At 71.1% G+C, this 226,722-nt stretch carries 210 protein-coding genes and 3 pseudogenes (2 of these 213 only partly in view); 97 read left to right on the top strand and 116 right to left on the bottom strand.

Annotated elements, in window-relative coordinates:
* A protein-coding gene (locus tag ACQPZZ_RS12660) for an antibiotic biosynthesis monooxygenase (protein ID WP_432931792.1) crosses the window boundary here: on the bottom strand, nt 1-147 show its 5' end (the start). The gene continues 183 nt to the left of window position 1, outside the view; 147 of the gene's 330 nt are visible here — the first part of the coding sequence; it begins with the start codon at nt 145-147; its stop codon lies off the left edge, out of view.
* Nucleotides 148-254: 107 nt separating this feature from the next.
* Here ACQPZZ_RS12660 and ACQPZZ_RS12655 point away from each other — a divergent pair, with 107 nt between their 5' ends.
* From ACQPZZ_RS12655 to ACQPZZ_RS12645, 3 genes are all read left to right on the top strand, one after another.
* The gene (locus ACQPZZ_RS12655; RefSeq protein WP_363647620.1) at nt 255-677 is read left to right on the top strand and encodes a DUF6703 family protein; all 423 of its coding nucleotides are present in this window, start codon (nt 255-257) and stop codon (nt 675-677) included.
* 48 nt (nt 678-725) lie between these two features.
* The gene (locus ACQPZZ_RS12650; RefSeq protein ID WP_363647618.1) at nt 726-1,115 is read left to right on the top strand and encodes a Fur family transcriptional regulator; all 390 of its coding nucleotides are present in this window, start codon (nt 726-728) and stop codon (nt 1,113-1,115) included.
* A gap of 75 nt (nt 1,116-1,190) precedes the next feature.
* Nucleotides 1,191-1,739, top strand: coding sequence for a CGNR zinc finger domain-containing protein (locus ACQPZZ_RS12645; RefSeq protein WP_432931788.1), 549 nt, complete (start codon nt 1,191-1,193; stop codon nt 1,737-1,739).
* A 30-nt stretch (nt 1,740-1,769) separates the two neighbouring features.
* Here the strand turns inward: ACQPZZ_RS12645 and ACQPZZ_RS12640 are convergent, their stop codons facing one another.
* Nucleotides 1,770-2,582, bottom strand: a complete 813-nt coding sequence (locus tag ACQPZZ_RS12640) for an isoprenyl transferase (protein WP_432931786.1) — start codon at nt 2,580-2,582, stop codon at nt 1,770-1,772.
* 30 nt (nt 2,583-2,612) lie between these two features.
* Nucleotides 2,613-3,404: a DNA repair protein RecO gene (gene recO / locus ACQPZZ_RS12635; RefSeq protein ID WP_432931784.1), complete on the bottom strand. Its 792-nt coding sequence runs from the start codon at nt 3,402-3,404 to the stop codon at nt 2,613-2,615.
* A 270-nt stretch (nt 3,405-3,674) separates the two neighbouring features.
* Between recO and ACQPZZ_RS12630 the strand changes: the two genes are divergently transcribed.
* Nucleotides 3,675-5,282: a CDP-alcohol phosphatidyltransferase family protein gene (locus tag ACQPZZ_RS12630; RefSeq protein WP_432931782.1), complete on the top strand. Its 1,608-nt coding sequence runs from the start codon at nt 3,675-3,677 to the stop codon at nt 5,280-5,282.
* Nucleotides 5,279-5,989, top strand: coding sequence for a DUF5941 domain-containing protein (locus ACQPZZ_RS12625; protein WP_363647608.1), 711 nt, complete (start codon nt 5,279-5,281; stop codon nt 5,987-5,989). The genes ACQPZZ_RS12630 and ACQPZZ_RS12625 overlap by 4 nt, the downstream gene beginning before the upstream one ends.
* 81 nt (nt 5,990-6,070) lie before the next feature.
* Here the strand turns inward: ACQPZZ_RS12625 and ACQPZZ_RS12620 are convergent, their stop codons facing one another.
* The gene (locus tag ACQPZZ_RS12620; protein WP_432931780.1) at nt 6,071-6,565 is read right to left on the bottom strand and encodes an ATP-binding protein; all 495 of its coding nucleotides are present in this window, start codon (nt 6,563-6,565) and stop codon (nt 6,071-6,073) included.
* Between the two features lie 221 nt (nt 6,566-6,786).
* On the opposite strand from ACQPZZ_RS12620, the gene ACQPZZ_RS12615 reads away from it, so the two are divergent.
* Nucleotides 6,787-7,686, top strand: a complete 900-nt coding sequence (locus ACQPZZ_RS12615; protein ID WP_363647604.1) for a helix-turn-helix domain-containing protein — start codon at nt 6,787-6,789, stop codon at nt 7,684-7,686.
* Nucleotide 7,687: 1 nt separating this feature from the next.
* Here ACQPZZ_RS12615 and ACQPZZ_RS12610 read toward each other — a convergent pair whose 3' ends face one another.
* The 3 genes and pseudogenes from ACQPZZ_RS12610 to ACQPZZ_RS12600 all read right to left on the bottom strand — a co-directional run.
* Entirely contained in the window at nt 7,688-8,596 is a 909-nt protein-coding gene (locus ACQPZZ_RS12610; protein ID WP_432931778.1) for a LysR substrate-binding domain-containing protein, read from the bottom strand.
* Nucleotides 8,597-8,666: 70 nt separating this feature from the next.
* Nucleotides 8,667-9,395, bottom strand: coding sequence for an ABC transporter permease (locus ACQPZZ_RS12605; RefSeq protein ID WP_432931776.1), 729 nt, complete (start codon nt 9,393-9,395; stop codon nt 8,667-8,669).
* 71 nt (nt 9,396-9,466) lie between these two features.
* Nucleotides 9,467-10,135, bottom strand: a pseudogene (locus tag ACQPZZ_RS12600) (ABC transporter ATP-binding protein); the annotation flags it as partial.
* A 64-nt stretch (nt 10,136-10,199) separates the two neighbouring features.
* Between ACQPZZ_RS12600 and ACQPZZ_RS12595 the strand changes: the two are divergent.
* The gene (locus tag ACQPZZ_RS12595) at nt 10,200-10,895 is read left to right on the top strand and encodes a TetR/AcrR family transcriptional regulator (protein WP_432931774.1); all 696 of its coding nucleotides are present in this window, start codon (nt 10,200-10,202) and stop codon (nt 10,893-10,895) included.
* A 58-nt stretch (nt 10,896-10,953) separates the two neighbouring features.
* On the opposite strand, the gene ACQPZZ_RS12590 is transcribed toward ACQPZZ_RS12595, so the two are convergent.
* On the bottom strand, nt 10,954-11,655 hold the full coding sequence (locus ACQPZZ_RS12590) for a TetR/AcrR family transcriptional regulator (RefSeq protein ID WP_432931772.1): 702 nt from the start codon (nt 11,653-11,655) through the stop codon (nt 10,954-10,956).
* A gap of 100 nt (nt 11,656-11,755) precedes the next feature.
* On the opposite strand from ACQPZZ_RS12590, the gene ACQPZZ_RS12585 reads away from it, so the two are divergent.
* The 4 genes from ACQPZZ_RS12585 (at nt 11,756) to ACQPZZ_RS12570 (ending at nt 15,187) form a co-directional block, all read left to right on the top strand.
* Nucleotides 11,756-12,760, top strand: a complete 1,005-nt coding sequence (locus ACQPZZ_RS12585) for a DMT family transporter (RefSeq protein ID WP_432931770.1) — start codon at nt 11,756-11,758, stop codon at nt 12,758-12,760.
* 29 nt (nt 12,761-12,789) lie between these two features.
* A complete protein-coding gene (locus ACQPZZ_RS12580; protein WP_432931769.1) occupies nt 12,790-13,614 on the top strand; it encodes an MBL fold metallo-hydrolase in 825 nt (274 codons plus the stop codon).
* A gap of 32 nt (nt 13,615-13,646) precedes the next feature.
* Nucleotides 13,647-14,333 carry a DsbA family oxidoreductase gene (locus ACQPZZ_RS12575; RefSeq protein ID WP_432931767.1) on the top strand — a complete coding sequence of 229 codons (687 nt, stop codon included), beginning with the start codon at nt 13,647-13,649 and terminating at the stop codon, nt 14,331-14,333.
* A gap of 272 nt (nt 14,334-14,605) precedes the next feature.
* A complete protein-coding gene (locus tag ACQPZZ_RS12570) occupies nt 14,606-15,187 on the top strand; it encodes a hypothetical protein (RefSeq protein ID WP_432931765.1) in 582 nt (193 codons plus the stop codon).
* A gap of 16 nt (nt 15,188-15,203) precedes the next feature.
* Here the strand turns inward: ACQPZZ_RS12570 and ACQPZZ_RS12565 are convergent, their stop codons facing one another.
* Together ACQPZZ_RS12565 and ACQPZZ_RS12560 are read right to left on the bottom strand one after the other, a co-directional pair.
* Nucleotides 15,204-15,338 (bottom strand): hypothetical protein, encoded by a 135-nt coding sequence (locus tag ACQPZZ_RS12565; RefSeq protein WP_432931763.1) that lies wholly within the window; start codon nt 15,336-15,338, stop codon nt 15,204-15,206.
* Nucleotides 15,339-15,372: 34 nt separating this feature from the next.
* Nucleotides 15,373-15,732 (bottom strand): hypothetical protein, encoded by a 360-nt coding sequence (locus ACQPZZ_RS12560; RefSeq protein WP_432931761.1) that lies wholly within the window; start codon nt 15,730-15,732, stop codon nt 15,373-15,375.
* 429 nt (nt 15,733-16,161) lie between these two features.
* On the opposite strand from ACQPZZ_RS12560, the gene ACQPZZ_RS12555 reads away from it, so the two are divergent.
* The 4 genes from ACQPZZ_RS12555 to rocD all read left to right on the top strand — a co-directional run bounded on the left by ACQPZZ_RS12555 (nt 16,162) and on the right by rocD (nt 21,191).
* A complete protein-coding gene (locus tag ACQPZZ_RS12555) occupies nt 16,162-18,339 on the top strand; it encodes a DUF222 domain-containing protein (RefSeq protein ID WP_432931759.1) in 2,178 nt (725 codons plus the stop codon).
* Nucleotides 18,340-18,577: 238 nt separating this feature from the next.
* Nucleotides 18,578-19,018, top strand: coding sequence for an Lrp/AsnC family transcriptional regulator (locus tag ACQPZZ_RS12550; RefSeq protein ID WP_432931757.1), 441 nt, complete (start codon nt 18,578-18,580; stop codon nt 19,016-19,018).
* A 116-nt stretch (nt 19,019-19,134) separates the two neighbouring features.
* Complete coding sequence (ddaH, locus tag ACQPZZ_RS12545) at nt 19,135-19,989, top strand: dimethylargininase (protein WP_432931755.1); 855 nt, start codon at nt 19,135-19,137, stop codon at nt 19,987-19,989.
* Nucleotides 19,986-21,191, top strand: a complete 1,206-nt coding sequence (gene rocD / locus ACQPZZ_RS12540) for an ornithine--oxo-acid transaminase (protein WP_432931753.1) — start codon at nt 19,986-19,988, stop codon at nt 21,189-21,191. The genes ddaH and rocD overlap by 4 nt, the downstream gene beginning before the upstream one ends.
* On the opposite strand, the gene ACQPZZ_RS12535 is transcribed toward rocD, so the two are convergent.
* Nucleotides 21,160-22,743, bottom strand: a complete 1,584-nt coding sequence (locus ACQPZZ_RS12535; RefSeq protein ID WP_432931751.1) for an alkaline phosphatase D family protein — start codon at nt 22,741-22,743, stop codon at nt 21,160-21,162. The genes rocD and ACQPZZ_RS12535 overlap by 32 nt on opposite strands.
* Before the next feature lie 256 nt (nt 22,744-22,999).
* Between ACQPZZ_RS12535 and ACQPZZ_RS12530 the strand changes: the two genes are divergently transcribed.
* The gene (locus tag ACQPZZ_RS12530) at nt 23,000-24,322 is read left to right on the top strand and encodes a Glu/Leu/Phe/Val family dehydrogenase (RefSeq protein WP_432931749.1); all 1,323 of its coding nucleotides are present in this window, start codon (nt 23,000-23,002) and stop codon (nt 24,320-24,322) included.
* Nucleotides 24,323-24,374: 52 nt separating this feature from the next.
* Here ACQPZZ_RS12530 and ACQPZZ_RS12525 read toward each other — a convergent pair whose 3' ends face one another.
* The 5 genes from ACQPZZ_RS12525 to ACQPZZ_RS12505 all read right to left on the bottom strand — a co-directional run bounded on the left by ACQPZZ_RS12525 (nt 24,375) and on the right by ACQPZZ_RS12505 (nt 29,129).
* Complete coding sequence (locus tag ACQPZZ_RS12525) at nt 24,375-25,280, bottom strand: Gfo/Idh/MocA family protein (protein ID WP_432931747.1); 906 nt, start codon at nt 25,278-25,280, stop codon at nt 24,375-24,377.
* A 46-nt stretch (nt 25,281-25,326) separates the two neighbouring features.
* A complete protein-coding gene (locus tag ACQPZZ_RS12520; protein WP_432934360.1) occupies nt 25,327-25,875 on the bottom strand; it encodes a M15 family metallopeptidase in 549 nt (182 codons plus the stop codon).
* Between the two features lie 7 nt (nt 25,876-25,882).
* Complete coding sequence (locus tag ACQPZZ_RS12515) at nt 25,883-27,718, bottom strand: BTAD domain-containing putative transcriptional regulator (RefSeq protein WP_432931745.1); 1,836 nt, start codon at nt 27,716-27,718, stop codon at nt 25,883-25,885.
* 123 nt (nt 27,719-27,841) lie between these two features.
* Complete coding sequence (locus ACQPZZ_RS12510) at nt 27,842-28,771, bottom strand: NAD-dependent epimerase/dehydratase family protein (RefSeq protein ID WP_432931743.1); 930 nt, start codon at nt 28,769-28,771, stop codon at nt 27,842-27,844.
* 10 nt (nt 28,772-28,781) lie between these two features.
* Nucleotides 28,782-29,129 carry a YrdB family protein gene (locus tag ACQPZZ_RS12505; RefSeq protein WP_363646431.1) on the bottom strand — a complete coding sequence of 116 codons (348 nt, stop codon included), beginning with the start codon at nt 29,127-29,129 and terminating at the stop codon, nt 28,782-28,784.
* Between the two features lie 112 nt (nt 29,130-29,241).
* Between ACQPZZ_RS12505 and ACQPZZ_RS12500 the strand changes: the two genes are divergently transcribed.
* On the top strand, nt 29,242-29,940 hold the full coding sequence (locus ACQPZZ_RS12500) for a TetR/AcrR family transcriptional regulator (protein WP_432931741.1): 699 nt from the start codon (nt 29,242-29,244) through the stop codon (nt 29,938-29,940).
* A 332-nt stretch (nt 29,941-30,272) separates the two neighbouring features.
* Here the strand turns inward: ACQPZZ_RS12500 and ACQPZZ_RS12495 are convergent, their stop codons facing one another.
* The 5 genes and pseudogenes from ACQPZZ_RS12495 to ACQPZZ_RS12475 form a co-directional block, all read right to left on the bottom strand.
* Entirely contained in the window at nt 30,273-30,812 is a 540-nt protein-coding gene (locus tag ACQPZZ_RS12495) for a MarR family winged helix-turn-helix transcriptional regulator (protein WP_432931739.1), read from the bottom strand.
* An 11-nt stretch (nt 30,813-30,823) separates the two neighbouring features.
* On the bottom strand, nt 30,824-30,973 hold the full coding sequence (locus ACQPZZ_RS12490) for a hypothetical protein (RefSeq protein WP_432931737.1): 150 nt from the start codon (nt 30,971-30,973) through the stop codon (nt 30,824-30,826).
* Nucleotides 30,974-31,008: 35 nt separating this feature from the next.
* A pseudogene (locus ACQPZZ_RS12485) lies at nt 31,009-31,350 on the bottom strand (FUSC family protein); the annotation flags it as partial.
* Nucleotides 31,351-31,420: 70 nt separating this feature from the next.
* Nucleotides 31,421-31,834 (bottom strand): hypothetical protein, encoded by a 414-nt coding sequence (locus ACQPZZ_RS12480; RefSeq protein WP_432931735.1) that lies wholly within the window; start codon nt 31,832-31,834, stop codon nt 31,421-31,423.
* Between the two features lie 12 nt (nt 31,835-31,846).
* On the bottom strand, nt 31,847-32,701 hold the full coding sequence (locus tag ACQPZZ_RS12475; protein ID WP_432931733.1) for an alpha/beta fold hydrolase: 855 nt from the start codon (nt 32,699-32,701) through the stop codon (nt 31,847-31,849).
* Nucleotides 32,702-32,845: 144 nt separating this feature from the next.
* Here ACQPZZ_RS12475 and ACQPZZ_RS12470 point away from each other — a divergent pair, with 144 nt between their 5' ends.
* Nucleotides 32,846-33,397 carry a TetR/AcrR family transcriptional regulator C-terminal domain-containing protein gene (locus ACQPZZ_RS12470; RefSeq protein ID WP_432931731.1) on the top strand — a complete coding sequence of 184 codons (552 nt, stop codon included), beginning with the start codon at nt 32,846-32,848 and terminating at the stop codon, nt 33,395-33,397.
* Between the two features lie 198 nt (nt 33,398-33,595).
* Here ACQPZZ_RS12470 and leuA read toward each other — a convergent pair whose 3' ends face one another.
* Nucleotides 33,596-35,320 carry a 2-isopropylmalate synthase gene (leuA, locus tag ACQPZZ_RS12465; protein WP_432931729.1) on the bottom strand — a complete coding sequence of 575 codons (1,725 nt, stop codon included), beginning with the start codon at nt 35,318-35,320 and terminating at the stop codon, nt 33,596-33,598.
* Between the two features lie 291 nt (nt 35,321-35,611).
* Here leuA and ACQPZZ_RS12460 point away from each other — a divergent pair, with 291 nt between their 5' ends.
* Nucleotides 35,612-35,857 carry a DUF2630 family protein gene (locus tag ACQPZZ_RS12460; protein ID WP_363646438.1) on the top strand — a complete coding sequence of 82 codons (246 nt, stop codon included), beginning with the start codon at nt 35,612-35,614 and terminating at the stop codon, nt 35,855-35,857.
* Between the two features lie 74 nt (nt 35,858-35,931).
* The gene (locus ACQPZZ_RS12455) at nt 35,932-36,984 is read left to right on the top strand and encodes an N-acetyltransferase family protein (RefSeq protein WP_432931727.1); all 1,053 of its coding nucleotides are present in this window, start codon (nt 35,932-35,934) and stop codon (nt 36,982-36,984) included.
* A gap of 50 nt (nt 36,985-37,034) precedes the next feature.
* On the opposite strand, the gene ACQPZZ_RS12450 is transcribed toward ACQPZZ_RS12455, so the two are convergent.
* Nucleotides 37,035-37,691: a DUF1579 family protein gene (locus ACQPZZ_RS12450; RefSeq protein ID WP_432931725.1), complete on the bottom strand. Its 657-nt coding sequence runs from the start codon at nt 37,689-37,691 to the stop codon at nt 37,035-37,037.
* A gap of 208 nt (nt 37,692-37,899) precedes the next feature.
* Between ACQPZZ_RS12450 and ACQPZZ_RS12445 the strand changes: the two genes are divergently transcribed.
* The 5 genes from ACQPZZ_RS12445 to ACQPZZ_RS12425 all read left to right on the top strand — a co-directional run bounded on the left by ACQPZZ_RS12445 (nt 37,900) and on the right by ACQPZZ_RS12425 (nt 43,217).
* Complete coding sequence (locus ACQPZZ_RS12445) at nt 37,900-39,810, top strand: sensor histidine kinase (protein ID WP_432931724.1); 1,911 nt, start codon at nt 37,900-37,902, stop codon at nt 39,808-39,810.
* 58 nt (nt 39,811-39,868) lie between these two features.
* The gene (locus tag ACQPZZ_RS12440) at nt 39,869-40,474 is read left to right on the top strand and encodes a response regulator transcription factor (RefSeq protein ID WP_363646442.1); all 606 of its coding nucleotides are present in this window, start codon (nt 39,869-39,871) and stop codon (nt 40,472-40,474) included.
* Between the two features lie 283 nt (nt 40,475-40,757).
* Complete coding sequence (locus ACQPZZ_RS12435; RefSeq protein WP_432931721.1) at nt 40,758-41,162, top strand: hypothetical protein; 405 nt, start codon at nt 40,758-40,760, stop codon at nt 41,160-41,162.
* Between the two features lie 28 nt (nt 41,163-41,190).
* Nucleotides 41,191-42,057 carry an NAD(P)H-binding protein gene (locus tag ACQPZZ_RS12430; RefSeq protein ID WP_432931719.1) on the top strand — a complete coding sequence of 289 codons (867 nt, stop codon included), beginning with the start codon at nt 41,191-41,193 and terminating at the stop codon, nt 42,055-42,057.
* Nucleotides 42,058-42,170: 113 nt separating this feature from the next.
* Nucleotides 42,171-43,217: an alpha/beta fold hydrolase gene (locus tag ACQPZZ_RS12425; protein ID WP_432931717.1), complete on the top strand. Its 1,047-nt coding sequence runs from the start codon at nt 42,171-42,173 to the stop codon at nt 43,215-43,217.
* 244 nt (nt 43,218-43,461) lie between these two features.
* On the opposite strand, the gene urtE is transcribed toward ACQPZZ_RS12425, so the two are convergent.
* From urtE to urtA, 5 genes are read right to left on the bottom strand one after another with little or no spacing between them, the layout of a single operon-like run.
* A complete protein-coding gene (gene urtE, locus ACQPZZ_RS12420) occupies nt 43,462-44,154 on the bottom strand; it encodes an urea ABC transporter ATP-binding subunit UrtE (protein ID WP_432931715.1) in 693 nt (230 codons plus the stop codon).
* The gene (gene urtD / locus ACQPZZ_RS12415) at nt 44,141-44,917 is read right to left on the bottom strand and encodes an urea ABC transporter ATP-binding protein UrtD (RefSeq protein WP_363646447.1); all 777 of its coding nucleotides are present in this window, start codon (nt 44,915-44,917) and stop codon (nt 44,141-44,143) included. The genes urtE and urtD overlap by 14 nt, the downstream gene beginning before the upstream one ends.
* Nucleotides 44,914-46,017 (bottom strand): urea ABC transporter permease subunit UrtC, encoded by a 1,104-nt coding sequence (gene urtC / locus ACQPZZ_RS12410; protein WP_363646448.1) that lies wholly within the window; start codon nt 46,015-46,017, stop codon nt 44,914-44,916. Before urtC ends, urtD begins: the two co-directional genes overlap by 4 nt.
* Nucleotides 46,014-46,868 carry an urea ABC transporter permease subunit UrtB gene (gene urtB, locus ACQPZZ_RS12405; RefSeq protein WP_363646449.1) on the bottom strand — a complete coding sequence of 285 codons (855 nt, stop codon included), beginning with the start codon at nt 46,866-46,868 and terminating at the stop codon, nt 46,014-46,016. The genes urtC and urtB overlap by 4 nt, the downstream gene beginning before the upstream one ends.
* A 31-nt stretch (nt 46,869-46,899) precedes the next feature.
* Nucleotides 46,900-48,126 (bottom strand): urea ABC transporter substrate-binding protein, encoded by a 1,227-nt coding sequence (urtA, locus tag ACQPZZ_RS12400; protein ID WP_432931712.1) that lies wholly within the window; start codon nt 48,124-48,126, stop codon nt 46,900-46,902.
* A gap of 182 nt (nt 48,127-48,308) precedes the next feature.
* Between urtA and ACQPZZ_RS12395 the strand changes: the two genes are divergently transcribed.
* The 7 genes from ACQPZZ_RS12395 to ACQPZZ_RS12365 all read left to right on the top strand — a co-directional run bounded on the left by ACQPZZ_RS12395 (nt 48,309) and on the right by ACQPZZ_RS12365 (nt 53,757).
* Nucleotides 48,309-48,611: an urease subunit gamma gene (locus ACQPZZ_RS12395; protein WP_363646450.1), complete on the top strand. Its 303-nt coding sequence runs from the start codon at nt 48,309-48,311 to the stop codon at nt 48,609-48,611.
* Complete coding sequence (locus ACQPZZ_RS12390; protein WP_432931710.1) at nt 48,608-48,934, top strand: urease subunit beta; 327 nt, start codon at nt 48,608-48,610, stop codon at nt 48,932-48,934. The genes ACQPZZ_RS12395 and ACQPZZ_RS12390 overlap by 4 nt, the downstream gene beginning before the upstream one ends.
* Nucleotides 48,927-50,645: an urease subunit alpha gene (locus tag ACQPZZ_RS12385; protein ID WP_432931708.1), complete on the top strand. Its 1,719-nt coding sequence runs from the start codon at nt 48,927-48,929 to the stop codon at nt 50,643-50,645. Before ACQPZZ_RS12390 ends, ACQPZZ_RS12385 begins: the two co-directional genes overlap by 8 nt.
* A 72-nt stretch (nt 50,646-50,717) precedes the next feature.
* Nucleotides 50,718-51,692 (top strand): urease accessory protein UreF, encoded by a 975-nt coding sequence (locus tag ACQPZZ_RS12380; protein WP_432931706.1) that lies wholly within the window; start codon nt 50,718-50,720, stop codon nt 51,690-51,692.
* 43 nt (nt 51,693-51,735) lie between these two features.
* Entirely contained in the window at nt 51,736-52,428 is a 693-nt protein-coding gene (gene ureG, locus ACQPZZ_RS12375) for an urease accessory protein UreG (protein ID WP_432931704.1), read from the top strand.
* A gap of 5 nt (nt 52,429-52,433) precedes the next feature.
* A complete protein-coding gene (locus tag ACQPZZ_RS12370) occupies nt 52,434-53,264 on the top strand; it encodes an urease accessory protein UreD (RefSeq protein WP_432931702.1) in 831 nt (276 codons plus the stop codon).
* A gap of 10 nt (nt 53,265-53,274) precedes the next feature.
* On the top strand, nt 53,275-53,757 hold the full coding sequence (locus tag ACQPZZ_RS12365) for a hypothetical protein (protein ID WP_432931701.1): 483 nt from the start codon (nt 53,275-53,277) through the stop codon (nt 53,755-53,757).
* Between the two features lie 6 nt (nt 53,758-53,763).
* Here the strand turns inward: ACQPZZ_RS12365 and era are convergent, their stop codons facing one another.
* From era to ACQPZZ_RS12330, 7 genes are all read right to left on the bottom strand, one after another.
* A complete protein-coding gene (gene era / locus ACQPZZ_RS12360) occupies nt 53,764-54,681 on the bottom strand; it encodes a GTPase Era (protein WP_363646457.1) in 918 nt (305 codons plus the stop codon).
* Nucleotide 54,682: 1 nt separating this feature from the next.
* A complete protein-coding gene (locus ACQPZZ_RS12355) occupies nt 54,683-55,018 on the bottom strand; it encodes a cytidine deaminase (RefSeq protein ID WP_363646458.1) in 336 nt (111 codons plus the stop codon).
* Nucleotides 55,015-55,686 (bottom strand): hypothetical protein, encoded by a 672-nt coding sequence (locus ACQPZZ_RS12350; RefSeq protein WP_432931699.1) that lies wholly within the window; start codon nt 55,684-55,686, stop codon nt 55,015-55,017. The genes ACQPZZ_RS12355 and ACQPZZ_RS12350 overlap by 4 nt, the downstream gene beginning before the upstream one ends.
* Nucleotides 55,687-55,962: 276 nt before the next feature.
* Nucleotides 55,963-57,258 carry a hemolysin family protein gene (locus tag ACQPZZ_RS12345; protein WP_363646460.1) on the bottom strand — a complete coding sequence of 432 codons (1,296 nt, stop codon included), beginning with the start codon at nt 57,256-57,258 and terminating at the stop codon, nt 55,963-55,965.
* Complete coding sequence (gene ybeY / locus ACQPZZ_RS12340) at nt 57,255-57,728, bottom strand: rRNA maturation RNase YbeY (RefSeq protein WP_079312172.1); 474 nt, start codon at nt 57,726-57,728, stop codon at nt 57,255-57,257. Before ybeY ends, ACQPZZ_RS12345 begins: the two co-directional genes overlap by 4 nt.
* A gap of 28 nt (nt 57,729-57,756) precedes the next feature.
* Nucleotides 57,757-58,779 carry a PhoH family protein gene (locus ACQPZZ_RS12335; protein WP_363646461.1) on the bottom strand — a complete coding sequence of 341 codons (1,023 nt, stop codon included), beginning with the start codon at nt 58,777-58,779 and terminating at the stop codon, nt 57,757-57,759.
* Nucleotides 58,780-58,833: 54 nt separating this feature from the next.
* Nucleotides 58,834-59,178 carry a histidine triad nucleotide-binding protein gene (locus ACQPZZ_RS12330; RefSeq protein WP_363646462.1) on the bottom strand — a complete coding sequence of 115 codons (345 nt, stop codon included), beginning with the start codon at nt 59,176-59,178 and terminating at the stop codon, nt 58,834-58,836.
* Nucleotides 59,179-59,476: 298 nt separating this feature from the next.
* On the opposite strand from ACQPZZ_RS12330, the gene ACQPZZ_RS12325 reads away from it, so the two are divergent.
* On the top strand, nt 59,477-59,956 hold the full coding sequence (locus ACQPZZ_RS12325; RefSeq protein ID WP_111697223.1) for a SigE family RNA polymerase sigma factor: 480 nt from the start codon (nt 59,477-59,479) through the stop codon (nt 59,954-59,956).
* Nucleotides 59,953-60,636 carry a hypothetical protein gene (locus ACQPZZ_RS12320; protein WP_432931696.1) on the top strand — a complete coding sequence of 228 codons (684 nt, stop codon included), beginning with the start codon at nt 59,953-59,955 and terminating at the stop codon, nt 60,634-60,636. Before ACQPZZ_RS12325 ends, ACQPZZ_RS12320 begins: the two co-directional genes overlap by 4 nt.
* A 15-nt stretch (nt 60,637-60,651) precedes the next feature.
* Here ACQPZZ_RS12320 and ACQPZZ_RS12315 read toward each other — a convergent pair whose 3' ends face one another.
* The 3 genes from ACQPZZ_RS12315 to hrcA are packed head-to-tail and all read right to left on the bottom strand — an operon-like array spanning nt 60,652 to nt 63,549.
* On the bottom strand, nt 60,652-61,386 hold the full coding sequence (locus tag ACQPZZ_RS12315; protein ID WP_432931694.1) for a 16S rRNA (uracil(1498)-N(3))-methyltransferase: 735 nt from the start codon (nt 61,384-61,386) through the stop codon (nt 60,652-60,654).
* A 9-nt stretch (nt 61,387-61,395) separates the two neighbouring features.
* Complete coding sequence (gene dnaJ, locus ACQPZZ_RS12310) at nt 61,396-62,535, bottom strand: molecular chaperone DnaJ (protein WP_432931692.1); 1,140 nt, start codon at nt 62,533-62,535, stop codon at nt 61,396-61,398.
* Entirely contained in the window at nt 62,536-63,549 is a 1,014-nt protein-coding gene (hrcA, locus tag ACQPZZ_RS12305) for a heat-inducible transcriptional repressor HrcA (RefSeq protein ID WP_432931690.1), read from the bottom strand.
* 194 nt (nt 63,550-63,743) lie between these two features.
* Here hrcA and ACQPZZ_RS12300 point away from each other — a divergent pair, with 194 nt between their 5' ends.
* From ACQPZZ_RS12300 to ACQPZZ_RS12290, 3 genes are all read left to right on the top strand, one after another.
* On the top strand, nt 63,744-64,406 hold the full coding sequence (locus ACQPZZ_RS12300) for a hypothetical protein (RefSeq protein ID WP_432931688.1): 663 nt from the start codon (nt 63,744-63,746) through the stop codon (nt 64,404-64,406).
* An 18-nt stretch (nt 64,407-64,424) separates the two neighbouring features.
* Nucleotides 64,425-65,228 (top strand): DUF3097 domain-containing protein, encoded by an 804-nt coding sequence (locus ACQPZZ_RS12295; RefSeq protein ID WP_432931686.1) that lies wholly within the window; start codon nt 64,425-64,427, stop codon nt 65,226-65,228.
* A gap of 83 nt (nt 65,229-65,311) precedes the next feature.
* Nucleotides 65,312-65,722: a DUF4870 domain-containing protein gene (locus ACQPZZ_RS12290; RefSeq protein WP_432931684.1), complete on the top strand. Its 411-nt coding sequence runs from the start codon at nt 65,312-65,314 to the stop codon at nt 65,720-65,722.
* Nucleotides 65,723-65,727: 5 nt separating this feature from the next.
* Here ACQPZZ_RS12290 and hemW read toward each other — a convergent pair whose 3' ends face one another.
* On the bottom strand, nt 65,728-66,948 hold the full coding sequence (hemW, locus tag ACQPZZ_RS12285) for a radical SAM family heme chaperone HemW (protein ID WP_432931682.1): 1,221 nt from the start codon (nt 66,946-66,948) through the stop codon (nt 65,728-65,730).
* Nucleotides 66,949-67,276: 328 nt separating this feature from the next.
* On the opposite strand from hemW, the gene ACQPZZ_RS12280 reads away from it, so the two are divergent.
* Together ACQPZZ_RS12280 and ACQPZZ_RS12275 are read left to right on the top strand one after the other, a co-directional pair.
* The gene (locus tag ACQPZZ_RS12280; RefSeq protein ID WP_432931680.1) at nt 67,277-68,425 is read left to right on the top strand and encodes a CDP-diacylglycerol diphosphatase; all 1,149 of its coding nucleotides are present in this window, start codon (nt 67,277-67,279) and stop codon (nt 68,423-68,425) included.
* Nucleotides 68,426-68,663: 238 nt separating this feature from the next.
* The gene (locus ACQPZZ_RS12275) at nt 68,664-68,993 is read left to right on the top strand and encodes a hypothetical protein (protein ID WP_363646472.1); all 330 of its coding nucleotides are present in this window, start codon (nt 68,664-68,666) and stop codon (nt 68,991-68,993) included.
* A gap of 163 nt (nt 68,994-69,156) precedes the next feature.
* Here the strand turns inward: ACQPZZ_RS12275 and ACQPZZ_RS12270 are convergent, their stop codons facing one another.
* Entirely contained in the window at nt 69,157-69,720 is a 564-nt protein-coding gene (locus ACQPZZ_RS12270) for a TIGR03086 family metal-binding protein (RefSeq protein WP_432931678.1), read from the bottom strand.
* A 61-nt stretch (nt 69,721-69,781) separates the two neighbouring features.
* Between ACQPZZ_RS12270 and ACQPZZ_RS12265 the strand changes: the two genes are divergently transcribed.
* A complete protein-coding gene (locus tag ACQPZZ_RS12265; RefSeq protein WP_432931676.1) occupies nt 69,782-70,372 on the top strand; it encodes a TetR/AcrR family transcriptional regulator in 591 nt (196 codons plus the stop codon).
* Here ACQPZZ_RS12265 and ACQPZZ_RS12260 read toward each other — a convergent pair whose 3' ends face one another.
* The 3 genes from ACQPZZ_RS12260 to lepA form a co-directional block, all read right to left on the bottom strand.
* Nucleotides 70,373-70,936 (bottom strand): hypothetical protein, encoded by a 564-nt coding sequence (locus ACQPZZ_RS12260; protein WP_432931674.1) that lies wholly within the window; start codon nt 70,934-70,936, stop codon nt 70,373-70,375. It lies immediately after the preceding gene.
* Between the two features lie 55 nt (nt 70,937-70,991).
* Nucleotides 70,992-71,639, bottom strand: coding sequence for an MOSC domain-containing protein (locus ACQPZZ_RS12255; protein ID WP_432931672.1), 648 nt, complete (start codon nt 71,637-71,639; stop codon nt 70,992-70,994).
* 67 nt (nt 71,640-71,706) lie between these two features.
* Nucleotides 71,707-73,530, bottom strand: coding sequence for a translation elongation factor 4 (lepA, locus tag ACQPZZ_RS12250; RefSeq protein ID WP_432931670.1), 1,824 nt, complete (start codon nt 73,528-73,530; stop codon nt 71,707-71,709).
* A 131-nt stretch (nt 73,531-73,661) separates the two neighbouring features.
* Between lepA and ACQPZZ_RS12245 the strand changes: the two genes are divergently transcribed.
* Both ACQPZZ_RS12245 and rpsT read left to right on the top strand, forming a co-directional pair.
* Entirely contained in the window at nt 73,662-74,753 is a 1,092-nt protein-coding gene (locus ACQPZZ_RS12245; protein WP_432931668.1) for a hypothetical protein, read from the top strand.
* 137 nt (nt 74,754-74,890) lie between these two features.
* Entirely contained in the window at nt 74,891-75,163 is a 273-nt protein-coding gene (gene rpsT, locus ACQPZZ_RS12240; protein WP_363646479.1) for a 30S ribosomal protein S20, read from the top strand.
* 105 nt (nt 75,164-75,268) lie between these two features.
* Here rpsT and ACQPZZ_RS12235 read toward each other — a convergent pair whose 3' ends face one another.
* A complete protein-coding gene (locus tag ACQPZZ_RS12235) occupies nt 75,269-76,474 on the bottom strand; it encodes an MFS transporter (protein ID WP_432931666.1) in 1,206 nt (401 codons plus the stop codon).
* 66 nt (nt 76,475-76,540) lie between these two features.
* Between ACQPZZ_RS12235 and ACQPZZ_RS12230 the strand changes: the two genes are divergently transcribed.
* A complete protein-coding gene (locus ACQPZZ_RS12230; protein ID WP_432931664.1) occupies nt 76,541-77,038 on the top strand; it encodes a MarR family winged helix-turn-helix transcriptional regulator in 498 nt (165 codons plus the stop codon).
* Nucleotides 77,039-77,055: 17 nt separating this feature from the next.
* Here ACQPZZ_RS12230 and holA read toward each other — a convergent pair whose 3' ends face one another.
* From holA to ACQPZZ_RS12210, 4 genes are all read right to left on the bottom strand, one after another.
* Nucleotides 77,056-78,021 (bottom strand): DNA polymerase III subunit delta, encoded by a 966-nt coding sequence (gene holA / locus ACQPZZ_RS12225; protein WP_432931662.1) that lies wholly within the window; start codon nt 78,019-78,021, stop codon nt 77,056-77,058.
* 95 nt (nt 78,022-78,116) lie between these two features.
* Nucleotides 78,117-78,884: an SDR family NAD(P)-dependent oxidoreductase gene (locus ACQPZZ_RS12220; RefSeq protein WP_432931660.1), complete on the bottom strand. Its 768-nt coding sequence runs from the start codon at nt 78,882-78,884 to the stop codon at nt 78,117-78,119.
* A gap of 106 nt (nt 78,885-78,990) precedes the next feature.
* Nucleotides 78,991-79,749 carry an SDR family NAD(P)-dependent oxidoreductase gene (locus ACQPZZ_RS12215; RefSeq protein WP_432931658.1) on the bottom strand — a complete coding sequence of 253 codons (759 nt, stop codon included), beginning with the start codon at nt 79,747-79,749 and terminating at the stop codon, nt 78,991-78,993.
* A gap of 98 nt (nt 79,750-79,847) precedes the next feature.
* Complete coding sequence (locus ACQPZZ_RS12210) at nt 79,848-80,114, bottom strand: Atu4866 domain-containing protein (RefSeq protein WP_432931656.1); 267 nt, start codon at nt 80,112-80,114, stop codon at nt 79,848-79,850.
* A 146-nt stretch (nt 80,115-80,260) separates the two neighbouring features.
* Here ACQPZZ_RS12210 and ACQPZZ_RS12205 point away from each other — a divergent pair, with 146 nt between their 5' ends.
* Entirely contained in the window at nt 80,261-81,109 is an 849-nt protein-coding gene (locus ACQPZZ_RS12205) for a helix-turn-helix domain-containing protein (RefSeq protein ID WP_432931654.1), read from the top strand.
* 146 nt (nt 81,110-81,255) lie between these two features.
* Here ACQPZZ_RS12205 and ACQPZZ_RS12200 read toward each other — a convergent pair whose 3' ends face one another.
* From ACQPZZ_RS12200 to hflX, 5 genes are all read right to left on the bottom strand, one after another.
* A complete protein-coding gene (locus ACQPZZ_RS12200) occupies nt 81,256-83,964 on the bottom strand; it encodes a ComEC/Rec2 family competence protein (protein ID WP_432931652.1) in 2,709 nt (902 codons plus the stop codon).
* Complete coding sequence (locus ACQPZZ_RS12195; RefSeq protein ID WP_432931650.1) at nt 83,961-85,031, bottom strand: helix-hairpin-helix domain-containing protein; 1,071 nt, start codon at nt 85,029-85,031, stop codon at nt 83,961-83,963. The genes ACQPZZ_RS12200 and ACQPZZ_RS12195 overlap by 4 nt, the downstream gene beginning before the upstream one ends.
* 142 nt (nt 85,032-85,173) lie before the next feature.
* Complete coding sequence (locus ACQPZZ_RS12190; protein ID WP_432931648.1) at nt 85,174-86,028, bottom strand: DegV family protein; 855 nt, start codon at nt 86,026-86,028, stop codon at nt 85,174-85,176.
* A gap of 147 nt (nt 86,029-86,175) precedes the next feature.
* Nucleotides 86,176-87,384: an imidazolonepropionase gene (hutI, locus tag ACQPZZ_RS12185; protein WP_363646490.1), complete on the bottom strand. Its 1,209-nt coding sequence runs from the start codon at nt 87,382-87,384 to the stop codon at nt 86,176-86,178.
* Between the two features lie 450 nt (nt 87,385-87,834).
* Nucleotides 87,835-89,247: a GTPase HflX gene (gene hflX / locus ACQPZZ_RS12180; protein ID WP_432931645.1), complete on the bottom strand. Its 1,413-nt coding sequence runs from the start codon at nt 89,245-89,247 to the stop codon at nt 87,835-87,837.
* A gap of 496 nt (nt 89,248-89,743) precedes the next feature.
* Between hflX and ACQPZZ_RS12175 the strand changes: the two genes are divergently transcribed.
* Nucleotides 89,744-91,096 carry an FAD-binding oxidoreductase gene (locus ACQPZZ_RS12175; protein ID WP_432931643.1) on the top strand — a complete coding sequence of 451 codons (1,353 nt, stop codon included), beginning with the start codon at nt 89,744-89,746 and terminating at the stop codon, nt 91,094-91,096.
* 72 nt (nt 91,097-91,168) lie between these two features.
* On the opposite strand, the gene ACQPZZ_RS12170 is transcribed toward ACQPZZ_RS12175, so the two are convergent.
* Nucleotides 91,169-91,849, bottom strand: coding sequence for a DUF4097 family beta strand repeat-containing protein (locus tag ACQPZZ_RS12170; RefSeq protein ID WP_432931641.1), 681 nt, complete (start codon nt 91,847-91,849; stop codon nt 91,169-91,171).
* Between the two features lie 148 nt (nt 91,850-91,997).
* On the opposite strand from ACQPZZ_RS12170, the gene aceB reads away from it, so the two are divergent.
* The 11 genes from aceB to ACQPZZ_RS12115 all read left to right on the top strand — a co-directional run bounded on the left by aceB (nt 91,998) and on the right by ACQPZZ_RS12115 (nt 104,994).
* Nucleotides 91,998-93,584 (top strand): malate synthase A, encoded by a 1,587-nt coding sequence (gene aceB, locus ACQPZZ_RS12165; protein WP_432931639.1) that lies wholly within the window; start codon nt 91,998-92,000, stop codon nt 93,582-93,584.
* 18 nt (nt 93,585-93,602) lie between these two features.
* The gene (locus ACQPZZ_RS12160; protein WP_432931637.1) at nt 93,603-95,054 is read left to right on the top strand and encodes an FAD-linked oxidase C-terminal domain-containing protein; all 1,452 of its coding nucleotides are present in this window, start codon (nt 93,603-93,605) and stop codon (nt 95,052-95,054) included.
* A gap of 16 nt (nt 95,055-95,070) precedes the next feature.
* A complete protein-coding gene (locus ACQPZZ_RS12155) occupies nt 95,071-96,444 on the top strand; it encodes an FAD-binding oxidoreductase (RefSeq protein ID WP_432931635.1) in 1,374 nt (457 codons plus the stop codon).
* Nucleotides 96,445-97,695: a (Fe-S)-binding protein gene (locus tag ACQPZZ_RS12150; protein ID WP_432931633.1), complete on the top strand. Its 1,251-nt coding sequence runs from the start codon at nt 96,445-96,447 to the stop codon at nt 97,693-97,695.
* Nucleotides 97,696-97,723: 28 nt separating this feature from the next.
* A complete protein-coding gene (locus tag ACQPZZ_RS12145; RefSeq protein ID WP_432931631.1) occupies nt 97,724-98,458 on the top strand; it encodes an IclR family transcriptional regulator in 735 nt (244 codons plus the stop codon).
* Between the two features lie 29 nt (nt 98,459-98,487).
* A complete protein-coding gene (locus ACQPZZ_RS12140; RefSeq protein WP_363646499.1) occupies nt 98,488-98,706 on the top strand; it encodes a DUF2277 domain-containing protein in 219 nt (72 codons plus the stop codon).
* 88 nt (nt 98,707-98,794) lie between these two features.
* Nucleotides 98,795-99,463, top strand: a complete 669-nt coding sequence (locus tag ACQPZZ_RS12135; protein ID WP_432931629.1) for a hypothetical protein — start codon at nt 98,795-98,797, stop codon at nt 99,461-99,463.
* 196 nt (nt 99,464-99,659) lie between these two features.
* Nucleotides 99,660-101,609: an FHA domain-containing protein gene (locus ACQPZZ_RS12130; RefSeq protein WP_432931627.1), complete on the top strand. Its 1,950-nt coding sequence runs from the start codon at nt 99,660-99,662 to the stop codon at nt 101,607-101,609.
* A 109-nt stretch (nt 101,610-101,718) separates the two neighbouring features.
* Nucleotides 101,719-102,414: an RNA polymerase sigma factor gene (locus tag ACQPZZ_RS12125; RefSeq protein WP_432931625.1), complete on the top strand. Its 696-nt coding sequence runs from the start codon at nt 101,719-101,721 to the stop codon at nt 102,412-102,414.
* The gene (locus ACQPZZ_RS12120; RefSeq protein WP_432931623.1) at nt 102,414-103,442 is read left to right on the top strand and encodes a CU044_5270 family protein; all 1,029 of its coding nucleotides are present in this window, start codon (nt 102,414-102,416) and stop codon (nt 103,440-103,442) included. Before ACQPZZ_RS12125 ends, ACQPZZ_RS12120 begins: the two co-directional genes overlap by 1 nt.
* Before the next feature lie 70 nt (nt 103,443-103,512).
* Nucleotides 103,513-104,994 carry a hypothetical protein gene (locus ACQPZZ_RS12115; RefSeq protein WP_432931621.1) on the top strand — a complete coding sequence of 494 codons (1,482 nt, stop codon included), beginning with the start codon at nt 103,513-103,515 and terminating at the stop codon, nt 104,992-104,994.
* 10 nt (nt 104,995-105,004) lie between these two features.
* Here the strand turns inward: ACQPZZ_RS12115 and ACQPZZ_RS12110 are convergent, their stop codons facing one another.
* The 12 genes and pseudogenes from ACQPZZ_RS12110 to ACQPZZ_RS12055 form a co-directional block, all read right to left on the bottom strand.
* On the bottom strand, nt 105,005-105,751 hold the full coding sequence (locus ACQPZZ_RS12110; RefSeq protein ID WP_432931619.1) for an HNH endonuclease family protein: 747 nt from the start codon (nt 105,749-105,751) through the stop codon (nt 105,005-105,007).
* Between the two features lie 261 nt (nt 105,752-106,012).
* Nucleotides 106,013-106,963 (bottom strand): ABC transporter substrate-binding protein, encoded by a 951-nt coding sequence (locus tag ACQPZZ_RS12105; protein ID WP_432931617.1) that lies wholly within the window; start codon nt 106,961-106,963, stop codon nt 106,013-106,015.
* A 162-nt stretch (nt 106,964-107,125) separates the two neighbouring features.
* Nucleotides 107,126-107,956, bottom strand: a complete 831-nt coding sequence (locus ACQPZZ_RS12100) for an ABC transporter substrate-binding protein (RefSeq protein WP_432934357.1) — start codon at nt 107,954-107,956, stop codon at nt 107,126-107,128.
* 131 nt (nt 107,957-108,087) lie between these two features.
* Nucleotides 108,088-108,945, bottom strand: a complete 858-nt coding sequence (locus tag ACQPZZ_RS12095) for an ABC transporter permease (RefSeq protein ID WP_432931615.1) — start codon at nt 108,943-108,945, stop codon at nt 108,088-108,090.
* Entirely contained in the window at nt 108,902-109,996 is a 1,095-nt protein-coding gene (locus tag ACQPZZ_RS12090; RefSeq protein ID WP_432931613.1) for an ABC transporter permease, read from the bottom strand. The genes ACQPZZ_RS12095 and ACQPZZ_RS12090 overlap by 44 nt, the downstream gene beginning before the upstream one ends.
* Before the next feature lie 14 nt (nt 109,997-110,010).
* A pseudogene (locus ACQPZZ_RS12085) lies at nt 110,011-110,649 on the bottom strand (ATP-binding cassette domain-containing protein); the annotation flags it as partial.
* Between the two features lie 172 nt (nt 110,650-110,821).
* On the bottom strand, nt 110,822-111,583 hold the full coding sequence (locus ACQPZZ_RS12080; RefSeq protein WP_363646509.1) for an SDR family NAD(P)-dependent oxidoreductase: 762 nt from the start codon (nt 111,581-111,583) through the stop codon (nt 110,822-110,824).
* A gap of 19 nt (nt 111,584-111,602) precedes the next feature.
* Complete coding sequence (locus tag ACQPZZ_RS12075) at nt 111,603-113,882, bottom strand: tetratricopeptide repeat protein (RefSeq protein ID WP_432931611.1); 2,280 nt, start codon at nt 113,880-113,882, stop codon at nt 111,603-111,605.
* A 150-nt stretch (nt 113,883-114,032) separates the two neighbouring features.
* Complete coding sequence (locus ACQPZZ_RS12070; protein WP_432931609.1) at nt 114,033-114,800, bottom strand: SCO6745 family protein; 768 nt, start codon at nt 114,798-114,800, stop codon at nt 114,033-114,035.
* A 71-nt stretch (nt 114,801-114,871) separates the two neighbouring features.
* On the bottom strand, nt 114,872-115,684 hold the full coding sequence (gene dapF, locus ACQPZZ_RS12065) for a diaminopimelate epimerase (RefSeq protein WP_432931607.1): 813 nt from the start codon (nt 115,682-115,684) through the stop codon (nt 114,872-114,874).
* A 9-nt stretch (nt 115,685-115,693) separates the two neighbouring features.
* The gene (miaA, locus tag ACQPZZ_RS12060; RefSeq protein ID WP_363646513.1) at nt 115,694-116,605 is read right to left on the bottom strand and encodes a tRNA (adenosine(37)-N6)-dimethylallyltransferase MiaA; all 912 of its coding nucleotides are present in this window, start codon (nt 116,603-116,605) and stop codon (nt 115,694-115,696) included.
* A gap of 28 nt (nt 116,606-116,633) precedes the next feature.
* Complete coding sequence (locus ACQPZZ_RS12055) at nt 116,634-117,164, bottom strand: methylated-DNA--[protein]-cysteine S-methyltransferase (protein ID WP_432931605.1); 531 nt, start codon at nt 117,162-117,164, stop codon at nt 116,634-116,636.
* A 141-nt stretch (nt 117,165-117,305) separates the two neighbouring features.
* Here ACQPZZ_RS12055 and ACQPZZ_RS12050 point away from each other — a divergent pair, with 141 nt between their 5' ends.
* On the top strand, nt 117,306-118,037 hold the full coding sequence (locus tag ACQPZZ_RS12050; protein ID WP_432931603.1) for a class III extradiol dioxygenase subunit B-like domain-containing protein: 732 nt from the start codon (nt 117,306-117,308) through the stop codon (nt 118,035-118,037).
* Here the strand turns inward: ACQPZZ_RS12050 and ACQPZZ_RS12045 are convergent.
* A complete protein-coding gene (locus ACQPZZ_RS12045) occupies nt 118,010-118,960 on the bottom strand; it encodes a ribonuclease Z (protein ID WP_432931601.1) in 951 nt (316 codons plus the stop codon). The genes ACQPZZ_RS12050 and ACQPZZ_RS12045 overlap by 28 nt on opposite strands.
* A gap of 306 nt (nt 118,961-119,266) precedes the next feature.
* Here ACQPZZ_RS12045 and ACQPZZ_RS12040 point away from each other — a divergent pair, with 306 nt between their 5' ends.
* Nucleotides 119,267-120,097, top strand: a complete 831-nt coding sequence (locus ACQPZZ_RS12040; protein ID WP_432931599.1) for a hypothetical protein — start codon at nt 119,267-119,269, stop codon at nt 120,095-120,097.
* 130 nt (nt 120,098-120,227) lie between these two features.
* On the opposite strand, the gene miaB is transcribed toward ACQPZZ_RS12040, so the two are convergent.
* Nucleotides 120,228-121,688, bottom strand: coding sequence for a tRNA (N6-isopentenyl adenosine(37)-C2)-methylthiotransferase MiaB (miaB, locus tag ACQPZZ_RS12035; RefSeq protein ID WP_363646546.1), 1,461 nt, complete (start codon nt 121,686-121,688; stop codon nt 120,228-120,230).
* A gap of 238 nt (nt 121,689-121,926) precedes the next feature.
* Here miaB and ACQPZZ_RS12030 point away from each other — a divergent pair, with 238 nt between their 5' ends.
* From ACQPZZ_RS12030 to ACQPZZ_RS12020, 3 genes are all read left to right on the top strand, one after another.
* On the top strand, nt 121,927-122,568 hold the full coding sequence (locus tag ACQPZZ_RS12030; protein WP_432931597.1) for a Uma2 family endonuclease: 642 nt from the start codon (nt 121,927-121,929) through the stop codon (nt 122,566-122,568).
* 206 nt (nt 122,569-122,774) lie between these two features.
* Nucleotides 122,775-124,889 (top strand): sensor histidine kinase, encoded by a 2,115-nt coding sequence (locus ACQPZZ_RS12025; RefSeq protein WP_432931595.1) that lies wholly within the window; start codon nt 122,775-122,777, stop codon nt 124,887-124,889.
* On the top strand, nt 124,861-125,499 hold the full coding sequence (locus ACQPZZ_RS12020; protein WP_363646520.1) for a response regulator transcription factor: 639 nt from the start codon (nt 124,861-124,863) through the stop codon (nt 125,497-125,499). Before ACQPZZ_RS12025 ends, ACQPZZ_RS12020 begins: the two co-directional genes overlap by 29 nt.
* A 1-nt stretch (nt 125,500) precedes the next feature.
* On the opposite strand, the gene ACQPZZ_RS12015 is transcribed toward ACQPZZ_RS12020, so the two are convergent.
* A complete protein-coding gene (locus ACQPZZ_RS12015; protein WP_432931592.1) occupies nt 125,501-126,145 on the bottom strand; it encodes a hypothetical protein in 645 nt (214 codons plus the stop codon).
* 168 nt (nt 126,146-126,313) lie between these two features.
* Here ACQPZZ_RS12015 and ACQPZZ_RS12010 point away from each other — a divergent pair, with 168 nt between their 5' ends.
* The 6 genes from ACQPZZ_RS12010 (at nt 126,314) to ACQPZZ_RS11985 (ending at nt 132,451) form a co-directional block, all read left to right on the top strand.
* A complete protein-coding gene (locus ACQPZZ_RS12010) occupies nt 126,314-127,075 on the top strand; it encodes an amino acid ABC transporter ATP-binding protein (RefSeq protein ID WP_432931590.1) in 762 nt (253 codons plus the stop codon).
* A 43-nt stretch (nt 127,076-127,118) separates the two neighbouring features.
* On the top strand, nt 127,119-127,952 hold the full coding sequence (locus ACQPZZ_RS12005; protein ID WP_432931588.1) for a glutamate ABC transporter substrate-binding protein: 834 nt from the start codon (nt 127,119-127,121) through the stop codon (nt 127,950-127,952).
* A gap of 35 nt (nt 127,953-127,987) precedes the next feature.
* Nucleotides 127,988-128,659: an amino acid ABC transporter permease gene (locus tag ACQPZZ_RS12000; protein ID WP_363646524.1), complete on the top strand. Its 672-nt coding sequence runs from the start codon at nt 127,988-127,990 to the stop codon at nt 128,657-128,659.
* Complete coding sequence (locus ACQPZZ_RS11995) at nt 128,656-129,531, top strand: amino acid ABC transporter permease (protein WP_432931586.1); 876 nt, start codon at nt 128,656-128,658, stop codon at nt 129,529-129,531. Before ACQPZZ_RS12000 ends, ACQPZZ_RS11995 begins: the two co-directional genes overlap by 4 nt.
* 86 nt (nt 129,532-129,617) lie before the next feature.
* Nucleotides 129,618-130,364 (top strand): transporter substrate-binding domain-containing protein, encoded by a 747-nt coding sequence (locus ACQPZZ_RS11990; protein WP_363646526.1) that lies wholly within the window; start codon nt 129,618-129,620, stop codon nt 130,362-130,364.
* Nucleotides 130,365-130,534: 170 nt separating this feature from the next.
* Nucleotides 130,535-132,451, top strand: a complete 1,917-nt coding sequence (locus ACQPZZ_RS11985) for a S9 family peptidase (RefSeq protein WP_432931583.1) — start codon at nt 130,535-130,537, stop codon at nt 132,449-132,451.
* Between the two features lie 10 nt (nt 132,452-132,461).
* On the opposite strand, the gene ACQPZZ_RS11980 is transcribed toward ACQPZZ_RS11985, so the two are convergent.
* From ACQPZZ_RS11980 to recA, 4 genes are all read right to left on the bottom strand, one after another.
* Entirely contained in the window at nt 132,462-132,767 is a 306-nt protein-coding gene (locus ACQPZZ_RS11980; RefSeq protein WP_432931581.1) for a hypothetical protein, read from the bottom strand.
* Between the two features lie 301 nt (nt 132,768-133,068).
* Entirely contained in the window at nt 133,069-134,694 is a 1,626-nt protein-coding gene (rny, locus tag ACQPZZ_RS11975) for a ribonuclease Y (RefSeq protein ID WP_363646529.1), read from the bottom strand.
* A gap of 279 nt (nt 134,695-134,973) precedes the next feature.
* Nucleotides 134,974-136,035 carry a recombination regulator RecX gene (gene recX / locus ACQPZZ_RS11970; protein ID WP_432931579.1) on the bottom strand — a complete coding sequence of 354 codons (1,062 nt, stop codon included), beginning with the start codon at nt 136,033-136,035 and terminating at the stop codon, nt 134,974-134,976.
* Nucleotides 136,036-136,043: 8 nt separating this feature from the next.
* Nucleotides 136,044-137,168, bottom strand: coding sequence for a recombinase RecA (gene recA / locus ACQPZZ_RS11965; RefSeq protein ID WP_363646530.1), 1,125 nt, complete (start codon nt 137,166-137,168; stop codon nt 136,044-136,046).
* Nucleotides 137,169-137,497: 329 nt separating this feature from the next.
* Between recA and ACQPZZ_RS11960 the strand changes: the two genes are divergently transcribed.
* Nucleotides 137,498-137,773, top strand: coding sequence for a hypothetical protein (locus ACQPZZ_RS11960; protein WP_432931577.1), 276 nt, complete (start codon nt 137,498-137,500; stop codon nt 137,771-137,773).
* A gap of 497 nt (nt 137,774-138,270) precedes the next feature.
* Here ACQPZZ_RS11960 and ACQPZZ_RS11955 read toward each other — a convergent pair whose 3' ends face one another.
* The 3 genes from ACQPZZ_RS11955 to ACQPZZ_RS11945 all read right to left on the bottom strand — a co-directional run bounded on the left by ACQPZZ_RS11955 (nt 138,271) and on the right by ACQPZZ_RS11945 (nt 139,280).
* The gene (locus ACQPZZ_RS11955) at nt 138,271-138,465 is read right to left on the bottom strand and encodes a DUF3046 domain-containing protein (protein ID WP_357121265.1); all 195 of its coding nucleotides are present in this window, start codon (nt 138,463-138,465) and stop codon (nt 138,271-138,273) included.
* Nucleotides 138,466-138,601: 136 nt separating this feature from the next.
* Nucleotides 138,602-139,090 carry a VOC family protein gene (locus ACQPZZ_RS11950; protein ID WP_432931575.1) on the bottom strand — a complete coding sequence of 163 codons (489 nt, stop codon included), beginning with the start codon at nt 139,088-139,090 and terminating at the stop codon, nt 138,602-138,604.
* Between the two features lie 46 nt (nt 139,091-139,136).
* The gene (locus tag ACQPZZ_RS11945) at nt 139,137-139,280 is read right to left on the bottom strand and encodes a hypothetical protein (RefSeq protein WP_432931573.1); all 144 of its coding nucleotides are present in this window, start codon (nt 139,278-139,280) and stop codon (nt 139,137-139,139) included.
* A gap of 126 nt (nt 139,281-139,406) precedes the next feature.
* Here ACQPZZ_RS11945 and ACQPZZ_RS11940 point away from each other — a divergent pair, with 126 nt between their 5' ends.
* Nucleotides 139,407-144,560, top strand: coding sequence for an Lhr family helicase (locus ACQPZZ_RS11940; protein WP_432931571.1), 5,154 nt, complete (start codon nt 139,407-139,409; stop codon nt 144,558-144,560).
* Between the two features lie 119 nt (nt 144,561-144,679).
* Here the strand turns inward: ACQPZZ_RS11940 and ACQPZZ_RS11935 are convergent, their stop codons facing one another.
* Entirely contained in the window at nt 144,680-145,216 is a 537-nt protein-coding gene (locus ACQPZZ_RS11935; protein WP_432931569.1) for a zinc-binding dehydrogenase, read from the bottom strand.
* A 101-nt stretch (nt 145,217-145,317) separates the two neighbouring features.
* Nucleotides 145,318-146,493, bottom strand: coding sequence for an ROK family transcriptional regulator (locus ACQPZZ_RS11930; RefSeq protein WP_432931567.1), 1,176 nt, complete (start codon nt 146,491-146,493; stop codon nt 145,318-145,320).
* Nucleotides 146,494-146,709: 216 nt separating this feature from the next.
* On the opposite strand from ACQPZZ_RS11930, the gene ACQPZZ_RS11925 reads away from it, so the two are divergent.
* The 4 genes from ACQPZZ_RS11925 to ACQPZZ_RS11910 all read left to right on the top strand — a co-directional run bounded on the left by ACQPZZ_RS11925 (nt 146,710) and on the right by ACQPZZ_RS11910 (nt 151,625).
* A complete protein-coding gene (locus tag ACQPZZ_RS11925; RefSeq protein ID WP_363646539.1) occupies nt 146,710-148,041 on the top strand; it encodes a sugar ABC transporter substrate-binding protein in 1,332 nt (443 codons plus the stop codon).
* A gap of 5 nt (nt 148,042-148,046) precedes the next feature.
* Nucleotides 148,047-149,066, top strand: a complete 1,020-nt coding sequence (locus ACQPZZ_RS11920) for a carbohydrate ABC transporter permease (RefSeq protein ID WP_432931565.1) — start codon at nt 148,047-148,049, stop codon at nt 149,064-149,066.
* Nucleotides 149,063-150,007, top strand: a complete 945-nt coding sequence (locus ACQPZZ_RS11915; RefSeq protein ID WP_363646541.1) for a carbohydrate ABC transporter permease — start codon at nt 149,063-149,065, stop codon at nt 150,005-150,007. The genes ACQPZZ_RS11920 and ACQPZZ_RS11915 overlap by 4 nt, the downstream gene beginning before the upstream one ends.
* A 112-nt stretch (nt 150,008-150,119) precedes the next feature.
* Nucleotides 150,120-151,625: a glycoside hydrolase family 3 protein gene (locus tag ACQPZZ_RS11910; protein WP_432931563.1), complete on the top strand. Its 1,506-nt coding sequence runs from the start codon at nt 150,120-150,122 to the stop codon at nt 151,623-151,625.
* A gap of 133 nt (nt 151,626-151,758) precedes the next feature.
* Here ACQPZZ_RS11910 and ACQPZZ_RS11905 read toward each other — a convergent pair whose 3' ends face one another.
* The 4 genes from ACQPZZ_RS11905 to ACQPZZ_RS11890 all read right to left on the bottom strand — a co-directional run bounded on the left by ACQPZZ_RS11905 (nt 151,759) and on the right by ACQPZZ_RS11890 (nt 160,331).
* Nucleotides 151,759-153,210 (bottom strand): sugar phosphate isomerase/epimerase family protein, encoded by a 1,452-nt coding sequence (locus ACQPZZ_RS11905; RefSeq protein ID WP_432931561.1) that lies wholly within the window; start codon nt 153,208-153,210, stop codon nt 151,759-151,761.
* Between the two features lie 330 nt (nt 153,211-153,540).
* On the bottom strand, nt 153,541-154,176 hold the full coding sequence (locus tag ACQPZZ_RS11900) for a hypothetical protein (RefSeq protein ID WP_432931559.1): 636 nt from the start codon (nt 154,174-154,176) through the stop codon (nt 153,541-153,543).
* A 71-nt stretch (nt 154,177-154,247) separates the two neighbouring features.
* A complete protein-coding gene (locus tag ACQPZZ_RS11895) occupies nt 154,248-156,101 on the bottom strand; it encodes an OmpL47-type beta-barrel domain-containing protein (protein WP_432934355.1) in 1,854 nt (617 codons plus the stop codon).
* 201 nt (nt 156,102-156,302) lie between these two features.
* Nucleotides 156,303-160,331 carry a ThuA domain-containing protein gene (locus ACQPZZ_RS11890; RefSeq protein ID WP_432931557.1) on the bottom strand — a complete coding sequence of 1,343 codons (4,029 nt, stop codon included), beginning with the start codon at nt 160,329-160,331 and terminating at the stop codon, nt 156,303-156,305.
* Nucleotides 160,332-161,222: 891 nt separating this feature from the next.
* On the opposite strand from ACQPZZ_RS11890, the gene ACQPZZ_RS11885 reads away from it, so the two are divergent.
* Nucleotides 161,223-162,449: a multicopper oxidase domain-containing protein gene (locus tag ACQPZZ_RS11885; RefSeq protein ID WP_432931556.1), complete on the top strand. Its 1,227-nt coding sequence runs from the start codon at nt 161,223-161,225 to the stop codon at nt 162,447-162,449.
* Nucleotides 162,450-162,585: 136 nt separating this feature from the next.
* Nucleotides 162,586-163,674 (top strand): multicopper oxidase domain-containing protein, encoded by a 1,089-nt coding sequence (locus tag ACQPZZ_RS11880; protein ID WP_432931554.1) that lies wholly within the window; start codon nt 162,586-162,588, stop codon nt 163,672-163,674.
* A gap of 231 nt (nt 163,675-163,905) precedes the next feature.
* Here ACQPZZ_RS11880 and ACQPZZ_RS11875 read toward each other — a convergent pair whose 3' ends face one another.
* Nucleotides 163,906-165,084, bottom strand: a complete 1,179-nt coding sequence (locus ACQPZZ_RS11875; RefSeq protein ID WP_432931552.1) for an ROK family transcriptional regulator — start codon at nt 165,082-165,084, stop codon at nt 163,906-163,908.
* 235 nt (nt 165,085-165,319) lie between these two features.
* On the opposite strand from ACQPZZ_RS11875, the gene ACQPZZ_RS11870 reads away from it, so the two are divergent.
* The 4 genes from ACQPZZ_RS11870 (at nt 165,320) to ACQPZZ_RS11855 (ending at nt 169,099) form a co-directional block, all read left to right on the top strand.
* Nucleotides 165,320-167,260, top strand: a complete 1,941-nt coding sequence (locus ACQPZZ_RS11870; protein WP_432931550.1) for an endonuclease/exonuclease/phosphatase family protein — start codon at nt 165,320-165,322, stop codon at nt 167,258-167,260.
* 201 nt (nt 167,261-167,461) lie between these two features.
* Nucleotides 167,462-167,926 carry an RrF2 family transcriptional regulator gene (locus tag ACQPZZ_RS11865; protein WP_079311982.1) on the top strand — a complete coding sequence of 155 codons (465 nt, stop codon included), beginning with the start codon at nt 167,462-167,464 and terminating at the stop codon, nt 167,924-167,926.
* A gap of 34 nt (nt 167,927-167,960) precedes the next feature.
* Nucleotides 167,961-168,746: an Fpg/Nei family DNA glycosylase gene (locus ACQPZZ_RS11860; protein WP_432931548.1), complete on the top strand. Its 786-nt coding sequence runs from the start codon at nt 167,961-167,963 to the stop codon at nt 168,744-168,746.
* Between the two features lie 65 nt (nt 168,747-168,811).
* On the top strand, nt 168,812-169,099 hold the full coding sequence (locus tag ACQPZZ_RS11855) for a glyoxalase/bleomycin resistance/dioxygenase family protein (protein WP_432934353.1): 288 nt from the start codon (nt 168,812-168,814) through the stop codon (nt 169,097-169,099).
* A 466-nt stretch (nt 169,100-169,565) separates the two neighbouring features.
* Here the strand turns inward: ACQPZZ_RS11855 and ACQPZZ_RS11850 are convergent, their stop codons facing one another.
* From ACQPZZ_RS11850 to ACQPZZ_RS11830, 5 genes are all read right to left on the bottom strand, one after another.
* Nucleotides 169,566-169,922, bottom strand: coding sequence for a helix-turn-helix domain-containing protein (locus ACQPZZ_RS11850; protein ID WP_139576123.1), 357 nt, complete (start codon nt 169,920-169,922; stop codon nt 169,566-169,568).
* 253 nt (nt 169,923-170,175) lie between these two features.
* A complete protein-coding gene (locus tag ACQPZZ_RS11845) occupies nt 170,176-170,670 on the bottom strand; it encodes a CinA family protein (protein WP_432931546.1) in 495 nt (164 codons plus the stop codon).
* Nucleotides 170,667-171,200, bottom strand: coding sequence for a CDP-diacylglycerol--glycerol-3-phosphate 3-phosphatidyltransferase (pgsA, locus tag ACQPZZ_RS11840; protein WP_432934351.1), 534 nt, complete (start codon nt 171,198-171,200; stop codon nt 170,667-170,669). The genes ACQPZZ_RS11845 and pgsA overlap by 4 nt, the downstream gene beginning before the upstream one ends.
* A 323-nt stretch (nt 171,201-171,523) precedes the next feature.
* A complete protein-coding gene (gene rimO / locus ACQPZZ_RS11835) occupies nt 171,524-172,936 on the bottom strand; it encodes a 30S ribosomal protein S12 methylthiotransferase RimO (RefSeq protein ID WP_363646409.1) in 1,413 nt (470 codons plus the stop codon).
* A 30-nt stretch (nt 172,937-172,966) separates the two neighbouring features.
* Nucleotides 172,967-173,701, bottom strand: a complete 735-nt coding sequence (locus ACQPZZ_RS11830; RefSeq protein WP_363646408.1) for a helix-turn-helix domain-containing protein — start codon at nt 173,699-173,701, stop codon at nt 172,967-172,969.
* A 187-nt stretch (nt 173,702-173,888) separates the two neighbouring features.
* On the opposite strand from ACQPZZ_RS11830, the gene ACQPZZ_RS11825 reads away from it, so the two are divergent.
* Complete coding sequence (locus ACQPZZ_RS11825; RefSeq protein WP_432931544.1) at nt 173,889-174,056, top strand: hypothetical protein; 168 nt, start codon at nt 173,889-173,891, stop codon at nt 174,054-174,056.
* A 7-nt stretch (nt 174,057-174,063) separates the two neighbouring features.
* Here the strand turns inward: ACQPZZ_RS11825 and ACQPZZ_RS11820 are convergent, their stop codons facing one another.
* From ACQPZZ_RS11820 to ACQPZZ_RS11805, 4 genes are all read right to left on the bottom strand, one after another.
* Nucleotides 174,064-176,607: a DNA translocase FtsK gene (locus ACQPZZ_RS11820; protein WP_432931542.1), complete on the bottom strand. Its 2,544-nt coding sequence runs from the start codon at nt 176,605-176,607 to the stop codon at nt 174,064-174,066.
* Between the two features lie 90 nt (nt 176,608-176,697).
* Nucleotides 176,698-177,327, bottom strand: coding sequence for a tetratricopeptide repeat protein (locus ACQPZZ_RS11815; protein ID WP_432931541.1), 630 nt, complete (start codon nt 177,325-177,327; stop codon nt 176,698-176,700).
* Nucleotides 177,324-177,905, bottom strand: coding sequence for an AfsR/SARP family transcriptional regulator (locus tag ACQPZZ_RS11810; protein ID WP_432931539.1), 582 nt, complete (start codon nt 177,903-177,905; stop codon nt 177,324-177,326). Before ACQPZZ_RS11810 ends, ACQPZZ_RS11815 begins: the two co-directional genes overlap by 4 nt.
* Nucleotides 177,860-178,204 (bottom strand): AfsR/SARP family transcriptional regulator, encoded by a 345-nt coding sequence (locus ACQPZZ_RS11805; RefSeq protein ID WP_432931537.1) that lies wholly within the window; start codon nt 178,202-178,204, stop codon nt 177,860-177,862. Before ACQPZZ_RS11805 ends, ACQPZZ_RS11810 begins: the two co-directional genes overlap by 46 nt.
* Nucleotides 178,205-178,523: 319 nt before the next feature.
* Here ACQPZZ_RS11805 and ACQPZZ_RS11800 point away from each other — a divergent pair, with 319 nt between their 5' ends.
* Together ACQPZZ_RS11800 and ACQPZZ_RS11795 are read left to right on the top strand one after the other, a co-directional pair.
* On the top strand, nt 178,524-185,861 hold the full coding sequence (locus ACQPZZ_RS11800) for a LamG-like jellyroll fold domain-containing protein (RefSeq protein WP_432931535.1): 7,338 nt from the start codon (nt 178,524-178,526) through the stop codon (nt 185,859-185,861).
* Nucleotides 185,862-185,905: 44 nt separating this feature from the next.
* On the top strand, nt 185,906-186,367 hold the full coding sequence (locus tag ACQPZZ_RS11795; RefSeq protein WP_432931533.1) for a hypothetical protein: 462 nt from the start codon (nt 185,906-185,908) through the stop codon (nt 186,365-186,367).
* 45 nt (nt 186,368-186,412) lie between these two features.
* Here ACQPZZ_RS11795 and ACQPZZ_RS11790 read toward each other — a convergent pair whose 3' ends face one another.
* The 5 genes from ACQPZZ_RS11790 to ACQPZZ_RS11770 all read right to left on the bottom strand — a co-directional run bounded on the left by ACQPZZ_RS11790 (nt 186,413) and on the right by ACQPZZ_RS11770 (nt 191,566).
* Nucleotides 186,413-187,186, bottom strand: coding sequence for an IclR family transcriptional regulator (locus ACQPZZ_RS11790; protein WP_363646402.1), 774 nt, complete (start codon nt 187,184-187,186; stop codon nt 186,413-186,415).
* A gap of 33 nt (nt 187,187-187,219) precedes the next feature.
* On the bottom strand, nt 187,220-188,383 hold the full coding sequence (locus ACQPZZ_RS11785) for an enolase C-terminal domain-like protein (RefSeq protein WP_432931531.1): 1,164 nt from the start codon (nt 188,381-188,383) through the stop codon (nt 187,220-187,222).
* A 90-nt stretch (nt 188,384-188,473) separates the two neighbouring features.
* Nucleotides 188,474-189,763 carry an ABC transporter substrate-binding protein gene (locus ACQPZZ_RS11780; RefSeq protein ID WP_432931529.1) on the bottom strand — a complete coding sequence of 430 codons (1,290 nt, stop codon included), beginning with the start codon at nt 189,761-189,763 and terminating at the stop codon, nt 188,474-188,476.
* A gap of 44 nt (nt 189,764-189,807) precedes the next feature.
* Nucleotides 189,808-190,689: a carbohydrate ABC transporter permease gene (locus ACQPZZ_RS11775; RefSeq protein ID WP_363646399.1), complete on the bottom strand. Its 882-nt coding sequence runs from the start codon at nt 190,687-190,689 to the stop codon at nt 189,808-189,810.
* Between the two features lie 19 nt (nt 190,690-190,708).
* Entirely contained in the window at nt 190,709-191,566 is an 858-nt protein-coding gene (locus ACQPZZ_RS11770; RefSeq protein WP_432934349.1) for a carbohydrate ABC transporter permease, read from the bottom strand.
* A gap of 247 nt (nt 191,567-191,813) precedes the next feature.
* On the opposite strand from ACQPZZ_RS11770, the gene ACQPZZ_RS11765 reads away from it, so the two are divergent.
* Both ACQPZZ_RS11765 and ACQPZZ_RS11760 read left to right on the top strand, forming a co-directional pair.
* Nucleotides 191,814-192,731: a 5-dehydro-4-deoxyglucarate dehydratase gene (locus ACQPZZ_RS11765; protein WP_432931527.1), complete on the top strand. Its 918-nt coding sequence runs from the start codon at nt 191,814-191,816 to the stop codon at nt 192,729-192,731.
* Between the two features lie 58 nt (nt 192,732-192,789).
* Complete coding sequence (locus ACQPZZ_RS11760) at nt 192,790-194,103, top strand: pectate lyase family protein (protein ID WP_432931525.1); 1,314 nt, start codon at nt 192,790-192,792, stop codon at nt 194,101-194,103.
* Between the two features lie 92 nt (nt 194,104-194,195).
* On the opposite strand, the gene ACQPZZ_RS11755 is transcribed toward ACQPZZ_RS11760, so the two are convergent.
* The 3 genes from ACQPZZ_RS11755 to ACQPZZ_RS11745 form a co-directional block, all read right to left on the bottom strand.
* Nucleotides 194,196-194,624 carry an ester cyclase gene (locus ACQPZZ_RS11755; protein ID WP_432931523.1) on the bottom strand — a complete coding sequence of 143 codons (429 nt, stop codon included), beginning with the start codon at nt 194,622-194,624 and terminating at the stop codon, nt 194,196-194,198.
* A gap of 130 nt (nt 194,625-194,754) precedes the next feature.
* A complete protein-coding gene (locus ACQPZZ_RS11750; RefSeq protein ID WP_432931521.1) occupies nt 194,755-196,200 on the bottom strand; it encodes an aldehyde dehydrogenase (NADP(+)) in 1,446 nt (481 codons plus the stop codon).
* Nucleotides 196,172-196,975, bottom strand: a complete 804-nt coding sequence (locus tag ACQPZZ_RS11745) for an NAD-dependent epimerase/dehydratase family protein (RefSeq protein ID WP_432931519.1) — start codon at nt 196,973-196,975, stop codon at nt 196,172-196,174. The genes ACQPZZ_RS11750 and ACQPZZ_RS11745 overlap by 29 nt, the downstream gene beginning before the upstream one ends.
* A 388-nt stretch (nt 196,976-197,363) precedes the next feature.
* On the opposite strand from ACQPZZ_RS11745, the gene ACQPZZ_RS11740 reads away from it, so the two are divergent.
* From ACQPZZ_RS11740 to ACQPZZ_RS11720, 5 genes are read left to right on the top strand one after another with little or no spacing between them, the layout of a single operon-like run.
* The gene (locus ACQPZZ_RS11740) at nt 197,364-198,266 is read left to right on the top strand and encodes a 5-dehydro-4-deoxyglucarate dehydratase (protein ID WP_432931517.1); all 903 of its coding nucleotides are present in this window, start codon (nt 197,364-197,366) and stop codon (nt 198,264-198,266) included.
* 8 nt (nt 198,267-198,274) lie between these two features.
* Nucleotides 198,275-199,549: a glucarate dehydratase family protein gene (locus ACQPZZ_RS11735; protein WP_432931515.1), complete on the top strand. Its 1,275-nt coding sequence runs from the start codon at nt 198,275-198,277 to the stop codon at nt 199,547-199,549.
* On the top strand, nt 199,546-200,667 hold the full coding sequence (locus tag ACQPZZ_RS11730; RefSeq protein WP_432931513.1) for a hypothetical protein: 1,122 nt from the start codon (nt 199,546-199,548) through the stop codon (nt 200,665-200,667). The genes ACQPZZ_RS11735 and ACQPZZ_RS11730 overlap by 4 nt, the downstream gene beginning before the upstream one ends.
* Before the next feature lie 42 nt (nt 200,668-200,709).
* Nucleotides 200,710-204,012 carry a BTAD domain-containing putative transcriptional regulator gene (locus tag ACQPZZ_RS11725; RefSeq protein ID WP_432931511.1) on the top strand — a complete coding sequence of 1,101 codons (3,303 nt, stop codon included), beginning with the start codon at nt 200,710-200,712 and terminating at the stop codon, nt 204,010-204,012.
* A 30-nt stretch (nt 204,013-204,042) separates the two neighbouring features.
* A complete protein-coding gene (locus ACQPZZ_RS11720; protein WP_432931509.1) occupies nt 204,043-205,590 on the top strand; it encodes a DHA2 family efflux MFS transporter permease subunit in 1,548 nt (515 codons plus the stop codon).
* Nucleotides 205,591-205,629: 39 nt separating this feature from the next.
* Here the strand turns inward: ACQPZZ_RS11720 and ACQPZZ_RS11715 are convergent, their stop codons facing one another.
* From ACQPZZ_RS11715 to ACQPZZ_RS11700, 4 genes are all read right to left on the bottom strand, one after another.
* Entirely contained in the window at nt 205,630-206,127 is a 498-nt protein-coding gene (locus tag ACQPZZ_RS11715; protein WP_432931507.1) for a DUF402 domain-containing protein, read from the bottom strand.
* A gap of 49 nt (nt 206,128-206,176) precedes the next feature.
* Complete coding sequence (locus ACQPZZ_RS11710) at nt 206,177-207,862, bottom strand: ribonuclease J (protein WP_432931504.1); 1,686 nt, start codon at nt 207,860-207,862, stop codon at nt 206,177-206,179.
* 131 nt (nt 207,863-207,993) lie between these two features.
* Nucleotides 207,994-208,908 carry a 4-hydroxy-tetrahydrodipicolinate synthase gene (gene dapA / locus ACQPZZ_RS11705; protein ID WP_432931503.1) on the bottom strand — a complete coding sequence of 305 codons (915 nt, stop codon included), beginning with the start codon at nt 208,906-208,908 and terminating at the stop codon, nt 207,994-207,996.
* 357 nt (nt 208,909-209,265) lie between these two features.
* Complete coding sequence (locus ACQPZZ_RS11700) at nt 209,266-209,478, bottom strand: hypothetical protein (protein ID WP_363646380.1); 213 nt, start codon at nt 209,476-209,478, stop codon at nt 209,266-209,268.
* Between the two features lie 221 nt (nt 209,479-209,699).
* Here ACQPZZ_RS11700 and ACQPZZ_RS11695 point away from each other — a divergent pair, with 221 nt between their 5' ends.
* The 4 genes from ACQPZZ_RS11695 (at nt 209,700) to ACQPZZ_RS11680 (ending at nt 212,353) form a co-directional block, all read left to right on the top strand.
* Nucleotides 209,700-210,437 carry a GntR family transcriptional regulator gene (locus ACQPZZ_RS11695; protein ID WP_432931501.1) on the top strand — a complete coding sequence of 246 codons (738 nt, stop codon included), beginning with the start codon at nt 209,700-209,702 and terminating at the stop codon, nt 210,435-210,437.
* Nucleotides 210,438-210,489: 52 nt separating this feature from the next.
* Entirely contained in the window at nt 210,490-211,167 is a 678-nt protein-coding gene (locus ACQPZZ_RS11690) for a JAB domain-containing protein (protein WP_432931499.1), read from the top strand.
* Nucleotides 211,168-211,261: 94 nt separating this feature from the next.
* The gene (locus tag ACQPZZ_RS11685; protein WP_432931497.1) at nt 211,262-211,741 is read left to right on the top strand and encodes a GntR family transcriptional regulator; all 480 of its coding nucleotides are present in this window, start codon (nt 211,262-211,264) and stop codon (nt 211,739-211,741) included.
* Nucleotides 211,742-211,801: 60 nt separating this feature from the next.
* Entirely contained in the window at nt 211,802-212,353 is a 552-nt protein-coding gene (locus ACQPZZ_RS11680) for a GntR family transcriptional regulator (RefSeq protein ID WP_432931495.1), read from the top strand.
* On the opposite strand, the gene ACQPZZ_RS11675 is transcribed toward ACQPZZ_RS11680, so the two are convergent.
* The gene (locus tag ACQPZZ_RS11675; protein WP_432931493.1) at nt 212,350-213,219 is read right to left on the bottom strand and encodes a class I SAM-dependent methyltransferase; all 870 of its coding nucleotides are present in this window, start codon (nt 213,217-213,219) and stop codon (nt 212,350-212,352) included. The two genes, ACQPZZ_RS11680 and ACQPZZ_RS11675, sit on opposite strands and share 4 nt — an antisense overlap.
* 70 nt (nt 213,220-213,289) lie before the next feature.
* Here ACQPZZ_RS11675 and ACQPZZ_RS11670 point away from each other — a divergent pair, with 70 nt between their 5' ends.
* Both ACQPZZ_RS11670 and ACQPZZ_RS11665 read left to right on the top strand, forming a co-directional pair.
* Nucleotides 213,290-213,700, top strand: a complete 411-nt coding sequence (locus ACQPZZ_RS11670; protein WP_432931491.1) for a MarR family winged helix-turn-helix transcriptional regulator — start codon at nt 213,290-213,292, stop codon at nt 213,698-213,700.
* A gap of 101 nt (nt 213,701-213,801) precedes the next feature.
* Nucleotides 213,802-214,263, top strand: a complete 462-nt coding sequence (locus tag ACQPZZ_RS11665) for a hypothetical protein (RefSeq protein WP_432931489.1) — start codon at nt 213,802-213,804, stop codon at nt 214,261-214,263.
* Between the two features lie 141 nt (nt 214,264-214,404).
* On the opposite strand, the gene ACQPZZ_RS11660 is transcribed toward ACQPZZ_RS11665, so the two are convergent.
* The 4 genes from ACQPZZ_RS11660 to ACQPZZ_RS11645 all read right to left on the bottom strand — a co-directional run bounded on the left by ACQPZZ_RS11660 (nt 214,405) and on the right by ACQPZZ_RS11645 (nt 218,992).
* Nucleotides 214,405-215,661: a PP2C family protein-serine/threonine phosphatase gene (locus ACQPZZ_RS11660; RefSeq protein ID WP_432931487.1), complete on the bottom strand. Its 1,257-nt coding sequence runs from the start codon at nt 215,659-215,661 to the stop codon at nt 214,405-214,407.
* A gap of 302 nt (nt 215,662-215,963) precedes the next feature.
* A complete protein-coding gene (locus ACQPZZ_RS11655) occupies nt 215,964-217,154 on the bottom strand; it encodes a serine hydrolase domain-containing protein (protein ID WP_432931485.1) in 1,191 nt (396 codons plus the stop codon).
* 246 nt (nt 217,155-217,400) lie between these two features.
* Nucleotides 217,401-218,021: a DJ-1/PfpI family protein gene (locus tag ACQPZZ_RS11650; protein WP_432931484.1), complete on the bottom strand. Its 621-nt coding sequence runs from the start codon at nt 218,019-218,021 to the stop codon at nt 217,401-217,403.
* Entirely contained in the window at nt 218,018-218,992 is a 975-nt protein-coding gene (locus ACQPZZ_RS11645; RefSeq protein WP_432931482.1) for a GlxA family transcriptional regulator, read from the bottom strand. The genes ACQPZZ_RS11650 and ACQPZZ_RS11645 overlap by 4 nt, the downstream gene beginning before the upstream one ends.
* 274 nt (nt 218,993-219,266) lie before the next feature.
* Here ACQPZZ_RS11645 and ACQPZZ_RS11640 point away from each other — a divergent pair, with 274 nt between their 5' ends.
* Nucleotides 219,267-220,520 carry a trypsin-like serine protease gene (locus ACQPZZ_RS11640; protein WP_432931480.1) on the top strand — a complete coding sequence of 418 codons (1,254 nt, stop codon included), beginning with the start codon at nt 219,267-219,269 and terminating at the stop codon, nt 220,518-220,520.
* A gap of 85 nt (nt 220,521-220,605) precedes the next feature.
* Here the strand turns inward: ACQPZZ_RS11640 and ACQPZZ_RS11635 are convergent, their stop codons facing one another.
* The 7 genes from ACQPZZ_RS11635 to ACQPZZ_RS11605 all read right to left on the bottom strand — a co-directional run bounded on the left by ACQPZZ_RS11635 (nt 220,606) and on the right by ACQPZZ_RS11605 (nt 225,959).
* Nucleotides 220,606-220,995 carry a hypothetical protein gene (locus tag ACQPZZ_RS11635; protein ID WP_432931478.1) on the bottom strand — a complete coding sequence of 130 codons (390 nt, stop codon included), beginning with the start codon at nt 220,993-220,995 and terminating at the stop codon, nt 220,606-220,608.
* A gap of 572 nt (nt 220,996-221,567) precedes the next feature.
* A complete protein-coding gene (locus tag ACQPZZ_RS11630) occupies nt 221,568-221,762 on the bottom strand; it encodes a hypothetical protein (RefSeq protein ID WP_432931476.1) in 195 nt (64 codons plus the stop codon).
* A 22-nt stretch (nt 221,763-221,784) separates the two neighbouring features.
* On the bottom strand, nt 221,785-222,495 hold the full coding sequence (locus ACQPZZ_RS11625) for a DUF6461 domain-containing protein (protein WP_432931475.1): 711 nt from the start codon (nt 222,493-222,495) through the stop codon (nt 221,785-221,787).
* Nucleotides 222,496-222,541: 46 nt separating this feature from the next.
* Complete coding sequence (locus ACQPZZ_RS11620) at nt 222,542-222,907, bottom strand: ClpX C4-type zinc finger protein (RefSeq protein ID WP_432931474.1); 366 nt, start codon at nt 222,905-222,907, stop codon at nt 222,542-222,544.
* Between the two features lie 147 nt (nt 222,908-223,054).
* Nucleotides 223,055-224,485, bottom strand: coding sequence for an MFS transporter (locus ACQPZZ_RS11615; protein WP_432931473.1), 1,431 nt, complete (start codon nt 224,483-224,485; stop codon nt 223,055-223,057).
* A gap of 76 nt (nt 224,486-224,561) precedes the next feature.
* Complete coding sequence (locus tag ACQPZZ_RS11610) at nt 224,562-225,047, bottom strand: MarR family winged helix-turn-helix transcriptional regulator (protein ID WP_432931472.1); 486 nt, start codon at nt 225,045-225,047, stop codon at nt 224,562-224,564.
* Nucleotides 225,048-225,092: 45 nt separating this feature from the next.
* The gene (locus ACQPZZ_RS11605) at nt 225,093-225,959 is read right to left on the bottom strand and encodes a 4-hydroxy-tetrahydrodipicolinate synthase family protein (protein ID WP_363646364.1); all 867 of its coding nucleotides are present in this window, start codon (nt 225,957-225,959) and stop codon (nt 225,093-225,095) included.
* A 71-nt stretch (nt 225,960-226,030) separates the two neighbouring features.
* On the opposite strand from ACQPZZ_RS11605, the gene ACQPZZ_RS11600 reads away from it, so the two are divergent.
* A protein-coding gene (locus tag ACQPZZ_RS11600) for a LysR family transcriptional regulator (protein WP_432931471.1) crosses the window boundary here: on the top strand, nt 226,031-226,722 show its 5' portion. The gene runs 208 nt beyond the window's last position; only the first 692 of its 900 coding nucleotides appear in the window; its start codon is at nt 226,031-226,033; its stop codon lies off the right edge, out of view.

The following is a 226,722-nucleotide window of genomic DNA, read 5'->3' as shown; positions in this document are numbered from 1 at the left end:
CTCGTCCACGGACCTGCCGATCTGCCCCCGCAGGTATCCCGGCTGCGCGGCCAGCAGGTCGAGGATGGCGCGCGCCTGGGCGGCGAACTCGTCGGCGCGGGCGCCCGGCACCGAGTAACGGATCACGGCGAGCATGCCGCCCAGCATGCCACCCCTCCCGTACGGCCCACCGGGGAGGGGGCGACGCGGACGGAAGAGGGCGGCGGGCAAGACCAAGGGGCGAGAATTGCGGAATCAGCACTAGGCTCAAACGCGTGGGAAGCGAAACCGAACCGCCGCGCCGACAGGTGCCGGCCCATCCTCTGGCGAGGAAGCCTCCCGCCCGCGGGAGCGCGGCGTCCCCACGGGTGCGGCGGCCGCTGCCGCCTGGCGAGCAGTTCTTCACGCCCGGCGCCACCGGGCTGCGCGCGGCGGTCGAGCGTAAGAGCGCCGCACCGCTGGTCTTCCTGTTCCAGCAGCCCCGCTGGCTGGTCCCGCTGGTCCTGGTGGCCCTGCTGATCGCCGGACTGGTCGTGCCGGACTGGCGGGGCGGGCTGGCCGTGCTGCCGGTGCTCGCGTTCATCGCCTGGCTGGCCTACATGTCGTGGCCGTCGCTGCGCCCGGTGGGCCGGTTGCTGCGTGTGGCGGTCGGCACGTTCCTGGTCCTCCTCGCCGCCACCCGTTTCGGGCTGATCTGACGCGAACCGGCCTAGTCTGATAGGTCGTAGCCGTACACAGGAGTCCTGATGACGAAGAGCCGCGACGCCGTTCACGAGGTCCTCCGCCAGAGCCGGGGGTTTCGCAGCGCGCAGGACGTGTTCGCCGAGATGCGCGCGGTCGGCTCGAAGATCGGCCTGACGACCGTGTACCGGGCCCTCCAGTCGCTCTCCGACGCCGGCCGGGTCGACGTGCTGCGCACCGACGAGGGCGAGTCGGTCTACCGGGCCTGCCAGACCGACACGCATCACCACCACCTCGTGTGCCGGGTGTGCGGGCGCACGGTGGAGGTGGCCGGACCGGACGTGGAGCGCTGGGCCGAGGTCGTCGGGGCCGAGCACGGCTTCATCGACGTCACCCACACCGTGGAGGTCTTCGGCACCTGTTCCTCGTGCGCGGAGGCGGCGGGAAAGGGCTGACCCCGCCCCGCGCGGGCCGCCCGAGAGGTACGCTGCCTGCGCCGCGACAAGCCCGCCGCGACAAAAGGAGATGGCGTGCCGTTCAGCCATGACATGGTGTACTCGCTGGCGACGGTGGTGGACCTCATCAACACCGGCGCCGGGGACCACGACGGGCTGGCCGAGGTCGGCGATCTGGAGGAGTTCGTCCGCAGGCGGGAGGTCAGCGGAGTCGAGTCGCTGACCGGGCGGGACCTCGCCGAGGTCCGGGCCCTGCGTCAGGAGTTCCACGCCGTGTTCACCGCACCGGACCAGCCGACGGCGGTCGGCCTGCTCAACACGCTGCTGGAGCGCACTCGCATCACGCCGCACCTCGCCGAGCACGACGGCCATCCCCTCCACGTCCACTACTTCGCGCCGGGCTCGTCGGTCGCCGAGCACCTGGCCGCCGACTGCGGCGTCGCGCTCGCCCACGTGCTGGTGGACAACGAGCGGGATCGCCTGCGCACGTGCGCGGCGCCCGACTGCTCCCACGTCTTCGTGGACGAGTCGAGGAACCGCTCGCGGGTCTACTGCGACAGCCGCACCTGCGGGAACCGCATGCACGTCGCCGCGTACCGGGCCCGCCGCCGCGACGCCTCCTGACAGGGCGGGCCCCCGGCGCGGCCGGGCCCGCTACCGCGCCGTGCCGGAGTTCTGCACCAGGCCGGAGTCACGGGCCGCCTCGTTCGGGACGGCCCCGCCGTATCTGCGGTCGCGCTTGGCGTAGATCTCGCACGCCTGCCACAGGTCCCGCCGGTCGAAGTCGGGCCACAGCCGGTTGAGGAAGACCATCTCGGCGTACGCGGACTGCCAGAGCAGGAAGTTGGAGGTGCGCTGCTCGCCGGACGAGCGCAGGAACAGGTCCACGTCCGGGATCTCCGGCTCGTCCAGGTAGCGGGCGAAGATCTTCTCCGAGACCTTGTCGGGCTTGACCCTCCCGGCGGCGATGTCGCGGGCCAGCATCACCGCCGCGTCCACGATCTCGGCCCGGCCGCCGTAGTTCACACAGAACTGCAGGGTCAGCGTGCTGTTGCCGACCGTCATCCGCTCGGCGTCCTCGAGCTCCTTGATCACGCTCTTCCACAGCCGCCCGGGACGCCCGGCCCAGCGGACCCGTACGCCCAGCGCGTTGAGCTGGTCGCGCCGCCGCCGGATGACGTCGCGGTTGAACCCCATGAGGAAGCGCACCTCGTCCGGCGACCGCTTCCAGTTCTCGGTCGAGAAGGCGTACGCCGACAGATAGGGGATGCCGAGCTCGATCGCGCCCTCGATGACGTCGAACAGCGACGCCTCGCCCATCTTGTGCCCCTCGGTCCTGGGCAGCCCGCGCGTCTTGGCCCAGCGTCCGTTGCCGTCCATGACGATCGCCACATGTCGCGGCAGCAGGTCGCGCGGGATGGCGGGCGGGGTCGCCCCTGACGGGTGCGGAGAGGGAGGACGGACCATGTTCCGAGGGTATTGGGTCCTGGCCGGTCCTCAGGCGCGCGAGATGTGCGGATCCGGTGCGGATTCGGCGGGGAACGCCCCCCCGGACCCGGGCCACTCGCGTTCCACATGACGCAGTGAGCGGATGCCGTGCTCCAGGTGCCACTGGAGGTACGCGGCGACCAGGCCGCTGCATTCGGCACGGTGCCGGGACTCCGAGGCGTCGGCGGCCGCCCAGTCGCCGCGCAGCAGGGCGATCATCAGCGCGATCGTCTCCGCGGCGGGCACCGCGGCGCCGGCCGGGCGGCAGGCGCCGCACACCACGCCGCCCGCGACGATCGCGAAGGCGCGCACGGCCTCCGCGCCGCACCGGGCGCACTCCGACAGCGCGGGAGCGTAACCGGCCACAGCCAGGGAGCGCAGGAAGAACGCGTCGAGCACCAGCCGGGCCTCGTGGCCGCCCTCGGCGAGCGTGCGCAGGCCGCCGACCAGCAGCAGGAACTGGCGCAGCGCCGGCTCCTTCTCCCCCGCCGTCAGCCGGTCGGCCGTCTCCAGCATCGCGGAGCCCGCGGTGTACCGCGCGTAGTCGGCCACGATCGCCTCACCGTACGGGTGCAGGGTCTCGACCTGGGTGATCACGTCGAGGGACCTGCCGCTGTGGAGCTGCAGGTCGACGTGGGAGAACGGCTCGAGGCGCGCGCCGAACCGCGACATGGTCCTGCGCACGCCCTTGGCCACGCCCCGGACCTTGCCGGTGCGCCGGGTGAGGATGGTGATGATGCGGTCGGCCTCGCCCAGCTTCTGGGTGCGCAGCACGACGCCCTCGTCCCGGTAGAGGCTCACCCCGCCATCGTAGGGGCGCGTGCGGCCGGCCGCCCCGCCTGAGCGGGCATTCACCCAGCCGTCGAAGGGCAAGAATGGTGAAAATTCGGTAATGATCCGGCGACGATGCCCGGCGACGAACCCGTCTCAAGCTGTACACCAAGGGCACGTGCGGTAAACCTGGGGTGCATCGGCTCATACGAAAGGTCACTAAGCTTTGGCATCCGGCGGATCTCCCCGCGCCGGTCAAGCCTGAGGGCCTGATCTCCCCCCGTTGCGTGAAAGGTTGCCATGACCCGCGTGGTCCTGCTGGGCGCCCCGCCCGGCCCGATCAGTCCCCCGCCGCTCGGCGGTCAGCCCGCCCTGCCCGCGGCCATCACGCTGCAATCGCTGCCCGGGGCCCCCTCCGCGTACGACAGGCTGCTCGCGCAGGCCGCCGCGCTGGACCCCGAGCCGACGACGATCGCCCGGCCGGGGGACGCCGCCGGCTACCGCAGGCCGTACGGCCGGGTGGTGGAGAGCCCGGACGTCGCGGGCGACCTGCGCGCGCTCGCCGACGCGGTCGAGGGCGCCGAGGACAACCTGCTGATCCTGCCTGCCGACTCGCTCATCCACGACGAGCTGATCTACCAGATCACCAAGGCCAAGCGGGGCGCGATCGCGCTGGTCGCCCGAAGGCAGCGCGAGGAGGGCGACGAGCAGGACGAGAACGCGGCCGAGCCCGAACTCGTGCCCATCGAGGAGGCGGAGCCCGAGATCGGCCAGGAGGTCGTCGAGGGGCTGCCCCTGCGCACCCGCATCGGCCGCAGCCGGATCGTCTCGGTCGGCACCGCCTACCATGCGGTGACCCGGCCGAACGCGGTGCTGCTCGGACCGCTTCACCTTCACCAGCGGCACCTCCAGACCCTCGCCGAGGTCGCCCGCGAGCTGGCGGACATGGCCCACCTGTTCGGTCCCGAGGACGACGTGACCGAGCTTCTCGTGCTCGGCCTGGTCCGCCGCGGCGTGTCGGTGGGCCGGCGGGGCCGCCGCGACCTGTTCTTCCGCCGCGTCCGCAGTCAGGCCGAGGCCGACGAGGCGCTGGCGGAGATGTCCGGCTACGACGAGGACCGGGCCCGGCTCAACAACGCCGTGAAGGGCGCCGACGGCTTTTTCACCACGTTCTTCGTCAGCACCTACTCGCGTTTCATCGCCCGCTGGGCGGCCCGCCGGGGGCTCACCCCCAACCAGGTGACGCTGATCTCGATCGCCCTCGGCCTGCTGTCGGCCGGCGCGTTCGCCACCGGCACCCGCTGGGGGGCGGTGGCCGGTGGGGTGCTCATCTACTTCGCGTTCGTCTTCGACTGCGTGGACGGCCAGGTCGCCCGATACGCGCGCAAGTTCGGTGTGCTCGGCGCCTGGCTGGACGCGACGTTCGACCGGTTCAAGGAGTACGCCGTCTTCGTCGGCCTCGCGGTCGGCGCGACGGTGTCCGGGCAGTTCGGCGACGGCGAGGGCGTGTGGACGCTGGCGCTGGTCGCGCTGGCCCTCCAGTCGGTCAAGCACCTGCTCGACTTCTCGTTCGGCGCGGCCAACCGGCGCAAGGCGCCCGTGCCGCTGCCCACGCTGGATCTGACGGTCGCCGACGACCGCCCGCTGCGGGAGGCGCTGGAGCAGCGCAGGGCGAGCCGGAGCACCGGCGTGCGCGGCCTGCTGAAGCTCTGGACCAAGGCCGGCAAGTTCCGCCCGGTCCACTGGGCCCGCAAGATGATCGTGTTCCCCATCGGCGAGCGTTTCGCCGCGATCGCGATCACCGCCGCGTTCTTCAACCCCCGGGTCACGTTCCTCACGCTGATCGTCTGGGGCGGCGTCGCGGCCACCTACACCCTCACCGGACGTCTCCTGAGGTCGCTCGCATGATCACTCAGCCGCAGGCCACCACGCCGCTCCCGGACCCGGACGAGGAGCGCCGCCGCATCCAGACCGCGCGCCTGCTCGCCTACCGCGACGACGGCCCGCTCGCCACCGCGCTGAAGGGCTCCCTGGGCCGGCTGCTGCCGCCCGTGCCCGCGACCGTGGTGGCGCTGCTCGCGATCGTGGCGCTGGCCGTCGCCGGAGTGCTCACCGACGGCCCGATCCTGCTCGTGCCCGTCGCCGTGCTGCTCGTGCTGGTCCTGCCCACCGCGGGCCGCGACCACCTGGGCCGCTTCGACTGGCTCACGCCCCCGCTGCTGCGGGCGGCCGAGTTCGCGACGATCATCCTGCTCGGGCTGGCCGCGGGCACGCCCAAGTGGCTGCTGTTCGTGCTCCTCTACGTGATCGGCTACCACACGTACGACACCGTCTACCGCACCCGGCAGGGCATCTGGCCCCCCGCCTGGCTGTACCAGGCGGGGCTGGGCTGGGAGGTGCGCCTGCTGATCCTGGGCGTGGCCGCCGCCGCCGGATGGCTGACTCCCGTGGCGGTCGTCCTCACGGCCTACCTGCTCGTGCTGTTCGCGATCGAGAGCATCACGAGCTGGGTCAGGCTGGACAAGGCCTCCGCGCAGGCGCAGGCCGATCAGGACCTGGAGCAGTCGCCCGAGGAGGCCGCCGAGCAGGTCACCGGCGAGGCCGAGCAGGGCTGACCGAGCAGGGCTTGGCGGGCCGGCCCGGGCGTCGCGGCTCGGGCCGGCCTCACCAGGCGGACTGGTCAACAGGCGGACTGGTCAGGCGGCGGGCGAGGCGTCGAACAGCGCCCAGACCACCTTGCCCCCGCCACGTGTGAGGATCCATCCCCAGGCTGCGGTCAGCGCCTCGACCAGGTGCAGCCCCCGGCCCGACTCCGACAGGTCGCTCCAGGGCGAGATCGCGGGCACCCGGGCGCTGGCGTCGCTCACGCCGCAGCCGATATGAAACCGGTGTCTCACCAGCCTCAGGCGGATCGGCGGCCCGTCCGCGGCCTCGCCGGGAGCATGCCGCAACGCGTTCGTCACCAGCTCCGACACCACGATCTGCGCGTCCGGCACGAGACCGGGCAGGTCCCAGCCGCGCAGCGTCCTGGCGGTGAAGTCACGGGCCGCCGCGGCAGACGTGGTGCGCCCGTGAAAGGTGCACGTCGCCGACGGGGGCAGGGACAATCCGGCGACCTCGTCCCGCTCGAACATCGAGGTCAACCACGGAGGCGCCGTCGCGGCTCCCGGGCCTGCCAGGTCTGCAGTCATCGCCGATCCCTCAGGTCTCACCCATTACATGATGTGAATTTCCCTGCCGTCGTGTATCTTGCCCTGTGCCTTGCGGATGCAAGCACGCTTGCACGTGCAAATGTCGTGCGCCCCCGACTTTCCGTCGAGTTCCCTGCAAAGAAGGCCTCAGCGGGGTCCGGTAGGATGATCAACCCGATTGGTTCACTAGGGATTCTTCCGGACATGCCCATGGAGACCACGTGAAGGCACAGGCGGACGGCCCCGCCCCCGTACCGGTCGGGATCGCCCGCGGCGGCCCGACGGCGCTGCGGCTCCTGCTGGGAGCCCAGCTCAGGCGGCTGCGCCGGGAGAGCGGCATCACCCCCGAGAAAGCGGCCCGCACCATCCGCGCCTCACACGCCAAGATCAGCAGGCTTGAGCTCGGCCGGGTCGGCTTCAAGGAGCGGGACGTCTCCGACCTGCTCACCCTCTACGGCATCACCGATCCCGACGACCGGGCCGTGCTGCTCGACCTGGCGCGGCAGGCGAACGTCCCCGGCTGGTGGCACAAGTACAGCGACGTGCTGCCGGGCTGGTTCGAGTTCTACGTCGGGCTGGAGGAGGCGGCGTCCGTCATCCGCTGCTACGAGCTGCAGCACGTCCCCGGGCTGCTGCAGACGCCCGAGTACGCGCGGGCCCTCGTCCTGCGCGGCACCATGGGACGGTACGCCGACGACGTCGACCGGCGCGTGGACCTGCGGATGCGCAGGCAGGAACGGCTGACCGGGCCGGAGGCGGCGACCTTGTGGGCCGTGATGGACGAGGGGGCGCTGCGCCGCCCGATCGGCGGCCGCACGGTGATGCGGGCCCAGCTGGAGCACCTCATCGAGGTGACCAGACAGCCGAACATCACGCTGCAGATCGTGCCGTTCGACCACGCCGGGCACGCGGCGTGCGGGGGGCCGTTCACCATTCTGCGCTTCGACGCGCCCGAGCTGCCCGACGTCGTCTACCTGGAGCAGCTCACCAGCGCCCTCTATCTCGACAAGGCCGAGGACACCGAGGCGTACACGCAGGTGATGAACGCGTTGTGCGTGGACGCCCGGCCGGCCACGCACACCGGCGCGTTCCTGGAGGAACTGCTCGCCGACCTCGGGTGAATCACCCTCTGGAGAAGAACGCCTGACAGGTCTCGGCGAAGGCCACCGCACGGGCCGTGGGCCGCACACCGCGCACCGAGGCGAGCACGACGTCGAGCGTGGGCACGTCGTCGCTGATCGGGACGCACGCCACCTGGCCGCCGTCATAGGTCTGGTCGCTTTCGGCCCGCTGGTTGAGTATCGAGTAGCCGTGCCCGCCCGCCACCAGTGAGCGCGCCGTCTCGTAGCTCGACGTACGGAACCGCACGCGCGGTTCGGTGGGATAGATCGTCCGGAAGTAGTCGCGGCTGCGCGGCAGGTCCAGCAGGATCATCGGCTCGGCGGCCAGGTCCGCCAGCGACACCGCCTCCGCCCGGGCCAGCGGGTGCTCCGGCGGCAGCAGCGCGTACGGCCTGGCCCGGGTGAGCGGGCGGATGTCGAGGTCGAGGGCGAGGTCGATGGCGTAGACGAGGGCGACCTCGCACCGCCCGTCGAGCAGGGCCGACTCCATGCCGGAGATCTCGCCCTCCGCGACGCTGACCCGCACCCCGGGATACCGCTCGGCGAACTCGCGCAGCAACCGGGACAGGTAGAACGGCGCGAGCGTGGTCAGGCAGCCGACGGCGAGCTCACCGGTGAGCGACCCCGCCAGGCCGCGCGCCGACTGGGCGAGCGCGGCGGCGTGGGACAGGAACTCCCGGGCCTCGACGAGGAAACGCTCACCGGCGCGGGTCAGCGACAGGCCGCGGGCGTGGTGGCGGATCAGGAGCTGGACTCCCAGCTCCCGCTCCACCTGCGCGATGGCGGCCGAGATCGCCGACTGCGCCACCATGAGTTCTCTGCTGGCCGCGGTCATGCTGCCGAGCTCGGCCGCGGTTACGAAGTAACGCAGCTGGACGAGGGTGAAGTTGACGTCCGCCACGCCACCCATTGTGACCGTCTCCGTGCCCATCGGCGCCCGCAAACCGGTATGAAGTTCGAATGCCTTTCCCTGGCCCTGATCAGGCGTTTTCCCTTTGGAAACGACGGGTGCCCAGGGTGACGCCCACGACGGCGAAGGCGAGGGACACGACCACCCCCCACAGAACGGCGGCCGACGCGTAGGAACCGGCGAACAGCGCCCGCATCCCCTCGACCGCGTAGCGGAACGGCGTTAGCCGCGACACCACGTCCAGCCAGGCCGGGGCGAGCGACATCGGCAGCAGTGCGCCCGACAGCAGCATCAGCGGGATCACCACGGTGGACATCACGGGCGCGAACAGTTCCTGCCGTATCGTGAGCGCCGCCACGTACGACAGCGACGCCATGCCGACCGACAGCACGGTGATCAGCAGCAGCGCTCCCAGCACCCCGGCGAGCGGCGCACGCAGCCCCAGCGCCCAGGCCGCCACGATGATCGCCACAGCCTGGATCAGCATCACCGCGCCGTCCCTGAGCACCCGGCCGAGCAGGAGCGTCACCCGGCTCACCGGCGTGACCCGCATCCGTTCGAGCACGCCGAACCGCTGGTCGAACACGATGCCGAAGCCCGCCATTCCCGGGCTCGTCAGCCCGAGCTGCACCAGCAGGCCGGGCACGAGGACGGCCCACGAGCCCACGCCGCTGCGCTCGAACAGCGGGCCGAACAGCACGAGATAGAGGAACGGCTGCAGAGCGCTGAAGACCAGGCTGAACTTGTTGCCGAAGGACGCGCGCAGGTAGTGCCCGGTCAGGGCGGCGAGGGCGGTCACGCGGCGGCTCCCTCGCGCAGCTCACGGCCGGTGACGGCGAGGAAGACGTCGTCGAGCGTGCGCGCGCCGTGCTCGGACTTCAGCTCGCCCGGGGTGCCCTCGGCGACGATCCGGCCGTGGTCGATGATCAGGAGGCGGTCGCAGAGCGCGTCGGCCTCCTCCAGGTAGTGGGTCGTGAGGAAGACCGTCAGGCCGTCCCGCTCGCGCAGCCGCCGCACGTGGTCCCACAGGTTGGCCCGGCTCTGCGGGTCGAGCCCGGTCGTGGGCTCGTCGAGGAAGAGCAACTCGGGCCCGTGGAGCAGGCCCATCGCGATGTCCAGCCGGCGCTTCTGGCCGCCCGACAACGTGACCGTCGTACGCTCCTCGACCCCGGGCAGGTCCAGCTCGGCGAGCAGGGCGGTCACCCGCTCGCGGGCCTCCTCCCTGTTCAGGCCGTACAGGCGGGCCTGGAGCACGAGCTCCTCCCCCACCGGGGAGAACGGCGCGAACGCGCCGCCCTGGGCGACGTACCCGATGCGGCGGCGTACGCCGGCGGGGTCGGCGAACAGGTCCGCGCCCGCGACCGTGGCGGTGCCGGACGTCGGCCGCAGCAGCGTGGTCAGCATGCGCAGCGTGGTGGTCTTGCCCGCGCCGTTCGGTCCGAGGAAGCCGACGATCTCCCCCGCGGAGACGTCGAGATCGATCCCCCGGACGGCCTCGGTCGGGCCGAAGGTCTTGGTGAGTCCTCTGGCGTGAATCATGCCGGGTAGAGTAGCACCAAATTTGGAGTCACTTAAAGATTGCGTTCACCCTTACAATCGAAGCATGGAAGAGGGCCTGCGGGAGCGGAAGAAGCGGGAGACCCGGCAGCGCATCGCGGACATCGCGATGGGGCTGTTCCTGCAACGGGGCTTCGACAACGTCACGGTGGCCGAGGTGGCCAGGTCCGCCGACGTGTCGGTCAACACTGTCTTCAACTACTTCCGAACAAAAGAGGACATGTTCCTCGACCGCAGCGAGGAGACCGAGGATTTGCTGGCCCGGGCCGTGCGCGAGCGCCGCGCGGGCGAGACGGCGGTCGAGGCGGTGCGGCGCGACTTCTTCGAGGCACTCGACGCCGGCGACTGGCGTTACGGGATGAGCGAGGGTGCCGACCTGTTCGCGCAGCGGGTCAGGGAGAGCCCGGCACTGCAGTCACGGGTACGCATGCTCGACGTGCACCGGGAGGAGCGGCTGGCCCGCACGCTCGCCGATGCGACCGACGCCGATCCCGACGACCTGACCCCCTGGCTCGTGTCGGCGCAGATCTGCGCCGTCGTCCGCACGCTGACCCGCCATTTCGCGATGCGGCGGATGGCCGGCGAGGACGCGGCGCTGATCAGGGCGGACATCAGGGAGCACGCCGAGCGCGCCTTCGACCTGCTGGAGCACGGGATCGGCGACTACTGCGTCCGGTGGGACACCTCGCCGCCGGCCTCGCCTTCCGCCAGCTGCCAAGCCCGGAATGTGCAGAATTTGTGATGCTCTCGGGGAGAACGACGCATCCATCCGGCTCCGCACTCGCGACGAGCGGCACTCGTCAACTCCCCGGCGCCCCGCCTCCCGCCAGCCGGCGAGCGCTCCACACCAGCGCCTCGGTCACGCGGGCCTGCGACAGGCCCAGGGTGTGCCGCTGGAACTGGTAGACCTCGGGCGCGAGCGGCGCCAGCACGGCGTCCGTCATCGCGTCGGGGTCCGGCACCCCCGCCTCGGTCAGCAGCATCCGCACGTGCGCCCGCCAGAAGCGGTAGGCGCCGGTGGCGAACCGCGCGCTCCCGGTCTCGGCCCCCAGGACGAGGTGCAGGTGACGTTCCAGCAGATCGGTCATGGCGACGTGGAAGGCGGCGAGCCGGTCGGCGGGTGAGGCCCCCGGGCCGAGCGGCGGCGGGCCGCTCAGGATGTGCTCCTGCACCTGCCGCTCGTGCTCGTCCAGCAGGGCCGTCGCGATCGACGCGGGGTCCGGATAGCGCCGGTAGAGCGTGGCCCGGCCCACCCCCGCCGCCTTGGCGATCTCGTCCATCGTGACGTGCCTGGCGTCTCTCGTCGCGAAGAGCTCTTCCGCCGCTTTCAGCACCCGCATGCGGTTGCGCGCGGCGTCCGCCCGTTCCCGCACCGGCGCCGGCCGGCCCGGTTCGAGGTCCAGCACGGGCAGTTCCCGGCCGGTGCCGGCCGGCATGGTCCCCTCCGGCGGAACGCGGCCGTTCGCCCGGTTCCCGCCGGGATCCGTCAACCCGTTGGCCATGACGACATGGTAGCCCCTCACACAGTCATGTGGACACAGTGTCCATTTGTCGCTTACGCTCATCCGGACATCACGTCCACTTACGTCGTAGAGGACTGCCATGCATGCCCTGTTCCTCGCCTCGGCGCTGCTGGCCGGCTGCCTGCTGGCCGTACAGGCCTCGGTGAACCTCCAGCTCAACAAGGCCGTCGGCACGCCGTACGGCGCCTCGACCCTGCAGTTGAGCGTGGCGACCGCCCTGCTGGCGCTCCTCGCGGTCGCCGCCGGCGCGATCGGCGCGGTCCGCCTCGTGCCGGACGTCCCGGTCTGGCACCTGCTCGGAGGCCTGGCCAGCCCGCTCTACATCACCAGCGGGATCCTGCTCTTCCCCCGCCTCGGCGCTCTGGCGGCGGCCGGGCTGTTCGTGACCGGCCAGATGTTCGCGTCGCTGGGGCTGGACCTGTTCGGCCTGCTCGGCGTCGCACGCAAGCCGCCGAGCCTCGGCATCGCGCTCGGGGCGCTCGCGGTGCTGGCCGGCATCACGGTGATCATCCGTGGGCAGCGCCCGGCGCGGTCGCCGGCCCCGGCGGTACCGGCGACAGACGCCACCTCCCGTGGCGGGACGGCCACCGTCACCGCCCCGGCCGCCGTGGGCGCGGCGAACGGTCTCGGCCAGGGCGGCTGGATCCTGCTGGGCATCGTGGCCGGCGCGGTCCTGCCGGTGCAGGGAGCGGTCAACGCCGCGCTGCGCAAGGACATCCACGAGCCGGTGACCACCGCGATGATCAGCTTCATCGTGGCCACGATCACCATCGCCGTCGTGCTGGTCGTCCTGCTGGCGACCCGCCGCACCCCCCGGCCGCAACTCGGCGGGCTGCGCACGATGCCCTGGTGGGGCTGGCTCGGCGGCGCCTGCGCCGCAGCGTACGTCACCGCGACCTTCACGCTCATCCCCACGATCGGCGCCGCCACCACCGTGGCGCTGACCGTGACCGGGCAGCAGGTCGCCTCGGCCGTGATCGACAACCACGGCTTCCTGCGGCTGCCCCGGCGTCCGCTCACCGCGCCGCGCCTGTCCGGGCTCGCGCTGCTCATCGCCGGCTCGGTGCTCGTCCAGCTCACCTGAGCGAACCCACCGCGGAAAGGACCCTCTCGATGACCTCCTATCTGCGCAGCCCGTACGAGGCGGCGCCCGGCGTCACCACGCTGCCGTCGTCCCTCCCCATCAGCGGCGCCGGCCTGCTGCCGGTGAACGCCTACGTGATCCGTGGTCCCCAGCCGATCCTCGTCGACACCGGCATGGCCATCGACCGCGGCCACTTCGAAGAGGCCCTGTGGTCCCTGGTCGACCCGGAGGACCTGCGCTGGATCGTGCTCACGCACGACGACAGGGACCACGCGGGCAACCTCAAGGAGATCCTCATGGCGGCGCCGCGGGCCAGGCTCGTCACGAACGGCCTCGCCGTCGCGCGGCTCGGCGAGGAGTGGGACGTGCCCCCGAACCGCGTCCTGCGGGTCAACCCCGGCCGCACGCTCGACCTCGGCGGCAGGATCGTCTCCCTGCTGCGCCCGCCCGCCTACGACTCCCCCTCGACGCTGGCCCTGTACGACCACGCCACCCGCTCGCTCTTCAGCGCGGACAGCTTCGGGGCGATCCTGCCGGGGCCGGCGCAGGACGCCCAGGACGTCCCCGAGAGGGACTACCTCGCCGGGATGGCCCTGTTCACCAGGGCCAACGCCCCCTGGACCGCGCTGGCCGACCCGGCCAAGTTCGACGCGGTGCTGGACGACCTGGTCCGGCTGGCGCCCCGCCACATTCTCAGCTCGCACGGCGCCACCGTCGTGGAGCGCACCGAGACACTCGTGAAGACCCTGCGTGAGGTGCCCTCCATGACGCCGTGGCTGCCGGACGAGGACGTGCTGGTGGAGGCCGTGCTCGCCGAGCACGAGGGGGCTCCGCTCAGTGCCGGGGCGGCCTGAGCGACACAGGACACGACACAAGGAGAACGCCGATGACGACGATATCGACCCCCGAGCCCGGCACCATCATCATCTTTTCCGACATCTGGTGCTCCTTCGCGCACATCACGGTGCACCGGCTGCACACGACCCGGGAACGGCTCGGCCTGACCGACCGGGTCCGCTTCGACCACCGCGCCTTCCCTCTGGAACTGCTCAACGACGCGCCGAGCCCCCGGCCGGGGACCGACAGCGAGGTGGCCCGGATGGCCTCGCTCGAGCCCGGCGCGGGGTGGCAGCTGTGGCAGGCGAAGGACTGGCTGTACCCGTCCACGACGCTGCCCGCGCTGGAGGCCGTCCAGGCGGCCAAGGAGCAGGGTTTCGCCGCGTCCGAGCAGCTCGACCTGGCGCTGCGCAGGGCCTTCTGGGCGGAGTCGCGGTGCATCAGCCATCGCAAGGTGATCCTGGACGCCGCCGCGTCCACCGGCGTGGTGGACGTGGACGCCTTGGCGGCCGCCCTCGACGACGGCCGGGCACGCAGAACGCTGTCCGAGCAGGCCGCCGTCGCGGCGACCGACCAGGTGAACTGCAGCCCGCACCTGTTCCTGCCGGACGGCACCGATCACGCCAACCCCGGAATCGAGGTCGGCTGGGCCGGCGCGTACGGCATCGGCTGGCCCGTCGTCTCCTCCGACGACCCGCACGTGTTCGAGGACATCCTCAAGCGCGCCGCCACCTGACCCGCAGTCACCGCCCGGACGAGCGTGAGCCGGTGTCCGGCCCTCAGGGTCGGTCAACCGCCGCGCTCGTGCGGGCCCGGTCATGCGCTCCTCACCGGCGCCGGCGGGCATGATCCAGATTGCCCGCCGAAGACCTCCGAGGGCCCCTCGATTATGCAAAGATCATCGTCCACTCACCCACCGATGATCTGAGAGGCCATCACGTGAATGTCCAATGGCCTTCGACCGATGAGGTGTACGCACACTATCGACGGCTTGTCAGTGAGCCAGAGGTGGATGTGGCGCTGTCCTGGGCGGTCGTGGTTCCCGATGACGCGGGCTCTCTCAGCCTGGATGACGTGGGCGCACGGCTGGGCGGGGGAATCAGTTATGAGCTGCCCCGATTGGCGAATCCTCACATCGTCAACCTTCCCTTGTCCCGCCCGGGCCCGTGCGCGGTCGTGGACCGATCCGGCGCGGCGGTCGTCCTGTACGGGCTCGACCATCTCGGATACCCGGGCGGAGCGCTCCGGCGGCTTGCGTCCCGTGCCCGGGTTTACAGCGCCTGGTGGAACGTCGACTCCGTGAACCGCCTGTCCCTCGCTGTCGACGGCGAAGTCCTTTTATCGATCGACGGATTGTTCCCGGGACGTCCTGAAGATCACCCGAACTTGGCGTGGTGGCCCGAAGTGACGACGATGAGCGAGTTCTTTCTGGACGTCGAGGATGAGGACTGGACCGGAAGGGACGACGGCTGGAACTGGAAGGCAGGTTTTCTGACGGCTGTCGAGCTGGCCACAGGGGTGAGGCTGGACCGCCGGTGGCTGGATGCGGAACATCCCTACCTGGCGTTCTCGGGCCCCATCCCGGAGTGAGGTACTGACAGAAGGATCAGCGGACGAGGCGTCGCCGGCCGATGATGGCGGCGGCGAGCGTCATGAAGGCCTGGTGGATGGCGTCGCGGCTCTCCCAGCGGATGCGCGGGCGGCCGAACCGGTGCAGCAACGCGATCGTCTGCTCGATCACCCGCCGGTGTACACCCAGACCGGAGCCGCGCTCGCTACTCCGGCGGGCGATGAGAAACGATCACGAGTACTTCCAGATCATTTCGATAGTGATTCGAAGTGGACATCCCTGGCCACGTCATTGCGTTGTGCGCTATTGCCCCTTTTTCCCGGTGGCGACCTGCCGCTCCAACTATTCGCCGCTCATGGTTGTTGTGGGTGATGAGGCGGTGAAAGAATTCATACAGGTATTCGAATCGCTTGAAGGGGGTGCGATGGATCTGTTCGAGCAGAATCTTGGCCGCCCCCGTCGTTCGAAGAATGCCGACGGCGATTGGTGGGATCGCCTCATCGCCGATTCCCCTTTGTGGTCGTTGGAGGGTTCGCTGGCCCGTGACGAGTGCCCCGTCGGGCATCTCCTGAGCGGCATCCCGCGGAGGCCGGGTCCCGAGGGCGCGCGTGACGGTTCAGCCCGTGCCGGTGCAGGCGTCGGCGGTTCAGTCGAGATCGGTTCGACCGATGCGGTGGAGGATGCGGCCACGGTCGGCTCTGCCGCAAGTAGCGCCGCTGTCGGCACCGGTGCCGACAGCGCTGGTGCCGACAGCGCCGGTGCCGGAAGTGCTGGTGCCGCCGGTCCTGTTGGCGACGATTCCAGGGCCGCTTCCGCGGCTGGTTCCAGTGGTGCCGCGGGTCCCGATGGCGCAAGCGCCGCCGGTAGCGGTGGTGCCGGGGCTGGTTCGGCTGGTTCGGCTGGTGCCGGGTCTGTCGGGGATGCCGGGGATGCGGGTGGTGGTGCGGGTCGGGGCCGGGGCCGGTCGTCGGGGGTCCGGTCGTCGTGGGTGTTGGTGGCCTCGTTGCGGGAGTCGGCGCAGGCGTTGGCGCTGGCGCCGGTTCCGGACGATGCCGGTGTCTGCCTGGCCGAGGCCGAGGACCTGTTGTTCGCCCGGGATCGGATCACGTCGGCGTTGGCGGATCGGGTGGGGCGGGTGCATCGGGCGGGGCAGGCCAGGCAGCATGGGCATGCCTCGACCCGCAGTTGGTTGCGTACCGCGGGTGGGTTGAGTGTGGCGGGGGCGGGCCGGCTGCTGACGTTGGGCGTGCAGTTGGCGCGGTTGCCGCGGGTGCGGGAGAAGTTTGCGGGCGGGCAGTTGTCGGCGGGGGTGGTGGAGGCCGTCTGTATGGCTACCGAGCATCTGACCGGTGAGCAGGTGGGGCTGGCTGAGCCGATTTTGTTGGAGTTGGCGGGCCGGGCGGGGCCGGCGGAGGTGGCCAGGGCGGGCCGGTATCTGCGGGCGGTGCTGGACCCTGATGGGGACGAGCGTGATGAGCGGGCCGATTACGGGCGGCGGTTTCTGCGGGTCCGCCCCGGCAGAGGTGGTGGGCTGGAGGGGGAGTTTTATCTGCCGCGTGAGGCGGCCGCCCGGTTGCGGGCGTTGCTGGATGCCTATGCCCGGCCCCGGGCGGAGGGTGATGACCGGCCGCTGCGGGTACGTCAGGCCGATGCGTTGATCGCGTTGCTGGAGCAGAAGATCGTCGCTGAGCTTCTGGTACTGGTCAACGCCGAGTCCCTCCCCACCGACCCGGTCACCGACCCGCCCAACGACGCCGCCGTCCCCGACCAGTGCGACCACGCCAACCATCCGGTCCCCGGCCAGGGCGACCAGGACGACCAGCCCGAGGACGCTGGCGCCGGCGACACCGAGGATCTCGGCAGCCGCCTGGACACTCAGGACGCCGAAGACACCGCAGACGCCGACAACGTCCTGGGCCCCGAGGGCGGCCGGAACGCGGAGAAGGCCGGGGAGACCGGCAGCGTGGACGACGCCGCTGACGCGGATGACCCGAGTGGCGCGGATGACGCCGGTGGCGTTGACGTCGTTGACGCTGCCGGCCGGGGCGATGACCTGTGCGATCGCACGGAGACTACCGAGGTTGCAGAGCCCGGGCCCGCCGTTTCTGAGTCGGCCGCTTCCGCGCTCATCAAGCCAGTCGAGTCCGTCGGTCCTGCCGAGGCAGTCGAGCCCGCGCCCGGCGAGGCCGAAGGAACGGACGCGGTCGCTCTGGGCGCCGGTGCTGCGGGCCTCGGTGACGCAGCCGGGTTCGGACAGTCGGAGGGCAACGAGCCGGGAAGCAAGCAGCAGGAAGGGACACAGCCCGAGGGGACGCAGTCGGAGGAGGCTCGGCCGGAGAAGGCGCGGTCGAGCGAGCCCCAGCAGAGCAAGCCACGACAGCGTGAGTCACGACAGCGTGAGTCACAGCAGAGCGAGTCACGGTCGGGTAGGTCGCGCTGGGATGAGTGGCAACCGCCGGATCCTCCTGCGTGGGGCGCTTCTGCCCGTCACGCCCACGCCGGGCCTCGGCCCGCGGGGGAATCCCAACATGGGCTGAGCACACCTGACGCGGCCCACGGCGACGTGCGCGGCGGGCAGCACTCACATGATCCGGACTTCCATGACCCGGGCCCTCATGAGCCGGGCACATGGCCGGGGGCAGACCCGGAGGCAGGGCCGAATGCACGGCCTGAGGCAGATTCGGGGCAAGGGCCGGGCCCAGACCCGGAGCCAGCGCTGGGAACATGGCCGAGGGCTTTGTTGGGGGCGTTGCCGGGCAGGGCGCCGGGGCTGCTGCTGGCCACGGGGCAGGTGCTGCCGGTCTCCGGCGTGCACCGCCTGGCCCGCACCTCCACCCTGGTACGCCTGGTAATGAACGCCGACGGACAGGTCCTCGACATGGGCCGAAAAGTCAGACTGGCCACCCCGGCCCAGCGGCGGGCGGTCTTCGCCCGCTACGCCACCTGCTGGATCGACGGCTGCCCCCTGCCCGCCACCCTCTGCCAGATCGACCACGCCGACAACTGGAGCACCGGCGGCCTGACCGACCTGAAGCTGCTCGGCCCGGCTTGCCAGTTCCACAACCGCGACCGCTATCAGCACCCCGAGCGCTACACCCGCCACGCAACCGGCAAAGACCGCTGGGCCTTCACCTACCACCACCCCACCCGAGCCCGGAAGGTACGGGAATGACGACCAGGGCGACGAGAGGCTGCTCACGCGCTGCCCACAAGGCTCATCGGGATCGAGGTCTCGGTCATGCGACGATCCTCTCAACCGCCGTCGACAACCCGCACCTGTGATCACCACGTGCTCATGCCACTCCGGCCGGGTTCACCGCACTCGATCGACCGGATCCGCCGACAGGCCCGACCGGGGTGACATGCCGGGCCGGGAGGCATGCCGGACACGGCGGCTGTATACAGTCCACGTGAGGTTGGACGAGCTCGATCGCGCCATCATCCGGGCCCTCGTCGAGGACGCCCGAGCGACGTACGCCGAAATAGGCGCTCAAGTGGGGCTGTCGGCTCCGGCCGTGAAGAGGCGGGTCGACCGGCTCGTCGCCAGCGGCGCGATCACCGGCTTCAGCGCCCGGGTGGAGCCGTCGGCCCTCGGCTGGACCACCGAGGCGTACGTCGAGTTGTACTGCCGGGGCAAGACCTCCCCCGCGGAGATCGGCATGGCCGTGTCCCGGCACCCGGAGGTCGTCTCCGCCTGCACGGTCACCGGCGAGGCCGACGCGCTGCTGCACATCCGCGCGACCGACGTACGGCACGTCGAGCGGGTGATCGAGCGCCTGGCGGCCGAGCCGTTCGTGGTGCGCACCAAAAGTTCGATCGTGCTGTCCAGGCTGATTAACGAATCGCCGTAGAACGGCCGAAGGACGCAACCGATCCTCACATGATCGCAACGCGGGCGCATTGGTTTGTGGCCTTCCGATTCCTACGCTGAAGTCCCGTTCACCCGGTTTCCCGCTTGGAGTCGACGATGACACTCGCGCCAGCCACCGAGACCACGGACAGTGGTCACAGGGGCACGGATCGGCATTTCCTGATGTGCCGGCCCGAGTTCTTCACGGTCTCGTATTCCATCAATCCCTGGATGCACCCCGAGAGGGCGACCGACACCGCGAAGGCGTTGCGGCAGTGGGAGAGCCTGCGGCAGGCGTACGAAGGCCTTGGCCACACCGTGAGCCTGATCGACCCGATCGAGGGCCTGCCGGACATGGTGTTCGCCGCGAACGGCGCCCTCGTCGTCGACGGACGCGTCTACGGGGCGAGGTTCGCCCATCCGGAGCGCGCCGCCGAGGGCCCGGCCTACCTGCGGTGGTTCACGGAGCGGGGATACGAGACACTGGAGGCGTCCTTCACCAACGAGGGCGAGGGCGACTACCTCACGCTCGACGAGATGATCCTGGCCGGGACGGGCTTCCGCACCGACGTGGCGGCGCACATGGAGGCGCAGGAGTTCCTCGGCCGGCCGATCGTCACGCTGCGCCTGGTCGACCCGAGGTACTACCACCTCGACACCGCCCTGTTTCCGCTGGACGGCCGCAACGTGGCGTACTATCCGGAGGCGTTCAGCGAGGGCAGCAGGAAGGTGCTGCGGCGGCTGTTCCCCGACGCCGTGATCGCCACGTCCGCGGACGCGGAGGTGCTCGGCCTCAACGCGGTGAGCGACGGCCACAACGTCGTCGTCAACGCCGAGGCGACCGGGCTGATCCTGGAACTCAAGCGCCGTGGCTTCGAGGTCGTCCCGGTCGACCTCGGCGAGCTGCGCAAGGCCGGCGGCGGTCCCAAGTGCTGCACCCTCGAGATCCGGCCGAGCAGGGAGATTCGATGAAGACCGCGGAGCACATCAGGCTCGGCGAGAGCCACAGCGCGCACAACTACCACCCGCTGCCCGTGGTGATCCACTCCGCCGAGGGCGCCTGGGTCACCGACGTGGAGGGCAAGCGGTATCTCGACTGCCTGGCCGGCTACTCCTCGCTGAACTTCGGCCACGGCAACCCGGCCATCATCGCGGCGGCCCGCGAGCAGCTCGACCGGCTGACGCTGACCAGCCGGGCGTTTTACAACGACCGGTTCGCCGCGTTCGTGACCGGCCTTTCCGAGCTGTGCGGCAAGGACATGGTCCTGCCGATGAACACCGGCGCGGAGGCCGTCGAGACCGCGATCAAGGTCGCCCGCAAGTGGGGCTACGAGGTCAAGGGCGTCGCCCCGGACCAGGCCAACATCGTCGTGATGGAGGACAACTTCCACGGCCGCACCACCACGATCGTGGGCTTCTCCACCGACCCCGACGCCCGCGGCGGCTTCGGTCCCTTCCCGCCCGGCTTCCGCCTGGTGAAGTACGGCTCCGCCGAGGCGGTCAGGGAGGCGATCGACGAGAACACGGTGGCCGTGCTGCTGGAGCCCATCCAGGGCGAGGCCGGCGTGCTGGTCCCGCCGGACGGCTACCTGGCCGCGGTCCGGGAGATCTGCACCGACAACAACGTGCTGTTCGTCGCCGACGAGATCCAGTCGGGCCTCGGCCGCACCGGGGAGACGTTCGCCTGCGACCACGAGCGCGTCGTCCCCGACCTGTACGTCCTGGGCAAGGCCCTCGGCGGCGGGGTGGTCCCGGTCTCCGCCGTCGTCGCGAACGCCGACGTGATGGGCGTGATCGGGCCCGGCCAGCACGGTTCCACCTTCGGCGGCAACCCTCTGGCGTGCGCGGTCGGTGAGGCGGTGATCGGGCTGCTGAAGACCGGCGACTACCAGGCCAGGGCCCGCGAGCTCGGGGCGTTCCTGCACGCGCGCCTCGCCGATCTCGGCCCCGGCGTGGTGGCGGTGCGCGGGCGCGGGCTGTGGGCGGGCGTCGACATCGACCCCTCGCTCGGCACCGGCCGGCAGATCAGCGAGGCCCTCATGCGCCGCGGCGTGCTCGTGAAGGACACGCACGGCTCGACGATCCGCCTCGCGCCGCCCCTCGTCGTCTCCGCCGACGACCTGGGCTGGGCGCTGGAGCAGCTCAGCGCGGTGCTGCGGGAGGCTCGGGCCTGATCCGCACCGCGTCGTGGTCTCCGGTGTCGGTGAACCATGTCACCGCGGCCTCTCCGGGTGCCAGGTCGATGGCGGTCATCATGTTGGGGAACCAGGGTCCCTTGCTGATCCGCCACCGCAACGGCGCCCGGGGAAGGCCGCCGGCCCTCGCCAGCACCCCGCCGAGCACGCCCGCCAGCCCGAACGACGCCACGATGTTGGCGAAGCGCAGCGTGCGGCTCAGCGGGTTGCGGATCGGCGAGCAGACGATCTGGTGGACGCGCCCGCCGCCCCGGCGCCGTACGGAGGCCATGTAGGAGTAGTGGACGTCGCCCGACAGCAGCAGGACGGTCGCGGGCGGCCTGCCCCGGCGGCCCGAGGCGACCTCCAGCACCACGTGCGCGAGTTCCTCGAACGACCGGCGGAAGGCCCCCCAGTGCTCCAGGTCGAGAAACTGCCGCACCCGCTCGCCCCACCGCGCCGCCCGGCGGCCCCAGATGCCGTCGCAGACCGCCTCGTTCCAGCTCTCGACGTGGTGGATCCCGGCGGGCAGCAGGATCGGCAGCGAGGACCCGACGAGCAGGTGGTCGAAGTCGCCGGTGGCGTGCTTGTCGAACCAGTCCCACTCCCCGGGGTCGAGCATCCGCCGGCGTCCCGGCTCCAGCACCCGGGCGCTGCGGCTGTCCAGCACGATGAGACGGCTGCCGCCCAGGTCCCTGTGGTAGCTCCAGCGCACCGAGTCGGGCTCCTGGTCGGCCCGCCGGGCGAAGGCGTCGAGCGCCTCGTCCCCGCCGCCCGCCCGCAGCGCGGCGAGCACGGGATCGGCCGCCCGCTCGGCCGGGGGCAGGTTGCCCAGGTGCTGGTAGATGTAGTAAGAGCCGAGCCCGGAGACGATGCGCCGCTCCCACCAGGGCACCTGGGCCATCTGCTCGCGCCAGACGTTCGAGGTGTTCCAGTCGTCCCTGACGTCGTGGTCGTCGAAGATCATCGCGGTGGGGACCGTGGCCATCAGCCAGCGGACCGGAGGATCGGACCACGCCTGGCGGTACAGCTCGGCGTACTCCTCGAAGTCGACGACCTCCTGCGGGCCGTCGTCCCTGCGCCCGGCGATGAACTCCTTCATGTCCGGGGTGAGCTCGTCGGCGTACACCTGGTCGCCCAGCAGCAGGATCAGGTCGGGCCGCTCGTCCGGCGACTCCATCAGGCGCAGGCCGTACGCCCGCAGGACGTCCGGGCCGTGCGTGCGCACGTACGGTTCCTCGTGGGGCACGCTGGTGCGGCAGGAGCCGAAGACCAGCCGGTCGAGGCGGGTGAGCGGCCGGATCACGCTCGGCGGCAGGCCCTCGTCCGGCCATACCCGCCGGTCGTCGAGCTCGACCTCGTAGGCCACCGGGCCGTCGATGCCGACGTCCAGCAGGGCGTAGTGGTGACCGTGGACCGTGAAGGTGCGCTCCTCGGAGCAGGCGTCACCGGCCCGCACGCGGACCGTGCAGGGCTCGGAGGTCTCCACCCAGACGGTCGCGGCGTCCGCGTCCACGTGACGCAGGAGCGGGCCCAGCACAAGTTCCGGCACAACCCCTGTCTACTGCAAAAGCTTGGCAAAGCGCGACTTGTGCCCATCTGTCCACCATCGCTCACGGTCCGTGCGTCATCTGTGCGCCGGAACGGCGAAATCTTCCCCGGCGATCTCCTTATTGGCCAATATCGCGATCACCCGGCGCACGGTTTGATCCACGTGTCGATCCTTCCGGTCCGTCTTCCGCGCTCGTCAACGTCGACGGCGCGCGGGGTCCGGGGGGCGGCCCTCTTCCGACAGGAGCACGACAGCGATGACCATCACGGACTTCCCGACAACGGCGTCGGGGGTTCGGTCTCCGATCCCCGGCCTCCACGCCCCCTCACCGGGTGAGCGCGCCCTCGCCGCCGCCCGTTTCCAGCTCGCCGAGGCCTCCCGCTTCCTCGGCCTCGACGACGGCATGCACCGCATGCTCGCCACGCCCCGCCGCTCGCTCACGGTCTCGGTGCCCGTACGCCGTGAGGACGGCCGCCTGGAGGTGGTGCAGGGGCACCGCGTGCAGCACAACCTGTCACGCGGACCGGCCAAGGGCGGCATCCGCTTCCACCCCGCCACCGACCTCGCCGAGGTCACCGCCCTCGCCATGTGGATGACGTGGAAGTGCGCCCTCGTCGGCATCCCGTACGGCGGGGCCAAGGGCGGCGTCGCGGTGGACCCGGCCACGCTGACCGGCCGTGAGCTCGAACGCGTCACCCGGCGCTACGTCAACGAGATCCTGCCGCTCATCGGCCCGGAGAAGGACATCCCCGCGCCCGACGTGGGCACCGACGAGCAGACCATGGCCTGGATCATGGACACCTACAGCGCTAACGCGGGCTATTCCGTCCCCGGCGTGGTGACCGGCAAGCCCACCGCGCTCGGCGGCTCGCTGGGCCGCGCGGGCGCGACCTCGCGCGGGGTGCGGATCGCCGCACTGCAGGCGCTGGCCCGGACACGCGGGGCGCGCTCCCCCGAGGGCGCCACCGTGGCGGTGCAGGGCTTCGGCAAGGTGGGCGCGCTGGCCGCGCAGTATCTCGCCGACGCCGGCTGCCGCGTCGTGGCCGTCTCCGACGCGGGCGGCGCGGTCGTCCGGTCCTCCGGCCTCGACGTCGCCGCGCTGCGCGCCCACGCCGCCGAGACCGGCTCGGTCCACGGCTACCGCGACGCCGACCCGCTCTCCCACGGCGACCTGCTGGAACTCGACGTGGACATGCTGGTGCCCGCCGCGCTCGAAGGCGTGATCACGGCGGACAACGCCCCGCGCGTACGGGCCCGCCTGGTCGTGGAGGGCGCCAACGGGCCCACCACGCCCGAGGCCGACCTGATCCTGGCCGGCAACGGGGTCACGGTGGTCCCCGACATCCTGGCCAACGCCGGCGGGGTCATCGTGTCCTACCTGGAGTGGGTGCAGAACACCCAGGCGTACTCGTGGAGCGCGGGCGAGGTCGACGTGAAGCTCCGCGACCTGATCGAGAACGCCTATCGGGCGGTCGCGGACCTAGCCGCGGAGCGCGACCTCACGCTCCGCCAGGCCGCCCACGCGATCGGCGTGGGGCGGGTGGCCGAGGCTCACCGGATGCGCGGCCTGTACCCCTGAAAAGACGGCTGAGACGACCGCCTCCCGGGAATATGCGGCTTCCGGGAGGCGGTCAGGCCGTCGCCGCCGCGTTCGTGGCGGCCAGCACGATCTCCTCGCACAGCTCGTGGGTCACCAGGGCGTCGTCGGCCGTGAGGATCCGGCCCTCCCGGACGGCGGCGAGGAACTCCGCGACGATCTGCTCGATGCCGCGCTGCCGGGTCGCCGGGACCCAGTCCCCCCGTCTCGTGACGGTCTCGCCGTCGGCGTGGTCGACCACGTCGCCGAGGTTGACCACGCGGCGCTTCCCGCCGCCGCCCATGACCTCGCACGTCTCCTCCGCCGCGCCGCTCGTGCGGCTCATGACGCCGACGGCGGTGAAGCCGTCGCCGCCGAGTGTCAGCACCACGTGTTCGAGCAGGCCGTCCCGCACCCCGGTCCTGATCGCGGTGCCGGTGACCGGCCCGGGAGCGAGGAAGCGGAGCGTGTCGGCGACGTGGACGAAGTCGTCGAAGATCACGGTCCGCGGGTCGCCGGGCAGGTCACGCCGGTTCTTCTGCATCACGACCACGTCGCGCGGCAGGTCGCGCAGGGCCGCGTACGCGGGGGCGTGCCTGCGGTTGAACCCCACCATCAGCGACCTGTTCCTCTCACGTGCCAGCCGTACGAGCCCGGCGGAGGCGGCGGCGTCGTAGGCGAGCGGCTTGTCCACATAGACGTGCACGCCCGCCTCGAGCAGCGCGGTCACGATCGGGACGTGGGCCTCCGTGGCCGCGTGCACGAAGGCCGCGTCGATCCCCGCCTCGACGAGGTCGTCGAGGGAGGTGAAGCGGGCGCCGATGCGGTAGGCGTCCCCGAGCCGGTCGAGAGCCGCCCGATCTCGGGTGCACAGCAGCGGCTCGATGCCCGGCGTCGCCGCCAGCACCGGCAGGTACGCCTTCCGCGCGATGTCGCCCAAACCGATGATTCCGACTCTCATGCCGGGGAGCCTATCGGCGCGTCGCCTCCACGGTCCGGCGGGCGGGTCAGCGGCCGGCTGTGGTCACAGGTCCGTAGCGTGCGGCCGGGGCCCTGGTGATGTGGGCCCAGTAGCGGTCGCCGTAGGACCAGTGCCACCACTCGGTGGGGTAGTTGACCAGACCCACCGTTGTCAGCACCTCGCCGAGGATGTCACGACGTCCCCGCGCCTCCGCGGAGATCGCCGTGCTGGCGGTGTGACAGGCATCGGTGTCGGTGTCGTTCACCTCCGTCCCCAGCCACAGTTCGTGCCCGTCCGTCGCGCACAGGGTCAGGTCGACGGCGGCTCCGGCCACGTGGGGCGCGACCTCCGGCGGGGAGATGTAGCGGCTGGCCCGCCGGTGGTACCAGCCCTCGTCGTGACCGGGATGTACGGTCCGGAGACGGTCGATGTGCGCCCCGAAATAGCGCGCCCTGGGGCCGCCCGATCGGAGATCGGGCGGCCCGTCGAATCCACGGGGATTCGGGATGGCTCGGCCGGGGTGGTGGTCAGTCGGTGGGGGCGGAGGTGAGGAGCTTGTTGCCGAAGATGCTCCGCTGTTACTCCGCCAGATCATCAGCTCGTCACCACCGTTGAACCCGATGATGTCGCTCTCGCCGTCCTTGTCGAAGTCGGCGCCGAGGAACTTGCTGACGGTGCGCCACCCGGTGGAGACGAACACACCCGCGGTGGAGAAGTTCCCCGGCGTACTCGTGTTGCGGTGAATCCGCCCGCCGTTGAGGGAGTAGGTCCACGCGCCCTTGGTGTGGTCGGCGGAATCCTTCCACCGGGCGAACAGTTCGATGTGGCCCGATTTGAGGATCGCGTCTCCGGGCTTCAGATCGTGCAGGCTGCCCAGATAGTCCTTTCCGGTCCAGCCCTCGAAGTCGTCGGTGCTGTTGCCGCCCTTGCCGGAGTTCGCGGTGATGTGCCACGCCATGGAGACCAGGCCGGAACAGTCGGGGCCGTACTTGTGCCCTCCATCCACATCGGTGATGAGGGTGTTGAGCGCCGCGTGAGGTTGTACCGGACCCCGCGGTCGACGCAGTCTGGCGGGCCGCGGCCAGCGCCGCACCGTTGATCCGCTCCCGTGACTCGAACCTGTTGACGCCGAGGAACGACGGGCCGAGCCGCGCGGAGGCGAACTGGCAGACCAGGCTCTGCAGGCCCAGCACGGCCGCGCGCTCAAGACCGACGACCAGCGCGGGCTGTTCGATCTCGAACCAGTCGTGCGGGGCCGCCAGCACCTGGGCGGTCCGTTCGCCGGGGATCGCCGGGGCGGCCACGGCGGGGTGCATACAGCCGATCTCGTCGGACGGGGCGTCGGCGGCCACCCGCCCGGCCAGGGCGAGCGAGCCTCCGAGCACCCGGCCCACGGCCGCCGTGAGCCGGTCGGACGGCTCCTCCGCCTCGGCGAGCTCGCGCCCGTAGATGCGCACCAGGTCGTGCATCCGGTAGCGGAGCGCGCCCAGGGCGTCGATGCTGCGCGGCTCGTCGGTCAGCCGGTCGGCGAGCAGTCGCAGCGGCCAGCGCTGCCGGGTGGCCAGCCGGGCCCCGGCGATCCGGATCGCCAGCGGCAGCCGGCCGCACAGGTCGACGATGACCCGGGCCACCGCCTCCTCGGCGGCCACCCGCTCGGTCCCCACGATCCGGGCGAGCAACTCGACGGCCTCAGCCGGTTCGAGGACGTCCAGGTCGGTACGGCGCACACCGCTGAGCCCTCCGAGCCTGTTGCGTGAGGTGATCAGCACGCCGCCGGTGCCACCCGGCAGCAGCGGGCGCACCTGCCCCTCCCCGGCGGCGTCGTCGAGCAGCACCAGCACCCGGCGTCCGGCCAGCAGGCCGCGGTAGAGCTCGGCCCGCTCGGCGGTGGCGGCGGGAAGAGCGTCCTGCCGCACCCCGAGCGCCTTGAGGAACCTTCCCAGCACCTCACCCGGATCGGCGGGGGCCTCGCTCATCCCGCGCAGCTCGGCGTACAGCAGGCCGTCGGGGAAGGCGGCCGCGGCCTGATGGGCGACGTGGACCGCCAGGGCCGACTTGCCGCTGCCTGCACGACCCGCGACGACCTGGATGGCGGGGGCCTCCCCCGACGTCAGCGCCGTCACCAGGGCCGCGGTCTCCGCGGAGCGGCCGGTGAAGTCGGCCGGCGCCAACGGCAACTGGGCGGGTACGGCGAGGCGGACCGTCTCGCCGGACGGCGGCGCCGGCAGGGAGGGGTCGCCGCGCAGGATGGCGTGGTGGAGGCCGGTCAGCTCCGGTCCCGGATCCACTCCGAGCTCCTCGGACAGGATCCGGCGGCCCTCCCGGAAGGTGGCCAGCCCGTCGGACTGGCGTCCGAGCCGGTAGAAAGCGGTCATGTACTGGCCACGCAGCCGCTCGTTGACCGGGTGGCGCCCGACCAGCGCGGCCAGTTCCGCCACCAGCCGGCTTCTTCAAGCCAGCATGGCCAGTCGGCATCCCCGGCGCAAGGGTTGGATGTCATGATTCATCCCGGCCGTGGACCGCCCCGCACGGGCAGGCCCACTCCCCGGTCCCTGGGCTCCTCAGCGTGCCCGCCACCACGCCACCGTCTCCTTCACCCCGTCTTCGACCGGCGTCGGCGCGAACCCGAGGACCTTCTGCGAGGCGGAGGAGTCGAGCACGTACGGCCGGTCGAACTGGTAACGGGTCTCCCCCAGCTCACGCAGGAACGGCGATGCGAGGCCCCCGGCCTTCACCATCCAGGCCGGCAGCCGCCGCAGGCGCGGCGCCGGCAGGCCGGCCGCCTCGCACACCCTCTCGGCGAACTCCCGCACCGTGAATGGCGGTGCGGTCGGGATGTGCCAGGCCCGGCCCCACGCGCGCTCCTCCTCCGCGGCCGCCGCCAACGCCCGCACCACATCGGGCAGGTACGTGTAGCTGTGCGGGATGCCGGGGTCACTGATGACGGTGGCGGGCTTGCCCGCGAACAGGGGCTCCAGGAGCCGCGGCCCCAGGTAGGACTGGTCGGACGACCGAGGCCCGTAGTAGTCCGAGCCTCGCACCTCGGTCACCCGCACCCTTCCCGCCTCGTGGGCGGCCCGCATCTCCTCCCACATCCGCGCCCGGACCCTGCCCTTCGTGCCCGTCGCGGCGAGCGGCAGGTCTTCGGTCATCGGCCCGTCCACCGGCCCGTACCCGTACAGGTTGCCCAGCGTCACCAGGACGGCTCCGGACGACTCCGCGGCGGCCAGCAGCGCGGCCGCGATCGGCGGCCAGTCCAGGGGCCACCGGTGATACCGCGGGTTGGCGCAGTTGTAGAGCGCGTCGGCCCCCTCGGTGAGCCGCCGCACGGCGTCGGCGTCGGCCGCGTCCGCCGCGACCGGCGATATTCCCCGGCGCTTCGGCCCCGAGCCCGAGCGGGTGACGAGGGTCACCTGGTGCCCCCGCTCCGCCAGCGTCTCGGCGAGCCCGCCGCCGACCTGTCCCGCTCCGACGATCACATGCCTGCTCATCACTTCTCCTTCACACTTGATCCGTCAGCAGCCGCAGCACGCCGTCAACGACGTACACGGCCGCGAACACGACACCGGCGGTGACGAGTCCGGAGGCCGCCAGCGCGGCCGCCCCCGCCCCGAACCACACGACCTCGAAGGCCGCCCGTGCGAGCCCGTGCAGCTGGTGCGGCGCCTTGCCGCCCGCCATGAACAACCCCCAGAGCGTCGCGAACACTGCGGGCGTGCCGAGCCCCAAGAGGATCTTGACGATGATGTTCGCCTCGCGGGTGAACCCCCAATAGGCCAGCGAGATCAGCACCCCCAGCTCCAGGAAGAACATCAGTGCGGAGATCAGTCCCTTGGCCGCGGTGAGCATCGGCACTCCTTGCGTTCGCCGTTCCGTTACGAGAGCAATGCTCTCTCAACAGAGAAGCTTTCGTCAAGAGCGGTGCTCTCTAATAACACCGGTGCTCTGATAACCTGGCCGCATGAACGCGAGCCGTACCGCGCGTGAGCGGGTGAGAGCGGAACTGATCAAGGAGATCACGGACATCGCCCGGCGCCATCTGGCGACCGCGGGGGCCCCGGGTCTGTCCCTGCGGGCGGTGGCCCGCGAGATGGGGATGGTCTCCTCGGCGATCTACCGCTACTTCCCCAGCCGCGACGACCTGCTGACCGCGCTGATCATCGACGGGTACAACGCGATCGGGGAGGCCGTCGAGCGCGCCGACGCCGCCCGCCCGCAGGACGACTTCACCGGGCGCTGGCTCGCCGTCTGCCGCGCTGTACGCGAGTGGGCCCTGGCCCATCCCCACGAGTACGCCCTGCTGTACGGCTCACCCGTGCCGGGCTACGCCGCTCCGCAGGACACCGTCGCGCCGGCGGTGCGGGACACGGCCGTGTACGGGCGGATCGTCGCCGACGCCCACCGGGCGGGCAGGCTCACCCCTCCCCCGATCTGCCCGCCGCCGCCCGCGGTCCTGGGCGAGGACGCCGAGGTCGTACGGTCGCTGATGCCGGACGTGCCCGACGACGTGGTCATGCGGGCGCTCGTCGCGTGGACGGGCCTGTACGGAATGGTCAGCTTCGAGCTCTTCGGCCAGTTCAACAACACCATCACCCACCGCGCCGAGCTGTTCGACCACAACGTGACCTGCCTCGGCCGGTTGCTCGGCCTGCCCGAGTAGGCGTCACCCGGGCGAGGGCCGCCGGGGGTCGTGAATCCCAACTCGGTCAGAGGCATGTCCAGCGTGAAGCTGTCAGGGGCGAGTTCTCCATATATCGCGGCCCGCTCGCTGAGCCACAGCGCTGCGTCGTACGGCGCCGATCGGCGGGACCTGCGCGCCCACGTCGGAAGGCACGGTGACCGATCCCGCGGCCCGTCAGAGACGGCTTCCATCGCAGTACGACCTGGGAGCGTGCGCATGAATCCCGGCCTGCGCGGCTCTTCGCCATCGAGGGTGTGGACGTCGCCGGGGCTCCGAGCCGATTGGGTTCGGACACCTCGGCCGAAGAGCCGTCAAAGCTGGCGGGCGCGGAGGCGTCCTTCCAGCAGGAGGAGCAGCTCGCCGAGCAGGTCTCCCAGCTCCCGCTGCCGATCGGCGCCCATCGCCGCCAGGAGATCCCTCTCGTAACGCAACTGCCGTGGCAGGAGCCGGTCGGTGAGCGCGCGGCCCTGCTCGGTCAGCGCGAGGTGGAAGACCCGCCGATCACGGTCGTCGGGGCGGCGGCTCACCAGCCCGCGTTCCTCCAGAACCCGCAGCCGCTTGGTGACGGCCGCCCCCGAGGCGAAGGTCTCTCTGGCGATCCGGCCCGGGGTGAGCTCCCGGTCCAACCGGCGCAGCGCGGCGAGGAGGTCGAACTCCGGCCGGGTGAGCCCGTACTCCCGCAGAGGCGCGTCGCCGGCCTGCTGGAGCAGCAGGACGCACCGGGTGAGGCGGCCGATCACGGCGATCGGCGCGGTGTCCAGGTCCGGGTGGACATGCCGCCACTGCCGTATCACCTGCGCGACGGCGTCCTCTGCGACGCCGTCCGGCGCCTCCTCGGCGATGTCCTCCACGCCCCGATTCCTCAGCCCTGGGTCTGTTCGCAGCCGACCTTATCGTCCCGGGCAGGCGCGGCCAGCCTCGCCAGCAGGCGGTGGCCCTCCTGCTCGGCCCGGGCGACCTGCTCCTCCGGCAGCGCCCGCTGCCAGACCAGCGGTCGCTGATCAGCCCCCATGCGGGCTGATAACCGGGCAGCTCGGTGAGCAGGAGGGCCATCGGCGTCACGCACACCGTACCCAGCCAGTAGTTGCGGGTCATCAGCGCCTCGGTGCAGAACTGGAGGGCCAGCGTGAGCAGGACCAGGGCGAGCGCGCCCGTACGGCCGACCGGCAGCAGCACCGTGAAGACGAGCAGGCCGACCACGCTGCCGAGGGCGCGCTGCAGGGCCCGTTGCCACGACAGCGTGGCGTTGGCCTGGAAGACGGACGCGGCCGTGACCACCGCCCAGTACGGGTGACCGACTCCCGCCGCCAGCGAGACCAGTCCGGCGAGGGCGGACCCGACGGCGACGCGTACGCCGATCGGGAACAGCGGAGAGGTCGGGTGGAACATGCGCAGCGGGCCGGGCCCGCCCGCCGCCGCCCGTTCCAGCGCGACGCCCACGAGCCCGCCGGCACCCGTCTCACCGAGGCTCACCTCGGGCGACGGGAGCAGTGTGTGCCAGGGCGTTCACCGCCGCCGCCGCGTCGTGCCGGGCGCGGGCGGCCGCCGGCCCCTCGGCATGGGCGAGCCGCACGGCCGCCTCCAGGGCGCGGGCCACCGCCGTGCACTGGGGCCCTTCGGGCCGTACGAGCGCGGGAGCCATGCACACCAGCCAGGCGAGTGCCGCAGTGGCCGCGACCAGCGCGAGATGGAGCGGGATCTCCCCGAGCCGCTGCGGCAGGAACGCGCAGGTCGCACTCATGAACGTGAAGATCAGATTGCCCGGCGGGCCGATCCGGGCGGCGTCGCACGCCACCTTGTGCCCGGCGGCGAGCAGCACCGCCACGACCACCAGGACCGGGGCCGACCGGGTGAGCCCGCCCCCGCCATCCATGGCCTCCGCCCGTCATCGCGCGCCGAAGAACTCACGCAGCACCTCGGCCACGACGAGCGGGGCTCCGTCGTCCTCCGGCCCCGAATGCCCGACCCCCGGCAGGTCGATGCTTCGCGCGTGCGGGAGCACCTCGGAGAGTCTCCGGAGTGCGAGACGCAAATATGCCGCGCTCTTCGTGCCGCCGAGGAGCAGCACCCGCGCATCGAGCGCCGCGTAGTCCATGATCGTGTCGGCCATCTCCCTGATCACCTGCATGTCGAATCGCAGCGTCGGGATGAGCGCCTCGACCGGCACCTCATCGGGGGATCCGCCGCCCTGCAGGCGCGCGCCCATCGCCAGGAGCGGCACAAGGGCGAAGCGGGGGATCCTGGTGAACAACGACGGCTCGGTGTCCAGGCCCTTCATCCCCGTGACCAGCGCGGACACCGTTCTTCCCGCGGCGATCTCGCGGTCGAAGCGCGTCAGCCAGTCCGTCGGCACCGAGCCGTCGATCGACAATGGAGGCTCGTACAGGGCGATCCGGTCAAGAGCGGGCGTGACCAGAGCCGTACGCAGGATGACGAGCGCGCCCGAGCTCAGGCCGAAGATCTGCGACGCGCCGGTCGCCGCGACGAGCGCCTGCAGGTCTTCGACCTCCCGCACGACGCTGAAGCCGGTGCCGTGAGGGCCGCTCAGCCCACGCCCGCGCCGGTCGGGCACATGGACGGTGAACGAGGTCGACAGAGCGGCGGCGAGCTTCGTGAAGTGCTGCGACGCCAGCATCCCGCCGTGTACGAGGATCAGCCCTGGTCCGCGGCCACTGCGGCGGTAGCCGATCACGGTTCCGTCGGCCGAGCGAACCTTTTCGTGTGCGGCGCGCGCCTTCATCGGGCACCCGCAGGCGGGACGAGCATGTACATCGCCCGCTTGCCCAGGACACGCGTCATCATGATCCTCCAATGGAGGTGAACAACGTTCACGTGTACATTGTTCACGTAGGCGGGGAAGGAATGTCAACCCCAGGAGGACGCGATGGGGCAGCGGCGCACCGAGGTGCTGCAGGCGGCGATCGAGCTGCTCGACGAAGTAGGCCTGGACGCTCTCACCATGCGGCTGCTGGCGAGCCGGCTCGGGGTGCGAGCGAGTGCCCTGTATCGGCACTACCCCAGCAAGCAGGCCCTGCTGGACGCCATGGTCACGCACCTGGTCAGCCCGGCGGACGACGTCGTTCCGCTCTCCGACGCCCCTTGGGACGAGCTGTTGCGCGAGGTGGCGTCAGGCGTGCGCGAGGTCATGCTGGCCCACCGCGACGGCGCCCGCCTGATATCCGGCTTCCACCACCCGGGCGACGAGGCCGTCACCACCTTCAGGCGTCTCATCGCCGCGCTCATCGCCGCGGGAGTCCCCGCCGACACGGCCGCCATCGCCGTGGACACCGTCCTGGCCTACGTCAACGGCTACACGATCGAGGAACAGGCCCGCAAGACCGGAGTCGGCGACTGGCCCAGAGAGCGCCGGGACCGCGCCTTCCACGACGGGCTCGAAATGATCATCACCGGCGCCAGGGAAACTCTGTCGTCCTGACGCGGGCGGACGACGTGTCACTCATGAGACATGCGAAAGGCGGCAGTCGGGGGTCTCCCGGTTGCCGCCTTTCGCATGATCACGACCGCCTTCTGGGCTGGTCAGAACATACTCTTGCGATTTTATGCAAGATCACGGGCAGTGGCGCAGGTCGTGCGGCATCACTGCGACGAACTGAAAGATCACGGGGGCGTTGGGTCAGGCGCGGGTGGCGCGGTTGACGGCGGAGATGATGGCCTTGAGCGAGGCGGTCGTCGTGTTCGCGTCGATGCCGACGCCCCACAGGACCTGCGTGCCGTCCGGTCCACCGACCTCGCACTCCACGTACGACGCGGCCCTGGCGTCGGCGCCGGCGCTCATCGCGTGCTCGGTGTAGTCGAGGACCCGGACCGGCACCCCGATGTTCTCCAGCGCGTCGCAGAAGGCCGAGATGGGGCCGTTGCCCGCGCCCTCGATCTCCCGGATCTGGCCGTCGACCCGCACGTCGGCGTTGATCGCGTCCTTGTCGTCCACGGTGGAGGTGTGCCGGTGGGCCAGCAGGCCCAGCCGGCCCCACGGGCTGGCGGGGTTCGGCAGGTACTCGTCGGAGAACAGCTCCCAGATCTCCGTGGCGGTGACCTCGCCGCCCTCGGCGTCCGTACGGGCCTGGATGACGCGGGAGAACTCGATCTGCAGGCGGCGCGGCAGGTCGAGCTGGTGGTCGGCCTTCATGATGTAGGCGACGCCGCCCTTGCCCGACTGGCTGTTGACGCGGATCACGGCCTCGTACGTGCGGCCGATGTCCTTGGGGTCGATCGGCAGGTACGGCACGGCCCAGGTGAACTCGTCGACCGGCACGCCTGCGGCGGCCGCGTCGCGCTCCAGGTGCTCGAGGCCCTTCTTGATGGCGTCCTGGTGGGAGCCGGAGAAGGCCGTGTAGACCAGCTCGCCGCCCCACGGGTGGCGGGGGTGCACGGGCAGCTGGTTGCAGTGCTCGACCACCCGCCGGATCTCGTCCATGTCCGAGAAGTCGATCTCCGGGTCGACGCCCTGGGAGAACAGGTTCATGCCCAGCGTGACCAGGCAGACGTTGCCGGTGCGCTCGCCGTTGCCGAACAGGCAGCCCTCGATGCGGTCGGCGCCGGCCATGTAGCCCAGCTCGGCGGCGGCGACGGCGGTGCCGCGGTCGTTGTGCGGGTGCAGCGACAGCACGATCGAGTCCCGGTAGGCCAGGTTGCGGTGCATCCACTCGATCTGGTCGGCGTACACGTTGGGTGTGGCCATCTCGACCGTCGCCGGCAGGTTGACGATCACCTTGCGGTCGGGCGTGGGCCGCCACACGTCGTTGACGGCGTTGCAGACCTCGACGGCGTACTCCAGCTCCGTGCCGGTGAAGGACTCGGGCGAGTACTGGAAGTAGATTTGCGTGCCCTCCATCTCGGCCGCCAGCTTCTTGCACAGCTTGGCGCCCTCGACGGCGATCGCGGTGATGCCGTCCTTGTCCTGGCCGAAGACGACCCGGCGCTGCAGGGTCGAGGTGGAGTTGTACAGGTGGACGATCGCCTGGCGTGCGCCGCGCAGCGACTCGAAGGTCCGCTCGATCAGCTCGGGCCGGGCCTGCGTCAGCACCTGGACGACCACGTCGGAGGGGATGCGGTCCTCCTCGATGATCTTACGGATGAAGTCGTAGTCGGTCTGCGACGCGGCGGGGAAGCCGACCTCGATCTCCTTGTAGCCCATCCGCACCAGCAGGTCGAACATCTTCAGTTTGCGGTCGGCGTCCATCGGGTCGATCAGCGCCTGGTTGCCGTCACGCAGGTCGACGGCGCACCAGCGGGGCGCCTTGGTGATGACCTTGTCGGGCCAGGTGCGGTCGGTCAGCCGTACAGGCTCGAACGGCGTGTAGCGGTGGAACGGCATGGGGCTGGGCTGCTGCGTGTTCATGATGCTCCTCGTCGGACACGCGGCGACCCCGTCGTCTCAGTGAGAACACGAACGCACGTCACGGTCGTTCGTGAGAAGGGGGCGCCGATGGATGAACCAGGGCGGCCGACGCGCATGACTCTCGCACCGCGGCGAGGGAGCCGGCCTCTTACAGGCCCTCGCCGCGGCGGATAAGAAGGAGTCCGCGCAGCATGCCAAGCAGACTAGCAGACGCCCGTTATCGGACGAGACACCCGATCACAATCCGAGACCGCCCGCCGGGTTAGGGTGAGCCGTGACGAAGGAGGCCAGATGAAGGACGACGAGATCCTCAAGCGGATCAGCGACCTGGTCGACGAGGAGCATTCGCTGCGCGAACGGCTGGTCGCGGGCGAGCTGACCTCGGAGGAGGAGCACGACAGGATCACCTCGCTGGAAGAACAGCTCGACCGCTGCTGGGACCTGCTGCGCCAGCGCCGCGCCCGGCGCGACGCGGGCGAGGACCCCGACCACGCCTCCCCACGCCCCGTCAACGAGGTCGAGAACTACATCCAGTAGAGCCACGCCCGCCGGCGTTCCACGATGTGAAAATCAGTCGCATCCCTGACAGGGTGTGCGGAATTCTTGTCGGCATGCAGATGATGCGCGTCGCCCCCGTCGAGAACGACGCCGAGCAGGAGGAAGACGACCCGTCCGGACCGGCGGGCCGGTCCCCTCTGGGCGGTCTCCATGCCGTCGCACGATTCTGCGACCGTCCGGGCCCCGTGATGTCCTGGCGGCACTTCGCGGCGAGCGTCTGCGGCGGCTCCGAGGGCGAGCGAGCCGAGGCGTGGGTGGCGCGCGACGACGGCCGGACCGTCGGCGACCAGACCGCCGGAGGCGACGTCGCCGGTGGTTACATCCTCTACTTCCCGCAGGACGACAACACCCACCTCGCCGTGCTCCGGCTGATGACGCATCCCGGCCGCCGACGTGAGGGGATCGGCGCCGCGCTGCTCGATCACGCGATCGGGCGGGCCCGCGGCGAGGGCAGGCGCGTGCTGATCGCCGAGGCCTCCGCCGACGGGCCGGCCACGGCGTTCGCCAAGGCCCGCGGGTTCTCCCCCGCCTCCACCGAGACCCGGCTGGTGCTCGACCTGCGTACGGCGGACTGGTCCGGCCTCGAACTCCTCCGGGCCCGCGCCGTACGGCACGCCACGGGCTACTCACTCGAACGGTGGGCCGGGCCGACCCCCGACGACCTGCTCGGCGACATGGCCCGCCTGTCGGAGGGCATGAACGACGAGCCGCTGGGCGACCTCGCGATGGAGGACCGGCGGTGGACCGCCGACCGGGTGCGCGCCCGGGAGGAGATGCTCGCACGGGCGGGCCAGCGGACGTACACGATGATCGCCCGGCACTCGGGCAGCGGACAGCCGGCGGGCTTCACCCAGCTCGTGGTGGACGCCGAGCGGCCGGAGGGATGGGCGCGCCAGAGCGCCACCACGGTCCTCGCCCCGCACCGCGGGCGGCGGCTCGGCCTGGTGCTGAAGCTCGCCAACATCACCTGGTTCCGCGCCTGCGAGCCGTCCGTGGAGCGTGTGATCACGTGGAACTCCGTGGCGAACCCCCACATGCTGGCGATCAACGAGGCGATGGGCTTCGAGGTGTTCGACACCTGGTACCAGTGGCAGCTCGACATCTGACCATGGGCGCGGGCCGGCGGTGACCGTCGCAGGGGCGAACCACTGCGGGCCTACGTGGTCTTCCGGGTGTAGACGACGCGGTCGACCAGCCGCTCGGGCCGGCCGGGCGGGGTGAAGTACAGGTCGAAGGTGTGCCGGTCGTCCGACCTGATGGTGATCACTGTGCGCATCGGTATGGTCTTCCCGGCGTACTCCGGGCCGAGCACGCCGGGGTCGGTGAACGTGCCGGGCAGCGACAGCACGTTGCCGGCCTTGGCGAGGGCGGGGCCGCGGTAGGTCATCGCGGTGGGGGTGACGCTGTCGAAGGTGGTCCACTCGTAGCGCCGGTCGATGGTGGAGAAGCCGAGGATCCCCAGCCGGTAGTAGGGGCGGCCGCCCAGGACGCCTTCGGCCTCCTCCTCCAGGAACCGGCCGCCCGTCTTGGCGATCCATCGCGTCTTGACCGTGATGTCGCGGGAGACGACCGGCTTGCCGTCGCCGCCGAGAAGATAGTTGTACTTGGTGGCCTTCCAGGTGCCGACCAGCGGGTCGAGCCGGCGGTGGAAAGGCCCCGGCTCGAGCGGGTCGGCGGATGCGCTCCGGGTCCGCGCGGCCGTCGCGGCGGCCGGCGCCGTCGCGGGGACCGGCACCGTCGCGGCGGCCGGCGCGCCGGTCAGGGCCAGTACGGCCACGGTCGAGACGACGGACAGGGACAGTTTCTTCAGCATGGGTGTCTCTCCGTGGGCTTGCGAGGGGCCGGCGGGCGAGATGGTGTGGCCGCGCCGACGTGAACGATCTCGGGCCGCGACCGGCCGGGGCTCTCGTACACCGGGCCGGCCGCGGGACGGATCATGACATCCGGGGAAAATGGGCTGATAGTGTCCCCGTCATCGGCTAGATGTGCATTTCGCACGGTTCACGGGAGGGTCCCGGCGAGTGGGGCGAACCGCGGACGACCTTCCGCTCCGGCTGGCCAGGGCCATGTTGTGGGCCTCGTTCGGCATCCTCGTCTACATCCGTGCGTTCAGCGCGCTGGACGGCGGCGCCGATCTGCTCGGGGTTCTGCTCCCGATGGCGTCCTATCCGCCGCTCGTCGCTCTGTCGATGTGGTGCTGGAGCCCGGCCGCCCGATACCGGCTGTTCGCCGCCGTGGTGCTGCTCTACTTCCTGCCGTACCCGTTCGTCGGGCAGTCCTGGGACTGGATGCCGTGGACCGTGGCCGCCGCCGCGCTGTGCGCGCTCCCCACACGGATCGCCTGGCCGCTGTTCGTCCTCGGCGTGGCCGCGTCCGGCGCGTTGGTCCTCCTCCCCGGCTTCGACGCCTATCCCGGGTTGGAGTTCCAGGCGGGCGTCGGCTACATGATCGTCACGGCGGACGACGGTCTCATCGTCTTCGGCCTGTCCAGGCTCGTCATGGCCGTCACGAGACTTCACCAGACCCGCGAGGAACTGGCCCGGACGGCCCTGTCGAGGGAACGGCTGCGGCTGGACGGAGAGCTGCGGCGCCTGCTCGGCGGGAAACTCCGGGCGATCGGGTTCCGGATGCGGACAGCGGCCCGGCAGGAGCCGGGCGAGGCGCGGCACTCCCTCCGGGAAGGGATCGAACTCGCGCGGCGCACCATGGCGGAGGTGCGTGCCACGGCCGGCGCCTACCGCGTCGACGCCCTCGAGAAGATCTCGGCGCCGATCGAGTCGCCACGGCCGGCGCGACGGGTGCTGCTCGCGGTCCTGGTCATCCAATGCCTGCTCGTCCTGAAGAACCTGCTCTACGTCCGCCCCGGCGACTGGCCGGCCTTCGCCTCCGCCGCCGTCCTGCTCGTCGTCATCGTGATCTTCCAGGTGCTCCCGCAGTCGCGGGCGGTGCTGGTCGCGCAGAGCCTGCTGATCCTGCTACCCCTGGCTGTCTTCCCCGACGCCTGGGACCGCCTGCTGAGCATCTTCACCGGTAAACTGCTGCTCAACGTGCGCCCGCCGCGCTCCTGGATGATCGTCGGAGTCGTCCTGGGCGGCCACCTCGCCTGGTTTCTGCACCGCATCGACCGCAACTACCTGTTCATCGACGACCTCCCCGCCGCGCTGGCCAACATCGGCGGCCACGTCATGATCATGTGGCTGGTCTACTGCCTCGGGCGGCTGAGCGGACTGCTCACCGTGCTGGAGCGGACCCGGCACGAGCTCGCCCAGGCGGCGGTGCGCCGCGAACGACTGCGGATCGCCGGTGACCTGCACGACATCCTGGGCTACAGCCTGTCGGCGGTCGCCCTCAAGGGCGAGGTGGCCGAACGTCTGCTCGGCACCGACCCCGCGAGGGCCAGAACCCAGATCACCGCACTGGGGTCATTGGTCGAACAGGCCCTCGTGGAGCTCGACTCCATCACCGGCGACCGGGTCGAGCTGCGGTTGAGCAGTGAGATCGACGCCGCCCGCGAGGTGCTGGCGAGCGCCGGGATCGACGCAGTGGTGCGCGTCGAGACGGGCCCGCTTCCCGCGGCGCTCGACACCTCGCTGGCCACCGTGCTGCGAGAAGGCGTCACCAACGTCCTGCGCCACAGTCAGGCCGGCACCTGCGAGATCACCGTGTCGGGTACGGCAGGTGGCGTACGGTTACGGCTGGTCAACGACGGTGCCGCCCTACGGGAGGAAGCGGAGCCGACGAAACGGCGCGGCACCGGGCTCGACAGCATCGCGGCGCGGACCGGCGGGCGGGTGACGGCGGGACACCGCACCGGTGAAATCTTCGAGGTGCTCGCCGAGTTCGCCGTACCGGCCGAACCCGGTGACGGGCCGTGGGGTTTCCCTCCGGTCTCGGGCACGCAGGCTCTCTCGGACGTGAGACCGCTGCCATGATCCTGTCCGTCCGATGCCGGCCGAGGCCGTTCGTTCGAGAGCCGGGAGGGTGATGCGAGTGATTCGCGTCCTCATCGCGGAGGACATGCACATCCTCCGCGAAGCGCTGATCGAGCTGCTGTCGTTGCACGACGACATCGAGGTGGTGGCGGGGGTGGCCTCCGGCCTGGAGATCGTGCCCGCGGCGCTGGAGCACCGGCCCGAGGTGGCCGTGATCGACATCGACCTGCCGGGGCTGGACGGCGTGGCCGCGGCGGCCGAGTTGCGAAGGGCGCTGCCCGGATGCGCCGTCCTGATCCTGACGGCGCTGACCAAACCGGGCGTCCTGCGCAGGGCGCTGGGCGTCCAGGTCGCGGGCTTCGTTCCGAAGGACATCCGGCCGGCCGAACTCGCCGCGGCGATCAGGACCGTCGCGGCGGGGGGACGAGCGGTGGACCCGTCGCTGGCGCTGGTCGCGCTGGAAGCGCCGGAAAGCCCGCTCAGCCAGCGCGAGACGGAGGTGCTGCGCATGTCGGCCACGGGCGCGCAGCCCGCCGAGATCGCCGAGCGGCTCTTCCTGACCTACGGCACGGTGCGCAACTACCTCACCTCGGCGGTCGCCAAGCTGGGGGCCCGCAACCGGGTCGACGCCATCCGGATCGCCACCGAGTCCGGCTGGATCTAGCCGGGGAGCTCCGCGACGACCAGGCAGGCTCCCGATGGTGCCGCCCTGCCTCCCGCGCCGCCGCGGAGCTCGGACAGCTGTGCAAAATGCACATCGGCCGGGTTACTGCGGCACTAACGGCTCCCCCCGCTCTCCTGCCACGATCTCGGTGAACCAAGATCCACCGAACGGCGTCCGCCGCGTGCCGCGGCTGCGCCGTCTTGTGAGCAGGAGACGTCATGGGAAAAACGGGCAACCCAACGCCGCAACGGGCGGCGGCCCTCGCAGGCGCCGGGGCACGCTGATGGAACCCACCGAAGTCCTGCCGATCGTCGCGATCCTGTCGATCGTCACCGTCGAGTTCGGCGGGCACGCGCTGCTGCGTTTCATCACCACCGACCGCGACAGGCTCGGAGCCCTCCGCGAGCGCTTCTTCCGCGCCGGCCACGCGCACGCGGGTGTGCTCCTGGTGCTCTCACTCGTCTATCTGTTGTACCTGCCCCGCGCCGGCTTCCCCGACGGCCTGGAATGGCTGTGCGGCGCCGCCCTGCTCGCCGGAGTGCTTGCCCAGTCGGGCGGGTTCTTCCTGCACCTCGGCATCGGCGAGGAGGGCCGGGGCTCGTACGGCACCGCGCTCACGCGGACCGGCGCCCTCCTCCTCGCGGCCGCGCTCATCGCCCTGGCGGCCGGACTCATCCGGGCCGTGTAGACCCCTCTGCGAGCGAATGGAGATGTGAATGATCCTGGTGACCGGCGCGACCGGGAACGTCGGCTCGGAACTGGTCGAGGCGCTGCTCGGGACGGGCCAACGGGTGCGGGCGCTCGTACGGAACCCGGGGGACGCCGCCCTGCCCCCTGGCGCGGAGCCCGCCGGCGGCGACCTCGACCGGCCGGAGAGCCTGACCGAGGCGTTCGACGGTGTCCGCCGTGTGTTCCTCCTGCCGGGCTACGAAGACATGCCCGGCCTGCTGGCCCGCGCCCGCCGGGCCGGGGTGGAGCGGATCGTGCTGCTGACGGGCGGCTCGGCCGCGCTGGAGGACATGACCAACGCCGTCTCCCGCTACATGACCCTCTCCGAGCGGGCCGTGCGGGCATCCGGGCTGCCCTGGACCGTCCTGAGGCCGAGGTCGTTCATGTCCAACGCCCTGCGCTGGCTCCCTCAGCTCGAGGCCGGCGACGTGGTGCGCGTGCCGTTCGCCGGCGTGCGCACCGCCGCCGTCGATCCCTTCGACATCGCCGCCGTCGCGGCCCGGGCGCTGCTGGACGACGGGCACGACGGCCTGATCCACGACGTGACCGGCCCACAGGCGCTGCTGCCCGCCGACCAGGTAGCCGTCCTCGCCGGGGTGCTCGGCAGGGATCTGCGCTGCGAAGGCCTGACCGACGCCGAGGCCCGGGCCGAGATGGAGGCGCGGATGCCCTCGCGGTATGTCGACGCGTTCTTCCGGTTCTTCGCCGACGGCACGCTGGACGAGTCGCGAGTCCACCCCACTGTGCGCGAGGTGACCGGACGCCCACCCCGCACCTTCGAGCAATGGGCGAACGCCCACGCCGACGCCTTCCGCATCGCTCAGGACGCATCCACCTTGTGCGATCGTCATTGATTCGGCGGCCGGACTCGCTGTACGAATAGCGGAGTCAAGGTGATCCAAGACGCGACCGCCGCTCCCGTCCCTCCTTTGGGATTCATTCGGAGAACCGGCGCAAGTGGAGTGTGATGAACCGCTCGATCCGCGGCAGGGGGATCATCGTCAAGGCGCTGGCCGGGCTCGTTTCGGGCGCGATCGCCGGGGCCTCCATGAGCGCGGTCTACCAGACCTACGGAGCCCGGCGTGATCGCCGCCGGTTCCCTCCCCCTGGACGGATGGTCGACGTCGGCGGCCGCCGGATCCATCTGTGGACCGCGGGCACGGGCTCGCCGGCCGTCGTGATCGTGCCCGGACTGGGCGAACCGGGTGTGAACTGGGCCGCGCTGTCACCCGAACTGGCGGTGGAGTCGTCGGTTGTGCTCTACGACCGAGCCGGACTCGGGTGGAGCGATCCGTCTCCGTGGGCGGGAACGGCGTTGGGAGCCGCCCGCGACCTGCGGCGCGCGCTGGACGAGGCGGGAATCGCTCCGCCGTACGTTCTGGTGGGGCATTCGGCCGGAGGGAACATCGTCCGGCTGTTCGCAGCCGACAGGCCCGACGCGGTGGCGGCGGTCGTCCTCGTCGATTCCAGCCATCCCGAGCAGATCCGCCTGCTGCACCGGACGAGAGTCGCCATCACGCGAGAAATGCTGCGCTCGCGCCTTACGCCGCTGGGACTTCGGCGCCTGGCCTTCGACGCCGGGTGGAGCGACCGCGTCCGCCGCGAAGCCGAGGCCCGGCGCCTGCCGTCGAAGCTCCTCCCCCTCAGGATCGCCTTCGACCTCAGCGACCGGCAACGCCGCGCGGAGCTGCGTGAGGCGGCGGCCGCGATCACCGTCAACCCCGTGCAGGTCCGCCGCCGAGCACCGAGCCTGGGCGCGATCCCACTCACGGTCGTCTCTTCCAGCCCGGACGAACCGCCGGGCACCGACGTGGAGACGCTCGCGGAACAGCGCCGCTTCTACTCCGTCTGGTCTCCGCTCCAGGCCGACCTGGTGCGGCTGTCCTCGAACGCCCAGCACGTCGTCGCGGAGCATGCGGGGCATCACATCCACCGGGACCGGCCCGAGCTGGTCGTCAAGGTGATACTCGACCACGTGCGGCGAGCCCGGATCGAGGCCGGGCGCGACGGCTGAACGGATACGCGAAGCCGAATCCGCGTTTCCCCGGAGATCAGATCCTCATCCACCCGGCCGTCCTGCCCCTGGCGGGGCGTCGCCGGAGACGACGGAGGAAGCGGTCGGGCCGTGCGCAGTGCCGGGTCCGGACGGCCCCCACCGCTCCGGCGGCGCGGAGCCTCCGGCGCGGCCGAAGGCGTTCACACGTGCGATCGCTTCCTCCCCTCCAGGGTAAGCGCGGTGCCGCGGCCGGCGACAGGGCTCAGACGGACAACAGCCGGTGGACCTCCTCGTCCTGGAGCTCCCGCGCCGGGCCGGACCGGACCACCCGCCCGGCGTCGAGGATCACGAACCCGTCGGCCATCCGCAGCGCGAGGTCGAGGTACTGCTCCACCAGCAGGATCGCGAGACCGGTCGCGTGCAGGCGCTCGACGGCCTCCTCGATCTCCAGGATGATCGACGGCTGGATGCCCTCGGTCGGCTCGTCCAGGATCAGCAGCTTCGGCCGGGTCACCAGGGCCCTGGCCATCGCGAGCTGCTGCTGCTGGCCGCCGGACAGGAAACCCGCCGGCCGTTTGAGCAGCGGCTTGAGCCGGGGGAAGACCTCCAGCGCCTCCTCCAGCGCCGCCCGGTCGCGGTGCGCGGACGCCTCCAGCGTGACCAGGAGGTTGTCCATCACGCTGAGCTGGGGGAACGTCTCGTGCCCCTGGGACACGTAGCCCATGCCGAGCCCTACGCGCTGGTCGGGGCGCAGCCGGGTGACGTCCCTGCCCTCGAAGGTCACCCTTCCGCCGGTCGCCGGGAGCACGCCCATGACGGTGTCGAGCAGGGTCGTCTTGCCGACCCCGTTGCGGCCCATCACGCAGACGAGGCGGCCCGCGGGCACCTCAAGCGAGACGCCGAAGAGCACCCGGGCCCGGCCGTACCCCGACTCCAGTCCCTCAACGGACAGCATCCTCCGCACCCTCCCTCGCCCGGCCCAGATAGATCTCCTGCACGCGCGGGTCGGCCCGCACCTCCTCCACCGAGCCCTCCGTCAGCACCCTGCCCTCGTGGAGCACGGTGACCTGGGAGGCGTAGCGGCGCAGGAAGTCCATGTCGTGCTCGACCACGACCACGGTGTGCTCGCGGGCGACCTCGGTGAGCAGTTCGCCGGTGCGCTCGCGCTCGTCCTGCGCCATGCCGGCGACCGGTTCGTCGAGCAGCAGCAGCCGGGGCCGCTGGACGATCAGCATGCCGATCTCCAGCCACTGCCGCTGGCCATGGGACAGCACCCCGGCCCTGCTGCCCGCCAGGCCCGCCAGGCCGGTCGTCTCCAGCGCCGCCGCCACCTCCTCCGGCACCCCGCGCCCTCGGCGCAGCAGCGACCAGAGGGGACGGCGGAACGACGCGGCCAGGTCGAGGTTCTCCAGCACGGTGAGCTCCTCGAAGACCACCGAGGTCTGGAACGTCCGGCCCACGCCGAGCCGGACGATCTCGTGCTCCCTGCGGCCCACGAGGCTCTGCCCCTCGAACCGCACGGTGCCTCCGGTGGGCCTGGTCAGGCCCGTGATCACGTCGATGAGGGTCGTCTTCCCCGCGCCGTTGGGCCCGATCAGGAAGCGCAGCTCGCCCCGGCCGACGGTCAGGTCCACGCCGTCGAGCGCCCGGAAGCCGCCGAAGGCGACCTCGAGACCCCGAATCTCCAGCAGCACGGTTTCTGACAGCGCTTCGCTCACGCCCGGGACTCCCTTCTCCGTACGAGGTTGGCGGCCAGGCCCGCGATGCCCTTGGGCGCCAGCGCCATGACGAGCACGAACAGGGCGCCCTGCAGGTACAGCCAGGCGTCCGGAAGCTCCTCGCTGAAGTACGTCCGCGCGTATCCCATGACGACCGCGCCGAGCACCGCGCCGGCCAGCGCGAACCGGCCGCCGACCGCCACCGCGACGACGAGTTCGAGCGAGGGGACGACGCCGAGCAGGGCCGGCGAGATGATGCCGACCACGGGCACGAACAGCGCCCCCGCGATCCCGGCCATGCCCGCCGACACGGCGAAGGTCAGCGTCTTCACGGTGGCCGGGTTGTAGCCGAGGAAACGCACCCGGTCCTCGCCGTCCCTGACCGCCAGCAGCAACCTGCCGAACCGGCTGCGGACGAGTTGCCGCGCGCCCAGGTAGAGCGCTCCGAGCACGGCCGCCACGAGCAGGTAGAGGCCCCGCTGGGTCTCGTCGGCCGCCACGTCGTGGCCGAAGAAGTCGAAGAAGTTGGTCAGGCCGTTCGTGCCGCCGGTCAGCCCCTGCTGCCCGACCAGCAGGATCACCATCGCGGCCGCCAGCGCCTGGGTGAGGATCGCGAAATACGCCCCGCGTACGCGCTGGCGGAACACCAGCGCGCCGAGCAGGAGCGCGACCGCGACCGGCAGCACGACGACCATGGCCAGCGCGAAGACCGGGTTGCCGAACGGCTTCCACAGCGCCGGCAGCTTCTCCACCCCGCTCCAGACCATGAAGTCGGGCAGGTCGCCCGCGGCGTCGTTGAGCTTGAGATACATGCCCATCGCGTAGCCGCCGAGGCCGAAGAACACCCCCTGTCCAAGCGTCAGCATGCCGCCCTGCCCCCAGGCGAGGCCGATGCCCAGCGCCACGATCGCGTAGCAGAGATACTTCGCCAGCAGGCCGAGACGGAACGGCTCCAGCAGCAGCGGCGCCACCACCAGGGCGAGCACGGCCACCGCCGCGAACACCCCCGCGAACACGGCCGTGCCCTGCCACCGGCGCCCGGCCCGTACGTCCGGCGTCGCGGTGGGCGTGCTCCCCGCGGGCGCCTCGACGGCCGTCATGTCAGCGCCCGCGACCGGACGAAGAACAGCCCCTGCGGCCGGATCTGCAGGAAGCCGATGATCGCCACGAAGACCACCACCTTGGCGAGGCTGGCGTCGCTCCAGAACTCGGCGTAGGAGTTCAGCAGGCCGAGCCCGATCGCCGCCAGCACCGCGCCGCGAAGCTGTCCCAGGCCGCCCGCGACGACCACGAGGAACGCGTCCACGATGTAGTACGTCCCGAGCGTGGGGCCGACCGGGCCGATCAGCGTGAGGGCGACCCCGGCGACCCCGGCGAGCCCCGAGCCGATGAAGAACGTCCGCTGGTCGACCCGCCCGGTGTCGATGCCGCTCGTGGCCGCGAGCCTCCTGTTCTGCATGACCGCCCGCATGCGCCGCCCCTGCCCGGTCCGGTTCATGTACGCCCAGATCGCGAGCACCGACAGCACCGCGAGCGCCATGATGAACAACCGGTTGTACGGCAGGATCCCGATGCCGCCGCGCAGCCAGGCGGGCGAGGCGACCTGCACGTTGGGCGCCCCGAACAGGTCCCGGGCCAGTTGCTGGAGCATCAGGCTGACGCCCCAGGTGAGCAGCAGCGTGTCCAGCGGGCGCCCGTAGAAGCGCCGGATCAGCGTGCGCTCCAGCACCAGGCCCATGAGCCCGGCGACCACGAACGCGGCCGGGAGCGCGACCAGGAAGCCCACGCCCTGGAGCAGGTACGCCGTGTAGGCCCCCGCCATGATGAACTCGCCGTGGGCCATGTTGATCACGCCCATCTGCCCGAACGTGAACGTCAGCCCGAGGGCGATGAGCAGCAGGACCGCTCCGATCGACAGCCCGATCGGAAGCTGGTTCAGCACCCCTTCCACGTCACCTCCCGGCGATGTCCCGTGGCCCGGTTCACACCAGGCCGCCGGCCCAGGAGTACGTCTTGAGGTAGGGATCCGGCTTGATCGGTTCGCCGGAGTTCCACACCTCCTTGATCTGGCCGTCCGGCTGGACGACCCCGATGCGCGCGGTCTTGTACACGTGCTGGTTGTCGCCGTCGATGGTGACCTTGCCCTCGGGCCGGTCCAGGCCGACCCCGCCGGCGGCCTTCTTGACGGCCTCCACGTCGGTGCTCCCGGCCTTCTTCACGGCCTCGGCCCACAGGTAGACGGCGTTGTATCCGGCCTCCATCGGATCGGAGGTCACCTTGTCGGCGCCGTACTTCGCCTTGAACGCGGCGACGAACTTCTCGTTAGCCGGGGTGTCGGTCGTCTGGTAGTAGTTCCAGGCCACGAGCTGCCCGGCGACGTTGTCGACCCCGATCCCCTTGACCTCCTCCTCGGCCACGGACACCGACATGACCGGCATCCGGTCGGCGCCGATCCCGGTGCTCTTGAGCTGCTTGAAGAACGCGACGTTGCTGTCGCCGTTCAGGGTGTTGAAGACCGCGTCCGGCTTCGCCTCGACGATCTTGTTGACCAGCGTGCTGTATTCGGTGTGCCCGAGCGGGGTGTACTCCTCGCCGAGGATCTCCATTCCGTTCGCCGCGGCGTACGCCTTGATGATTTTGTTCGCCGTCCTCGGGAAGACGTAGTCGCTGCCGACGAGGAAAAGCTTCTTCTTGCCCTGCTCCTTCAGATAGTCGAGCCCGGGAACGATCTGCTGGTTGGTCGTCGCGCCGGTGTAGAAGATGTACGGCGAGCTCTCGAGCCCCTCGTACTGCACCGGATACCACAGCAGCGCCTTGCGTTTCTCGAATACGGGGAGCATCGCCTTCCGGCTCGCCGACGTCCAGCCGCCGAAGACGGCGGCGACCTTGTCCTGTGCGATGAGCTTGGTGGCCTTCTCCGCGAACGTGGGCCAGTCGGACGCGCCGTCCTCCACGACGGGCTCCAGTTTTCTGCCCAGCACGCCGCCGGCCGCGTTGATCTCGTCGATCGCGAGCAGCTCCGCGTCCCTGACCGTGACCTCGCTGATGGCCATCGTGCCGCTGAGCGAGTGGAGAATCCCCACTTTTATGGTGCCAGAGCCCCCGGACGAGGCCGCCGTGTCATTTTCGGACGATTGGCCGGCACAGGCCGCGAGCGTCGCGGCCGCCAGCGCGAACGCCGCGCCAGTGCGCCATACTGAGTTCCGCAAATGCCTCTCCCTTGCCGCTACGGCCCCCGCGCCGATCCGTCTGCCGCAAAGGTGGGCGCGCGGTATTTCCCGCCGAAATCCCGGCGGTTAACAAGTCATTAGCGAAGGCTCACCGCCGTCCGGATACGCATACGAAATCAGCGGGTAACGCGGGGGAAACGCCGGGTACTTATCGTCCCGCCATGCGGCTCACTCCACACGAACAGGAACGGCTCCTCATCCACGTCGCCGCGGGCGTGGCCCGCGAGCGCAGGGAGCGCGGCCTTCGCCTCAACCATCCGGAGGCGACGGCCCTCATCGCGTCCTTCCTCCTGGAAGGCGCCCGCGACGGCCGCAGCGTCGCCGACCTGATGGACGCCGGCCGCAAGATCCTGCGGCGCGAGGACGTCATGGAGGGCGTGCCCGAGATGCTGGAGTCCGTACAGATCGAGGCCACCTTCCCCGACGGCACCAAGCTCGTCACCGTCCACCACCCGATCACATGAGCGCGCCGGGCGAGATCCTGTGCGGCGACGGCGACGTGCCGCTGAACCCCGGCAGGGAGCGGATCACCCTGAGAGTCGTCAACACGGCCGACCGGCCGGTGCAGGTCGGGTCGCACTACCACTTCGCCGCCGCCAACCCCGGCCTGGAGTTCGACCGCGAGGCGGCCTGGGGCACCCGCCTCGACATCCCGGCCGGCACCGCGGTCAGGTTCGAGCCGGGGGTGGAGCGCGACGTCACGCTGGTCCCGATCGCCGGGAACCGCGTCGTACCTGGCCTTCGTCCCGAATGGGCCGGACCGCTCGACGGGAGGGCCGATGTCTAGCGTCGAACGCGCCCGCTACGCCGCGCTGTACGGCCCGACCACGGGAGACCGGGTGCGCCTGGCCGACACCGGCCTGTACGTCGAGGTGACCGACGACCTGTCGATGGGCTCCGCCGGGGCGGGCGACGAGGCCGTGTTCGGCGGCGGGAAGGTCATCCGCGAGTCGATGGGGCAGTCCCGCGCCACGCGCGCCGAGGGCGCCGCCGACCTCGTCATCACGGGCGCGGTGATCCTCGACCACTGGGGCGTGGTCAAGGCCGACATCGGCGTGCGCGACGGCCGGATCACCGCCGTCGGCAAGGCCGGCAACCCCGACACCATGGACGGCGTCCACCCGGACCTCGTCATCGGCCCGTCCACCGAGATCCTCGCGGCCAACGGAAAGATCGTCACGGCGGGCGCGGTCGACTCACACGTCCACCTGATCTGCCCGCAGATCCTCGACGAGGCGCTCGCCTCGGGCGTCACCACGGTCGTCGGCGGCGGCACAGGGCCCGCCGAGGGCACGAAGGCCACCACGGTGACCGGCACCTGGTATCTCGGCCGGATGCTGGAGTCCCTCGACGCCTATCCGGTCAACGTGGCCCTGCTCGGCAAGGGCAACACGGTCAGCGAGGAGGGGCTGCTCGAACAGCTCAGGGCCGGGGCGTCGGGCTTCAAGCTGCACGAGGACTGGGGCACGACTCCGGCCGCCATCGACGCGTGCCTGCGGGTGTGCGACGCCACCGGGGTGCAGGTCGCCATCCACACCGACACGCTGAACGAGGCGGGGTTCGTGGAGTCGACCCTGCGGGCCGTCGACGGCCGGGCGATCCACGCCTATCACACCGAGGGCGCCGGAGGCGGCCACGCCCCGGACATCATCACGGTGGCCTCCCATGCCAACGTGCTGCCGTCGTCCACCAATCCGACCCGGCCGCACACCGTCAACACCCACCACGAGCATCTGGACATGCTCATGGTGTGCCACCACCTCAACCCCGCCATCCCGGAGGACCTGGCGTTCGCCGAGTCGCGGATCAGGCCGACGACGATGGCGGCCGAGGACGTGCTCCACGACATGGGCGCGATCTCGATGATCGGCTCGGACTCCCAAGCCATGGGCCGGGTCGGCGAGACGATCATCCGTACCTGGCAGACGGCGCACGTGATGAAGCTGCGTCGCGGCGCGTTGCCGGGCGACGGCGCGGCCGACAACCTCCGCGCCCGCCGGTACGTCGCCAAGTACACGATCAACCCGGCGATCGCCCACGGCCTGGACGCGGAGATCGGCTCGGTGGAGCCCGGCAAGCTCGCCGACCTCGTCCTGTGGAGCCCGGCCTTCTTCGGGGTGAAGCCCGACCTCGTCGTCAAGGGCGGCGTCATCGCGTACGCGCAGATGGGCGACGCGAACGCGTCGATCCCCACGCCGCAGCCCGTGCTCCCCCGTCCGATGTTCGGCGCGGTCCCGGCCACCGCGGCCGCGACCTCACTGCACTTCGTCGCGCCGCTCGCGCTGGAGGACGGCCTGGCGGACCGTCTGGCCGTCGGCAGGCGGCTGGTTCCCGTGGCCGACGTCCGCGCCCGGCGCAAGGACGCGATGCCGCTCAACGACGCCCTGCCGGACATCCGGGTGGACCCCGACACCTTCGCCGTACGCGTGGACGGTGAGCTGATCGAGCCCGCCCCGGCCGAGTCGCTGCCGATGGCGCAGCGCTACTTCCTCTTCTGACGGGCGAGGAGACGTGGGCGTGAGAGAAGCCCCCGTTATGCGGGGTGCGGCGGGCATGAGGGGGGCGCGGGTATGAGAGGGGACGCGGCGCTGCTGCTGCTGGCCGACTCCCGGCTGCCGGCGGGCGGGCACGCCCATTCCGGCGGCGTTGAGGAGGCCGTGCGGCTGGGCACGGTCACCGGCACCGGCGACCTGGCGCGTTTCCTGCGCGGCAGGCTCGCCACCGCCGGCCTGGTCACCGCCGCCCTCGCCGCCGCCGCGTGCGAACTGGCCACCGCCGAAAACGACGCCGAAGACACCACCGACAACGCCGCCGAAACGGTCGCGGACACCGCCCCCGGCAGCGCGCCCGGAAGTCCCGCCCGCAGCGGCAGTGCCGGGCGAGAACCCGGTGCCACCCGCGCCCCGGAGGCACCGCACACGGACGGCGCCGCAGTCGGCGCCGCGGACGGCGCCGCGCTGTGGCGGCGGCTGGACGCCGAGGCCGACGCCAGGGTCGCCTCGCCCGCCCAGCGGGAGGCCGCCCGCACCCAGGGGCGGCTCCTGCTGCGTACGGCCCGCCCGATGTGGCCCTCGGCCGCCCTGGACACGCTCGCGCGGGCCCTGCCGGAGGGCCCCCACCACCCCGTCGCGCTCGGCGCGGCGGCTGCCTCGGCGGGCTGCACTCCCCGTCAGGCCGCGCTGGCCGCCGCCTACACCTCGGTCACCGCCCCGGCCACGGCGGCCGTGCGGCTCCTCGGCCTCGATCCGGTCGCCGTCCACCGCCTGCTCGCCGGCCTCGCGCCCGCGTTCGAGGACGTGGCCCGCGCCGCCTGCGCGTCGCTCGACGACGCGGTCCCGGCGGACGAGGAATCGGACGAGCGCGAGCCGGGACAGCATGCGGGATTCCACTCGGGACACCATCCCGGGCACAACTCCGGACGGCAGCCCAGGCGGCACGCGGCGTGGCCGGCGCGATGGCACGCGCTGCCCGGGCACAGCGCGCCCGCGCTCGACCTCCTCGCGGAGAGACACCTGACCAATCCGATGAAGCTCTTCGTCTCCTGACGTCCCCACACCGGCCATCGCTAGAGAAAGACGAGGCTCCCACATGGGCGCTCACCACGACGACCTCCACGATCCGGCCGAGCCACACGGCCGGGCACTGCGCCTCGGCATCGGCGGGCCGGTCGGCAGCGGCAAGACCGCCCTGGTGGCGGCGCTGTGCCGCGGCCTCGGGCCGTCCCTGCGGCTCGGGGTCGTGACCAACGACATCTACACCACCGAGGACGCCGACTTCCTGCGCCGCGCGGGGGTCATCGACCCCGAACGGATCCTCGCGGTGCAGACCGGCTGCTGCCCGCACACCGCCATCCGCGACGACATCGCGGCCAATCTGGACGCCGTCGAGACGCTGGAAGAGCGGTTCGGGCCGCTCGACCTCGTGATCGTCGAGAGCGGCGGCGACAACCTGACCGCGACGTTCAGCCGGGGCCTGGCCGACCGGCAGATCTTCGTGCTCGACGTGTCGGGCGGCGACAAGGTGCCCCGCAAGGGCGGGCCGGGGGTGACCTCTGCCGACCTGCTCGTCGTCAACAAGACCGACCTCGCGCCGATGGTCGGCGCCGACCTGACCGTGATGTCCCGCGACGCGGCGGCCGTGCGGGACGGCAAGCCGGTGCTGTTCACGTCGATCCGGGAGGACAAGGGCGCGCACAGTGTGGCGGAGTGGGTGACGCACATGGTCGACGCCTGGCGGCGCGAGCACGGCCGACCGCACCACCACGCCGCCCCGGCCTCCTGACCGCCGTGACGGCCGTCACCGCGCGTGCGCTGATCAGGACGGAGGCCGCGGGCGGAGGCCGGACCCGCCTCGAGACGCTCCGGTCCGACCCGCCGCTGACGCTGCGGCAGACCGGCCCGAGGCGGGTCCACCTCGTCTCGACGGGCGCGGGCCCGCTGCGCGGCGACCACCTCGAACTCGGCGTGGACGTCGCTCCAGGCACCTCGCTGGAGGTCCGCTCGGTGGCCGCCACGCTGGTGCTGCCCGGTCTCGCGGACGCCCCCTCGGCCATGGTCGTGCGGGCGCGGGTCGGCGCGGGCGCCACCCTGTGCTTCTCCCCCGAGCCGACCGTCCTCGCCGCCGGATGCGCCCACCGCCTCGTCGTACGGCTCTCGCTCGCCGAGGACGCCACGGTCTTCTGGCGGGAGGAGCTCGTGTTCGGGCGGCACGGCGAACGGCCGGGGCGCGGCCACGCGCGCTTCGACGCGACCGTGGCCGGACGGCCCCTGCTCCGCCAGGACCTCCTGGTCGGCGAGGAGCCGGTGGACGGCAGCCCGGCCGTCTACGTGGACGCGCGGTGCGTCGGCTCCACCCTCCTCGCGGGACCCGCCTGGGCTCCGCGCGCCGTGCCCGACGACAAGCGCGAGCGGCGGGCCGTGCTGGGGGACGGCTGGGCGGCGCTGCCGCTGGCCGGTCCCGGCGTGCAGGTGTGCGCGCTCGGCGCGGACGCGGTCCAGCTCAGGGAGCGGCTGCGGCGCGGCGAGGAGGCCGCGGCCGCCGTCCCGTCACCGGCCCCGACCGGTCTGGACGGGCTCCTGGGCACGCCAGGGGCTGAAACCGGCCGCCCCTGGCCGTAGCCTGGTGATCGTGTCGCACCCCACGCAGCATCCTGGCGGGCCGAGGCGAGGCACCAGCGTGGCCGGCGTCCTGCGGGCCGCCGGCGTGTTCGTCTCGGGGTTCGCGCTGGCGGTGACCGCGCTGCTTCCCTGGGCGGGACTCACCGCGGAGTTCGGCATTCTCGACGCGTCGCTCACGCACGCCGTGCGGGGAGTGGACGCCGGTCCCGGCTGGTTCGTGCTCGGCGCCGGGATCACGGCGATGCTGCTCGGCGTGCTCGGCGCGGCGCGAAGCTGGCTGTTCACCGGGCTGGCGATCCTGCCCGGCGCGGTGGCCGCCTTCGCGCTGGCCATGTTCCTCGCCGACCCCCGCGACCTCGTGGGCCGGCTCGACTTCCAGGTCTCCGGGCTGCTGCGGGTGCACCCGACGATCCAGTACGGCTGGTTCGCCGGCCTGGTGGCCTCGGTCGCGCTGGCCGTCCTGGCCGCCGCCGCGCTGCTGCGCCGCCGCTGAGGCCCGTCAGTCGTAGAAGCCGAGACGTCGCAGCTGCTTGGGGTCGCGCTGCCACTCCTTGGCGATCTTCACCCGGAGGTCGAGGTAGACCCGGGTGCCGAGCAGCGCCTCGATCTGCTGCCGTGCGCGGGTGCCCACGTCCTTGAGTCGCGCGCCACCCGGGCCGATCACGATGGCCTTCTGCGAGGGCCGCTCGACGAACATGTGGGCGTACACGTCGAGGAGGTCGTCGCGGCCCTCCCGGGGGTGCATCTCCTCGACGACCACCGCGATCGAATGGGGCAGCTCGTCGCGTACGCCCTCCAGCGCGGCCTCCCGGATCAGCTCGGCGACCAGCACCTGCTCCGGCTCGTCGGTCAGCTCCCCTCCGGCGTACAGCGGAGGCGACTCCGGCAGCCGCTTGACGAGCACGTCGGCGATGACGTCGAGTTGCTCGCCGCCCTGCGCGGACACCGGGACGATCTCGGCGAACTCGGCCAGCGCGGACACCGCGAGAAGCTGGTGCGCGACCTGCTCGCGGGTGGCCAGGTCGCACTTGGTGACGATGGCGACCACCGGGGTCTTCTTGACGGCCGCGAGCTTGTCGACGATGAACCGGTCGCCCTTGCCGATCGGCTCGTTGGCCGGGACGCAGAACCCGATGACGTCGACCTCGGTGAGCGTGGACAGCACCAGGCTGTCCAGCCGCTCCCCGAGCAGCGTACGGGGACGATGGAAGCCGGGGGTGTCGACGATCACCAGCTGGGCGTCCGGCCGGTGGACGATGCCGCGGATGGCCCGCCGCGTGGTCTGCGGCTTGGACGAGGTGATCGCCACCTTGGTGCCGACGAGGGCGTTCATCAGCGTCGACTTGCCGACGTTGGGCCTGCCGACGAAGCAGGCGAAGCCCGCACGGAAACCGCTGGGTTCGGCGTTCAGGTCCACGTCAGATGTACCGGCCCTTCAGCGAGCCGTCCGGGGCGGCGAGGAACAGCGTGCCGTTGCCCATGTCCTCGACGACGGCCAGGTCCTGCTCCGCCGCTTCGTCGGAGGCGGTGACGACCGCCGCCGCCTCCAGCGACTTCGCCCCGCTGGACACGGCCATGGCCACGGCCGCCTGAAGGGCCGAGAGCCGGAGCGAGGGCAGGTCCACCGTGGTCGCGGCGTACGTCCGGCCGGTCTCGTCGCGCACCGCCGCGCCCTCGGGGGTGCCGCCACGCGCCCGCGCCGACCTGGCCAGCGTAATGATCTTGTTGTCCTCGGGGTCCAGCGTCTCTGTCACGCGTCAAGCGTACCGACCTCGCGCACGAGCAACCGTGTCAGTTCGGCCGTACGAGCCGGGTCGGGCGGGGTCAGGCCCGCGTGCACGAGCGCGATCAGCGTGTGGCCGGAACGGGCGACGACCAGGTGCATGCGGTAGGGGTAGCCGCCGACCCGGCCGGTCAGCGCGCGGGCGGCCGCGTCCGCGCCCCCGATGCCGGGCAGCGGCGTCCGCGCCGCCGTCAGGCGGTCGTACGGCGTGCCGCCGTCGGCCGTCGCGCAGTGGGAGAGGGCGTCGCGGAGCGCGGCGAGGTGCCCGGCCGCCTCACCGCCGTCGTAGACGGCGACACCGACCCCGGCGAGTTCGCCGGCGTGCGCGGCCTGGTAGGTGGCGGCGGTCGAGCCGCTGAGCCCCTCGCGCGGCGGCCTGCCCGCCGCCGCGTCGAACAGCAGGCGGCACGCGCGGGCGCGAGGACGGAACGGCGGACGCCAGGGCGCCCGCGCGTGGCTGAAGAACCCCTCGGGGAGTCCGTCCATCCTGCCGAGCACCGTCCGCTGCCGGACCGCGTCTCCCCCCTTGCCGGGGGCCCTGACGGCGGCTCTGGCGGCGGCGTACGTGACGCCGCCCGTGCCGCAGGCGCCGGTGGCCAGCACCAGGCAGCCCGCGACGGCCGCGTGGACGATCCGCATACCCGCCTCCCCGCTTTGCCGGGGTTTTCCTTCCCCGGACCGCGAGCGGGTAATCACATTGTGTAATCAATACGGGGCTCTCACCCCGAGTGGGGTGAGAGCCCCGCACCGATCACGGATCCCCCCATGAGAGGCTCCGGTGCGCCGCGAACCCCTCCCGGCGCGCCGGACTCCCCAACGAGGCGCCCCGAACCCCTTCTGAGCGCCTGGGACAACAATGACGGAGCCGGCTTGCAGATCGGTTGAAAGCCGCTTGCAGTACGGAGCGGTCAGCCGTCACTCGTGGTCGGCGCCGGCGGCCACGACCTCGTCGTCGGTGGCCGGCTCCTCGCGGCGCACGACGACCGTGCTGATCCGGTTGCGGCGTCCCGCCAGGTTCTCGGCCGTCAGGCGCAGGCCGCCGACCACCGCTTCCGAGCCGGCGATCGGCACCCGGCCGAGGGCGTGCGCCAGCAGGCCGCCGACCGTGTCGACGTCCTCGGCCTCGATCTCGGTGTCGAACAGCTCGCCGAGCTCGTCGATCGGCAGCCGCGCGGTCACCCGCACCGCCCCGTCGTCCAGCCACTCGACCCGCGGGGCCTCCTGGTCATACTCGTCGGCGATCTCTCCGACGATCTCCTCGATGACGTCCTCGATGGTGACGAGGCCGGCGGTGCCGCCGTACTCGTCGATGACGATGGCGAGGTGGATCTGCCGCGCCTGCATCTCGCGCAGCAGTTCGTCGATGGGCTTGCTCTCCGGCACGTACGTCGCGGGGCGCATGAGCTCGTCCACCCGCACGCCGCCGTCGCCGGTGTCCTGGATGCGGCGGACGATGTCCTTGAGATAGGCGATGCCCACCACGTCGTCCTCGTTCTCCCCCACCACGGGGATGCGGGAGAACCCGCTGCGCAGGGCCAGCGACAGCGCCTGGTTCAGCGTCTTGCCGCGCTCGATGAAGATTATGTCGGTGCGCGGCACCATGACCTCGCGCACGAGCGTGTCACCCAGCTCGAAGACCGAGTGGATCATCTCCCGCTCGTCGGGCTCGATGACCCTGCGCTGCTCGGCCAGGTCGACGAGGTCACGCAGCTCGGCTTCCGAGGTGAACGGGCCCTCGCGGAAGCCCTTGCCGGGGGTGAGCGCGTTGCCCAGCAGGATCAGCAGCTCGGGCAGCGGCCCGAAGATCCGGGTCAGGCCGTACACGATGGGCGCGCTCGCCAGCGAGACCGGCTCGGCGTGCTGGCGGCCGAGCGTACGCGGCATGACCCCGACGATGACGTAGCTCACCAGGATCATCACCACGGCCGCCACGGCGTACGCCTGTCCGCGGTCGCCGAGCCAGTCGATGAACAGCAGCGTCGTGATCACCGTCGCGACGAGCTCACAGCTCAGGCGCAGCAGGAGCACCAGGTTGAGGTAGCGCGGGGGGTCGGCGACGATCGCCTGCAGCCGCACCGCGCCGCGCCGGCCCTCCTTGACGAACTCCTCCGCGCGCACCCGGGAGATGCGGGTCAGCGCCGTCTCCGCGCTCGCCAGCAGGCCGCCGGCCACGATCAGGAAGACGGCGGAAAGCAGCCAGCCGTTGCTCACGGCTTACGCCGCACCTCCCGCCAGGCGCCGAGGAGTTCGTCCTGCAGTCCGAACATCTCGGCGTGCTCCTCGGGCTCGGCGTGGTCGTAGCCGAGCAGGTGCAGGATGCCGTGCGTGCACAGCAGCTCCAGCTCGTCCTGCGCGCTGTGCCCGGCCTCGGCGGCCTGCTTGGCCGCCACCTGGGGGCACAGCACCACGTCGCCGAGCAGCGCCGGGTCGGGGGACGCGTCCTCGTCCCGGCCGCCGACGTTGGGCCGCAGCTCGTCCATGGGGAAGGCCAGCACGTCGGTCGGGCCCGGCTCGCCCATCCACTGCTCGTGCAGCTCGGCCATCGCCGCCTCGTCGATCACCAGGATCGACAGCTCGGCCAGCGGGTTGATCCCCATCCGGCCGAGGACGTGTCCGGCCAGCTCGACCAGCGCCGACTCGTCGACCTCGACGCCGGACTCGTTGGCCACCTCGATGCTCACGGGGTCTCCTCACCCGTCATGGTCACGCTCACCGCCGGTTGTTCCGCGGCCGCTTGTTGATCGCGCGGGGCTCGGAGGCCATCGCCGCGTCGTATCGGCCGTAGGCGTCGACGATGTCGCTCACCAGCTTGTGCCGTACGACGTCGGCGCTGGTCAGCCTGCTGAAATGGATGTCCTCGATGCCCTCGAGGATGTGCTGCACGACCTTCAGCCCGCTGTCCTGGCCGCCGGGCAGGTCGATCTGGGTCACGTCACCGGTGACCACGATCTTCGAATTGAACCCGAGCCTGGTCAGGAACATCTTCATCTGCTCGGGCGAGGTGTTCTGCGCCTCGTCCAGGATGATGAAGGCGTCGTTGAGCGTCCGGCCGCGCATGTAGGCGAGCGGCGCGACCTCGATCGTCCCGGCCGACATCAGGCGGGGAATCGAATCGGGGTCGAGCATGTCGTGCAGCGCGTCGTACAGCGGCCGCAGGTATGGGTCGATCTTCTCGTAGAGCGTGCCCGGCAGGAAGCCGAGCCGCTCCCCCGCCTCGACGGCCGGGCGGGTGAGGATGATCCGGTTGACCCGCTTGTTCTGCAGGGCCTTCACGGCCTTCGCCATCGCCAGGTACGTCTTGCCGGTGCCGGCGGGCCCGATACCGAAGACGATGGTGTGCCTGTCGATCGCGTCGACGTACCGCTTCTGGTTGATCGTCTTCGGGCGGATGGTCCGGCCCCGCGCGGACAGGATGTCCAGGGACAGGACCTCGGCCGGACGTTCGGTGGCCTGCCGCAGCATGTGGATGCTGCGCTCGACCGCGTCGGGGGACAACTCGGCACCCGAGCCGACCAGCTCCACCAGCTCCTCGAAGAGGCGTACGACGACGCCGCTCTCCTCGGGACTGCCGGTGATCGTGATCTCGTTGCCCCGCACGTGTATGTCGGCGCTGAAGGCGCCCTCGATGACCCGCAGCAGTTCGTCACCCGACCCGAGGAGGCTGACCATCGGCTGCCCCTCGGGGATGACTACCTTGGCCTGGGTCTTGTTGATTTGCTGTGACTCGGACATGGGCGGCCCTTGCGGCCCTGATCGCCTCCCTAGTTCCCTCCCCACTTTAGCCGCTCAGCCGGGGGGCCAGGTGAGGTCCCGGCCGCCGAGCACGTGCGCGTGGACATGGAAGACGGTCTGCCCCGCGCCGGGGCCGGTGTTGAACACGATCCGGTAGCCGGTCTCGGCCACGCCCTCCTGTACGGCGACCGCGTGGCACGCCTTGAGCAGGTCGTCGGCGAGGCCGTCGTCGGCCGCGGCCAGCGCGGCGGCGTTCTCGTGATGGGCCTTGGGCACGACGAGGACGTGGGTGGGGGCCTGCGGATTGATGTCACGGAAGGCCAGCGCCCGCCCGGCTTCCAGGACGATGTCCGCCGGGATCTCCTTGGCCACGACCTTGCAGAAGAGGCAGTCGCTCACGCGAGAAGCCTAGTGCCCCTCCCCCCGATCTTCGCCCCGTGGCGAATCATGTCGGTCGCGGCACCAGCCGTTGACGGTAGTTGATGACTGCAATGATCCCCCCGGCTAGTGTGGGTGTGCGAGACTGCACGAACACAACCCCCCTAGTGTCGGGCGAGGACACCGCTGGGCCATGCCCCCTCATGATTCGGAAGAACGTAAACCCCCCGGGGATGACGAGCGTCCTATTGATGTGACCACCGAGACCCTCGTGGCCGACAGGTCGTTGGGAACGGTGCCCGTCGGATGGGATGCCGACATGGCCGTGACGGCGCTCTACAGCGCTCACTATCGGTCACTGGTGCGTCTCGCCGTGCTGCTGGTCCGTGACGTGGCCAGCGCGGAAGAAGTCGTTCAGGACGCGTTCGTCGCCCTCCATGGCGCCTGGCGCAGGCTGAGAGACACCGACAAGGCACTGGCCTATCTTCGCCAATCGGTCGTGAATCGATCGCGTTCCGTGCTGCGGCACCGCGCGGTCGTCGAGAAGTACGCGCCGAAGGGGCTGCCGGACGCGCCGAGCGCGGAGAACGGCGCGATCGGCGAACTGGAACGCTCGGCCGTCATCGAGGCGCTCCGCGGCTTACCGACCCGCCAGCGCGAGGCGCTGGTGCTGCGTTATTACGGCGACCTGTCGGAGGCCGAGATCGCGCACGCGATGGGTATCAGCAAGGGCGCGGTGAAGAGTCACACGGCCCGCGGCATGGCCGCACTACGGATGGCACTGGAGCAGTTCTCATGACCTTCCCTCCCGACGACGAGTACGGCGAGTTGCTCCGCCGTACCCTGCGCGCGGAGGCGGACTCGGTCGTGCCGTCTCCCGATGGACTCGAGATCATTCGCAGGCGGATCGACCATCGCGGCCTGCGTGGCCTGCGTGGCCTGCTGTGGTGGCGCATAGGAGCGGCCGCCGCCGGGGCCGTGCTCACGGCGGGCGCGGTCGTCGCCCTCGTTCCCGACCTGCGTGAGCAGGTGGGGCAGCAGACCGGCATCCTCGACGTCCGCAACGAGCACAAGGACGAGCCGACGACCTCGTCCGTGAGCCGGCCCCCCAATGTGGCGCCGTCCCTGCCCGAGGTGGTCGTGCCCATCGCTCCGAGCCCGTCGCGCGCGCGGCCGGCCCCGTCCCCGACGCACAAGGCGGGCGTGACCACCCGGCCGTCGCCGTCGCCGTCCGATCCCTGCGTCGCGCCGGCCTCCGAACCCGGGGTGATCGAGCCTGACACGCCCCTCCCGCCGACGTGCTCGCCGACCTCGGTGACGCAGCCGCCCACGGTGACGCCCACGGCCTCGACGCGCCCTCCGACGACCCGGCCCACCACGGCCCGGCCCACCACGGCGGCGCCTACGGCGACCACCCAGGCCCCGACGCCCACGGAGACGTTCACACCCAACTCGGCGACCGAGTCGCCCGCCTCCTGACGGGCGCTCGGCCGGTCACCAGCGGCCGCAGCGGGACAGCAGGACGGCGGCCGCGGCCACGCCCGCCGTCGACGTGCGCAGCACCGTCGGCCCCAGCAGGGCCGGCACGGCTCCCGCGGCCCGGAACGCGGCGATCTCCTCCTCGGTGACGCCGCCCTCCGGGCCCACGATCATCACGATGTCGCCCGGCTCCTGCGGCAGGGCCAGGCGGCTCAGCGGCTCGGCGGCCTCCTCGTGCAGCACGACCGCGAGCGCCGCGGCGGAGACGAGCGAGCCGACCGCCGCCGTCGTCGCCTGCTCGGTCACCTCGGGCAGATGGAAACGCCGGGCCTGCTTGGCCGCCTCGCGGGCGGTGCCGCGCCAGCGGGCGAGGGCCTTGGCGGCCCGGTCGCCCTTCCACTGCGTGACGCAGCGGGCGGCGGCCCAGGGAACGATCACGTCCACCCCGGCCTCGGTCATCATCTCGACCGCGAGTTCGCCCCGGTCGCCCTTGGGCAGGCCCTGCACGACCACCAGCCTCGGCCGGGGCGGCGGAACCTCGAACCGGCGCAGCACCTCGACGGTCAGCGAGTCCTTGCCGGCCGCCGAGACGGTGCATTCGGCCACCCGCCCGGCGCCGTCGGTCACGTCGATCCGCTCCCCGGGCCGCAGGCGGCGCACGGCCGCGGCGTGCCGCCCCTCCGGCCCGTCGAGGACGAACGTGTCCGCCGGCCGCCCGGCCGCGTCCGACAGGAACACGGGAACAGTCATCCGATCAGCTCAGCGGCCGTTGAAGGCGTCTCGCAGGCGGGAGAAGAAGCCCTGCTGGCCCGGGGAGAACTTGCCGGGCGGCCGCTCCTCCCCGCGCAGTTTCGCCAGCTCGCGCAGCAGTTCCTCCTGCTGGGGGTCGAGCTTGGCCGGTGTCTCGACGTTCACGTGGATCAGCAGGTCGCCCCTGCCGGTCTCGTTCAGCCGCTGGACGCCCTTGCCGTACATGGGGATGACCTGACCGGCCTGGGTGCCGGGCCGCACGTCGATCTGCTCGTCGCCGTCGAGGGTCTCGACCGTCAGCGACGTGCCGAGCGCGGCGGCGGTCATCGGAATGTGGACGGTGCAGTGCAGGTCGTCGCCGCGCCGCTCGAAAATCTTGTGCGGCCGCTCGACGATCTCCAGGAACAGGTCTCCGGGGGGGCCGCCGCCGGGGCCGACCTCGCCCTCTCCGGCGAGCTGGATGTGCGTGCCGTCCTCGACCCCGGCCGGGATCCTCACCTTGATCGTGCGCCGGGTTCTGACCCGCCCCTCGCCCGAGCACTCCATGCAGGGGTGCCGGATGACGCTGCCGTACCCGCCGCACTGGGGGCAGGGACGGGAGGTCATGACCTGTCCGAGGAACGAACGGGTCACCTGCGAGACCTCACCGCGCCCGTGGCACATGTCGCAGGTGTCGGGGTGGGTGCCGGACGCCGCCCCCGAGCCCTGGCAGACGTCGCAGAGCACGGCCGTGTCGACCGTGATCTCGCGGGTCGTGCCGAAGGCCGACTCCGACAGGTCGAGTTCGACCCGGATGGTGGCGTTGCGGCCCCGGCGGGCACGCGAGCGGGGCCCGCGCGTCGCGCCCGCCGAGCCGAAGAAGGCGTCCATGATGTCGCTGAACGGGAAGCCCGCGCCGAAGCCGGCGGCCCCGGCCCCGGCCCCCGCGCCGCCACCGAACGGGTCGGCACCCATGTCGTACATGCGGCGCTTGCCCGCGTCGGACAGCACCTCGTACGCCTGGTTGATCTCCTTGAACCGCTCTTGTGTCTCCGGGTCGGGATTGACGTCCGGGTGCAGCTCACGGGCAAGACGGCGATACGCCTTCTTGATTTCTTCCTGGCTGGCGTCGCGCCGTACGCCAAGGGTCGCGTAGTAGTCGTTGGACACTTATGACCCCGCCAGGATCTGGCCGACGTACCGCGCCACCGCGCGTACCGCACCCATCGTCACCGGATAGTCCATTCGTGTCGGGCCCAGCACTCCGAGCCGGGCCAATTCTTGGTCGCCCGAACCGTACCCGGCGGCCACGATGGAGGTGCCACGCAGCCCGCTGTAGGGGTTCTCGGATCCGATTCGGACGGTGATGTCGGACAGCCCGCCGGTCTCGCCCAGCAGGCGGATGAGGACGACCTGCTCTTCCAGCGCCTCCAGCACGCCGCGCAGGCCGACGCTGAAGTCGGCCGCCGCCAGATTGGCCGTTCCGGCGAAGGCGATCTTCTCCTCGTGCCGCTCCACGAGCGTCTCGAGCAGCACGGAAAGGATCGTGGCCGCCGCCGGCCTGTCCTCGGGCGGCAGCCGCTCGGGGATGTCGGCCACGGTATCCGGCACCTGCGACAGCCCGCACCCGTCCAGGCACGCGTTGAGCACGGCGCGCAGGTTGGCGATGCGGTCGTCGCCGACGGCCTCGGGCAGGTCGACCACCCGCTGCTCGATGCGCCCCGTGTTCGTGATCAGCACCAGCATGACCCGGCGCTCCGCGAGCGGGACGATCTCCACATGGCGTACCGACGACCTGGTGAGCGAGGGGTACTGGACCACCGCGACCTGACGGGTCAGCTGCGCGAGCAGCCGCACCGTGCGCATGACGATCTCGTCGAGGTCCACCGCCCCGGCGAGGAAGGTCTCGATGGCCCTGCGCTCCGCGCTCGACAACGGCTTGATCTGCGACAGCCGGTCGACGAACAGGCGGTATCCCTTGTCGGTCGGCACCCTGCCGGCACTGGTGTGCGGCTGCGTGATGTATCCCTGCTCCTCCAGCGCCGCCATGTCGTTGCGGATCGTCGCCGGGGAGACGCCGAGATTGTGCCTGTCCGCCAGGGCCTTGGACCCCACCGGCTCGTTGGTGGACACGTAGTCCTCGACGATGGCGCGCAGAACGGCGAGCTTGCGGTCGTCGAGCAATGTGTCACCTCCCTGTGCCTGGAAACACCGACTCTGGCACTCTGTGTTCCCGAGTGCCAAGTGTACGGCTACCACCCCACGTGGTGCGATAACGCAGTGGGTACCAAGACAGCGCAGGGCACCGGGACAGCGCAGGGCACCGGGACAAGCGGGCTGCAAATCGACGGCAAGTGGCATGGTCGATTCTTCACTTCATGTACGAGAATCAGAACCCCACTCCGGCCGACGTCACCATGCGGGTCCCCCGCCCCGCGCCCGCCGCGCCGCCCGGCGCGACCCTGCGGATGCCGCACCCCGTTCCCCCGCCGTACGGCGGCTCCCGGCCCATCCGGCCCCGCCTGCTGTGGGTCTTTCTCTCCTGGGCGCTCTTCCTCGTCCTGCTGGTGGCGGGGGTGGGGGGTTTCGCCGGCGGCCTGTTCTCCACGATCGGCGACATCGCGCCCACCACGACCTTCTCCGGCGGGGAGTCGGTGAGCGTCGCGCTCGACCCCGCGGACAAGCCCGCCATCTACGCGGCGGTCGACCAGCCCACCGACGTCAGCTGCCGGCTCGGCGACGGCACCGACCCGCGGCTACGGCTGACCCGGCCGGCCGCCTCCCAGACGGTCGCGCTGAACGGCACCACCTGGGAGCTGCTGTTCGAGGCCGACGTCCCGCAGGCGGGCACCTACCAGGTCGCCTGCGACGGCGACGGGGTGAGGTTCGGCGTCGGCAAGCAGCTCACCGGCGACATCGGCAAACTGGTGGGCGGTGCGCTCGCGCTGCTGGCGCTGCCCGTCGTCGGCTTCCTGGCCGCGGTGATCGTGACGATCGTCGTGCTGGTGCGCCGTTCCGGAGCCCGCCGCCGCATGGCGTGATTTGCTAGCGTTCCCCGCATGTACGGGCGGGACGTACTTTCCGGAGACTGGCGGCGGCCACGGCGGGGGCGGATCCCCGAGATTCCGGCCGAGCCCGACCTCGTGGTCGAGGACGCCGAGGGCCGCTTCTGCGGCGCCGTGGTGGCCTGCGACAAGGAGGCCGTGACGCTGGAGGACCGGTTCGGCCGGCGGCGGGTGTTCCCGCTGACCCCCGCCGGGTTCCTCCTCGACGGCGAACCGGTCACGCTGGTGCGCCCCCAGGCCGGCCCGAAGGGGCCGCTGCGGAGCGCCTCGGGATCGATCGCGGTCGAGGGCCTGCGTGCGCAGGTCGCCAGGGAGAGCCGCATCTACGTCGAGGGCGTGCACGACGCCTCGCTGGTCGAGAAGATCTGGGGGCACGACCTGCGGGTGGAGGGGGTCGTCGTCGAGTTCCTGGAGGGCGTCGACGACCTCCCCGCGATCGTCGAGGAGTTCGCCCCCGGGCCGGGCAGGCGGCTCGGCGTGCTCGTGGACCACCTGGTGCCCGGTTCCAAGGAGAGCCGCATCGCCGCCCGGGTCTCCGGTGACGAGGTGCTCGTGGTCGGGCATCCGTTCGTGGACATCTGGCAGGCCGTGAAGCCCCGGGTGCTCGACATCCCGGCCTGGCCGGACGTGCCGCGCGGCGTGCCCTGGAAGGAAGGCGTGATCGCGGCGCTCGGCTGGCGGATGGACCCCCAGGAGGCGTGGCGGCACATCCTCGGCCGGGTGACGACCTACGCCGACCTGGAGCCCGAGCTGCTCGGCCGGGTGGAGGAGCTCATCGACTTCGTGACGGCTTCGTGAAGGCCCCCGTCCTGCCGTTCTGACCTCGCACGACGGGCCGGACGCCGTCCGGCCTCGAATCGACCCGAGCATGAGAGACGATCATGAGCGAGCGGAGCGAGATCCCCGGTCAGCCGTACGTCTCCCGGCCCGGCCCGAGGCAGGGCAGCGACGACGCGAGGGTGGCGTCGCGGGCACACCTGTTCGGGCTGGCCAACCTGGTCTCGTGGCCGCTGGGCATGGTCGGGATACTGCTGGTCTACTACACCCGCGGGCGCCGGTCCCCCTACGTGCGCCACCAGGCGGCGCAGGCGCTGAACTTCTGGCTCACCCTGTCCATGGTGATCATCTGCTTGATCGTGAACTGGCTGACGCTGTTCGTCGGCTCCCTGCTCGGCATCTTCGTGGTGTTCCTGATCGTCTGGGTGTACGGCCTCGTGATGGGCGCCGTCGGGGCGATCGCCGCCCGGAGCGGGAGGAGTTTCCGGTATCCCCTCACCGCGGCCGTCTTCTGACCGTCCTACGGGGTCAGGTCGCGGACGACGGCGTCGGCGAGCAGCCTGCCGCGCAGCGTGAGCACGGCCAGGCCCGCCTTGAAGGCCTCCACTTCGAGCAGCCCGTCAGCCAGCGCCCGCGCGCAGGCCGTACGCGCCTGGGGGGCGAGGCCGGCGAGCGGGAATCCCGAGGCGAGGCGCAGCTCCAGCATGATCCGTTCGACGGCCCTGTCCTCCGCCGCCAGCACCTCCCTGGCGTGCGCGGGCGATGTCCCGGCCGCCAGGCGGGCGGCGTACGCCGCGGGGTGCTTGACGTTCCACCAGCGGGTGCCGCCGACATGGCTGTGCGCCCCCGGTCCGGCCCCCCACCAGTCACCGCCGGTCCAGTAGAGCAGGTTGTGGCGGCAGCGCGCCTCGTCGCCCGCCGCCCAGTTGGAGATCTCGTACCAGCTCAGGCCGGCGGCGGTCAGCAGCTCCTCGGCGATCAGGTAGCGGTCGGCCGCCACGTCGTCGTCCGGCATCGGCAGCTCGCCACGCCTGATCCGGGCGGCGAGCCGGGTGCCGTCCTCGACGATCAGGGAGTACGCCGAGACGTGGTCGGGCCCGGCCGCCAGCGCGGCCTCCAGGCTGGCCCGCCAGTCGTCGTCGCTCTCCCCCGGCGTGCCGTAGATGAGGTCGAGGTTGACGTGCTCGAACCCGGCCGCGCGAGCCTCGCGTACGGCCTCGGCGGGCCGGCCGGGGGTGTGCCGCCGGTCGAGGACGGCGAGGACGTGCTCGCCCGCGCTCTGCATGCCGAAGCTCACCCGGGTGAACCCGCCCGCCCGCAGTTCCTTGAGATAGGCCGGGTCGACGGACTCGGGATTGGCCTCGGTCGTCACCTCGGCGTCCGGCCGCAGGCCGAACTCCTCGCCGATGGCGTCGAGGATCCGTACGAGGTCGGCGGCGGGCAGCAGGGTCGGCGTGCCGCCGCCGAAGAAGACGGTCTCCACGGGCGGCGCGGCGTCTCCCAGCACGCGCCGGGCCAGCCGTATTTCCTCGACCGCGGTCGCGGCGTAGTCACGCTGCGCGGCGCCGGGGCCGAGCTCCGCGGACGTGTAGGTGTTGAAGTCGCAGTAGCCGCAGCGCGTCGCGCAGAACGGCACGTGGACGTAGAAGCCGAACGGACGGGAACCGAGCCCGTCGAGGGCTCCGGACGGCAGCTCGCCGCTCGCGGGGACGGGATCTCCGTCGGGAAGCACTGAAGGCACGCTCTCCAGTCTGCCGTCACTCGCGCCCTGCCATCGACGCCCTGATCATCGGGTCTACGGTCGCGGCGATTCAGGCGGATTCGTCACGAGCAAGCCCGCCACCAGGACGCACGGCCCCTGGGGATCCTTCCACCGGCGATGTACCCGCTTTCGCGCGGCCGAGTGGAGCAGAGTGACGCTATCCACCTTTGTCACACTCGCCCCATATCGCGCGATATGTCGTGCCGGATTATTCTAATGCGCGCCCACGTGGCCGCCGCACAACGCCATGACAAATCATCGCCCCCTTGAGGCCAGTCGCCGTGCACGCCGCGGAGTGGAACACTCGGTGATTCCCCCAGCGCCCGGGGGAAGTGTTCCGATCTCTCCCGCGGAAACTCAAGGCTGCGAGTCGCTTTTATTCGCCGATCGCGAGGGGATCAACCCGGCCGAATGCGTCGATCTTCAATTCATGGGCAAGGGCGTCGCGAACACGCTGCTCGAACCCTCGGCCCGCGAGCGTTTCCGGTCTCGGACACGGCCGGAGCCGCAGTGCATGCACGGATCGCCACAAGCGGCTTCAGACGCAGGTTTATCGGGGGTAACCATGTGCGACAGCGACCGGGCGAACGACGAGGCGAGCGAGCTCACGCGACGCCGGTTCATCCAGTTCTCCAGCCTGGCGGGCACCGGCGTGCTCGCGAGCATAGGCATACTTTCCGATGCCGAGCACGCGCTGGCCGCGCCTTCATTGCAACTCGCCAAAGGGCCTGATCCCAAGGAGTGCGGCAAGACCACCGATTCGGACTCCCTCTGGCGGCTCAGCCAGAAGTGTCACAGCAAAAACACCTGCCGGCAGAACCATGCCGACTACGTGGTGATGGGCGGCACCAAGAGCAAGAAGAAGTACATCAACTATATTCTCGTTCCCACTCAGCGGATCAGCGGGATCGAGTGTTCCTGGATCTGCGGCAGCAGTGCACCGAATTATTGGAGTGCCGCAGACTACTATGCCACCCAGCCTCCCACCGTGGTGCCCACGCCGGTGGGATTGGGCATCAACTCGAAGCAGGCCAGAGGTTTCAACCAGCTGCACATCCATATGGCAAGGGCGCGGTGGGAGTCCTGGCACGACCTCGCCGCCCAGGACAACCTGGCCGCCAGAACCGTGGCGAAATGGGCGGACTCGCGCGTGTCGGTCCGAGGCTTCAGCGAGAAGCTCGGGATCATCCCGCACACCTACCGAGTGCTCATCTGGCCGGGATTCCACCACGACAATCTCTTCGCCATGCTCAGGACCATGCTGAAGCACGCTCTCGGGCATGGGGGAACCACCGCCAAGGCCCAGGCGCTCATGCAGTACCAAACGCTGATCGTGATACCTCGGCCCGCCGGAGGCTATTACATCGTCAACAGCGACAAGAGTGTGCGGGACCCGAACAACCCTCATCTGGTCGGAACCGACACCTGCGACCCGTTGCTTCTCATGCATCCTTGAGCCGTCACCGCTCGCCCGGCGATCCAGCCCTGCCGCCATCGGATGCGCGGCCGGTCCACGGCGGAGACAGAAGTCCGCAGAGCGTCAGGAGCTGCGCTCGTCGGGCCTCGGCGGCCAGTCACGGAGGGGCGGATACACGCCCTCCGGGCCGCCTGCGCGACCCACCGGACCGCCAAGCGGCCGGGCGCACCCGTGGGCAGCGAAAGCGGCCCTTTGATCATTGCGGCACCATTGGCTCATGGCCAACCTGGTTGTGGAGATCCACGTTCCGCTGCATGACAGTGAGTCTCTTCCGGAGACCGCCTACGCCTTCCCTTGGATCGACGAAATCGACGAGTTTCTGTTCGGGATAGAGGAGCAAGGGCAGGCGGAGGTCTTCGACGACAGCGAGGAGTTCGGCGATGTGTACGTCTTCTTCATCACCGGTGCGGATGAAGACACGCTCTTGAGCGTCGCTTCGCGTGCAGCGGCCCTGGACGGGGTGCCCCACGGCGCGTTCGCCATGGTCACTGATGATGAGGCCGGCGAGTTCGGCTCAGGGCGCCGGGTGAACCTCCCTCTGCTCTGATGCGCCCGGTGCGCGGGGCTTCCCGCCGAAGGTCCCTGACGCGCCACGTGCCCCCACATCGGGGCTGGGGGGCCGGGATCCCCGAGATGACACGTAATCCGATCAAGGCCAAGGCGGGCTCCGGCGACCTGGAGGGAACCGGGCCGACGGGCAGCCAGGGTGGTCACGGCGTGCGGCCGAGGTAGGCGAGCAGTCGCCGGTGCGCGGGCGCCTCGGCGGGCGCGGCGACCTCGGGGCCGAAGACACCGGGCAGCCGGTAGTCGTCGATGCCGCCCATGCCGTGCATCACCGCCAGCAGTTCCTCGCAGAGCCGCTCGTCCACCCGGTCCTCCTGGCCGGTGGCGACGGCGAGGTCGACGCCGTGGACGAGGATCTCGGTGAAGTGGATCATCGCGGCCATCGGCCCGGGCAGCGCGCCGAGCGAGATGCGCACCGTGCGGCCGAGCGCTCCTTCTCTGTGCCACGCATCCCGGTCGGCGTCCGCGGCGGCGGCGAAGGCCGCCTGCGGGTCGTCGCCGAGCCAGTCGGCCTCGTGATCGGCTCCTGCGTCGGCGCCGGTGAGCTCCGCGGCGAAGATGCGCATGCCGCCCACGGTGTGGTTGAGCACGGCGCGCACGTCCCACCCCGAACACGGCGTGGCCGCGTCCCATTGGTGGCTTCCGATGCCCTTCACGATGCCCGCCGTCATGGCGATGGCGCGGTCGATCTGCCCGATGATGTCGCTCATGTCCTACCCTTCCATAAACTAACGCCAGTTAACTTACGACCATAAGCTAACATATGTAAACATGAGCATCGAGGGACAGCGGGCGCGCAACAGGCGAGGAGAGGGGGGCCGTCTCCGGGAGGAGATCGTCACGGCGGCGACCGCCCTGCTGGAGGAGACCGGCAGCGAGGACGCGATCACCCTGCGCGGGGTTGCGCGGCAGGCCGGGATAGCCGCGCCGTCGATCTACGCGCACTTCGCGGACCGGGACGCCGTCGTGGACGCCGTCGTCGCACGGGCGTTCGCCGAACTCGACGCCGCGCTGGCCGCCGCCGTCGAGGGCGTGGACGATCCGGCGGCCCGATTGCGCGCCCTGTGCGTGGCCTATCTCGCCTTCGCCGAGGAGCGGCCCCACCGCTACCGGGTGGCCTTCGAGCGGCGCCGGAGCGGCCCGGCGAAGACCCGGACGATGGAGGATCTCTCAGGCGTGCAGGCGTTCGGCCGGCTCGTCACCGCCGTCGCCGAGGCCGGCGGTGACGGCTCCCCGGAACTGGACGCCACCGCGTTGTGGGTGGCCCTGCACGGCTACGCCGTGCTCAGCGTCGGCGTCCCGGCCTTCCCCTGGCCCGCCAGGCAGCGGATGCTGGACCGGCTCCTCGCCCGGTTCGCCTGATCAGGAAGGGCACTCCTCCGTCTGTCCTCTGCGGTCGAACTCGGCCCGCGGGATCAGCGCGTCGACGAGTTTTCCCTTCCTGTCGTCGTACTCCTTGACGAGCACCGTGCCCGGCTCGCGCCTGAGCTTGTCCGCGTCGCCGGGCTGAAACTCGGCGTGTGACGTCGAATAGCTGTTGTCGTTCGTCCAGCCGTATGCCCAGTAGGTGACGGTGGGATCGAGCGACGGCAATTCCCGATCGGCCCGCCAGCCGTCGCCGGGAGCGTCGAGCCGGAAGGACGCCGTCTCACCCGCCACCCGGGGAGCCAGATAGGAGGCGTCGACGATGGACGGATCGGCCGGCTCCGTCCCATCGGGGTCGTACGTCGCCGGGGTGGGGTCTTCCGGGTACCGCTCGTGATAGATGGTCACGCCGTCCGGCTGCCGCCCGCACCAGGCCAGGACGATGACGAGGTGCCCGGCCCGGTCCACGCTGAGACCGGTGATCCCGTTGGTGGGAACCGTGCAGCCGGTCGCCCCGAAGGCGATCGATCCGACCACGAGCAGGCCCGCGAGGCGTCTCATGCGGCCACGGTAGATCGCTCCGCGGCCGGGACCGAGGGCCGCGGGCATTTCGTGATCAGCTTGCGACCGCGTCGGTCCGGCTTCCGAGCACGCGCTCGGCGACCCGGTCCCACTTGTCGCTGTGGCCGGGCAGGGCGAGGATCCGCAGCAGCAGGTTGCGGTCGCCGTGGTAAGCCAGGAACGACTCGGCGATCGTCACGCCGTCCGAGGGCCGGTCGAGCACCTCGATCTCGTCGCCCGCGCCGAGCTCGCCCTGCTCGATCACCCGGAAGTACGCCCCGGTGCGGTTCGCCTCGGTGAAGCGCTTGACCCAGCCGCGCTCGTCCAGCCAGTTGCGGAACACGACGCAGGGGACGCGAGGGGCGGTGACCTCCAGGACGGCCGTGCCGACCCGCCACCGCTCCCCGAGGACCGCGCCGGTCACATCGGCCCCGGAGGTTGTGAGGTTCTCCCCGAACTGGCCGTCGCGCAGGTCGCGGCCCATGCGGGGCTCCCACCAGTCGTAGTCCTCCCGCGCGTAGGCGTACACCGCCTGGTCAGGGTGGCCGTGGTTGGCGACGTCGGCGCGCTCGTCGCCCGCCAGGCCGTTCTCGCGTACGGCGATCCGGCCGCCGGCCTTCCGCTTGTCGATCGCCGTGCGCCGCAGGTTGCCGGCCCACTCGGCGTCCACGGCCCGGCCCACGTTCACAGAGAGGATGCGCATGCCCAAACGTTAACGGATGGTCATTTTTCCCGGCGATCCTATTAAGTTCCGTTCAATCCGGACGGAGCTACTTCTTGTTCTTGTCCGGCGCCTCGGACGACAGGGCGGCGACGAAGGCCTCCTGGGGGACCTCCACCCGGCCGACCATCTTCATCCGCTTCTTGCCTTCCTTCTGCTTCTCCAGCAGCTTGCGCTTACGGCTGATGTCACCGCCGTAGCACTTGGCGAGGACGTCCTTGCGGATGGCGCGGATGTTCTCCCGGGCGATGACGCGGGCGCCGATGGCGGCCTGGATGGGCACCTCGAACTGCTGCCTCGGGATGAGCTCCTTGAGCTTCTTGGCCATCTCCACCCCGTAGGCGTACGCCTTGTCGCGGTGGACGATGGCGCTGAACGCGTCGACGGTCTCGCCCTGCAGCAGGATGTCCACCTTGACCAGGTCGGCCGCCTGCTCGCCCGACGGCTCGTAGTCGAGCGAGGCGTACCCCCGGGTCTTCGACTTGAGCTGGTCGAAGAAGTCGAAGATGATCTCGCCGAGCGGAAGCGTGTAGCGGATCTCGACCCGGTCCTCCGACAGGTAGTCCATGCCCTGGAGCTGGCCGCGGCGGCCCTGGCACAGCTCCATGATCGCTCCGATGAACTCGGCCGGCGCGAGCACCGTGGCCTTCACCACCGGCTCGTAGATCTCGCCGATCTTGCCGGCCGGGAACTCCGAGGGGTTGGTGACGACGTGCTCGTTGCCGTCCTCCATGATCACCCGGTAGATGACGTTGGGAGACGTCGAGATCAGCGACAGGTTGAACTCGCGCTCCAGCCGCTCCCGCACGATCTCCATGTGCAGCAGCCCGAGGAAGCCGCAGCGGAAGCCGAAGCCGAGCGCGGCCGAGGTCTCCGGCTCGTAAACGAGAGCGGCGTCGTTCAGACGGAGCTTGTCGAGGGCCTCGCGCAGCTCGGGGTAGTCGTCGCCGTCGATCGGATAGAGCCCCGAGTAGACCATCGGCTTGGGGTGCTCGTAGCCGCCCAGCGCCTCCGCGGCGGGCTTGGCCGCGTTGGTGACCGTGTCACCGACCCGCGACTGGCGCACGTCCTTCACCCCGGTGATCAGGTAACCCACCTCGCCGACGCCGAGCCCCTTGTCGGACGGCATGGGCTCCGGCGAGATGACGCCGATCTCCAGCAGCTCGTGCTGGGCACCGGTGGACATCATCAGCACGCGCTCGCGCTTGGACAGGTGTCCGTCGACCACCCTGACGTACGTCACGACGCCCCGGTAGGTGTCGTACACCGAGTCGAAGATCAGCGCCCGGGCGGGGACGTCGGCCTTGCCGACGGGCGCCGGGATGTGCTCCACGACATGGTCGAGCAGCTCCTTGACACCCACGCCGGTCTTGCCGGACACGCGCATCACGTCGCCGGGGTCGCAGCCGATCAGGCCCGCGATCTCCTCGGCGTACTTGTCGGGCTGCGCGGCGGGCAGGTCGATCTTGTTGAGCACCGGGATGATGTGGAGGTCGGCGTTCATGGCCAGGTAGAGGTTGGCCAGCGTCTGCGCCTCGATGCCCTGGGCGGCGTCCACGAGCAGGATCGCGCCCTCGCACGCCTCGAGCGACCGGGACACCTCATAGGTGAAGTCCACGTGGCCCGGCGTGTCGATCATGTTGAGGACGTGGCCGTTCCACGGAAGCCGCACGGCCTGCGACTTGATGGTGATGCCCCGCTCCCGCTCGATGTCCATGCGGTCGAGGTACTGCGCACGCATCGACCTGTCGTCCACCACGCCGGTGATCTGCAGCATGCGGTCGGCGAGGGTCGACTTGCCATGGTCGATGTGCGCGATGATGCAGAAGTTGCGGATCAACGCGGGGTCGGTCTGGCCAGGCTGAGTGCGCACCGGGGTCCGTTTCGACAAGGTGTGGTCATACAGGTTTCGAGTGACTGCTGGTCGATCGGGCCGCCCTCGTCTCGCTCGGCGGGCCCTTTCGAGGCTGGCGAACCAGCCACCCTCCATGGTGGCATGTCCGGATGCTTGCCTTGACCACCAGACGTGTCCTGCGAGTAGTCGCCGCCGTCGTCGCCATACCGCTCGCGCTCGGCCTCGCAGCCGCGGCCGCGTTGCGCCTGCAGTACGCCGGAACGCCCGCCGGGTGGGCCAGGACCACCGGCCACGACGCCCTGTGGATGGGCCACGCCTGGGTGGACGGCCGCCGCACCGAGGCCGACGTGCGCGCCCTCGCCGTACGGCTTCGCGCGGGCGGGATCAGGGACGTGTACGTCCACAGCGGGCCGTTCAAGTACGACGGGACGTTACCGCCCGATCGCTATGCCAATGCCGGAAATTTCCTGAAATGGTGGCGGAAGAACGTGCCCGGCGTCCGGGTGTCGGCCTGGCTCGGCCAGACGGTGAACGACAACGGCAAGCCTCATCTGAGCCTGGCCGACCCGGCGACGCGGGCCCGCGTCGTGGCGGGCGCCCGTGATCTGGTCACCCTCGGGTTCGACGGAATCCACTACGACTTCGAACCGGTCGACGACGGGGACGGGCCGTTCCTCGGCGTGCTGCGGGAGACACGGGCGGCCATCGGCACCCGGCTCCTGTCGGTCGCCACCCAGCAGATCGAACCGCTGATCGGCATGCGCGCCCCCACCGCCCTGGCGATCGGCCACGACAAATACTGGACGCCGGACTACTTCCGCCAGGTCGCCGGCCTCACGGACCAGGTCGCGATCATGACGTACGACTCCGGGACGCCCCTGCAGTCCCTGTACGGCGGCTACGTCGCGCGGCAGACCTCGCTCGCCCTGGACCTCGTGCCCGAGGACAAGACCCTCCTCATCGGGGCTCCGGCCTACCACGATCACGGCATCGCCTACCTCGACTACGCCGAGAGCGTCGAGGCCGCCGCAGAGGGCGCGCGGCTCGCGATCAGCGAGCACGGGCCCCGCACCGAGTTCGGTCTGGCCCTGTACGTCGACTTCGCGGCCACCGAGGAGGACTGGAGGGAATACGACCGGGCCTGGGTGCGCGGCGGCGCCGCAGGGAGCGTGAAGTCCTCAGGCGTGAAGTCCTCGGGCGGGCGGTCCGATGTGCGGACCTCGGCGGCCGCGCCGCGATAGCATGAGCGGGGGCGGCCCTGTCGTCGTGATTTGAGCGGTGACCCGGGCTGTTGGTATCCTGTCCAACTGCGTGTGGCGCGCCCTCTCACGAGCCCGCGCGCCCCATCCGACCTAGACTTAACACTGAGGCTTTCTTCGTGGCGAACATCAAGTCCCAGATCAAGCGCAACCGGCAGAACGAGAAGCACCGGCTGCGTAACAAGGCCGTCAAGTCGTCCCTGAAGACCGCGGTCCGCAAGTTCCGCGAGGCCGCCGACCAGGGCAACGTCGACGAGGCCCTCGTCGCGCTCAAGGCCGCGTCCCGGCAGCTCGACAAGGCCGTCAGCAAGGGCGTCATTCACAAGAACCAGGCCGCCAACCGGAAGTCGGCGATCGCCCAGCGCGCCGCCGCCCTGCAGGCCGCCAAGTAGTTCCACCAAGCGCACGCCGCATCTCCCCTCGCGGGGGATGCGGCGTTTTCGCGTACCCGCCGCTCTTCGCGTACCCGCGGCTTTTCGCGTACCCGCCGCCGGGTGTCAGGCGGGCACGGGCGGCTGCGCCTCCTCCGTCGTGCGCCGCCGGACCTCGGGCAGGGCGAGCACGGCCAGGTTGACCGCGGCCACCAGCACCGCCGCCGTGAGCAGAGGTGCCGCGGACCCGGCCCAGGCGGCGAGCGGCGCGGCCGCGGCGAGCCCGAGGGGCCGGGCCGCGAAGGAGATGAGCGCGTCGAACGAGTCCACCCGGCCGAGGGCCTGGGGCTCCACACGCTGTTGCACGACCGTCTCCCACAACGGCATCAGCATCCCCACGCCCAGCATGGCGACGACGTAGGCCGCGGTGACGACCACGGCCGGCGCGGGGAACGCCGTGGGGAACGCGAAGGCGACGAGCGGGCACGCGTAGGTCGCCGCCCCGACCGCCGCCACGGCGAGCGGCCGCCGGATCGGCAGCCTGGGAGCCATGAAGACGCCGAGCACCGTCGCCACCGTTCCCGCCTGCGCGACGACCACCCAGACGCCCTCCCCGCCCAGCTCGCGTACGGCGATGACCGGGCCGAGGGTCAGCAGGACGCCCGCCCCCAGGTGCCAGACGCCGTGCCCGGCCACGCTGATCAGGAACCAGCGGTGCCGCCTCGCCTCCCGCCATCCTTCCCCCAGGTCGTTCAGGAAGTGATCGCGGCGGGTCACCGGACGGGGAGCCGTGATCAGGCCGCCCAGCGTGACCGCGGAGCCGGCGAACAGGACCCCGGTCAGCAGGAAGGACCAGCCCGGCCCGAGCCACAGCGTCAGACCTCCGGCGAGCGCCGGGCCCGCGATCTGGGCGAGCCCCCCGGCCACTCCGATGACGGCGTTCACCCGCAGCCGGCGTCCGGCCGGGACCACCCCGGTGACCAACGGTGACACCGCGGGGACGCCGAAGGCCACAGCGGCTCCGGTGAGCGCCGCGAGCACCGCCATCACAGTGATACCGGGGTGCCCGAGGAGGAGCAGCGACCCGAGCGCCACCTGAGCGGCGCAGCGGACCAGGTCGGCCACGAGGATCACCCGCCGCGGCGGGAAGCGGTCCGCGAGCACTCCGCCGACCGGGAGCAGCAGGAGCATGGGCAGCATCTCGGCGGCGAGGACGACGCCGAGGTCGAGGGCGGAGCCGGTCACCCTGATGACGGCGAGGGTGAGCCCGGTGGGGATCAGGGCGGTGGCGAGCGCCGCGACCGTCCGCCCGGCGACCAGACGTGCAATCATGCGAGGGAAGGTATTTCGTCAGCGAATCTTTCGTCAACGTATTTTCATCCGGCGTATGATTGTTCCGTGGACGACTCGGTGGACCGGCACATCGCGCGGTGGCGCGGCAGGGCGCCGTTCGACGAACGCGTGGAGGCGATCGTCACGCGCATGCAGTTGCTGGTGAAGCACCTGGCCCAGGCGAAGGACACCGCGCTGGCCGCGGTGGGCCTGCAGGACTTCGAGTACGAGACGCTTCATCGGCTCGGTGCCCGCGGGGAAGGCGGCCGGGCCACCCCGTCAGAGCTCGCCGCCGAGTTGAAGGTCTCTCCCGCCGGCATGACGGGCCGTCTCGACACCCTGGAGAAGGCGGGGCTCGTCCGGCGCATCCGCAGCGCGGAGGACCGCCGCCGGGTGGACGTGGAGCTGACGAGCGAGGGCCGCGCGATCTGGCTCAAGGCGATGGACCTGCGCGGCGAGGTCGAGGACGCGATGGTGGGAGTGCTGGGGCCGGACGACCAGGACGTCCTCGCCGCGCTGCTCAAGCGGATGCTGCTTCGTGTGGAGAACCCCGGCCTCGCCTGAGCCGGCGGCGGCAGCGCTCAGCGGGTGCCGCGGCTGGTGACGATCGTGTGGACGGCCTTCTCCAGTGCGTACGCCGGGTCGGTGCCGCCGCCCTTGACCTGCTCGTCGGCGGTGGCCACGGCCTGCAGGGCGATCGAAATCCCCTCCGGTCCCCAGCCGGCCAGCTGGCGCTTCACCCGGTCGATCTTCCAGGGCGGCATGCCCACATGGCTCGCGAGCTGGCCGCCGCGCAGGTTGCGGGGCGCCCCGCCCACCTTGGCGAGGGAGCGCAGGCCCCCCGCCAGCGCGCTGACGATCAGCACCGGCGCCACGCCCGTGGCGATCGCCCACCGGACCTGTTCCAGCGCCTCCCCCAGCCGGCCTTCGATCGCCAGGTCGGCGATCGTGAAGCCGCTGACCTCGGCGCGTCCCCGGTAGTACTTCGCGACCGCCGCCTCGTCGATGTTCTTGCCCTCGGTGTCGAAGGCGAGCTGGTTGCAGGCGGCCGCCAGTTCGCGCAGGTCGCTGCCCACGGCGTCGAGCAGCGCCTGGGCGGCGGCGGGCGAGATCGAACGGCCCTCCCTGCGCACCTCGGCCTTGATGAAGTCGAGCCGCTCTCCCGCCTTGGTGAGCTTGGTCACGGTGACGACGTCGGCGCCTGCCTTCTTCACACCGTCCACCAGGGCCTTCCCCTTGACCCCGCCGGGGTGGGCCAGCACCAGCACCGTGTCGTCGGCCGGATGGGCGGTGTATTTCACGATCTCGGCGATGACGTCCTTCGAGAGGTCCTGTGCCCCGCGGATCACGATGACCGACCGATCACCGAACAACGAGGGGGAGGCGAGCCCGGTGAGCTCCCCCGGCTCCACCTTGCTCCCCTGAAGATCGCGCAGCTCCGCGCCCGGGTCCTCGGCGCGTACCGCCGCCACTACGGAGCCGACGGCGCGATCGGCCAGGAACTCCTCGTCGCCGACGACCAGGGTCACGGGTGCTGGATTCGCCATGTCAGGCAGCATGCCACGCCCAGACGGCCACGGCACATCCGCACGCCCGCTGTCCGCCCTGCCGCTGCCGTGTTGCGGGTGTACGGGTCTGCCGCTCAAATCGCGGTGAACCCGCCGTCCGCCGCGACCACGGCGCCCGTGACGAAGCTCGAACGCGGCGATGCGAGGAAGCAGAGCACCTCGGCGATCTCTTCCGGCTTGGCCACCCGGCCGAGCGGCTGGGCGCCGGCGAAGGACGCCAGGTACGCACGACTGTCGGAGCGGAAGGTGTCGAGGAAGTCCGTCTCGATGACGCCCGCGGCCACGATGTTCGCCCGGATGCCCAAGGGCCCGCCCTCGACGGCGAGAACCTTGGTCAACTGGGCCAGTGCCCCCTTGGACGCGCTATAGGCGGCGCCCTCGGGCAGCGCGATCGTGCAGACGTAGGAACCCGTGCTCACGATGGCTCCGCCACCAAGGCTCCGCATCGCACGGAACGCCTCGCGGGCGAAGAAGAAAGAACCTCGGGCGTTGACCGCCATCACGGCGTCCCAGTCCTGCGCCGTCGTCTCTGTGATCGGCTTGTTGAGGGTGCGGCCGGCGTTGTTGACCAGGATGTCGAGACCGCCGAAGACATCGACGGCCTCCCGCACCGCGAGGTGGGCGGTCGCCTCATCGGTGACATCGCCGACAAGGGGGTGCACGCCCGGAAACTCGGTGGGCAGCTCCTTCACCCCGGGGCGTTGATCGACGGCGACGATCTGTGCGCCACGGTGGTGCAGCAGCCGGACGGTCTCCTTGCCCACGCCGCGCGCGGCCCCGGTGACGAGGGCGACCTTTCCAGCGAACTCGGCGGTCTCGACGGACGGATTCGCGGGTGTCATTGTCCACTCCTTGGGTGATGAGGTCAGACGCCGGTTGCGAGGCGCCTGAATCGCCTCGCGATGACGCGGCTACAGACTTTTCTGCGCGCCGTCCTGCGTCCGCTGCTCAGTAAGCGGTGAGCCCGCCGTCGACCACGAGCTCCGAGCCGGTGACGAACGAGGAGTCGTCGCAGGCGAGAAAGAGGAAAGCGGGTGCGATCTCGTCGGCACGGCCGGCCCGGCGCATCGGGGTGCGCTGGATGTCCGGTTGTTGATCACCCTGCTCGTCCAGGAGATCCTGGATCATCGGCGTCGCGATGACCCCGGGATGCACGGAGTTGACCCGCACTCCCTGCCGCGCGTACTCGACCGCGGCGGTCTTGCTCAACAGACGCACCGCGCCCTTGGACGCCTGGTAGGCCGCGGCGGCGCCGCTTCCCACGAGCCCGAGCACCGATGACGTGTTGATCACAGACGCGTTGCCACTCGCGCGCAGGAGCGCCATCGCCGCCTTCATACCGAGCCAGGTGCCTTTCTGGTTCACGTCGATGACGCGGTCCCAGGCGTCCTCCCGCGTGTCCTCGATGCCCGGCCAGTCCACGATGCCGGCGAGGTTCACCAGCACGTTCAGCATGCCGAACCGGTCGCGCACGACGCCGATCACGTTGTCCCACTCCCACGCGGAGGAGACGTCGAGGCGGGCGGCAACGACCTCCGCGCCACGCGCCTCGATCCGGTGGGCCAGGTCGCGCAGGGGCCCTTCGGCGACATCGGTGATCACCAGCCGGGCGCCTTCGTCGGCGAAGAGTTCGGCGGTCGCCGTGCCGATGCCGCCGGTCGCGCCGGTGATCAGCGCGACCTTGCCGGCGAGTCGTTGCCCTGTCATGGGAAATCCCCCTGTGTCTCGTTGTGCCGATCGCTGGGTCGGGTCTTGTGGCGTTGCGGGCGCCGGTCAGATGCCGGTGAAGCCGCCGGCGACCTCGGTCATGACGGCCTCTCCTCCCGGTACAGCACGAGGTGCTCGTGATAGAGGACCCCGTCCCGGATGTCACCCGTCGCGGTGAACCCGGTGTCGTCGACGTAGTCGAGGTGGCTGCCGGTCACCGTGTACCGGCCGGTGTACGCGCTGCGCCGCTCGCCGCGGGCCTCGTCGTAGCGGCCGTCCGGCAGCAACTCCTGGCGGATGTAACCGTCCGCTGTCACCCACATTCCGATCACGTCGACGTTGCCGTCATCGGCGATCTGGGACATGGCGGGCTCCTTTCCTTTGCTCACTCCACGCGGTCCTGGCTCGCTCCACCGAGTCTGCGCAGGTCGGGAGGCATCAACCAGGACGTGTGCCGCCTGGGTGCGGCGCACCCAGGCAGCACGGCGAAGCCGCCGCATAGCCTGAGCACATGGACAGCAACCATCTGGGGGACTTCCTGCGCGCCCGCCGCGCCGGGCTGCAGCCGGAGGACGTCGGGATGGCGAGCTACGGGGCCCGCAGAGTCCCCGGGCTGCGCCGTGAGGAGGTCGCCGTCCTGGCCGGAGTGAACGCCGACTACTACACCCGCCTGGAACAAGGGCGCGAGCGCAACCCCTCACCCCAGGTGCTCGACGCCCTCAGCCGCGCGCTGCGCCTCGACGCAGATGCCCGAGCGCACCTGTACCTGCTGACCGGGACGACGCCGGGCGATTGGCCCTCCGCCCACGTCGCCGACCGGGTCAGCCCGGCGCTGCGCCAGTTGATGGACGGCTACCCCAGCACTCCGGCATTCGTCATGAGCCGAACCCTGGACATCCTCGCCACCAACTCCCTTGCCGACGCCCTCTACACCCCGTTCGAGCCGGCGGACAACCTGGCCCGCATGACCTTCCTCGACCCCGCGGGCCGAGGCTTCTACACAGACTGGGACCGAGCGGCCCAGGCCACCGTCGCCAATCTGCGCCAGGCAGCGGGCTTCGATCTGGACAACCCTCGGCTACGCGAACTCGTCCGCACCCTCACCGAGCACAGTGTGGACTTCGCCCGCCTATGGAACGCTCACACCGTGCGCGGCAAGACCCAGGACGCCAAGCACTTCCTCCACCCCGACGTTGGACCCCTCACGCTCACCTACCAGGCTTTCGACGTACGCGACGCCCCCGGCCAGCAGCTTGTGATCTACCATGCCGAGCCAGGCAGCGTCAGCGCCCAGGCCCTCGATCTCCTCGGCTCCATCCACGCCACCCGGCGCCGGGCCGAACCACGTCCGCACCGTTGATCGGCAGGTCAGGAGCACTTCCACGGCCAGAGTCCGCCGCCCCGGTATTCGGTGCGAACAGGCCGCTGCCGAGCGGACGCACGTGCCCGCGCTGGGTGCGGAAAACACCCGCTCTGCTCGTGATCTTCGCGCACGACTCCACCCGCTCACTTGCCCCGTACGACCACGGCGAGACCGTTATGGGCGGCGACGACGGCGATGTCCCCCGACAGGTCGGTACGGTAGGGCCGCATGCCGAGCCAGCGCAGGCGCCGCAGCGTCAGCGGGGCGGGATGCCCGTAGTCGTTGACCGCGCCGACGCTGATGAGGGCGGCCCGCGCGCCCGTGGCGGCGAGGAAGGCCGGCGCCTGCCGGGACGACCCGTGATGGGGCACTTTCAGCACGTCGACCCGAGGCAGGCCGCACCGCACCAGGGCCTCCTGCGCCTCCGTCTCCAGGTCCCCGGCGAGCAGGGCCGCCCCCAGAATCGGTCCCGACGCTGGTAGTGCGCCGGGACCGGCAGGCGCTCCGGGCGCTCCGGACACCCGAGGCACTGCGGGCACTGCCGCTGCGCCCCGCACTGCGGCTGCGCCCTGCACTGCGGCTACGCCGTGCGCTGCGGGCGGCGGGTCGCGTGGTGCCGTGGGCGGGCCGGACCAGCGGACCAGCAGCACGACGCTGGCGTTGTTGGCCGTCGCCCCCTCGCCGGTGCCCTGCGGCGCCACACCGGGCTCGGGGGCGAGCACGGTGATCTCGCTCGGCCCGAATCGCCACCGCATCCCTGGAACCGCCTGCCATTCCGGGATTCGGGCCGTCCTGAGCTGCGCGGAGACGCGACCGGCCTCGCCCTCCGGCACGCGGCCCGGGCTCACGACCACCGCCCCCACCGCGCGGCGGCGCAGCACACCGGGCAGCCCGCCGACGTGGTCGAGGTGGGGGTGGGTGAGGACCACGAGCGGCACCTGTCGCACTCCGAGAGCGCGCAGGCACCGGTCGGCGGGGCCCGGCTGCGGCCCGGCGTCGACCACCACCGCCCGGCCGGGACCTGCCGCCAGCACCAGGGCGTCCCCCTGGCCGACGTCGCAGACGACCAGCAGCCATCCCGGCGGCGGCCAGGGCGACACCACCGGCATGGCCACGAGGGCGGCGAGCAACGCTCCCGCGGCGAGCGCCGCGACCAGGCGCCTGCGTGCACGGCCCCGCAGGACGAGCCATCCCGCGACGGCCGCCACCGCGAGCACGGCGACTCCCGGCACGCCCCCGAGCCACTCGGCCGAGGCGAACGGAAGGTCCGCCGCCCGCTGGGCCACCGCGATGATCCAGCCCACGGCCCACCCGGCGGGGCGCACCAGCAGCCGGGCCAGGTCCATGCTCACCGGCGCGATCACGGCGGCGCAGAACCCGAGCACCGTCGCGGGCGCCACCGCGGGCTCGGCGAGCAGGTTGGCCGGGATCGCGGCCAGGTCGAGGCGCCCGGACATCAGCACCAGCAGGGGCGTGACGGCCGTCTGCGCCGCGGCGGCCACGGCCAGGGCCTCGGCGAGCAGGCGGGGCACCCGGCGCGCCGTCAGCCGGTCACGCCACCGGGGCGCGAGGACCAGGATGCCGCCGGTCGCGAACACCGACAGCGCGAAGCCCCACTGCCGGGACAGCCCGGGATCGAACACGACCAGTCCCAGCACGGTCGCCGACAGGGCGGCCACGCCGTCGCGGGTGCGGCCGGTGCCAAGTGCCACGGCGGCGACGGTTCCCATGACGAGGGCTCGCAACACGCTCGGCGACGGCCTCGCCACGATCGAGAACGCGATCATCGCGACGACCGCGACCACGGCCCGGAGGGCCAGTGGCAGGCCGGCGAAGCGCCCGAGCACCAGCACGGCGCCCGCCACGATCGCCAGGTTGGTGCCGGAAACGGCGGTGAGGTGGCCGAGCCCCGCCGTCGCCAGGTCGAGCCGGACCTCCTCGTCGAGGCGCGACACGTCGCCGACGACCAGGCCGGGCAACAGACCGCGCTGGTCGTCCGGCAGCACGCCGCTCGCCTCGCGCAGCCCCGCGCGCAGCACTCCGGCCGCACGCTGCACGGCGGAGGGCGCGCCGATCGGCTCGGGCGGCCCCCGGACGAGCATCACGGCCGCGACCGGCTCACCCGGCTCGGCCGGGCTCAGCCGCCCGCGCACCCGGACCCGCTGGCTCGGCAGCAGCGAACGCCACCCGTCGGCGGGACCCAGCAGCACGACGGGCACATCCACGACGTACCGCTCCCGGGCGGTTGTCACCACGAGCATCCGGGCCCGGACGACCGCCGTCTCCCGCCGGGACACCCCGCCCTGGTGCGGCCGGATACGCGGATCGTCGGTGATCTCGGCCTCTGCGGTCACCGTGGCGTCCCGGCGGGCCAGTTCCGGCACCGGCCCGGTGGTCACCCCGTGAACCGTGAACGCCGTCACCGAGGCCGTGACGGTCACGGACGCGAGCGCCGCCAGCGCGATCCTGACGGCGGCGCCCGGCGCCCCCGTCGGGCCGGCGAATCGCCCGCCGACGCGCACGCCTGCCTCGGCGGCGCCACCCCGGCCGTACTCTCCCACCGGAGCCTGGGCGGGGTCCGCCATGTCGTTGGGGCGCCGCGCCACGGCCCAGGTGACGGCGCCCGCGACAGCCGCGGCCAGTGCCACGGCGGCTCCGGCGACGGCGGGGCAGCCGAGCAGCACGAGTGCCGTGAGCCAGGAGGCCAACGCCGGAGTGGCCAGCGCCGCCGGACCGGAGACCGTCCTGCCGACTCCAGGCTGATCTCGGCCCGATCCATCACGTCCCTGCTCGTCCTGCCCCGGCTCGTCGCGGCCCTCGGGGAGGTCGTGGGGGCGGCCGACGGCGGTCACACGGAGATCCTGTCGCGCATCTCGGCGAACTTCCTTTCTCCGATGCCCGGAACGTTTTTCAGCTGGTCCACGCTCTGGAAACCTCCGCGAGAGGTCCGGTAGTCGACGATCCGTTGCGCGATCACACCGCCGATCCCGGGCAGCGCGTCGAGTTGCTCGGCGGTGGCGGTGTTGAGGTTCACCACTCCGGCCTCCGGGCCTCCCGGCCCCACGCCTGCAGGACCCGGAGCAGGGCCCGCGCCGGGCGGCGCCGGGCTTCCGGCGACGATCTGTTCACCGTCCACCACGCGCCGGGCCAGGTTGATTCCGCCCGGTTTCGCGCCCTTCCGAAGGCCGCCCGCGGCCTCGATCGCGTCGGCGACCCGTGAGCCCGGCGCGAGAACGAACACCCCCGGGTCGCGGACCTTGCCCGTCACGTACACCACGACCTGAGCCGATGCGCCGGATGGGGCCGCGATGCCCGGGACGTAGGCTCTGGCGCCCGGCCCGGCGCCGCCTTCAGGTGCCGGCGTCGCAGGCGAGGCCGCACTCTGCACCACTGCGGGGCCGGCGGCGGGGGCGGAGGCAGGGCCGAGGTCGCGAACGGCGGCGGCCGGGAGCGGCGGGGCGATCGGCTCGGCCACCGGCCTCGACCGCCAGACGAGGATCCCGGTGACGACCGCCGCGAGCAACCCGGCGGCCACCAGCACCCGTAGCCCGGGCATGCCGGGATCGAGCCGTGGCAGGGCGCGGCCGAGAGCCGTCCGTCCGAGCGTTCGCAGGTCACGCGTGGCGACCTCGGGCCCGTCCGCACATCCTTCCCACCGATGCGCGACCTCCTCGGGCAGGCCGGAAAGGTCCTCACGGCAAGGGCCGTCCTCAGCCTCCTCAGGCGGACGGCCCGGCGGACGGGTCTCCGTACGGACGGGGTGAGGAGCGCCGAAGGACGGCGGCGGCCCTGGCGGGGACGGCGCCGACCGCAGGCGGGCGGACGGGGGAACCGGATCGAGCGGACGCAACAGCCCGCGCAGGCGGGACTCGCCGGCGGCGACGCCGCGTGCGGCCCCGCGAGACTCCTTGCTTCGCACGCCAAGGACGGTAGGCACACGCCATGCCCCCGCCCGGTCCCGAGCGGAATTCTGTGGACAACCCGCGAACCGCCGCGGCGGATTCACCGCCGGTGCGAGGGAATGTGCCGACGGCGGCGAACGCACCGCGGCGTCGACGGGCTCAGTCCACCGCGGCGGGGGCGACGGTGACGCCGAGCATCCCGGGGCCGACGTGCGCGCCGAGGACGGGGCCGATCTCGGCCACCCACATCCGTACGAGCCTGGGCAGCCGTGCGGTCAGCCCCTTGGTGAGCGCCTCGGCCCGTTCGGCCGCCATGAGGTGCTGCACGGCCACGTCGACCGGCCGGTCCCCGGCCGTCTCCACGGCCAGATCCTCCAGGCGGGACAGAGCACGGCTCGCGGTGCGGACCTTCTCCAGCACGCCGATCTCGCCGTCGGCCATACGCAACAGCGGTTTGATCGACAGCGCCGACCCCAGGAGGTTGGTCACCCGGCCGATCCGCCCGCCGTGCCGCAGATAGTCGAGCGTCTCCACGTAGAAGAACGTGCTCGTGGCAGCGGCCCGCCGCCGGGCCACGGCGGCCACCTCGGCGGCGGGGGCTCCCGCGACGGCCGCCCGCGCGGCGGCCAGCACCGCGAAGCCGAGCCCCATCGCGATCGACCCGCTGTCGACGACCTCCACCGGCACGGGGGCGTCACGCGCGGCGAGACGAGCGGAGTCGGCGGTGCCCGACAGCGCGCCGGACAGGTGGATGGAGACGACCTCGGAAAAGCCGTTCGCGGCGGCCCGCCGGTAGACGTCCGCGAAACGCTCGGGGGGCGGGCGCGAGGTGACGATCGGCGAGCGGTCCTTGAGAGCGTGTGCGAGCAGGTTCGCGTCGAAGGGGGTCACGTCGTCGACTTCGCCATCCCCCAGGACCACCTGAACCGGTACGACGGTGACGTCCCACCTACCGGTCGCCTCGGCGCCGAGGTACGCCGTGGAATCAGTGACGACAGCGACAGACGGTGACATATCGCGAGATTACCCAGGGCTGATCGCCTGGCAACCTGGTCATGAACTCAGATGACGCGGCGCCGGTGGAGACGCCGGCGCGCGCCGAGGCCGGCCGCGGCCGGCCTCCGGCGGTCTCGGCGCGAGGGCCCCGGCCGGGCGGGGGCGTCACTGAACGGGGACTCCACCCCGCCACACGCGACGCGGCTTGAGGCCGAACGACCAGGCGAACGCGCCCTCGTGGTCGGCGTCCCACTGCACGATGTCGGCGAGGCGGCCGGGCGCGAGGATGCCGCGGTCGGGGGCACCGAGGACCTGGGCGCCGCCCAGCGTGGCGGCCCGCAGGGCGTCTCCGACGCTCATCCCGAACGCCGCCACCGCGAGGCTGATGACCAGGGACATCGAGGTGATACCGCAGTGGCCGGGGTTGTGGTCGCTGCCGAGCGCCACCGGGACGCCCTGGGCCAGCATCCGCCGCACCGGCGGGAGGTGGCCCACCTGCAGGGCCGCGCCCGGGCAGACGACGGCGGGCACGCCGTACCTCGCCATCAGGGCGACGTCCTCGTCGGAGGCGTGGTGGAGCAGGTCGGCGGAGGCGCAGCCCATCTCGGCCGCGAGCTGGACGGCGCCGCGCCGGTTGTACGCGCCCGCGTGGATCCGGGGCAGCAGCCCGACGTTGCGGCCGGAAGCCAGCACCCAGCGGGCCTCCTCCGCGGTGAAATGACCGTCGTCGCAGTAGACGTCCACGCTGTCGGCCCCGGCGCCGGCGGCGTCCGCGCACCAGGAGGCCACGGCCTCGACGTAGTCGCGCTGGCGGCCGAAGTATTCCGGCGGCACCACGTGGGCGGCCAGGAACGTGACGTGGACCCGCGGCATCATCGGCTCTTTCTCGAGCTCGCGCAGCAGCCGCACGTCGGCCAGCTCGCCGTCGCGGGTCAGGTGGTAGCCGGTCTTGGCCTCGACGGTCGTGGTGCCGTTGAGCAGCCACTCGCGCAGCCGTTCGCGGACCCCGTTGCACAGTGTCCAGGGGTCGGTGCCGCGCGTCACGGTGACGGTCGATCCGATGCCGCCGCCCGCCGCCGCGATGGCCGAGGCGCTGGAGCCTCCGGATCGCATCGCCATCTCGGCGTACCTGTTGCCGGCGTACACGGGATGGGTGTGCGCGTCGATGAGGCCGGGTGTGACGAGAGCGCCGCCGAGGTTCTCCACGTGGTCGACGTCGACGATGTCGTCCACAACTCCGGGAACGCTCTGCGGGAGGTCCGCGGCGCGGCCGACCCATGCGATCCGGTCGTTGTGCACCAGAATCGCGGCGTTGCTGCAGACGTCGTGCCCGGTCCACAGCCGGCCGATGTTGGTGAGAAGGCGAACGGTCATCCGACCACCTGCCGAACACCCCTGGACGACGAACGGCCCCCGCCTGCGGGCGCCTGGCCCGCCGGGTCCGCTGCGTGTCCGGACGTCATGGGGGGTCTCCTGCCTCATCGCGCACCGATGTTGTGCGATGACCCTACCGCCGGGATCTCGAACCCGGACGATTTAGTTCAGTTACGGTATTTCACCGGTGGGCCGGATGTACAGAGTTGGCGACAGAAACGCACGTCGATCTCATGCGCATCGAACGCATCAGTCGTCTCACACGCTGCGGAGAGATCAGGATCGCCGATGCCGATCCCATGTCCGCGAACGCCTTGGAAAGGGTGACCACACTGCCTGGTGTCATGTTGTTACCCACGCCATAAGGTCCCATTAGGCTTTCCTTATCGTAGCAAGGGCAACCGTTGGCGGGCCACCGACACGCGGAAGGTGACCCGCCGATAAATGGCGTCAGACGGTCTCGACGGGCTTGGCCACCCGGTCCAGCTCCGCGTACAGGTCGGCGAAGACCCGGGCGTGCAGGACGGTGCCGTCGCCGGTGTGCTCCAGCGACAGGACCTCGCCCTCGTCGTGCGCCCGCGCGATCAGGTCGCCCCTGTCGTACGGCACCAGCAGCCTGACCTCGTGGTCGAGGCGGGGCAGCTCGCGCTCGATCATCGACATCAGCTCGGCGATCCCGGTCCCGGTGCGGGCGGAAACGACCATGCTGTGCCGCTCCTTCATCGTCAGCCGGGTCAGCACGACCGGGTCGGCGGCGTCGGCCTTGTTGACGACCACGATCTCCGGGATGTCCCGCGCGCCCTCGATCTCGGCCAGCACCTCGCGGACCGCCGCGATCTGCGACTCGGGATCGGGATGCGACCCGTCCACCACGTGGAGGATCAGATCGGCGTCGGCCACCTCCTCCAGCGTCGAGCGGAACGCCTCGACGAGCTGGTGGGGCAGGTGCCGTACGAAGCCGACCGTGTCGGCCAGCGTGAACAGGCGGCCCTCGGGCGTACGCGCCTTGCGCACGGTGGGGTCGAGGGTCGCGAACAGCGCGTCCTCGACCAGCACGCCCGCGCCGGTCAGCCGGTTGAGCAGCGACGACTTGCCGGCGTTGGTGTATCCGGCGATCGCCACGGCCGGCACCTCGCGGGCCTGCCTGCGGTGCCGCATGGTCTGCCGGGCGGTCGACATCTCCTTGATCTGCCGCCGCAGCTTGGCCATGCGCTCGCGGATCCGCCGCCGATCCAGCTCGATCTTGGTCTCACCGGGGCCGCGGCCGCCGATGCCGACGCCGCCCGCGGCGCGGCCGCCGACCTGCCTCGACAGGTTGCCACCCCAGCCTCGCAGGCGCGGCAGCAGATACTGCAGCTGTGCCAGCTCGACCTGCGCCTTGCCCTCACGGCTCTTGGCGTGTTGCGCGAAGATGTCGAGGATCAGCGCGGTCCGGTCGATGACCTTGACCTTCACGACCTCTTCGAGCTGACGGAGCTGACCGGGGGTCAGCTCGCCGTCGCAGATCACGGTGTCGGCGCCGCTGGCGGCGACGATGTCGCGCAGCTCGATCGCCTTGCCCGATCCGATGTAGGTGGCGGGGTCGGGCCGGTCCCGACGCTGGATCAGACCCTCCAGCACCTGGGAACCGGCGGTCTCCGCCAGGAGCTTCAGCTCCTGCAGCGAGTTCTCCGCGTCCAGGATGGTGCCACCCGCCCAGACGCCTACCAGGACCACACGCTCCAGGCGGAGCTGGCGGTACTCGACTTCGGTGATGTCTTCGAGCTCTGTCGACAGACCCGCAACGCGGCGGAGCGCCTGGCGCTCTTCCAGTTCGTAATCGCCCACGGCGAAGTCTTCGGGCTCGTTTCGCATATATGTCATCTCTACTAGACAGAACAGCCGGACGCGCCGATGCCTTCCCGGCCCCGGAGCGCCCTTCGTCGATGGTGACACGACCGCCGGGACGTACGCACTCCCTTATGTGCCCGATCCTGGTGAGCCCGGTTCCGATGAGCCCAGTTCGGGGCCGGGAGTCGCGCGGCACGGCGGCCCGGCCCGCACAGGCCTGCGGTGCCGGCGGACGGTCCCGGAAGGTGCCTGCCCCGGTCGAGCGAACCGGCCCATTCCGGTTTCGGAACGACCATGGCCGGCACCGCTCGCCGCCCGTTCGTGCCGATATCCACGGCGTGCCGGGCCGACGATCTTTAACGGGCCGCACGGGCGGGATTCCATGATTCCTCTGGACGCGAAGATTTCGATCTGTAGCGTATTGCCCGGCTTGTGGGCCGCCGTAGCAGCACACTCCCAGTCGATTTTCATCCGGCTGCCCGCACCAGGATGTCGGGCCGATCAGAGAACGTGAATCAGGAGGAAAAACGTGTCGAATTTTGAAGCCGATCTGCGGCGGGCGGTGCGCGGACGGGTGCTCGTGCCCGGCGACGACGACTTCGAGGCGGCCCGGCTGCCCTGGAACCGGGCCGTGGACCAGCAGGTGCGGGCCGTCGTGGAGATCGAGGACGCCGCGGACGCCGCCGCCGTGGTCCGGTACGCGAAGCAGGCCGGTCACGCCGTGGCCGCGCAGCCGAGCGGGCACGGCGCCACGACCCGGCTCGACGGGACGATCCTGGTGCGCACCGGACGGCTGCGCGGTGTGGAAATCCAGCCGGAGCAGCGGACCGCCCGGGTCGAGGCCGGCGTGCAGTGGGGCGAGTTGCTCAGCGCGACCGGCAAGCACGGGCTGACCGGCCTGCCCGGCAGTTCCCCCGTCGTCAGCGTGACCGGCTACACGCTCGGCGGCGGGCTCGGCTGGTTCGCCCGCAGGCACGGCTGGGCGTCCGGCGCCGTACGGGCCTTCGAGGTGGTCGACGCGGACGGCGAGGCCTTACGCGTGACGGCGGACTCCGACCCCGACCTGTTCTGGGCCCTGCGCGGCGGCGGCGGCGACTTCGCGCTGGTGACGGCGATGGAGCTGGACCTGCACCCGGCACCCCTGCTGTACGGCGGGCGCATGCTGTGGCCGGCCGAGCGGGCGCCGGAGGTGCTCGCCGCGTACCGCGAGGTGACCTCGACTGCGCCCGCGGAGCTGACCGCCTGGTTCACGATGGTGAAGTTCCCCCCGTTGCCCCAGGTCCCCGAGCCGCTGCGCGGCCTCTCCGGGGTCGCGGTGGACTCGACGTTCCTCGGCGGTGAGGAGGAGGGGCGCGACCTGCTGCGGCGGTTCGAGGACATTCCCGGCATGATGCTCGACACCCGCGCCGTGATGCCGCTCGACGCCCTGGGCGGCATCTGCGCCGAGCCGACGCAGCCGGTGCCCGGCGCGGGCCGCGGCGAACTGCTGACCGGGCTCGGCGACGCCGTGGGCGCCGATCTGCTCGCGGCCGCGGGCGACATCGCCCCCCTGGCCTCGGTGCAGGTGCGCCACCTGGGCGGCGCGGTGAGCCGGCCCGCCGACGGCGGCGGAGCGGCCGGACCCATCGCCGAGCCGTACCTGCTGGGCATGATCGGGCCGATCATGTCGCCGGAGAGCGGTCAGGCGGTCGCCGCGCGGCTGGCGGACATCGCCCGGGCGATGGCGCCGCACACGACCGGCCGCAAGCCGCTGACCTATCTGGGCGGTGGCGAGACGGCCGTCTCCGCGTTCGACCCGGACACCCTGGCCCGGCTGCGGGAGATCAAGCGTCGCCGCGACCCCGCCGGCGTCTTCCGCTCCAACCAGTCCGTGCTCGCGTGACGCGATCCGCGGCCCGAAGGCCGCTCCCGCCCCTGAGGCCGGAGCGCCGCGGACGGCCGCGGTAGCGCCGCGTCAGAGCTTGTGCACCTCGGCGTCGCCCGATCCGGTCCTGATCGTGATCGTGTGCGGCGCCGATTCGTCGTCCGGCACCTCGATCCTGCGGTCGCCGCTCCCCGTCGACGCGTTGACGTTGTAGGTGCCGTCCGGCACCCAGAGCCGGCCGTCGCCCGACCCGGTCACGGCCTGCACCTGGTCGGGTACGGCGGTGAACCGCAGCGTGATGTCCCCCGATCCCGTGCGGGTGTTGACCTGCTTGGCGGCGAGCCCCCGCGCGTCGACGTCGCCCGAGCCGGTGGAGGCGTTCACCTGGCCGGTGACGTCGCGCAGGGTGAGGTCTCCCGACGCGGTGTCGATCTTCATGGTGAGACCGCGCGGCACCTCCACCTCGTAGTCCACCGAGCAGTTGTCGCACTTGTAGGCCAGTGTGAGCGTGTCCCCCTCGACGGAATGGCCGTCCTTGGGCTTGTCTCCGCGCCAGTGCAGGGTCTCGGTGACGTGGACGCCGGACCTGTCGCTCTCGTTCACCACGATGTCGCCCGACCCGGTGCGGGTGTCCAGGACGGTCACCTTGTCCGTCACGTCGTAGGACTCCACGGCCTGCTGCCCGCCGAAGCCGATCCGCACGTCGCATGCCGTGACGACGAGGCTCATTCCCAGGACGGCCCCCGCGACGGCCATCGTCTTGTTTCTCATGTCCTCGATCTTCAGGGATGCGTACGCCGTCTCCCATCGGGGAATCCCCGGACCGTCCCCTGAGGAACCCCCGGCGTTGACCCCCTGCCGTCGCCTGAAGTAGCGTCAATTCCACCATTCAGAACCAGTTTTCCGGAAGGTGGAAAAGATGGAAAACGTCGAGATCAAAGGCCCCATGCTGGACCGGTTCGACGAGATCCTCACTCCCGAGGCCCTCGGCTTCGTGGCCACCTTGCACCGCGAGTTCGACCCCAGGCGCAGGGATCTGCTCGGCGCCCGGCAGGCGCGGCAGGAGGAGCTGTCCGCCGGCGGCATGCTCGACTTCCTTCCCGGGACCGCCCACGTCCGGGAGTCCGAGTGGCGGGTCGCCCCGCCGGCGCCGGGGCTGGAGGACCGCCGGGTCGAGATCACCGGTCCTGTCGACCGCAAGATGACGATCAACGCGCTCAACTCGGGCGCCAAGGTGTGGCTGGCCGACTTCGAGGACGCCAACTCCCCGACATGGGAGAACACGGTCAACGGGCAGCTCAACCTGCGCGACGCCCTCGACCGCGCGATCGACTTCTCCTCCGGCGGCAAGACGTACGCGCTGCGGCCGGACGAGGAGCTGGCCACGATCGTGGTCCGCCCGCGCGGCTGGCACCTGCCGGAGAAGCACATCGTGGTGGACGGCTCGCCCACGTCCGCCTCGCTGGTCGACTTCGGGCTCTACTTCTTCCACTGCGCCACCCGGCAGATCGGCAAGGGCCGCGGCCCGTACTTCTACCTGCCGAAGATGGAGTCGCACCTGGAGGCGCGGCTCTGGAACGACGTGTTCGTCCGGGCCCAGGAGCTGCTCGGCATCCCCCGGGGGACGATCCGGGCGACCGTGCTCATCGAGACCTACCCGGCGGCGTTCGAGATGGAGGAGATCCTCTACGAGCTGCGGGAACACTCCGCGGGCCTCAACGCGGGCCGCTGGGACTACCTGTTCAGCGTCATCAAGAAGTTCCGCACCCGGGGCCGGGAGTTCCTGCTGCCCGAGCGCAACGCGGTGACGATGACCGCGCCGTTCATGCGCGCCTACACCGAGTTGCTGGTGCGCACCTGCCACAAGCGCGGCGCGCACGCCATCGGCGGCATGGCGGCTTTCATCCCCTCGCGCCGCGATCCCGAGGTCAACAAGGTCGCGCTGGAGAAGGTGCGGGCCGACAAGACCCGCGAGTCGGGTGACGGCTTCGACGGCTCCTGGGTGGCCCACCCCGACCTCGTGCCGATCTGCCGCGAGGTGTTCGACGGCGTGCTCGGCGACCGGCCCAACCAGCTCGACCGGCTGCGCGAGGACGTCCACGTCACGGCCGAGGATCTGCTGGCGGTGTCCAAGACCCCCGGTGAGATCACCGAGGCCGGACTGCGCAACAACGTGGACGTCGGCCTGCGCTACCTGGCGGCCTGGATGGGCGGCAACGGCGCCGCAGCGATCCACAACCTGATGGAGGACGCGGCGACGGCCGAGATCTCCCGCTCGCAGGTCTGGCAGTGGATCCACAACGACATCACGCTGGCCGACAGCGGCGCGGTGGTGACACGGGAGCTCGCCGAGCGGATCATCGAGGAGGAGCTGGCCCGGATCGCCACCGAGCCGGGTTACGACGAGCGGCTCTACGCACAGGCCACGGCGCTGTTCAAGGAGGTCGCCCTTGACGACGACTTCGCGGAGTTTCTCACGCTGCCCGCGTACGCGCGGATGCCGTGACGATGTGAGGGGAAGCCGATGCCCGGGCTCGAACGGCTGACGGCGCGGCTGGCCGCCGTGCTCCCGGCCGACGCCGTCGTCACCGACCCCGTACGGCTGCGCACCTACGAGTGCGACGGGCTGACCAACCACCGGGCGACCCCCGGGGTGGTCGTGCTGCCCGAAAACGCCGAGCAGGTCGCCGCGGTGGTGCGGCTGTGCGGCGAGCACGGCGTGCCGTTCGTCGCCCGGGGGTCGGGCACCGGCCTGTCGGGCGGTGCCCTCCCCCGCACGGACGGCGTGCTGATCGTCACCTCGCGCATGCGGCGGATCCTTGAGATCGACATCCCGAACCGCCGGGCCGTGGTGGAGCCCGGGGTGACGAACCTGGCCATCACCGAGGCGGTCCGCGACCGGGGCTACTACTACGCCCCCGACCCCTCCAGCCAGCAGGTCTGCTCCATCGGCGGCAACGTGGCGGAGAACTCGGGCGGCGCGCACTGTCTCAAGTACGGCTTCACGGTCAACCACGTGCTCGCCGCCGAGGTCGTCACGCCCGACGGGGAGATCGTGGAGCTGTCCGCCGACGACCCCGGCTACGACCTGCTCGGCGCGTTCATCGGCTCCGAGGGCACGCTCGGCATCGCCACCACGATCACCGTACGGCTGTCGCGGGCGCCCGAGGCGGTCACGACCCTGCTCGCCGCCTTCACCGGCATCGAGGCCGGCGGGCACGCGGTGTCGGCGATCATCGCGGCGGGCGTCGTGCCCGCCGCGATCGAGATGATGGACGCGCTGGCGATCGAGGCGGCCGAGGCCGCCGTCCACTGCCGCTACCCCGCCGGGGCGGGAGCCGTACTGGTGGTGGAGCTGGACGGCCCGCGGGCCGAGGTGGAGCACCAGTTCGCCGCCGTGGAGCGCATCTGCCGCGACAGCGGCGCCTTCGAGATCCGGGTGGCCGCCTCCGCCGAGGAGCGGGCGGCCATCTGGAAGGGCCGCAAGTCGGCGTTCGCCGCCGTCGGCCGCATCAGCCCGGCCTACATCGTGCAGGACGGCGTGGTGCCGCGGACCGCGCTGCCGAGCGTGCTCGCGGGGATCGACCGGCTGCAGGAGGAGTACGGCATCCGCGTGGCCAACGTCTTCCACGCGGGCGACGGGAACCTCCATCCCCTCGTGCTGTTCGACGACTCGGTGCCCGGCGAGGCCGAGCGCGCCGAGGCCGTCAGCGGGCGCATCCTCGACCTGTGCGTCGAGCACGGCGGGTCGATCACCGGGGAGCACGGCGTCGGCGTGGACAAGGCCCGCCACATGCCCCGGATGTTCACCGAGGACGACCTCGACACCATGCAACTCGTGCGGTGCGCGTTCGACCCGGAGGGCCTGGCGAACCCGGGCAAGATCTTCCCCACCCCGCGCCTGTGCGGGGAGGCGCCGGGAGTGCGCAGAGGCGCTCATCCCCTGGTCGAGACCGGCCTGGCGGAACAGTTCTGATGGACGGGCAGGTCTGATGGACGCGCGGGACGTCTGGGACGCGCTGGAGGCGACCGGTGTGGCCGTGCGCGCGGCGGGCGACGGGGACGAGGTCGCGGGCGTGCGGCCGCGCCGGGTGGCGCTGCCCGAGTCGGCCGAGGAGATCGCGGCCGTGATGCGGGTCTGTGCCGCGCACGACCTCGCCGTGGTCGTGACCGGCGGCGGGACCAAGTTGCACTGGGGCGCCCCGCCCGCCCGCTGCGACGTGCTTGTCGACCTGTGCCGCATGAACCGGGTGCTGGAGCACGCGGCGGGCGACCTGGTCGTGCGGGCACAGGCCGGGGTGACTCTGGAGGCGCTGGCCGGCGCGCTCGCCGGGGAGAACCAGGAGCTCGCGCTCGACGTGCCCGTGCCCGGCACCACGGTCGGCGGGCTGCTGGCCACCGGCATCGCCGGGCCGCGCAGGTTCCGGTACGGCACCGCCCGCGACCTGCTCATCGGTGTCACGGTCGTGCTGGCCGACGGAACCATCGCCAAGTCGGGCGGGAAGGTCGTCAAGAACGTCGCCGGATACGACCTCGGCAAGCTGTTCACCGGCTCGTACGGCACGCTCGGGATCATCGCGGACGCGACGTTCCGCCTCCATCCCCTGCCCGCCGCCCGCGCCTGGGTGACGGCGACAGTCGAACGGCCGGTGACCAAAACGAATGGGACCTGGACGACGGAGGACGGCCTGACCTTCGAGACCCTCACCACGGACCTGGCCGGATCTCTGGCGGCGGCGGTCCCCGCGGTGACCGAGTCGCAGCTGGAACCAAGCGCGGTCGAGATCGACTGGCCGGACGTGGACGGCCCCTGCACCCTGGCCGTCCTCCTCGAGGGCGCCGCCGCAGGCGAGCGCGCCAAGACACTGTGTGAACTGCTGGGCGAGCTAGTGGGCGAGACGGCGGAGGTGACCGAGGAGCCGCCGCCGTGGTGGGGAGGCCTCCCGGAGCCGCCGGAAGGGGCTGCCGGGCCGCCCGGCGCGCGGTCCGAGGTCCAGGACGGCGGGGAGATCCTGCTGGAGGTCAGGAACGCGCCCACCCTTCTGGCCGAGACCCTCCTTGCCTTCTCATCGGCGGCCCGGGTCACAGGCTCCCGAGCGGCCCTGCGAGGCTCGCTCGCCGCACAGGTGCTCCACGTCGCCCTGCCGCCGGACACCGAGCCGGCAATGGTCGCCGGGTTCACCTCCCAGCTGCGCGCCGACCTCGGCGAGCAGGCAGGCGTGGTCGTGCTCGCCGCGCCCCCAGAAGCCGGGCGCCGCCTCGACCGGTGGGGGCGCGTCGGCGCGCTGCCGCTGATGCGCCGAATCAAGGAGCGGTTCGACCCCGATCGGCGGCTGTCCCCCGGACGATTCGTCGGAGGTATCTGAATGGACCCCGAGCTGATCAGGGACTGCGTCCACTGCGGGTTCTGCCTGCCCACCTGCCCGACGTACGTGCTGTGGGGCGAGGAGATGGACTCCCCGCGCGGACGCGTCCACCTCATGGGCCAGCGCGTCGAGGGCACGCCGCTCACCGACGCGATGGCCGGTCACTTCGACGCCTGCCTGGGCTGCATGGCGTGCGTCACCGCGTGCCCGTCCGGCGTCCGGTACGACCGCCTGATCGAGCAGACCCGCGCGGTCGTCGAGCGCGAGCACGTGCGCCGCCCGGACGAGCGCGCGATCCGGGCGCTGGTGTTCGCGTTGTTCCCCTACCGGCGCAGGCTGCGGGCGATGCGGCTGCCCATGCGGCTGAGCAGGCGCCTGCGGCCGTTCCTCGAACAGGTGCACCCCTCCCTCGGTGCGATGGCCGAACTGGCGCCCGGCGTCCCCCGGCCCGTACGGCTGCCGCCGCTGGTGCGGGCGAGGCGACGCCGCAGGGCGCGGGTCGGGCTGCTCACCGGCTGTGTGCAGGGCGAGTTCTTTCCGCAGGTCAACGCGGCGACGGCCCGGGTGCTCGCGCTGGAGGGCTGCGACGTGGTGATCCCGCCCCGGCAGGGCTGCTGCGGGGCGCTGTCGCTGCACGCGGGCCGCGAGGCCGAGGCGCGCGGGTTCGCCCGCCGCACGATCGCCGTCTTCGAGCGTGCCGGGGTGGACGCCGTGGTGGTGAACGCGGCGGGCTGCGGGTCGAGCATGAAGGACTACGCCGAGGTGCTGGCCGGCGAGCCCGGCTGGGCGGCCCGCGCGGAGGCGCTGCGGACCCACGACCTGGCGGAGTTCCTGATCGAGCTGGGACCTGTCGCCGCGCGTCACCCGCTGCCGGTCGCGGTCGCCTACCACGACGCCTGTCACCTGGCCCACGCCCAGGGCGTGCGCGCCCAGCCGCGCGAGCTGCTGCGCGCGATTCCCGGGCTGGAGCTGCGGGAGGTCGAGGAGTCCGCGATCTGCTGCGGGTCCGCGGGCACCTACAACCTCTTCCAGCCGGAGGCGGCCCGCCAGTTGGGCGACCGCAAGGCCGAGCGGGTGCTCGCCGCCGGCGCCGAGGTGCTGGTGTCGGCCAACCCGGGATGCACGATGCAGATCGCGGCCGCCGTACGCAGGGCCGGCAAGGGGGAGATCAGGGTCGCGCACACGGCCGAGGTCCTCGACGCCTCGCTGCGCGGGCTGGATCCCGGCATGCTGGGACGGTCGCCGCATTGAGGATGACACGGCCGAGGAGGAGAACGCGATGAGCGTGCAGAGCGTCGACCGGGCGCTGGACGTGCTCGAAGCACTGTCCGAGCACGGCGGCCAGGCCGGTCTGTCGGAGATCGCGGCCACGACCGGTCTGCCGTACGGGACGATCCACCGGCTGTTACAGACGCTGCTGGCCCGCGGGTACGTCCGGCAGGAGTCCGACCGTCGCTACGCCCTCGGCGGCGCGCTGGTGCGCATCGGCGGCGTGGCCGAGCGGATGCTCGCGGTCTGGGCCGAGCCCTACCTCGCGAGGCTCGTGGAACTGTCCGGCGAGACCGCCAATCTCGCCGTGCTGGAGGGCGACTACGTCGTCTACGTGGCCCAGGTGCCCTCGCCGCGCAGGCTGCGGATGTTCGCCGAGGTCGGGCGCCGGGTGCTGCCGCACAGCACGGCCGTCGGCAAGGCCCTGCTGGCGGAGCGGGACGACGCGGCGGCGGTGTTCCGGCGCACCGGGCTGCCCCGCCGTACGGACCGGACGATCACCGAGATCGGAGAACTGCTGGAGGAGCTCGACCGGGTGCGCGCCCGGGGATACGCGCTCGACCTGGGCGAGGAGGAGAGCGGGGTGCACTGCATGGCCGTGCCGGTCCACGACGGCGGGCGGACCTTCGCGGCGATGTCGGTGTCCGGACCTGCCGAACGCATCGACGCGGTCGACCGCGAGGAGCTCGCCGCGATGCTGCGCAAGGTGGCCGAGGACTTCGGCGCCGCCGTCTTCCGCCCCTGACGGTGTCTCCGATCGGTCAGTATGGGCACATGTGCCGAAGCATCAAAACCCTGCGCGCGCCCTTCACCGACGAGGTGACCGAGGAGGACATCCGGGCGGCGGCCCTCCAGTACGTCCGCAAGATCTCCGGCTTCCGCGCGCCCGCCGCGCACAACGCCGAGGCGTTCGACCGCGCGGTCGAGGAGATCACGCAGGCCAGCGCGGCGCTGCTGGCCTCCCTCCAGGTCCGCGGCTCGGCGGCCCGATAGCACCGGCGTCCACGCGCGGGGTCCACGCGTGAGAGGTCCGAGCACGGGGTCCAAGCGAACCGCAAGTGCCGGGCGCGACAGTGGCCGCATGGGTATGATCTCCGACTTCCTCATGGCCCGGCGGCTGCGCAAGGGGCCCACGCTGCTGCTGCCGTACGCGCCCGACCCCGCGACCGTGCTGCGGACGGTGCGGCTGCACGACCCGCAGGCCGGGCCGTACGGGCGAGGCTTCAAGATCGGCGAGAACGTCGAACTGCGCGGGCCGATCCGGCTGACCCCGGAGCTGGCGGCCAGGGCCGGCCTGCCGGCGGGCTGGGCGGCCGCGTTCTTCGCGCGCAACATCGACAGCGAGGAGGGCGGCGACTTCTCCCGGCCGGGCCTGCTCGTGCGGGGCCTGGCCGAACGGCTCGGCGGCCGGGAGCACCCGGAGTGCCAAGAGCCGCCGGAGGACCTGGCCGAGGTCACCGGCGGGCGGCCGATCCCGGTGGACGAGCTGATCGCCCTGCTCGCGGACGACCTGCCCGGCCTGGCCGTCACGACGGTGACCGACGCCGGCACGACGCTGCTCACCAGCGCCGAGAGCCCGATCGAGGTCTTCGTCAACGAGTGGGACGCGGACGACGTGACCTACGAGCTGTCCGCGGACGGCGGCTACGGCACCGAGATCCCCGCCGCCGCCCGGCGGGCCGCCCTCGCGATCGTCGAGCGCACGGGCGGGGTGGCCCGCGACCACAACGGATTCCTCATCACGGAGTGAGCACAGCGGGTGGACCCGGCCCGGCGGCCGACCATGCCCGGGCTTCTCGCGTCTCTTCGGGTCCACGGGACGCCGGCCCCCGCCTCGCCCGCGCAAGGAGTGATTGCCTGTCCTGACTGGAACGCTTTGCAGCAGCCGGTAAGCATGTCAGGATAAATGATCGCATCGGCGGTTCCGAGGGAAAGGGGGCGGACCGGTGCCACCTGCGATCGTCGGGCATGAAGGTCCCCTTGCCGGTCAGCGTTTCCCGATCGACGACAAGCCGATCACCTTCGGTCGCAGAGGCGACAACAGTGTGGTGATCACGAGTGAGAGGGCCTCGCGCTTCCACGCGGAGGTGCGCCGCGAGGCCGAGGGCTACGTGCTGCTCGACCGAGGCAGCAGCAACGGGACGCTGGTCAACGGCAGGCGAGTCACCACGCACGTGCTCCGGCCCGGCGACACGATCGCCATCGGAGGAGAGACGTTCCGCTTCGAGGCGTTCGACGACGCCGAGACGGTCATGGACACCGCCCTGATGCAACGGTTCCGCCGGTCGTTCCCGGACGTCGAACCGGAGCAGGTCCTGCACGTCACCATCTCCGGCGGCGGGCCCGTCGGGCTGGCCTTCGCCCTGCTCCTCGAACACCTCATGGGGCAACGGGTCACCATCACGATCTACGACGGCCGCTGGACCGAGGACGGTCCGCGGATCGTGTGGAAGAACGCCACGCAGGGCAACAACCGGCGGCAGCAGGTCGTGACGGTGCAGAGCCGCCAGTATCTGAACCTCCCGGAGGACGTCCAGTCGCGGCTGTTCACCGAGGGGTCCTACAGCGAGATGTGGCCGGCCGGTCCGGACTCGATCCGCGGCTACGGCCCGCGGAACATCCGGATCGCCTACATCGAGGACACCCTGCTGGAGATGGCGAACGAGAGGTCCGCCCGCATCCGCCTGGTGCCCGAGATATTCGACGCCGCGGAGCGCCAGGACGCCGTGGCCAAGGAGCACGTGCTCGTCATCTGCGAGGGAGGGCGCTCGCGGACCCGCGAGCACTTCACCGACAGGTTCGGCCGGGCCGACGACTCGATCTTCTCGCTCGACGGCCGGCACCTGCAGGACGTGGTGCTGGGGCTGCGGGTGAAGTCCAGCCTGCCGGACCCGGCGATCGTGCTGCTGACCGTGGCGCAGAACCGGTTCCTCCTGAACTCCCTGCGCGGCGAGGGCTTCCTGAACATGCGCCTCACCGACGACGAGGCCGCGGAGGTCGTCGGCATCGACCCCGTCCGGCACGTGTTCGAGGAATGCGTCGCCTCCAGTCCCTGCCTGATGGAGCGCACCAAGGACGGCGACTTCCACTGCTCGACCCACCACACGCTGTTCCTGCCCGCCCTGATCAGGGGTTCGGAACTGTGGAGGCGGGCGAAGGAAGGGCTCGCGCTCTTCGGCGTCGCCGACGGCGACGTGAGCGCGGTCACCGCCTTCCGGCTGGACATGGTGCAGCGGCCGCGGTTCACCGCCCGGTTGTACTCCCCCACCTCGACCACCCCGGGGACGTACGGGTTCCTCCTGGGAGACGCGGCCAACGCGATCCACTTCTGGCCGGGGCGGGGCCTCAACAGCGGCCTGGCGTCGGCCATCTCGCTGGCCCGGTCGCTCAACCGCAACTGGCGCGGCAGGCCGTTGCGGGACGCCGACTTCGTACGGCACGAGGCGGCGATGTCGATGCTGCAGTATCGGCACAAGAGCCGCGCGTGGAACGCGATGGTGACCACCGACGAGCAGGGGGTTACCCGGGCGATCAAGGACACGATCGTCCAGGGCATCGAGGAGGGCCGCGCCGCCCCGGACCGGGAAGCGGACATCGACGCCCTGATGGAGCGCCTGCGGCAGATCCGCGACCGCCTGTCACCACGTGTTCCCGGCATGCCCGACGACGCGACCCTCATCAGGCACCTGCGCGAACTGCGGAGCGAGACACTGCGTACCCTGCTGGTGAGCGGAGCCTGGGAGACGCTGACGGTCGGCGGCGAGGAGGTCGACATCGACATCTTCGACCAGCCGGTCTCCGCGGCGTCCCCCGCGACGTCCCCTGTCGAGGGGGCGCTCGTCGCGCGGCAGGCGGACGGACAGCCCAGGCGGCCCGGCGAGACGCCCTCCGGCTGACGTCGCTGCGGCGAACCACGGAACCGGCCCGGGCCGTCCGGCGGAGTAGGGGTGAAGGGCGCGACGGCGCCCACGGAAGGATTCCCCCTATGAACGGATACAACGGGTGGTGAGGACGGTCTCCGTTGACACGCGCCTTCCCTCAACCGCGACGGGTCGCCGGTCCGACAGCACCCGCGACGCTGACGAGGCGAAAGGCAGCGGGCCGGAGCACGCCCTGGCGACGTATCCCGGCGCCGACGGCGACGAGCCGAGCGACGCCGGGCTGATCGAGGCGTCGCTGACGTCGCCCGAGCGGTTCGCGGGCGTCTTCGACCGGCACGCGGACGAGATCCACGCCTACGCCGGTCGCCGTCTCGGCCCCGAGCACGCCGACGACGTGACGGCCGAGACGTTCCTCGTGGCGTTCCGCAAGCGGCACCGCTACGACACCTCCCGGCCGGACGCCCGGCCCTGGCTGTACGGCATCGCGGCGAACCTCATCTCCGGGCACCGCAGGTCGGAGGTCCGCCGCCTGCGGGCGCTCGCCCGGGCGCCGCACGACGCCGGGGAGCGCGGCTCGCACGAGGAGGAGCGGGGAGCGGAACGGGCGAGCGCCGCCGCGCTGCGGCCCGCGCTCGCGGCCGCCCTGGCACGGCTGTCGGCCGCCGAGCGCGACCTGCTCCTGCTGGTCGCCTGGGCCGACCTCTCCTACGAGGAGGCGGCCGAGGCGCTGAAGATCCCCATCGGCACGGTCCGCTCGCGCCTGCACCGGGTGCGCACGAAGCTGCGCCGCCATCTCGACCTTCCCGAGGAGAACGTGTGATGACCGACGAGATCGACCTGGTGGCGCGTGAGCGGCCCGACGTCGCGCCCTACTCCCTGGCGGCCAAGGCGGCCGTGCGGCAGCGGCTGGCCGGCCCCGCGGGGCGGCCCGCCCGCCCGCGTCCGCGTCCGTACCTGTTCCTGGCGGGCGGGACGGCGCTGCTCGCCGCGGCGGCCGTCGCCGCGGTCGCCACCGTGCTGACGCAGCCGGAGGCCCGGCCCGCGACGGTGAGCCCGGGGGTCGTGACACTGCCGGAGGTGTCGGCCATGTCGGCCGAGGAGGTGCTGGGCAGGGCGGCCCGCGCGGTGACCGATCTGTCCTTGCGCGACGACCAGTTCGTCAAGGTCGGCTCCCAGACGATGTACGAGGCCACCGTGGTCGGCGAGAACGAGAAGGAGTCGCGCTACCTCTACCGGACGAAGCGGACGATCTGGCTGTCGGCCGACGGCACGAGGGACGGCGCGCTGAAGATCGAGCATCTGGACCCCCGCGCCTACCCCGGCTGGCCGATCCCGCCGGAGGCCTACAAGGAGAAGGGCACCGAGTGGATGCGGCTCCCGGCCTGCGACGGCGTGCGGGACACCGCCTACACGAACCTGAAGAAGCTGCCCGCCGACCCGGAGAAGATGCGCGCCTACCTGTACGACCGGCCGCACGGCGACAATCCGCCCGACGCGGGGGCGTGGACGGCCGTCGGCGACCTGCTGCGGGAGACGTACGTGCCGGCGCCCCAGCGCGCGGCGCTGTTCGAGGCCGCCGCCACGATTCCCGGGGTCACGGTGACCGAGAACACCGAGGACGCCGCCGGACGGACCGGCATCGGCGTCGGCCGGGTCTCCGGCGGGGTGCGTCAGGAGATCATCTTCGACCCCTCCACCTACGAGCTGCTCGGGGAGCGCGGCATCGTGGTGGACGAGAAGGAGGCGAAGGCGCCCACCGGCAGCCTGGTGGCCTCGACCGCCCAGCTGGAGACCACGGTCGACGACACCGCACCCGAGGTGAAGGACGCCCAGGCCGGCTGCGGCTGACAGATTCGCCCGTCCCGCCGAGGCGACCTCCCCTAAGATCGCCTTCTTTGTGCGGAAAGGGCACCGGGTGTTGAGAGAGCGGGCAGGCTGGATCGCGGCCGGGGTCTACCTGGCGACCTCGGCCGTCGGCGCCGTGGTCACGGCCGTCACCGGACGTCTCGACGCCCTCTGGGTGACCGTCCTGTGGTATCCGCTCGACGACGACTCCTCGGGCGGCCTCGCCGAGGCGCCCGAGGTGGCCACGGTGGGTCTCCTCACGATCCTCGCGCTCAAGACCTGGATGCTCCGCCAGGTCTTCACCCTCCCCCCGCGCGCGCCGCGGCCCGCCGACCGGCGGACGGTCTGGCTGCGGCGCCTGCTGTACCTGGCCGTCGCCCACGCCCTGATCCCCCCGCTGCCGGCCGTACGGCTTCCCGGCGTCGTCGCCGAGGCGCTCACGGTTGCCCTGTGGTGCCCGCTGCAGGTGCTGTTCGCGCTGGCCCTGCGCGGACGGCTCCGGGTGGTCGCGCTCGTCTGCGCCTGGCCGGGGTCGGCGGGCCTGGCGATGATCGCGATGGAGGAGGTCCCCGGGGTTCGTGCGCCCCGGTTCCTCGTGCTCGCCTGCCTGGTCATGGCGGCGGCCTGGCAGGTGGCCGTCCTCTTCGGCCAGCACCGCGACGGCCGCTGGAGCCGCGACACCGTCACGGCAGGCTGGCGCCACGTGACCGTGACGCTGGCGACCTTCCTCGCCGCCATGGCCGTCCTCTGGGCGTTCACCCACGCCACCGTGCCGCTGACGGAGCTGCTGGAGGAGGTCGACGTCTTCCTGGCGGTGTGGCTGGCCCGCTCCGCCCGCGAACTCACCGGCCCGCGCGGCACGCCCCCGGAACCTGCGCCGCTCCGGCCGTCCGGGCCGGTCCTGCTGGCGGCGGTCCTGCTGCCGTTCCTCGTGCTGGTCGGGCCGGAGGAGACCGCGCGCCCCGCTTACGACGGCTCGTGGTACGACGCCGGGCCACCCGAGGCGTCGCGGTCCGAGGACGGCGCGCGCGCGGACCACGAGAGCCACGTCGCGGAGGCCAATGCCCGCTGCCGGGACCCCTGGCCCCGGCTGCGGGCCCGGCGGCAGGGCACGGCCGCGTACTTCCTGTTCGAGGGCGGGGGATACGGCGTGTACGACCCGGACGACACCACCGAGGAGGGCGAGGGCGCCTTCGACGCCGCGGTGGACGACGGGTTCGTCGCCGCGGCGGGCAGTTCGGTGGCCGTGGTGACGTACGGCGAGAACGAGCCGATGTGCCTGACCGTGAAGGCGTTCGGCTCCGCTCCCCCGCTGCGCCTGAAGGGCTGGAGGCAGGTGGCCGAGGTCGGCGTCGTCAGCCGCAGCGGCCGCCTGGAGGTGCCCTCGTACGCCGACGGCGGCGACGAGGGCGCCGGAGCCCGGCTGCCGAACCTGGCGGTGAAGGGCCCCGGACGCTACCGGCTGCGGGCCTATGCCCGGGGAGCCGAAGGTGCCGAGGAGCACCTGGTCGTCGTGTTCCCCGGCCGGTCGGCCGAGAAGGTCGTCTACCGTTGAGCGGGGCCTTCTACTTGCACTGCTCCAGCATGGCCGCCTTGTCGGCGGAGGTCACCGGCAGGGCGTACTTGAGGGCCACCTGGGCGAACCGCACGGCGTAGGAGCAGCGGATGTCGCGGCGGGGCGGCAGCCAGGTGGCCGGGCCCGAGTCGCTCTTGGAGCCGTTCGTGGAGCCGTCCACGGGGATCAGGTTGAGCGGGTCGTTGGCGATCTGCTTGCGCTTGCTCTCGCTCCACCGCGACGCGCCCATCTGCCAGTCGTACGACAGGGGCATGACGTGGTCGATCTGGACCTTCGCCGCCGCCGACTTGCTCCACTCGATGGTCTTGCCCGTGTACGGGTCGTAGATGGTCATGGAGACGATGACGCAGTTCGACCCGCTGCGATATTTGATGTCCCGGCCGTCCCGCTTGAGCAGGTCGTTGCGGGTGTCGCAGCCGTTGCGCCCCCACGGGACGTCGTCCACGTTGTCGGCCCAGGCGTAGCCGAACTTGTCGCGGTCGTAACCGGTCTTCGTCCCCCGGCCCTTCGTCGCCACCTTGTCGATCAGCGCGCGGGCCTTGGCCCGGTCCTTGTCCGAGGTGATCTCTTTCAGGCCGGGACCGGTGCCGTCGGGGTTGTCGAGCGGGTTGACCCCCTGCTCCGTCCCCGAGTCGCTCTTCCCGCCGCTGCCCTGGCCGGTGACGTCGCCGTCCAGTTCCGGCATCGGCCCGCAACCCGCCAGTACGGCCACCGCCACGGAGATCCCAGCGATCAACCGGATACCACGCCCGCCCACTGCCACCCCTAGGTAATGAAATATCCCTCCCAGGTATAGCAAAGTGCAAAAAAGTGGCAAAGGAGGCACGCACAAGAGTGTCGGGTTTCGTGATCTTCGCGTGACAGATCGCGCTCAGGACATGTGTGACACTTCCCCGAGTGGATCGCTCCGAGCGGTGCCCGGCCGTGCAGTCCCCGCGCCGCCGCGTGCGGCCGAGCCGCCTCAGGCGGCCGGCGGAGCATGGATCAGATCGGTGGATCAGGCCGGGATCCAGTCCTGCCAGACGATCCTGTTGGCGTCGACCCACTTCTTCGCGGCCGCCTCGGCGCTCATCTTGTTCACCGCGATGTCGTAGGCCACGGCGTTCTGGTCGCCGTTGGTCCAGCTCCAGTTCTTGATGAACTCGTACGCCTTACCGCCGGTCTTGGAGAACTTCACGCTGACGATCTTGTCGAGCAGGTACGGCGGATAGTCGCACGTGATCGTCTTGACGTTGTCGTCGCACCCGATGGCGTACGGCGGAAGGTTGATCTTGACGAGCTTCAGCTGGTTGAACAGCCACTGCGGCTCGTAGAAGTACATCAGCAGCGGGGTCTCGCTCTCGGTGGCCTTACGAGCCGCGGCGATCAGCGCCTCCTCGCTGCCGGAGTAGACCACCTTGTACGGCAGGCTCAGGTTCTTGATGAGCGCCTCGTCGTTGGTGACGAAGGACTTGTCGCCGGCCAGGTACTGACCCAGGCCGTCGCTCTTGTCGGTCTTGAACAGATCCTTGTGCTTGGCGAGGTTATGCCAGTCCGTGATGTCCGGATATTTCCGGACCATCCACTCGGGGACGTACCACCCGAGAACGCCCTTGTTGCCGTCCTCACCCGCAGTGATCGCGACCTTCTTGTCGTCGATGTACTCCTTCTTCAGCTCCGGGTGGTTCCAGTTCTCCAGAATGACGTCGACGGTGCCCTTCTCGAACCCCTTCCAGGAGTCCGCCTCGCCACTCTCGATCTTCTCGACCTTGTAGCCGAGCTCGTGCTCCAGGAGGTAGGCGACGACCGCGGCGCTGGCCTCGTAGCCGATCCAGGGGTTGACCGCGAGTCGCACGGTCTTCGTGCCGCCCCCGGCGCCTGCTCCGGCGGCGTCGTCCGAGCTCCCGCCACCGCAGGCGGTCACGGCCAGCGCGAGCGTCAGCGCGCCCGCAAGGAGACGAATCCTCATATCTGACCTCACCTGGTGTGATACGGGCGGCGAACGCGAGCGGCGGGGCCGCGGCGACACCGGCAGGGTATTCCACCGGCAGGCGGGAGCGGCCGCGATCCGTGAGGATCGCGGCCGGCGGTGCTCACGCCCCGGCGGGCGTGCGGAGTCGTGACGCTCAGATCACTTGGGTATCCAGGCCTGCCACTTGGCGGTGTTGGCCTCCACCCACTTCTTGGCCGCGTCCTCGGCCGACATGCCGTTGTTGGTGATGTCGTCGGCCACCACGCTCTGGTCGTCGTTCGTCCACTGGAAGTTCTTGACCAGCTCGTACGCCTTACCGCCGGTGTCGGCGAACTTCTTGCTCACGATCTTGTCGAGATCGTACGGCGGGTAGTCACAGGCGATCTTCTTGGGGTCGCTGTCGCATCCCTCGGTGTACGCGGGAAGGTTCACCCTGACCAGCTTGACCTGGTTGAACAGCCACTGCGGCTCGTAGAAGTACATGAGCAGCGGCTTCTTCTGCTCGGTCGCCTGCTTGGCGGCCTTTATCAGCGCGGCCTCGCTGCCCGCGTAGACCACCTTGTAGTCGAGCTTGAGGTTCTTGACCAGCGCCTCGTCGTTGGTGACGAAGGACGGGTCGCCGTCGAGAAGCTGGCCCTTGCCGTCCGACTCGGAGGTCTTGAACAGGTCGGCGTACTTGTTCAGGTTCTTGTAGTCGGTGATGTCGGGGTACTTCTGCGCCATCCACTCGGGCACGTACCAGCCGATGACGCCCTTGTTGCCGGTGCTGCCCGCCTCGACGGCGACGTTCTTCTCCTCGATGTACGTCTTCTTGAGGTCCGGGTGGCCCCAGTTCTCGATGACGACGTCGACGTCGCCCGACTCCATGCCCTGCCAGGACGGCTCCTCCGCGAGCGTCACCTTCTCCACCTTGTAGCCGAGCTCGTGCTCCAGCAGGTACGACACCACGGCGGCGCTGGCCTCGTAGCCGACCCAGCCGTTTATGGCGATCTTGACAGTGCCGCCCGCGGACGCGCCCGCGGAGCCCGCGGCGCTCGCGCTCGGCGCGGCCGCGGAGTCGTCCTCGACCTTGGCGCCTCCCCAGGCGGCCGCGCTGAGGCCGAGAACGAGAACCCCTGCGATCAGGCGTAACTTCTACATGCGTTCCTCTTCTTGTCGGGAGAACGGCGCCCGTTGGCGCCTTGCGTGATCCGGTCGAGCATGACTCCGAGGAGGACCAGGGCGACGCCGGCCGCGAGGCCCTTGCCGTAGTCCTCCTGCTGCGCGAATCCGGCCACGACGTCGTATCCGAGAGCCCCCGCGCCCACCAGCGCGCCGATCACCACCATCGCCAGCGTCATGACGATGCCCTGGTTCGCCGCGAGCAGCAGCGAGCCGCGCGCCATCGGCAGCTGGACCTTCCACAGCAGTTGCCGGTCGGTGGAGCCCGCGGACCTCGCCGCCTCCATGACGGTCCCGGGGACCGCCCGCAGGCCGTCCTCGACGAGGCGGGCGACCACCGGCACCGCGTAGATGAAGGAGGCCGTGATCGCGGTGAAGCGGCCGTTGTCGAACAGGGCCACGGCGGGCAGCAGGTAGGCGAACGACGGCATCGTCTGCGCGGCGTCCAGGAGCGGGCGCAGCCCGGCGGCGAACCGCCGCGACCGCGCCGCCGCCACACCGAGCGCGAGCCCGGCGGCGATCGTGATCACCGAGGCGACCAGCACCATCGTCAGCGTCTCCACGGCGTGCTCCCACAGCCGCAGCGCGGCGACGTCGACGAGGCAGACGGCGGCGGTCAGGGCGGGGCCCGGGCCGCTCACCCGCCAGGCGAACGCCAGCACCGCCGCCGTGACCAGCCACCAGGGAGCGCTGGTCAGCACGTCCTGCAGCGGGTTGAGCAGGCCGTACGCCACCACGTCGTTGAGGAAGCCGGTGAAGGCGTACCAGTGGGCCTCAATCCAGTCGGCCACGTCGTTGATCGGCCGGACGATCTGCACCTGCCACCGCTCGGGGAAATCCTGCGCGAGCGCGGGGGTCAGGGCGAGCCCGGCCGCCGTCAGGACGGCGAACCCGCCCCAGCGGACGGCCCTCGCCCGGGTTCCGCCCTCGCGCCGCCGTCCGCGTCATGCAGTCGAGCACGATGGCGAGGCCGGGCACCAGCGCGGCGCCCACGTTGACCCGGGCGAGCGCGCGGAGCAGGTCCTCGCCGAGCCCGGGTGCGGCGATCAGCGCCGTCAGCGGCACCATCGACAGCGCCGCGGCGATGGTCTGGTTGACGCCCAGCATGATCGTGTTGAGCGCCAGCGGCAGGCGGACCTTGCGCAGCGTCTGCCAGCCGGTCGCACCCAGCGACTCCGACGCCTCCACCGTCACACCGGAGACCCGCTGGATGGCCAGCGCCGTGATCCTGATCGCCGGCGGCATCGCGTAGATCGTCGTGGCGATCGTCGCCGACGCCGGGCCGATGAGGAACAGCAGCACCATCGGCGACAGGTACGAGAACGTCGGCATGATCTGCATGACGTCGAGCACCGGGGTCACGATCCGGCGTACGCGGGGCGAGCGACCGGCCCAGATCCCCAGCGGGATGCCGAACAGCAGCGACAGCACCACCGCCGACAGGGTCAGCGCGAGCGTCTCGACGCTCGCCTCCCAGAACCCGAGAACGCCGACGCCGGCGAAGCCCGCGAGCGAGACGAGCGCGATCCGCCACCCGCCGGCCAGCCAGCCGAGCCCGGCGGCCAGCCCGAGGAGACCTGGCCATCCCAGCGCGACCAGAGCGGCCTGGATCCCCTCGTAGACACGGGCGGCGCCCAGGCGGAGGTAATTGACGACGTACAGGAAGATCGGACTGTTGTTGCGGTAGGCGTCGACCCAGTCGCGGGCGTCGTTGAGCCAGTGGAACAGGGTGGCGTCGTCGTCATGCGGCAGCACGGCCTTGCCGCGGAACGCCACGTAGAGGGCCACCACCGCGACGACCCCGGCGACCGGAGCGACCCAGCGCGGCAGGCGCCGGACCCGCATGGGGGCCTGCACGGGCGGTGCCATCCGAACAGGCGCGCTCACCGCACGGCCTCGGTCCCGGGCCGCACCGCGCCGAGAATGTCCACCCGGCTCACCACACCGGCCAGTTCGCCGTCGGCGACGACCCGGATGGGCCGGTCGGACGCCATCGCTGCCGGAACCGCGTCGTGGATGATGGTGTCGGCGGGCAGCTCGGGCCCGTCGAGCGGCTCGGCCGGCTCGGGAGTGCGGCAGATCCAGCGCAGCGACAGCACCTGCGCTCTGGGGACGTCGCGCACGAAGTCGGCCACGTAGTCGTCGGCGGGCGCTCCGACGAGTTCCTCGGGGGTGCCGACCTGCACGATCGCGCCCGCCCGCATGATGGCGATGCGCTCGCCGAGTTTGAGCGCCTCGGACAGGTCGTGGGTGATGAAGACCATGGTCTTGCCGACCTCGCGGTGCAGCCGGATGACCTCGGCCTGCATGTCGCGGCGGATCAGCGGGTCGAGTGCGCTGAACGGCTCGTCGAACAGCAGCACCTCGGGGTCGACGGCGAGAGCCCGGGCCAGCCCGACCCGTTGCTGCATGCCGCCGGACAACTGCTCCGGATAGGAGTCCTCGTGGCCCTCCAGCCCGACCAGCGACAGGATGCGCCGGGCCTTCTCGTGCCGCTCGGACTTCCCGACGCCCTGAATCTGACGGATCCTTGTTTGACAACAGGTCTGAGGCTAGGGACCCGCTGCCCCCTTATGGCGAAAAATGCTGCCTAATAGCCATATCGTGACCGTCCGGTGATCTTTCACCTCAAGGGTCACGGATGGTGAGGACGCGGCGGCAATGGGTGAAACCGGCCCGTTCGGCGGGCGACCGTCAGGTGGCGAGGATTCCCCCGTCGACCGGGATGACCGCCCCGGTGACATACGAACCGGCGTCGGAGGCGAGGAAGACGGCGGCCGCGACGAGTTCCTCCGGGGCGCCCGAGCGCTTCATGAGGACGCGTTGCTCCCGCATGCGGTCGAGGTAGCCGTCGGGATACCGCGCGGTCATCTCGGAGTCGAAGAAACCCGGCTCCAGGCAGTTGACCCGGATGCCCAGGCGCGAGGTCCACTGCTGGGCGAGGTCGCGGGTGAGTCCGGCGACGGCGGCCTTCGAGGCGCTGTAGGCCGCCTGCGGCAGGCCGGCCGTGGTCTCGCCGAGCACGCTGCCGATGTTGACGATCGACGAGCCCGGGCGCATGACGCGGGCGCAGGCCTGGGCCATCCAGTAGGTGCCGTGCAGGTTGACGTCGAGCACCCGGCGAAACTCCCCGGGCGTCTCACGCAGGGCGGGCACGGCCGTGCCGACGCCCGCGTTGTTGATCAGCACGTCCACACGGCCGAACTCGCGCATGGCCGCGTCGACGAGGGCCTGGCACTCCTCGGGGACCGACACGTCGGTCCGGACCGCGAGGCAGCGGCGGCCGGTCTCCTCGACCAGCCGCCGTGTCCGCTCCAGGCCCTCCGGGCGGCGGGCCCCGATCACCACGTCGGCGCCCGCCTCGGCGAGGCCCCTGGCGAAGGCGACACCGAGCCCCGACGAGGCTCCGGTCACGACGGCCACTCTGCCGTCGAGCCGGAACCGATCCAGGATCACACCCGCCCCTTAGCTTGCGTCAGAGGCCGTATTCCTTGGAGATGCGCTCGTGCCGCTCGGCCTCGATGCCGACCTCGCGGGCCAGGTCGAGCCACGCCAGCGGGTGGGACCACTGCTCGGTGACGTCGTCGAGAACGGCGTCCAGCTCCGCCGGCCGCACGGTGGGCGGGATCGCGATCCAGCCGAACACCCCGGGAAGCTGCTCGCCGGTGGCCGGGTGCGTGACGCGGTAGTTCTCCTCGCTGTAGACCCACATCGGCCAGCCGCGCTCGGCGAGGACCTCGTTGAACTCGGCCCACTCGTCCTCCGACGGCGCCGCGCCGTCGAAGAACCAGCTCGTGTAGCCGCCCGGACGCAGCATCGTCACCCCGGCGAACGGGATCACGAAGCTCTCCCGCTCCTGCTCGTTCTCCGGGATGGGCTCGAGCGGCCGGGGGTCGATCACGACCACGTCGCCCGCGTTGTACTCCATCCCGCGCGGCTGCGGGATCGCCAGGCGCGCGGTGGCCGGTCCGGTCCGTACGGCGAGCACCTCCCGCTGGCTGCCGTCGGGGGCGGGGAGGATCACCCGGACCAGGTGCCACTCCTCCTCGATCGGGCCCTCGCCGGGCTCGATCGGCATGCCGAGCTTGGCGCCGGCGGCCCGTACGGTCGCCCAGTCCTCCACGGCGGTGGACAGGACGATGAGCCGCCAGACGTCCTCCTCCTCGCTCTCGCCTGAGTCGAGCAGCGGCTTGAGGATCTCGGCGGCCTTGGCGTTGTCGCCGAGCTGCTGGACGGCGCCGGACCACAGGCGGCGCGCCTCCAGTCCGCCGTCGTGGGCCACCGCCTGCTCGGCCTCGGCCGCCGTCTCCTCCCACCGCTCGCGCGCACGGTGCAGCCGGGCGAGCGTGAGGTGCGAACGGGTCTCCGGCAGCCGGGCCGCCAGGGTCTCCACCCGCTCGTCCTGCCTGGCCTCGATGAGCAGGCCGGTGAGGTAGGAGAGGTCCTCGTCGCCGGCGGCTGCCGGATCGCCGTCCTCGGCGACCGTCTTCCAGTAGAGGTCGGCGCCCACGGGGGCATAGCCCAGGAACCCGAGCGTCGTCGTGTGACGCCGCGTGGCCTCGAGGTCCGTGCCGGACAACGGCCACAGCCAGCCCACCCACCGCTCGGGGTCGGCGGTGCGGCCGTCGGCGGCGTCGAAGTAGGCCACCAGCTCGTCGCGGGGGCCGGGCGGCGGCAGTTCCTCGGCGTCGGCGGCGGCGCGCAGCTCGGCCACGCGCTCGGCCAGCCCCTCGGTCACACGCAGGTCGGCGAGCACGGCCTCCGCGTAGTCGGCCAGCAGGCGGGCCTGCCACAGGCCCTGCCGGGCGACCGCGAGGTGCCCGGCCGTCAGCGCGAGCTCGAACCGGGCGCGGTGGCCGCCCACGTTCTCGAAGTAGGTCATCCACTGACGCAGGATGCGGCCGAGCTGCCAGGTGTTGGCGATCGAGCCGCCCGAGGCGAGCATGCGGACGGTGTGCGCCCACTCCACCCACTCACGCGCGTGGTCGCCCACCACGTCGAGGTCGGGCAGCGCGTCCACGGCCTCCTGCATCCGGCCGAGCGCGGCCAGCACCTGCGAGCGGAGCAGGGCCTCGCGGCGGCCCTTCGCGACCGGGTCGTCCGGCTTGAATTCGGTCGAGGCGTCGAGCGCGGTCAGCGCGTCCTCCGGGCGTCCGGCGGCGAGCAGGGCCCGCGCGGAGGCGGCGCCCAGCTCCCAGCTCGCCTCGCGGCCCGCGCCGCGCAGGCGCTCGACCGCCGCCTCCGCGTACGCGACGGCCTCGGCCGCCTGACCCGCGTCCATCAGGGCCGCGACGTACTGCGTGGCTAGGCCGGGGAAGGCGAGGGAGTCCGGGGTCACCCCGTCGAGCGCGGTGTTGAGGGCGGCCAGCCGGATCTCGGCGTAGCCGGGACCGTCGGCGTTGGCCTGAGTCATCGTCAGAAGCTCCACGGCGCCGGGCGCGGCGGGGCAGTCGCGGACGTCGTCGCGCTGGGCGAAGTCCACCAGCGAGGCGGCGTCGTCGAGCGCGACCGCGCCCATCGCCCGGTCGCCCACCCGCCCGAGCAGGTGCCAGTATCGCGCGAAGAACTCCAGCCACGGCTTCTCGAGCGACCCGGCGTGCTGTGCGATCGCGGGCGCCACGACGTCGAGCTGGGCGAAACGGCCCTCCAGCGCCTGCGCGGGCACGTCGCCCAGCGCCATGGCCAGCCCCGTGTTGCCCGCCTCGTGCAGTTCACGCTGGGTGCCACCCACCCAAGCCCAGATGTCCACGTCCATGAGCAGTCAGTCTGCCAGGTCGCCGACCATGACCCAAACAGCACGCCGCCCAAACGGCACACCGGCCGAACCGCGGGGCGGCCGGAACGACGGGCCGGCTCAGCGGCGCGCCGGCCCCGGACGGCGGCCGGCCTGCGGAGCGGGCGCGCGTCAGCGCGCGCGGGCCACCTGGGACGCCTTACGGAGCAGGCCGCACAGCTCGGCGAGCTCCGCCGGGCCGAGCAGCGCGTACGCCCGGGCGACGAGGTCGTCGGTGAGTTCCTCCGCCCCGGCCCTGCGCTCCGCCGCCTCCGCCGAGGGCACCGGGTACGGCTCGGGCCAGGCCAGGAAGCGGGCGACGTCGGAGGCCCGGTCGTACGGAATGGGCGTTCCGGTGCCGCCCGCGCCGACGAGGGTGGCCTCCAGCGCGCCGACGCCGCACGCGACCACGGCCGTCGCGTGCCGGGCACCGCGCAGTTCCCGTACGACGTGCAGCAGGTGGGCCGCCAGGGCGGGGCCGCCGTCCGGCCGCGGCATGGCCCGCCAGCCGGCGAACAGCGGCGCGCAGAACGGGTCCGCGCCGTCGGCGACGGCGGCGAGCAGCTCGGCCAGCCGGTCGGCGTCCTCCAGCCCGGCGAGCTTGCGCCGCCCCCAGTCGTGGCACGCCCCGGCGTAGAGCGCGGCGGCCTCCTCGGCGGGGAGCTTGCGCCCGCCCTCCCACGATTCTCGGACGTGCCCGGCGGGGAAGAAGACGACAGCCGCGAGCACGACGTCCGCGTCCACCTCGCCGAGTACCCCGCACCTGCCCCGGAAGTACATCTCCCGTGGGCCGAGGCCGTGGCGCTCGCACAGCGCCTTGACCTCCCGCGAGAGCATGAAACCCCCGCCGAGGGCTCCGACGGCCGCCTTCGTCTCCACCACCGCGTCACGCGGGTTCATACGCCCTCCTCGGTCTACTTGTCAGACTCAGGGTGGCGGACAGAACAAAGTTCCGCAAGTCTCTGAAAGGATCAGAGGACGGCGGGCCACTCCCCCGAGGCGACGAGGACGGCGGGCCCGGCCAGGTAGCTCGTGTCCTCGTCCAGAGTGACGGTGACCGTGCCGCCGAGGACCCGGACCTCCCACGTGCCGACGGTCTCACCGGCGGCGTGGGCGGCGGCGACGGCCGTCGCGACGGCCCCGGTGCCGCACGAGCGCGTCTCCCCCGAGCCCCGCTCGTGCACCCGCATGGACACCGTGTGGTCGCCCACGGCGTTGAACACTTCGACGTTCACGCCCTCCGGGTAGACCTCCCGGTCGAACTCCGGCTCCCGTCCGAGGTCGAACCCGGCCACCGGCTCCTCCACGGCACAGGCCAGGTGAGGGTTGCCCATGTTCACGTTGAGGCCGCGGCACTCGCGTCCGTCGACGACCGCGCGGCTCTCCCCGAGCACCCGCGGCCTGCCCATCTCCACGGTGACGTCGCCCGTCGCGCCGAGCCGTACGCGCTTGAGGCCCCCGCGGGTGGCGACGGCGAACTCGCCGGGCGCCGCGAGACCCGCCTCCACGAGGTAGCGGGCGAAGACCCGGACGCCGTTGCCGCACATCTCGGCGACGCTGCCGTCCGCGTTGCGGTAGTCCATGAACCACTCGGCCTCACCGGCCTGCGCGGCGGCCTCCGGGCAGAGCTTGGCGCGCACGACGCGGAGCACCCCGTCGGCGCCGACGCCCGCGCGCCGGTCGCACAGCGCCGCGACGTCCCTCGCGGACAGGTCCAGCGTGGCGTCGGCGTCCGGCAGGATGACGAAGTCGTTCTCGGTGCCGTGGCCCTTCACAAAGCGCATGAGACAAGTCTAGGAGGCGCCGGTGATCACGCCGATCGCGCGGTCGGCCAGGTCGGGGGCGTCGAACGGCAGCCACACCACCCGGGGGTCGCGGCGGAACCACGACTCCTGCCGCCGGGCGAACCTGCGGGTGGCGCGCACCGTCTCCTCCCGCGCCTGCTCCTCGGTCCACTCGCCGCTCAGGAAGCGCAGGACCTGCGCGTACCCGAGCGCCCGGCCGGCGGTCCTGCCCTCTGCGAGGCCCCGCGCGGCGAGCGCGCGCACCTCGTCCACCAGCCCGGCCTCCCACATGCGGCCGACCCGAAGCTCGATCCGCTCGTCCAGGACCGGCCGCGGCACCTCGACGCCGATCTGCGCGCTGTCGTAGACCGCGTCGTACGACGGCATGGTGGCGGAGAACGGCCGGCCGGTCAGCTCGATGACCTCCAGGGCACGGACGATCCTGCGGCCGTTGCTCGGCAGGATGTTCTCCGCGGCCACCGGGTCGAGGCCCTTGAGCCGTTCGTACATCGGCGCCGGGCCCGTCTCGGCGAGCTCCTTCTCCAGCCGGGCCCGCACGTCCGGGTCGGTGCCCGGGAACTCCAGGTCGTCGATCGCGGCGCGGACGTAGAGCCCGGAGCCGCCCGCCAGCACGGGCACCCGGCCGCGGGAGCGCAGGTCCTCGATCAGGGGGCGGACGAGCCGCTGATACTCGGCGACGCTGGCCGTCCGCGTCACCGGCCAGATGTCCAGCAGGTGATGGGGGACGCCGCGCCGCTCGGCGGAGGAGAGCTTGGCGGTGCCGATGTCCATGCCCTCGTAGAGCTGCATGGAGTCGGTGTTGATCACCTCGCCGCCCAGACGGAGCGCGAGCTCGACGGCCAGGTCGGACTTTCCCGCCGCGGTCGCGCCGACGACGGCGATCACAGGTAGCTGCCCCACACCGTCCAGTGTCCCAGCGACGGGGAGGTCACATGTCCCAGTCGAGGGTGGGGGGCAGGTGACCTTCGAGGGTGAGCAGCCACCGCTTGGACTCCACGCCGTCGCCGCCGCTGAAACCGCCGAGCCCGTTGCTCGCGACGACCCGGTGACACGGCACGATGATCGGGATCGGGTTGCCGCCCATGATCGAGCCGATGGCCCGAGCCGGGACCCCCGTGCCGCTGCGCGCCGCCAGCTCCCCGTACGTCACCACCTCGCCGTACGGGACGTCGGCGAACAACGTGCCGAGGACCTGCCGCTGCAGCGGCGACATGAGCCGCCAGTCGATCGGGACGCGGAACTCCTTCAGCTCGCCCCGGAAGTACGCCGCCAGCTCCTCACGGACGGCGGCCGTACGGGCGGGGTCGTCGGCGGCGGCCATCCCGAGACGATCGGCGATGCGTCTCCTGAGCCTGGGGTCGTCCCGGAAGTGCGTCGCGGCGACCCCGTCCTCGGTGACGGCGGCGAGCACGTCGCCCAGCCGGGTCGGTACGGTCGCGAACGCCACGCTGCTGTCCATGCCTCCCATTCTGCGCCTGATCTGGCGAGGTCCGGCCGGTCAGCCGGCGCACGCGCCCGATGTGCGCGACCGCACGTCGAGGCGCCGGCGAGGGGCGCTCCACTCGCGGCCGGCCGGTCCAGGTGACGGTAGGGTGATCGGGTGCTGGTCGCCGCTGCCGTCTGCCCGCATCCTCCGCTGCTCGTCCCGCAGGTCGCCGGGGCGGCCGCACCCGAACTCGACGACCTGCGCGCCGCCTGCGCCGCGGCGGTCGGCTCGCTCCTGAACGCCCGCCCCGATGTGCTGGCCGTGACCGGCGGCGCGGAGGTCTTCGCGTCCTTCCCCGATGACGCGGCGGGGACGCTGCGTCCGTGGGGCCCCGACGTCCGGGTCGGCCCGGGAGACCCCGTCCTGCCCCTGTCGCTCACGATCGGCCGCTGGCTGCTCGAACGGCAGCACGACGTGGGACCGGACGCCGAGGTCACGCCCAAGCCGCCGTCCGGGCTGCCCGTCCTGCGGTTCGAGGCGGTGGGCTTCGACGCGTCGCCGGACGAGTGCGCCGCGCTGGGCGGCCGCCTGGCGGGATCGGCCGGGCGGGTGGCGCTGCTGGTCATGGGCGACGGCTCGGCCAGGCGCACCGAGAAGGCGCCCGGCTACGTGCATCCGGACGCCGTGCCGTACGACGGGCTGCTCGCCGCCGCGCTCGCCTCGGGTGACATCGGGCGTCTGCTGGACCTCGACCCGGGCGAGGCGCGGGAGCTGTGGGCGGCGGGCCGGGCGGCCCTCCAGGTCCTCGCGGGGGCCGCCCGGGACGCTCCGCCGCACACCGCCGACCTGCTGTACGACGACGCGCCGTACGGCGTCGGCTACTTCGTGGCCCGCTGGGCCTGGTAGTCCGCGCGCTTGGGCACGGGGACGCGCATGAGGTCGCGCGCCGTCACGACCTCCCCCGCGTAGGACTTGCGCACCTCGTCCACGAAGCGCGGCTCGTCCGCCGTCGTGTAGCGCTCGGAGAAGTGCGTGAGCACCAGGCGCCGCACCCCGCAGGCCGCCGCGATCTGCCCCGCCTGGGCCGCCGTCAGGTGCCCGTACTGCGCGGCCAACGCGCTCTCGTCCGACAGGAACGTCGATTCGATCACCAGCAGGTCGACGCCCTCGGCCAGGGCGAACGCCCCGTCGCACAGGCGGGTGTCCATCACGAAGGCGGCGCTCTGTCCCGGCCTGGGCGCGCTGCACTCGTCCAGCGTGACCGTCGATCCGTCCGGCATCGTCAGCGAGCCCCGCCGCTGGAGCTCCCCGACCATCGGCCCGCGTACGCCCCGCCTGGCCAGCTCCTCCGGCAGCATGCGGCGCCCGCCCGGCTCGTCCACGCGGTAGCCGTACGACTGGACGGGATGCGACAGCGGCCGCGCGGTCAGCGTCACGGGTCCAGACGGCCACCGGACCACCTCGCCGGAGACCGGCCGGGGGCTGATCACGTCGGTGTCGGCGAAGGCCGACGCGTTGCGCAGCCTGCGCCAGTAGATCTCGCCGCTCGCCGGGTAGGCCGCCCGCACCTCGTGGTTCACCTTGTCCCTGGCGATCCGCTGGATCACGCCGGGCACCCCGAGGCAGTGGTCGCCGTGGAAGTGGGTGACGCAGATCCAGGTCACGTCGTGCGCGCTCACGCCGGCGTGCAGCATCTGCCGCTGCGTGCCCTCCCCCGGGTCGAACAGGAACCCCTCGCCGTCCCAGCGCAGCAGGTAACCGTTGTGGTTGCGGTGACGGGTGGGCACCGCGCTCGAGGTGCCGAGGACGACCAGTTCACGAACGGACACACCGCCGATGCTAAGTCGTGCCCGGCGACCGGGCCCGCCGCGCCCGCCCCGGGCCCTCACGGACTTCGGACGGCAGGAGGGCCGGAACGACGGCCTCGCGGCGCTCCATCAGGTGCCTGAATGGCAGAACGCACGGATTTCGCCGTACAGGCCCGGCGTCGCCTGGCGGAAAATTCCCCCAATTCATGGTCGAGGTGGCGTATCTGGGACTCCCGGAAATCGGCGGAACCGCAGCTGAAACCGCCTATGTGGCGGGCAGACTGAGAAATCCGAGACACCGTACCGCCACATGAAAAGAACACGACCTTGCCGGATTTCTCCCCCACCCCACGGCACCGGCGCGAGGGCCATCCCGTCCTCGCCCTGACGGGCGTGATCGGCGTGACCGCCATCGCCGGGCTCGGCGTCGTGCTGGCCGTCCTGCCCGGGCAGGACCTCGCGCCCTCCATCGCCCGGCCGGTGGCCGCCGATCCGGCCACCGCGGCCAGGCCGGCACGTCCGGCGCCGGGATTCCCCGCCGCCGGTCCCTTCTTCTCACCGCCGGCCGCCCGGCGGACACCCGCACGCGAGCGGCCGGAAACCGAACCGGAACGCGCGGCGGAGCCGCGGGAAGAGACGACGGAAGAAGCGGTGACGCCGGAGGTCCCCGAACGGGAGCGGCCCGCGGGCGAGCGCGACGCGCTGCCGCCGGGGCACGAGAGCGGGGCCTCGCGCCCGCCCGGTCGCCGTCTCCCGGCGATGAACCCCTCGTCCCGATCGCGGCCGTCGTCACCGGTCTCGTCCGGTACGACGGGCCGCGTCAAGACGAGGGAGGCGGGCCGGTCACGACGTGCCCCGGACGCCCCGAGACCTGCCGCACGGGGCTCCGGAACCGGCGGCTCGGCCGCCGGCACCGCGGTGAAGGACACTACGGCGAAGGACACCGTGGCCAAGAACGCCGCGTCCAAGAACGCCGCGTCCAAGAACGCTGCGGCCAAGGACACGACGGCCCGGGACACGGGCACGCGGGACACGGCCGCGTCTCGCGCCGAGGCGGACGGCGCGGCGCACGCCCGGATCCAGGATCCCTGCCTGCGGTTCGACGACGATCTGCGGCGCGCCTACTGCTATGAGGTCCTGCGCCGCCTCACCCGATGATCCGGCCCAGTGACCCGGACCATCGATCCGCGAGGCCCCGAGGGGGGCGCCGGACCGGCGCCTCCTCTGCGCCGAGGCCGGGCGTCGTTCCCCCGGCGCGCGTCCGGCCGGGCGCTCGGCCAGCGGGCCGTCAGACCGCCGAGCAGGCGGGCGGCTCGGCGGGGAGCGGTGCCGGGCGGCCGATGGTGGGCATGCCCAGGCTGACCGCGTTGCCCCGCTGCGGGGCGGCCTGCCGGGCCTCCCAGGCGTCGCCCGCGCGCGTCCGCCGTACGGACAGGACCTTGTCGGCGACCAGGTGGTGCGGCGCGGCGTAGGTCACCTCGACCGTGACCATGTCACCGGGGCGCGCGTCGGCGGCGACATCGGACGCGGCGAGGTGGACGAGGCGGTTGTCGGCGGCGCGGCCGGACAGGCGGTGGGTGGCGTCGTCCTTGCGGCCCTCGCCCTCGGCGACCAGCACCTCCAGAGTGCGCCCCACCTGCTTCTTGTTCTCCTCCCAGGAGATCTCCTCCTGGAGGGCCACCAGGCGCTCGTACCGCTCCTGCACCACGGCCTTGGGCACCTGGTCCTCCATCGTCGCGGCCGGGGTGCCGGGCCGGATGGAGTACTGGAACGTGAACGCGTTGGCGAAGCGCGACTGCCGTACGACGTCGAGGGTCTGCTGGAAGTCCTCCTCGGTCTCACCGGGGAAGCCCACGATGATGTCGGTCGAGATCGCCGCGTCCGGCATCGCGGCCCGGACACGTTCGATGATCCCGAGGTAGCGCTCGGACCGGTACGACCTGCGCATGGCCTTGAGGACGCGGTCGGAGCCGGACTGCAGCGGCATGTGCAGCTGGTGCATCACGTTCGGCGTCTCGGCCATGGCGGCGATCACGTCGTCGGTGAAGGCGGCCGGGTGGGGCGAGGTGAAGCGGACCCGCTCCAGGCCCTCGATGTCCCCGCAGGCCCGCAGCAGCTTGCCGAACGCCAGCCGGTCGCCGAACTCCACGCCGTAGGTGTTGACGTTCTGCCCCAGCAGGGTGATCTCCAGGACGCCCTGGTCGACGAGGGTGCGCACCTCGTTGAGGATGTCGCCGGGGCGGCGGTCCTTCTCCTTGCCGCGCAGCGACGGCACGATGCAGAACGTGCAGGTGTTGTTGCACCCGACCGAGATCGCCACCCAGGCGGCGTACGCCGACTCACGGCGGCTCGGCAGCGTCGAGGGGAAGGTCTCCAGGGACTCCTTGATCTCGACCTGGGCCTCTTCGGCGATCCGGGCCCGCTCCAGCAGCACCGGCAGCGACCCGATGTTGTGGGTGCCGAAGACGACGTCCACCCAGGGGGCCCGGCGGACGATCTCGCCCTGGTCCTTCTGCGCCAGGCACCCGCCGACGGCGATCTGCATGCCCTCGCGGGCCATCTTGATCGGCCGCAGGTGGCCCAGGTTGCCGTAGAGCCGGTTGTCGGCGTTCTCCCGCACGGCACAGGTGTTGAACACGACGACGTCCGGCGTCTCCCCTTCGGCGGCGCGGACGTATCCCGCGTCCTCCAGGAGCCCGGAAAGCCGCTCGGAGTCGTGCACGTTCATCTGGCAGCCGTAGGTCCGCACCTCGTAGGTCCGGGTCGCGCCCTCGGCGCCCCGTGCCGCTGTCGCGCCTTCGGCGCCGCGTGCGGTCGCAGTCTCTGTGGTCGCAGTCATCGCACTACAAGGGTAGGCGCTTCCCCACCCCCACCCGTACGGAAACATCGTGCACTCACTCGAGCACGGAGAGCGACGATAGGGTACGACGACGAACGCGTGCGACACCGAGAACGGACCTATTGCTGAGAGGTGAGCCTCGATGGCGATGCCCGCACGATCCACGGAGGCGCCGATGCAGGCCCACGAGGCGCGGGCGGCCGGGAGCCCCTGGCGCGTCCCGGGCGAGCTCGGCGTCGAGGAGTGGTTCGAGCTCAACGCGCAGGCGGACGACGGCAGCCGCTACGAGCTCATCGACGGGAGTCTCATCGTGTCCCCCGCACCGCTCCCGATGCATCAGTGGATCGGCGACAACCTGCGCGCGGCCCTCCACGAGGCGGCCCCCGAGGAGTTGGTGGCGATCACCGCTGCCGGGTTGCTCCTCGACGGCAGGCCGGGGGTCATCCCGGTTGTCATGGTCGTCGACAGGCAGCCGATCCGCGAGGGCGCATCGGTCGTCCGGCCGGAGTGGGTGCGCCTGGTCGTGGAGATCGTCTCGCGCTCCACCACTATGACCGATCGAGTGGTGAAGCCCGCCAAGTACGCCGAGGCCGGCATTCCCTGTTTCTGGCGAGTCGAGACCCACCCCTTCCGCGGGCAGGCCGCCGATCGGCTCCCGGTGGTTTTCACGCATCGGCTCGACGAGGACGGCCAGTATCAGCTGACGCACCGGATCGGAGCGGGCGAGGCGGTCGCCGTCGCCGAGCCGTTCAAGGTGACCGTCGACCCCGAGGCGCTCGCCAAGGTGTGACGCCTGGGCGGGCCGCAGTGCCCCGTCCGGCTCGCGAGGCGCGGCGCGGCCCTCGAATGGGGACCACCTCATGCGAACGGTCAGCCGCCGGTTCCAGCAAACTTGCACGAAATGTCCTGGGACATTGTCCTGTTCGCCTGGGCATTTCGGTCGCTAGCCTGAGCCCACTCAGCGGTCGCGCCGGAGGCGCGTGGAGGAGGCGGGCGGTGCGGCGTACTGCGTGGGCGGTCTGCGCGCTCACCCTGCTCCTTGTCGCCGCGGCCCTGGTGCTCGGCCACCGCAACGGCGCCGGGCTGTTCGCCCAGAGTCACCTCATCTTCGTCGCCGTCTGCGGACTGGTCGGCGGCCTGATCACCGCCCGGCGTCCGGGCAACGCCGTCGGGTGGCTGATGGCGGCCTGCGGCCTGTGCTTCGCGGCACTGGACGCGACCGGGCACTACGCGCTGGCCGGGCTGCCGTTCGCGACTCCGATGGCCTGGCCGCAGACGTGGCTGTGGGTCCCCGCCAACCTGTCGGCCGCCGCCGTGCCGGCGTTCTTCCCGTCGGGACGGCCGCCGTCGCGCCGGTGGCGGGCGGCCCTGTGGACGCTCGCCGCGGTCGCCGCCGCGATGACCACGCTGAGCGCCCTGCTGCCCGGCCCCAGCCACCAGGTCGGCTGGGGCACACCGCTGCCGAACCCTCTCGGGGTGCCCGCGCTCGCCGTCGTCGCGCCGTTCGTCGAGCCGCTGACGACCGGGCTCATGGGCGCCCTGTTCGTGACGGGCGCGGCCGGTCTCGTTCGCCGGGCCGGACGCGGCGACGCCGGCGAACGGGAGCAGCTCAAGTGGCTCGGGTACGCCGCGGGGCTCGCCGGGCTGATCGTCGCGGGGCGGCTGGCCGCGGGCCTCGCCGACGGCGACCCCCGCTCCATCTGGCCCATCACCAGCCCGTTCTGGGAGCTGCTCGGCACGTTCGCGGCCTGCCTGCTTCCGGCCGCCGCCGCGGTGGCGGTGCTGCGGCACGGCCTGTTCGACATCGACCTCGTCATCAACCGCACGCTCGTCTACGTGCTGCTGTCGGCGTGCGTGTTCGGCGGCTACGTGCTCGCGGTCACCTATCTCGGCGCGGTGTTCCGCGCGGCGGGCGGGTTGCCGGTGTCGGTTGCCGCCGCCGGGGTGGTCGCCCTCGTCTTCGCGCCGCTGCGCGAGCGGCTGCAACGCGCCGTCAACCTCGTGATGTACGGCAGGCGGGACGATCCGTACGCGGCGCTGGCCCTGCTGGGCAGGCGCCTGGAGGAGGCGGCGGCGGAGCCGGAGGCGGTGCTCGCCGCGGCCGCCCGGTCGGTGGCGGAGGCGCTGCGCCTGCCGCACGCCGCGGTCGAGGTCGCCGGTGGACCGACTCACGCCTACGGCGTGCCCTCCCCCGGCGCTGTGCGGCTGCCGCTCGTGCACCGGGGCGAGCCGGTGGGCGACCTGGTCCTGTCCCCACGTCCGGGCGAGAGCGGGCTCGGCGCGAGGGACCGCCGGGTTCTCGCCGACCTCGCCCGGCAGACGGGGATCGCCGTACACGCCGTACGGCTGTCCACGGACCTGCGGCGCTCGCGCGAACGGCTGGTGACGGCGCGCGAGGAGGAGCGGCGGCGGCTGCGCCGCGACCTGCACGACGGCCTCGGGCCGACCCTGGCCGCGTTGACCATGCGGGCGGAGGCCGTGCAGGACATGGTGCGCGATCCGGACGCCCTGGCGATGCTCGAAGAGATCATGACCGACGCCCGCACGGCGATGGCCGACGTGCGGACGCTGGTGGAGGGGCTGCGGCCGCCGGCCCTCGACACGCTGGGCCTGGCCGGGGCGATCAGGTCGCACGCGGCCCGGCTGCCCGGCGTCGAGGTCGACGTCGAGATCGAGGAGACCCTCCCGGCGCTGCCCGCGGCCGTGGAGGTGGCGGCCTACCGGATCGCCGCCGAGGCGCTGGCGAACGCGCGCCGCCATGCGGGGGCCGGACGAGTGCGCGTACGGCTCGGCATGACCGGCGGCGCGCTGGAAGTGGAGATCGCCGACGAGGGCGGCGAGCCTCACGCGGCCTCAGGCCCGGCGCCCGCCCGGCCCGGGGTCGGCACGGCCTCCATGCGCGAGCGTGCCGCCGAGCTCGGCGGCACCTGTGTGATCGGCCCGCGGCCCGGTGGCGGGACGCGGGTGCTGGCCCGCCTTCCGGCCCTGAACACGGCACACGACCCGGCCCCGGAGATGGCCGGGATCACGGCCCCGGACACAGCCGGTGCCACGGTGTGGGACACGAGACGGGAGGCGGGCGATGGAGCCGATCCGCGTGCTGCTGGTTGACGACCACGCGGCGTTCCGCGCGGGGCTGCGCGCGCTTCTTCGGCCGGTTGAGGAGATGGAGGTCGCCGACGAGGCGGCCAGCGGCGAGCAGGCCCTCGCCCTGCTCCCCCGCGTGCAACCCGACGTCGTGCTGATGGACCTCGCGATGCCGGGCATGGGCGGGGTGGCCGCGACCGAGCGGATCACGAGGGACAACCCGCACGTGCGGGTCCTCGTCCTCAGCATGGCGGACGACGACGACGCGGTTTTCGCGGCACTGCGCGCGGGGGCACGCGGGTACGTGCTCAAGGGCGCGCGGCGGGCCGAACTCGTACGGGCGATCCTGGCCGTGGCGGAGGGCGAGGCGATCTTCGGCCCCGCCCTCGCCGGACGGCTGATGGGCTACTTCTCCGGCCTCGGCGGGAAACCGGAGCCGAGCTTTCCCGAGCTCACCCCGCGCGAGCGGGAGATCCTCGGTCTGGTCGCGGGCCACCTGACGAACGTGCAGATCGCGGCCCGGCTCGGGCTGAGCCAGAAGACCGTGCGCAACCACGTGTCCAGCATCTTCGCGAAGCTGCGCGTGGCCGACCGGGCCGCGGCGATCATGCGGGCCAGAGAGTCGGGTCTCTAGGTCAGACGGCCCGCCAGTCCTTCACGGGCATGCGCAGGACCTTCAGGGCGACCGTGCCGAACGCCGCGAGGTGGAACAGCGACCCGATGGCCTGAACGGCCGGCGGCTGCTCGATCGTGAGAAACGGTCCGCAGGTGCCCGCGAGCGCCGCCACCGGGACCCACCACGGCGCCCGCCGCACCGCCGCCAGGCCCGTCAGCAGCACCAGCAGACCAGCGTGGAGGAGGAAGCCCGGCAGGAGGACGCCGTACACGAAGCCGCCGAGCGCGCCGGCCACCTCGGTCACCCGGGCGGCCGGGGCGTCCGGAAGGCTGAGCGCCAGCGCCAGGTCGTAGAAGTCGGTCATGAACAGACAGGCGGCGGTGACCGCGCCGGCCAGGCCGACGGCCGCGCCGATGTTGCCGGTACGCGGCGCGCGCCGGCGCAGCAGATGGGCGAGCCCGAGGACCACCGGGACCAGGCAGACGGTCGCCCACTGGAACAGCAGCGCGCTGGCCTGCACCTGCACCGGACTCGCGCGGAACACCGCGGGATCGTGCTCGGTGCCCGGGGGCGAGGTCAGGAAGGCCAGGCCCAGCAGGACGGGCCACGCCAGCATGGCGGCGCCCGCGACGGTCTTACGGAACAGGTCAGGATTTTTCAGCATCTGCGCTCCTGGACGACGAGAGATCGGCAGGAGCCAACCGGGACCGCGTCCCGGGCCACATGGGCCGGCCGTAGGGGTGGGCCGGGAGCGATGTCCTGAGCAGCCAGGATGTGACCGATTCGGTACCGGGACGTTAGTGACTTGGTCGTCTTGACACCCCTACGTTTGATGACCATGACGGAGAACAGTGGTGCCGCCCCGCTTGTCAGGCTGGAGGGAGTCAACAAGCATTTCGGTCCGCTGCACGTGCTCAGGGACATCGACCTGAACGTGGGCCGGGGCGAGGTGGTCGTGATCATCGGCCCGTCCGGTAGCGGCAAGTCGACGCTGTGCCGGGTGATCAACCGGCTGGAGACCATCGACAGCGGGGCCATCGTCTTCGACGGTCAGGAGGTGCCCGCGGAGGGTAGGGCCCTCGCCCGCCTGCGGTCCGAGGTGGGAATGGTCTTCCAATCCTTCAACCTGTTCTCCCACAAGACGATCCTGGAGAACGTCACGCTCGGCCCGACCAGGGTGCGCAAGGTCTCCCGGCAGCAGGCCGAGCAGCGGGGCATGGAGCTGCTCGAACGGGTCGGCATCGCCTCGCAGGCGAGCAAGTACCCCGCCCAGTTGTCCGGAGGCCAGCAGCAGCGCGCGGCCATCGCCCGCGCGCTGGCCATGGACCCCAAGATGATCCTTTTCGACGAGCCCACCTCGGCCCTCGACCCCGAGATGGTCCAGGAGGTGCTCGACGTGATGACCGGTTTGGCCAGGGACGGCATGACGATGATGGTCGTCACCCACGAGATGGGCTTCGCCCGCAGGGCGGCCAACCGGGTCGTCTTCATGGCCGACGGCCAGATCGTCGAGGAGGGCGAGCCCTCGGAGTTCTTCACCCAGCCGAGCACCGAGCGCGCCCGCGACTTCCTCTCCAAGATTCTCACCCACTGATTCCCGCTCACAACAAGCTCCACAAAAGCGAAAGGTGACACGGATGCGATTCGGAGCCGGCCTGCTTGCGCTCGCCGCCCTGGCCACCGGCCTGACGGCCTGCGGTAACTCCGGGGCGGACTCGATCGTCGACAAGGCGAAGAACGACAAGAAGCTCGTCGTCGGCATCAAGATCGACCAGCCGGGCTGGGGTCTGAAGAAGCCCGACGGCGGCTACGGCGGGTTCGACGTCGACGTGGCGAAGTACGTCGCCAAGGAACTCGGCGTGCCGGAGAGCGGGATCACGTTCAAGGAGGCCCAGTCGGCCAACCGCGAGCCGTTCATCCAGCAGGGCCAGGTGGACATGGTCATCGCGACCTACTCCATCACCGACGAGCGGAAGAAGAAGATCTCCTTCGCCGGGCCCTACCTGGTGACCGGCCAGGACATCCTCGTCCGCGCCGACGACACCTCGATCACCGGGGTCGACTCGCTGAAGGACAAGAAGGTCTGCGGCGCGCAGGGCTCCTCGTCGCCGAAGCGGCTCGCCGACAAGTTCGGCCCCGACTGGGAGTCGAAGAACCTCACCCAGCAGCAGGGGTACGGCGCCTGCCTGCCACTGCTGGAGAACAAGCAGGTCGACGCGATCTCCACGGACGCGACGATCCTCGCCGGGTTCGCCGCCCAGCGCCCCGGCAAGTTCAAGCTGGTCGGCCAGCCGTTCAGCGAGGAGAAGTACGGCATCGGCATCAAGATGGACGACAAGGCCGGCCGCGACGCGATCAACACCGCCATCGAGAAGTTCTTCAACGACGGCAGCTGGCGCAAGGCCCTCGACGCCAACCTCGGCGAGTTCGGCAAGTACTTCACGACGCCGCCGTCCGTCGAGCGGTACTAGGACGGCGCGGAAGCGGCACTGAGAGGAGGCCGGCGGTGGAGGCCGTCGTCGACGAGCTTCCCGTCATCCTCGGCGCGTTCTGGCTGACGGTGAAGCTCACGGTGGTCAGCGGGGTCATCTCGCTGGTCTGGGGGATCGTGCTGGCGGCCATGCGCGTCAGTCCGCTGCCGGTGCTGAGAGGGGCGGGCGCGCTGTACGTCAACGTGCTGCGCAACACGCCCCTCACATTGATCATCGTGTTCTGCGGGCTCGGCCTGGGCACGGTGATGAACGTCCAGTTCTCCCGGGACGACCTGTCGCTCAACAGCTTCTGGCTGTCGATCATCGGGTTGTCGGCCTACACCTCCGCCTTCGTGTGCGAGGTCGTACGGTCCGGGATCAACACCGTGCCGCTCGGGCAGGCGGAGGCGGCCCGGGCGATCGGGCTGACGTTCCTGCAGACGCTCCGCCTGGTGATCCTCCCCCAGGCGGTGCGCACGGTCATCGCGCCGCTCGGCAGCCTGCTGAACGCGCTGGTCAAGAACACGACGGTCGCGGCCGCGATCGGCGTCATGGAGGCGGCGCTGCGGATGAAGAACCTGTTCGACGCCCACGGAGACGCGGTCATCCCCGTCTTCCTCGGCTTCGCCGCCGGGTTCGTCGTGCTGACCCTCCCCATGAACCTCCTGGCCGGGCGGCTGGCCCGGCGTCTGGCGGTGGCCCGATGACCGATCGTGCCACCGTCCTCTACGACGTCCCGGGCCCGCGGGCCCGGCTGCGCAACAACGCGCTGACCCTCGCGTTCGGCGTCGTCCTGCTGCTGGTCGCGTACTTCGTGTGGACCAAGTTCAGCGAGAAGGGCCAGTGGAACGGCGAGCTGTGGCAGCCGTTCCTGCGGGCCGACACCTGGACCGAGCTGATCCTGCCCGGGCTGCTCAACACGCTGGCCGCCGCCGCGGTCGCCGCGGTGCTCGCGCTGCTGTTCGGGGCCGTGTTCGGCATCGCGCGCCTGTCGGACCACCGCTGGGTGCGCATCCCGGCCGCGGTGGTCGTCGAGGCCTTCCGCGCGGTCCCGGTGCTCATGCTGATCTTCTTCGCGCAGTACGGCGGAAGCCTCGCCGGCATGGTCGTGACCGAGTTCGCGGCCGTGGTCTTCGGTCTCACCGTCTACAACGGGTCGGTCCTGGCCGAGATCGTGCGCGCCGGCATCCTCGCCGTGCCGCGCGGCCAGGCCGAGGCGGGACACGCCATGGGCCTGCGCAAGAACCAGGTGATGCGGCTGATCCTGCTGCCGCAGGCGGTCACCGCGATGATGCCCGCGATCGTGAGTCAGCTCGTGGTGCTGCTCAAGGACACCGCGCTCGGATTCGTCGTGGCGTACGCCGACCTGCTGAACGCGGGTGCCCGCGTGGTGCCGGCCAACTACGCCAACCTGATCCCTTCGGTCATCGTCATCGCGGCCGTCTACATCGCGATCAACCTGGCGCTCGGCTACCTCGCCACCTGGCTGGAACGGCGCAGCAGGCGCAGCCGCAAGGTCGCGGCCGACCCCGCCGCCGCCGAGGCGGCCGCGGGCGGCGAGGTCGCGCTGATGCGCTGACCGGTGACCCGTGCGGCTCGCGGGTAAACGGATCTTTGCCGTGTCGCTGCTGGCGGGAGGACGCGCGCGACCTCGATATTGAGCGCGTGTGGCGTGGCGTTGCCGTGGTCGGCGTCCTGGCGGCCGCGTTCCTGTCCGGTGGATGCGGGAACGACGGCACGCTGGTCATCGCCGTGCGCTCCGGGCAGCCGGGTCTGGTCACCCGGCTCCCCGACGGGCGCTACAGCGGCTTCGACATCGAGGTCGCGCAGTACGTCGCCCGGGTGCTCGGCTACCGCGACGACCAGGTCGTCTACACACTCGACCCCGCGCGGGCCGATCTCGTCGTCGGCGCCACCGGCCCGCCCGGTTCCCGCTTCGTCGCCGGCCCCTACCTCGTGACCAGCACCGACATCCTGGTCCGGAACGGCGACCTGTCCATCCGCCGCCCGCGCGACCTCACCCGCAAGCGCGTCTGCGCCACCCGGGAGTCCGCCGAGCCACTCGTGAAGAGGTTCGGCGACCGCTGGCGGCGGTTCTTCCTCGCCGAGGCGAACCTGCCGGCGGCCTGTGCGCCGCTGCTGGCCTCCGGCCGGACCGACGCGATCGTGGCCGACGCCCCCGTGCTCGCCGGGCTGTCGGCGCAGTATCCCGGCAGGTTCCGCTTCAGCGGCAGGCCCCTGGCCACCGAGAAGTACGGCATCGCCGCCGGGACGCCCGCGCTGCGCGACCAGGTCGAGGAGGCGCTGCGCCGGATGTTCGAGGACGGCACCTGGAAACGGACGGTCATCGACCAGCTCGGCGCGCTCGCGACCCGCTACACCGCTCCCCCACCCCTCGACCAGGTGTACTGACCACAGAGGTCAGGCACGGGGCGTCGCGGTACAACCGCGCCGTTCATCTGACGGGCTCTGCCGGGCCTCGTCGGCCGGAGCGCTCGCGAGGCGTGATGTCGCGGCAGTTTTCCGCGCTTCCTGCCCGCATTCGCGCCCCCGGGACCGGGCTCGTCCGGCAGGATGCGGTCATGCCCCCCGCGCCTGGCCCGAGGCCGTTCTCGCCACGGCCCTCGCCCATCTCCACCACCGACGTGGCACGCGCCGGTCTCCGGCTCGGCTTCCCGACCGTGCTGGGCGGGGAGACGTGGTGGGAGGAGGACCGCCCCATGGAGGGCGGTCGCCGTACGGTCGTCCATGCGGCCGCCGACGGCTCCCTGACCGACCTGCTTCCCGCGCCCTGGGACGCCCGTACGCGCGTCCACGAGTACGGCGGGCGGTCCTACGCCGTCGTGCCCGGCCACGGCGTCGTCTTCGCGCACCACCCCGATCAGCGGCTCTATCTCGCCCGGCCGCACGCGGGCGGCGAGCCCGGCCCGGGCGCGGAGCCGCCCCGCCCGGTCACGCCGGAGCCCGAGGAGCCGGGCGCGCTGCGCTATGGCGACCTGCGGGTCCAGGACGGCCCCGCGGGCCCGCTCGTATGGTGCGTCAGGGAACGCCACCACCAGGACGGCAAGGTCACCCGTTCGATCGTGTCCGTGGCGCTGACCGGGGACCACGAGATCGCCGAGCCGGTGACCGGCAGCGACTTCTACGCCTCGCCCACACCGTCCCCTGACGGCCGGCACCTCGCCTACATCTGCTGGAACCACCCGCACATGCCCTGGACCGGGACCGAGTTGCGGGTCACGCGGCTGTCCGACGGCGCCACGTGGACGGTGCTGGGCGGGCCGGCCGAGTCGGTCCTCGCGCCTGCGTGGTGCGACGCGCGGCGCCTGTACGCCGTTTCGGACCGGTCCGGCTGGTGGAACCTCTACCGAGCGGATGTGTCCGGGGCGTCGTGCGAGGCCCTGTGCCCGGCCGAGGAGGAGTTCGCCGGGCCGCTGTGGCAGCTCGGCGGCCTGCCGTACGCCGTGCTGGCCGACGGACGGCTCGCCGTCCTGCACGGGCGCGGCGACCTGCGCCTGGGCGTCCTCGCCCCGGACACGGGCGGGCTGAGCGACCTCGATGTCCCGTTCCGGGGATGGTCGCCCGTGCTGGACACCGACGGCGACGTGCTCGCGGGCATCGGCTACGGGCCGGACACGCCGCGCTCGGTCGTCCGGATCGCGGCCGCCACCGGCAGCGCCGAGCAGTTGCGGCGGGAGGTCGACGAGCTCCCCGAAGCCGCCGTCCTCCCGCGGTCCCACGCCGTGGAGTTCGAGGCCGGGCAGGGCGGCCGGGTCCACGCGTACCTGTATCCGCCGGGCCGGGATCCGCACGACCGGGCGGACGAGGGCGGCGCGCCGTACGTCGTCTTCGTGCACGGCGGGCCGACCGCCCACTCGACGAGCGAACTCAGCCTGGAGAAGGCGTTCTTCACCAGCCGCGGCATCGGCGTGCTCGACGTCAACTACGGGGGGTCCACCGGGTACGGCCGCGCCTACCGGGAGCGCCTGCGTGGCAAGTGGGGCGTCACCGACGTGGAGGACACCATCGCCGCGGCGAAGTGGCTGGTCGCCGAGGGGCTCGCCGACCCCGCCCGGATCGCCGTACGCGGGGCCAGCGCGGGCGGCTGGACGGTCATGGCCGCCTGCGGCGCGTCGGACGTCTTCGCGGGCGGCGTGTCGGTGGCGGGCGTCAGCGCGCTCGCGCCCCTCGTCGCGGTCACCCACGACTTCGAGTCGCGATACGTGGAATGGCTGGTCGGTCCCGAGGACCGGTACGAGGAGCGCGAGCCGCTGGCCCGGGCCGGCCGGGTGAACTGTCCCATGCTGCTCATGCAGGGACTTGCCGATCCGGTCGTGCCGCCGTCCCAGTCCCGGGCGTTCGCCGACCGCCTGACGGCGCGCGGCGTGCCCTGCACCTATCTGACGTTCGAGGGCGAGGCTCACGGGTTCCGGCGGCTGGAGACCAGGGCCGCGGCCCTCGCCGCCGAGCTGTCGTTCTACCTGCAGATCTTCCGATGAGTGGGACCGGTCACCCGTCCGTCTCGGCGAGGAGCGTGCGCATGCGGTCGATCTCGATGCGCTGATCCGCGTCGACATGGGTGACGAACTGGTTGATCTCTGACTCCTCGCCTCCCCCGTCGCCGAAGAGCCGCTCCGCCAGGCCGAGCGGTTCGCCGACGGGCCGCAGAAGAACGCCGCCGTGGCGCAGCTTCGGGCCGTCTCCCACCAGCTCGACACCTCCGTCGGCGCGCAGGCGACGCTGGCCGAGGCGCTCAACGACCTCGCCGACGGGCTCAGCCGAAAGACTTGACCGCCTGGCCAGGGGGCGGCCCACCGGGGCGTCCCCACATGACCGGGCCCCCGCCCAGCAGCGGGCGGGGGCCTTCTGCCTCGTCGGGCAGGTGACGCCGCCTCGGGCACCGGCGGGTGTCGTTCTCCCGCCCCGGCGGACCGATCAGGCGGGGGCTCGGCCAGCTGGAAGACATGTCGCCGAGGCACTGTCCACGACAGCTCACCGGGCCCAGCTCACCGGGCCCAGCTCACCGGACCCAGCTCACCGGGCCGGGGAGCGGAGCGAGGGCCGAAGGCCGCTTCCGGCGCGGCGACCGGCCCCGCCGAGGTTCATGGACACTTCACTAGCGGGCGAACTCGGTGGCGCGGGACTCGCGGACCACGGTGATCCGGATCTGGCCCGGGTAGGTCAGCTCCTCCTCGACCTGCTTGGCGACGTCCCTGGCGATGACCTGGGCCTGGATGTCGTCGACGTTGTCGGGCCGCACCATCACCCGGATCTCCCGGCCCGCCTGCATGGCGAAGACCTTGTCGACTCCCTCGTAGGACGAGGCGATCTCCTCCAGGCGCTCCAGCCGCTTGACGTACGCCTCCAGGGACTCCCGCCGGGCGCCCGGGCGGCTGCCGCTGATCGCGTCCGCGGCCTGGGTGAGGACCGCCTCGACGGTCCTGACCTCCACCTCGTTGTGGTGCGCCTCGATGGCGTGGACGACGTCCTCGTGCTCGCCGTACCGCCGGGCGATCTCCGCGCCGATCATCGCGTGGCTGCCCTCGACCTCGTGGGTGAGAGCCTTGCCGATGTCGTGCAGCAGCGCGCAGCGCTTGACGAGGTCACGGTCGAGTCGCAGCTCGGAAGCCATGATCCCGGCGATGTGCGCCGACTCGATCAGGTGCTTGAGCACGTTCTGGCCGTAGGAGGTGCGGTAGCGGAGCTGCCCCAGCAGGGTGATCAGCTCGGGGTGCATCTCGGTGATGCCCAGCTCGACCAGCGCGTCCTCTCCCGCCCGTACGCACAGGTCCCGCACTTCGGCCTTGCTGCGCTCGTACGCCTCCTCGATCCGCTGGGGGTGGATCCGGCCGTCGAGCACCAGCTTCTCCAGCGTCAGCCTGGCCGTCTCCCTGCGGACCGGGTCGAAGCACGACAGCAGCACCGCCTCCGGTGTGTCATCGATGATCAGATTGACTCCGGTGGTGGATTCGAAGGCCCTGATGTTGCGGCCCTCGCGGCCGATGATGCGACCCTTCATCTCGTCGCCGGGCAGATGGAGGACGCTCACCACCGACTCGGCCGTCTGCTCGGTGGCGACCCGCTGCACGGCCAGAGTCACGATCTTGCAGGCGCGTTTTTCGCCCTCCTTCCGGGCCTCGCTCTCGATCTCCCGGACGATCAGCGCGGCCTCGCGCTTGGCCTGGTTCTCGATCTCCTTGACCAGCTCCGTCTTCGCCTGCTCGGCCGTCAGGCCGGCGACTCGCTCCAGGATCTCCTTACGCCGCTCGGCCACCCGCTCGAGCTCCTCGCGACGGTCGGCCAGCTCGGTCTCGGTCTCGGCCAGCTTGCGGGCCCGCTCGGTCTGCCTGCGCGCCTCCTCGTCGAGCCGCTGCTCACGCTCAGCCAGCCGGTTCTCCCGCCGTTCGAGGTCGGAACGCAGCTCCTTGAGCTCCGTCTTGAGGAGGCGCGCCTCCTCCTCGACCTCCTTGCGCATCAGCGCGGCGCTGTCGGCCAGTGTCTCGGACTTCCTGAGAATCTCCCCCGCGTCACGCTCCGCCTTCGTGCGGATCTCTTCGGCCTCACGTCTGGCTCGTTCGAGTTCCTCGTTGACCTCGGTCTTCACCTCGGCGAGCTGCTCGGGCGAGGGGCCGGGCGGAGTGACGACACCGCCGGTGCGGCGCATGACTATGACGAGGGCGGCGATCATCACGAGAGCCAGCAGCACCACCGCAACCGCAAGAACGATCACGATCGTGTCCATGCGCGCTCACCCCTCACGACAACTTGTGGCAGGGGTCACACGCGCAGCACGGCAGGGCCCGGTGGCGTCACCAGGACAAATATCGTCGCAATGCCCGACGCCCCGAAGGGCGACCGATATGGCCCGGAGGCCGGTCAATGTCTCTCGTCCGTCGTGGTACACCGTTATGGCAATCCGCGCTGCGCGGAGTAACTCCTCACTGCGGTCGAGATTAAGCGTCAGAGAGGTAACGAGCAAGCAAAGATGCCCTGTCAAGTGACTTTGGCATGGTGCTATGGCTCACTCGAAAGTATCCGGAAGCCCATCTGCAGGGCTGCCTTCAGCCTCGATCGCCTCTCGGACCACGCGGAAGGCCAGGCCCGGCGAGTAGCCCTTGCGGGCCAGCATGCCGACCAATCTTCGCATGCGCGCCCGCGGCTCCACCCCGCGGGTGGCGGCCAGCTTCCGCTCCACGAGTGTGCGCGCGGTCTCGGCCTCCTCGTCCGGATCGAGCCGCCCGACGGCGTCCTTGACCGTCTCCTCGGCGACCCCACGCTGCCGCAGTTCCTGGGCGAGCGCACGGCGGGCGAGCCCGCGACCGGCGTGCCGGGAGCTCACCCACGCGGCGGCGAACGCCTCGTCGTCGATGAGCCCGACCTCGGAGAACCGCTCCAGCACGGCGTTCGCCGCCTCGTCGGGGACGTCCCGCTTGCGCAACGCGTCCGCGAGCTGGGCCCGGGTCTTGGGCGCCATCGTCAGCAGCCGCAGGCAGATGGCCCTGGCCACCGCCTCGGGATCGGCCGGCGGCCCCTCGCTCGCCGCGCTCCCCTCCTGCGGCCCGTCGGGCGGCCATCCACCGGACCGCTCACGCTTTCGCCGGCGTCTCGGCGCTCCCCGTTCTTTCAGGCCCGCCTGTTCTCCGAGCGCGCCGTGTTCACCCAGCGCGTGGTGTTCTGCAGGCGCGTGGTGTTCTCCCAGCGGGCCGTGTTCGCCGAGCTCGTGATGTTCTCCCGGCGCACCGTGTTCTGCAGGCGCGGGGTGTTCTCCCAGCGGGCCGTGTTCTCCCGGCGCTGCCTGTTCCCTCAGACCTGCCCGGCCTCCCCGCCGGCTGCCACGTCCCTGACGCCGGCGGCCGGCCCGGCCGGCCGCCTGTCCCGCCTCCGTGGCCTCCGCCCGGCCGAACGCTGCCCGACCGATGCCCACCTGACCGAGTTCCGCCCGCCGGATCTCCTCACGCAGGGCGGCGATCGTCGCGGACGCGTCCGCAGAACCGGGCGAATCATCCGCAGGCCCCCAGGGCCCGGAGTTCCAGTCCCCCGGCCCGATCTCGTGGTCCGGGCCGGGGAGCTCGTCGCGCCTCATGTCTGCGCTCAGACGTCACCCGGCTTGGGCGCGCTGGCCGCCTTGCTGCCCCGGCCGGACGCAGAAGCGGGGGCCCGGCCGGACGCGGGAGCGGGCGGTGCCGCCGGAGCGGCGGCGGGCTCGCTCGGCGCGTCGATCCGCGGCCCGACGCCGAGCTTCTCCTTGATCTTCTTCTCGATCTCGTTGGCGATGTCGGGGTTGTTCTTCAGGAAGTTGCGGGCGTTCTCCTTGCCCTGCCCGAGCTGGTCGCCCTCGTACGTGTACCAGGCGCCGGCCTTGCGCACGAACCCGTGCTCGACGCCCATGTCGATCAGCCCGCCCTCGCGGGAGATGCCCATGCCATAGAGGATGTCGAAGTCGGCCTGGCGGAAGGGCGGGGCCATCTTGTTCTTGACGACCTTCACCCGGGTCCGGTTGCCGACCGGCTCGGTGCCGTCCTTGAGCGTCTCGATCCGGCGCACGTCGAGCCGCACCGAGGCGTAGAACTTCAGCGCCTTGCCACCCGTGGTGGTCTCGGGGCTTCCGAACATGACGCCGATCTTCTCGCGGAGCTGGTTGATGAAGATGGCGGTCGTCCGGGTCTGGTTCAAGGCGCCGGCGACCTTGCGCAGGGCCTGCGACATGAGGCGGGCCTGGAGACCGACGTGACTGTCGCCCATCTCGCCCTCGATCTCGGCCTTCGGCACGAGGGCCGCCACGGAGTCGATCACGATGATGTCGACGGCGCCGGAGCGGATCAGCATGTCCGCGATCTCGAGCGCCTGCTCACCGGTGTCCGGCTGGGAGACGAGCAACGCGTCGACGTCGACGCCCAGCTTCTTGGCGTACTCGGGGTCGAGGGCGTGCTCGGCGTCGATGAACGCGGCGATGCCGCCGCCCTTCTGTGCGTTGGCCACGGCGTGCAGGGCGACCGTCGTCTTACCGGAGGACTCGGGGCCGTACACCTCGACGATCCGGCCGCGGGGGAAGCCGCCGATGCCGAGGGCGACGTCGAGAGCGATGGAACCGGTGGGGATGACCTCGATCGGGGCACGCGCGTCGTCTCCGAGACGCATGACGCTGCCCTTGCCGAACTGCCGCTCGATTTGCGCGAGGGCGGTCTCAAGGGCCTTCTCGCGGTCGTTGATTGCCATTGGGTGCCCCCTGGAGGGTGGTCGTCTGCTCGGTCACCGAAAAGCTACGGGGTGCCACCGACATTTTCCGGAGCTTCCCGCACACCGCCGGGAAGGCGGGCCGGGAACCTGTCGCGCCCCGGTGACCTGATGGCGCGCACCCCGGCGGCGACTCATCCAATATAGCCGAACGACTGTTCGATCACGTGCCGGAGCCGCCACCGCGCACGACAGACGAACGGCATCCCAACCGCGCCGTTACATTCCCGGGCGTTACTCTGCCATGGTTGCCAGCGCGATGACCTGCGACGATCCTTGTAGCAAAGCTGGATCTCCCGCTGGAGGGCCATGTGACGGGCACCGGCGACTACAGCGGACAGCGCCTGGCCCGCCTTGAGGCGCTCGCGGCGCGGCTCGCCGAGCACGGCCTCGCCGCACGCCTGCTCGGAGCGGACGATCCCGTTCTGTCCGTCTGGCATCCGGGCACCGGCAGGCAGACGATCGTCTTCGCCTCACCCGCGAGGGAGGGATGGATGTTCCTGTGGGCGCCGGGCGGCCAGGAGAGCGCCGACGACCCCGGCCGTGCGGCCGAACTGATCAGCCGGACGCTCTCCCCGCCCCCCTGATTCTCCCGGTGACGCCCCCGGCCGTCAGCGGACGACTTCGCCAGTTTGACCCGGACGCCGGTGCGGAGCACCGCCCGCCGATAGACGCGGGCCGCACCCAGCAGGGCGGCGGCCACGGCTGATCATGAGCACCCCGGCGATGAGGATCTCCCCCAGCGGCACGTCGGCGACCGCCGTACGCACGGGCATGACCATGGAGGAGAACGGCGGCACGGGCGACAGCACGCGCGCGAAGGTGCCGGTGGGCTGGACGGCGGCTGATGCGCGTGCGGATCTCCCGCTGGGTTACGGGTCGTCGACGACGGCTGGGGAAAGATGCCGCGAAGGAGAGGCTGCGACGCGAGCTGGGACGCCTCGGCATCGGGCGGTGCGCCGCCGACAGGCGAGTTCGCGATGCGGATGCGGACGGAGAGACCTCGGTGTGGCGAGGGTGCCGAAGGACACACGGGCGGGGTGCGGGCACGATTCGGGACCCGTCCGGGCCCTGCGGTGTCGCGTCAGCGCAGTCTGGGGTCCACGTCGACCTCCTGGCAGACGGCCTGCCACACCTGCTTGGCCGCCACGCCCTCGGCGAGGGCCTGCTCGACCGTGCGCCCGCCGAGCCCGGAGATCACGTAATCCTTCGCCCACGACTCCGCGTACGCCTCGCCGAAGTGGCGGCGCATCCTGTTCCAGAAGTCTGTGAGGCGCATGGGTTCAGTATGGACCCGCGGCCGGGATGAGCTCTCCCGGCCGCGGCGCCGCGATCGCCGCCCGTCGGGCGGCCGTCCGGCGTTGGAGCCGCGTGGGCGCCGAACTCACTCCGGCGTCCTCATGCCGGGGAGCCGGTCACATGACGCGGCTGCCGTACATCTCTCCCAGCGGGTCGGCGAGGAGCTCCAGGCGGGCGCCGTCCGGGTCCTGGAAGTAGATCGAACTGCCGCTCTCCTCCTGGTACGGCACGCCGGCCGCGTCGAGCTTGCTGCGCAGGCGCTCCCACGTCGCCCGGTCCACGGAGATCGCGATGTGGTGGAGCCCGCCGAGGACCTCCTTGTACGGCTCCAGATCGAGACCCGGCAGGTCGAAGAACGCCAGCAGGTTCCCGTTGCCGATGTCGAAGAAGAAGTGGTTGGACCCGCGGTAGTCGCGGTTCTCGAAGATCTCGGTGAGCGGGAACTCGAGGAGGTCGTGATAGAAGCGGATCGTCCGCTCGACGTCTGACGAGATCAGTGCGAAGTGGTGCAGGCCCCTCGCGCTGCTTGCGGCACGGCGCTCGCTCAGGTAGCGCTCGCGGATCCGCGAGCGCTCCGCCTCGATGGCCGCGTAGTCGATTTTCATACTGAGGAAGATTGTCCCGAGCGAGGCATGTCATGCCATCCGGGGGTCAGGAGAGCAGCCATCTTCGCCAGCCGATCCATTCCGCGCGCTCGGCCCGCAGCGCCTCGTAGCGGGTTTGGCGGAACTGACGGGACTGACGGGCCTGACGGGCGAGGTCCTGCCGGTCGGTGCGGCTTCTCCTGCCGTACATGTCGTGATCCCTCCATCGGAGAGTTGTGGTCGCGTCGAACGGGGATCAGCCTGCCGGGACCGGCTTGCCCCACACTTGCTTCTCACCTGGCGGGACGGCGACGCGGCGTTTTCTGTCGGTGGCGCGATGCATGATGGGCAGGTGGGTTCGCTCGACGGCTTCAGCCCGGTGACCAGGGAATGGTTCACCGGCGCCTTCGCGACGCCGACGGCCGCGCAGGAGGGCGCCTGGTCGTCGATCGCCAGAGGCGAGAACACGCTCGTGGTCGCTCCGACCGGGTCCGGCAAGACCCTCGCGGCCTTCCTGTGGGCGATCGACCGCCTCGCCGTCGAGCACACGGCGGGCCCGGCCTCGCGGGCGGATGCGGCGGCGGGCCGGGAGCACCACGGCGGGTCCATGCCGGGTCGGCCCGGCGAGGGGCCCGGCGGGTCCGAGGCGGGGCGGCCCGGCGGACGACGCGGCGCGCGGCGCGGCCGGAAGGAGGACGGGGAGCCGCCCCGGCCGTGCCGGGTCGTGTACGTCTCTCCCCTGAAGGCCCTGGCGGTGGACGTCGAGCGAAACCTGCGGGCCCCGCTGACGGGCGTCCGGCAGACGGCGCTGCGGATGGGCCTGCCCGCCCCCGACATCTCGGTGGCGATCCGCTCAGGGGACACCGCGGCCGAGGAGCGGCGCCGTTTCGCCGCCCGGCCCTCCGACATCCTGATCACGACGCCCGAGTCTCTGTTCCTGATCCTCACCTCGCAGGCGCGCGAGGCGCTGCGGGGCGTCCAGACCGTGATCGTCGACGAGGTGCACGCCGTCGCGGGGACCAAACGCGGGGCGCACCTCGCGCTGACGCTGGAGCGGCTCGACGCGCTGCTGCCCGCTCCGGCCCAGCGCATCGGACTGTCGGCGACCGTGCGGCCGGTGCGGGAGGTGGCGACGTTCCTCGGCGGGTCCCGCCCGGCCACGGTCGTGCAGCCGCCCTCCGAGAAGGTCATCGAGGTCGACGTCGTGGTCCCGGTTGAGGACATGACAGAGCTGGCGCCGGCGCCGCCCGGCGCGGACGGCGAATCGCCGGAGCACCGCAGGAGCATCTGGCCGCATGTCGAGGAGCATCTCCTCGACCTGGTCGAGGCCCACCGGTCCACGATCGTCTTCGCCAACTCCCGGCGCCTGTCTGAGCGCCTGTGCACCCGGCTCAACGAGCTCGCCTGGGAACGGCGGGCCGCGCCCGCGCCGGGAGAAGGTATGGAGCCGGAGGATCCGGACCGCTGGTCCGAGGCGGGCCCGCCCGCCATGCCGTCGGAGTACATGGCCCAGGCGGGGGCCTCGGCGGGCGCGCTCCCCGAGGTGGTGCGGGCGCATCACGGCTCCGTCTCCAAGGAGGAGCGGTCCCAGATCGAGGAGGCGCTGAAGTCGGGCCGTCTGCCCGCGGTGGTCGCCACCTCGAGCCTGGAGCTGGGCATCGACATGGGCTCGGTCGACCTGGTGGCCTGTGTCGAGGCGCCGCCCAGCGTGGCGAGCGGGCTGCAGCGCATCGGCCGCGCCGGGCACCAGGTCGGTGCCGTGTCCCGAGGCGTGATCTTTCCCAAGTATCGGGGCGACCTGGTTCAGACGGCCGTCGTGGCGGAGCGCATGCGGACGGGGCAGATCGAGGAGATTCGCTATCCGCGCAATCCCCTCGACGTGCTGGCCCAGCAGATCGTCGCGATGACCTCGCTCGACGAGTGGACGGTCGACGCGCTGGAGGCGGTGGTGCGCCGGGCCGCGCCGTACGCCACGCTGCCGCGCAGTGCGCTGGAGGCGACGCTCGACATGCTCGCCGGCCGCTACCCGAGCGAGGAGTTCGCAGAGCTGCGCCCGCGCATCGTGTGGGACCGGGTGACGGGCACCCTCCAGGGCCGTCCCGGGGCCCAGCGCCTGGCGGTGACGAACGGGGGCACGATCCCCGATCGCGGGCTGTTCGGCGTGTTCCTGGTGGGCGACAAGGCGTCGCGGGTGGGCGAGCTCGACGAGGAGATGGTCTATGAGTCCCGCGTCGGCGACGTGTTCGTGCTGGGCGCGACCTCGTGGCGGATCGAGGACATCACCGCCGACCGGGTCCTGGTCTCCCCCGCCCCCGGCCAGCCGGGCAAGCTGCCGTTCTGGCACGGGGACGCGCCGGGGCGGCCCGCCGAGCTGGGCCGGGCGATCGGCGCGTTCCTCCGCGAGCTGTCGGCCGCCGGGACGGGCGGCCGGGGCGACGCGGCGGCGGCGCGCGAGCGGGTCCGCGCGGCGGGCCTCGACGAGTACGCCGCGGGCAACCTGCTCGCCTACCTGACCGAGCAGCGGGAGACGACGGGCTATGTGCCCGACGACCGCACGCTCGTGATCGAGCGGTTCCGCGACGAGCTGGGCGACTGGCGCGTGGTGATCCACTCCCCCTTCGGCGCGCGGGTCCACGCCCCCTGGGCGCTCGCCATCGGGCGGCGGCTGCGCGAGCGGTACGGCGTCGACGTCCAGGCCGTCCACTCCGACGACGGCATCGTGTTGCGCGTGCCCGACACCTTCGAGGAGCCGCCGACCGACGTCGCGGTGTTCGACGCCGAGGAGATCGAGCAGATCGTCGTCGAGGAGCTGGGCGGGTCGGCCCTTTTCGCCTCCCGGTTCCGGGAGTGCGCCGGACGCGCCCTCCTGCTGCCCCGCCGCTCCCCCGGCAGGCGCAGCCCCTTGTGGCAGCAGCGCCAGCGGGCGGCCCATCTGCTCGGGGTCGCGAGCAAGTACGCCGGGTTCCCGGTGGTGCTGGAGACGATGCGCGAGTGCCTGCAGGACGTCTTCGACGTGCCGGGCCTCGTGGAGCTCATGCGAGACGTGGCCGCCCGCCGGGTGCGGGTGGTGGAGGTGGAGACCTCCCAGGCGTCTCCGTTCGCGGCGTCGCTGCTGTTCAACTACATCGGCGCGTTCATGTACGAGGGTGACGCGCCGCTCGCCGAGCGGCGGGCGCAGGCGCTCGCCCTCGACACCGCGCTTCTCGCCGAGCTCATGGGGCAGGCCGACCTGCGGGAGCTGCTCGACCCGGACGTCGTCGCCGAGACCGAGCGGGAGCTGGCGCGGCTGGACAGGCCACTGCGGGATGCCGAGGACCTCGCCGACCTGCTGCGCTCGCACGGCCCGCTGCTCGCGGAGGACGTCTCGATCCGCGAGGGCGACCCCGCCTGGCTCGCCGATCTGGAGCGGGCGCGCCGGGCCATCCGGGTACGTGTGGCGGGCCACGAGCAGTGGGCCGCCGTCGAGGACGCCTGGCGCCTGCGTGACGCGCTCGGGGTGCCGTTGCCGGTGGGCGTTCCGCACGAGTTCCTCGAAGCGCCCCTCGCCGGTGGGCCCGGCGGGCCGGGCCGCGGCCACGCCGCTTCCGATCCCCTCGGCGACCTGGTCGCGCGCCACGCCCGCACCCGCGGCCCGTTCTCCTCCGGCACGGCCGCCGCCCGCTTCGGTGTGGGCGTCGCGGTGGTGGACGAGGCCCTGCGCCGTCTCGCCGCGGCGGGGCGGGTGGTCTCGGGTGAGTTCCGCCCCGGTGGCCGGGGCGAGGAGTGGTGTGACGCCGGGGTGCTGCGGTTGCTGCGGCGCCGGTCGCTGGCGCGGCTCCGCAAGGAAGTGGAACCGGTCCCTCCGGAGACGCTGGCGGCGTTCCTGCCCGCATGGCACGGCATCGTCCCGCAGACCGTCACGCCGACCGGCGGCCGCGCGGCCGGAAACGACGGCGGGTGGGCCGGTGGCGAGCAGGGGGGCGCCGGCCGGATCGACGGCGGGGCCGCATACCCGGGGGCAGGCGTGCAGGCGGGCCGGCCGTGGCAGCAGCGCGGCGGGCGGCAGGACGAACCCGCACGGCATGAGGGCTGGCACGCAGGTCCAGCGAGGCAGGAGGGCCACGGCTCGGCGCGGGCGATGGACGCCCTGATCACGGCGATCGAGCGGTTGCAGGGGGCGGCCGTCCCCGCCTCCGCGCTGGAGTCGCTGGTGCTGCCCGCGCGGGTGCCCGGATACTCCCCCGCTCTGCTCGACGAGCTGACCTCGTCCGGAGAGGTCGTCTGGGTGGGCCAGGGCTCCCTGCCCGGCGGCGACGGGTGGGTCGGTCTCTATTTCGCCGACACCGCGCCCCTGCTGCTCCCCACGCCGGCCGAGATCACCATGACGCCGCTGCACGAGCAGATCCTGGAGATCCTGAGCGGGGGCGGAGCACTGTTCTTCCGTGAGCTGTCCAACCGGGTCGCGACCGCGGCGCTCGGCGACGGCGCCCCTCCTCCGCCCGGTCCGGACGCCGCCTCGGCCCGCCGGGCCAGAATCCTCGGCCGCGTCACCGGCACCGAGGCGACCGGGATCGAACCGGGAGCGTTCACACGACAGGGTGCGACGGGTCCGCACGCGGCGGGCGTGGCGCGCGCGAGCGCGGTGCCGGACGACACGACACTCGCGGCGGCGCTGTGGGACCTCGTCTGGGCGGGCCGGGTCACCGGCGACACGCTCGCCCCGCTCCGTTCGGCGCTGGGCACCGGGCGGCCGGCCCACCGGCCGGCGGCGACCAGACGCCGCCGCGCGGTGCTGCCGACGAGAAGCGGCCCGCCGACCGTGAGCGGCCGATGGTGGCTGCTGCCTTCGCCGTCGGCCGACGCCACTCAGCGGGCGCACGCGCAGGCCGAAGTCCTGCTGGAACGACACGGCGTGCTGACCAGGGGCGGCATCACCGCCGAACGCCTGCCCGGCGGGTTCTCCGCCGTCTATCAGGTGCTGCGCGCCTTCGAGGAGAGCGGCCGGTGCCGCCGCGGCTACTTCGTGGAGGGTCTGGGCGGCGCCCAGTTCGCGCTGCCTGGCGCGGTCGACCGTATGCGTGCGATGTCCTCCACACGCCCCGCTCCGGTCGAGGACCTGTGGACCATCCCCGCCCCGCCGCCGCCCCGCCGTGCGGTCGTGCTCGCGGCGACCGACCCGGCCAATCCGTACGGCGCGGCCCTGCCGTGGCCGGACCGCGCGGACGACGTGACCCACAAGCCGGGCCGCAAGGCCGGCGCGCTGGTGGTGCTGGTGGAAGGCGCGCTGATCCTCTACGTCGAGCGCGGCGGGAAGACCCTGCTCTCGTTCGGGCCCGAGGAGGACCTGCGGCCCGCCGTGCAGGCCCTGGCCGTCGCGGTGAAGCGGGGGGCGCTGGGCAAGCTGACCGTCGAGCGGGCCGACGGCGCCGCCATCGGCGATTCCCCGCTCGCGGCGGCGCTCGAAGCCGCGGGCTTCCACCCCACCCCCCGCGGCCTGCGCATCCGCGCCTGACTCGGTCGCGTTCAGCGGGCGGAGCCGCGGCCTCACCCACGCGCACGCCGGTCACGCGCACCTCATTCACCCACGCGCGCGCCGGTCACGCGCACCCCGGTCACCCACGCGCACGCCGGTCACTCACGCACGGCGTCCCGCGCGCTCGGCAGGGCTTGCACCTCGGCTCCTGCAGCGGCACGCTCCCCCTGCCGCGCCGGGCCGGTCTGGGCGTGGAGAGCGTCAGAGCGCCGGCCGACGTCTGACAAGCGCCGGGGCTCCACCGTCAGTACGACTTTTCCCCGGACAAGACCGCGCTCCGCTTCCCGATGCAGGTCCGCCAGGGACTCCAGCGGGCGAACGACCGCCTCGACGTCCACCAGGCCCTTGTCGATCAGCGCCACGAGCTCGGTCAGCTGCCCCGGGTCGTTGCGGGCCACGAACCGGACGGCGTGCGGATGCACGATCGGCTGGGTGATCGAGACGAATTCCTCGGCCAGCTCCGTCACCGAGGCGGGCAGGTCGGGCACCAGGTTGATCAGCACGTCGTTGCCGCCCGGCAGGGCGTCGGTGGTGTAGTCGACGACCTCGTCGGCGCCCAGCGCCCGCACGGCGGCGGCGCTGCGCGGGCCGGCCGTCGCCACCACATGCGCGCCCGCGAGCTTGGCCAGCTGCACGGCGAACAGCAGGTCGCCATAGGCGGCCTCGTGCTCGGCGCGCGATGGCGAGGTGAGTGCAGCGGTCGCGTGGAGAGCCGGGCATGACGGTCGGCATATCGTCAGACTGTGTCCGAGAAGACCTCTTCACGCGCTCGGTCCAGTGCCGCGACGATCGCACCCATGAGAACGGGATTGCCCTTCACGGCGGTCGCCACCACTGTGGGGCGGCTCGGGCACACCCGGGCCACCGCCTCCTCGACACGCCCCGCGAGGTGAGCGCCGCCGGCCCTGCCCACGTCACCGCCGAGCACGACGAGTCCCGGGTCGAGAACCACGGAGACCGCCGCGACCCCTACCGCGAGCCGCCCGGCCAGGTCCTCGACGAAGGCCTCGTTGCCCGCGTCGATGGCCGTACGGACGAGGCCGGCCACCCCGGCGTCCCGGACGTTTCCGGCGGCGACGCCGTGCACGCGGGCCAGATTTCGCAGCGCCTCTCCTCCGACGAGGCGCTGGAAGGAACCGGTCTGCGGCGCCGTGACCGCGCTGGGCAGCGGCTCCCCGGGGACCGGCAGCCAGCCGATCTCGCCCGCGCCGCCGGTGATGCCGCGATGCAGGCGCCCGCCGAGCATGACACCGAGGCCCTGTCCGACGCCCGTCCAGAGAATCACGAAGTCGTCGGCGCCCCGCGCGGCGCCGTACGTCCTCTCGGCGAGGGCCGCCAGGTTGACGTCGTTCTCGATGATGACGCTCTCGCCGAGCAGGGTGCGCAGCCCGGCCAGGATGCCGACATGCCAGGCGGGCAGGTCGACGGAGTAGCGCATGTCACCGGTGAGCGGGTCGACGACCCCGCGCGTGCCGATGACGAAGCAGCGCAGCCGGGCGAGTTCGATCCCTGCCGTCCCGCATGCCCGCTGCACGGCCTCGTGGACGATGCGCACGGGGTCGCGGGCCCCGCTCGGGTCCACGGTCACCTGGGCGACGACCGTGCCGGTGATGTCGGCGACCGCGGCCGTGACGCTGTCCGGCAGCACCTCCAGCCCCGCGACGTACGCGCTGGAGGGGTTGACCCCGTACAGCGCGGCGTTGGGGCCGCGTCCGCCGGGGCGTTCCCCCGCGGCCGTGACCAGCCCGCGTGTCTCCAGACGGGCCAGGAGCTGGCCGGATGTGACCTTGGACAGCCCGGTAAGCTCTCCCAACTCAGCCCTGGTCAGCGGGCCTCTGGAGATGAGGAGTTCCAATGCCGCGCGGTCGTTGATCTGCCGAAGCAGCCGAGGCGTACCCGGTTGTTGTGGCACCGGCTGGTTCCCCTCTCGTCACGATCCGCTAACACGGTCTTTTTTATAAGAAAGTTTCTTGTTAGTTTAGCGCCAGCCAGCCCGGAGGCAACCGATCAGGCCTCGGGACGCCAGAGCGCCGACCGAAAGGAGAGCGCCTTCCAGCAGGTGAGCGGCCCGCCGACACCCCCCACGAGGCGCACCCCCGACGCGAAGCCGGGAAGGGAGAGACCCATCGTGAAGATCGCGAAGATCGCGGTCGCGACCACCGCGACCGCTGCCCTGGCCCTGGGACTCGCCGCTTGCGGAAGCGACGACTCCGGTAGCACGACCACCCCGTCGTCCTCCGCCGCCGCGAGCGGTCCCAAGTTCGCCGGCCAGACTCTTACCGTGTGGCGACTCGGTGCCCCCACCGACGTCTTCACCAAATACATGGACGACCTGAACGCCGAGTTCAAGGAGAAGACGGGCGCCGAGGCCAAGGTCCAGTGGATCCCCTGGCCCGACGCCCAGAAGAAGTGGACCACCGCGCTCGCCGGCGGCGAGGGCCCGGACGTCACCGAGTTCGGCAACGACCAGGTCGCGGCCTGGGTGGCGCAGGACGCGCTCGCGGACATCACCGACGCCACCAAGAGCGACCCCGAGCTCCAGCAGATCCCGCAGAACCTGTGGAGCTACGAGACCATCGACGGCAAGGTCTACGCCGTGCCGTGGGGCGGCGGCACCCGCGCCGTGCTCTACCGCAAGGACTGGTTCGACAAGCTCGGCATCGAGGTCCCCAAGACCTGGGACGACCTGGTCGCCGCGGCCAAGAAGATCGTGGACAAGCAGGGCAAGGACGTCGACGGCTTCGCCTTCAACGGCGGCTCCGACGCGAACATGTCGCTGTCGCCGTTCGTCTGGTCGGCGGGCGGTGACTTCGCCAAGTTCGAGGGCGGCAAGTGGGTGGGTCAGCTCACCCAGCCGGGCTTCAAGGAGGGCTTCCAGTTCTACACGGACCTGGTCGCCAAGGACGGCGTGTCCGGCAAGGGCCGCCTGACCCAGAACTCCGTCGACATCGCCCAGCGCTTCGCCGCCGGCAAGGTCGGCATGTACGTCACCGGCGGGTGGGACATCGCCGCCATCAAGGAGCAGAGCAAGGGCAAGGTCGACGAGTCGAAGATGGGCTTCTTCTCGCTGCCCGCCAAGGACGGCTCCGGCCCGGCCCCGGCCTTCCAGGGCGGCAACGACATCGCCGTCTGGAAGGACACCAAGAACCCCGAGCTCGCCCTGGAGTACGTCAAGCTCGCCGCGGGCAAGGAGTTCGGCGTGCGGTACGCCAAGGAGGGCGGCCTGCTGCCGCTCTACCCCGACGCGCTCGCGGAGATGGGCGGCGACCCCGCCCAGAAGCCGTTCACGGACACCTTCAAGGTCGCCAAGGGCTTCCCGGCCAGCCCCAACTGGGCCGAGGCCAACGACACCAAGGCCGTGCTGCAGAACGCGGCACGCGAGGTGATCGAGGGCAAGAAGGGCGTCGACCAGGCTCTGACGGACGCGAACACCGAGCTTGAGACGATCCTCAACCAGTAGGGATCATGACTCAGACGTCAACCCTCGCCCGGGGCGGAGCCGACACCTCCGCCCCGTCGCGGCGCAGTCGCAAACGGGCGCGCGGATCGGGCCTGTCCCCCAAGGCCGTTCCGTACGTCCTGCTCCTGCCCGGTTTTCTGGTCATCGCGGTGCTGCTGCTCTACCCGATGTACCAGATGATCGAGATGTCCTTCCACAAGGTCGGGCTCCGGCAGATCAAGGCCGTCAATCCCGCGCCGGCCGACTTCGTCGGCGTGGACAACTACGAAAGCGTCCTCTCCTCGCCCCTGTTCTGGTCGTCACTGCGCAACACGGTGATCTTCGCGCTCGTCACCGTCACGCTGACGCTCGTCCTCGGCACATTGGTCGGCCTGCTGCTGAACCGGCTCGGCAGCAAGATGTCCACGTTCGTCATCGTCGGCATCATGGCCGCCTGGGCGACCCCGCCCACCGCGCAGGCCATCGTGTGGAAGTGGCTGTTCGACTCGGACGCCGGCGTCGTCAACTGGATGCTGAACCTGCTGCCCGACTGGCTGGCGAACCTGCTGTTCGGCCGTTCGGACTGGAGCGGGCAGCCCTGGTTCAACGACACCTCCACGCTCTACTTCGTGCTGGTCGTGGCCGTGGTGTGGGCGTCGTTCCCGTTCATCGCGGTGTCGGTGCTCGCCGGTCTGAAGAGCATCCCGTCGGAGCTGTACGAGGCGGCGAAGATGGACGGCTCGGGTGCGCTCACCACGTTCAGGAGGATCACCTTCCCGCTGCTCAAGCCGGTGTTCTCGGTGCTGGTCGTGCTGTCGATCATCTGGGACTTCAAGGTCTTCACCCAGCTCTACCTGCTGGCGGGCGGCACCACGAACCGGGACTCGTTCAACCTGTCGCTGTGGAGCTATGCCGAGGCGTTCGGCGGCAGCGCGCCGAAGCTGGGCCTCGGCGCCGCCATCGCGGTCGTGCTGACCGTGATCCTGCTGCTGATCACCCTCGTCTACGTCCGGCAGATCGTGAAGACGGAGGACGACATCCGATGAGCCCGCTGACCCGCAACAAGCCCGGCCGGGTCCCGCCCAACGCGCCCAGGGTCGTGGTGCTCCTCTTCGCGGTCCTCCCGGTTCGCTGGAGGATCACGCCCTTCAAGCCCTGGCTCGCCCGGGTCTCGCTGAACGCGGCCGGGGTCGCGGTGTTCCTCTTCGCGGTCTTCCCCGTCTACTGGATGGTCGCCACGGCCTTCAAGCCGAACGACCAGATCTTCACCACGAGCTTCATCCCGTTCCCCAGCCCGCCCTCGCTGGACCATGTCCAGCGGGTCTTCACCAAGGGCGTGGGCGAGCTCCCCATCTGGCAGTACCTGCTCAACAGCACGATCGTGGCGCTCAGCGCCGTCGTGATCGGCGCCGTCTTCGCGCTGCTCGCCGCGACCGCGGTGGCGCGGTTCCGCTTCCGCTTCCGCACCTCGTTCCTGATCCTGCTGCTGATCGTGCAGATGGTGCCGGCCGAGGCGCTGCTGATCCCGCTGTTCACCATGGTCAAGCGGATCGGCCTGTACGACCAGCTGCTCGGCCTGATCGTCATCAACGTCGGCCTGACGCTGCCGTTCTCCGTCTGGATGCTGCGCACGTTCGTCGCGGCCGTGCCCAGGGAGCTGGAGGAGGCGGCCTGGATCGACGGCGCGGGCCGGTTCACCACCTTTTGGCGGGTGCTGTTCCCGCTCGTCGCGCCCGGTCTCGTCGCGACCAGCATCTTCGCGTTCATCACCACCTGGAACGAGTTCGTGTTCGCCCTGACCCTCATCAACGACCAGGGCAAGTACACGATGCCGGTCGCTTTGAAGTTCTTCGTCGGTCAGCGCTCGACCGACTGGGGCGGCATCATGGCCGCCTCGACCCTGATGACCATCCCGGTCCTCATCTTCTTCCTGCTGGTCCAGCGGCGGATGGTCTCCGGCCTCGTCGCGGGCGCGGTCAAGGGATAACCCCGCCGCCAGCACCCCCCTCGTACGGCCGCCCGCGGCCACCGCCCCCGGTGGCCGTACGGGCCCTGCCCGCGCGCCCTCACCCCCACTGCACCCAAGGAGCCGAGACACCATGTCCGCCACCCGCGACCCCCTGGCGGGGGCCGCCGCCCCGTCCACGCGTACCGGCGACCCGGGCCTGAACCGGCTCGCCGCGGGAACACTGCTGATCTCGTTCAGGGGCACGACGGCGCCGGACTGGGTGCTACGCGGCCTGGAGGACGGTCTTGGCGGCGTCTGCCTGTTCGGGTCGAACATCGCCGGCGACGAGCAGGTGGCCGCGCTCATCGCCCGCCTGAATGAGGCGGGCCGCCCGGTCGTCTCCCTGGACGAGGAGGGCGGGGACGTCACCCGGCTGGCCTACCACACCGGGAGCGCCTACCCGGGCAACGCGGCGCTCGGCGCGGTGGACGACGTGGATCTGACCGAGCGGGTCTACCACGCGATGGCCGCCGACCTCGCGCGGTGCGGGGTGAACCTCGACATGGGCCCGGTGGCCGACGTGAACACCGCCGACGACAACCCGATCATCGGCACCCGGTCGTTCGGCTCGTCACCCGGCCTCGTGGCACGGCACACGGTCGCCGCCGTACGCGGCCTGCAGTCGGCGGGGATCGCCGCCTGCGTCAAGCACTTCCCCGGCCACGGCGCCACCCATCAGGATTCCCATCTCGAGATCCCGCTGGTGGACGCCTCTGTCGACCTGCTCAGGGAGCGCGAGCTGGTCCCCTTCCTCGCGGCGATCGAGGCCGGGGTGAAGTCGATCATGACGGCGCACGTGGCGGTTCCCGAGCTGACCGGTGACCTGCCCGCGACGCTCAGCGCGCAGGCGCTCACCCGGCTGCTGCGCCGGGAGCTGGGTTACGACGGCGTCGTGCTGACCGACGCGCTCGACATGCACGCAATCAGCGGGAGCGTGGGGCTCGCGGAGGGGGCGGTGCTGGCCCTGTCCGCGGGCGCCGACATGCTGTGCCTCGGGCCGCTGCCCACGCCGGAGGATGTCCGGCGCATGGTGGCCCACATAGTCGACGCCGTCGCCGAGGGCAGGCTGGCGGGTGAGCGGCTGGAGGAGGCCGCCGCCCGGGTGGAACGGCTGCGCGACTGGTTCGAGACCTCGCGCACGAAGGTGGCGCAGGACGACGTCATCGGTCTCGACGCCGCCCGCCGCGCCGTGTCGCTGACGGGCTCCACGGGCCCACTGGCCGATCCGTTCGTGGTCGAGATCGACACGCCGCCGACGATCGCGGTGGGCGAGGTGCCCTGGGGCGTCGCGCCGTGGCTGCCGCAGGCCGAGATCGTCCGGGTCACACCGGAGAATGCCGACGCCGGGGCGCTGCTCGGCCGGGCGGCCGGGGACCGCTCGCTGATCGTGGTCGTCAAGGACGCCCACCGGCACGCGGGCAGCCGGGACCTGATCTCCGCATTGCTCGCCGCCCGGCCGGACGCCGTCGTGATGGAGATGGGCCTGCCGATCTGGCGGCCCGGCGCCGGGGCCTACATCGCGACGTACGGCGCGGCCCGTGCCAACGCACAGGCGGCGGTGGAGCTGCTGTGCGGTGGTCCCTTGGCGGTCAGGTAGCCGTTGTCGGCGTCCATCAGGGGCGTTGTCCGGGACGTGTGCGGAACTCGCACGCGTCCCGGACGCTGGCACCGGGCGGGTCAGGTCCGGTTGAACAGACCGCCCAGAACTCACCCGCGGGGCCGGTGCTAGGTCAGCCGCAGCTGATCGCGGTGTACGTGGCGTCGTAGGACGTGGTGACCTGCTTGCCACCGATCGTCGCGGTCCCCGTAACCGTCACCGTGCCCGCGCCGATCTGCCCGGCCCGCGCGCTGAAGGACTGGTACGCCTGCTTGCCCGGAGCCACGTCGGCCACCGTCTTGGAACCATAGGGAGTCGACAGCGTCACGGTCACCGGCACATCGCCGTCGTTGACCGCCGTCACCGCGACGTACACCGACGTGCCCACGCAGCGGGACGAAGCGGTGACGGTCAGCGGGACCTTGTTGCGAAGCGCCGACATGTTGGCGTAGCTGATCCTGGCGTGCTCCAGCGACTGGCCGGGGTTGGCCGTGCCTCCGGGGGCGTTGTCGTTCTCGAACATCGGGTTGTAGCGGCCCCTCTTCGGGCCCTCGGAGAAGAACCCGTCGTAGTCGATGTCGCCGAGCCCGAACGCCGTCATGTCGTAGCCCTGGCTGGTCGCCGGGTCGTACTTCCCGTCCTTGGCGTGGAACAGCGGGAACCGCGCGTCCGCCCCCTGCACGACCCTCAGCGGGTTGAAGATGCCGGTCTGCGTCGACCCGTCGGGCGCGGTGAAGGTCTTGTACCTGTGCTGGGCCACGTACGCCCAGAAGATGTCCATCTCCAGGTGGACCAGCTGGGGGTCGGTGATCTGCAGGAAGTACTCGAGGCGGCGGATGCCGGAGGAGCGGGTGGGCCGGCCCTGCGCGTCGAGCGGGCCGCTGTCGAGCAGGAAGCTGTAGGCGACGTCGTGATTGTGCGTGTACAGCTTGAGGCCGGCGTCCTTGGCGAGGGCGCCGAGCTGGTGCCACTTGTCCGCCGCGACGTCCCAGTCGGCCTTGTAGGCGCTGCCCGTGGGGTCGTTGCCGGTGCCGACGTGTTCCATGCCGAGGATGTTGGCGATCTCCAGGTGAAGCTTGAAGCGGTCGATGTCGGCCTGGCTCAGCGGCCAGGAGCCGGGGATGAACCCGTGGTTGCCCTGGGCGCGCAGGCCGTTGTCGTCCAGCCAGCCGCGCAGCAGGCGGGCACCCGCCACGCTCTCCAGGTTCGCGCCGCCCTCGGCGTTCGCGTGCTGGCTGTAGCCGGCGAACTCGACCTGCGAGTAACCGATCTTGCCCAGCTCCTCGAAAGTGCGCCGGAAGCCGGCGGGCAGGCTCGGGTCCGCCAGCGGGTTACGCGAGATCACGTCGCGGACGGTGTAGAGGATGATGCCTCGCTTCGCCGCCGGAATCAGCGCGTACTGGTCACCCTTCATCTCGTCGCCCTCGCCGAGGCTCGCGTGGGCGGCTGAGGAGAACAGACCCGTCGCCGACAGGGCCGTCACCGCCGTCACACCCGTCGTGGCCGCGAGGAACTGGCGCCGGTTCAGCCCCAGCCCGCGGCGCAGCATCTGCCCGGTCTCGTTCTCTTCGTCGAACGCGCTCATCGTTGTGCGACTCCATGTCGTGCCAACTTCATATGCATGAAGAACCTTGATCCCCCGATGACGCGGCGAGCCTCTGATGCCTCCTCTTCCGCCCCACGCTTCACTGTTTGGGCAGCTTGATCAGGAAGCTACGTCACTTTGTGTGAACTGTGAAGAGTGTTCTGCCGAGATCCGCATAACTTTGTTTGGATGGAGATCAAAGTGGCGGCCGTACGTCGCCGGCAAGAGATAGCCGTTGCCGGCGTCGATCGCGGGTGGTCGTCCGGGACGCGTGCCGGACTCGCACGCCTCCCGGACGTTCGCAGCGGGCAACCGCGTCCCGCCTTCGGGTCAGGTCTGGTTGAACAGCGACAGGGTCAGGGTCGAGTGGTACTCGCCGGCGGCGACGTCGACCGGGGTGCGCAGGGCGAGGTCGGCGTTGACCTTCGAGGTGCCGATCTCGTCGGAGGAGTTGGCGGTCGACACCAGCAGCTCCTGGCCCTGCAGACCCACCTCGGGGGCTCCGGTGCCGTCGGAGATGACACTGGAGACCGGCTCACCGGCCGACACCGCCCCGGTGGAGGAGTCGCTCAGCAGACGCGGCTTCCATCCCAGGTACTGCGGGCCGATGGTCTTGGCCGGGTCGTCGGTCGCGACGAACTGGCTCGACTGGCCCACGACCGCCCAGAACTCACCGGCGGGGATGTCCTCGGGGTTGCGGGTGTCGGACACCGTCACCGTCGGCAGCGTGCCGGTGAACTGACGGGCGGCGGCATCCGAGCCGCTCTCCGTCAGGGACACCCCGTTGTTGTCGGCCACCGTCATCGACAGCTGACCGGGCGTGGTCGTGGGCTCGATCTTCACCGACACGTCGATGCCGCTGCCGGGGTTGTCGTCGGCCAGCGCCGGACTCGTCATGGATGCGCCGACGAGCGCGACACCGAGCACCGACGCGGCGAGCACCTGCGTGGTCCTGTTGATTCTCATGTGATCGCTCCAGTCATGGGGGCCGGGACCGACCGGCGGGTTGGCCGGCCGGCCCCTGTTCACTGCGTTCGTCAGCCGCAGCTGATCGCGTTGTAGTCGGCCTCGTAGGACGTGGTGACCTTCTTGCCGTCGATGAACGAGGTCCCCTTGACCGTCACCTTGCCCGCGCCGATCTGCTTGGCCCGCGCGTTGAAGGACTGGTACGCCTGCTTGCCCGGAGCCACGTCGGCCACCGTCTTGGTGCCGAACGGGGTGTTCAGCTCGATCGTGGCCGGCACGTCGCCGTCGTTGACCGCCGTGACCGCGACGTACGCCGACGTGCCCACGCAGCGGGACGAGGCGGTGACGGTCAGCGGCGTCTTGGCGGTCGGCGGCGCCTCGACGACCGTGAACGTGGCGGTGCCGACGTTGGAGGTGTTGCCCGCCTTGTCGGTGGCCCGGTAGCTCACGGTGTGCTCACCCGGCTGGTCGATCACGAGCGGCTTGGTGTACAGCGCGAACGGCTGCCCGTCGATCGAGTGCTCGATCGTGTCCACGCCGGAGCCGGAGTCGGTCGCGGTGATCGTCAGCGTGGCGGAGCCCACGTAGTTCCAGGCCCAGTCCATGTCGCCGGTGAGCTGCGCCGACACCGTCGGCGGGGTGGTGTCGTCCTGCCTCGGCGCGACCACGGTGAAGGTCACCGACCCCTCCTCCGAGGCGTTGCCGGCCTTGTCGGCGGCCCGGTACCGCACCGTGTGCTTGCCGACCTGGTTCACCGACACCGGAGCCGTGTAGGCCTGGAACGCCCCGCTGTCCAGGGCGTACTCCACCTTGTCCACACCCGACTCGCTGTCGGTCGCCGAGACGGTGACGGTGGCGGAGCTCACGTAGTTGCCGTCGGCGTCCTTGGTGCCCGACACCGACGCCGACACCGTCGGCGGGGTGGTGTCCTTCGACCCCGAGTCCGCGACCGTGAAGGTCACCGACTCGACGTTGGAGGTGTTGCCGGCCTTGTCGGTGGCCCGGTAGCTCACGGTGTGCTTGCCCGGCTGGCCCACCTCGAGCGCCTTGGTGTACAGCGCGAACGGCTGCCCGTCGATCGAGTACTCGGTCGTGTCCACCCCGGACTCGCTGTCGGTCGCCGAGATCGTGACGGTGGCGGAGCCGACGTAGTTGCCGTCGGCGTCCTTGTCACCCGTCACCTGCGCCGACACCTGCGGAGCGGTCGTGTCCTTGGCCGGCGGCGCGACCACCTTGAACGACACCGACGCCACGGCCGAGGCGTTGCCCGCCTTGTCGGTCGCGCGGTACTGCACCGTGTGGGAACCGACCTGGTTCACCGACACCGGAGCCGTGTAGGCCTGGAACGCCCCGCTGTCCAGGGCGTACTCCACCTTGTCCACACCCGACTCGCTGTCGGTCGCCGAGACGGTGACGGTGGCGGAGCCGACGTAGTTGCCGTCGGCGTCCTTCTCGCCCGAGACGTTGGCGGACACCTGCGGTGCGGTCGTGTCGGTGGGGCCGCCGGGGGTGACTACGAGCACGCCGGACATCATGTGGCCGGGGATCGCGCAGAAGAAGCGGTACGTGCCGGGGGTGAGGTTCACCTGGACCTCGTGCCGGCCGCCGTTCGCGTCGTACGGGCTGGCGATGATGTTGACGTTGACGTCGTTGTTGTATCCGGGCGACGTCGAGTCGAAGGTCAGCGTGTGCGTCATCCCGAACGTGCTGCCGGTCGCCATGCTGTTCTCGAAGACGATCGTCGCCGGTCCCGCGACCGCCGTGGTCGGCGCGGACTTGTACGCGGTCATGCTGTCGTCGGCGGTCCAGGTGAGCACCTGTGCCGCCGCCTGGTTGACCTGCGGCCGGGTGTCGGGCTGCGGCGCGGCGGCGGCCTTCGCCGGCGACAGCCACAGCGCCGGAAGTGCCACGCACAGCAGCAGCATTGCCACGGCGGCGCCCACTGCCCTCCGTGATTTTCCTGTCAGTAACGATGCGCTATGCATCTGAGGTCGCACCTCGCAAAACGTGTGTGTCGGCGGCCGAACGGGTTCGGTCCGCCTGAGGTCATGGGGTGGGGTGCCGGGCGGGGGAGTCCCCCCGCCCGGCTGTCGGCGCTGCCAGCCTAGATCGTGTCAGATATTTCCCTAAAGCTCCCGAACGCGAATGTTGCGGAATTCCGCCAGGTCTGTGTCGCTGTGGTTCTGCAGCCCGATGAACCCGCTGATGAACTGGCGCAGGCTCGTGTCCGGGTCGCCGGCGCGAGACGACTTCTTGCCCGGGGTGTTGTCGAACTCGTTGATCACGACGCCGTTGCGGATGATCGTGTAGTGCTGCCCGACCACCCGGACCTCGTAGTCGTTCCACTGGCCCTTCGGGGTCGCCCCCGCCTTGTCGAGCGTGTTCGACTGGAAGTTGTAGATCGAGCCCGTCTTCTGCGTCTCGCCCGACTCGCCGTCGTAGATCTGGATCTCGTGGCCGCAGTAGACCGCGACCCAGGCCTCCGAGGTGCGGGCCGATCCGACCGTGCCGCAGCTCCCGGTCGGACGCCGGTCCAGCGGGGTCCGCAGGTCGGGGAACCGGACGAACACGCCGGTGTTGGCCCGAGCCGTGCCGGGCGCGACATCACGGAACTGCAGCCGCACCGAGAAGTCGGCGTACGCCTTCTTCGAGTACCACAGCATGCCCATCCCCCCCGAGGTGCGGAGGGTGCCGTCCGGCTGCAGGTTGAACTGGCCGGTCGGGGCCTGGGACCATCCCTGCAGGGACGCGGGCGTCCCGTCGAAAATGGTCTCGTAGCCGTTCGTCTTGCCGATGTCGGACTTCGCCCCCGCATCGTTGAGCGCGGAGGCCTCCTTGCCGTCGATGACGCCGGCCTTGCTGAGCTGGTTCACCATGTCGTTGAGATGGCTGACGAACTCGGCGTGGTTCGGCCACGTGCGCTCGTCGTCGATCAGGTCGTTGATCGTGCAGCCACCGTCGACGACGCGGTTGGCCACGCCGGTGTCGGTGTCCAGCAGCCGGACCGTCGGCCGGGCGTCGGGCGCCGGGCAGCCGATCGCGACGGCGACCTCGCCGGTCGCCACCTCGCCGTTGGCGTAGGTGACCTTCAGCTTGGCCTTGTAGGTGCCGAAGTTCGCGTACGTGTGCGTCGGGTTGGCCTCGGCCGACGGCTTGCTGCCGTCGCCGAAGTCCCACTCCCACTTCACGCCGCCGGCCTTGGTGCTGGAGAACACCATCGTCTTCGGCGCGCTCTGCCGCTCCGGCCGCGCCGTGGCCAGGCTCGGGTTCGGCGTCGCCGGACCACCCTGGTAGGAGATGCGGATCAGCTTCTGGTTCCGGTCAAGGCTGAAGAAGCCACCGGCGTAGTCCAGCATGTACAGCGCGCCGTCCGTGCCGAACTTGGCGTCCATCCACGACTGGAGCTGGGTGGCGCCGCCGCCGGGCTGGATGATGGAGCGCAGGTCCTCGGCGAAGACCGGCGGCTTCGCGTCCTTGACGCCCTTCGGGTCGACGGTGACAGCGATTCGGTTGTTTCCGTTGGACTCGTCACCGATGAACCACTTGTTGTCCCAGTACGCCGGCCACGCGACACCGCTGTCGGTGTCGACCTCGTCGCGGTGGTAGGTCGGGCCGGGCATGACCGCCTGGCCGCCGCCGGAGAGGTAGGGCTGGGTGAGGGTCTCGTCGCCCAGCTTGTAGGTCGGCAGGCCGCTGCCGTCGGTCCGCTTCGGGTAGACCGGGCCGCCGCCCTGGGGCGAGTACCAGATCATGTTGTCGCGGGCCGGCGGGATGTCGACCAGACCGGTGTTGCGCGGCGAGTTGTTCTTCAGGTCGTCGCAGTTGTACCAGCCGGTCGGCTGGTTGGCGTCGGTGTTGCTGCGGTCGCGGTAGGGCTGCTTGTTGCCCATGCAGTACGGCCAGCCCTGGTTGCCCGCGGACGTGATGATCGTCGCGGTCTCGTACTTCGCCGGACCCCAGGTCTCACTCGGGGTGCCCGCGTCCGGACCGACCCAGCCGGTGGTGAGCCAGTCGTTCTTCTTGTCCCAGGCGAGCCGCGTGACGTTGCGGACACCCATGACGTAGATCTCCGGGCGGGTCTTGCCGCCGCCCTCTTCCTTCCCGGTGAACAGGTTGCCCTCCGGGACGGTGTACGTCCCGTCGGCCTCCGGGTGGATGCGGATGATCTTGCCGTTCAGGTCGTTGGTGTTGCCGGCGGTGCGCCGGGCGTCCTGGAACGAGGTGCCCTTGTAGTCCTGGGTCCAGTTGTTCCCGGAGTATCCGCTCGATCCACCCGAGGAGTTGCTGTCACCGGAGGCGACGTACAGGTTGCCGTCCTCGTCGAAGGTCATGCCGCCGCCCGCGTGGCAGCAGCTGTGGATCTGGGTGTCCCACTGCAGCAGGTCCTTGCGGGTCTTCTGGTCGATCGTCTGGGCGGTGAAGTCGTAGGTGAACCGGGAGATGGTCCGCTTGCCGATCCGCTTGTCCCTGTCGATCGACTCGTGCGGCATCCAGTAGACGTACAGCCAGCCGTTGTCCTGGAACTTCGGGTCGGGCGTGATGCCGAGGAGACCCTCCTCGTTCTTCACCAGCTCGTCGCCGCTGCCGCGGTTGCCCATCACGTCGAGGGTGGTGAGGAGCTTGACCTGCTTGGTCTTCGGGTCCCACTGGTGGATCGTGCCACAGCCGAGGCCGACCTTCGGGTTGTTCCAGTCGGCGATCGGGCCGCTGGGGCAGGCCGCCTTGCCGACGTAGAAGACCTTGCCGTCGGGGGCGACGGTGAGGCCGTGCGGCTCGCCGATCTGGTCGAGCTGGCCCGACTGGTTCTGCGCGGTCAGCCGCTCGGTCTTGTAGTTCGACGCGATGGTCGCCTGGCAGTCGCCGCGGACCAGACCGGCCGCCCACTTGATCGCGCCGCCGAGGTGGCTCTGGAACTGCTCGTCCTCGGTGTAGCTCTCCTCGGTGCCGCCCATGCCGGTGTAGAACGACCGGCCGCCGTCGTAGTCACGGCACCACGAGATCGGGTGGAACGCGCCGTTGCCGTTCAGGCCCGCCTTGTAGGTCCACTCCTCGACCTGCGCGACCGTGTGGACCTTGCCCAGCGGGTTCGGGCTCCAGTTCATCCACCTGTCGGACCGCGTCGCGTTGAACGGCAGGCCCTTGTTCGCCGGGTGCTGGCGGTCGGTGAAGTCCACCGTGGCCTTCTGCACCTGACTGTCCGGCGGAGGCCCGGCGTCGGGACCGAACAGCCGCAACTCGGCCAGCTGGACGAGGGGCTCACCGCTGTTCGCGGTGATGTTCAGGCGGTAGTACGCGTACGCGGTGGTGTTCTCGAACTTGTATTCCTTGGTCTGGAACCGCTGCGGGAACGTCTCACCGCTCCGCTTGTCCAGGTCCTTCCAGCTCTTCCCGTCCTGGGAGCCCTGCAGGGCCCAGTCCTTCGGGTCACGGCCGGGGAAGTCGTTGGCCGAGGTCAGCGCGTAGTGCGCGATCGCCTTCGGCTGCTCCAGCTTCGCCGAGACCCAGCCGGTCGGGTTGAACGTCAGCCACTTGCTGTTGTTGTTCCCGTCGAACAGCTTCTCTTTGGTCTCGTTCGGCGGGTTGTCACTGTTCGCCGCGATCTCCACGACCTTCTCGGCGGGCGGCAGACTGCCGGCGGGGCGGCTGCCGACCAGCTCCGTGAACCAGGACGAGTCCGCCTGCGCGCGAACGGCGTCGTGGACGCCGACGAACCCGCCGCCGTTCCTGATGAAGGTCTGGAACGCGGCCTCCTGCGCGGCGTTCAGCGTCACGCCCTTGGCCGACAGGAACACCACGCCGCGGTAACGCGCGAGGTTGCTGGAGGTGAAGACGGCCGGGTCCTCGGACACCTCGACGGAGAAGCCGTTGTCCTTGCCCAGCTTCTTGACCGCGTCCGCGGCCTCGTCGACCGGATCGTCCTGTTGCTTGGCCGGACCGTGGAACACCAGCACGCTGACTGGTTCGTCGGCGTCCTGCTGAGCAGAGGTGGAGGTGACCTGCGCCTGCAGCGCGGGGACCGCCAGGGCGGGTGCGGTCTGCGCCTGCGCGGCGGGGACCGTCGCCAGTCCCAGCGTCAGGGCGGCGCTGGACGCCGTGATCAGCGCACGGCGCCAGGCTGGTGGTCGAGGGTGTACGAGCAGGTCTCTGCGACCCATCGTTCGCTCCTTCGGGTTGGGGGGTTGGATCAGCACCTTGCGGAGGTCGCCCGGTCGCCCGCGGCGGCGACCGGGAACGCGTATGCCGCGGGTCACGGGGTTCCGCCGACTTCTTTCTCCTCTCGCTTGCCAGTCGGGCCGCACCGGGACTTCGGGGAAGCCGCGCGATCACCGCGGCGGTCCCAGGGCGTGCGGCATCGCCGTTCGTCGCGCTGTCGCCGCGAATGTCGTCACGCTGCCGGCGGGTGAGCGCCGCGGAGCCCGTCGCCGCCGCGGAGGCCGGGCTGATCGCGTGCAGCGGCCGGCGGCCGTCCCGTCGGACGGCTACCGAGATGAGGGTGCGTCTCCCGGTATCAGGGCGGGGAGACGTCATGCCGGCGACGTCCGGCGGCGGTACCGCCGGGACGCGTTCCGGCATGTGTGAGCCGCAGGCCCGCCAGAGCGGATGGGGGCGCGCCGTGCAGGGCGGATGTCGGCCGTGGGGGGTGTCGCCGAAGCACCGCTGAGCCTTTCGGGAGTCTCGGATGGTTGCGTGGGCGGGGCTGGTGATGCGAGAGAGACGCGGCGGACTCGCGATCCGATTGCGCCATATGGGGGTTTGTCCTCAACGTAGCAGCCTCACAGCACTTCATCCAGTCCAGTGACAAAGTTCTCTTGTTTGAGACGCTACTTCTTGACTTCTTGAAAGAACTATCGCCTACTTCAATCAAAAGCTTTAAGCTACGGCGTCGAAAGCCTCGATGGCTGGTTCCACCGGGCGCTCCCGGCCGGATCTTGCCTATTGGCGAGCCGGCGTCGAGACGTCACGCTGTTCAGACCGGCCTGCCAGGGCCGGACCACGAGCAGTTGCCGCCTCACGGCTGCGAGGCGTTATGACCGGATTGGGGAACCATGACCGAGGTAGGTAGGGGTACGACGCGAGGCCTGTTCTCCCGGCGCGCCTTCGCCACGGCCGCGACGACCGTCGCGTTCGCACCGCTGGTCGGGACGAGTCAGGCCAACGCGGCACCGGGCGAAAAGATCACGGGCGAGCCTGAGAAGGGCGACGTCCGCCGCATGACTCTCTATGTGGAGAAGCTCCCGGGCAACCAGCTGGGCTACGGCCTGGAGCCCGGGAAGGCGACCATCCCCGGCCCGCTCATCGAGATGATCGAGGGCGAGACCCTCGAGATCGAGTTGGTCAACAACGCGGACGTGACCGCCAGCCTGCACGTGCACGGCGTCGACTACGAGACGAGCAGCGACGGCACCCGGATGAACGACAGCGTGGTGGAGCCGGGAGGCCGGCGCACCTATGTCTGGCGCACCCACGCCCAGATCACCCGCCCCGACGGCACCTTCCAGCCCGGCAGCGCGGGCTACTGGCACTACCACGACCACGTCGTGGGGACCGACCACGGCACGGGCGGCATCCTGCGCGGGCTCTACGGGCCGCTCGTGGTACGCCGCACGGGCGACGTGCTGCCGGACAAGACCTTCACCGTCGTCTTCAACGACATGAAGACCAACAACCTCCAGCAGGCGCCCGACTTCTCCGCCGCGCTCGGCGAGCGCGTGGAGTTCATCGTGATCACCCACGGCAACTTCTTCCACACGTTCCACATCCACGGACACCGCTGGGCCGACAACCGCACCGGCCTGATGGAAAGCCCGCAGGACCAGAGCCGGATCATCGACACCAAGACCACGGGACCCGCCGAGTCGTTCGGCTTCCAGGTGATCGCCGGCGAGCGCGTCGGCCCCGGGAAGTGGATGTACCACTGCCACGTACAGAGTTATTCCGACGCGGGGATGTCCGGGGTGTTCACGGTGACCGACGCGGGCAAGAAGGTGCCGCTGACCGTCACCGCCTCGTCCCGCTGCGTGGGCACGTCGACGTACGTCGCGGTCACGGCGGTCAACGGCGGCGACGTGCCGGCCACGATCACGCTGACCACCCCGTACGGCACCAAGACGGTGGCCGACGTGGCTCCGGGCAAGCAGGCCTACCAGTCCTTCAACACCCGGACCGCCCAGATCGACGCCGGCAAGGTCACCGTGAAGGGGACCGCCACGATCGACGGCAAGCAGGTCAGCTCGACCTACGAGGCCACCTACAACGCGATCAGTTGCGGCTGACCCCGGCCTTCGGAAGTTCCCCTCTCCCTGAGCGAATTCCTCCGGACCGACGTCATATCCTCCGACTCGCCGCCGGCATCACGGACCACCCCCCAGCTCGCCGCACCCGGGCGAGCGCCGTCACCGATTGGGAACCATGACCGAGAAAAGCACTGATGTGACGCGACGCCTGTTCTCCCGGCGCGCCTTCACCGCCACCGCCGCGACGGCCGCCGCGATCGCGCCGTTCGTCGTGGCGAGCCAGGTCGACGCGGCGTCGGCGGACAATACCGCGGACACGACCGCGAGCAAGACCGCGGGCAAGCCGGGTGACGTCCGCCGCATCACCCTTTACGCCGAGAAGCTGCCGGACGGTCAGCTGGCATACGGCCTGGAGCCCGGAAAGGCCACGATCCCCGGGCCGCTCATCGAGATGATCGAGGGCGAGACCCTCGAGATCGAGTTGGTCAACAACGCGGATGTGACCGCCAGCCTGCACGTGCACGGCGTCGACTACGAGACAACCAGCGACGGCACGCGGATGAACGACAGCGTGGTGCAGCCGGGAGGCCGGTACGTCTACACCTGGCGCACCCACGCCCAGAGCACCCGCCCCGACGGCACCATCGAGCCCGGCAGCGCGGGCTACTGGCACTACCACGACCACGTCGTGGGGACCGACCACGGCACGGGCGGCATCCTGCGCGGGCTCTACGGGCCGCTCGTCGTACGCCGCACGGGCGACGTGCTGCCGGACAAGACCTTCACCGTCGTCTTCAACGACGTGAAGACCAACAACCTCCAGCAGGCGCCCGACTTCTCGGCCAAGCTCGGCGAGCGTGTGGAGTTCGTCGTGATCACCCATGGGAACTTCTTCCACACGTTCCACATCCACGGACACCGCTGGGCCGACAACCGCACCGGATTGCTGCAGGGCCCGCAGGACCAGAGCCGGGTCATCGACACCAAGACCACGGGACCCGCCGAGTCGTTCGGCTTCCAGGTGATCGCCGGCGAGCGCGTCGGCCCCGGGATGTGGATGTACCACTGCCACGTACAGAGCCACTCCGACATGGGAATGGCCGGGACGTTCCTGGTGACCGACGCGGACGGCAACGTGCCGGGCCACTCCATGGACGACATGTCGGGCCACTCGATGAGCGGCACCTCGGGCCAATCCGGCGGCGGCAGCACGTCAGGCCACTCCATGGAGGGCATGTCGGGCCACTCCATGCCCGGCATGTGACAGCGACGCCGTCGGCACCGCGCCGTCGGCACCGCGCCGTCGGCACCATGCCGGCGGCCGCGGAGGCGAGATCGGCCAGACGCCACCCGTTCCGGGTAGGACCTGCGGGCTTTCCCCGCCGGTCCTACCCGGCGACACCCGGGATGCGGCGTCACCGAACCTTCGCGGTCGATGGGACACGGCGGGTCGCGAGCCCTGCGATCGGCGAGGGCTTCGACGGGGAGAAACTCCCTATGCCGTGAAGATCTCCTCGCGGGCCTGCTCGAGTGCGGCGAGCACGGCGCCGCGCAGCACCGGGTTGCCCTCCACCTGAGTGGTGACGACCTGCGGCGGGATCGGGCAGATGCGCGCGACCGCCTCTTCCACGCGGGCGGTCAGCGCCGTCCCGCCGGCCCGGCAGACCTCCCCGGCCAGCACCACCAGGCCGGGATCGAGCACCACGCACACCGACGCCACACCGAGAGCGAGCCGCGAGGCGACCTCGTCGAGCAAAGGCTCGCCCGGGGCTCCGGCCGCGACGGCCGCGGTCACGCAGTCGGCGGCGGTGTCCCCGGCGAAGCCGTGCCGACGGGCCAGGTCGATGACGGCCTCGGAGCTGACCAGCGACTGCAGGCCGCCCCCGAGCGACGGCAGGCGCCCGGGAACCGCCCTGACGTCGTCGGCGAGCGGCACCCCGGGCACCGGCAGGTAGCCGATCTCCCCCGCACTGCCCGACCGGCCGCGGTGCAGCCGGCCGCCCAGCACGACGGCCAGGCCGATGCCCCGGCCCACCCATACGAGCACGAAGTCGTCCACCTCCTGGGCCGAGCCCTTCGCGCGTTCGGCGATCGCGGCGAGGTTGACGTCGTTCTCGATCGTGACGTCGCGGCGCAGGTCGCGCGCCAGCGCCTCGTGGATGCCCTCGTGCCACTGCGGCAGGTCGAAGGAGAACCGCACATCCCCGGTGCGGGGATCGACGACGCCGGGCGTGCCGATCACGACACCGCGCAGCCGCGACAGCGCCACCTTCGCGCTCCTGCAGGCCTTCACCACGGCCGTGTGCACCAGCGACACCGGGTCGTCCGCGCCGTCGGGGGACGCCGTCACCTCCGCCACCACGTCCCCGTTGATGTCGGCGATCGCCGCGGACACCCGGTCGGGTCCCACGTCGAGCCCGGCGACGTACGCGCAGGAGGCGACCACGCCGTACAACGCGGCGTTGGGACCCCGATTGCCCGCCTGCTCCCCCACGACCTCCACCAGGCCGCGCTCCTCCAGACGCGCCAGCGTCTGGGAGGCGGTCACCTTGGACAGGCCGGTGAGCTCCCCGATCCGGCCGCGCGTCAGGGGACCCGAGGCGAGCAGCAGTTCCAGGGCGGCCCGGTCGTTGATCTCCCGGAGCAGCCGGGGCACGCCAGGACGTCGCTCCATGCTCCTGCTTCCCATCGTCTGAGTCTCCGGCTCGCCGTCGGTGCGCCCACCCGCGCCCGTCCGGTTCGCCCGGCCCCCGGTGGCGCTTCTTCTGACCATGTGCGCCGGTGAATGAACAACAAGGTTTCCAGCAAGCTTAGCGATCCGGCAAGCGCGCCGAACTCCCCAGGTCGACGTATTGGTAACGCTCCCATCGTTCATGAGGATCCCTCAAACGAGGCTCGAAGGGGGCGCCATGACGGAGACGACCGGCCGGCCGCACGCCACACCGCGCCTGAGGCTTCCCACTCCCCCGTGGCCGCTGGTCGTGCTCGTGACGGGCGTCGCGCTCCTGTTCGACGTGGTGCGGGTGTTCCTGCCGTCCCTCATCACCCTGTACGGCAGGGCGGGCGAGACCGCCCCCGCGAGCATGGGGATGTACGCCGCGCTGTGGTTCGTCCTGCCGTTCGCCGCCGTCCCCGCGGCGCGGCTCGCCTCCCCGCGGGCCGTCCTGGTGACGGGCGCGGCGGCACTCGTCGCGGCCCGGCTCGGCCTGCAGGCCGCGGACGGGGGGACGCCCCAGCTTCTGCTCGCCTCCGCCGGGGTCACGGCGGGCCTGGTCTTCCTGTACGGCTACGCGCGGACGACGCCGGGCACGTGGGTGCCGGCCGGTCTGATCGGCGGCCTGGCAGGCTCGTCGATCGTCCACCTCGCCCTCGACCGGGTGGACCTCGTCTGGCGGTACGGGCCGCTGCCCTGGCTCGCCGTCATCGCGCTCTGCGCCGTGTTCCTTTGGGCCGTGTTCCTTTGGGCCGTCTTCCCGCGGGCCGTACGGCTCACGCCCGCGTCGTCCGGCCCCGCCCCGGCGGCCGTGTGGTTCGCCTTCGGCCCGATGCTCATGCTCGCGGGCATGTACTGCGGCGGCGCGAGCCTGCTGCCACCGGACACCGGGCCGCACACCGCGCCCTTCATCGCCGTGATGACGACACTGCAGGCCGTGACGTGGTGCGCCGCCGTCGTGTACGCCTGGACGACGTCGTGGAGCTGGGTGGCGGGGGCCTTCCTGGTCGCGGGAGTGGCCGGCGTGGAGACCGGCGTGCCGGGCCTGGCGGCCCTCGTGACGACGGTCGCCCTCGGCGCCTGCGCCGGTGCCGCCGGACAGCGGGCGGCCGTCCCGCGGGCGGGCGTCACTCCGCTCGCGGGCGCAGCGGCCGGCAGGACGGCCGGCGCGGGCAGCACCACAACCGACTCCGATCCACCCGGGGACACGGGCGCGGACGGCACAGCGACCGCCGCGGAGAGCACGGGCCGGCGCGGGGGCGTCGCGGTGCTGGGCGGGATGCTCGTGTTCCTGGTCGCGACATTCCTCTACTACGCGGCCTTCGACGCCGACCTGGGGTTTCCCCACGCGCTGGTCCCTGTGGCGGTGGCGGCCCTGATCGCCGCCGTCGCCGCCCGGCGGGGCCGGCGACACCGGTCCGCCCCCGTACGGCGGGCACCGCGCCGCTGGGGCTGGATCGCCCTGTCATCGGCTCTGCTGACCGGCCTTGTCACCTGGCAGCCGCTCCCCGGCGAACGGCCGATCGGCGGAAACGAGTTCACGCTCGTGACGTACAACATCCGGATGGGCTTCGGGCTCGGCGGACGGCTCGACCTCGACCACATCGCCGCCTGGGCCGCGACACGACATCCAGACGTGGTCCTGCTCAGCGAGGTGGACCGGGGCTGGCTGCTGAACGGCGGGCACGACGACCTGGCAAGGATCGCCCGCGGCCTGGGCATGCGTTACTACTTCGCCCCCGCGGCGGACCGTCTGTGGGGCGAGGCGGTGCTCACCAACCTTCCCGTTCACGGCGGCGCCGGTTCGAAGAAGCTGGGACGGCACGGTTACCCGACCGGTGCCCAGGCTCAGTTCACGGTGCTGGAGGTCGGCGACCACCTCGTGACCATCGTGAACACGCATCTGCAGGAGCCGCGCGGGCAGGCGCCCGAAGTGGCGGCGCTGGTCCGCCCGCTCACCGGCAAGGGCGTGGCCAAGCCGCACCCGGTTATCGTGGCCGGAGACCTCAACCGACGCCGTCCGACCCCCAGATGCGGGTGCTGGAGGCCGCGGGCCTGTCCGACCCGCTGCGGGCGCTCGGCGACCCGCCGACCTCGCCCGCCGAGGCCCCCGTGCGGCGCATCGACCACGTCCTGATCTCGGAGGGGCTCACGGCGATGGCGGCCGAGGCGCCCCGGGTGCCGTACTCCGACCACCTCCCGGTCGTCGTACGCCTGCGGCTCGGTTGACGCGCGCACCCCTCTGCGGAGGCCGGAAACCCGTGATCGGGGGCCGGAGCGGGCCGTGATGGACGGGTGGGCGTCCTACCGATGCCAACCAGGCGGGATAATCGACTACATGCGACTTTCTGCCCGTGTCGACTACGCCCTCCGTGCCGCCGCCGAACTCGCGGCGGCGGGTGAGGGACCCACCACGGTGGGCGAGCTGGCCAAGGAGCAGGAGATGCCCCCCAAATATCTGGAGAACATCCTGCTGCAGATGCGCCGCGCCGGACTGGTGCGCGGGCAGCGGGGCCCAGAGGGGGGTTATGTCCTGGCGCGGCCGGCCAGTCAGATCTCGCTCGCCGACGTGATCCGCGCGGTGGACGGGCCCCTGGCCAACGTGCGGGGCGAGCGGCCCGAGCACGTGGGCTACCAGGGCGCCGCCCAGGCACTGCAACAGGTGTGGATCGCACTGCGGGCGAGCGAGCGGGCCATCCTCGAGGAGGTGACCCTGGAGCAGATCGCCAAGGGCGAGCTGCCGCCCCGGGTGACCGAACTCGCCGCCGACCCGGCAGCGTGGGACTCCCACATGCCGGTGTGAGCCGCCTGTCCCCGATTCTCGCGGGAGGAGAGCCGTGCCGGAGGGTGACGCCGTCTACCGCACCGCCAAGCGGCTCAGCCGGGCCCTCGACGGCCGGCGGCTGACCCGCAGCGACTTCCGGGTGCCCCGGTACGCAACCGCCGATCTGCGCGGCCGGACCGTGCTCGCGACGATCTCGCGCGGCAAGCACCTCCTGACCCGGGTGGAGGGCGGGCTCACGGTCCACACCCATCTGCGTATGGAGGGAAGCTGGCGGGTGGGCCCGGCGGGCCGCCCGGCGCCGAGGGGCGACGTGGTCCGGCTGATCCTCGCCAACACCGAGTGGCAGGCGGTCGGCACGCGGCTGGGGATGGTCGACCTCGTGCCGACGGACCGCGAGGAGCGGGTCGTCGGGCATCTCGGCCCGGACCTGCTCGGGCCGGACTGGGACGCCGCACTCGCCGTACGAAACCTGCTGCGCGCTCCGGAGCGGACGATCGGGGAGGCGCTGCTCGACCAGCGCGCCCTTGCGGGCATCGGCACGATATGGCGGGCCGAGACGCTGTACGCCGCGCGGATGTCCCCGTGGCGTCCGGTGGGGTCGATCCCGCCGGACGAGCTGGAGGCGCTGGTCGCGGTCGCCCACCGTCTGATGGACGCGAGCAAGGACGGGCCCGCCCCGGTGACGACGGGCGATCCGCGTCCCGGGCAGTCGCTGTTCGTGTACGGCAGGGCACGCCGCCCCTGCGGCCGCTGCGGCACCCCGATCAGCGGCGGGGAGATGGGACCACAGCCGTCCGAGCGGCTGATCTACTGGTGCCCCGCCTGCCAGCAGGGCTGAGAACCGACAATGGGGCGGTGCGTAGACACGAAGGGGATGCCGTGCCGCCCACCGCCGCCCGCGTCATGCTGCTCGTCCTGTACACCGACCGGCTGGAGGAGTGCCGCGCCTTCTACGGCGCACTCGGCCTCGAATTCACCCTGGAGCGGCACGGCCGGGGCCCGCGGCACTATGCCGCCGTCCTGGCCGACGGCACCGTGTTCGAGCTGTACCCGGCGACCACCGAGCGCAGGACCGGAGCCGTACGGCTCGGTCTCCACGTGGACGGCGCCACCGCCGAGCCGCGGTTGGAGCCCGGCCGGCACCTCGTGACCGACCCGGACGGCAGGGTGGTCGAGATCCAGGCATCGTGATCACGGCCGGCGGCGAGGGCGGCCCCGGGACGGAGGCCGGGAATGGGCCGCGAGGAGGCCGGCCGTAAGGCGACAAGGGGATCCCACCCGACCGAGGGGCGTGAGGACGCCGCGGAACCGGGATGCGGAGAGACCACGGAGACGGGAGCGGACGAATGCGGCCGAGCGCGAACGGGGCCGAACGGGTACGTCGGAACCGACCGCACGGAACGGAAACGGGCCTGCGGGGGCCAGGCGCCCGCCCTGGGATCGGGACAGGGCACCCGGGTCCGGGTCGATCCGGACTGCGAGCGCGGGCCACGCCTGGCCTTCTGCCGGGCGTGTCCTATCGAGCCGTGTCTTATGGGGCCCATCGAGCCGTGTCTTATCAGGCTGCGGGGCCCATGTCTTATGGAGCCTGCGGGGACGGCCAGGCGAGATCGCGGAGACGCCGTCCGCCGAGACGGCGGGGCGCCGAGACGCCGCCCTAGGCGGCGACCATGTCCTTGACCTCGGGGAAACCCTCGAACTCCGGCCCCGCGGGGACGGTCTCGGGGATGGGCAGACGCTCGTGCTCGGGCACCTCGGCCAGCACGGGAGCGGCCTGCAGCTCGGCCAGCGCGAACTGATCGGACACCTCGCGCAGCACCTGGGACAGCGGGACCCCGAGCGCGCCGCAGATCGAGGCGAGCAGTTCGGAGGAGGCTTCCTTCTGACCGCGCTCGACCTCGGACAGATAGCCGAGTGAGACACGCGCCAGGGTGGAGACCTCGCGGAGGGTGCGATTCTGCCGCACCCTCAGCCGCCGCAGCACGTCACCGAGCAGCTGACGCAGCAGGATCATCTGTCGCTCCCTCCCCAGGGGGGACGCCTTCACGACGCCTCGCGCGGTGGGCTCATGTCGCCCGTTCTTCATCTGCCCTTCGTACATACGCCTCGCCGTCATCATCGGTTCGCTCGGCCCCTTCGCCGGGCGTGTGCCTGTCTTGCTCCTCGCCGATGGCTCACGGACCTCACTCACAGCTCCACCGTACCTGTAGACAGCGACACCGCGGCAGACCGAGGCGAGCATGTTCGCTGGTGACGTAACGCGGTAATCACCCTGTATGTTCCCCCAAATTTGCCTCCAGCACACCTTCCAGCAGGATCAACGCCTCCTGACAGGTGGTGTTTCTGATCGTGTCCCTGTCTCCGGTCAACCACAGGTCGCGGTGCCAGAGACGCTCTCCCGGCCCCGCCAGGGCGATGTGCACCGTGCCGACGGGCTTGCCGTCCTGCGGTTCGGGGCCGGCGACCCCTGTCACCGCCAGGCCGTAGTCGGAGTCCGTGAGCTTGCGCACTCCGGTGGCCATCGCCGCGGCCACGTCCGGATGCACCGCCCCCTCCCTGTCGAGAAGATCGGAGGGAACGTCGAGGAGGCTCGCCTTCAGGTCCGTGGCATAGGCCATCACCCCGCCCCTGAACGCGGCGGAGGCCCCCATCGGACCGGTCATCGCGGCCCCGATCAGGCCACCCGTGAGCGACTCCGCCACGGCGACCGTGGCACCCTGGCGGATCAGCAGGGACAGCACCCGACTCGCCACACCCATCATCCGGCTCGCGCGCTCCTCGCAACCTGCCGCAGCCGCACCGCCCGCACCACGTAGTCGGCTCCGGTCCCCACCGTGACCACCAGGGCGAGGCCCATCGCCCCCCACCTGACCAGATCGGGCACAACCGGCACGATGTAGAGCGCGATGGCCACGATCTGCAACACGGTCTTCACCTTGCCCCCGTAACTGGCCGGGATAACCCCGTGCCGGATCACGAGGAAGCGCAGCAGCGTCACTCCCGCCTCGCGGGCGATGATCACCAGGGTGATCCACCACGGAATCTCGCCGAGGTAGGACAGACTGAGCAGCGCGGCCCCGATCAGCGCCTTGTCCGCGATCGGGTCGGCGATCTTCCCGAAGTCGGTGACCAACGCATACTTCCTGGCGAGCCAGCCGTCGAGCTGGTCGGTGAGGGACGCGAGGAGGAAGACCCCGAGGGCCGCCAGGCGCCAGGCCTGCCCGTCGACGAACAGGAAGACGGTGAAGACGGGGACGATCGCCAGCCGGGCGATGGTCAGGACGTTCGCGATGTTCCAGGTGCTGACCGGGCGCGCCGGGCCCTCCGCGGCCGCTCCCGCGGACGGCGGCTCGGGCGCGGCGGGACCGTCGGTGTGCGACCCGGCGGGGGGCGCCCCCGGCTCCTTCCCCGCGGCCGGCGGCGAGCCCCCGGACGCAGCGGTCCGCAGGCCGTCCGGCGTCGCGTCCGGCTCGTCCCGGACGCCGGGTCCCGGCTGCGTCGCGGGCCCCGGGGCCGTCACCGGCGCGGCGGGCACGGCGGCGACCGGCCGCGCCACGGGGTCCGGTGTCACCTCTCCCGGTCCCGCCACGTCCACCGGCGGCTCACCGCGCTCCGTCATGTGCCTGCCTTGATCCGGGCGATGAGGTCGACCCCCTCGGAGTCGACGGCGACCGCCTGGACGATCTGACCGGGGACCAGGCCGATGCCCTGAACCGTGACCGCGCCGTCCACCTCCGGTCCCTGGTGCGCCGCCCGGCCCTCGTATCCGCCGTCGCCGAGGTCCTCCTCGATCAGGACCTCCAGCTCGGTGCCGATGCGTTCCTCGGCCCGCTGGGCGGTCAGCTCCTCGGCGAGCTCGGTCAGCGCCGCCACCCGCTCGTCGACCACGTCCTGGTCGAGCTTGCCCTCGAAGCCGTACGCCTCGGTGCCCTCCTCGTCGGAGTAGCCGAAGACGCCGATGACATCCAGCCTGGCCTCCTCCAGGAAGCCCACCAGCTCGTCGAACTCCTCCTGCGTCTCCCCCGGGAACCCCACGATGAAGTTGGACCTGATGCCCGCCTCGGGCGCGCGGTCGCGGATCTGCGCGAGCAGGTCGAGGAACCTCTTGGGGTCGCCGAAACGCCGCATCCGCCGCAGCATGGTCCCGCTGGCGTGCTGGAAGGACAGATCGAAGTAGGGCGCGACCCCCTCGGTCGAAGCGATCACGTCGAGCAGCCCGGGCCGCAGCTCGGCGGGCTGCAGGTAGCTGACCCGGACCCGCTCGATGCCCTCGGTCGCGGCCAGCGGGGGCAGCAGCTTCTCCAGCGCCCGCAGATCGCCCAGGTCCTTGCCGTACGACGTGGAGTTCTCGCTGACCAGCACGAGCTCCTTGACGCCCTGGCCGGCCAGCCAGGCGGCCTCGGCGAGCAGGTCCTCCGGCCTGCGCGAGACGTACGAGCCGCGGAAGGCCGGGATCGCGCAGAACGTGCAGCGCCGGTCGCAGCCCGACGCGAGCTTCAGGGAGGCGACCGGGCCGCCGGTGAGCCGCTTGCGCAGCGTACGCGGGCCGCTGGCGGGCGCCACGCCCTCGGGGAGCGCGTCGTCCTGGCCATGACCGGGAATGTGCGCCCGGGCCGCCGAGCGCTCCACCGGCGAGATCGGCAGCAGCGTGCGGCGGTCCCGCGGCGAGTGCGGCACCAGCGGCCTGCCCGCGAGCACGTCGTCGAGACGCTCCCCGATCTCCGCGTAGTCGTCGAAGGAGATCACGGTCGCCTCGGGCAGGGCGTCGGCGAGCTGCGCGCCGTATCGCTCGGCCATGCAGCCCGCCGCGACCACCTTCGCGCCCGAGTCGGCCGCGGCGAGCAGGGTGTCGATCGAATCCTTCTTCGCCGAATCGATGAAGCCACACGTGTTGACGACGACGACGTCGGGATCGTCGTCGCCGGTGTGCCAGCCGGCGGCCTCCAGGCGGGCGGCCAGCTCTTCGGAGTCGACCTCGTTGCGGGCACAGCCCAGCGTGATCAGCGATACGGTTCGGCGAGAAGACATGATGCGAACTACGGTATCGGCAGTCGGCCGTTAACGGGGACCCGGGCCGCCCGCCTCGAAGGTCCGCCGGATCATCTGGCCGTCCCGGCCCGGTGTGCCGAGGTCCCTTCCGTTGACCTCCAGCCGGACCGCGCCCGCGTCGCCGATGGTCATCCGCACCTTGCCCTTGGCCGAATAAGTCGTGGTCCTCCCCTCGGGCAGCGTCCCCTGGAAGATCTCCTTGCCCTTGGCGTCCTTCACGTTGATGTAGGCCGGCTTGCGCGCGGTGACCTTCACGACCACGAGGTCGGGCGCGACGGCCTCCTCAAGGGTCTTCTCGTGGCCCTTCTCCTGGCGCGCGTGCGCGTGCGGCGCGGTCACCGGAAGCCGGGCGGCCGTCGGGCCGGCCTTCTCGCCGGAGCCCCCGAGCATCCGCGCGACGACGACGATCGCGACGATGGCCAGGGCGACCGCGACGGCCTTCGTCCAGCCCGGGGCCCTGCGGGCCCGCTCGCCCACGTCGCCCCTGAACACGGCCGACGCCCTGACCGGTGACGCGCCGTCGCCGTTCTCCTGCCCGTACTGCCGCAGGATCTCGTCCGGGTCCAGGCCGAGGTCGGAGGCGATGGTCCGGATGTGCCCGCGCGCGTAGAAATCGCCCACCGAGAAGTCGTCGCGCTCGAAGCGTTCGATGACGGTCTCGCGGATCCGCGTGCGTTCGCTGAGCTGACGCACGGTCAGCCCGGCGCGCTCACGGGCTTCGGCCAAAGCAGCACCAACGCTCATCGTTCCGCCCCCTGTCTTCAACCGCACCGTCTTCCAGCTCGCCCCACGATGCGTAGTTAGTCACATTCAATCAGTAACTGACTACGGAGGGTACCCATCAGTGGACTTCGAGCAACTACCCTGTCACTTCCGCAGCGGTTTCAGGACGAGACGAGGGGGACGCCGCCTCAGCCGCGGCATGCGCCTCGTGAACGACGATCTCGTCGACGCCCACACCGGAGAGCGGGTCGACGGGCCCGGCTACGTCTTCGCGGCCGGGCCCACGGCGGGGCCGATCACGCGGCAGCGGTACGAAGGCGTGGCGCACCGGCCCGCACCCGCGTCGGCCGGCGCCTCCCCCTCGGCTGTGCCGTAAGCGGCTCTCAGCCGGTCTCCCCGCGCAGCTCGGCGAGCAGGCCGGGCAGGTCGTCGGGCTTGACCAGCACCTCCCGGGCCTTGGAGCCCTCGCTCGGGCCGACCACGTTGCGGCTCTCCAGCAGGTCCATCAGACGCCCGGCCTTGGCGAAGCCGACCCGCAGCTTGCGCTGGAGCATGGACGTGGAGCCGAACTGCGTCGACACGATCAGCTCGGCGGCCTGGATCAGCAGATCGAGGTCGTCGCCGATCTCCTCGTCGACCTCCCGCTTCGCGGCGGCGGGCGCGGCGACGTCCTCCCGATACTCGGCCTGCATCTGGGTCTTGCAGTGGGCGACGACCTCCGCGATCTCCTTCTCGGAGATGAACGCGTTCTGCAACCGCATCGGCTTGCTCGCGCCCATCGGCAGGAACAGCGCGTCGCCCTGCCCGACCAGCTTCTCGGCCCCCGGCTGGTCGAGGATGACCCGCGAGTCGGCGAGCGAGGAGGTCGCGAACGCCAGCCGCGAGGGCACGTTCGCCTTGATCAGGCCGGTGACGACGTCCACGGACGGCCGCTGGGTGGCGATGACCAGGTGGATGCCGGCGGCCCGGGCGAGCTGGGTGATGCGGACGATCGAGTCCTCGACGTCGCGCGGCGCCACCATCATCAGGTCGGCCAGCTCGTCCACGATCACCAGCAGGTACGGGTACGGCTGGTAGACGCGCTCGCTGCCCGGCGGCGGCACCAGCTTGCCCGCGCGCACGGCCTTGTTGAAGTCGTCCACGTGCCGGAAGCCGCTGGCCGCGAGGTCGTCGTATCGCCGGTCCATCTCGCCCACCACCCATTCGAGGGCCTCCGCGGCCTTCTTCGGGTTGGTGATGATGGGCGTGATGAGGTGCGGGATGCCCTCGTACGAGCTGAGCTCGACCCGCTTGGGGTCGACCAGCACCATGCGGACCTCGTCGGGCGTGGCCCGCAGGAGGATCGAGGAGATCAGCCCGTTGATGCAGGTCGACTTGCCCGCGCCGGTGGCGCCCGCGATGAGGATGTGCGGCATCTTGGCCAGGTTGGCCACGATGGTGCGGCCCTCGACGTCCTTGCCGAGCCCGACGATCATCGGGTGGTGATCGGCCTGGGCCACCTGCGAGCGCAGCACGTCGCCGAGCGACACGAGGTCCTTGTCGACGTTCGGGATCTCCACGCCGATCGCCGACTTGCCGGGGATGGGAGACAGGATCCGCACGTCGGCCGACTTCACGGCGTACGCGATGTTCTTGGTGAGCGCGGTGACCTTCTCGACCTTGACGGCCGGGCCCAGCTCGATCTCGTACCTGGTCACCGTCGGACCCCGGGTGAACCCGATGACCTGCGCGTCGATGGAGAACTGCTCCAGCACGCTGGTCAGCGCGTTCACGACCGTCCGGTTGGCCTTGGTCTCCTGCTTGGGCGCGCTGCCCGGCCGCAGCAGCGTGAGGTCCGGCAGCGTGTACGGCCCCTCCTGGCTGGACAGGACGAGCTGCTCCACCTTGCGCGGCGCGGGGGTCGGCAGCGGAGGCTGCGGGACCGGCCTCGGGATCTCCGGCTCGGTCGGCTCGGACGGCTCCGCGACCTCCTCCGTCAGGCCCGGGACGATCTCCGGCGAGTGCTCCTTCTCCGACAGCACGGGCGTGTCGTACGGCTTGACGTTGTCGCCACCCTCGGCGGCGTCGCGCCCGCCACCCTGCTGCTTGCCGGTGCGCTTCTTCTTGGCCGGCGCCGAGGCCTTGCGGGGCTCCCCGGCCTCCTCCGGCCGCTGGAAGAGCATGTGCTGGATCTCGGCGAGGCGCTCGGGGATGCGGTGGACCGGGGTCGCGGTGATCACCAGCAGGCCGAAGCCGGACAGCATCACCAGCAGCGGGATCGTGATGAACGCCGGCAGGATGCTCGACGGCGGAGCCGAGACGATGAAGCCGACCATGCCGCCCGCCGCCGACACGTTGTCCATGCCGTCGTTCGGCCCGCCCGAGGGATACGGCGTGCCGTGCGCGACGTGCACGATCCCGAGGATCCCGGCCAGCAGCGCGGTCCAGCCGATGCCCATCCTGCCGGTCTCGGTGTTCTGGTCGGGGTGGCGCAGCAGCCGCCAGGCGAGCAGTGCGAGCAGCACGGGCACCGCCCAGGCGAGCGATCCCACCGTCCCGCGTACCACGGCGTCGACGAACGCGGCGAAGCCCGTCTTGGTGTCGCGCCAGGTCAGGGCGGCGATCACGATGGCGCCCGCGAGGACCGACAGCCCCTGCCCGTCGCGGCGGTGCACGGGATCGAGGTCGCGGGCTCCCTGCCCGAGGGCCCGCGCCGCCATGCCCACGCTGTTCGCCACCAGCATCCACATGCCGACGACGAGCTTGCCGATCACCATGAAGGTCCAGCTGATCGGGTCCTGGCCGGTCGCGACCGGCCGCTTGGGCGCGGGCCTGGGCGCCGCCCTGCCCCGGGAACCCGCAGGGGAACGCTTCGAGGAAGCCGTACGGGATCCGGAGCGCGACGCGGGGCGCTTGCCGGACCCCTGTCCGGACGTACGGGTGGCCATGATGCCGAAGTTACCCCGGATGCACGCGATTACCGGGGCGGCGCGCCGAACGGGCAGGAGGGGCGGTGAACCGAGTCACGCGCGGGAGCATCACCGGGACAACCGCTGCCGAAGGCGCTCGGCGTCCTGGTACCGCCTCTGGGTCCGGTAACCCTGATAGGCCGCGTTCCACGCGGTGACGGCTTCCCGCCGCTCTCCGAGGGCTGCGTGGACGTCACCCAGGTGCTCCAGGATGCCGGCCTCGTCGAGAGCGTTGCGGTTCATTCGGATGATCGCGAGAGCCTGGGTGTAGCACTCCAGCGCTTGACCGTGCTCGCCGGTCCGATGGGCGATGTACCCCAGGCTGTCGAGCGTGTTGGCCATCCCGTCATGGTGCTCGTGAAGGCGGAAGATCCTCAGGGCGGCCTCGCAGTGGGCGCGCGCCTCGTCGAACCGTCCGTCGTGGGCCGCGTACCATCCCACGTCGTTGAGCGCGTCGGCTGACGTCAGCGGGTCGTCGAGCATCTCGTAGTGACGTAAAGCGTGCTTGGCGTGCTCCAGGGCCTTGCGGTGCCGCTCCTGCCCGGCCCAGAGCACCGCGAGGCCCTGGTGGATGTAGGCCTGGGCGTTCAGGTCGCCGGCGACCCCGGCGAGGGTGAGCGCCTGGTTGAAGTGCTCAAGGGCGTCGTCCGGACGATTCATGCGGCTGCACGCGTGCCCGAGAACGCGATGGGCCGTCATCTGGGCCGTGATGTCACCGAGTCGGCGAGCCGCCTCAAGGCCCGCCGTCCAGACGACGAACTGCTCGTGCAGACCGCCGCGCCCGGTCCGGCGGATTCGTCCACCGCCGCGGTGAGCCGCGCGAGCTCCGCCGCACGGCCCGTGAAACGTGGGGGGCGCGGCGGCAGCTGGCGTGGGACCTGAAGCTCAGGGCCGGCGTCCGGCCGGGGAACGGGAGGCGGTGCGGTCACCTCGGCCGCGCCGGCGAGAATCTGCCGGTGCAGCGCCTGCAACGACGCACCCGGGTCGGTGCCGAGCTCCTCGACCAGCTGCCGCCGGATTCGCCGGTATCGCTGGAGGGCGTCCGCCTGCCGTCCGCTCCGGTAGAGCGCGAGCATCAACTGGCCGGCCAGGCGTTCGTCGAGGGGATGGCGCGCCGTACGCACCGTCAGGGTCTCCACCAGCTCGGCATGCCGGCCCGCGCGCAGCCGGAGCTCGAAGAGATCCGCTTCCGCGGTCTGCCGCTGATGCTGCAGTCGTTCCCGCTGCGCGTTCAGCCATGGCGTGTCGAAACCGGCGAAGGCGTCACCCCGCCACAAGCTGAGCGCTTTTCCAGCAGCCTCTGAGCAGCGACGTCATCTTTTCCCCGAGCTTCGTTCACCCATAGCCGGAAGCGGTGGGCATCGACCGTCAGCGGATCGATGTACAGCGTCTCACGACCGCGTACGGGCGGTCTTCCTGCCCGCACATGGTCCAGCAACTCGTCCACGGGTACGCATCTCCCGGCCTCGGCCAGAAGCGTCGCGAGCACACAGCGCTGACGCGCGTGCCCGATTTCGACATGCCGTCCGTCGAAAAGAACTTCAAAGTCCCCGAGAAGCCGAAACTCCATCGACACGATCCGCCCTCATCAGATGATCTTCATGTCTAACCGACCTGACGTGCGGATTCAAGGGGTCGCGCAAGAACGGCGCTTGCCGCCATCAGCGACTTGATCATACTTACAGTGAACGCCCGGCATCCTGAATCACCGAGCCGTGACTCACGGCCTTATCCACTGCCGAGGACGGCGACGCATCCGCCGGCCAGGAGTGAATCGGCAGGTGTTACATCCCGCGACGCACTCGCCGAAGTAGTTCCTCATCTCACTTGCCATAAAACAGTTCGGAGTGTGATGGCGCATGCGCCGAAATCCATCATGGCGTCGTACGGCTGGAATGCTTTTCGCGGTCGCCGGAATGGCGCCCGGCCTGCTGGTCCTGCAGGGGAGGCCCGCGGCCGCCGTCACGGCGGCGGAGCGGGAGGCCTGGGCCTTGCCGGCGACTCCCCGGCAGATGGCCGGTTCTGCCGCCGGACTGCCGTCGCTGCTGCCCGCCACGCGGATCTCCGCGGTGGCCGATGCCTCCGACAGGTGGCGTTCCAAGGCGCGGCGCCCCCACGGCGCGGTGCCGCAGGAGGACCGGACCGCGCGGGCGGAGGCCCGGTCAGATGCGTCGAAGCCGTTGCTCGCGAAGGTGTTGCCGGCCGCGGGAGCCGATGCCGCCGCCCTGTCGGCCGGGCCGAGCCTTGTGGATGTCTATCCCAAGCAGGGATATCTGGTCGATTCGCTGACGCCGTCGCTGCGCGCGTGGGGTAGAAGCGGCAACTCCGCCATGTCGTACTCGTTCAAAATCTGCGACGTCGAGTCGATGTCCGGCTCCGGCTGTACGACGTCGGGCTATGTGGCAGGCAACAAGAACACGTGGACGGTCCCGTCCGGGAAGCTGACCTGGGGCAAGCAGTACTGGTGGACGGTCACCGTCCGCGACTCCAGCAGCTCCTCGACCACCACCTCCCCGGTGACGACCTTCACCACCGGCGTGCGACAGCCCGCGGTCACCTCGCACCTGTCCAACCCCGGGATCGCGGGGCAGGAGTTCAACCAGCAGAACGGCAACTACACCAGCACCTTCGTCGACCTCGAGGTGAAGACGGCGGGGCCGCCGCTGTCGGTGGTGCGCACCTACAACAGCATGGACCCCCGCGGCGACGGGATGTTCGGCGCGGGCTGGTCGACGCGCTGGGACATGCGCATCACCGAGGAGAACCCCCAGCAGCAGATCGTGGGCTATCCGCCGCTGCCCAAGTCGGTGAAGGTGACGTACCCGGACGGCCGGCAGGTGCGCTTCGCCGCCTCCTCCCCCGCCGATCCGTTCGGCTTCCAGGCCCCGCCGGGGATGTACGCCACGCTGCAGCACCTGTTCGAGCCCATCCCGTGCAGTCCGGAACTGGGCTGCCAGGGCGGTGTGCGCCACGTCGGCTGGCGCCTGATGGACAAAGAAGCGGTGTCGTACTACTTCGACCGGCAGAACCGGCTGTCCAAGGTCGTCGATCAGAGGGGACGCGGCCAGGAGCTGACCTACGGCGACGACGGCAGGCTCGCGAAGATCACAGGCCTCGGCGGCCGGTCGATGACCTTCACCTGGACCGGAGACCATGTCGGGTCGGTCACCGGCGGCCCGGTCGACGGCAAGCCGCTGACCTGGACCTATGGCTATGACGGGGACCGGTTGACACAGGTGTGCGCTCCGGTCGCGGCACCGAACTGCACCGCGTACGAGTACGGCAACGGATCGCTGTACCGCAGCAGTGTGCTCGACTCCGATCCGTTCGGCTACTGGCGGCTCGGCGAGGCCGCCGGCGCCACCGGTGGCGAGGACCTGGGCACCGGCGCGGGGACCCTGAGCTATCAGGGCATCACTCTCGGCCAGGCGGGCGCGCTCGCCGGCACCGGCGACACCGCGGCCACGTTCAAAGCCGGCTCGGTGGTGAAGCTACCCTCGGACACCGTCCCGCACCTGGGCGACCAGGTGTCGGTGGAGGCGTGGTTCAAGACCACCCAGTCAGGTGTGATCATGGCGGCCGGCGCCACCCAGAACAGCAGCGGCCTGGCCCAGGGAGCGATGCTGTACGTGGGCACCGACGGCAGGCTGCGCGGCGCCTTCGACGCGGTCACGACCCCGATCACCTCAGCGAACGCGGTGAACGACGGGCAGTGGCATCACGTGGCGCTGACCGTGGCCGGGCAGGATCAGACGCTGTATCTCGACGGCCTGAAGGCCGGCGCCATGACCGGTACGGTGACCGGCTGGCGCACGTACGCCACTCTCGGCAACGGCGTCACCGACCCGGCCAGATCGCCCTCCGTTCCCGCCTCGGTGCAGGCCTTCCCGTTCCAGGGCCAGCTGGACGAGGTCGCGCTGTACGGCAAGCCGCTCACCGCGGCCGAGGTGTCCGCGCACTACGCGGCCCGCGTCGGGGCCCCGCACGAGCTCACCAAGACCACGTTGCCGTCCGGGCGGGTCTGGACGGTCAACACCTACGACGGCAGGACCGACCGGATCGCCACCCACACCGACGCCGACGGCGGCACCTGGAAGATCGGCGACATCGCCACCGAGCAGCAGTCCGGCGAGGCTCAGGTGACCGTGATCGACCCGGACGGCACCACCCTCGACTACCTCTACGACGCCTGGCGCGGCTACCGGATCCGGGGCGAACCCGACGCGCTCCAGCAGACCACCTGGTACGAGTACGACCAGGCGGGCTTCCTGACCAAGGTGATCGACCGCAACGACATCGCGAACGAGATCTACCAGGACAAGCGCGGCAACACCCTGGGCCGCCAGTACTGCCGGGCGCCCGGCGAGTGCGCGATCGAGTTCTGGTCGTACCACCTCAACCCCGATGATCCGTTCGACCCGCGCAACGACAAGGTGACGGCCTACCGCGACGGCCGTTCGGCGAGCGACACGGACGACACCTATGCCGTCACCGTCACCTACAACAGCTACGGCGAGGTGACCAGGCAGACCACCCCGGCCACCGCGGACTTCCCGCGAGGGCGCGCGGTGAGCACGGTCTACACCGACGGCACCGAACCGGCGGCCGGCGGCGGCACCACCCCGGCGGGCCTGGTGAAGACCAAGACCGACGCCCGCGGCAGCGAATACGGCTACCGCTACACCAGTTCAGGCGATCTGGCCGAGCAGACCGACCCTGAGGGCCTGGTCACCAAGCTGGACTACGACCCACTCGGCCGTCTGGTCGCCAGCACCCGCGTCTCCGACGCGTTCCCCGGCGGCGCCAAGACCACCTACACCTACGACGGGCGCGGCCGCCTGCTGACCAGCACCGCGCCGGGTGCGCGGAACGAGATCACCAACGTCACGCACACCGCGCAGACACGCGTCACCTACGATCCCGACGGCAACCGGCTCACCCAGACCATCGCCGATCTGACCGGCGGCGAACCGGAGCGCACCACCACCTACACCTACGACGAGCACGGCCGGCAGAACTCCGTCACCGACCCCGAGGGCGGTGTCACCCGGCAGGAATGGAACAGCCGGGGCTGGATGATCCGGACCACGGACGCGCGCGGCACGGTCGTCGAGCAGAGCTACACCAAGCGCGGCGAACCGTACAGGCGGACGTTGAAAGGCTGGACGGGCAGTCCGGTCAACCCCCAGCCGGCCGCGGACGTGGTGCTGGAGACGCGCGGCTACGACCCGGGCGGGCGGCTGACGAGCACCGTGGACGCGATGGGCCGCAAGACCACCGACGAGTACTGGATGGACAACCGGCTCAAGCGGCAGATCGCCGACGACGCCAAGGTGAACGGCTCCTCGACCCCGCGCGACGTCGTCCTCACCGCCGAGGAGTACGACCCGGCCGGCAACCTGACCAAGCAGACGACCGGCGGCGGCCTGACCACCACCACCTACGACTACGACGCGGCCGGCCGGCTCACCGCCCAGGTTCTGGACCCGGCCAAGCTGGCACGCCGTACGGCGATCGCCTACGACGCCAACGACAACGTCACCAGGACCACGCTGACGGCCGCCGGCACCGGCCGCACCGAGACCACCGGCTACGCGTACGACAAGCTCAACCGGCCGACCAGGCAGACCGTCGAGAACGGCGCCCAGGACCTGATCTTCACCATCGGCTACGACGACCGCGGCCTCGCCGTCGCCACCACTGACGCACGCGGCAACGCCGACGGGGCCGACGCCGCCCGCTACACCACCACCATGCGCTACGACGCGCTCGACCGTCTGGTCGAGAAGATCGCGCCCAAGGTCGAGATCGACAAGGCGGGCGGCACGAACGATGGCAGTCCCACGATCAGGAACGGCTACGACACGGTGGGCAACCACACCCACCAGACCGACGCCGAAGGCCGCACCGTCGTCTCGACCTTCGACAAGGCGGGCAGGCTGACCGGCACCACCGCGCCGCGGTACTCCCCGCCCGGAGGCGGCGCGATCACCCCTGTCGTCCGCCACGGCTACGACGCGGCCGGGCGGCGCACCAGCACCACCGACCCGCGCGGCAACGTCACCCGCTACGACTACGACCAGCTCGGCCGGCAGGTCCGCGTCACCGACCCCGCCCCGGACGGCCAGAACCCGGGCACCTGGGTGACCGAGTACGACCTGGCCGGCGAGAAACTGGCCGAAGTGGACCCGACCGGCGCCCGCACCCAGGCCACGTACGACGACCTGGGCCGCCAGATCACCGCCACCCAGGTCGAGCGCAAGCCGGCCAGCTCCGCCTCCACCACCACCATGCAGTACGACGACGCCGGTCGGCTGATCAAGCAGACCGCTCCGGGCGACAAGGTCACGAGCCACACGGTCAACGCCGCCGGCGAGGTCGTCTCCACCACCGACCCGGCCGCCGGCAAGACCACCATGGACTACGACCTGGCCGGTCGCCTGGTCAAGACGACCGATCCGAACCTCAACGCCAGCGTCTCCGACTACGACCTGGCCGGTCGCAAGACCGCGCTCAAGAACCTGAACGCCTCCGGCACGGTGCTGCGCACCTTCGGCTACGGCTATGACCTCGCGGGCAACCCGACCAGCTCCACCTCCCCCGAAGGCCGTGTCACCACGCGGACCTTCGACGCCCTCAACCGTCTCACCTCCCTCGTCGAGCCGGTCTCGGCGAGTGAGTCGATCACCACGAGCTTCGGCTACGACGCCAACGGCGCCCGCACCCGGCTCACCGACGGCCGCGGCAACGCGACCTGGACCGGCTACAACAGCCTGGGCCTGGTCGAGACGGTGACCGAGCCGGCCACGGCCGCCCACCCGAACGCGGCCGACCGCACCTGGACCCACATCTATGACGCGGCGGGCAACCAGGTGGCCACCGTCCAGCCCGGCGAGGTGCGCATCGACCGCATCTTCGACCACCTGAACCGCCTCACCAAGGAGACCGGCTCAGGCGGCGGCGCCGTCACCGCGGAGCGCACCTTCGGCTACGACCCGGCCGGCCGTCGCAGCACCGCAGGCGATCTGACGGTGGACTACAACGACCGCGGTCTGCCGCTGAAGATCTCCCGCGGCGCCGCGCAGGAGACCGCCTATGCCTACGACGCGCTCGGCAACCCCACCCAACGCGTCGACGCCGCCGGCACCGCCGCCTTCACCTGGGACAACGCCAACCGCCTGCGGACCGCCACTGATCCGGTCACCGGCCGCGCCCTCACCTACGACTACGACCCGGGCAGCCGGTTGAAGACCATCACCGCGACCGGCGGCCAGGCCGGCACCCAGAGCTTCGACTACGACGCCATGAACCGGCCGACGGGCCAGACGCTGAAGAACGGCTCGGGCACCCAGCTCGCCAAGCTCACATACGGCTGGGACAAGGACGACAACCTCACCACCAAGACCACCGCGGGCACCGCCGGTGCGGGCACCAACACCTACACCTACGACTACGCCGGCCGCCTCACGTCCTGGACCGCCCCCGGCGGCGCCACCACCGCGTACGAGTGGGACGCCGCGGGCAACCGCACCAGGGCCGGCGCCTCCACCTTCACCTACGACGAACGCAACCGCCTGACCTCCGGCGACGGCACCGACTACAGCTACACCCCGCGCGGCACCCTGGCCGGCCGGACCAAGAACGGCGCCACCACCACCCTGACCTTCGACGCCTTCAACCGCCTCATCACCGACGGCGACAGCCTCTACTCCTACGACACTTTGGACCGGGTCACCTCCCGCATCCGCGGCACCACCAACCAGACCTACGCCTACTCAGGGCTCGGCAACGACCTGGCCGCCATCGCCGACAGCGGCGGCGCCGTCCAGGCCCGCTACGTCCGCGACCCCGCCGGCAACCTGCTCGGCCTGCAAGAAGGCACCCGCGCGGCAGCCGCAGCACTGAACGACCTGCACGGTGACCTGGTGGCCACCTACACCGGCACCCTGCAGACCTCCACCGCCTACGACCCCTTCGGCGCGGTCACCGCCCAGACCGGAACCAGGGTCCAGCTCGGCTACCAGGGTGAATACACGGACCCGGACACCGGCCTCGTCAACATGCACGCCCGCTGGTACCAGCCAGGCACCGGCACCTTCACCAGCCGCGACAACACGACCCTCCCCCCGAGCCCGTCGGTCCAGGCCAACCGCTACACCTATGCCAACGCCACCCCCCTGACGGGCGCCGACCCCACCGGCCACATGACGGTCTACATCCCGGACAGCAGCGGCAACTACGTCCCCACCAACAACGGGGGAGACTGCCGGACCGACATCAACACGAGCACCGCCTACTGCACGCCGACCATCGCCGACTCCGATCCGGAGTGGTACGCGAACTTCATGTGGGAGGCCAACAAGTGGCAGCTCCTCGGGGACGACGAGATCAAGAGGCTCGGCTACACGGTCATGCCCAACGGCAGGCCCGTGGAGAAGGTCGTGCCGTTCTGGGACATGAGCAGCCAGGCGCAGGACTACTACATGAAGTACTACCGGCCGGACCTCAGCAGTGATGAGCACCGGATGCTCGCGGCCATGGCGATAGCCGAGACGAGCGACATCCACGGGATGAACATGCTTCTGGCGGGGCTGCCCAGCGGTGGGAAGGGCGCGTCGAGCAAGAAAATCATCGCCGTGCTCAAGCAGCAGGGTAAATTCATCGGGGCTCTGGAAAAGTGTCATGATCACCTGGCCGAGGCCCGATGCAAGAATCTGGTCCAGAAGCAATGGGAGGTATGGCGCTCCGCGCTCTGTAATCCCCTGCGGGCCGGCTGTAAGCTGCGGCCTGAGGTCCGCGCGGTCGCCTTCCTCGCGAAACTGCCGGTGGCACTGTACGAGTTCCTCGGCAGCACCGATCCGACGATCTCGAACGCGGAGTTCAACAAGCGGCTTCTCGCGTGGGCGAAGAAGGAGACGGCGAAGGCCGGCGGCTCGTGTGACCAGGACAAGAAGACCGGGCTCACGGTGTGCAGTGGCCTCGAATCAGGGTGGCATTTCGGCCGGGCAGGCACGACCATCGCCGCGGTGACGCTGACCCATTCCCCCCTGTCGAAACAGACTCCCGAGTTCATGGCGCACGAGAACCAGCACCGGATCCAGTGGAACTGGTATGTCGGCCAGACCGGTTTCTGGCCCACATTCCTCGTCTACTACCTCTCGGCGGGCGTCAGCGCGTGTACCAATGTCTACGAGCAGGAAGCCGAACTCAAAGGCCAGACCTACGACTGCTGATGGGCCGGTCCATGAATGATTCCGTACGGTGCCGACGACAGTTCTTGATCGTTCTTTCCGCCCTGCTGCCGATCGCGGCCTGTGGCGTCCCTCTCGGCGATCCCCAGCCCAGACCGGTGGGGATCGGCCGGACGGCCGACGGGCAGTTCCGGTTCGTCGTTCCGCTCTGCGAAGGGGAGACCGTGTCCGCCTTCGAGGTGAAGGACCGTGAGACGTGGGCTCCCCTGTGGAGGGTGTCGCAGCCCACGCAGCCGGATGAGCGGCGGGGAATCGTCGTTCTGGGAAGAGCACAGGGGTTCGCCGAAGAAGAAGTGAGGCTGACCCTTCCCCTTCCGCACAACATCAGTGTTTCGGCGGCCGTGCCGGACGCTCCCACCATCGGCCGGGCATTCCTGCTCGACGAAGTGCCGGAAGGACTCGCCGGCACCGACCAGGTGATCGACCTCGATGGGAGGCGGCTCTCCGAGGAGGAGTTCCGGCAGCAGGTGACCGGCGAATACTGCTGATTGCGGTCCTCCCGGCCGATCTCCGGCCGGGAGGACCTCAGGCGGTCAGTAGGCGCGGCGCTGCCGCATGGCGGAGCGCTCGATGCGCTCGCGTGCCTCCAGCAGGCAGGAGGCGATCTCCTTCTCCCGCTCGGGCGTGAGGCGCGGGATCGGCACCGAGCAGCTGATGGCGTCGCGCGGCGGGTCGCTGATGTGCAGCGCGACGCCGAAGCACCGCAGCCCCTCGGTGTTCTCCTCGCGGTCCACCGAGTAGCCCTGCTTGCGCACCCGGCGCAGATCGACCAGCAGCTCCTCGGCGTCCACGATGGTGTGGGCCGTCAGCGAGGGCAGCTCGGCGGGCAGCAGCGCGCGCACCTCGTCGTCATCCCTGCTCGCCAGGATCGCCTTGCCGAGCGAGGTGGTGCTCGCCGGCAGACGGCGGCCCACCCGCGAGAACGGCCGCAGGTAGTGCCGCGAGGCACGCGTGGCGAGATACACGATGTCGAAATGGTCGAGACGGGCGAGGTGCACCGTCTCCCCCGTCACCTCGGCCAGCCAGTCCAGGGCGTCGTGCGCCATCTGGACCACCGGGTCGCCGTCGATGTACGTCGCCCCGACCAGCAGAGCCCGCATGCCGATCCGGTAGAGCGTGCCGGTGACGTCGGTCTCGATCCAGCCGAGGTCGACCAGCGTGCGCAGCAGGGCGTGCAGGCTGCTCTTGGGGTAGCCCAGCTTGCCCTGAAGGTCGGTGAGGCTGTGCAGCCCGGGATACTGCGCGAAGAAGTCGAGCAGCTCGACCGTCCGGAGTGCCGACTTCACGTGCGGCACGGGTTCCGCCATTGGTGTTACCTCCCTGACCCGCCTGTCCGCCTCCTATTGTGAGCCGGTTCCCCAGGAGGCGACCGTCCGGGAGGCGATGTAGTCCATATCCAGATCATCCCCCAGTCCGGGAGTGTCCGGCATCCGCACCTTTCCGCCGACGAGCGGGTCGACGATCGAGCGCAGGTGCGGGGCGGGGGTGTCGTAGTCGGAGTGGGGGTGCAGCAGCCCCCGCTCGTACCACCGCCCGCACAGCGTGGCGCCGATCACGGCCAGGGCGCCGGAGCCGTTGCCGTGGATCTCGCAGTCCATGCCGAACGACTCGGCCAGGTGGACGGCCTTGATCGCCGGGATGATCCCGCCGGAGCCGACCACCCCCACCCTGAGGATGTCGCAGGCCCCCGCGGCCACCCACTCCGCCCGGGCCATGTGCTTGCCCCAGGAGGTCTCCGGCCCGAGGATCGGCGTCCTGAGCTGGTCGGCGAGCCATCGGTACGACTGCACCGACGCCTCCTCCATGGGCTCCTCGTACCACGCGAAGTTCAGCTCGTCGAGAGCCCGGCCGAGGGCCAGGGCCTCGGAGCGGGAGTACCAGTGGTTGCTGTCGAGCATGAGCGCGACGTCCGGGCCGACCGCGTCGCGGACCGCGGCGCACGCCTCGATGTCGCGGTCCACGCCGTACGGCATGGGCGGCATCCAGGTGTGCAGCTTGATCCCGCGGTAGCCGCGGGACACCAGCTCCTTCGCGAAGGCGGCGTAGTCCTCGGGAGTCGCCAGGCCGCCGGGGATGTCGTCACCGCACATGGTGCTCGCGTACGCGGGCACCTCGGAGCGCGCGCCGCCGAGGAGCTTCCAGACGGGCAGGCCGAGCTTGCGCCCGGCGAGGTCCCACAGGGCCTGGTCGACGGCGCTGAGCGCGCGGTCGGACAGGTTTCCCTGGGCCCCCCGCTGCCGGCGGGCGACGCGGTGCCACAGCCGCTCCCGGGCGAGGCTGTCCTGGCCGATCAGCGCGGGCCCGATGTGGCCGGTGATCACCGCCTCCCTGACGGTGTCCGGCGCCGCCAGGCAGTACCCGGTCGCGCCGTCGCTGTCGGTGACGGCCAGCAGCGCCTCCCGCACCTCCCGGGGCGGGCCGGGGTGCCGGTGGCCGTGCCCGTCCACCACGGACTTGGTGACCGTGGCGAAGACCGTGACGATGACGCGTTCGAGGACCGCCATGGGATCTTCCCTTTCCGTAGGTGAGTTCGGGAGGGCCGGTGCGCGGTCAGGGACGCACCGGCCCGGTCCCGGGGACGCGGCGGCGACGGATCAGCCGCCGGTCGCCTTCTTCCATTCGGCCTGGGCGTCGGTCAGTTTCTGCGCCAGGGTGTCGAGGAACTCCTGGGGCTTCATCTGGCCGAGCAGGACCTTCTGGAAGAGGGGCTCGGTGTCGGCCTTGGTGATGGAGGAGAACTGCGGCAGGTAGTAGGGCGGCGACACGACCTGGGTGTTCGGGTCGTTCAACGTGTCGACGGCCGTCTTGAGGTGCTCCAGGCCCTGCAACCAGGAGTCGCCCTGCGCCTCGGTGTTGGCCGGGATCTGGCCCGTCTGCTGGTTCCAGTAACTGTTGCTGTCGTGGGAGACCAGGAACTCCACGAACTTCCAGGCGGCGTCCTTGTGCTCGCTGTTCTTGAAGACCGCGAAGCCGTCCACGGGGTTGGCCACGATGGTCCGCTTGCCGCCGGGGCCCGTAGGCAGCGCGAACGCGCCGACCTTGCCCTCGCCGTGCGCCTTCTTGTGGTCGTTGTACGAGCCCAGGTTGTGGTGCATCATCGCGATCTTCCCGGTGCCGAACGCGGCGACCATCTTCGGGAAGTCGTTGGTGACGTCGGCCTCGGGTGTGTCCTTCTTGTACAGCCCCGCCATCTTCGTGAGGAACTCGACGTTCTTCGGGTCGTTGATCGTGCTCTTGCCCGAGGCGTCGAAGAATTCGGTCACGCCCGAGTAGGAGTACATCTCGGCCAGGATCTGGAAGATCGAGCCGGCGCCGCCGCGGATGGTGTAGCCGTACGCGTCGGGCTTCTTCGTCAGGTCGTCGGCGGCCTTGAAGAACTCGTCCCAGGTGCCGGGCGCCTGCTGGAGCTTGTCCTTCAGGTACCACACCACGTCCATGTTGGAGGTGTTGGGCACCAGGTAGAGCTTCCCGTCGGGCACGGTCTTGCGGACCGAGTCGAGCATGGGCGTGGCCAGCTTGCCGTTCACCGAACTCTTGGCCAGCCACTCGTCCGCCGCCTCCAGCGCCTGCTGGCCGGTCAGGTTGGCCAGGTACGACGTGGTGACGCCGCCGACGTCGGGGGTGTCCCCGCCCGCGATGGCGGTGTCGTACTTCTGCTGGACGGAGGCGATCGGGATGCCGACGTACTCGACGTGGATCGAGGGGTTCGCCGCCTCGAACCGCTTGATCAGCTCCTGGTAGATCGGGGTGCGGGCGCCCCCGTTGTTGTCCCAGAACGTGATGGTCGTCTTGCCGGAGCCGTCGCCGGAACCCGAGTCCGACCCACATCCGGAAGCGGTGACGGCGAGAACGGCGAGCGCCGCCCAGGCCACTTTCATCTTCATGGTTCCTCCTGCTCACAACAGGCTGGTCTCTTTGATGGGGGGTGCTATCCCTTGACCGCGCCGGCGCTGATGCCGTGCACGAGATAGCGCTGGACCACTGCGAACACGCAGACCACCGGCAGGGCGGCGACGACGCCCCCGGCCGCGAGAGCCCCGAAGTCGGCGCTGTACTCCCCGATCGTGTAGCTGAGCCCGACGGGGATCGTGAAGCTGTCCTGCCTGCTGACGAACATCAGCGCGAACAGGAAGTTGTTCCACGTGTGGATGAAGGCGAACGACCCGACGGCGATCAGGCCGGGCCGCAACTGCGGCAGCACGATCGCGAGGAAGCCGCGGAACCGGGTGCAGCCGTCGACCATCGCGGCCTCCTCCACCGTGAACGGCACGGCCGAGATGAACCCGCTCATCAGGATGATCGACAGAGGCAGGTTGAAGACGGTGTCGGCGACGACGAGGCTGGCCAGATTGTTGATCAGGCCGAGCGTCCTGAAGATCGAAAACAGCGGGATCAGCATCATCGCGCCGGGGATGAACTGGGTGCACAGCAGCACGACCATGAACAGGCTCCGGCCGCGGAACCGGTAGCGCGACAGCGCGTAACCGCCCATCACCGCGACGACCGTGGTGAACAGCAGCGACCAGACCCCGACGATCACGCTGTTCTTGAAGAACACCGCGTAGCCGATGTCGTTCCAGACGGTCTCGAAGTGCTCGAACGTGATCGGCCAGGGCACCGGGTCGGTCGATCCGGCCGGCCGCAGGGCGAACACGAGCATCCAGTAGAACGGCACGAGGGTGAAGACCAGGTACAGCCCGAGGGGGACGTAGAGCCGCAGCACGCGGCCGGGGTCGCGCCTCTTCCGTCGGCGGCGGGCCCCCGCGGGCACCGCTCGCGTGTGCGGGCGGGTCATGACGTCGGCGCTCATCGCGAAACCCCTCGCCTCTTCATCGTTCCTCGCCGAACCGGCTGAGCCGCAGGTAGAGGATGGAGCAGAACAGCAGGATCACGAAGCCCGCCATCGTCAGCGCCGAGCCGTACCCGAAGTCCTTGGAGTCGACGGCGCGCTGCGCGACGTACAGCGGCAACGTCATCGTCGCCTGCGCGGGACCGCCGCCCGTGAGCGTGTAGAGCAGGTCGACGTTGTTGAATTCCCAGACTCCGCGCAGCAGCGTGGCCAGCACGATCGCGTCCCGCAGGTGCGGCAGCGTGACGTGGTGGAAGCGCCTGACGCGCCCGGCGCCGTCCACCGCCGCCGCCTCGTAGAGCTCGCCCGGGATGCCCTGCAGGCCGGCGAGCAGGAGGATCGCGAAGAACGGCACACCACGCCACAGCTCGGTCACCACCACGGCCGGGAACACCGTGTCGGGATTGCCGAGGACCGCCGCCTCGGGCTGCCCGAGGAAGCGCAGCACGCCGGTGCTCGGCGTGTAGAGCAGGATCCAGATGCCCGTTGTCAGCACCCCGGAGACGGCCCACGGGGAGAAGACGAGCGACCGGGCGAGCCCCCGGCCGATGAAACTTTCATTGACGATAAGGGCCAGAACCAGTCCGAGGATCAGCTGGAGGGCGATCTCGGCGACCACCCATTTCGCGGTGAATCCAAGGCTGTGCCAGAAGACCTCGTCCTCGAACAGCATCTGCCGGAAGTTGTCGAGCCCGGCGAAACCGTCCGCCCATGGCCGGGTGAGGTTGCGATGCTGGAGGCTGTAGTACGCGACGCTCCCGATCGGGTAGACGAGAAACGCGGCGATGAGCGCCACCGTCGGTGAGATCAGCAGGTACGGCACGGCCTTGCGGCGCATCGTCGTCACCGGCGCATCTCCTCTGGTAGAGATTCCCGAACTTCGGTCAAGACATATTCCTGAACCTCGTTCACAAGCGTGGACGGATCAACGGTGATGTTCGGGCCGCGGTCCTGTCAAGGATCCGTGTCCTATTCGAAACATTCACTCTCTGGGCGTGCGCGTCTTGACCGCGCGCCGCCACTCGCCGTACGGTCCCGGTGTTCACGAATATGAATTCGGTTCAGAATGATGACGGAGGAAGCCGGTGACGTTGGACGGCCTGCTGTTCTTCCCGGTCACGCCGTGCGACGAGGAGGAGCGGCTCGACCTCGAGACGTTCCGCCGGCACGTGCGGCAGGGCGTCGAGGCGGGGTGCGGCGCGGTGTTCGCCTGCTGCGGCACCGGTGAGTTCCCCTCGCTCAGCCTGCGGGACCACGCCGCCTGCGTGGCCGCGGCCGTCGAGGAGGCGGCCGGACGCGTCCCGGTGGTCGCCGGCACCGGCTACGGCACCGCGATGGCCCTGGAGTTCGCCAGAGCGGCCGAGGACGGCGGGGCCTCGGCCCTGCTCGCGCTGCCGCCGTACCTCGTCCAGGCGGGTCAGGACGGCCTGCGCCGCCACTACGAGGCGATCGCGGACGGCACCCGGCTGCCGATCATCCTCTACCAGCGGGACAACGCCGTCTTCGAGCCGGATACGGTCGCGGCGCTCGCGCAGCACCCGGGCGTCATCGGGCTCAAGGACGGCTACGGCGATCTCGGCCTCATGCGCCGGATCATGGAGGCCGCCCCGTCCGGCCTGCTGTACTTCAACGGCCTGCCGACGGCGGAGCTGTCCCAACTCGGCTACCGGGACCTCGGCGTGACCCGCTACTCCTCCGCCGTCTTCTGTTTCCTCCCCGACCTCGCGCTCGCCTGCTACCAGGCGCTGCGGGACGGCCGCGACGACGTCGCGAACCGTCTGATCGAAGGGTTCTACCGCCCCCTGGTCGACCTCCGGCGCGAGGGACCGGGATACGCGGTCTCGCTCATCAAGGCGGGTGTGCGCCTGCGTGGTCTGGACGTGGGACCCGTCCGCCGGCCGCTGTCCGATCCCGGCCCCGAGCACGTTCACCGGCTCGCCGCACTGATCGACCGCGGTCTCGCCCTTCTCGAAGAACTGGAGCGGTCGCCCGACCCGGCCTGAGCGCCGGCGACACGTACGGACTCGTCTCGGGGGAGCGACCGCGGAACGGAGATCAGTCATGCCCGCAAGACCCCTCCTCCTCTCGGCCGTCCTCGCGCTCGCGGCGGCCGCCCCCGCCCTGGCGGCGAGCCCGGCCGCGGCGGCCACCACGCCCACCGGGAAGCCGGTGGGACAGCAGGCCGATCTCGGGCGGCAGACGCTGCCGGCGAACGACGGCTGGGCCTCGGCCGGCACCGGCACCACCGGCGGCGCGGCGGCCCCCGCCGCGAACGTCCACGTGGTCGCCGACCGCGCGGGCCTGGCCGCGGCGCTCGCCTCCCCCGGCCCCCGGATCATCTACGTCAAGGGCGTCATCGACGTCGACAAGACCTGCGCCGACTTCGCCACCGGGGGATACACACTGGCCGGCTACCTCGCGGCGTACGACCCGGCGGTGTGGGGCCGCGACACCGAGCCCTCCGGGCCGATGGAGGACGCGCGGGCGGCCTCCGCCGCGGCGCAGACGAAGTACATCAAGCTCAAGGTGCCGTCGAACACGACCATCGTGGGCCTGCCTGGCGCCGTCATCCGGCACATCAACCTGCACGTGGACAAGGCCGACAACGTCATCATCCGCAACATCCGCTTCGAGGACGCGGCCGACTGCTTCCCCCAGTGGGACCCGACCGACGGCGACGAGGGCAACTGGAACTCCCTCTACGACAACATCTCGGTCACCAACTCGACCCACGTCTGGATCGACCACAACACCTTCACCGACGGGGACAACCCCGACGCGAACCAGCCGGTCTACTTCGGCCGGCCCTACCAGGTGCACGACGGCCAGGCGGACATCACCAGCGCGTCCGACTTCGTGACCGTGTCGTGGAACAAGTTCTCCGACCACGACAAGACGATGCTGATCGGCTCGACCAACAACCCAGCCAACGACCGGGGCAAGCTCAGTGTGACCGTGCACCACAACGAGTTCTCCGGCAACCTGCAGCGGCTGCCGCGCGTGCGGTTCGGCAAGGTGCACGTCTACAACAACTACTACCAGGTGCCCGACGCCGAGCCCTTCGAGTACGCGCTGGGCGTGGGCGTGGAGTCCCAGATCTACGCCGAGAACAACTACTTCCGGCTGAGCCGGAGCGTGGACCCGGCCGACCTGCTCTACAACTGGGGCGGCACGACGCTGACGGCCAAGGGCAACCTGCTGCGGGTCGGCGGCAAGGAGACCCCGATCGACCTGGTCGCCGCCTACAACGCCAAGAACGACCCCGACCTCGGCGCCGACGCGGGCTGGACCCCGGCCCTCCACACGAACGTCGACCCCGCCGCAACCGTGCGCAGGGAGGTCTCCCGGCACGCGGGAGCCGGCGAGATCCACTGACGCCCGGCGCCGCCGGACGTCCTGGTGATCGCGAGCCGATGGCGCGCGGCCCCTCCCCGGGGCCGCGCCGTCCCGTCCGGCTCACGCGCTTCTCAGGACGCGGGACCCGGACGGGACGGCGGCAGCCCGAGCTGGAGATAGAGCTCCAGCTGGTCGTAGAAGACCTGCTGATTGACGATCAGGCCGTCCTTCGTGGCGAAGAACCAGCAGCATCGCACGCTGACGTACCGCCGGGTGCCCTGCAGCACCTCACCCGTGGTGAGCGGGAACGGCCCGGTGTGCCTGCCGGTCCCCACCGCGGCGACCGCCGTGGCCTCGCCGTCCCCGACCTTCTGCAGGACCGTGGCGTGGACGTCGGGGAAGGCCTGCCAGATGCCGGTGTGGTACGACGCCACCTCCGAGCGGCCCTCCGCCGGCCCGCCCGGGCCGACCGCGACGGGCTTGGCACAGTAGCACCGCATCACCGCGTCCAGATCGTGGGCGTTGTACGCGCTGAAATATCGATCCACCACGTCGGTCACGGCGAGACCCCCCGATTACCGCGTCCGTTGTCCAGGTTATCCGGCACCGGCCGATCACCCCGGTGGCGCCCGGACTCGAAACACCGACGCGCCGCTCCCGGAGAGGGAGCGGCGCGTCGGCGGCTCGGCGTCAGACGCGCAGGCGGCCGTCCACGCGTTGCGGCACGCCGAGCGGGTTGTCGTCACGCAGCTCCGGCGGCAGCAGATCCTGCGGCCAGTCCTGGTACGCCACAGGGGTCGTCCAGCGCCTGATCGAGGCCGCGCCGACGGAGGTGTGCGCCGGGGCGGTGGAGGCCGGCCAGGGACCGCCGTGATGCATCGCCCAGCAGACGGCGACACCGGTGGGCCAGCCGTTCCAGATGAGCCGTCCGGCCAGCCGGGCCAGGGCTGGCACGAGGTCGCGGGCCTCCTCGGGCCCGGCGGCGTGGACGGTCGCGGTCAGCGACCCGGGCAGCCGGCGCAGCACGGGGGGCAGGTCGGCGGGGTCGCGGTAGCGGACGACGATCGCCGACGGGCCGAAGCACTCCTCCGCCAGCTCGGGGAGCCCGTCCGCGAACGCCTCCAGGTCGGCGGCGAAGACCTGCGGGGTGACGCCGTCCACCGCTCCCCCGCCGGCCAGCACGGTGAGCCGCTCGGCCAGCCGGCCGGACGTTCGCAGGTAACCCTCTCGGATCTTCGCGGTGAGCATGGGCCCGCCGGTGGTCGCGGCGACCGCCTCGGCGACGGCCCGCTCGAAGCCTCCCTCCGCGGGGACGAACAGCAGGCCGGGGTTGGTGCAGAACTGCCCCACTCCCAGCGTCAGCGAGGCCGCGAACCCGGAGGCCACCTCGGCGGGGTCGGCCGAGGGCAGCACGACGACCGGGTTGACGCTGCCGAGCTCGCCGTAGAACGGGATGGGGTCGGGCCGCTCGTCGATCAGCTTCTGGATGGCCTTCCCGCCCGCGAGCGAACCGGTGAAGCCGACCGCCGTGACGAGTGGGTGCTTCACCAGCGGGGCCCCCGTCTCGAACCCGTGCACGAGCCCGAGCAGGCCGGGGTCGGGCAGAGCCCGCCGTACGACGGAGGCGGTCAGGTCGGAGGTGCGGGGGTGCCCCTCGTGGGCCTTGACCACGACCGGGCAGCCGGCCGCGAGCGCCGACACCGTGTCGCCGCCCGCCACCGAGAACGCGAAGGGGAAGTTGCTGGCCGCGAAGACGGCCACGACGCCGAGCGGATGGTTCATCCTGCGCACATCGGGACACGGCGGCGTGGCGCCGGGATCGGGGTGGTCGATCACCGCCTCGACCCACCCGCCGTCCCGCAGGACGTCGGCGAACAGCCGGAACTGCGCGGCCGTACGGGCGATCTCGCCGCGGAGCCGCGCCTCCGGCAGCCGGGTCTCCTCGGCGGCGGCCGGCCACAGCTCCTCGGCGTGCTTGAGCAGGGCGTCGGCGACGCCTTCGAGCACGGTGGCGCGCTCGGCCGGGGGCGTCGCCCGCCACGCCTCGCCCGCCGCGGCGGCCCGCTCGGCCGCTTCCTGGACGACCTGGTTCACCTGATCGGTCACCTCATCCCCCCGCCGTGAGATTTTCGACATCGTAGCGGGGGCCGCAGAACGCCCCGCCGAGCAGGGAGTGCGGCAGCTCGCCGAGGTCGGGCTCGCCGTGCTCGGCGATCAGCGCGTCGGCGAAGACCTCAGCGTCGTCCTTGGGCTCGTAGCCGATGGTCCGGCCCTCCTCCAGGGACCACCAGCGGCGCGTGTTGGCCGAGACTCCCCACACGACGTGGAAGCCGTCGGCCGTCAGCGACGCCTCGACCAGCCGGGCGCAGTCGTCCGGCGACAGCCAGGTCGACAGCATGCGCGCGTCCCTGGGCCGCTCGAAGCACGAGCCGATGCGCAGGCAGGTGACCTGCATGCCGTACCGGTCGTGGTACAGCGAGCCGAGCGCCTCCTTGGTCACCTTGCTCACGCCGTAGAAGGTGTCCGGGCGCGGGAACAGGTAGTCCGGGGCCTCGCCGGCGCCGCGCGGGAAGAACCCGACCGCGTGGTTGCTGCTGGCCAGCACGACGTGGCGCACCCCCGCCCGCCGCGCGGCCTCCAGCACCACGTAGGTGCCGTTGATGTTGACCTGCAGGATGTCCGCCCACGGCTGTTCGAGGCTGTGGCCGCCGAGGTGCAGCACCGCGTCCACGCCGTCCATCGCCGCTTCCATCGCCTCAGGATCGGTGATGTCGCCGGTCACCGCCTCCTCGCCCGGTCCCGCCTTCAGCGGGGCGACGTCGAGCAGGCGCAGCACGCGCCCCTCCCTGGCCAGCCGGGGTCGCAGCAGGGTGCCGACGCCGCCCGCCGCGCCGGTCATGAGAATTCGCATGTGCCTCCTGTCGGATCGGCCCTGCATTAGGCGCGGTGATCGTCCGCGCGAGGCACGGACCGTGTCAATGCCGAACGGCGCCAGTCTCGCAGCAATTCCCAAACGTTCACAAGAACGGGCAGGGTTCACATATCTGACCGACAATGCCTTCTTGACGCAACTGTTGTCAATTCCTACGGTCTTGCTGATAGGTGACCGCAATTGCGCAACCGGTTCAAGCATGCGAACAGGAGCGCGAGCATGACACTCCTCCCGCGCTTCGGCGTCATCGGACAGGGCTCCGCCGGACACCCTCCAGCCAGGTTGACTTTGGTGAGATCGCACAGCTAGCTTCGTGAACATAATGAAGAACTCTGTCCATGTATGTGGACACTGAGGGAGTGGGCGGATGCAGCTCGACGGCGTTCTCTTCTTTCCGGTCACACCGTTCGGCGCGGACGGTGAGCTGGCCGAGGACGTGCTGGCCAAGCACGTGGCGCGCGGAGTCGCCGAAGGAGCGGGCGGGGTGTTCGCCGCCTGCGGCACCGGCGAGTTCAACGCGCTGGGCATCGACGAGTACGCACGGGTCGTGCGGATCGCCGTCGAGTCGGCCGCCGGCCGGGTTCCCGTCCTGTCCGGCGCCGGCGGCTCGCTCCCCTTCGCCCGCGACTGCGCGCGCAGGGCCGCCGAGGCGGGCGCGGACGGCCTGCTGCTGCTGCCTCCCTATCTCGTCAGCGCGCCCGCCGACGGGCTGGTGCGCTACGTCCGCGAGGTCGCGGCCTCCACCGATTTGCCGATCATCGTCTACCAGCGGGCCAACGCCCGCTTCACGGCGGCCGCCGCCGCCGCGCTGACCGAGATCCCCAACGTCACCGGCTTCAAGGACGGCCTCGGCGACATCGACGCCATGCAGCGGATCGTGCTCGCCGTGCGGGAGGCAACCGATCGCGACTTCACCTTCTTCAACGGGCTGCCGACGGCCGAGATGACCGTGCCCGCCTATCGGGGGATCGGCGTGAGCCTGTACTCCTCCGCCGTGTTCTGCTTCCTCCCCGAGGTGGCCCTGGCCTTCCACAAGGCCGTGACCGCCGGGGACGACGACCTCGTCCGGCGCCTGCTCGCCGGTTTCTACCGCCCGCTGGTCGAGCTGCGCGACCTCGTGCCCGGCTACGCCGTCTCGCTCGTCAAGGCCGGCGTCGCCCTGCGCGGCCTCGACGTGGGCCGGGTGCGGCCGCCGCTGGTCGACGCGGCCCCCGAGCACGTCGCCCAACTGGAGAAGCTGATCGCCACCGGACTGGACATCGTCGGATGAGGAGCCGGATGAGGATTCGCGAGATCAACGTCACGCCGGTCGCCTTCCGCGACCCGCCGCTGCTCAACGCCGCCGGCGTCCACGAGCCGTGGGCACTGCGCACGGTCGTCGAGGTCGTCACCGACGAAGGGCTGAGCGGCCTCGGGGAGACCTACGGCGACCTCGACCACCTCGTGCGGGTGCGGGCCGCCGCCGAGGCGCTCATCGGTCACGACGTCTACGGCCACAACGCGATGTACGCCACCGTGGCCGGCCTCGTCGGCGCCGATGTCGTCACCGATCTGCACGGCCTGACCGGCACCTCCTCGCGGGCCAAGACCGTCGACCGGATCTTCTCCCCCTTCGAGGTCGCCTGCCTGGACATTCAGGGGAAGGCGGCGGGCCGGCCCGTCGTGGACCTGCTCGGCGGCCGGGTGCGCGACGCCGTGCCATACAGCGCCTACCTGTTCTACAAGTGGGCCGGGCACCCGGGTGCGGCGGAGGACGGGTTCGGCGCCGCGCTCGACCCCGACGGGGTGGTCGAGCAGGCCCGCCTGCTGATCGGCCGCTACGGCTTTCGCTCGATCAAGCTCAAGGGCGGCGTGTTCCCGCCCGAGCAGGAGATCGAGGCGATCCGCGCGCTGCGGGAGGCCTTCCCCGAGCATCCGCTGCGCCTCGATCCCAACGCGGTGTGGAGCGTGGAGACCTCGATCCGGGTGGGCCGCGAACTCGACGGCGTGCTCGAATACCTGGAGGACCCGGTCGAGGGCATCGAGGGCATGGCCCGGGTCGCCGCCGAGGTGCCGATGCCGCTCGCCACGAACATGTGCGTCGTCACCCCCGAGCACATCCCGCCCGCCGTACGCCAGGGCGCCATCGGCGTGCTGCTGACCGACCACCACTACTGGGGCGGCCTGGTTCGCTCGGCGCACATCGCCACGCTGTGCGAGACCTTCGGCATCGAGCTGTCCATGCACTCCAACTCCCACCTCGGCATCAGTCTCGCCGCGATGACCCACCTGGCCGCCGCCACTCCGGCGGTCACCCACGCCTGCGACACCCACACCCCCTGGCAGGACGGCCAGGACGTGGTCGTCCCGTCTTCGGGCGGTGAAGGCGCGCTGCGGTTCGCAGACGGCGCGGTCGCGGTGCCGGACGGCCCGGGGCTCGGGGTGGAACTCGACCGCGACGCCCTCGCAATCATGAACGAGCAGTATGAGAAGTGCGGGGTCCGCTCCCGCGACGACACGACGTACATGAGGTCCGTCGACCCGTCCTTCTCCGCACGGAGGCCACGCTGGTGAACGTCATCTACGCCTACCCCTGGGACATCGTCGGCGACCCCGGCGCCCCCGGACGCCTCAAGGCGCTCGGCGTCGACGCGGTGGCGCTCGCCGCGTCCTACCACACCACCCGCGCCGCGACCCCTTTTCATCCCGCGCACCGGCTGGTCGAGGCGCGGCACGCGGCCTGCTACGTCCCCGTACGCGAGGAGGCGTGGAAGGGCCACCGGCTCGTGCCCGGCACGCCGTCCTGGGTGGACTCGGATGATCCGTACGGGGAGGCCAGAGACGCGCTGCGCGCCGCCGGCCTGCCGGTCCAGGCGTGGACCGTGCTGACCCACAACACGCTGCTCGGCTCGGCCAACCCCGACCTGGTCGTCACCAACGCCTTCGGAGAGCTCTATCCGTACGCGCTGTGCCCGGCGGCGGCGGACGTGCGCGACTACTGCCGCACGCTGGTCCACGAGGTCGTCGAGGTGGGTGACCCCGACGCGCTGATCCTGGAGGCGTGCGGGGCCCTCGGCTTCCGTCACGGCGGCCATCACGAGAAGACCGACGGGGCCGACTGGTCGGCCGCGCAGATCGCGCTGCTGTCCCTGTGTTTCTGCGCGGCCTGCGTACGCCGTTACGAGGCGGCGGGGCTGGACGTCGCCGAGGTCCGCGCGCGGGTGCGGGCGGGCGTCGACGGCGGGCCGGGCTCGGTCGAGGACGCGCTCGGCGACCTGGCCGGGCCGATGCGCGACCTGCGCACGGGGCTCGCGGGCGAGCTGCGTGACCTGCTGCTGGCCGAGGCCAGGGCGGTGCGGCCCGACCTGAAGATCGCCCTGCACGCCAACGCCGACCCGTGGGCGACCGGCCCGTTCGCGACCGTCCCCGAGGGGGTGGACGTCGACCTGCTCGTCGGCAACTGCTGGAACGCGCCCGAGGTGGACGAGGCCGGGCTGCGCGCCCTGGGCCGGCTCGGCCCCCGCGTGGGCGCGTACGTGCTGGCCCTGCCCCCGCGGCCGGCGGACGGCGGAGCGCTGTCGTTCCTGGCCGAGGCCTACACGGCGGCCGGCGCCGCCGAGATCCACTGGTACCACGGCGGCCTCGCCTCCGCGGCCCGGCTGAAGGCGATCGCGGAGGCCGTCCGCCACTGAGCCGCACCGCACAGTGCCAGACGATGCGGGACAATCTCGGGCATGCGGTTCGGCATCCTCGGCCCGACGGAGGCACGGCTCGACGGCGAGCGCCCGGTCCCGGTGGGTGGACCGGGTCTGCGGGCGCTGCTCGGCCTGCTGCTGCTCAACGCGGGGAAGGTCGTCACCACCGACCGCCTGATCGACGGCCTGTACGGCTCCGAGCCCCCGGCCGGAGCCACCAACGCCCTGCAGGCCCAGGTGTCGCGGCTGCGCCAGCACCTCGCCGGCCTTGGCGACCAGGGCGACCTGGTGGTGCGGGAGCCTGCCGGATACCGGCTGGCGGTGGACCCGGACGACGTGGACGCCTCGCGCTTCGAACGGCTGGCGGCCGAGGGACGGCGGGCGCTCGACGCGGGCGACCCCGCCCGCGCCGCCGATCTCCTCGGCGCCGGGCTCGCTTTATGGCGCGGCCCGGCGCTCGCCGACCTGCCCGACGCGCCGTTCGCCCCCGCTCAGGCGGCGCGCTTGGAGGAGCTGCGGCTGTCGGCGGCCGAAGACCTGACCGAGGCGGGGCTGTCCCTCGGGCGGCACCGCGACCTGCTGCCGGAGCTGCAGGAGAGGGTGAGCGCCCATCCCCTGCGTGAGCGCACGCGCGGCCAGCTCATGCGCGCCCTGTACGCGTCGGGGCGTGCGGCGGAGGCGCTGGCCGCCTTCGAGGACGGCCGTCGTCGGCTCGCCGACGAGCTCGGCGCGGACCCCTCGCCCGAGCTGGCCGCGATCCACCTCGCCGTGCTGCGCTCCGACCCCGCCCTCGCTCCCGCCTCCGCCTCCCCCGCCGGGCGGCCGGTCCCGCTCACCCCTCTCATCGGCCGCGACGCCGAACTGGAGCGGATCGGCGCGCTGCTCGCCGAGTCGCGCCTGGTGACGCTCACCGGCCCCGGCGGAACGGGGAAGACCCGGCTGGCGGTCGAGGCGGCGGCGCGCTGGCACAGCGGCGGGCACGGTGGTGGACACAGCGGCGGGCACGGTGGTGGACACAGCGGTGGACACAGCGGCGGGCAGGACGAGGTCTGCTTCGTGGAACTCGCCCCGCTCACCGACGGCGCCGACGTGCCGCGGGCAGTCCTCGGCGCGCTCGGGCTGCGCGAGACCGCCGTGCCCGCCTCCCCCGGCGGACGGCAGGGCGCGAGCGACCCGGTCGCCCGCCTGGCCGCGGCCCTGACCCCGCGACCGGTGCTGCTGGTGCTGGACAACTGCGAGCACGTCGTGGAGGACGCCGCCCGGCTCGCCGACCGCCTCCTCGGCGTCTGCCCGTCCCTGCGCGTCCTGGCCACCGGCCGGGAGGCGCTCGGGATCACCGGGGAACGGCTGTGCCCGGTCTCTCCGCTGGAGGTGCCCCCGCCCGGGACCGGGGACGCGCTCGCCTACCCGGCGGTCCGGCTGTTCGTCGAGCGGGCCGCCGCCGTACGGCCCGGCCTCACGCTCGGCCCCGAGGACGCCGAGCACGTGCTGCGGATCTGCCGGGCGCTGGACGGGCTGCCGTTGGCCCTCGAACTGGCGGCCGCGCGGCTGCGCTCGCTGCCTCTCGCCCAGGTCGCCGCCCGGCTGGGCGGCGACGCCGGCGACCCGGCCGCGGAGGGCGACGCCCCGCGCTTCGCGCTGCTGTCGCGCGGCAGCCGTACGGCACAGCCGCGCCACCGCACGCTGCGCGCCGTCGTGGAGTGGAGCTGGGACCTGCTCGACGAGCCGGAACGCACGCTCGCGCGGCGGCTGACGGTCTTCGCGGGCGGTGCGACGCTGGAGGCGGCCGAGCGGGTGTGCGGCCTGGCCGACACCGACGGCGCGCTCGCCTCCCTGGTGGACAAGTCCCTCGTCGAGGTGGTGGACGACCGCTACCGGATGCTGGAGACGATCCGGGCGTTCTGCGCGGAACGACTGGCCGAGGCGGGCGAGGGCGAGCGCATGCGGGCGGCCCACCTCGCGTACTTCCTGGACCTGGCCGCCACGGCCGATCCCCACCTGCGCGGCCCGCGTCAGGTCGAGTGGCTGCGGCGGCTCGACGGCGAGCACGAGAACCTCACCACGGCGCTGCGCCGGGCCGTCCGGGCAGGCGACCTGACGGGGGCGCTGCGGCTTCTGTCGGCCACGGCCGGCTACTGGATGCTGCGCGGCCTGCGCGCCGAGGTCGCCGGACCCGCCGCCGACCTGCTCGCCGCCATCGGAGACGCTCCCCCGGAAGGGCTGGAGGAGGAGTACGTCCTGTGCGCCTGCGTCGCGGCCAGGGGCGGCCACGCCGACGTGGACCACCTGATCGCCCACGCGCTCCGGATGGCCGCCACCCTGCCGGTCCCGCCCAGGCAGCCGTTCCTCCTCATCCTCCGCGCGATGGTCAGCGGCCCTCCGGACGACGAGGAGCTCCGGGAGATCGAGCGGACCTACGACGTGCTGGTGAAGGATCCCTGGACCCGCATGCTCAGCAACTTCAGCATGGGATACCTCCGGCTGTTCGACGGCCACCTGACCGAGGCCGAGGAGGCGATCACCGAGGCGCTGGCCCAGTCCCGCACGCTGGGCGACCTCTGGACCCGGGTCCTGATCCTGACGGCGCTGGGCGACGTCGCCGAGTGGCGCGGAGATCACGAACGGGTGGAACGACTGGCCGGTGAGGCACTGGAGCTGGCCGAGCGCCTCGGCGCTCCCCTGGACGCGGCCGAGACCCTGTGCCGTCGCGCGCGTGCTCGCATGCGCCTGGGGAAGACGGCCGAGGCGCACGCCGACTACGAGCGCGGGGCCGGGCTGGCCCGGCGGCTGGGCGCCCCGGAACTGGTCGCGGAGGCGTGTCTCGGACTCGGCGAGCTGGCCCGCCTCGGCGGCGACATCGGCGAGGCACGGCGGCTGTACCAGGCCGCCCTGGCGGAGTGCACGGCCGAGTGGTTCGCGGCGGAGGAGACCCGCTCGCGCGTCTACCTGGCTCTCGGGCTGGCCGCCGAGATGTCGGGTGAGGCCGCCGAGGCGCTGGCCTGGCACCGCCGCGCCCTGACGACGGGCTTGGGCGACCGCAACCTCTCGATGGTCGCCGGTGTGGCCGAGGGGGTCGCCGGCGTCGCCCTCCTGGAGGGGGATCCGGAGCGGGCCGTGTGGCTGCTGGGCGTCGGCGAGGCCCTGCGCGGCACACCCGCCGTGGCCGACCCGGACGTCGAGCGGGTCGCCGCCCACTGCCGGGCCGCCCTGGGCGATGACGCGTACGAGCGGGCGTACGCCGAGGCCAGGGCGCACGCCCGGCAGCGTGTGCAGATCACCGCCGGCTCGGCGGCGCCCGCGCTGACCGTCGTCGAGGGGCACCTGTCAGCGCTCGGTGGATGAACCGTCAGCGCCCGGGCGGACGCTGCCGCCATGAACGACACCTCGCGAAAGTGGGGCACGCTGGCGGTCGCGTGCGCGGCCGTGCTCCTGCTGTCCGTCGACCTCACCGTGCTGCACCTCGCCCTGCCGAAGCTCGGCGAGGACCTGTCGCCCTCGGCCACCCAGCTGCTGTGGATCGCCGACATCTACGGGTTCGCCCTGGCCGCGCTGCTGGTCACCATGGGCAACGTCGGCGACCGGATCGGGCGCAGGCGCCTGCTGCTCGCCGGCCTGGCCGCCTTCGGCGCGGCCTCGGCCCTGACGGCGTACGCGCCGAACGCTCCGCTTCTGATCGCCGCCCGCGCCCTGCTCGGGGTCGCCGGGGCCACCATCATGCCCTCGACGCTGTCGCTGGTCCGCAACGTGTTCACCGACCCGAAGGAACGGACCACGGCGGTGGGCATCTGGAGCAGCGTCTCGGCCGTCGGGTTCGCCCTCGGCCCCATCGTCGGCGGCCTGCTGCTCGACCATTTCTGGTGGGGCTCGGTCTTCCTGATCAACGTGCCCGTCGTGGTGGCCGTCCTGGCCGCCGGGTTCGTCGTGCTGCCCGAGTCGCGCAATCCCCGCCCCGGCCGCATCGACCTCGTCAGCGTCCCGCTGTCGGCCGCGGGCGTGCTCGGCCTGATCTACGCGCTGAAGGAGGCCGCGACCGGCGGCGTCGCCCGGCCCTCGGTCGCCGCCGCGGCGGTCGTGGGCGTCGCCGCTCTGGTCCTGTTCGTGCGCCGCCAGACCCGGCTGGCCGAGCCGCTGATCGACGTGGCGTTGTTCCGGCGGCGCGCGTTCGCGGCCACGGTCGGCGCCGAACTGGTCGCGGTCTTCGCCATGCTCGCCATGTCGGTGGTCTTCGCGCAGTACTTCCAGCTCGTCCTCGGCTGGTCTCCGCTGCTCGCCGGGCTCGCGGGCATGCCGGGCGGCCTCGCCGCGGGCGCCGGCGGGGCGCTGTCGGGCGTGCTCGTGCACCGGTGGGGGCGCGGGCCGGTCGTCTCCGCGGGGCTGGCGCTGACGGCGACCGGATTCATCCTGTTCAGCCGGATCGACATGGAGACGCCCTACCTCTACATGCTCGCGGCCATGCTCGTCCAGGGTGTCGGGATGGGCTTCACCTTCGCCGTGACCGGCGACACGCTGCTCGCCTCGGTGCCCAGGGAACGAGCCGGCGCGGCGAGCGCGATCTCCGAGACCGCGCACGAGATGGGCGGCGCGCTGGGCATCGCCGTGCTCGGCACGGTCCTGACCACCACCTACCGGAACGGCCTGGCGCTTCCGCCCGGTCTGCCGGACGGCGTGGCGGCCGAGGCCCGCGACACGCTCGCGGGCGCGCTGAAGGCCGCCACCGCACTGCCCGGCGAGGCCGCGGGGGCCGTCGCCACGGCCGCGCGGCAGGCGTTCGTGGACGGCATCCAGGTCACCGTGCTGACCGGCGCGGCGATCCTGCTCGCCCTCGCCGTCGCCGTCCCGTTCGCGATGCGCGGCGTCCCCAAGGTGATCCCGGAGACCGGCGAAGAGGAGCCCTCCGAGAGCCCGGCCGTGGTCCGCTGAGGCAGGGCACCCGTGTACCCGCGAGGGTCACCTGTCCGCTTACGTCACCTGGGTCAGCCAGTGGTCGTGCGCGCCGTGAAAGGGGCCGGTACGCGCGCCCACGGCCTCCATCAGCCAGGCGGCCGACCGCTCCGCCTGCCGGACGATCTCCTCCGGGTACGCGTACCGCACCTGGTGCACGGCGAACTCGTCCTCGTCGTCCAGGATCAGCCGGCCGTCGCGCATGCGGAGCACGTCGAGGTCGAGGTCGGCCATGGTGATCCGGCCGTCGCGCCGGACCGGCACCGTCGTGATGTCGCAGTAGATCGCGCATCTGTTCGGCGCGGCGTTGAACGTGGCCGTCCACCACGCGTTCCGGGGGAACAACATGACCGACGCGCAGGGCAAAACCGTCTTGGGGTCGTGTCCCCGCTGAGTCACGGTCCCCGAAGGGCAGCCGGCCCACGTGCCGTGCTCGTCCTCGCCCAGCAGGCGGGCCGGGTGGTGCCAGTGCAGCGACCCGCCGTACTTGCGGTAAATGATCATCACCTCGGACACGGGCGGGACGCTACGCCACGCCCGTCTCCGAGTACAACGGAATTACCGGTCAGACCTCGACGACCACCGGGATGATCATCGGGCGGCGACGGTAGGTGTCGCTCACCCAGCGGCCCACCGTACGCCGGATGGTCCGGCGGATCTGCATCTCGTCGGCCACTCCGGACGCGGCGACCTCCTGCAGCGCGGCCTCGATCTGCGGGACGACCGCGTCGAACGCGTCGGGGTCGATGCCCGAACCGCGAGCGGTGATCTCCGGCCCGCCGGTGAGCTTCCCGGTCGTGGAGTCCACGACGACGACGATGGAGATGAACCCCTCGTCGCCCAGGATGCGCCGGTCCTTGAGCGCCACGTCGGTGATGTCGCCCACCGAGGTGCCGTCCACGAAGACGTACCCGCACGGGACCGCGCCGGTGATCCTCGCCTGGCCGTCGACGAGGTCCACGACCACGCCGTCCTCGGCGATCACGATGTTCTCCCGGGGGACGCCGGTCAGCTCGGCCAGCGCGGCGTGCGCCCGCAGGTGCCGCCACTCCCCGTGCACGGGCATGAAGTTGGACGGCTTGGTGAGGTTGAGCACGTACAGCAACTCGCCCGCGGCGGCGTGGCCGGAGACGTGCACCCGCGCGTTGCCCTTGTGGACCACCCGCGCGCCCCAGCGGTTGAGGCCGTTGATGACCTTGCTGACCGCCGTCTCGTTGCCCGGCACCAGCGACGAGGCGAGCAGGACGGTGTCGCCCTCGGCGATCCTGATCGGGTGGTCGCGGTTGGCCATGCGCGACAGCGCCGCCATCGGCTCGCCCTGGGAACCGGTGCAGATCAGCACCACGTCCTCCGGCGGCCACTCCTCGATCTCCCGGGAGTCCACGAGCAGGCCCCCGGGCACCTTCAGGTAGCCGAGTTCGCGCGCCACGCCCATGTTGCGGACCATCGACCTGCCGATGAGCGCGACCTTGCGGCCGTGCTTCTCGGCCGCGTCCATGATCTGCTGGACGCGGTGGATGTGCGAGGCGAAGCTCGCCACGATGATCCGCTTGGACGCGCTGCGGAAGACGTCGTCGATGACCGGCGCGATCTCCCGCTCGCTGGTGACGAAGCCCGGCACCTCCGAGTTGGTGGAGTCGGACATCAGCAGGTCGACGCCCTCGGCCCCGAGGCGGGCGAACGCCCCGAGGTCGGTCAGCCGCCCGTCCAGCGGAAGCTGGTCCATCTTGAAGTCGCCGGTGTGCAGGACGAGGCCCGCAGGGGTGCGGATCGCCACGGCCAGCGCGTCGGGGATCGAGTGGTTGACCGAGACGAACTCGCACTCGAACGGCCCGAACGAGCGCCGTTCGCCCTCGATCACCTCGACCTTGACCGGCTGCATCCGGTGCTCGGTCAGCTTGCTCTCGATGAGCCCGAGCGTCAGCCGGGAGCCGACGATCGGAATGTCGCGCCGCTCGCGCAGCAGGTACGGCACCGCGCCGATGTGGTCCTCGTGGGCGTGCGTGAGCACGAGCGCCTCGATGTCGTCGAGCCGCCCCCGGATGTAGTCGAAGTCGGGCAGGATGAGGTCGACGCCCGGCTGGTCCGGCTCGGGGAACAGCACACCGCAGTCCACCACGAGCAGACGGCCGTCGTACTCGAACACCGCCATGTTGCGGCCGATCTCGCCGAGACCGCCCAGCGCGACGATGCGCAGGCCGTTCTCCGGCGGCGGCGGAGGCGCCCCGAGCTCGGGATGCGGATGACTCATGCCGCCCCCTCCGCCCCGTGCTCTGACCCGTGCCGCTCGCCGCCCCCGTTCTGAGGCCGGGAGCCGCCCACGCGCGGTCCCCTATCTTCGTTTCTTCTGGTCAAGTCGCTCATTCGGCTCCATCTGTTGATTTAATCCACAAGCTTGAGACCCCCCGTGATGAGGTCCTCACGAAGCGCTGCGATCTGCTCCTGCGTGGCGTCCACGAGCGGCGGCCGGACGTAGCCCGCGTCCTGGCCCACCAGCTTCAGCGCGGCCTTCACCATGATCGCCCCCTGGGTGCGGGTCATGATCGCCGAGACCACCGGAAGCAGCCGGCGGTGGACGGCCAGGGCGTTCGCGACGTCACCGGACCGATAGGAGTCGGCCATCGAGGCCAGCTCGGCGCCGGCCACGTGGCCCACCACGCTGACGTACCCCACCGCGCCGACCGAGAGCCACGCCAGGTTCAGCGCGTCGTCCCCGGAGTAGAAGACAAGGTCCGTGGAGGCCATCACCTGCGAGCTCGCGAACAGGTCGCCCTTGGCGTCCTTGACCGCGATGATGCGCGGGTGCTCGGCCAGCCGGAACAGGGTCTCGGTCGCGATGGGCACGCCCGCGCGCCCGGGGATGTCGTACAGCATCACTGGAAGACCGGTCGCGTCCGCTACGGCGGTGAAGTGCCGGAGCAGACCCTCCTGCGGCGGTTTGTTGTAGTACGGGGTGACCACCAGAAGGCCGTGGGCGCCCGCGCGTTCGGCGGCCCGGGCCAGCTCGACGCTGTGCCGCGTGTCGTTGGTTCCGGCACCGGCCACGACGGTGGCCCGGTCGCCCACGGCCTCGACGACCGCGCGCAGAATGCGGTCCTTCTCCTCGTCCGAGGTGGTGGGAGACTCCCCCGTGGTGCCGCTGACCACCAGGCCGTCGTTGCGCTGCTCGTCGACAAGATAAGCGGCGATCCGCTGGACGCCCTCATAGTCCACGGCGCCGTCGGAAGTGAACGGTGTGACCATGGCGGTCAGTGTGCGGCCGAAGGGGGCGTCGGAGGTTCCAGTAGGCGATGCCATAGACCGAACGGTACCCGGATCCGCAGGAGTGATGGACCTCGCCACCCCGTTATGTCCAGTACCGCCCCGCGGGCACCGCCAGACAGCGGAAGAGGCCGCCGATATGTGCTCGGGGGTACACACATCAGCGACCTCTAACCGGGAATCGCCGCGCCTTACGCGGACGTTACACGCTTCTGGCGAAATTTTTCCGGAAGGCCGCGAACGGCGGCTTTTGCCCATCCCTGAGCACCGCCGTCAGTCATGGCCGCCGGCGGGCGATCGCCCGGATGGCAGGCTCGGCATTCGGCGGCCGGTCCGGGGATGGCCGCCGGTCCGGGGATCGGTGACGGGACTCGGCGGACGACGCGGGGGCGGTCAGTTGACCTCCCCCGAGAGGAGCCTCACCCACAGCTCCTCCATCCGCGCGGCGACGAGCCGCTCGGTTTCGTGGATCTCCATCTTCTTACCCCGTTTCGTCCGCCGGATGAACAGCAGCCCGCCCGCCGAGCACAGCTCGTAGATCGTCGCCTTGCATTCACACGTGTGCCTTCGTACGCGTACGCGATCGCTACGGTTGACGGCTTTCAACCAATTGATCCTCTTATGACCGTCCCGAGGAGGGCTGGCATGGATGCCGTGATAGGGGGGCGGGAGGGGAATATCGGCACCTGGCCGCTTAGCGGCACAATCACCCATTAGCAGCCCTTTCGGCAGGCAAAGTTGGAGTCACAGGCCATCTCCGTCACTCTCGGTTGCCCGGCGAATACGCCAAGATTTGGAAGACCCGTCACCCCCTCAGGGATGGATTGATGGCAAACTCTGATCCGGTCTACCTGCGCGTAGTCGAGGACATTCGCCGCCAGATCGTCGACGGCACGCTCCCCCCGGGCGCACCGATCCCCTCGCGGCACCAGATAACCAGGAAGTACAGCGTCGGAGAGACGGCCGCCCGCCACGCGCTGCGCGTGCTCGCCCAGGAGGGCCTCATCATCGGCCGGGTGGGCTCCGGGCACCGGGTGCGGGAGAAACCGATCCTGCTCCCGCTCCACCGCAGCCGCCATCCCGAACCGCACGCCGCCTTCGCCAGCGACATGCAGGCGGGCGGACGGCAACCCAGCTGGAGCTGGCGCAGCGAACTCGCCGACGCCCCTCCCCACATCGCCCACCGGCTGCGTGTCGGCGAGTGCAGCCCGGTCATCAGGACCCGTTACGTCTTCCGCGGCGACGGCCGCCCGGTGCAGTTGCTCACCTCGTACGAACCGGTCGAGCCCGGGCAGAGCCAGGCGCTCGAGGAAGGCACGTACGAACGCAGGAGCGCGGCCTTCCGCCTCGCGGCGAGCGGCCTGCCGCTCACCGAGATCAGCGAGACCGTGCTCATCCGTGTCCCCCAACCGACCGAGAGCGACCTGCTGGAGCTCCCCGCCGGCGTCCAGGTGCTCCAGATCGAGCGCACGTACTGGGCCGGGGAGCGTCCGGTGGAGACGAGCGACGCCGTGGTGCCCGGTGACCGGTTCCGCCTGGTCTACGGCATCCCCAGCCTCCTTTGACTGTCGGTGCCCACTGGTACAACCGATCCGGATCCCCCCTCCGGAGGTGCCGATGCGCGTCAAGGACATGCCCCTGGCCGACCAGCCGCGTGAGCGGCTGCTGGCGTCGGGAGCCACGGCGCTCGCCGACAGGGAGTTGCTCGCCCTGCTGCTCGGCTCGGGCAGCAGGGGCGTGAGCGCCGTCGAACTCGCCTCCCAGCTCATCGCCCACTGCGGCGACCTCGGAGAGCTGGCCCGCTCCGAGGCCCATCGGCTGCTCGCCGTCCCCGGCGTGGGCCCCGCCAAGGCCGCCCGCGTGGCGGCCGCGTTCCACCTCGTACGGCGCGCCCAGGCGGAGCCGGAGCGAAGCCGGATCACCTGCTCGGCCGACATCGCTTCGGCCGCCGCTCCCCTGCTGCACGGACAGCCGCGCGAGCGGCTCGTCGTGGTCGTATGCGACGGACGCGGTGCCGTGCTGCGCCGGACCGTGGTCACCGAGGGCGGCAGCGACCACACTCCCGCGCCCGTCCGCGACATCGTCACGACCGTCCTCCTCTCCGGCGGGGCCGCCTTCGGCCTCGCCCACAACCATCCGAGCGGATCGCTCGACCCCAGCCCCGCCGACGTCGAGGTCACGGCCCGCCTCCACGAGGCCGCCGACACCGTCGGCCTCCGCTTCCTCGACCACGTGATCGTCACCGACACCGCCTGGCGCCGGATCGCGATCGACGGTCAGCTTGACGACCTGTAGGCCATATTAGCTATAGCGGTCTACTGCTCCTATACATCTCTCCGCTAGTTGTCTGCTTTGTAGGTAGACGTCCGGTTTCGTCTATCATTCCCTCATGATTGATCGCGACGGTCCGGTGCCGATCTACAAGCAGATCGCCGAGATCATCCGTGAGCAGATCGATCACGGCGACCTGGAGCCGGGTGACGCCGTTCCGAGCGAGACGGAACTCGAAGCCGAATACGGCATCGCTCGCCTCACGGCACGGCGCGTCACCCGAGAGCTTCGCGAGCAGGGGCTCGTCTACACCGTTCAAGGCGAAGGAACGTTCGTCGGACAGCCGGGCACTCCACGATCAGCCGAACGGACACCGGTCTACCAGCGCATAGCGGCCGAGATCCTGGAACAGATCCGCGGCGGTGACCTCGTGCCCAATCGGCGCATCCCACCGGAGAAGGCACTGATGAAGCAGTACGGCGTCGCCAAGGCCACCGCCCGCAACGCCGTGGATTTCCTTCGCAAGCAGGGATGGGTGTTCACCGTCCCGCATCGCGGAACCTATGTGTCCCCGCCAGAGGACTGGCCTAGAAGCTGACTTATCCACAGCTTCTCGCCGAGGCGATCACGGAACCGCCGTGGCGTCTACCGTGAGCTCGTGCTGGACCACGACGGCGACACCCTCCTCTACCTGCAAATTGCCGCGATTCTGCGGAAGCGAATCCAACAGCTACGGCCGGGAGCGTCCGTGCCCAGCGAGACCGCCATACAGCGCGAGTTCGGTGTGGCCCGCACCACCGCTCGGCGGGCGGTCAAAGCGCTGCGCAGGGAAGGTCTCGTCTACACGGTGCAGGGCCAGGGCACCTTCGTCGGGCGGCCAGGTGAGGCCTCCAGGGAAGCGCGGAGAACGCCGTTGTATCGGGAGATCGCCGACGACGTCATCAGCCGCATCCGACGCGGCGAGATCTCACCACGCAGGCCGGTCCCCAGCGAGACCATGATGACGCAGTCATACGGAGTGGCCAGGATGACCGTGCGTCAGGCCATGGCCACCTTGCGGGCCGAAGGCTGGGTCTACACCGTCCCCCATCGCGGCACCTATGTGACCTCACCCGACACTGGCCACAGGACTGAAGATCCGCAAGCGACGCCGCCAGGGCTTGAGCCCGTCCCGCCTCAGCCGGCGACCCATCATGGAAGCTGGCGCTAAGGCCGCAGCGCTGAGCCCGTACGGATGGCGGTCAGGAAACCTCCGCTCGACGGTCCGGGGATGAGGCGGCCGTAGGAGGCGGCGAGTTCGGCGCGATCGTGGATCTGCGACTGCCAGCTGTGCCGGCTGAGCCAGCCGGGGGCGTCCTCGCCCGGTCCTCCCCTCCACAGGGAGGCGTACTCGGCCATCGTCGGCATGCCGGGAGCCTGGGCGAGGAGCGCGGGATCGGCGATGCCGCCGTGCTCGAAGGCGAGTCGGCTACCCGGCGTGGAGAGTTCGCCGACTTCGGTCAGCAGGCGCGTCACCTCGTCGGCCGTCAGGTAGAGCAGCAGTCCTTCGGCGAGCCATGCGGTCGGTGCGCCGCGATCGAACCCGGCGGCGACCAGCCGGCCCGCCCACTCGGCGCGCAGGTCCACCGGAACGGTTCTTCGCTCGCACGCGGGCATCGCGTCCAATCCGTCGAGCACCGCCTCTTTGAACGAGAACACTTCCGGAAGGTCGAGCTCGAAAACTCTCACTCCGTCCGGCCACATCAGCCGGAAGGCACGGGCGTCGAGCCCTGCGGCGAGCAGGACCACCTGCGGACAACCGGCGGCCGTCGCGGCGAGCAAATAGTCGTCGAAGAACCGCGTGCGCAGCACGCCATGGAAGGCGAACACCGCTCCCAGGAAGGCCGGCGGCCCCAGCGCGGTGAGGCCTCCGGCGGAGGCGGACTGCTCGGGGAACGCTCCCGGCGCGGCGTCCAGGAATCTCTGGGCGTACGGGTCGTCGAACAGGCGGTCACCCCTGAGGCTCTCGTGGACCCTCACCACGGCCATCCCCAGGGCCGTCTTCGCCACACCCTTCAGCACACCTTGCGGCTTCATAAGCCTCCCCCTTTCATCGCCAACGATACATCGTTAACGATATTTCGGTGGAGATGTAGTCTGCCAAGTTATGGACGGCGGACGACTGCATCGGCTGGGCAAACGCCTCATCGAACTGTCCTCGCAGGTCACCGGCGAGGCCGGCGACCTGTCGCTCACTCCCGGCGAGGCCGCCGTTCTGGAAGATGTGATCAAGCACCCCTCCAGCTCGATCAGCGAGATCCATCAGCGGACAGGATTCGTACAGAGTCACGTGTCCGCGTCGGTGTCGCGCCTCAAATCGCGTGGGCTGGTGAAAGCCACAACCGACCCGGACGACGGGCGACGCACCCGGGTCACCATCGCCGACGAAGCCCTGCAGGCGATCACCCGTCGCGCAGCTCGCAACGTCGATCAGGCGATCGGTCGCACCGTCACCGACCCCGCTCAGGCCCGCCGGGCGACCGAGTTACTGGAGGAGTTGGCCGACCTCCTGTTGTGACGCCCAGGACGAAGCTGGCAGAGCCGAGCGACAGGACCCGAACAGAAAGAGATCGCGATTTCACCGTGCGTGATCGCCTCGACATCCCTATCCTGTCGGGCATGCCGCAGACCGAGGAACGCATCGACGCCATTGAGCGCAACGTCGCCGACATCAGGAGTGCTGTCCGACTGCAGAACGCCATGCTGACCACGTGCGGTGAGCAGATCGGCGATCTGCGCACGGGTCAGCACGAGCTACGCAAGGGGCAGGACGAGCTACGCAAGGGGCAGGACGAGCTCCGCACCATAACAGCCGACCTGCGCAAGGGGCAGGACGAGCTGCGAGTCATCACTGACGACCTCCGCAAGGGGCAGGACGAGCTCCGCGCCACCACAGCCGACCTGCGCGCGGGACAGGACGAGCTCCGCAAGGGGCAGGAGGAGATCCGCGAGACGTTGGAGGGGTTCCGATCCGCGTTCGCCGTCGTGCTGGATGAGGTCCGGCAGCAGAAGGCGTGGCGGGAGGAGTTCTCCCACAAGGTCGCTCGTGTGATCGCCAAGAGCGAGGGCCTCGACTCGTAGCCGCGAACGTCGGGCGACTCCCCACTTCCCCTCCGCGCTTCCTCGGGCACGACGGGAGTCGCCCGGCGAGCACGCGCACCACCGGCCGTACGGCCGGAACCACCCGGACGGCCCGCGCAGCGACCGGCGCACGACGTGACCTCACAATGTGAGCTGGTAATGCCGTTCGGTGCGCCACTCGACCAGCATCACCGTGGCATCGTCCTGCAGCTGGCCGCGCTGGTAGGAGAGGATCGAGTGGATCAGGCGGCGCAGGGTCTCCGGGGCGGAGACGTTGTCGATCTCCTTGCGGATGACGAAGTCGGCGAAACGGTCCAGCCCGAACCTCTCCCCGTCCGGTGTCCGCGCCTCGACGATGCCGTCGGTGTAGAACAGCAGCCGGTCGCCGGGCTCCAGCTGGCGCCGCGCGAGCACGGTGGCCGGGCCGAGGCGAAAACCCATCGGGGTGTCCGGTGGGCTGTCCAGCGCGGAGGCCACCCGCCCCTGCCGCAGGACCAGCGGCGGTGGATGGCCCCGGTTCACCCAGGTCAGCCATCCGGTCCGCAGGTCGAGGTCGGCGAGGACTCCGGTGGCGAACCGGGACGTGGCGAACTGCCCGGCGATCGCCTCGTCGATCGTGTCGCTGATCTCGAGCAGCCCGAAGCGGCGCCGGCGCCGGCTGTTGCGGTAGGCGCTCAGGGCGATGGCGGCGGTCAGACCGGCCGAGGTGTCGTGCCCCATGGCGTCGAAGATGCCGATGCGGAGAGTGGCGCCGTCGAGGGCGTAGTCGAAGGCGTCTCCTCCGACGTCATAGGCCGGCTCCAGCGCGGCGCTGACCGTCATCGTGTCGGTGGCGAAGTTCCTGATCGGCAGCAGGGTCCACAGCATCTCGGCCGACAGGTGCATCTCCTCGGTGCGCACCAGCCGCACGAAAGCGTCGCTGTAGGCCCGCTTGCTCACCACCAGGAGCGCGACCAGGCCGCCCAGCTCGGTCGCGATCTGCTCGGTGGCCTCGTCGACCACGGGCACGGTCACCCCGAGCACGCCCACGCGTTCCGTGCCGTTCAGCATCGGCACCCATAAACGCCGCGGCCCTTCACTGCCGAGCGGCTCCGAGGCTTCGGCGACGTACGGATCGGTGGCGGGACGCGCCTGGACGATCTCCAGGTTGCGGTAGGCGCGACCGGCCAGGGTCGTGTCGATGGCGACGCGGTTCAGCGGCTCCCCGTACGCGTCACGCTGTCCGGGCAGCGGCACGAGATACAGCGGCCGCAGGCTGGCCACGTAGATCATGATCTCGGTGAAGCCGATCGGCCTGACGTGCTCGATGACCGAGGACGCCAGGTCGTCCAGTGGCGTCAGATGATGGTCGCGCACCAGCCCGCCCCAGATGCGCCCGGTGGCATCACACCCGTTCACCCGCCGGCCTCACTGACTGCCTCTGGGGCGAGGCGGAACGATCTCCAGGAAGAGCCACGGGGGCGGCCGTGAGGCCCCTGCCGGTCGATGCGCTGACGGCACATTCCCGACGCTACCCGGCCCCGGTTCACGCACGGCTAACGCGTTGGGCATGCGTCGACCAGCGCCCGGCGGCGCCGACGCCTGCCCGAAGTCCGCCTGGCGGCCGGACGGTGACGCCGGGTCCGGTCAGCGCGTCGGCGAGCCAGTCGTACCGAACCTCTCCCGGTTCGGAATCCACACTACGAGGGGTACCTCACCGCTCATGGTGCGAAGGCGGCGGTGACGATCTGGTTGACCAGGGCCATGTCGTTGCCTCCGCCTGTGACGGGGTTGAAGCAGTACACCAGGCGGCGGCGCAGGTCGGGGGTGGTGAACATGCCGTCCGTGTAGCCGTAGGTGCTGCCGGTCTTGCCCCATACGGTCACACCTGGGCGGCCGTCGCGGCCGGGAGTCGTGACGCGCATCAAGCCCGCACTGTAGTAAGCCTTGCCATGACCCGGGTCCTGGTCGGATCCGCCCAGGTACGGTACGCCGGGGACGGCGAGCAGTTCCTTCATCTGGGCCGGCGCCAGGAGCCGCCCCCTGAACAAGGCGGTCAGGAAGCGGTCGAGGTCGGCAGTGGTCGAGATCATGCCGCCCGCGCCCGGGTTCTGCTCGGTCACGTCGACCAGCTTGCTCTTTCCGTCGGGTTGGGGGACGGCGAGGTAGCCATGAGCGTGGGGGCCGGGGATGGTGGGGTCGGTCTCGGGAGCGGTGGTGTGCCGCAGATGCAGCGGACGCAGGATGCGTCGGGTGATCTCCTGCTCGTAGCTGTGTCCGGTGAGCTTCTCGACGAGCATTCCTGCGACGTAGTAGCCGGTGGCTCCGTAGACCTGCATGCTGCCCGGCTCGGTGAAGGGCCGGTCATGACGGACCGCTTTGGCGACCAGCTCGGACAGCGGGTGGTCATCGAAGCGGTGCTGGACGATGGCGTCGGGCGTGGACGGCATGTCGTCGGCTGTCAGCTCGGGCAGGCTGCTGGTGAAGTTCAGCAAGGTGCGAACGGGGATCGGCGGATAGTTGGCGGGCATTACGCCCGGAAGGTAGTGCTGCACGGGCTTGTCGAGGTCGACGCGGTGTTCGGCGGCCAGTTGCAGCATCACGGTGGCGATGAAGATCTTGGTGACGCTGCCGAGACGGAAGCGACCATCGAGCGGAACCGGCTGCCGCGTGGTGATGTCGGCGACTCCGTAGGTCCCCGTCCACTTCCCGGCGGGCCCGCTGACCCGTGCGAGTACGCCCGTCACCCGGTCGGGTGCGCTGGAGATCGCCTGCTGAAGCGCCTGGGGGTTCAGCTTCGGCAATGAGGAGCCGGCACGCGCGATTGTCGCAGCCGGGTGCGCGGCAGGCGTGGCCGACGCGGGCGCGACCCCGCCGATGACCACGGCGGCAGCGGTCGCGAACGACAGCACCGCCCGCGTTCTCCTGCGTCGCCGCACCCCCGGGACAATCGGACGATAGGTGAAAGAAGGCTCAAATGTCATGCGGAACAAGATCGCAGTTCCCCGCCTTGCCCGCCCTCAGGGATCACCCGGGCTCAGCCCCGAGCTGCCCCTGACCCGACCTCATGGCTGGTCGCGTCGCCGCCGCCCGAAAGGTCGTCGCGCACAGGGATCCCCGGGCGCCCGCCACGATCTCCGGGTGCCTCCGGTCTCCGATCAGATAAGGGCCATCGCCTTGTCGCTCAGGCCCGCCGGGGCGGTCTTCGGGCTGCCGGCGTCGAAGGGCGGCCGCGGGTCGTACTCGATCGCGAGCTGCACCGCCCGCGCCGTCTCCTCGTCCCGCATCGCGGCCAGCAACGTCAAGGCCATGTCGATGCCCGACGAGACGCCCGCCGCCGTCACGATCTTGCCGTCGATCACCACGCGCTCGCTCACCGGCTCGGCGCCGAATCCGGCGAGCTGGTCCAGCCACCCCCAGTGCGTGGTCGCCTTCCGGCCCTTCAGCAGCCCCGCCGCGCCCAGCAGGAACGCGCCGCTACACACCGAGGTGGTCCACCGCGTCCGCTCGTGGGCCCGCGCGATCCAGCCCAGCAGCTCCGCGTCGGACAACGCCTCGATCGTCCCGGGACCTCCCGGCGCGACGATGACGTCCGGCGTGGGCAGGTCGCCGTACGACGCGGTGGCCGCGAGGCTCAGGCTTCCCCTGTCGTCGAGCACCGGCCCGGGCTCGGCCGCGACGAACGTGACCGTGCAGCCCGGGGCGAAGGCCAGCACCGTGTACGGCCCGACGGCGTCGAGCGCGGTGAACCGGGGATAGAGGGGGATGGCGATGTTCATGATCTGCTGCTTTCCTTCGATCGGAACCGGCGGCGGTAGTCGCCGGGTGAGACGCGCCAATGGCGGCGGAAGACGCGATAGAGGGTCTCGGGAGCACCGAGTCCGGCCTCCCTGGCCACCCTGTCCAGGGGGTGGGCGGTGGTCTCCAGCAGCCGCCGCGCGGCGTCGGCCCTGCTGCGTTCGACGTACCTGCCGGGTGAGACCCCGGTCTGCTCGGTGAAGACGCGGGAGAAGTGCCGCTCGCTCATCCCCGCCCGCCGGGCCAGCGCGGGCACGCTCAGGTCCTCGGCCGGGTTGGCGTCGATGAACGCCTGGATCTCGCGCAGCGGCTCGGCGCGTGGGACGGCGGCCCGCATGGGGGCGCTGAACTGGCTCTGCCCGCCCGGACGGTGCAGGTACACGACGAGGCCCCGCGCGACGTTCCTGGCGAGCGCGTGGCCGTGGTCGTCGGCCACGAGCGCCAGGGCGAGGTCCACTCCCGAGCTGACCCCTGCCGACGTCCAGACGTTCCCGTCGCGGACGTAGATGGGATCGGCGTCCACCTCGACGTCCGGATAGCGGTCGGCCATCTCCCGCGCGACCAGCCAGTGGGTGGTCGCACGCCTGCCGCCCAGCAGCCCGGCCTCCGCGAGGAGGAAGCTCCCGTTGCAGACGGAGGCGACGCGCCGGGCCCCGGCCGCCAGCCGGGTGACACCCGCGACCAGCTCTCGATCGCGCAGGTGCTCCGGCACCGACAGCCCGCCCACGAGCAGCAGCGTGTCGATCGGCCCCGCGACCTCGGCCAGCGGAGTCTCCGCGAGCGTCGCGATCCCGTTCTGCGCCCGTACGGCCCCGGCGCGCACGGCCGTCACCTCGACGCGGTAGCCGGGGTCGGGCGCGAGCAGGTTCGCCGTGGTGAACACGTCGGCCGGCCCGGCGAGATCGAACATCTGGAAGCCATCGAAGACCACGATGACCACGCGTCGCTGCATGGCCTCAATGCTTGCGACCAGGGCTTCATGGCGTCAACGACACAGATATTGCACATTACGCCATCGCGCCTGCTGAACAAAGATTCGCGCGCGCACCGATCCGTCACACGGCCACACCGAACAGCAGACGTAATGCTCGGTTGCGGTAATTGTCAGTCGCCGGACGAAGTCAAGTCGCATCGATTACCGGAAGTTGTCAAACTGTTCATTGACCCTGCAAATCAACCATGATCTACTCCTTTTCGGCACATAACTACAAGAAAAGGAGAGCGACTTGCGATTACGCGTGATATCGGTTTCCGTGCTGACGATCGCCCTGTCGGCGTCGATACTCACTCCATCCGTCCGGGCCGATGTGAGTGAACCTTCACCCACGAAACCGGGAACCCAGGTGGAGAAGGAGCCGTTCAGCTACCTGACGCCCGAGGCAAAACAACGCATCGCGGCCCAGGAGCCGCTGATAAAAGCCGCCGACCGCATTATGGACGCGGTCAGAAGCGACAAGAAGGATCTCGGGTTCGCGGGCCTGAAACTCGACGACGGCTTCGTGCAGGTCTGGTGGAAAGGCGAGCCCCCTGCGGCGATCCGTGGAGCGCTGAGCAGCGCGAAGGCCTATTCCCCGGTGCGTGTGTCGCCCGCGAAGCACTCCCTGGCCGAGCTCCAGGCCGCCGCGGCGCCCCTGCGGGAGGAGCTCTCCAAGAATCCGGGGGGGCCGATCCACGCGCTGGGCATCCAGCCCGACGGGAGCGGGCTGTATGCGCTGACCGATTCGGGGGAGAACAAGGCCGGCCTCACCTCCACCTATCCGAAACTCGACGCCCAGGTGCCGACGGTCGTGCAGCAGGCACCCCGCGGAGAGTTCGCCAGCCGCGCGATAGACAGCCCTCCGTGGTGGGGCGGCGCACAAATAGTGTCGGACGACACCGGAGCGAGATGCACGGCCGGCTGGCCCGTCCACTCGACGAGTAACTCCAATTATCACTACATCCTCACGGCGGGCCACTGCGGCCGCCCGTACGAGAACTGGCGCAACGGCAACAGGTCACGCTCGATCGGCCGGGTGGTCGGCGAGAACCAGGGCCACGACCTGCTGCTCATCGATGCCCCGGATCACGTCGGCAACCAGATTTACGACGGGGGTGTCCCCGGCGGCACCAACACCACCCCAGAGTTCAGCAAGCGCATCACCGGATACGGCAACGTGTATTACGGCCAGTGGCTGTGCCAGTCGGGAGCGGTCAGTGGCGCCGTATGCAACTATCAGGTCGCCACGAACGGTCAGGAAAGCTACTGTGGCTACGACGCCTTCGGCGCCTACGAATGTTACAACGACCTGTTCGTAGCTATTCAGTACAACGGGCTTCCGGGGTCCATCAAGGGTGACAGCGGAGGGCCTGTTTTCACTCCGTCCGGCAACACCGTCACCGCGAACGGAGTGATCTCGGGATATCGCGGCAGCGACGGCCTTATCTTCCAGGACGTCGTCACAGCCTTCCAGGACTTCTCGGTGACGATCCACACCGGATGATCGGCTGAGGGAGCGGCGGCCTCTCCCGTCAAGGCGGGCGCCGCCGCTCCTGTTTCTTCCTGCCGCACCCCATGGAGAAGACCGCTCACTGCCGTACTGGGACCGGGTCGCCATGAGGATCGATGATGACGCGTCCACCGAGCGGCTTGCCGAGCTGAATCACGCGCTCGCTCGTGCGGCCGAGGGCGTTCTGATCACAGTCGTTACGGATGGGGCCGGCCTCCCGCAGACCGATCAGCACCGCCGACTCGGACTCGTATCGCAGCAGGTCGATCTGGGGCTTGTCATCGCCGCAGTCGGACGCGGGCCCCAGCATGGTCGCGGACAGGCTGGTCTGCTCCGGACCGGCGGATGTCACCTGCACGGATACGGAGGAGCGCAGCTCGCCCAGCTTCCAGAACGCGCCGGGGGCGAGTGCCGGCCACTCGGCCGTTCCGCCGGAGTCGGTGAAGAACGTCCAGGTGGGAAGCCTCACCAAACCGCGATCCGTAGCCCATTCCCGCACACCGTATCGGCTGCCGACTATCCGGATCGGCTTCGGCTCCCCGGGAATTCTGGCGACATGTGCCGCCAATCCGCCGAACGCCTCGGCCGCGGAGATCTGCTCGAGAGGTGCGTCTCCGTCGCTGAGCGCGACAACGGTGGTCCCGGGGTTCTTAGTCGGAAGCGGAGTGGATGTTGCGGCGCGATTCACACCTTTGGCCGATCCGCTCGTCGCAGGAAGGTCGTCCAGGAGAACAATGGGACGAGGATGACGTTCAGCCGGGAATTCCCCCCACCCGGCGACGGCGCGTTTCACCGAGTCGCCCGACGCGCCGTTTCGTTCAGAGCCGCCCCCCGAGCAGGCGGAGACCGACAACAGAGCGGCCAGCGTCAAACACACCATCACGGGACGCATTCCGGCCTCGCCTTCAGATGTGCTGATCAGCCGTCAAATGGCACAGTATGTGCATCGCAACCGGGGGTCCAGCCTCACGCGCTCCCATTCACCCGATCCCCGTCGGGGCGGACTCCGTCGGTCGTTGCGGAAGAAGGCCACAGTCAGCTTCACGGTCGTAAACGACCGAGCTCGCAGCTCCTCGCCGTCAGAAACCACATGCCGTCCCGGCGCACCAGGTCCGATTCGCCTCCCTTCTTGATCACGCGCTGGGCGGCCCGCGCTCCCAGCCCGCGCGCCTTCAGCTCGCGGTAGGTGTGCCCGCGCACCGTGTACTCGCGCCGCATCCCGGTGGTGAAGGCCACCCGTGAGACGTGGCCGGCGGCCTTATTGACCGGGCGCAGGGTGGCTTCCAGCGCCGTCGACGTCCGCGAAAGGCTCCACGATGGGCCCCACGAGCATCGGGCGGGCGAGCATGTCCTCCGTGAACGGCACCCCGGTGATCTTCGCCGCCAGGGCGAAGCCCCTCGGCACCGCGGTGTTGTAATTGTCCGCCCAGGCGGCGTCCCACGCGTCGCCGTCCTCCGGCCTGTCCAGTCCCATGCCCAACTCGCGCATCAGGCCGTTGAGCCGGTCGGGATCGGAGCCGTACCGCTCGTACGGGTGCCTCAGCCTGTAGCCGGTGACGATCGTGCCGTCGATCGCGTACTCGAAGCTGTGCTCGGCGGCGTAGTCGTGCCGGGTGACCGCAACCACCTCGCAGCCCCGCGACAGCCTGGGCAGCACCTCATGGAGCGTGACCATCCAGCCGAAGGGCTCGATGGCCACACACCATTCGCCGGCCTGAAAAACGCCCACGTGACCGCCGCCGTCTCCGCCATCCGTCTCCTCGAGGAACTCGTACACCTTGTCGTCGAGTGCGTCGAAGTCCGATTCCTGGCCGGAGTCCGTGCCGCGGCTGAAGCGGCGCACCACCTCCGCCGGGTCGAGCCCGCGGAAGAAGGCCGCGCTGAAGATCACGCCCAGCCCGCGGACGCCCCCCTCAACCTCGGAAGCGTTCAGCCACTGGAACGGAATCAAGGGGTCGGTCGTCGTCATGCGGGCCATCGTGGCAGGCCGCACCGACAATCCCCCTGAGCGGGCGTCACTCCTCGCCGGAGAACCTCTCCCAGGCGGACTGGCGGGTCATGCCGAGGGCGGCGCCGATCCTGGCCCAGGTCGCGCCGCGGTCGCGCGCCCGATGCACCCAGACCCGCAGGCTGTCCTCGACCCGCGCGCCCACCTCGGCGACGCGCGGAAGGAGCTCCAGGATCTGCTCGACGGTCATGCTCTCGGTGTAGGAAATCTCCGGAGTCCCGACGGACTCCGCCGCCAGGATCTCGGCGCAGAGCCCGACGCACTCATTGCAGATGTAGACGCCGGCACCGGCGATCATCTTGGTCACGTCGTTCTTGGACTTCGAGCAGAACGAGCAGCGGATGTCCTGCTCCTGCAGAGAAGGAGCCGGCATGTCGCCCTCCGGGAGATGACGTGTCAGGCTGTTCCTGACGCCCAACCCAAGGCTAGGGCGTCAGGGATAGCCTGACAATGGATCATCGGGAAATCGCCCTTGTCCCGCGCCCGGGCCCGGTGTCACCAGACCCCCGGGTCGCGGTTCTCAGACCCGTTCTGGCTGGAGCTCCGCCGTCTGTTCCACGTCGGCCCGGGGCCGTCGCAGGATGACGTACGCGGCCACGAGGGCGCTGACCAGCAGGACGAGGGAGACCGTGAAGGCCAGCCGGTAGCCGCCGGTCAGTGCGACCGCCTCGCCCGCGCCGCCCGCCAGCAGCCCCTCCGTGCGGGAGGCGGCCAGCGTGGACAGCAGCGCGACGCCGACGGCCATCCCGACCTGCTGGGTCGTGTTGAAGAACCCCGAGACCAGGCCCGCGTCGTCGGGACGGGCGCCGGACATGCCGAGCGTGGTCAGCGCCGGAAGCACCAGGCCTCCGCCCATGATGAGCACCATCACGGGGAGCAGGTCGGTCACATAGCGGGCGTCGACAGGGACGCGGGTGAGCCAGGCCATCGCGCCGATCAGGAGCACCAGGCCGCCCAGCAGCACGGCACGCGCGCCGAAGCGGGTGCTCAGCCGCGGGGACACGAACAGCGACACGCCTGCGATGGAAACCGCCGCCGGAAGCATGGCCAGGCCGGTGCCGAGCGCGTCATATCGGAGCACCTGCTGCATAAACAGTGCCACGACGACCTGGAAGGCGAACATCGCACCCACCGTCAGGATCTGCACCAGATTGGCCCCGGCGACGGCGCGCGAGCGGAGGATCCGCAGCGGCATGAGCGGGGTCCGGGCGGTCGCCTGGCGGACGAGGAACGCGGCCAGCAGCACGAGCGACACCGCGCCGAACCACAGGGAGCGCATGCCATACCGCTCGATCTGGACCACGGCGTAGATGCCCAGCATGAGACCGGCCGTGACCAGCAGGGCGCCGACGGCGTCCGCGCCCGCCGACAGGCCGAGCCCTCGATCCGCCGGCAGCGCCCGGAGCGCCAGCACGATCGTGGCCACGCCGATCGGCACATTGATGAGGAAGATGTAGTTCCAGCCCAGCGCGTCGGTGAGGACTCCGCCGAGCACCGCGCCCAGCGACGCCCCGGCGGCGCCGGTGAAGCTGAAGACGCCGATCGCCTTCGCCCGCTCCCCCGCCTCCGTGAAGGTCGTCACCAGGATTCCGAGCACGACCGCCGAGGCCATGGCGCTGCCGACGCCCTGGAGGAACCGGGCGCCGATCAGCGTCCCCGGCCCCGTGGCGGCTCCGGCCAGCAGGGACGCGGCGGTGAAGACGACGTTGCCCGCAAGGAACATGGCCCGGCGGCCGATCAGGTCGCCCAGCCGGCCGGCCAGCAGGAGCAGTCCGCCGTACGCGATGAGGTAGGCGTTCACGGTCCAGCTCAGCTCGGCGGGCGCGAAGCCGAGATCCCGCTGGATGGCGGGCATGGCCACGGTCACGATGCTGCCGTCGAGGACCGTCATCAGCATCGTGGCGGACAGCACGCCCAGCACGAGCCAACGGGATCGGGATATGCGCGACATGGGGTCGCCTCCTGTTCATGGGAACAGAAAGGACCGTATCAGATAGTTTTGTTGTAGACGATCCTTTACGGACCAGTCATCCGCGCTGACGCGCCCGCCGAACCACCTGCGGCGCCTCCACCGGAGCGGCCAGATGCCCCGTGACCAGCCGGTTGAGCGCGCGTACGAGCACCTCCGCCTCCTCCTCCGGCAGCGACCCGAGGGCGGCCCTGTGGACCCCGTCGACGATCTCCTGGCTCCGCTTCGCCACCTGCGCGCCCTTCTCGGTGACCGCGACGATCCGGGCGCGCCGGTCGGTGCTGGACGGGCGGCGCTCGGCGAGGCCGGCCTTCTCCAGGGCGTCGAGGGTGACCACCATCGTGGTCTTGTCCATGTCGCCGAGCTCCGCGAGCTGGATCTGCGTACGCTCCTCCTCCAGGGCATGGACGAGCACGCAGTGCATACGCGCCGTGAGGCCGATCTCGGCGAGGGCCGCCGCCATCTGCGTCCGAAGCACGTGGCTGGTGTGATCGAGCAGAAAGGACAGGTCGGGCTCGTTACGCGAGGGCGCCATGGCGGTCATGCGTCCAGGCTACCAATTCGTCCGGTTGCGGATTATCTCCAAAGGTCACAGCGTCCGCAGGGCCGCCTCGATCGACGCCGGACTCGCCGGGACGAGCGGGAGCCGTACGGCGGCGGTGGGAATGCGGCCCTGGGCGTGCAGGACGCCCTTCAGGACGGTCGGGTTGGGCTCGGCGAACATGGCCGCCGACATGAGCGACAGCCGGTGACCGAGGGCACGAGCGTGCTCGGCCTCTCCGGCCCGCCACGCCCGGAAGAGCTCGACGAACTCGCCGGTGCGCAGGTGGGCGGAGGCGAGGATGCCGCCGGAGGCGCCCAGCGCGAGCAGCGCGGACAGGAACGGGTCGTCCCCGGCGAGCACCGCGAAGTCCGCCGGCGGGTCGGCGAGCAGGGCGACCGTGTCGAGGTCGACGCCGCCGACCGCGTGCTTGACTCCGGCCACCATGGGCAACTCGCCCAGCCGGCGCAGCGTGGCCGCGCCCACGGACTGTCCGGTCCGATACGGGATGTTGTAGACCACCAGCGGCACCGGGGTCTGCTCGGCCAGCGCGGTGAAGTGGGCGAGCACACCGGCCTCGGACGGGCGGACGAACGCGGGAACCGTCACCAGCGCCGCGTCCGCCTCCCCCTTCAGGGCGCGCAGCGCCTCGGCCGTGCTCCGCGTGTCGGCCGACCCCGCGCCGACGGTGAGCGTGGCGCCTCGCTCGCGGCAGACCCGGCCGCAGATCTCGATCACCGCGCGCCGTTCCTCCTCGGTCAGGGTGGCGACCTCGGCGGTGGTGCCGAGCGCGACGAGCCCGGACGCGCCGTCGTCGAGCACGCCGCGAGCCAGGCCTTCGAGCGCGTCGAACGCGATCTCGCCGTCCTCGGCGAACGGCGTGATCAGCGGGACATGAATGCCGGAAAGAGTCATACCGCGATCCTTCCGGCGAGCAACCGTGTAGGTCCAGTTCGCCTTTCTGTCGAAACCATTAAGGTGAACTGATGCTCGATGTCCGCAGGCTCCGCCTGCTTCGTGAGCTCGCCTACCGGGGCACGATCGCGGCGGTGGCCGAGGCGCTGACGTTCACCCCGTCGGCCGTCTCCCAGCAGCTCGCCGCGCTGGAACGCGAAGCGGGGGTCGCGCTGCTGGAGCGCACCGGACGCCGGGTCGTGCTCACCCCCGCCGGAGTGGCTCTGGTGCGGCACGCGGAGGCCGTGCTCGAACGGCTGGAGCAGGCCGCGGCGGAGCTCGCCGCGGCCAGGACGGACCTGTCCGGAACCCACCTGGCCGGGACCGTGCGGATCGGCGCGTTTCCCACGGCGACCCGCGCCATCCTGCCCTCGGCCCTGGCGGCGCTCGCGCGCAGCCACCCGGGCCTGGATCCGATGGTGGACGAGGTCGACCCGGCGGAGGTCGCGCCGCGCCTGCGCGCCGGCGAGCTCGACGTGGCGCTGGTCCACGAGTACGACTTCGTCCCGGCCGAGCCCGACCTCGCCCTGGACGCCGTCCCCCTCCTCGACGAACCCATGTATCTGGCCACCGTCCGCCCCGTCGGCGGCGAGGGGGACGCGGCCACGCTCCTCACCTGCAGGGACGCGCCGTGGATCGTCTCCACTCCCGGCACGCTCTGTCACGCGATGACCGTGCGCGCCTGCCAGGCGGCCGGCTTCTCCCCTCGCGTACGCCACCACAT

The sequence above is a fragment of the Microbispora sp. CA-135349 genome (assembly GCF_050947365.1).
Taxonomy (GTDB): Bacteria; Actinomycetota; Actinomycetes; order Streptosporangiales; family Streptosporangiaceae; genus Microbispora.
The sequence above is the reverse complement of the archived record's forward strand: the minus strand, read 5'-3'. Positions and strand labels throughout refer to the sequence as shown.

Bases quoted from the DNA above. Each gene is read 5' to 3' on its own strand.
- ACQPZZ_RS12490 (WP_432931737.1), bottom strand. From the start codon at position 30,973: ATGGGGGCTGATCAGCGACCGCTGGTCTGGCAGCGGGCGCTGCCGGAG.
- ACQPZZ_RS11830 (WP_363646408.1), bottom strand. From the start codon at position 173,701: ATGAGCGTTGGTGCTGCTTTGGCCGAAGCCCGTGAGCGCGCCGGGCTG.
- ACQPZZ_RS11950 (WP_432931575.1), bottom strand. From the start codon at position 139,090: ATGAAAATCGACTACGCGGCCATCGAGGCGGAGCGCTCGCGGATCCGC.
- ACQPZZ_RS12145 (WP_432931631.1), top strand. From the start codon at position 97,724: ATGAGCGTGCAGAGCGTCGACCGGGCGCTGGACGTGCTCGAAGCACTG.
- ACQPZZ_RS12530 (WP_432931749.1), top strand. From the start codon at position 23,000: ATGACCATCACGGACTTCCCGACAACGGCGTCGGGGGTTCGGTCTCCG.
- leuA (WP_432931729.1), bottom strand. From the start codon at position 35,320: ATGAACACGCAGCAGCCCAGCCCCATGCCGTTCCACCGCTACACGCCG.
- ACQPZZ_RS12390 (WP_432931710.1), top strand. From the start codon at position 48,608: ATGAGCGCGCCGGGCGAGATCCTGTGCGGCGACGGCGACGTGCCGCTG.
- dapF (WP_432931607.1), bottom strand. From the start codon at position 115,684: ATGCGCTTTGTGAAGGGCCACGGCACCGAGAACGACTTCGTCATCCTG.
- ACQPZZ_RS12135 (WP_432931629.1), top strand. From the start codon at position 98,795: ATGGGTATGATCTCCGACTTCCTCATGGCCCGGCGGCTGCGCAAGGGG.
- ACQPZZ_RS11905 (WP_432931561.1), bottom strand. From the start codon at position 153,210: ATGAGCGCGTTCGACGAAGAGAACGAGACCGGGCAGATGCTGCGCCGC.
- ACQPZZ_RS12580 (WP_432931769.1), top strand. From the start codon at position 12,790: ATGACCTCCTATCTGCGCAGCCCGTACGAGGCGGCGCCCGGCGTCACC.
- ACQPZZ_RS12270 (WP_432931678.1), bottom strand. From the start codon at position 69,720: ATGAGCGACATCATCGGGCAGATCGACCGCGCCATCGCCATGACGGCG.
- ACQPZZ_RS12155 (WP_432931635.1), top strand. From the start codon at position 95,071: ATGGACGCGCGGGACGTCTGGGACGCGCTGGAGGCGACCGGTGTGGCC.
- ACQPZZ_RS11650 (WP_432931484.1), bottom strand. From the start codon at position 218,021: ATGAACATCGCCATCCCCCTCTATCCCCGGTTCACCGCGCTCGACGCC.
- ACQPZZ_RS12470 (WP_432931731.1), top strand. From the start codon at position 32,846: ATGGGGCAGCGGCGCACCGAGGTGCTGCAGGCGGCGATCGAGCTGCTC.
- ACQPZZ_RS12590 (WP_432931772.1), bottom strand. From the start codon at position 11,655: ATGGCCAACGGGTTGACGGATCCCGGCGGGAACCGGGCGAACGGCCGC.
- ACQPZZ_RS12430 (WP_432931719.1), top strand. From the start codon at position 41,191: ATGATCCTGGTGACCGGCGCGACCGGGAACGTCGGCTCGGAACTGGTC.
- ACQPZZ_RS12220 (WP_432931660.1), bottom strand. From the start codon at position 78,884: ATGACACCCGCGAATCCGTCCGTCGAGACCGCCGAGTTCGCTGGAAAG.
- ACQPZZ_RS12480 (WP_432931735.1), bottom strand. From the start codon at position 31,834: ATGGATGGCGGGGGCGGGCTCACCCGGTCGGCCCCGGTCCTGGTGGTC.
- dapA (WP_432931503.1), bottom strand. From the start codon at position 208,908: ATGGCATCGCCTACTGGAACCTCCGACGCCCCCTTCGGCCGCACACTG.
- ACQPZZ_RS12625 (WP_363647608.1), top strand. From the start codon at position 5,279: ATGATCACTCAGCCGCAGGCCACCACGCCGCTCCCGGACCCGGACGAG.
- ACQPZZ_RS12150 (WP_432931633.1), top strand. From the start codon at position 96,445: ATGGACCCCGAGCTGATCAGGGACTGCGTCCACTGCGGGTTCTGCCTG.
- ACQPZZ_RS12070 (WP_432931609.1), bottom strand. From the start codon at position 114,800: ATGAACCCGCGTGACGCGGTGGTGGAGACGAAGGCGGCCGTCGGAGCC.
- ACQPZZ_RS12090 (WP_432931613.1), bottom strand. From the start codon at position 109,996: ATGGCACCGCCCGTGCAGGCCCCCATGCGGGTCCGGCGCCTGCCGCGC.
- ACQPZZ_RS11775 (WP_363646399.1), bottom strand. From the start codon at position 190,689: ATGAGCGCCGACGTCATGACCCGCCCGCACACGCGAGCGGTGCCCGCG.
- ACQPZZ_RS12620 (WP_432931780.1), bottom strand. From the start codon at position 6,565: ATGACTGCAGACCTGGCAGGCCCGGGAGCCGCGACGGCGCCTCCGTGG.
- ACQPZZ_RS12295 (WP_432931686.1), top strand. From the start codon at position 64,425: ATGTACGGGCGGGACGTACTTTCCGGAGACTGGCGGCGGCCACGGCGG.
- ACQPZZ_RS11855 (WP_432934353.1), top strand. From the start codon at position 168,812: ATGCTGCTCGTCCTGTACACCGACCGGCTGGAGGAGTGCCGCGCCTTC.
- ACQPZZ_RS12190 (WP_432931648.1), bottom strand. From the start codon at position 86,028: ATGTCACCGTCTGTCGCTGTCGTCACTGATTCCACGGCGTACCTCGGC.
- ACQPZZ_RS12505 (WP_363646431.1), bottom strand. From the start codon at position 29,129: ATGCTCACCGCGGCCAAGGGACTGATCTCCGCACTGATGTTCTTCCTG.
- ACQPZZ_RS12315 (WP_432931694.1), bottom strand. From the start codon at position 61,386: ATGACTGTTCCCGTGTTCCTGTCGGACGCGGCCGGGCGGCCGGCGGAC.
- ACQPZZ_RS12290 (WP_432931684.1), top strand. From the start codon at position 65,312: ATGAGCGAGCGGAGCGAGATCCCCGGTCAGCCGTACGTCTCCCGGCCC.
- ACQPZZ_RS12650 (WP_363647618.1), top strand. From the start codon at position 726: ATGACGAAGAGCCGCGACGCCGTTCACGAGGTCCTCCGCCAGAGCCGG.
- ACQPZZ_RS12005 (WP_432931588.1), top strand. From the start codon at position 127,119: ATGCGATTCGGAGCCGGCCTGCTTGCGCTCGCCGCCCTGGCCACCGGC.
- ACQPZZ_RS11785 (WP_432931531.1), bottom strand. From the start codon at position 188,383: ATGGCGGTCCTCGAACGCGTCATCGTCACGGTCTTCGCCACGGTCACC.
- ACQPZZ_RS12520 (WP_432934360.1), bottom strand. From the start codon at position 25,875: ATGATCTGGCGGAGTAACAGCGGAGCATCTTCGGCAACAAGCTCCTCA.
- ACQPZZ_RS11815 (WP_432931541.1), bottom strand. From the start codon at position 177,327: ATGACGGCCCATCGCGTTCTCGGGCACGCGTGCAGCCGCATGAATCGT.
- ACQPZZ_RS11915 (WP_363646541.1), top strand. From the start codon at position 149,063: ATGAGCCCGCTGACCCGCAACAAGCCCGGCCGGGTCCCGCCCAACGCG.
- ACQPZZ_RS11625 (WP_432931475.1), bottom strand. From the start codon at position 222,495: ATGACGACGACCGACCCCTTGATTCCGTTCCAGTGGCTGAACGCTTCC.
- ACQPZZ_RS11735 (WP_432931515.1), top strand. From the start codon at position 198,275: ATGAGGATTCGCGAGATCAACGTCACGCCGGTCGCCTTCCGCGACCCG.
- ACQPZZ_RS11685 (WP_432931497.1), top strand. From the start codon at position 211,262: ATGATTGATCGCGACGGTCCGGTGCCGATCTACAAGCAGATCGCCGAG.
- ACQPZZ_RS12560 (WP_432931761.1), bottom strand. From the start codon at position 15,732: ATGCCCGACGGGGCACTCGTCACGGGCCAGCGAACCCTCCAACGACCA.
- ACQPZZ_RS11645 (WP_432931482.1), bottom strand. From the start codon at position 218,992: ATGCAGCGACGCGTGGTCATCGTGGTCTTCGATGGCTTCCAGATGTTC.
- ACQPZZ_RS12160 (WP_432931637.1), top strand. From the start codon at position 93,603: ATGCCCGGGCTCGAACGGCTGACGGCGCGGCTGGCCGCCGTGCTCCCG.
- ACQPZZ_RS11865 (WP_079311982.1), top strand. From the start codon at position 167,462: ATGCGACTTTCTGCCCGTGTCGACTACGCCCTCCGTGCCGCCGCCGAA.
- ACQPZZ_RS12325 (WP_111697223.1), top strand. From the start codon at position 59,477: ATGGCCGTGACGGCGCTCTACAGCGCTCACTATCGGTCACTGGTGCGT.
- ACQPZZ_RS12610 (WP_432931778.1), bottom strand. From the start codon at position 8,596: ATGGGTGGCGTGGCGGACGTCAACTTCACCCTCGTCCAGCTGCGTTAC.
- ACQPZZ_RS12205 (WP_432931654.1), top strand. From the start codon at position 80,261: ATGGACAGCAACCATCTGGGGGACTTCCTGCGCGCCCGCCGCGCCGGG.
- ACQPZZ_RS12245 (WP_432931668.1), top strand. From the start codon at position 73,662: ATGCTTGCCTTGACCACCAGACGTGTCCTGCGAGTAGTCGCCGCCGTC.
- ACQPZZ_RS11870 (WP_432931550.1), top strand. From the start codon at position 165,320: ATGACGGAGACGACCGGCCGGCCGCACGCCACACCGCGCCTGAGGCTT.
- ACQPZZ_RS12215 (WP_432931658.1), bottom strand. From the start codon at position 79,749: ATGACAGGGCAACGACTCGCCGGCAAGGTCGCGCTGATCACCGGCGCG.
- ACQPZZ_RS12300 (WP_432931688.1), top strand. From the start codon at position 63,744: ATGTACGAGAATCAGAACCCCACTCCGGCCGACGTCACCATGCGGGTC.
- ACQPZZ_RS11670 (WP_432931491.1), top strand. From the start codon at position 213,290: ATGGACGGCGGACGACTGCATCGGCTGGGCAAACGCCTCATCGAACTG.
- ACQPZZ_RS11690 (WP_432931499.1), top strand. From the start codon at position 210,490: ATGCGCGTCAAGGACATGCCCCTGGCCGACCAGCCGCGTGAGCGGCTG.
- ACQPZZ_RS12395 (WP_363646450.1), top strand. From the start codon at position 48,309: ATGCGGCTCACTCCACACGAACAGGAACGGCTCCTCATCCACGTCGCC.
- ACQPZZ_RS11940 (WP_432931571.1), top strand. From the start codon at position 139,407: ATGCATGATGGGCAGGTGGGTTCGCTCGACGGCTTCAGCCCGGTGACC.
- holA (WP_432931662.1), bottom strand. From the start codon at position 78,021: ATGGCGAATCCAGCACCCGTGACCCTGGTCGTCGGCGACGAGGAGTTC.
- ACQPZZ_RS11845 (WP_432931546.1), bottom strand. From the start codon at position 170,670: ATGATGGGTGTGGCGAGTCGGGTGCTGTCCCTGCTGATCCGCCAGGGT.
- urtC (WP_363646448.1), bottom strand. From the start codon at position 46,017: ATGACGGCCGTCGAGGCGCCCGCGGGGAGCACGCCCACCGCGACGCCG.
- ACQPZZ_RS11695 (WP_432931501.1), top strand. From the start codon at position 209,700: ATGGCAAACTCTGATCCGGTCTACCTGCGCGTAGTCGAGGACATTCGC.
- ACQPZZ_RS12120 (WP_432931623.1), top strand. From the start codon at position 102,414: ATGACCGACGAGATCGACCTGGTGGCGCGTGAGCGGCCCGACGTCGCG.
- ACQPZZ_RS11610 (WP_432931472.1), bottom strand. From the start codon at position 225,047: ATGACCGCCATGGCGCCCTCGCGTAACGAGCCCGACCTGTCCTTTCTG.
- rocD (WP_432931753.1), top strand. From the start codon at position 19,986: ATGAAGACCGCGGAGCACATCAGGCTCGGCGAGAGCCACAGCGCGCAC.
- ACQPZZ_RS12335 (WP_363646461.1), bottom strand. From the start codon at position 58,779: ATGTCCGAGTCACAGCAAATCAACAAGACCCAGGCCAAGGTAGTCATC.
- rimO (WP_363646409.1), bottom strand. From the start codon at position 172,936: ATGTCTTCTCGCCGAACCGTATCGCTGATCACGCTGGGCTGTGCCCGC.
- ACQPZZ_RS12630 (WP_432931782.1), top strand. From the start codon at position 3,675: ATGACCCGCGTGGTCCTGCTGGGCGCCCCGCCCGGCCCGATCAGTCCC.
- ACQPZZ_RS12435 (WP_432931721.1), top strand. From the start codon at position 40,758: ATGGAACCCACCGAAGTCCTGCCGATCGTCGCGATCCTGTCGATCGTC.
- ACQPZZ_RS12640 (WP_432931786.1), bottom strand. From the start codon at position 2,582: ATGGTCCGTCCTCCCTCTCCGCACCCGTCAGGGGCGACCCCGCCCGCC.
- ACQPZZ_RS11885 (WP_432931556.1), top strand. From the start codon at position 161,223: ATGACCGAGGTAGGTAGGGGTACGACGCGAGGCCTGTTCTCCCGGCGC.
- ACQPZZ_RS11620 (WP_432931474.1), bottom strand. From the start codon at position 222,907: ATGCCGGCTCCTTCTCTGCAGGAGCAGGACATCCGCTGCTCGTTCTGC.
- ACQPZZ_RS12140 (WP_363646499.1), top strand. From the start codon at position 98,488: ATGTGCCGAAGCATCAAAACCCTGCGCGCGCCCTTCACCGACGAGGTG.
- ACQPZZ_RS12385 (WP_432931708.1), top strand. From the start codon at position 48,927: ATGTCTAGCGTCGAACGCGCCCGCTACGCCGCGCTGTACGGCCCGACC.
- ACQPZZ_RS12010 (WP_432931590.1), top strand. From the start codon at position 126,314: ATGACCATGACGGAGAACAGTGGTGCCGCCCCGCTTGTCAGGCTGGAG.
- ACQPZZ_RS11665 (WP_432931489.1), top strand. From the start codon at position 213,802: ATGCCGCAGACCGAGGAACGCATCGACGCCATTGAGCGCAACGTCGCC.
- ACQPZZ_RS12105 (WP_432931617.1), bottom strand. From the start codon at position 106,963: ATGAGGATTCGTCTCCTTGCGGGCGCGCTGACGCTCGCGCTGGCCGTG.
- ACQPZZ_RS11880 (WP_432931554.1), top strand. From the start codon at position 162,586: ATGACCGAGAAAAGCACTGATGTGACGCGACGCCTGTTCTCCCGGCGC.
- ACQPZZ_RS11725 (WP_432931511.1), top strand. From the start codon at position 200,710: ATGCGGTTCGGCATCCTCGGCCCGACGGAGGCACGGCTCGACGGCGAG.
- ACQPZZ_RS12265 (WP_432931676.1), top strand. From the start codon at position 69,782: ATGAGCATCGAGGGACAGCGGGCGCGCAACAGGCGAGGAGAGGGGGGC.
- ACQPZZ_RS11955 (WP_357121265.1), bottom strand. From the start codon at position 138,465: ATGCGCCTCACAGACTTCTGGAACAGGATGCGCCGCCACTTCGGCGAG.
- ACQPZZ_RS11770 (WP_432934349.1), bottom strand. From the start codon at position 191,566: ATGCGCCGCAAGGCCGTGCCGTACCTGCTGATCTCACCGACGGTGGCG.
- ACQPZZ_RS11720 (WP_432931509.1), top strand. From the start codon at position 204,043: ATGAACGACACCTCGCGAAAGTGGGGCACGCTGGCGGTCGCGTGCGCG.
- ACQPZZ_RS11995 (WP_432931586.1), top strand. From the start codon at position 128,656: ATGACCGATCGTGCCACCGTCCTCTACGACGTCCCGGGCCCGCGGGCC.
- ACQPZZ_RS11920 (WP_432931565.1), top strand. From the start codon at position 148,047: ATGACTCAGACGTCAACCCTCGCCCGGGGCGGAGCCGACACCTCCGCC.
- ACQPZZ_RS11710 (WP_432931504.1), bottom strand. From the start codon at position 207,862: ATGAGTCATCCGCATCCCGAGCTCGGGGCGCCTCCGCCGCCGCCGGAG.
- aceB (WP_432931639.1), top strand. From the start codon at position 91,998: ATGGAAAACGTCGAGATCAAAGGCCCCATGCTGGACCGGTTCGACGAG.
- ACQPZZ_RS12450 (WP_432931725.1), bottom strand. From the start codon at position 37,691: ATGCTGAAGAAACTGTCCCTGTCCGTCGTCTCGACCGTGGCCGTACTG.
- ACQPZZ_RS11760 (WP_432931525.1), top strand. From the start codon at position 192,790: ATGCCCGCAAGACCCCTCCTCCTCTCGGCCGTCCTCGCGCTCGCGGCG.
- ACQPZZ_RS12585 (WP_432931770.1), top strand. From the start codon at position 11,756: ATGCATGCCCTGTTCCTCGCCTCGGCGCTGCTGGCCGGCTGCCTGCTG.
- ACQPZZ_RS11890 (WP_432931557.1), bottom strand. From the start codon at position 160,331: ATGGGTCGCAGAGACCTGCTCGTACACCCTCGACCACCAGCCTGGCGC.
- ACQPZZ_RS12455 (WP_432931727.1), top strand. From the start codon at position 35,932: ATGCAGATGATGCGCGTCGCCCCCGTCGAGAACGACGCCGAGCAGGAG.
- ACQPZZ_RS12020 (WP_363646520.1), top strand. From the start codon at position 124,861: ATGGAGCCGATCCGCGTGCTGCTGGTTGACGACCACGCGGCGTTCCGC.
- ACQPZZ_RS12510 (WP_432931743.1), bottom strand. From the start codon at position 28,771: ATGAGCAGGCATGTGATCGTCGGAGCGGGACAGGTCGGCGGCGGGCTC.
- ACQPZZ_RS12500 (WP_432931741.1), top strand. From the start codon at position 29,242: ATGAACGCGAGCCGTACCGCGCGTGAGCGGGTGAGAGCGGAACTGATC.
- ACQPZZ_RS12170 (WP_432931641.1), bottom strand. From the start codon at position 91,849: ATGAGAAACAAGACGATGGCCGTCGCGGGGGCCGTCCTGGGAATGAGC.
- hflX (WP_432931645.1), bottom strand. From the start codon at position 89,247: ATGACATATATGCGAAACGAGCCCGAAGACTTCGCCGTGGGCGATTAC.
- ddaH (WP_432931755.1), top strand. From the start codon at position 19,135: ATGACACTCGCGCCAGCCACCGAGACCACGGACAGTGGTCACAGGGGC.
- ACQPZZ_RS12030 (WP_432931597.1), top strand. From the start codon at position 121,927: ATGCCCGCACGATCCACGGAGGCGCCGATGCAGGCCCACGAGGCGCGG.
- ACQPZZ_RS12075 (WP_432931611.1), bottom strand. From the start codon at position 113,882: ATGGACGTGGACATCTGGGCTTGGGTGGGTGGCACCCAGCGTGAACTG.
- ACQPZZ_RS11740 (WP_432931517.1), top strand. From the start codon at position 197,364: ATGCAGCTCGACGGCGTTCTCTTCTTTCCGGTCACACCGTTCGGCGCG.
- rny (WP_363646529.1), bottom strand. From the start codon at position 134,694: ATGGACACGATCGTGATCGTTCTTGCGGTTGCGGTGGTGCTGCTGGCT.
- ACQPZZ_RS12210 (WP_432931656.1), bottom strand. From the start codon at position 80,114: ATGTCCCAGATCGCCGATGACGGCAACGTCGACGTGATCGGAATGTGG.
- ACQPZZ_RS11945 (WP_432931573.1), bottom strand. From the start codon at position 139,280: ATGTACGGCAGGAGAAGCCGCACCGACCGGCAGGACCTCGCCCGTCAG.
- recX (WP_432931579.1), bottom strand. From the start codon at position 136,035: ATGAGGCGCGACGAGCTCCCCGGCCCGGACCACGAGATCGGGCCGGGG.
- ACQPZZ_RS12595 (WP_432931774.1), top strand. From the start codon at position 10,200: ATGGAAGAGGGCCTGCGGGAGCGGAAGAAGCGGGAGACCCGGCAGCGC.
- ACQPZZ_RS12055 (WP_432931605.1), bottom strand. From the start codon at position 117,164: ATGGACAGCAGCGTGGCGTTCGCGACCGTACCGACCCGGCTGGGCGAC.
- ACQPZZ_RS11895 (WP_432934355.1), bottom strand. From the start codon at position 156,101: ATGCTGCTGCTGTGCGTGGCACTTCCGGCGCTGTGGCTGTCGCCGGCG.
- ACQPZZ_RS12320 (WP_432931696.1), top strand. From the start codon at position 59,953: ATGACCTTCCCTCCCGACGACGAGTACGGCGAGTTGCTCCGCCGTACC.
- ACQPZZ_RS11675 (WP_432931493.1), bottom strand. From the start codon at position 213,219: ATGAAGCCGCAAGGTGTGCTGAAGGGTGTGGCGAAGACGGCCCTGGGG.
- ACQPZZ_RS11900 (WP_432931559.1), bottom strand. From the start codon at position 154,176: ATGAGAATCAACAGGACCACGCAGGTGCTCGCCGCGTCGGTGCTCGGT.
- ACQPZZ_RS11605 (WP_363646364.1), bottom strand. From the start codon at position 225,959: ATGACTCTTTCCGGCATTCATGTCCCGCTGATCACGCCGTTCGCCGAG.
- ACQPZZ_RS12475 (WP_432931733.1), bottom strand. From the start codon at position 32,701: ATGAAGGCGCGCGCCGCACACGAAAAGGTTCGCTCGGCCGACGGAACC.
- ureG (WP_432931704.1), top strand. From the start codon at position 51,736: ATGGGCGCTCACCACGACGACCTCCACGATCCGGCCGAGCCACACGGC.
- ACQPZZ_RS11850 (WP_139576123.1), bottom strand. From the start codon at position 169,922: ATGATCCTGCTGCGTCAGCTGCTCGGTGACGTGCTGCGGCGGCTGAGG.
- hutI (WP_363646490.1), bottom strand. From the start codon at position 87,384: ATGACCGTTCGCCTTCTCACCAACATCGGCCGGCTGTGGACCGGGCAC.
- recA (WP_363646530.1), bottom strand. From the start codon at position 137,168: ATGGCAATCAACGACCGCGAGAAGGCCCTTGAGACCGCCCTCGCGCAA.
- ACQPZZ_RS12525 (WP_432931747.1), bottom strand. From the start codon at position 25,280: ATGAGAGTCGGAATCATCGGTTTGGGCGACATCGCGCGGAAGGCGTAC.
- ACQPZZ_RS11820 (WP_432931542.1), bottom strand. From the start codon at position 176,607: ATGGCCACCCGTACGTCCGGACAGGGGTCCGGCAAGCGCCCCGCGTCG.
- ACQPZZ_RS11745 (WP_432931519.1), bottom strand. From the start codon at position 196,975: ATGCGAATTCTCATGACCGGCGCGGCGGGCGGCGTCGGCACCCTGCTG.
- ACQPZZ_RS11750 (WP_432931521.1), bottom strand. From the start codon at position 196,200: ATGTCGAAAATCTCACGGCGGGGGGATGAGGTGACCGATCAGGTGAAC.
- ACQPZZ_RS11875 (WP_432931552.1), bottom strand. From the start codon at position 165,084: ATGGAGCGACGTCCTGGCGTGCCCCGGCTGCTCCGGGAGATCAACGAC.
- ACQPZZ_RS12380 (WP_432931706.1), top strand. From the start codon at position 50,718: ATGAGAGGGGACGCGGCGCTGCTGCTGCTGGCCGACTCCCGGCTGCCG.
- ACQPZZ_RS11910 (WP_432931563.1), top strand. From the start codon at position 150,120: ATGTCCGCCACCCGCGACCCCCTGGCGGGGGCCGCCGCCCCGTCCACG.
- ACQPZZ_RS12425 (WP_432931717.1), top strand. From the start codon at position 42,171: ATGAACCGCTCGATCCGCGGCAGGGGGATCATCGTCAAGGCGCTGGCC.
- ACQPZZ_RS12275 (WP_363646472.1), top strand. From the start codon at position 68,664: ATGGCCAACCTGGTTGTGGAGATCCACGTTCCGCTGCATGACAGTGAG.
- ACQPZZ_RS12255 (WP_432931672.1), bottom strand. From the start codon at position 71,639: ATGCGCATCCTCTCTGTGAACGTGGGCCGGGCCGTGGACGCCGAGTGG.
- ACQPZZ_RS12015 (WP_432931592.1), bottom strand. From the start codon at position 126,145: ATGCTGAAAAATCCTGACCTGTTCCGTAAGACCGTCGCGGGCGCCGCC.
- ACQPZZ_RS11790 (WP_363646402.1), bottom strand. From the start codon at position 187,186: ATGGCGGAACCCGTGCCGCACGTGAAGTCGGCACTCCGGACGGTCGAG.
- ACQPZZ_RS12235 (WP_432931666.1), bottom strand. From the start codon at position 76,474: ATGATTGCACGTCTGGTCGCCGGGCGGACGGTCGCGGCGCTCGCCACC.
- ACQPZZ_RS12460 (WP_363646438.1), top strand. From the start codon at position 35,612: ATGAAGGACGACGAGATCCTCAAGCGGATCAGCGACCTGGTCGACGAG.
- ACQPZZ_RS11985 (WP_432931583.1), top strand. From the start codon at position 130,535: ATGCCCCCCGCGCCTGGCCCGAGGCCGTTCTCGCCACGGCCCTCGCCC.
- ACQPZZ_RS12350 (WP_432931699.1), bottom strand. From the start codon at position 55,686: ATGCGGATCGTCCACGCGGCCGTCGCGGGCTGCCTGGTGCTGGCCACC.
- ACQPZZ_RS11800 (WP_432931535.1), top strand. From the start codon at position 178,524: ATGCTTTTCGCGGTCGCCGGAATGGCGCCCGGCCTGCTGGTCCTGCAG.
- ACQPZZ_RS11780 (WP_432931529.1), bottom strand. From the start codon at position 189,763: ATGAAGATGAAAGTGGCCTGGGCGGCGCTCGCCGTTCTCGCCGTCACC.
- ACQPZZ_RS12260 (WP_432931674.1), bottom strand. From the start codon at position 70,936: ATGAGACGCCTCGCGGGCCTGCTCGTGGTCGGATCGATCGCCTTCGGG.
- urtE (WP_432931715.1), bottom strand. From the start codon at position 44,154: ATGCTGTCCGTTGAGGGACTGGAGTCGGGGTACGGCCGGGCCCGGGTG.
- ACQPZZ_RS11615 (WP_432931473.1), bottom strand. From the start codon at position 224,485: ATGTCGCGCATATCCCGATCCCGTTGGCTCGTGCTGGGCGTGCTGTCC.
- ACQPZZ_RS12575 (WP_432931767.1), top strand. From the start codon at position 13,647: ATGACGACGATATCGACCCCCGAGCCCGGCACCATCATCATCTTTTCC.